Source organism: Rhodobacter maritimus, from assembly GCF_058747975.1.
The window spans coordinates 2665995-2888049 of record NZ_CM179095.1; the positions used below are offsets into that span (position 1 = coordinate 2665995).

Annotated in this window: 226 protein-coding genes, 2 tRNA genes and 2 riboswitches (2 of these 230 only partly in view); of the genes, 124 read left to right on the plus strand and 104 right to left on the minus strand. The window is 66.0% G+C overall.

Annotated features, from left to right (window positions below; translation table 11 throughout):
* From recR to AC4PTO_RS13530, 5 genes are all read left to right on the plus strand, one after another.
* Positions 1 to 64 carry the final stretch of a recombination mediator RecR gene (gene recR, locus AC4PTO_RS13510; RefSeq protein ID WP_492729289.1) on the plus strand. Its footprint begins 536 nt before the window's first position, so the window shows 64 of its 600 coding nt (coding positions 537-600); its start codon lies off the left edge, out of view; the stop codon is at positions 62 to 64.
* Positions 65 to 148: 84 nt separating this feature from the next.
* Positions 149 to 814 (plus strand): FtsZ-binding protein FzlA, encoded by a 666-nt coding sequence (gene fzlA, locus AC4PTO_RS13515; protein ID WP_492729290.1) that lies wholly within the window; start codon positions 149 to 151, stop codon positions 812 to 814.
* Positions 815 to 891: 77 nt separating this feature from the next.
* Positions 892 to 1938, plus strand: a complete 1047-nt coding sequence (gene queG / locus AC4PTO_RS13520; protein ID WP_492729292.1) for a tRNA epoxyqueuosine(34) reductase QueG — start codon at positions 892 to 894, stop codon at positions 1936 to 1938.
* A 57-nt stretch (positions 1939 to 1995) separates the two neighbouring features.
* Positions 1996 to 2949 carry a DMT family transporter gene (locus AC4PTO_RS13525; RefSeq protein ID WP_492729293.1) on the plus strand — a complete coding sequence of 318 codons (954 nt, stop codon included), beginning with the start codon at positions 1996 to 1998 and terminating at the stop codon, positions 2947 to 2949.
* 98 nt (positions 2950 to 3047) lie between these two features.
* Positions 3048 to 3239 carry a hypothetical protein gene (locus tag AC4PTO_RS13530; RefSeq protein WP_492729295.1) on the plus strand — a complete coding sequence of 64 codons (192 nt, stop codon included), beginning with the start codon at positions 3048 to 3050 and terminating at the stop codon, positions 3237 to 3239.
* Between the two features lie 61 nt (positions 3240 to 3300).
* Here AC4PTO_RS13530 and AC4PTO_RS13535 read toward each other — a convergent pair whose 3' ends face one another.
* Positions 3301 to 4170, minus strand: a complete 870-nt coding sequence (locus AC4PTO_RS13535) for a branched-chain amino acid aminotransferase (protein WP_492729296.1) — start codon at positions 4168 to 4170, stop codon at positions 3301 to 3303.
* Positions 4171 to 4324: 154 nt separating this feature from the next.
* Here AC4PTO_RS13535 and AC4PTO_RS13540 point away from each other — a divergent pair, with 154 nt between their 5' ends.
* From AC4PTO_RS13540 to AC4PTO_RS13565, 6 genes are all read left to right on the plus strand, one after another.
* Complete coding sequence (locus AC4PTO_RS13540; RefSeq protein WP_492729298.1) at positions 4325 to 4825, plus strand: MarR family winged helix-turn-helix transcriptional regulator; 501 nt, start codon at positions 4325 to 4327, stop codon at positions 4823 to 4825.
* A complete protein-coding gene (locus AC4PTO_RS13545; protein ID WP_492729299.1) occupies positions 4825 to 5544 on the plus strand; it encodes a response regulator in 720 nt (239 codons plus the stop codon). The genes AC4PTO_RS13540 and AC4PTO_RS13545 overlap by 1 nt, the downstream gene beginning before the upstream one ends.
* 173 nt (positions 5545 to 5717) lie before the next feature.
* Positions 5718 to 6278 carry a ubiquinol-cytochrome c reductase iron-sulfur subunit gene (gene petA / locus AC4PTO_RS13550; RefSeq protein ID WP_492729301.1) on the plus strand — a complete coding sequence of 187 codons (561 nt, stop codon included), beginning with the start codon at positions 5718 to 5720 and terminating at the stop codon, positions 6276 to 6278.
* A 12-nt stretch (positions 6279 to 6290) separates the two neighbouring features.
* Positions 6291 to 7604 carry a cytochrome b gene (petB, locus tag AC4PTO_RS13555; protein WP_492729303.1) on the plus strand — a complete coding sequence of 438 codons (1314 nt, stop codon included), beginning with the start codon at positions 6291 to 6293 and terminating at the stop codon, positions 7602 to 7604.
* A gap of 14 nt (positions 7605 to 7618) precedes the next feature.
* Positions 7619 to 8410 carry a cytochrome c1 gene (locus AC4PTO_RS13560; protein WP_492733625.1) on the plus strand — a complete coding sequence of 264 codons (792 nt, stop codon included), beginning with the start codon at positions 7619 to 7621 and terminating at the stop codon, positions 8408 to 8410.
* Positions 8411 to 8526: 116 nt separating this feature from the next.
* Positions 8527 to 9279, plus strand: a complete 753-nt coding sequence (locus AC4PTO_RS13565; RefSeq protein ID WP_492729305.1) for an NYN domain-containing protein — start codon at positions 8527 to 8529, stop codon at positions 9277 to 9279.
* On the opposite strand, the gene AC4PTO_RS13570 is transcribed toward AC4PTO_RS13565, so the two are convergent.
* The 3 genes from AC4PTO_RS13570 to aroC form a co-directional block, all read right to left on the minus strand.
* On the minus strand, positions 9276 to 9896 hold the full coding sequence (locus AC4PTO_RS13570; RefSeq protein ID WP_492729306.1) for a TetR/AcrR family transcriptional regulator: 621 nt from the start codon (positions 9894 to 9896) through the stop codon (positions 9276 to 9278). The genes AC4PTO_RS13565 and AC4PTO_RS13570 overlap by 4 nt on opposite strands.
* A 93-nt stretch (positions 9897 to 9989) precedes the next feature.
* Positions 9990 to 10793 (minus strand): glycosyltransferase family 2 protein, encoded by an 804-nt coding sequence (locus tag AC4PTO_RS13575; protein WP_492729307.1) that lies wholly within the window; start codon positions 10791 to 10793, stop codon positions 9990 to 9992.
* On the minus strand, positions 10793 to 11893 hold the full coding sequence (aroC, locus tag AC4PTO_RS13580; RefSeq protein WP_492729309.1) for a chorismate synthase: 1101 nt from the start codon (positions 11891 to 11893) through the stop codon (positions 10793 to 10795). The genes AC4PTO_RS13575 and aroC overlap by 1 nt, the downstream gene beginning before the upstream one ends.
* Before the next feature lie 89 nt (positions 11894 to 11982).
* Positions 11983 to 12085, plus strand: a riboswitch (TPP riboswitch).
* A 38-nt stretch (positions 12086 to 12123) separates the two neighbouring features.
* Between aroC and thiB the strand changes: the two genes are divergently transcribed.
* From thiB to AC4PTO_RS13595, 3 genes are read left to right on the plus strand one after another with little or no spacing between them, the layout of a single operon-like run.
* Positions 12124 to 13104, plus strand: a complete 981-nt coding sequence (thiB, locus tag AC4PTO_RS13585) for a thiamine ABC transporter substrate binding subunit (protein WP_492729311.1) — start codon at positions 12124 to 12126, stop codon at positions 13102 to 13104.
* Positions 13083 to 14627, plus strand: a complete 1545-nt coding sequence (locus AC4PTO_RS13590) for an ABC transporter permease family protein (protein WP_492729313.1) — start codon at positions 13083 to 13085, stop codon at positions 14625 to 14627. Before thiB ends, AC4PTO_RS13590 begins: the two co-directional genes overlap by 22 nt.
* A complete protein-coding gene (locus tag AC4PTO_RS13595) occupies positions 14611 to 15342 on the plus strand; it encodes a thiamine ABC transporter ATP-binding protein (protein WP_492729315.1) in 732 nt (243 codons plus the stop codon). The genes AC4PTO_RS13590 and AC4PTO_RS13595 overlap by 17 nt, the downstream gene beginning before the upstream one ends.
* A 55-nt stretch (positions 15343 to 15397) precedes the next feature.
* Here the strand turns inward: AC4PTO_RS13595 and AC4PTO_RS13600 are convergent, their stop codons facing one another.
* Entirely contained in the window at positions 15398 to 16528 is a 1131-nt protein-coding gene (locus tag AC4PTO_RS13600; protein ID WP_492729317.1) for an S-(hydroxymethyl)glutathione dehydrogenase/class III alcohol dehydrogenase, read from the minus strand.
* Between the two features lie 75 nt (positions 16529 to 16603).
* Here AC4PTO_RS13600 and AC4PTO_RS13605 point away from each other — a divergent pair, with 75 nt between their 5' ends.
* Together AC4PTO_RS13605 and AC4PTO_RS13610 are read left to right on the plus strand one after the other, a co-directional pair.
* Positions 16604 to 16939, plus strand: a complete 336-nt coding sequence (locus AC4PTO_RS13605) for an I78 family peptidase inhibitor (RefSeq protein ID WP_492729319.1) — start codon at positions 16604 to 16606, stop codon at positions 16937 to 16939.
* 4 nt (positions 16940 to 16943) lie between these two features.
* Positions 16944 to 17234, plus strand: a complete 291-nt coding sequence (locus AC4PTO_RS13610) for an I78 family peptidase inhibitor (protein WP_492729321.1) — start codon at positions 16944 to 16946, stop codon at positions 17232 to 17234.
* 21 nt (positions 17235 to 17255) lie between these two features.
* Here the strand turns inward: AC4PTO_RS13610 and AC4PTO_RS13615 are convergent, their stop codons facing one another.
* Positions 17256 to 17699, minus strand: coding sequence for a c-type cytochrome (locus AC4PTO_RS13615; protein WP_492729323.1), 444 nt, complete (start codon positions 17697 to 17699; stop codon positions 17256 to 17258).
* Between the two features lie 357 nt (positions 17700 to 18056).
* Here AC4PTO_RS13615 and AC4PTO_RS13620 point away from each other — a divergent pair, with 357 nt between their 5' ends.
* A complete protein-coding gene (locus AC4PTO_RS13620; RefSeq protein WP_492729325.1) occupies positions 18057 to 18392 on the plus strand; it encodes a DUF2794 domain-containing protein in 336 nt (111 codons plus the stop codon).
* Here AC4PTO_RS13620 and AC4PTO_RS13625 read toward each other — a convergent pair whose 3' ends face one another.
* From AC4PTO_RS13625 to AC4PTO_RS13635, 3 genes are all read right to left on the minus strand, one after another.
* A complete protein-coding gene (locus AC4PTO_RS13625; RefSeq protein ID WP_492729327.1) occupies positions 18393 to 19220 on the minus strand; it encodes a C40 family peptidase in 828 nt (275 codons plus the stop codon).
* Positions 19217 to 20614, minus strand: coding sequence for a leucyl aminopeptidase family protein (locus tag AC4PTO_RS13630; protein WP_492729329.1), 1398 nt, complete (start codon positions 20612 to 20614; stop codon positions 19217 to 19219). Before AC4PTO_RS13630 ends, AC4PTO_RS13625 begins: the two co-directional genes overlap by 4 nt.
* 69 nt (positions 20615 to 20683) lie before the next feature.
* On the minus strand, positions 20684 to 21028 hold the full coding sequence (locus AC4PTO_RS13635; protein WP_492729331.1) for a hypothetical protein: 345 nt from the start codon (positions 21026 to 21028) through the stop codon (positions 20684 to 20686).
* Positions 21029 to 21233: 205 nt separating this feature from the next.
* Here AC4PTO_RS13635 and AC4PTO_RS13640 point away from each other — a divergent pair, with 205 nt between their 5' ends.
* The gene (locus AC4PTO_RS13640; protein WP_492729333.1) at positions 21234 to 21884 is read left to right on the plus strand and encodes a carbonic anhydrase; all 651 of its coding nucleotides are present in this window, start codon (positions 21234 to 21236) and stop codon (positions 21882 to 21884) included.
* 19 nt (positions 21885 to 21903) lie between these two features.
* Here AC4PTO_RS13640 and AC4PTO_RS13645 read toward each other — a convergent pair whose 3' ends face one another.
* The 5 genes from AC4PTO_RS13645 to AC4PTO_RS13665 all read right to left on the minus strand — a co-directional run bounded on the left by AC4PTO_RS13645 (position 21904) and on the right by AC4PTO_RS13665 (position 27590).
* Entirely contained in the window at positions 21904 to 23523 is a 1620-nt protein-coding gene (locus tag AC4PTO_RS13645; protein WP_492729336.1) for a DUF4139 domain-containing protein, read from the minus strand.
* Between the two features lie 114 nt (positions 23524 to 23637).
* Positions 23638 to 24660 carry an aspartate-semialdehyde dehydrogenase gene (locus AC4PTO_RS13650; protein ID WP_492729338.1) on the minus strand — a complete coding sequence of 341 codons (1023 nt, stop codon included), beginning with the start codon at positions 24658 to 24660 and terminating at the stop codon, positions 23638 to 23640.
* 69 nt (positions 24661 to 24729) lie between these two features.
* On the minus strand, positions 24730 to 25347 hold the full coding sequence (locus AC4PTO_RS13655; protein WP_492729340.1) for a glycosyltransferase family 29 protein: 618 nt from the start codon (positions 25345 to 25347) through the stop codon (positions 24730 to 24732).
* Complete coding sequence (locus AC4PTO_RS13660; protein ID WP_492729343.1) at positions 25344 to 26390, minus strand: glycosyltransferase family 4 protein; 1047 nt, start codon at positions 26388 to 26390, stop codon at positions 25344 to 25346. The genes AC4PTO_RS13655 and AC4PTO_RS13660 overlap by 4 nt, the downstream gene beginning before the upstream one ends.
* A gap of 12 nt (positions 26391 to 26402) precedes the next feature.
* Positions 26403 to 27590: an MFS transporter gene (locus AC4PTO_RS13665; RefSeq protein ID WP_492729345.1), complete on the minus strand. Its 1188-nt coding sequence runs from the start codon at positions 27588 to 27590 to the stop codon at positions 26403 to 26405.
* A gap of 112 nt (positions 27591 to 27702) precedes the next feature.
* Between AC4PTO_RS13665 and AC4PTO_RS13670 the strand changes: the two genes are divergently transcribed.
* Entirely contained in the window at positions 27703 to 28059 is a 357-nt protein-coding gene (locus tag AC4PTO_RS13670) for a winged helix-turn-helix domain-containing protein (protein WP_492729347.1), read from the plus strand.
* A gap of 61 nt (positions 28060 to 28120) precedes the next feature.
* Here AC4PTO_RS13670 and AC4PTO_RS13675 read toward each other — a convergent pair whose 3' ends face one another.
* The 6 genes from AC4PTO_RS13675 to AC4PTO_RS13700 all read right to left on the minus strand — a co-directional run bounded on the left by AC4PTO_RS13675 (position 28121) and on the right by AC4PTO_RS13700 (position 34210).
* Positions 28121 to 28591 (minus strand): Hsp20 family protein, encoded by a 471-nt coding sequence (locus AC4PTO_RS13675; RefSeq protein WP_492729349.1) that lies wholly within the window; start codon positions 28589 to 28591, stop codon positions 28121 to 28123.
* Positions 28592 to 28743: 152 nt separating this feature from the next.
* Positions 28744 to 29586, minus strand: a complete 843-nt coding sequence (locus tag AC4PTO_RS13680; protein ID WP_492729351.1) for a trypsin-like serine peptidase — start codon at positions 29584 to 29586, stop codon at positions 28744 to 28746.
* The gene (locus AC4PTO_RS13685; RefSeq protein WP_492729353.1) at positions 29583 to 30356 is read right to left on the minus strand and encodes a trypsin-like serine peptidase; all 774 of its coding nucleotides are present in this window, start codon (positions 30354 to 30356) and stop codon (positions 29583 to 29585) included. The genes AC4PTO_RS13680 and AC4PTO_RS13685 overlap by 4 nt, the downstream gene beginning before the upstream one ends.
* Before the next feature lie 52 nt (positions 30357 to 30408).
* Positions 30409 to 31692 (minus strand): glycolate oxidase subunit GlcF, encoded by a 1284-nt coding sequence (gene glcF / locus AC4PTO_RS13690; RefSeq protein WP_492729355.1) that lies wholly within the window; start codon positions 31690 to 31692, stop codon positions 30409 to 30411.
* A complete protein-coding gene (locus tag AC4PTO_RS13695) occupies positions 31692 to 32780 on the minus strand; it encodes an FAD-binding protein (RefSeq protein ID WP_492729357.1) in 1089 nt (362 codons plus the stop codon). The genes glcF and AC4PTO_RS13695 overlap by 1 nt, the downstream gene beginning before the upstream one ends.
* A complete protein-coding gene (locus AC4PTO_RS13700; protein WP_492729359.1) occupies positions 32777 to 34210 on the minus strand; it encodes an FAD-linked oxidase C-terminal domain-containing protein in 1434 nt (477 codons plus the stop codon). Before AC4PTO_RS13700 ends, AC4PTO_RS13695 begins: the two co-directional genes overlap by 4 nt.
* A gap of 83 nt (positions 34211 to 34293) precedes the next feature.
* Between AC4PTO_RS13700 and AC4PTO_RS13705 the strand changes: the two genes are divergently transcribed.
* Complete coding sequence (locus AC4PTO_RS13705) at positions 34294 to 34992, plus strand: DUF599 domain-containing protein (RefSeq protein WP_492729361.1); 699 nt, start codon at positions 34294 to 34296, stop codon at positions 34990 to 34992.
* Positions 34993 to 35009: 17 nt separating this feature from the next.
* Here the strand turns inward: AC4PTO_RS13705 and AC4PTO_RS13710 are convergent, their stop codons facing one another.
* From AC4PTO_RS13710 to AC4PTO_RS13725, 4 genes are read right to left on the minus strand one after another with little or no spacing between them, the layout of a single operon-like run.
* Positions 35010 to 37112, minus strand: a complete 2103-nt coding sequence (locus AC4PTO_RS13710; protein WP_492729363.1) for a hypothetical protein — start codon at positions 37110 to 37112, stop codon at positions 35010 to 35012.
* Positions 37109 to 39844, minus strand: a complete 2736-nt coding sequence (locus AC4PTO_RS13715; RefSeq protein WP_492729365.1) for a DUF4159 domain-containing protein — start codon at positions 39842 to 39844, stop codon at positions 37109 to 37111. The genes AC4PTO_RS13710 and AC4PTO_RS13715 overlap by 4 nt, the downstream gene beginning before the upstream one ends.
* A complete protein-coding gene (locus AC4PTO_RS13720) occupies positions 39844 to 40725 on the minus strand; it encodes a DUF58 domain-containing protein (RefSeq protein WP_492733627.1) in 882 nt (293 codons plus the stop codon). The genes AC4PTO_RS13715 and AC4PTO_RS13720 overlap by 1 nt, the downstream gene beginning before the upstream one ends.
* Before the next feature lie 14 nt (positions 40726 to 40739).
* Positions 40740 to 41747: an AAA family ATPase gene (locus AC4PTO_RS13725; protein WP_492729367.1), complete on the minus strand. Its 1008-nt coding sequence runs from the start codon at positions 41745 to 41747 to the stop codon at positions 40740 to 40742.
* Positions 41748 to 41818: 71 nt separating this feature from the next.
* Between AC4PTO_RS13725 and AC4PTO_RS13730 the strand changes: the two genes are divergently transcribed.
* Complete coding sequence (locus tag AC4PTO_RS13730; RefSeq protein ID WP_492729369.1) at positions 41819 to 42418, plus strand: DUF1285 domain-containing protein; 600 nt, start codon at positions 41819 to 41821, stop codon at positions 42416 to 42418.
* Between the two features lie 24 nt (positions 42419 to 42442).
* On the opposite strand, the gene AC4PTO_RS13735 is transcribed toward AC4PTO_RS13730, so the two are convergent.
* Together AC4PTO_RS13735 and polA are read right to left on the minus strand one after the other, a co-directional pair.
* Positions 42443 to 43369, minus strand: coding sequence for a cation diffusion facilitator family transporter (locus AC4PTO_RS13735; protein ID WP_492729371.1), 927 nt, complete (start codon positions 43367 to 43369; stop codon positions 42443 to 42445).
* Positions 43370 to 43519: 150 nt separating this feature from the next.
* Positions 43520 to 46354 (minus strand): DNA polymerase I, encoded by a 2835-nt coding sequence (gene polA, locus AC4PTO_RS13740; RefSeq protein ID WP_492729373.1) that lies wholly within the window; start codon positions 46352 to 46354, stop codon positions 43520 to 43522.
* A 127-nt stretch (positions 46355 to 46481) separates the two neighbouring features.
* On the opposite strand from polA, the gene AC4PTO_RS13745 reads away from it, so the two are divergent.
* Positions 46482 to 46655, plus strand: coding sequence for a hypothetical protein (locus AC4PTO_RS13745; protein ID WP_492729375.1), 174 nt, complete (start codon positions 46482 to 46484; stop codon positions 46653 to 46655).
* 118 nt (positions 46656 to 46773) lie between these two features.
* Positions 46774 to 47496 carry a ZIP family metal transporter gene (locus AC4PTO_RS13750; RefSeq protein WP_492729377.1) on the plus strand — a complete coding sequence of 241 codons (723 nt, stop codon included), beginning with the start codon at positions 46774 to 46776 and terminating at the stop codon, positions 47494 to 47496.
* 69 nt (positions 47497 to 47565) lie between these two features.
* On the opposite strand, the gene AC4PTO_RS13755 is transcribed toward AC4PTO_RS13750, so the two are convergent.
* Positions 47566 to 47751, minus strand: coding sequence for a zinc-finger domain-containing protein (locus AC4PTO_RS13755; RefSeq protein ID WP_492729379.1), 186 nt, complete (start codon positions 47749 to 47751; stop codon positions 47566 to 47568).
* 94 nt (positions 47752 to 47845) lie between these two features.
* On the opposite strand from AC4PTO_RS13755, the gene AC4PTO_RS13760 reads away from it, so the two are divergent.
* Positions 47846 to 48778, plus strand: coding sequence for an ABC transporter ATP-binding protein (locus AC4PTO_RS13760; RefSeq protein WP_492729381.1), 933 nt, complete (start codon positions 47846 to 47848; stop codon positions 48776 to 48778).
* 211 nt (positions 48779 to 48989) lie between these two features.
* On the opposite strand, the gene AC4PTO_RS13765 is transcribed toward AC4PTO_RS13760, so the two are convergent.
* Positions 48990 to 49370 (minus strand): HIT domain-containing protein, encoded by a 381-nt coding sequence (locus AC4PTO_RS13765; protein ID WP_492729383.1) that lies wholly within the window; start codon positions 49368 to 49370, stop codon positions 48990 to 48992.
* A gap of 11 nt (positions 49371 to 49381) precedes the next feature.
* The gene (locus AC4PTO_RS13770) at positions 49382 to 50956 is read right to left on the minus strand and encodes a DUF5928 domain-containing protein (protein ID WP_492729385.1); all 1575 of its coding nucleotides are present in this window, start codon (positions 50954 to 50956) and stop codon (positions 49382 to 49384) included.
* 147 nt (positions 50957 to 51103) lie between these two features.
* Here AC4PTO_RS13770 and AC4PTO_RS13775 point away from each other — a divergent pair, with 147 nt between their 5' ends.
* Positions 51104 to 51922 carry a sulfotransferase family protein gene (locus AC4PTO_RS13775; RefSeq protein ID WP_492729387.1) on the plus strand — a complete coding sequence of 273 codons (819 nt, stop codon included), beginning with the start codon at positions 51104 to 51106 and terminating at the stop codon, positions 51920 to 51922.
* Complete coding sequence (locus AC4PTO_RS13780; RefSeq protein ID WP_492729389.1) at positions 51923 to 52615, plus strand: phosphatase PAP2 family protein; 693 nt, start codon at positions 51923 to 51925, stop codon at positions 52613 to 52615. It begins immediately after the preceding gene.
* A 14-nt stretch (positions 52616 to 52629) separates the two neighbouring features.
* Here the strand turns inward: AC4PTO_RS13780 and AC4PTO_RS13785 are convergent, their stop codons facing one another.
* Positions 52630 to 53616: an adenosine kinase gene (locus AC4PTO_RS13785; RefSeq protein WP_492729391.1), complete on the minus strand. Its 987-nt coding sequence runs from the start codon at positions 53614 to 53616 to the stop codon at positions 52630 to 52632.
* Complete coding sequence (nth, locus tag AC4PTO_RS13790; RefSeq protein ID WP_492729393.1) at positions 53613 to 54257, minus strand: endonuclease III; 645 nt, start codon at positions 54255 to 54257, stop codon at positions 53613 to 53615. The genes AC4PTO_RS13785 and nth overlap by 4 nt, the downstream gene beginning before the upstream one ends.
* Positions 54258 to 54379: 122 nt before the next feature.
* Between nth and AC4PTO_RS13795 the strand changes: the two genes are divergently transcribed.
* The 3 genes from AC4PTO_RS13795 to AC4PTO_RS13805 all read left to right on the plus strand — a co-directional run bounded on the left by AC4PTO_RS13795 (position 54380) and on the right by AC4PTO_RS13805 (position 56898).
* Entirely contained in the window at positions 54380 to 55225 is an 846-nt protein-coding gene (locus AC4PTO_RS13795; protein ID WP_492729395.1) for a methylated-DNA--[protein]-cysteine S-methyltransferase, read from the plus strand.
* Between the two features lie 137 nt (positions 55226 to 55362).
* Positions 55363 to 56025 (plus strand): YiaD family glycine zipper/OmpA-like lipoprotein, encoded by a 663-nt coding sequence (locus AC4PTO_RS13800; RefSeq protein ID WP_492729397.1) that lies wholly within the window; start codon positions 55363 to 55365, stop codon positions 56023 to 56025.
* A gap of 105 nt (positions 56026 to 56130) precedes the next feature.
* Complete coding sequence (locus AC4PTO_RS13805; protein WP_492729399.1) at positions 56131 to 56898, plus strand: FadR/GntR family transcriptional regulator; 768 nt, start codon at positions 56131 to 56133, stop codon at positions 56896 to 56898.
* A 55-nt stretch (positions 56899 to 56953) separates the two neighbouring features.
* Here AC4PTO_RS13805 and AC4PTO_RS13810 read toward each other — a convergent pair whose 3' ends face one another.
* The 5 genes from AC4PTO_RS13810 to AC4PTO_RS13830 all read right to left on the minus strand — a co-directional run bounded on the left by AC4PTO_RS13810 (position 56954) and on the right by AC4PTO_RS13830 (position 59564).
* Positions 56954 to 57508, minus strand: a complete 555-nt coding sequence (locus AC4PTO_RS13810; protein WP_492733629.1) for a F0F1 ATP synthase subunit B — start codon at positions 57506 to 57508, stop codon at positions 56954 to 56956.
* A gap of 4 nt (positions 57509 to 57512) precedes the next feature.
* Positions 57513 to 58079 carry a F0F1 ATP synthase subunit B' gene (locus AC4PTO_RS13815; protein ID WP_492729401.1) on the minus strand — a complete coding sequence of 189 codons (567 nt, stop codon included), beginning with the start codon at positions 58077 to 58079 and terminating at the stop codon, positions 57513 to 57515.
* Positions 58080 to 58156: 77 nt separating this feature from the next.
* Entirely contained in the window at positions 58157 to 58393 is a 237-nt protein-coding gene (locus AC4PTO_RS13820; protein ID WP_009157477.1) for a F0F1 ATP synthase subunit C, read from the minus strand.
* A 59-nt stretch (positions 58394 to 58452) separates the two neighbouring features.
* Positions 58453 to 59220, minus strand: coding sequence for a F0F1 ATP synthase subunit A (locus AC4PTO_RS13825; RefSeq protein WP_492729404.1), 768 nt, complete (start codon positions 59218 to 59220; stop codon positions 58453 to 58455).
* A 2-nt stretch (positions 59221 to 59222) separates the two neighbouring features.
* Positions 59223 to 59564: an AtpZ/AtpI family protein gene (locus tag AC4PTO_RS13830; RefSeq protein WP_492729406.1), complete on the minus strand. Its 342-nt coding sequence runs from the start codon at positions 59562 to 59564 to the stop codon at positions 59223 to 59225.
* Between the two features lie 214 nt (positions 59565 to 59778).
* Here AC4PTO_RS13830 and AC4PTO_RS13835 point away from each other — a divergent pair, with 214 nt between their 5' ends.
* Complete coding sequence (locus AC4PTO_RS13835; protein ID WP_492729408.1) at positions 59779 to 60117, plus strand: ArsR/SmtB family transcription factor; 339 nt, start codon at positions 59779 to 59781, stop codon at positions 60115 to 60117.
* 79 nt (positions 60118 to 60196) lie between these two features.
* Here the strand turns inward: AC4PTO_RS13835 and AC4PTO_RS13840 are convergent, their stop codons facing one another.
* The 12 genes from AC4PTO_RS13840 to AC4PTO_RS13895 all read right to left on the minus strand — a co-directional run bounded on the left by AC4PTO_RS13840 (position 60197) and on the right by AC4PTO_RS13895 (position 68706).
* On the minus strand, positions 60197 to 60358 hold the full coding sequence (locus AC4PTO_RS13840) for a hypothetical protein (protein WP_492729410.1): 162 nt from the start codon (positions 60356 to 60358) through the stop codon (positions 60197 to 60199).
* Between the two features lie 154 nt (positions 60359 to 60512).
* Complete coding sequence (locus tag AC4PTO_RS13845; RefSeq protein WP_492729412.1) at positions 60513 to 61289, minus strand: succinate dehydrogenase iron-sulfur subunit; 777 nt, start codon at positions 61287 to 61289, stop codon at positions 60513 to 60515.
* A 3-nt stretch (positions 61290 to 61292) separates the two neighbouring features.
* Entirely contained in the window at positions 61293 to 61604 is a 312-nt protein-coding gene (locus AC4PTO_RS13850) for a hypothetical protein (RefSeq protein ID WP_492729414.1), read from the minus strand.
* Complete coding sequence (sdhA, locus tag AC4PTO_RS13855; protein ID WP_492729416.1) at positions 61604 to 63409, minus strand: succinate dehydrogenase flavoprotein subunit; 1806 nt, start codon at positions 63407 to 63409, stop codon at positions 61604 to 61606. The genes AC4PTO_RS13850 and sdhA overlap by 1 nt, the downstream gene beginning before the upstream one ends.
* 12 nt (positions 63410 to 63421) lie before the next feature.
* The gene (gene sdhD, locus AC4PTO_RS13860) at positions 63422 to 63793 is read right to left on the minus strand and encodes a succinate dehydrogenase, hydrophobic membrane anchor protein (RefSeq protein WP_492729418.1); all 372 of its coding nucleotides are present in this window, start codon (positions 63791 to 63793) and stop codon (positions 63422 to 63424) included.
* Positions 63794 to 63804: 11 nt separating this feature from the next.
* Positions 63805 to 64188, minus strand: a complete 384-nt coding sequence (gene sdhC, locus AC4PTO_RS13865; protein ID WP_492729420.1) for a succinate dehydrogenase, cytochrome b556 subunit — start codon at positions 64186 to 64188, stop codon at positions 63805 to 63807.
* A 220-nt stretch (positions 64189 to 64408) separates the two neighbouring features.
* Positions 64409 to 65059, minus strand: coding sequence for a TorF family putative porin (locus tag AC4PTO_RS13870; RefSeq protein WP_492729422.1), 651 nt, complete (start codon positions 65057 to 65059; stop codon positions 64409 to 64411).
* Positions 65060 to 65193: 134 nt separating this feature from the next.
* A complete protein-coding gene (locus AC4PTO_RS13875; protein ID WP_492729424.1) occupies positions 65194 to 66225 on the minus strand; it encodes a MaoC family dehydratase in 1032 nt (343 codons plus the stop codon).
* A 1-nt stretch (position 66226) separates the two neighbouring features.
* The gene (locus AC4PTO_RS13880) at positions 66227 to 66430 is read right to left on the minus strand and encodes a DUF1737 domain-containing protein (RefSeq protein ID WP_492729425.1); all 204 of its coding nucleotides are present in this window, start codon (positions 66428 to 66430) and stop codon (positions 66227 to 66229) included.
* Positions 66430 to 66981, minus strand: a complete 552-nt coding sequence (locus tag AC4PTO_RS13885; protein WP_492729427.1) for an NnrU family protein — start codon at positions 66979 to 66981, stop codon at positions 66430 to 66432. The genes AC4PTO_RS13880 and AC4PTO_RS13885 overlap by 1 nt, the downstream gene beginning before the upstream one ends.
* Before the next feature lie 11 nt (positions 66982 to 66992).
* Entirely contained in the window at positions 66993 to 67862 is an 870-nt protein-coding gene (locus AC4PTO_RS13890; RefSeq protein WP_492729428.1) for a (3S)-malyl-CoA thioesterase, read from the minus strand.
* Between the two features lie 109 nt (positions 67863 to 67971).
* The gene (locus AC4PTO_RS13895; RefSeq protein WP_492733631.1) at positions 67972 to 68706 is read right to left on the minus strand and encodes a sulfite exporter TauE/SafE family protein; all 735 of its coding nucleotides are present in this window, start codon (positions 68704 to 68706) and stop codon (positions 67972 to 67974) included.
* Positions 68707 to 68945: 239 nt separating this feature from the next.
* Here AC4PTO_RS13895 and mdh point away from each other — a divergent pair, with 239 nt between their 5' ends.
* The 9 genes from mdh to lpdA all read left to right on the plus strand — a co-directional run bounded on the left by mdh (position 68946) and on the right by lpdA (position 79712).
* Entirely contained in the window at positions 68946 to 69908 is a 963-nt protein-coding gene (gene mdh, locus AC4PTO_RS13900) for a malate dehydrogenase (protein WP_492729429.1), read from the plus strand.
* A gap of 278 nt (positions 69909 to 70186) precedes the next feature.
* The gene (sucC, locus tag AC4PTO_RS13905) at positions 70187 to 71380 is read left to right on the plus strand and encodes an ADP-forming succinate--CoA ligase subunit beta (protein WP_492729431.1); all 1194 of its coding nucleotides are present in this window, start codon (positions 70187 to 70189) and stop codon (positions 71378 to 71380) included.
* Positions 71381 to 71384: 4 nt separating this feature from the next.
* A complete protein-coding gene (gene sucD, locus AC4PTO_RS13910; protein WP_492729433.1) occupies positions 71385 to 72269 on the plus strand; it encodes a succinate--CoA ligase subunit alpha in 885 nt (294 codons plus the stop codon).
* A 92-nt stretch (positions 72270 to 72361) separates the two neighbouring features.
* Positions 72362 to 72766, plus strand: coding sequence for a hypothetical protein (locus tag AC4PTO_RS13915; RefSeq protein ID WP_492729435.1), 405 nt, complete (start codon positions 72362 to 72364; stop codon positions 72764 to 72766).
* 1 nt (position 72767) lies between these two features.
* Complete coding sequence (locus tag AC4PTO_RS13920) at positions 72768 to 75719, plus strand: 2-oxoglutarate dehydrogenase E1 component (protein ID WP_492729437.1); 2952 nt, start codon at positions 72768 to 72770, stop codon at positions 75717 to 75719.
* A 1-nt stretch (position 75720) separates the two neighbouring features.
* Positions 75721 to 77256 carry a 2-oxoglutarate dehydrogenase complex dihydrolipoyllysine-residue succinyltransferase gene (gene odhB, locus AC4PTO_RS13925; RefSeq protein WP_492729439.1) on the plus strand — a complete coding sequence of 512 codons (1536 nt, stop codon included), beginning with the start codon at positions 75721 to 75723 and terminating at the stop codon, positions 77254 to 77256.
* A 19-nt stretch (positions 77257 to 77275) separates the two neighbouring features.
* Positions 77276 to 77848 (plus strand): hypothetical protein, encoded by a 573-nt coding sequence (locus tag AC4PTO_RS13930; protein ID WP_492729441.1) that lies wholly within the window; start codon positions 77276 to 77278, stop codon positions 77846 to 77848.
* Positions 77845 to 78240, plus strand: coding sequence for an MAPEG family protein (locus AC4PTO_RS13935; protein ID WP_492729443.1), 396 nt, complete (start codon positions 77845 to 77847; stop codon positions 78238 to 78240). Before AC4PTO_RS13930 ends, AC4PTO_RS13935 begins: the two co-directional genes overlap by 4 nt.
* A gap of 83 nt (positions 78241 to 78323) precedes the next feature.
* Complete coding sequence (gene lpdA / locus AC4PTO_RS13940; protein ID WP_492729445.1) at positions 78324 to 79712, plus strand: dihydrolipoyl dehydrogenase; 1389 nt, start codon at positions 78324 to 78326, stop codon at positions 79710 to 79712.
* 164 nt (positions 79713 to 79876) lie between these two features.
* Here lpdA and AC4PTO_RS13945 read toward each other — a convergent pair whose 3' ends face one another.
* Together AC4PTO_RS13945 and AC4PTO_RS13950 are read right to left on the minus strand one after the other, a co-directional pair.
* Entirely contained in the window at positions 79877 to 80524 is a 648-nt protein-coding gene (locus tag AC4PTO_RS13945) for a GntR family transcriptional regulator (RefSeq protein WP_492729447.1), read from the minus strand.
* Positions 80525 to 80555: 31 nt separating this feature from the next.
* A complete protein-coding gene (locus AC4PTO_RS13950) occupies positions 80556 to 81293 on the minus strand; it encodes a M48 family metallopeptidase (protein WP_492729449.1) in 738 nt (245 codons plus the stop codon).
* A 78-nt stretch (positions 81294 to 81371) separates the two neighbouring features.
* Between AC4PTO_RS13950 and AC4PTO_RS13955 the strand changes: the two genes are divergently transcribed.
* The 4 genes from AC4PTO_RS13955 (at position 81372) to AC4PTO_RS13970 (ending at position 83628) form a co-directional block, all read left to right on the plus strand.
* On the plus strand, positions 81372 to 81701 hold the full coding sequence (locus AC4PTO_RS13955) for an FYDLN acid domain-containing protein (RefSeq protein ID WP_492729451.1): 330 nt from the start codon (positions 81372 to 81374) through the stop codon (positions 81699 to 81701).
* Between the two features lie 522 nt (positions 81702 to 82223).
* Positions 82224 to 82299 (plus strand) — tRNA-Ala (locus AC4PTO_RS13960).
* Between the two features lie 172 nt (positions 82300 to 82471).
* Positions 82472 to 82663: a hypothetical protein gene (locus AC4PTO_RS13965; protein ID WP_492729453.1), complete on the plus strand. Its 192-nt coding sequence runs from the start codon at positions 82472 to 82474 to the stop codon at positions 82661 to 82663.
* On the plus strand, positions 82660 to 83628 hold the full coding sequence (locus AC4PTO_RS13970; protein ID WP_492729455.1) for an Lnb N-terminal periplasmic domain-containing protein: 969 nt from the start codon (positions 82660 to 82662) through the stop codon (positions 83626 to 83628). The genes AC4PTO_RS13965 and AC4PTO_RS13970 overlap by 4 nt, the downstream gene beginning before the upstream one ends.
* A 16-nt stretch (positions 83629 to 83644) precedes the next feature.
* Here the strand turns inward: AC4PTO_RS13970 and AC4PTO_RS13975 are convergent, their stop codons facing one another.
* From AC4PTO_RS13975 to AC4PTO_RS13995, 5 genes are all read right to left on the minus strand, one after another.
* Entirely contained in the window at positions 83645 to 84421 is a 777-nt protein-coding gene (locus AC4PTO_RS13975; RefSeq protein WP_492729457.1) for an enoyl-CoA hydratase-related protein, read from the minus strand.
* A 94-nt stretch (positions 84422 to 84515) separates the two neighbouring features.
* A complete protein-coding gene (locus tag AC4PTO_RS13980; RefSeq protein WP_492729459.1) occupies positions 84516 to 84974 on the minus strand; it encodes a cytochrome c-type biogenesis protein in 459 nt (152 codons plus the stop codon).
* A 4-nt stretch (positions 84975 to 84978) separates the two neighbouring features.
* Entirely contained in the window at positions 84979 to 86940 is a 1962-nt protein-coding gene (locus tag AC4PTO_RS13985; protein WP_492729461.1) for a heme lyase CcmF/NrfE family subunit, read from the minus strand.
* Positions 86941 to 87043: 103 nt separating this feature from the next.
* Complete coding sequence (locus tag AC4PTO_RS13990) at positions 87044 to 87478, minus strand: Lrp/AsnC family transcriptional regulator (RefSeq protein WP_492729463.1); 435 nt, start codon at positions 87476 to 87478, stop codon at positions 87044 to 87046.
* 5 nt (positions 87479 to 87483) lie between these two features.
* Entirely contained in the window at positions 87484 to 88752 is a 1269-nt protein-coding gene (locus tag AC4PTO_RS13995) for a 4-aminobutyrate--2-oxoglutarate transaminase (RefSeq protein WP_492729465.1), read from the minus strand.
* Between the two features lie 93 nt (positions 88753 to 88845).
* Here AC4PTO_RS13995 and AC4PTO_RS14000 point away from each other — a divergent pair, with 93 nt between their 5' ends.
* Positions 88846 to 89682 carry a MerR family transcriptional regulator gene (locus AC4PTO_RS14000; protein ID WP_492729467.1) on the plus strand — a complete coding sequence of 279 codons (837 nt, stop codon included), beginning with the start codon at positions 88846 to 88848 and terminating at the stop codon, positions 89680 to 89682.
* A 58-nt stretch (positions 89683 to 89740) separates the two neighbouring features.
* Positions 89741 to 90475 carry a rhomboid family intramembrane serine protease gene (locus AC4PTO_RS14005; RefSeq protein ID WP_492729469.1) on the plus strand — a complete coding sequence of 245 codons (735 nt, stop codon included), beginning with the start codon at positions 89741 to 89743 and terminating at the stop codon, positions 90473 to 90475.
* 6 nt (positions 90476 to 90481) lie between these two features.
* Here AC4PTO_RS14005 and AC4PTO_RS14010 read toward each other — a convergent pair whose 3' ends face one another.
* Together AC4PTO_RS14010 and AC4PTO_RS14015 are read right to left on the minus strand one after the other, a co-directional pair.
* Entirely contained in the window at positions 90482 to 91273 is a 792-nt protein-coding gene (locus AC4PTO_RS14010) for an inositol monophosphatase family protein (protein WP_492729471.1), read from the minus strand.
* A gap of 177 nt (positions 91274 to 91450) precedes the next feature.
* Positions 91451 to 92356, minus strand: coding sequence for a LysR family transcriptional regulator (locus tag AC4PTO_RS14015; protein ID WP_492729473.1), 906 nt, complete (start codon positions 92354 to 92356; stop codon positions 91451 to 91453).
* A gap of 93 nt (positions 92357 to 92449) precedes the next feature.
* On the opposite strand from AC4PTO_RS14015, the gene metF reads away from it, so the two are divergent.
* Complete coding sequence (gene metF / locus AC4PTO_RS14020) at positions 92450 to 93316, plus strand: methylenetetrahydrofolate reductase [NAD(P)H] (protein WP_492729475.1); 867 nt, start codon at positions 92450 to 92452, stop codon at positions 93314 to 93316.
* An 81-nt stretch (positions 93317 to 93397) separates the two neighbouring features.
* On the plus strand, positions 93398 to 93889 hold the full coding sequence (locus AC4PTO_RS14025) for a PaaI family thioesterase (protein ID WP_492729477.1): 492 nt from the start codon (positions 93398 to 93400) through the stop codon (positions 93887 to 93889).
* On the opposite strand, the gene AC4PTO_RS14030 is transcribed toward AC4PTO_RS14025, so the two are convergent.
* Positions 93791 to 94996, minus strand: a complete 1206-nt coding sequence (locus AC4PTO_RS14030) for a T6SS phospholipase effector Tle1-like catalytic domain-containing protein (protein WP_492729479.1) — start codon at positions 94994 to 94996, stop codon at positions 93791 to 93793. The two genes, AC4PTO_RS14025 and AC4PTO_RS14030, sit on opposite strands and share 99 nt — an antisense overlap.
* Positions 94997 to 95090: 94 nt before the next feature.
* Positions 95091 to 96236, minus strand: coding sequence for a type III PLP-dependent enzyme (locus AC4PTO_RS14035; protein ID WP_492729481.1), 1146 nt, complete (start codon positions 96234 to 96236; stop codon positions 95091 to 95093).
* A 226-nt stretch (positions 96237 to 96462) separates the two neighbouring features.
* Here AC4PTO_RS14035 and AC4PTO_RS14040 point away from each other — a divergent pair, with 226 nt between their 5' ends.
* Both AC4PTO_RS14040 and AC4PTO_RS14045 read left to right on the plus strand, forming a co-directional pair.
* Positions 96463 to 96894 (plus strand): Lrp/AsnC family transcriptional regulator, encoded by a 432-nt coding sequence (locus AC4PTO_RS14040; protein WP_492729483.1) that lies wholly within the window; start codon positions 96463 to 96465, stop codon positions 96892 to 96894.
* Positions 96895 to 96994: 100 nt separating this feature from the next.
* Positions 96995 to 100048, plus strand: a complete 3054-nt coding sequence (locus tag AC4PTO_RS14045; RefSeq protein ID WP_492729485.1) for a valine--tRNA ligase — start codon at positions 96995 to 96997, stop codon at positions 100046 to 100048.
* A 14-nt stretch (positions 100049 to 100062) separates the two neighbouring features.
* Here the strand turns inward: AC4PTO_RS14045 and AC4PTO_RS14050 are convergent, their stop codons facing one another.
* Positions 100063 to 100836 carry a crotonase/enoyl-CoA hydratase family protein gene (locus tag AC4PTO_RS14050; RefSeq protein ID WP_492729487.1) on the minus strand — a complete coding sequence of 258 codons (774 nt, stop codon included), beginning with the start codon at positions 100834 to 100836 and terminating at the stop codon, positions 100063 to 100065.
* Positions 100837 to 100976: 140 nt separating this feature from the next.
* Between AC4PTO_RS14050 and AC4PTO_RS14055 the strand changes: the two genes are divergently transcribed.
* Together AC4PTO_RS14055 and copM are read left to right on the plus strand one after the other, a co-directional pair.
* Complete coding sequence (locus tag AC4PTO_RS14055; protein WP_492729488.1) at positions 100977 to 102101, plus strand: pyridoxal phosphate-dependent aminotransferase; 1125 nt, start codon at positions 100977 to 100979, stop codon at positions 102099 to 102101.
* A 79-nt stretch (positions 102102 to 102180) separates the two neighbouring features.
* The gene (gene copM, locus AC4PTO_RS14060) at positions 102181 to 102561 is read left to right on the plus strand and encodes a CopM family metallochaperone (RefSeq protein WP_492729489.1); all 381 of its coding nucleotides are present in this window, start codon (positions 102181 to 102183) and stop codon (positions 102559 to 102561) included.
* Between the two features lie 20 nt (positions 102562 to 102581).
* Here copM and AC4PTO_RS14065 read toward each other — a convergent pair whose 3' ends face one another.
* Positions 102582 to 103793: a pyridoxal-phosphate-dependent aminotransferase family protein gene (locus AC4PTO_RS14065; RefSeq protein ID WP_492729490.1), complete on the minus strand. Its 1212-nt coding sequence runs from the start codon at positions 103791 to 103793 to the stop codon at positions 102582 to 102584.
* A gap of 235 nt (positions 103794 to 104028) precedes the next feature.
* On the opposite strand from AC4PTO_RS14065, the gene AC4PTO_RS14070 reads away from it, so the two are divergent.
* Together AC4PTO_RS14070 and ygfZ are read left to right on the plus strand one after the other, a co-directional pair.
* Positions 104029 to 105696 (plus strand): ABC transporter ATP-binding protein, encoded by a 1668-nt coding sequence (locus AC4PTO_RS14070; RefSeq protein ID WP_492733633.1) that lies wholly within the window; start codon positions 104029 to 104031, stop codon positions 105694 to 105696.
* Between the two features lie 29 nt (positions 105697 to 105725).
* On the plus strand, positions 105726 to 106460 hold the full coding sequence (gene ygfZ, locus AC4PTO_RS14075) for a CAF17-like 4Fe-4S cluster assembly/insertion protein YgfZ (protein WP_492729492.1): 735 nt from the start codon (positions 105726 to 105728) through the stop codon (positions 106458 to 106460).
* Positions 106461 to 106513: 53 nt separating this feature from the next.
* Here ygfZ and efp read toward each other — a convergent pair whose 3' ends face one another.
* Positions 106514 to 107077, minus strand: a complete 564-nt coding sequence (gene efp, locus AC4PTO_RS14080; RefSeq protein WP_492729493.1) for an elongation factor P — start codon at positions 107075 to 107077, stop codon at positions 106514 to 106516.
* 215 nt (positions 107078 to 107292) lie between these two features.
* Here efp and AC4PTO_RS14085 point away from each other — a divergent pair, with 215 nt between their 5' ends.
* On the plus strand, positions 107293 to 107613 hold the full coding sequence (locus AC4PTO_RS14085) for a DUF6280 family protein (protein WP_068765522.1): 321 nt from the start codon (positions 107293 to 107295) through the stop codon (positions 107611 to 107613).
* A gap of 85 nt (positions 107614 to 107698) precedes the next feature.
* On the opposite strand, the gene AC4PTO_RS14090 is transcribed toward AC4PTO_RS14085, so the two are convergent.
* From AC4PTO_RS14090 to AC4PTO_RS14100, 3 genes are all read right to left on the minus strand, one after another.
* Positions 107699 to 108562: a hypothetical protein gene (locus tag AC4PTO_RS14090; RefSeq protein WP_492729495.1), complete on the minus strand. Its 864-nt coding sequence runs from the start codon at positions 108560 to 108562 to the stop codon at positions 107699 to 107701.
* An 81-nt stretch (positions 108563 to 108643) separates the two neighbouring features.
* On the minus strand, positions 108644 to 110041 hold the full coding sequence (locus AC4PTO_RS14095) for a TolC family outer membrane protein (RefSeq protein ID WP_492729497.1): 1398 nt from the start codon (positions 110039 to 110041) through the stop codon (positions 108644 to 108646).
* Positions 110042 to 110148: 107 nt separating this feature from the next.
* Complete coding sequence (locus AC4PTO_RS14100) at positions 110149 to 110799, minus strand: protein-L-isoaspartate O-methyltransferase family protein (RefSeq protein WP_492729499.1); 651 nt, start codon at positions 110797 to 110799, stop codon at positions 110149 to 110151.
* A 154-nt stretch (positions 110800 to 110953) separates the two neighbouring features.
* Between AC4PTO_RS14100 and AC4PTO_RS14105 the strand changes: the two genes are divergently transcribed.
* Positions 110954 to 111643, plus strand: coding sequence for an MOSC domain-containing protein (locus tag AC4PTO_RS14105; RefSeq protein WP_492729501.1), 690 nt, complete (start codon positions 110954 to 110956; stop codon positions 111641 to 111643).
* Here AC4PTO_RS14105 and AC4PTO_RS14110 read toward each other — a convergent pair.
* Positions 111627 to 112340 carry a 5-formyltetrahydrofolate cyclo-ligase gene (locus tag AC4PTO_RS14110; RefSeq protein WP_492729503.1) on the minus strand — a complete coding sequence of 238 codons (714 nt, stop codon included), beginning with the start codon at positions 112338 to 112340 and terminating at the stop codon, positions 111627 to 111629. The genes AC4PTO_RS14105 and AC4PTO_RS14110 overlap by 17 nt on opposite strands.
* Positions 112341 to 112430: 90 nt before the next feature.
* On the opposite strand from AC4PTO_RS14110, the gene AC4PTO_RS14115 reads away from it, so the two are divergent.
* From AC4PTO_RS14115 to AC4PTO_RS14135, 5 genes are all read left to right on the plus strand, one after another.
* Positions 112431 to 112850 (plus strand): Rrf2 family transcriptional regulator, encoded by a 420-nt coding sequence (locus AC4PTO_RS14115; protein ID WP_492729505.1) that lies wholly within the window; start codon positions 112431 to 112433, stop codon positions 112848 to 112850.
* Between the two features lie 41 nt (positions 112851 to 112891).
* Entirely contained in the window at positions 112892 to 113125 is a 234-nt protein-coding gene (locus tag AC4PTO_RS14120; RefSeq protein WP_492729507.1) for a hexameric tyrosine-coordinated heme protein, read from the plus strand.
* Positions 113122 to 113382 (plus strand): DUF6522 family protein, encoded by a 261-nt coding sequence (locus AC4PTO_RS14125; protein ID WP_492729509.1) that lies wholly within the window; start codon positions 113122 to 113124, stop codon positions 113380 to 113382. The genes AC4PTO_RS14120 and AC4PTO_RS14125 overlap by 4 nt, the downstream gene beginning before the upstream one ends.
* Before the next feature lie 141 nt (positions 113383 to 113523).
* Positions 113524 to 114228 (plus strand): GntR family transcriptional regulator, encoded by a 705-nt coding sequence (locus AC4PTO_RS14130; protein WP_492729511.1) that lies wholly within the window; start codon positions 113524 to 113526, stop codon positions 114226 to 114228.
* Between the two features lie 159 nt (positions 114229 to 114387).
* The gene (locus tag AC4PTO_RS14135) at positions 114388 to 115350 is read left to right on the plus strand and encodes a dihydrodipicolinate synthase family protein (RefSeq protein ID WP_492729513.1); all 963 of its coding nucleotides are present in this window, start codon (positions 114388 to 114390) and stop codon (positions 115348 to 115350) included.
* Positions 115351 to 115405: 55 nt separating this feature from the next.
* Here AC4PTO_RS14135 and AC4PTO_RS14140 read toward each other — a convergent pair whose 3' ends face one another.
* Together AC4PTO_RS14140 and AC4PTO_RS14145 are read right to left on the minus strand one after the other, a co-directional pair.
* The gene (locus tag AC4PTO_RS14140) at positions 115406 to 115585 is read right to left on the minus strand and encodes a hypothetical protein (RefSeq protein ID WP_492729515.1); all 180 of its coding nucleotides are present in this window, start codon (positions 115583 to 115585) and stop codon (positions 115406 to 115408) included.
* A gap of 88 nt (positions 115586 to 115673) precedes the next feature.
* Positions 115674 to 116708 carry an Ldh family oxidoreductase gene (locus tag AC4PTO_RS14145; RefSeq protein ID WP_492729517.1) on the minus strand — a complete coding sequence of 345 codons (1035 nt, stop codon included), beginning with the start codon at positions 116706 to 116708 and terminating at the stop codon, positions 115674 to 115676.
* Between the two features lie 135 nt (positions 116709 to 116843).
* On the opposite strand from AC4PTO_RS14145, the gene AC4PTO_RS14150 reads away from it, so the two are divergent.
* The 20 genes from AC4PTO_RS14150 to AC4PTO_RS14245 all read left to right on the plus strand — a co-directional run bounded on the left by AC4PTO_RS14150 (position 116844) and on the right by AC4PTO_RS14245 (position 138591).
* Positions 116844 to 118361, plus strand: coding sequence for an aldehyde dehydrogenase (NADP(+)) (locus AC4PTO_RS14150; RefSeq protein ID WP_492733635.1), 1518 nt, complete (start codon positions 116844 to 116846; stop codon positions 118359 to 118361).
* 191 nt (positions 118362 to 118552) lie between these two features.
* Positions 118553 to 119359: an ABC transporter substrate-binding protein gene (locus AC4PTO_RS14155; RefSeq protein WP_492729519.1), complete on the plus strand. Its 807-nt coding sequence runs from the start codon at positions 118553 to 118555 to the stop codon at positions 119357 to 119359.
* 53 nt (positions 119360 to 119412) lie between these two features.
* On the plus strand, positions 119413 to 120078 hold the full coding sequence (locus tag AC4PTO_RS14160; protein WP_492729521.1) for an amino acid ABC transporter permease: 666 nt from the start codon (positions 119413 to 119415) through the stop codon (positions 120076 to 120078).
* Positions 120079 to 120092: 14 nt separating this feature from the next.
* The gene (locus AC4PTO_RS14165; RefSeq protein WP_492729523.1) at positions 120093 to 120746 is read left to right on the plus strand and encodes an amino acid ABC transporter permease; all 654 of its coding nucleotides are present in this window, start codon (positions 120093 to 120095) and stop codon (positions 120744 to 120746) included.
* Positions 120739 to 121461 (plus strand): amino acid ABC transporter ATP-binding protein, encoded by a 723-nt coding sequence (locus AC4PTO_RS14170; RefSeq protein WP_492729525.1) that lies wholly within the window; start codon positions 120739 to 120741, stop codon positions 121459 to 121461. Before AC4PTO_RS14165 ends, AC4PTO_RS14170 begins: the two co-directional genes overlap by 8 nt.
* A complete protein-coding gene (locus AC4PTO_RS14175; RefSeq protein WP_492729527.1) occupies positions 121461 to 122693 on the plus strand; it encodes an NAD(P)/FAD-dependent oxidoreductase in 1233 nt (410 codons plus the stop codon). The genes AC4PTO_RS14170 and AC4PTO_RS14175 overlap by 1 nt, the downstream gene beginning before the upstream one ends.
* Positions 122693 to 123694 carry a 4-hydroxyproline epimerase gene (locus AC4PTO_RS14180; protein ID WP_492729529.1) on the plus strand — a complete coding sequence of 334 codons (1002 nt, stop codon included), beginning with the start codon at positions 122693 to 122695 and terminating at the stop codon, positions 123692 to 123694. Before AC4PTO_RS14175 ends, AC4PTO_RS14180 begins: the two co-directional genes overlap by 1 nt.
* A complete protein-coding gene (lhpI, locus tag AC4PTO_RS14185; RefSeq protein WP_492729531.1) occupies positions 123691 to 125385 on the plus strand; it encodes a cis-3-hydroxy-L-proline dehydratase in 1695 nt (564 codons plus the stop codon). The genes AC4PTO_RS14180 and lhpI overlap by 4 nt, the downstream gene beginning before the upstream one ends.
* A gap of 21 nt (positions 125386 to 125406) precedes the next feature.
* Positions 125407 to 126435: a trans-3-hydroxy-L-proline dehydratase gene (locus tag AC4PTO_RS14190; protein WP_492729533.1), complete on the plus strand. Its 1029-nt coding sequence runs from the start codon at positions 125407 to 125409 to the stop codon at positions 126433 to 126435.
* Between the two features lie 22 nt (positions 126436 to 126457).
* Positions 126458 to 127633, plus strand: coding sequence for a M24 family metallopeptidase (locus AC4PTO_RS14195; protein ID WP_492729535.1), 1176 nt, complete (start codon positions 126458 to 126460; stop codon positions 127631 to 127633).
* A gap of 167 nt (positions 127634 to 127800) precedes the next feature.
* Positions 127801 to 129405 carry an ABC transporter substrate-binding protein gene (locus AC4PTO_RS14200; RefSeq protein ID WP_492729537.1) on the plus strand — a complete coding sequence of 535 codons (1605 nt, stop codon included), beginning with the start codon at positions 127801 to 127803 and terminating at the stop codon, positions 129403 to 129405.
* 69 nt (positions 129406 to 129474) lie between these two features.
* Positions 129475 to 130482 (plus strand): ABC transporter permease subunit, encoded by a 1008-nt coding sequence (locus AC4PTO_RS14205; RefSeq protein WP_492729539.1) that lies wholly within the window; start codon positions 129475 to 129477, stop codon positions 130480 to 130482.
* Positions 130479 to 131381: an ABC transporter permease subunit gene (locus AC4PTO_RS14210; RefSeq protein ID WP_492729541.1), complete on the plus strand. Its 903-nt coding sequence runs from the start codon at positions 130479 to 130481 to the stop codon at positions 131379 to 131381. The genes AC4PTO_RS14205 and AC4PTO_RS14210 overlap by 4 nt, the downstream gene beginning before the upstream one ends.
* Before the next feature lies 1 nt (position 131382).
* The gene (locus AC4PTO_RS14215; RefSeq protein WP_492729543.1) at positions 131383 to 132222 is read left to right on the plus strand and encodes an ABC transporter ATP-binding protein; all 840 of its coding nucleotides are present in this window, start codon (positions 131383 to 131385) and stop codon (positions 132220 to 132222) included.
* A complete protein-coding gene (locus tag AC4PTO_RS14220; RefSeq protein ID WP_492729544.1) occupies positions 132219 to 133067 on the plus strand; it encodes a dipeptide ABC transporter ATP-binding protein in 849 nt (282 codons plus the stop codon). The genes AC4PTO_RS14215 and AC4PTO_RS14220 overlap by 4 nt, the downstream gene beginning before the upstream one ends.
* 91 nt (positions 133068 to 133158) lie before the next feature.
* Positions 133159 to 133356, plus strand: a riboswitch (cobalamin riboswitch).
* Between the two features lie 130 nt (positions 133357 to 133486).
* Positions 133487 to 135367 (plus strand): TonB-dependent receptor plug domain-containing protein, encoded by a 1881-nt coding sequence (locus AC4PTO_RS14225; protein ID WP_492729545.1) that lies wholly within the window; start codon positions 133487 to 133489, stop codon positions 135365 to 135367.
* The gene (locus tag AC4PTO_RS14230; protein WP_492729546.1) at positions 135361 to 136200 is read left to right on the plus strand and encodes an ABC transporter substrate-binding protein; all 840 of its coding nucleotides are present in this window, start codon (positions 135361 to 135363) and stop codon (positions 136198 to 136200) included. Before AC4PTO_RS14225 ends, AC4PTO_RS14230 begins: the two co-directional genes overlap by 7 nt.
* Positions 136200 to 137195 (plus strand): FecCD family ABC transporter permease, encoded by a 996-nt coding sequence (locus AC4PTO_RS14235; protein WP_492729548.1) that lies wholly within the window; start codon positions 136200 to 136202, stop codon positions 137193 to 137195. The genes AC4PTO_RS14230 and AC4PTO_RS14235 overlap by 1 nt, the downstream gene beginning before the upstream one ends.
* On the plus strand, positions 137192 to 137944 hold the full coding sequence (locus tag AC4PTO_RS14240) for an ABC transporter ATP-binding protein (RefSeq protein WP_492729549.1): 753 nt from the start codon (positions 137192 to 137194) through the stop codon (positions 137942 to 137944). Before AC4PTO_RS14235 ends, AC4PTO_RS14240 begins: the two co-directional genes overlap by 4 nt.
* The gene (locus AC4PTO_RS14245; protein ID WP_492729550.1) at positions 137941 to 138591 is read left to right on the plus strand and encodes an adenosylcobinamide amidohydrolase; all 651 of its coding nucleotides are present in this window, start codon (positions 137941 to 137943) and stop codon (positions 138589 to 138591) included. Before AC4PTO_RS14240 ends, AC4PTO_RS14245 begins: the two co-directional genes overlap by 4 nt.
* A gap of 224 nt (positions 138592 to 138815) precedes the next feature.
* On the opposite strand, the gene AC4PTO_RS14250 is transcribed toward AC4PTO_RS14245, so the two are convergent.
* The 9 genes from AC4PTO_RS14250 to AC4PTO_RS14290 all read right to left on the minus strand — a co-directional run bounded on the left by AC4PTO_RS14250 (position 138816) and on the right by AC4PTO_RS14290 (position 147273).
* The gene (locus AC4PTO_RS14250; protein WP_492729552.1) at positions 138816 to 139994 is read right to left on the minus strand and encodes an acetate/propionate family kinase; all 1179 of its coding nucleotides are present in this window, start codon (positions 139992 to 139994) and stop codon (positions 138816 to 138818) included.
* The gene (locus AC4PTO_RS14255) at positions 139991 to 141388 is read right to left on the minus strand and encodes a bifunctional enoyl-CoA hydratase/phosphate acetyltransferase (protein WP_492729553.1); all 1398 of its coding nucleotides are present in this window, start codon (positions 141386 to 141388) and stop codon (positions 139991 to 139993) included. The genes AC4PTO_RS14250 and AC4PTO_RS14255 overlap by 4 nt, the downstream gene beginning before the upstream one ends.
* Before the next feature lie 115 nt (positions 141389 to 141503).
* Complete coding sequence (locus tag AC4PTO_RS14260; protein WP_492729554.1) at positions 141504 to 142229, minus strand: GNAT family N-acetyltransferase; 726 nt, start codon at positions 142227 to 142229, stop codon at positions 141504 to 141506.
* Complete coding sequence (menC, locus tag AC4PTO_RS14265; RefSeq protein ID WP_492729556.1) at positions 142226 to 143356, minus strand: o-succinylbenzoate synthase; 1131 nt, start codon at positions 143354 to 143356, stop codon at positions 142226 to 142228. The genes AC4PTO_RS14260 and menC overlap by 4 nt, the downstream gene beginning before the upstream one ends.
* Positions 143357 to 143377: 21 nt before the next feature.
* On the minus strand, positions 143378 to 144139 hold the full coding sequence (locus AC4PTO_RS14270) for an ABC transporter ATP-binding protein (RefSeq protein WP_492729558.1): 762 nt from the start codon (positions 144137 to 144139) through the stop codon (positions 143378 to 143380).
* The gene (locus AC4PTO_RS14275) at positions 144136 to 144843 is read right to left on the minus strand and encodes an ABC transporter permease (RefSeq protein ID WP_492729560.1); all 708 of its coding nucleotides are present in this window, start codon (positions 144841 to 144843) and stop codon (positions 144136 to 144138) included. The genes AC4PTO_RS14270 and AC4PTO_RS14275 overlap by 4 nt, the downstream gene beginning before the upstream one ends.
* Positions 144840 to 145553 (minus strand): ABC transporter permease, encoded by a 714-nt coding sequence (locus tag AC4PTO_RS14280; RefSeq protein ID WP_492729561.1) that lies wholly within the window; start codon positions 145551 to 145553, stop codon positions 144840 to 144842. Before AC4PTO_RS14280 ends, AC4PTO_RS14275 begins: the two co-directional genes overlap by 4 nt.
* Before the next feature lie 30 nt (positions 145554 to 145583).
* On the minus strand, positions 145584 to 146357 hold the full coding sequence (locus AC4PTO_RS14285; RefSeq protein ID WP_492729563.1) for an ABC transporter substrate-binding protein: 774 nt from the start codon (positions 146355 to 146357) through the stop codon (positions 145584 to 145586).
* A 37-nt stretch (positions 146358 to 146394) separates the two neighbouring features.
* Positions 146395 to 147273, minus strand: coding sequence for a MurR/RpiR family transcriptional regulator (locus AC4PTO_RS14290; RefSeq protein ID WP_492729564.1), 879 nt, complete (start codon positions 147271 to 147273; stop codon positions 146395 to 146397).
* A gap of 145 nt (positions 147274 to 147418) precedes the next feature.
* Here AC4PTO_RS14290 and AC4PTO_RS14295 point away from each other — a divergent pair, with 145 nt between their 5' ends.
* The 4 genes from AC4PTO_RS14295 (at position 147419) to AC4PTO_RS14310 (ending at position 151766) form a co-directional block, all read left to right on the plus strand.
* Positions 147419 to 148837, plus strand: coding sequence for a dihydrolipoyl dehydrogenase (locus AC4PTO_RS14295; protein WP_492729566.1), 1419 nt, complete (start codon positions 147419 to 147421; stop codon positions 148835 to 148837).
* A 99-nt stretch (positions 148838 to 148936) separates the two neighbouring features.
* Complete coding sequence (locus AC4PTO_RS14300; RefSeq protein WP_492729568.1) at positions 148937 to 150133, plus strand: MFS transporter; 1197 nt, start codon at positions 148937 to 148939, stop codon at positions 150131 to 150133.
* 217 nt (positions 150134 to 150350) lie between these two features.
* Positions 150351 to 150424 (plus strand) — tRNA-Cys (locus AC4PTO_RS14305).
* Positions 150425 to 150680: 256 nt separating this feature from the next.
* The gene (locus AC4PTO_RS14310; protein ID WP_492729569.1) at positions 150681 to 151766 is read left to right on the plus strand and encodes a hypothetical protein; all 1086 of its coding nucleotides are present in this window, start codon (positions 150681 to 150683) and stop codon (positions 151764 to 151766) included.
* A gap of 2 nt (positions 151767 to 151768) precedes the next feature.
* On the opposite strand, the gene AC4PTO_RS14315 is transcribed toward AC4PTO_RS14310, so the two are convergent.
* Positions 151769 to 153091: a hypothetical protein gene (locus tag AC4PTO_RS14315; protein ID WP_492729570.1), complete on the minus strand. Its 1323-nt coding sequence runs from the start codon at positions 153089 to 153091 to the stop codon at positions 151769 to 151771.
* A 373-nt stretch (positions 153092 to 153464) separates the two neighbouring features.
* On the minus strand, positions 153465 to 155264 hold the full coding sequence (gene lepA, locus AC4PTO_RS14320; protein ID WP_492729572.1) for a translation elongation factor 4: 1800 nt from the start codon (positions 155262 to 155264) through the stop codon (positions 153465 to 153467).
* A gap of 118 nt (positions 155265 to 155382) precedes the next feature.
* Here lepA and AC4PTO_RS14325 point away from each other — a divergent pair, with 118 nt between their 5' ends.
* Complete coding sequence (locus AC4PTO_RS14325) at positions 155383 to 155571, plus strand: heavy-metal-associated domain-containing protein (RefSeq protein ID WP_492729574.1); 189 nt, start codon at positions 155383 to 155385, stop codon at positions 155569 to 155571.
* A gap of 180 nt (positions 155572 to 155751) precedes the next feature.
* Positions 155752 to 156054, plus strand: coding sequence for a hypothetical protein (locus AC4PTO_RS14330; RefSeq protein WP_492729576.1), 303 nt, complete (start codon positions 155752 to 155754; stop codon positions 156052 to 156054).
* On the opposite strand, the gene AC4PTO_RS14335 is transcribed toward AC4PTO_RS14330, so the two are convergent.
* On the minus strand, positions 156039 to 156497 hold the full coding sequence (locus tag AC4PTO_RS14335; RefSeq protein WP_492729578.1) for a low molecular weight protein-tyrosine-phosphatase: 459 nt from the start codon (positions 156495 to 156497) through the stop codon (positions 156039 to 156041). The two genes, AC4PTO_RS14330 and AC4PTO_RS14335, sit on opposite strands and share 16 nt — an antisense overlap.
* A gap of 27 nt (positions 156498 to 156524) precedes the next feature.
* Here AC4PTO_RS14335 and AC4PTO_RS14340 point away from each other — a divergent pair, with 27 nt between their 5' ends.
* On the plus strand, positions 156525 to 157220 hold the full coding sequence (locus AC4PTO_RS14340) for an NAD-dependent deacylase (protein WP_492729580.1): 696 nt from the start codon (positions 156525 to 156527) through the stop codon (positions 157218 to 157220).
* A gap of 104 nt (positions 157221 to 157324) precedes the next feature.
* Here the strand turns inward: AC4PTO_RS14340 and AC4PTO_RS14345 are convergent, their stop codons facing one another.
* From AC4PTO_RS14345 to meaB, 4 genes are all read right to left on the minus strand, one after another.
* Positions 157325 to 157819, minus strand: a complete 495-nt coding sequence (locus AC4PTO_RS14345; RefSeq protein ID WP_492729582.1) for a copper chaperone PCu(A)C — start codon at positions 157817 to 157819, stop codon at positions 157325 to 157327.
* A 40-nt stretch (positions 157820 to 157859) separates the two neighbouring features.
* Positions 157860 to 158219: a hypothetical protein gene (locus AC4PTO_RS14350; protein WP_492729583.1), complete on the minus strand. Its 360-nt coding sequence runs from the start codon at positions 158217 to 158219 to the stop codon at positions 157860 to 157862.
* Positions 158220 to 158337: 118 nt separating this feature from the next.
* Entirely contained in the window at positions 158338 to 158625 is a 288-nt protein-coding gene (gene rpmB / locus AC4PTO_RS14355; protein WP_492729585.1) for a 50S ribosomal protein L28, read from the minus strand.
* Positions 158626 to 158799: 174 nt separating this feature from the next.
* On the minus strand, positions 158800 to 159789 hold the full coding sequence (gene meaB / locus AC4PTO_RS14360; protein ID WP_492729586.1) for a methylmalonyl Co-A mutase-associated GTPase MeaB: 990 nt from the start codon (positions 159787 to 159789) through the stop codon (positions 158800 to 158802).
* Between the two features lie 120 nt (positions 159790 to 159909).
* Here meaB and AC4PTO_RS14365 point away from each other — a divergent pair, with 120 nt between their 5' ends.
* Together AC4PTO_RS14365 and hrpB are read left to right on the plus strand one after the other, a co-directional pair.
* A complete protein-coding gene (locus AC4PTO_RS14365) occupies positions 159910 to 160647 on the plus strand; it encodes a DUF3108 domain-containing protein (RefSeq protein ID WP_492729588.1) in 738 nt (245 codons plus the stop codon).
* A gap of 7 nt (positions 160648 to 160654) precedes the next feature.
* The gene (gene hrpB / locus AC4PTO_RS14370) at positions 160655 to 163099 is read left to right on the plus strand and encodes an ATP-dependent helicase HrpB (RefSeq protein WP_492729590.1); all 2445 of its coding nucleotides are present in this window, start codon (positions 160655 to 160657) and stop codon (positions 163097 to 163099) included.
* A gap of 207 nt (positions 163100 to 163306) precedes the next feature.
* On the opposite strand, the gene argF is transcribed toward hrpB, so the two are convergent.
* The 3 genes from argF to AC4PTO_RS14385 all read right to left on the minus strand — a co-directional run bounded on the left by argF (position 163307) and on the right by AC4PTO_RS14385 (position 166624).
* Complete coding sequence (gene argF, locus AC4PTO_RS14375; RefSeq protein WP_492729592.1) at positions 163307 to 164233, minus strand: ornithine carbamoyltransferase; 927 nt, start codon at positions 164231 to 164233, stop codon at positions 163307 to 163309.
* 150 nt (positions 164234 to 164383) lie between these two features.
* Entirely contained in the window at positions 164384 to 165559 is a 1176-nt protein-coding gene (locus tag AC4PTO_RS14380; protein ID WP_492729594.1) for an aspartate aminotransferase family protein, read from the minus strand.
* A gap of 279 nt (positions 165560 to 165838) precedes the next feature.
* Positions 165839 to 166624, minus strand: a complete 786-nt coding sequence (locus AC4PTO_RS14385) for an ABC transporter permease (RefSeq protein ID WP_492733637.1) — start codon at positions 166622 to 166624, stop codon at positions 165839 to 165841.
* A gap of 201 nt (positions 166625 to 166825) precedes the next feature.
* Here AC4PTO_RS14385 and AC4PTO_RS14390 point away from each other — a divergent pair, with 201 nt between their 5' ends.
* The 6 genes from AC4PTO_RS14390 (at position 166826) to AC4PTO_RS14415 (ending at position 172995) form a co-directional block, all read left to right on the plus strand.
* Complete coding sequence (locus AC4PTO_RS14390; RefSeq protein ID WP_492729596.1) at positions 166826 to 167449, plus strand: GcrA family cell cycle regulator; 624 nt, start codon at positions 166826 to 166828, stop codon at positions 167447 to 167449.
* A 104-nt stretch (positions 167450 to 167553) separates the two neighbouring features.
* Entirely contained in the window at positions 167554 to 168936 is a 1383-nt protein-coding gene (gene rimO, locus AC4PTO_RS14395; protein WP_492729598.1) for a 30S ribosomal protein S12 methylthiotransferase RimO, read from the plus strand.
* Positions 168937 to 169077: 141 nt separating this feature from the next.
* Positions 169078 to 169563: a CAP domain-containing protein gene (locus AC4PTO_RS14400; RefSeq protein WP_492729600.1), complete on the plus strand. Its 486-nt coding sequence runs from the start codon at positions 169078 to 169080 to the stop codon at positions 169561 to 169563.
* 337 nt (positions 169564 to 169900) lie between these two features.
* Complete coding sequence (locus AC4PTO_RS14405) at positions 169901 to 170902, plus strand: ABC transporter substrate-binding protein (RefSeq protein ID WP_492729602.1); 1002 nt, start codon at positions 169901 to 169903, stop codon at positions 170900 to 170902.
* 103 nt (positions 170903 to 171005) lie between these two features.
* Entirely contained in the window at positions 171006 to 171917 is a 912-nt protein-coding gene (locus tag AC4PTO_RS14410) for an ABC transporter permease (protein WP_492729604.1), read from the plus strand.
* On the plus strand, positions 171910 to 172995 hold the full coding sequence (locus tag AC4PTO_RS14415) for a quaternary amine ABC transporter ATP-binding protein (RefSeq protein WP_492729606.1): 1086 nt from the start codon (positions 171910 to 171912) through the stop codon (positions 172993 to 172995). Before AC4PTO_RS14410 ends, AC4PTO_RS14415 begins: the two co-directional genes overlap by 8 nt.
* A 21-nt stretch (positions 172996 to 173016) precedes the next feature.
* Here AC4PTO_RS14415 and AC4PTO_RS14420 read toward each other — a convergent pair whose 3' ends face one another.
* Positions 173017 to 173328 (minus strand): hypothetical protein, encoded by a 312-nt coding sequence (locus tag AC4PTO_RS14420; RefSeq protein WP_492729608.1) that lies wholly within the window; start codon positions 173326 to 173328, stop codon positions 173017 to 173019.
* Positions 173329 to 173658: 330 nt separating this feature from the next.
* Between AC4PTO_RS14420 and AC4PTO_RS14425 the strand changes: the two genes are divergently transcribed.
* Entirely contained in the window at positions 173659 to 174771 is a 1113-nt protein-coding gene (locus tag AC4PTO_RS14425; RefSeq protein ID WP_492729610.1) for an efflux RND transporter periplasmic adaptor subunit, read from the plus strand.
* A gap of 10 nt (positions 174772 to 174781) precedes the next feature.
* Positions 174782 to 177850 carry an efflux RND transporter permease subunit gene (locus AC4PTO_RS14430; RefSeq protein WP_492729612.1) on the plus strand — a complete coding sequence of 1023 codons (3069 nt, stop codon included), beginning with the start codon at positions 174782 to 174784 and terminating at the stop codon, positions 177848 to 177850.
* 43 nt (positions 177851 to 177893) lie between these two features.
* On the opposite strand, the gene AC4PTO_RS14435 is transcribed toward AC4PTO_RS14430, so the two are convergent.
* Positions 177894 to 179489, minus strand: a complete 1596-nt coding sequence (locus AC4PTO_RS14435; RefSeq protein WP_492729614.1) for a GMC family oxidoreductase — start codon at positions 179487 to 179489, stop codon at positions 177894 to 177896.
* Between the two features lie 138 nt (positions 179490 to 179627).
* Here AC4PTO_RS14435 and AC4PTO_RS14440 point away from each other — a divergent pair, with 138 nt between their 5' ends.
* The 5 genes from AC4PTO_RS14440 (at position 179628) to ptsP (ending at position 185753) form a co-directional block, all read left to right on the plus strand.
* Positions 179628 to 180884, plus strand: coding sequence for a 3-deoxy-D-manno-octulosonic acid transferase (locus tag AC4PTO_RS14440; RefSeq protein WP_492729616.1), 1257 nt, complete (start codon positions 179628 to 179630; stop codon positions 180882 to 180884).
* A 77-nt stretch (positions 180885 to 180961) separates the two neighbouring features.
* Positions 180962 to 181402 carry a DUF1178 family protein gene (locus AC4PTO_RS14445; RefSeq protein WP_492729618.1) on the plus strand — a complete coding sequence of 147 codons (441 nt, stop codon included), beginning with the start codon at positions 180962 to 180964 and terminating at the stop codon, positions 181400 to 181402.
* Positions 181403 to 181467: 65 nt separating this feature from the next.
* Complete coding sequence (locus AC4PTO_RS14450; protein WP_492729620.1) at positions 181468 to 182112, plus strand: SDR family oxidoreductase; 645 nt, start codon at positions 181468 to 181470, stop codon at positions 182110 to 182112.
* Positions 182113 to 182213: 101 nt separating this feature from the next.
* Positions 182214 to 183473 (plus strand): aspartate kinase, encoded by a 1260-nt coding sequence (locus tag AC4PTO_RS14455; protein ID WP_492729622.1) that lies wholly within the window; start codon positions 182214 to 182216, stop codon positions 183471 to 183473.
* 39 nt (positions 183474 to 183512) lie between these two features.
* A complete protein-coding gene (ptsP, locus tag AC4PTO_RS14460; protein ID WP_492729624.1) occupies positions 183513 to 185753 on the plus strand; it encodes a phosphoenolpyruvate--protein phosphotransferase in 2241 nt (746 codons plus the stop codon).
* 18 nt (positions 185754 to 185771) lie between these two features.
* Here the strand turns inward: ptsP and AC4PTO_RS14465 are convergent, their stop codons facing one another.
* Both AC4PTO_RS14465 and AC4PTO_RS14470 read right to left on the minus strand, forming a co-directional pair.
* Positions 185772 to 186533, minus strand: coding sequence for an EcsC family protein (locus tag AC4PTO_RS14465; RefSeq protein ID WP_492729626.1), 762 nt, complete (start codon positions 186531 to 186533; stop codon positions 185772 to 185774).
* A 60-nt stretch (positions 186534 to 186593) separates the two neighbouring features.
* Entirely contained in the window at positions 186594 to 187079 is a 486-nt protein-coding gene (locus AC4PTO_RS14470) for a GNAT family N-acetyltransferase (protein ID WP_492729628.1), read from the minus strand.
* Positions 187080 to 187152: 73 nt separating this feature from the next.
* On the opposite strand from AC4PTO_RS14470, the gene AC4PTO_RS14475 reads away from it, so the two are divergent.
* Positions 187153 to 187743, plus strand: coding sequence for a flavin reductase family protein (locus AC4PTO_RS14475; RefSeq protein ID WP_492729630.1), 591 nt, complete (start codon positions 187153 to 187155; stop codon positions 187741 to 187743).
* Here AC4PTO_RS14475 and AC4PTO_RS14480 read toward each other — a convergent pair.
* Entirely contained in the window at positions 187740 to 188603 is an 864-nt protein-coding gene (locus AC4PTO_RS14480) for a DMT family transporter (RefSeq protein WP_492729632.1), read from the minus strand. The genes AC4PTO_RS14475 and AC4PTO_RS14480 overlap by 4 nt on opposite strands.
* Positions 188604 to 188741: 138 nt before the next feature.
* Here AC4PTO_RS14480 and AC4PTO_RS14485 point away from each other — a divergent pair, with 138 nt between their 5' ends.
* Together AC4PTO_RS14485 and AC4PTO_RS14490 are read left to right on the plus strand one after the other, a co-directional pair.
* Positions 188742 to 189614 carry an S-methyl-5'-thioadenosine phosphorylase gene (locus AC4PTO_RS14485; RefSeq protein ID WP_492729634.1) on the plus strand — a complete coding sequence of 291 codons (873 nt, stop codon included), beginning with the start codon at positions 188742 to 188744 and terminating at the stop codon, positions 189612 to 189614.
* 13 nt (positions 189615 to 189627) lie between these two features.
* Positions 189628 to 190158, plus strand: a complete 531-nt coding sequence (locus AC4PTO_RS14490; protein ID WP_492729636.1) for an adenine phosphoribosyltransferase — start codon at positions 189628 to 189630, stop codon at positions 190156 to 190158.
* A 132-nt stretch (positions 190159 to 190290) separates the two neighbouring features.
* On the opposite strand, the gene AC4PTO_RS14495 is transcribed toward AC4PTO_RS14490, so the two are convergent.
* From AC4PTO_RS14495 to coxB, 10 genes are all read right to left on the minus strand, one after another.
* The gene (locus AC4PTO_RS14495) at positions 190291 to 191709 is read right to left on the minus strand and encodes an FAD-binding oxidoreductase (RefSeq protein ID WP_492729637.1); all 1419 of its coding nucleotides are present in this window, start codon (positions 191707 to 191709) and stop codon (positions 190291 to 190293) included.
* Positions 191710 to 191751: 42 nt separating this feature from the next.
* Entirely contained in the window at positions 191752 to 192336 is a 585-nt protein-coding gene (locus AC4PTO_RS14500) for a GNAT family N-acetyltransferase (RefSeq protein WP_492729638.1), read from the minus strand.
* Entirely contained in the window at positions 192336 to 193544 is a 1209-nt protein-coding gene (locus tag AC4PTO_RS14505) for a M16 family metallopeptidase (protein WP_492733639.1), read from the minus strand. The genes AC4PTO_RS14500 and AC4PTO_RS14505 overlap by 1 nt, the downstream gene beginning before the upstream one ends.
* Positions 193545 to 193591: 47 nt before the next feature.
* On the minus strand, positions 193592 to 194983 hold the full coding sequence (gene thrC, locus AC4PTO_RS14510; RefSeq protein WP_492729640.1) for a threonine synthase: 1392 nt from the start codon (positions 194981 to 194983) through the stop codon (positions 193592 to 193594).
* A gap of 11 nt (positions 194984 to 194994) precedes the next feature.
* On the minus strand, positions 194995 to 195672 hold the full coding sequence (locus tag AC4PTO_RS14515) for an SURF1 family protein (protein ID WP_492729642.1): 678 nt from the start codon (positions 195670 to 195672) through the stop codon (positions 194995 to 194997).
* A gap of 68 nt (positions 195673 to 195740) precedes the next feature.
* Positions 195741 to 196544 (minus strand): cytochrome c oxidase subunit 3, encoded by an 804-nt coding sequence (locus AC4PTO_RS14520; protein ID WP_492729643.1) that lies wholly within the window; start codon positions 196542 to 196544, stop codon positions 195741 to 195743.
* A gap of 19 nt (positions 196545 to 196563) precedes the next feature.
* On the minus strand, positions 196564 to 197139 hold the full coding sequence (locus AC4PTO_RS14525) for a cytochrome c oxidase assembly protein (RefSeq protein ID WP_492729645.1): 576 nt from the start codon (positions 197137 to 197139) through the stop codon (positions 196564 to 196566).
* Positions 197136 to 197387, minus strand: a complete 252-nt coding sequence (locus AC4PTO_RS14530) for a cytochrome c oxidase system small membrane protein (protein ID WP_492729647.1) — start codon at positions 197385 to 197387, stop codon at positions 197136 to 197138. Before AC4PTO_RS14530 ends, AC4PTO_RS14525 begins: the two co-directional genes overlap by 4 nt.
* A gap of 1 nt (position 197388) precedes the next feature.
* On the minus strand, positions 197389 to 198321 hold the full coding sequence (gene cyoE, locus AC4PTO_RS14535; protein ID WP_492729649.1) for a heme o synthase: 933 nt from the start codon (positions 198319 to 198321) through the stop codon (positions 197389 to 197391).
* A 55-nt stretch (positions 198322 to 198376) separates the two neighbouring features.
* Complete coding sequence (gene coxB / locus AC4PTO_RS14540) at positions 198377 to 199246, minus strand: cytochrome c oxidase subunit II (RefSeq protein WP_492729650.1); 870 nt, start codon at positions 199244 to 199246, stop codon at positions 198377 to 198379.
* A gap of 177 nt (positions 199247 to 199423) precedes the next feature.
* Here coxB and tldD point away from each other — a divergent pair, with 177 nt between their 5' ends.
* The 8 genes from tldD to AC4PTO_RS14580 all read left to right on the plus strand — a co-directional run bounded on the left by tldD (position 199424) and on the right by AC4PTO_RS14580 (position 209622).
* Complete coding sequence (tldD, locus tag AC4PTO_RS14545; RefSeq protein ID WP_492729651.1) at positions 199424 to 200845, plus strand: metalloprotease TldD; 1422 nt, start codon at positions 199424 to 199426, stop codon at positions 200843 to 200845.
* Positions 200846 to 200957: 112 nt separating this feature from the next.
* Entirely contained in the window at positions 200958 to 202133 is a 1176-nt protein-coding gene (dprA, locus tag AC4PTO_RS14550) for a DNA-processing protein DprA (RefSeq protein ID WP_492729653.1), read from the plus strand.
* A gap of 307 nt (positions 202134 to 202440) precedes the next feature.
* Entirely contained in the window at positions 202441 to 205026 is a 2586-nt protein-coding gene (gene topA, locus AC4PTO_RS14555; protein WP_492729655.1) for a type I DNA topoisomerase, read from the plus strand.
* Between the two features lie 124 nt (positions 205027 to 205150).
* A complete protein-coding gene (locus AC4PTO_RS14560; RefSeq protein WP_492729656.1) occupies positions 205151 to 205846 on the plus strand; it encodes a CoA transferase subunit A in 696 nt (231 codons plus the stop codon).
* A 3-nt stretch (positions 205847 to 205849) separates the two neighbouring features.
* Positions 205850 to 206479: a 3-oxoacid CoA-transferase subunit B gene (locus AC4PTO_RS14565; protein ID WP_492729657.1), complete on the plus strand. Its 630-nt coding sequence runs from the start codon at positions 205850 to 205852 to the stop codon at positions 206477 to 206479.
* Positions 206480 to 206597: 118 nt separating this feature from the next.
* Complete coding sequence (locus tag AC4PTO_RS14570) at positions 206598 to 207584, plus strand: lysylphosphatidylglycerol synthase transmembrane domain-containing protein (RefSeq protein WP_492729659.1); 987 nt, start codon at positions 206598 to 206600, stop codon at positions 207582 to 207584.
* On the plus strand, positions 207581 to 208888 hold the full coding sequence (locus AC4PTO_RS14575; protein WP_492729661.1) for an FAD-binding oxidoreductase: 1308 nt from the start codon (positions 207581 to 207583) through the stop codon (positions 208886 to 208888). Before AC4PTO_RS14570 ends, AC4PTO_RS14575 begins: the two co-directional genes overlap by 4 nt.
* The gene (locus tag AC4PTO_RS14580; protein ID WP_492729663.1) at positions 208885 to 209622 is read left to right on the plus strand and encodes an SDR family NAD(P)-dependent oxidoreductase; all 738 of its coding nucleotides are present in this window, start codon (positions 208885 to 208887) and stop codon (positions 209620 to 209622) included. The genes AC4PTO_RS14575 and AC4PTO_RS14580 overlap by 4 nt, the downstream gene beginning before the upstream one ends.
* Positions 209623 to 209658: 36 nt before the next feature.
* On the opposite strand, the gene AC4PTO_RS14585 is transcribed toward AC4PTO_RS14580, so the two are convergent.
* Together AC4PTO_RS14585 and AC4PTO_RS14590 are read right to left on the minus strand one after the other, a co-directional pair.
* Entirely contained in the window at positions 209659 to 211077 is a 1419-nt protein-coding gene (locus AC4PTO_RS14585; RefSeq protein ID WP_492729665.1) for a UbiA family prenyltransferase, read from the minus strand.
* Between the two features lie 2 nt (positions 211078 to 211079).
* On the minus strand, positions 211080 to 211871 hold the full coding sequence (locus AC4PTO_RS14590) for a lytic transglycosylase domain-containing protein (protein ID WP_492733641.1): 792 nt from the start codon (positions 211869 to 211871) through the stop codon (positions 211080 to 211082).
* 408 nt (positions 211872 to 212279) lie between these two features.
* On the opposite strand from AC4PTO_RS14590, the gene AC4PTO_RS14595 reads away from it, so the two are divergent.
* The 11 genes from AC4PTO_RS14595 to AC4PTO_RS14645 form a co-directional block, all read left to right on the plus strand.
* Positions 212280 to 212477: a hypothetical protein gene (locus AC4PTO_RS14595; RefSeq protein WP_492729667.1), complete on the plus strand. Its 198-nt coding sequence runs from the start codon at positions 212280 to 212282 to the stop codon at positions 212475 to 212477.
* A gap of 287 nt (positions 212478 to 212764) precedes the next feature.
* Positions 212765 to 212962 carry a hypothetical protein gene (locus AC4PTO_RS14600; RefSeq protein WP_492729667.1) on the plus strand — a complete coding sequence of 66 codons (198 nt, stop codon included), beginning with the start codon at positions 212765 to 212767 and terminating at the stop codon, positions 212960 to 212962.
* 220 nt (positions 212963 to 213182) lie between these two features.
* Positions 213183 to 213380, plus strand: coding sequence for a hypothetical protein (locus tag AC4PTO_RS14605; protein WP_492729668.1), 198 nt, complete (start codon positions 213183 to 213185; stop codon positions 213378 to 213380).
* 163 nt (positions 213381 to 213543) lie between these two features.
* Positions 213544 to 214413, plus strand: coding sequence for a Flp pilus assembly protein CpaB (gene cpaB, locus AC4PTO_RS14610; RefSeq protein ID WP_492729670.1), 870 nt, complete (start codon positions 213544 to 213546; stop codon positions 214411 to 214413).
* A 237-nt stretch (positions 214414 to 214650) separates the two neighbouring features.
* A complete protein-coding gene (locus AC4PTO_RS14615; protein WP_492729672.1) occupies positions 214651 to 216069 on the plus strand; it encodes a type II and III secretion system protein family protein in 1419 nt (472 codons plus the stop codon).
* A gap of 25 nt (positions 216070 to 216094) precedes the next feature.
* The gene (locus AC4PTO_RS14620) at positions 216095 to 216742 is read left to right on the plus strand and encodes an OmpA family protein (protein WP_492729674.1); all 648 of its coding nucleotides are present in this window, start codon (positions 216095 to 216097) and stop codon (positions 216740 to 216742) included.
* 263 nt (positions 216743 to 217005) lie between these two features.
* The gene (locus AC4PTO_RS14625; protein WP_492729676.1) at positions 217006 to 218283 is read left to right on the plus strand and encodes a CpaE/TadZ family protein; all 1278 of its coding nucleotides are present in this window, start codon (positions 217006 to 217008) and stop codon (positions 218281 to 218283) included.
* Between the two features lie 12 nt (positions 218284 to 218295).
* Positions 218296 to 219753 (plus strand): TadA family conjugal transfer-associated ATPase, encoded by a 1458-nt coding sequence (locus AC4PTO_RS14630; protein ID WP_492729678.1) that lies wholly within the window; start codon positions 218296 to 218298, stop codon positions 219751 to 219753.
* 14 nt (positions 219754 to 219767) lie between these two features.
* Entirely contained in the window at positions 219768 to 220736 is a 969-nt protein-coding gene (locus AC4PTO_RS14635; RefSeq protein WP_492729681.1) for a type II secretion system F family protein, read from the plus strand.
* Positions 220737 to 220744: 8 nt separating this feature from the next.
* Complete coding sequence (locus AC4PTO_RS14640) at positions 220745 to 221749, plus strand: type II secretion system F family protein (protein WP_492729683.1); 1005 nt, start codon at positions 220745 to 220747, stop codon at positions 221747 to 221749.
* 5 nt (positions 221750 to 221754) lie between these two features.
* Positions 221755 to 222055: the 5' portion of a tetratricopeptide repeat protein gene (locus AC4PTO_RS14645; protein ID WP_492729685.1), read on the plus strand. The gene runs 266 nt beyond the window's last position; only the first 301 of its 567 coding nucleotides appear in the window; its start codon is at positions 221755 to 221757; its stop codon lies beyond the right edge, outside the window.

Below are 222055 nucleotides of genomic sequence, written 5' to 3' on the forward strand. Positions count from 1 at the left end.
AGAGCTGGACTATCTGGACGACGGCACCATTCAGGCGGCTTTGCGCGCGCGCAAGCGCTTCTGACCCGCTCGGGCATTGATCCGCGGGCAAGGCGCGGCTATCACCTGTGCATTGCAGCCAGCCCGTTCACACCCGAGATCCGTCCCCATGAATCGTCTTTACCACGTCGCGCTGTCCCCGTTCTGCCGCAAGGTGCGGCTGACGCTGGCCGAGAAGAAGATCGAGGTGGAGCTGATCGAAGAGCGTTACTGGGAGCAGAGCACCGATTTCCTGCGCCGCAACCCCGCCGGCAAGGTCCCCGTGATGAAGCTTGATGGCCGCACCATGAGCGAGAGCCAGGCGATCTGCGAATATATCGAGGAGACCGTGCCCCAGCCCGCGCTTCTGCCGCGCGACCCCGAGGCACGCTACGAGGTGCGCCGCCTCTGCGCCTGGTTCGACGACAAGTTCAACGACGAGGTCACCCGCAAGGTGATGGGCGAGCGGGTCTGGAAGAAGGTCATGAAGCAGGGCTATCCCGACAGCAAGACCGTCAAGGCCGGGCTGGGCGCGATCAAGTATCACCTGGATTACATGGGCTGGCTTCTGGACCAGCGCCGCTGGCTGGCGGGCGACGTGATGACGCTTGCCGATTTCGCGGCCGCGGCGCATCTGTCGTGTCTGGACTACATCTCGGATGTGGACTGGGACCGTTCGGCCAATGTCAAGGACTGGTATGCCAAGATCAAGTCGCGCCCGGCCTTCCGGTCGCTTCTGGCCGACCAGCTGCCCGGCCTGCCGCCGGCCCCGCAATATGCCGAACTCGATTTCTGAGCGGCCTGCGTGGAAGCGGGGGGCTGTCTGCCCCCCGCGCCCCCCGAGGATATTTGCACAAGGTGAAGGGGCGGGCCGTGGCTGATCTGAAGGCACGGCTGGTGTGCAGGGCGCTGGAGGAGGGGTTTTCCAAGGCGCGGATCTGCCGCCCCGATGCGATCCCCGAGGCGGCCGGGCGGCTGGAGGCCTTTGTCGGGGCGGGGCTGCATGGCCAGATGGGCTGGATGGCCGAGCGGATGCACTGGCGCGGCGATCCGGCGGCGCTTTGGCCCGAGGCGCGCTCGGTCCTGATGCTGGCCGAGGTCTACACGCCCCGGCACGATCCGCTTGCGGTTCTGGAGCGGCGCGACCGCGGGGCGATTTCGGTCTATGCGCAGGGCAAGGATTACCACGACATCGTCAAGCGGCGGCTGAAGCGGGTGGGCCGCTGGCTTCTGGAGACGGCGCAGCGGGATGGCGTGGCGGGCGAGATCAAGGTTTTCGTCGACACCGCGCCGGTGATGGAAAAGCCGCTTGCGCAGGCGGCGGGGCTGGGCTGGCAGGGCAAGCATACCAACCTTCTGGCGCGCGATCTGGGAAGCTGGTTCTTTCTGGGGGCGATCTTCACCACGCTGGAGCTGGCCCCCGATCCGCCCGAAACCAGCCATTGCGGAAACTGCCGCGCCTGTCTGGATATCTGTCCGACGGGGGCGTTTCTGGCGCCCTACAGGCTCGATCCGCGGCGCTGCATCTCTTACCTGACGATCGAGCATCGCGGGCCGGTGGACGAGGAGCTGCGGCCGCATCTTGGCAACCGGATCTACGGGTGCGACGATTGTCTTGCGGTTTGTCCGTGGAACAAGTTCGCGCAGGACGCGCATGAGGCGGGCTATGCCCCGCGCGAGGCCGCCGCCCCGGCCCTGGCCGAACTGGCGCGGCTGGACGATGCCGCGTTCCGCGCGCGCTTTGCGGGCAGCCCGATCAAGCGGATCGGGCGTGACCGGATGGTGCGCAACGTGCTTTATGCAATCGGAAATTCGGGCGACGCGGCGCTGATCCCGGTGGCCCGGTCGCTTTGCGACGATGCCGATGACGCGGTAGCCGATGCGGCCCGTTGGGCGGTGCGGCGCCTTTCGCAGGCCTGAGGCGGCCGGGTGCGGTTTGCACCTTGCCGCCCAACCGGATCCGGCTAGTGTTAGCGCATGTCACGCCCGGCCCCGCCCGTCTATCCCGAAACCGCCTCGCCCATCCGCGGGATAGGGCTCAAGATCCTGTCGGTGCTGGTCTTTGTGGTGATGGCCGCGCTGATCAAGGCGACCGCCGACGAGGTGCCCGCGGGCGAGGCGGTCTTCTTCCGTTCGTTCTTTGCCATTCCGGTGATCCTGATCTGGCTTGCCTGGCGGCGCGAGCTGGGATCGGGGCTGCGGGTGGCAAGGCCCCTGGGGCATGTCTGGCGCGGCGTCATGGGGACCGCCGCGATGGGGTTCGGCTTTGCCGGTCTGGGCCTTCTGCCGCTGCCGGAGGTGACCGCCATCGGCTATGCCGCGCCGCTTCTGACGGTGGTCTTTGCCGCGATGTTCCTGGGCGAAGAGGTGCGTGCCTTCCGTCTTTCGGCGGTGGCCCTGGGCATGGCCGGGGTTCTTGTGGTGCTGTCGCCGCGCCTTGGCGCGATCGGCGCCGCCAGCCACAAGGAGGCGCTTGGCGCGATGGTGGTGCTGATGGGCGCCGTCTGCGCGGCCCTTGCCCAGGTTTTCGTGCGCAAACTGGTGGCGACCGAACGAACTCCGGCCATCGTGTTCTGGTTCTCGGTCACCTCGACCACGCTGTCTTTCGTGACGCTGCCTTTCGGCTGGGTCGTGCCGTCGCCGGCGCAGGCGGCGCTGCTGGTCGGCGCGGGCCTTCTGGGCGGGCTTGGCCAGATTTTCCTGACCTCGTCCTATCGCCATGCCGATGCCTCGATCGTGGCCCCCTTCGAATATGCCTCGATGATCTTTGCGCTTCTCTTCGGATATTTCTTCTTCGACGAGGTGCCCACGCTGGTCATGCTGGCAGGGGCGGCCCTTGTGATCGCGGCGGGCGTGCTGATCATCTGGCGCGAACGGCAACTGGGGATTGAACGCGCACGGCAGCGCAAGGCGATGACGCCGCAGGGATAGGCCAGATGCGCGGCAGAGCGCCGGAAGCAACCTCATGGGGTGAAAAAGCTGGCCGATTCGCCTATATTGGGATCAGATGAACGATGAAGGAGGCCAAAATGACCCGTCACATCACCGACCATTCCGAGCCGCAGGCCGAAGGCACGCGGGTGAAGGCATATCTTGATATCGACCGTCAGAAAGGCATGCATCCGGCAGTGCGCGAGCTTTCCAAACGCCCCGCGTCACGCAGCGAGGAAAGCAGCAAGGTGCGTGAATACGCCCGTATCGAGCGCGGCCAGGAAACCTGATCCGGCCTTCGCGCGCCTGTAAAGGGCAGATGGGGCGGGCAGTCGTGCCCGCCCCTTATTATTAGCTGCGCACCAGCTTTTCGTAGGCTTCCGAGATGTCGCGCGTCATCGCACCCACCTCGAAGCTATAGTCGCCGATCTGGCCCACCGGCGTCACCTCGGCGGCGGTGCCGGTCAGCCAGCACTGCTCGAATCCCTCAAGCTCTTCGGGCATGATGTGGCGCTCATGCACGGTCACGCCGCGGTCGCGCAGCATTCCGATCACCGTCTGGCGGGTCAGGCCATTCAGGAAGCAGTCGGGCTTGGGCGTATGCACCTCGCCGTCCTTGACGAAGAAGATATTGGCGCCGGTCGCCTCGGCCACATAGCCGCGATAGTCGAACATCATCGCGTCCGAGCAGCCCTTGGCCTCGGCGGCGTGCTTGGACATGGTGCAGATCATGTAAAGACCTGCGGCCTTCGCCTCGCACGGGATCGTCGCGGGATCGGGGCGGCGCCATTTGGCGATGTCGAGCTTGGCGCCCTTCATCTTCGCATCGCCGTAATAGTTGCCCCATTCCCAGCCGGCCACGGCCATGCGGACGGGGTTGCGCCGGGCCGAGACGCCCATGTCTTCACCCGCCCCGCGCCAGGCAACGGCGCGCACATAGGCGTCTTTCCAGCCATTGGCCTCGAGCATGGCGTATTTCGCGGCCTCGATCTCTTCGACGGAATAGGGGATTTCCATGTCCAGCAGGTTGGCGGAACGGCGCAGGCGCTGCGAATGCTCTACCCCTTTGAAGATGCGGCCGTTATAGCACCGCTCTCCCTCGAAAACGGACGAGGCATAGTGCAGGGCGTGGGTCAGGATATGCACCTGCGCATCGCGCCACTCCACCAACTTGCCGTCGAGCCAGATCTTGCCATCGCGGTCATCATAGGCACCAGCCATTCTCTTCCTCCTTCGGACAAGCCGATTTGCGAATGTTGCGTCTATTATGTCCGTTTCGGACATAATATTGCGCGAAATCTGCGGATCGGTAACAATTGATTCTTGGAAAGTCAACAACACTGACGTAAAGTCCCAAAAAAGCATGAGGGTGGGAATGGCAGATACGGCGGCCCAGAGCGGCGAGACCCTTCTGTTTCTGACAGATGAGCAACTGCGCAAGGGCATCGAGGCGATGTTCTTCGCCTATCGCGGCTTCACCGCCGATCCCGACCGCATCCTTGAGAAATATGCCTATGGCCGCGCCCATCACCGCGCCATTCACTTCATCCACCGCCAGCCAGGGCTGACGGTCACGGCGTTGCTCGCGGTTCTTGGCGTGACCAAGCAAAGCCTCAACCGCGTGTTGCGCACGCTGATCGCGGACGGCCTTGTCGAGAACCGCGTCGGGCGCAAGGACAAGCGCGAACGCCATCTGTTCCTGACCGAGACCGGCGCGGCGCTGGAACGCGAACTCTCCGAGGCGCAGCGGGGCCGGATGCGCGCGGCCTACCGCAATGCCGGACCCCAGGCTGTGGCGGGGTTCCGGCAGGTGCTGGAGGCGATGATGGATCCCGAAATGCGCCGTCACTACCAGATGCTGAGGGACGGGCCGTGATGGCTGCGCCGCAGCAATCCGCGCCGCATCTACTGATCGTCGACGATGACGAGCGGATTCGCGGGCTCTTGCAGAAATTCCTGATGCGCAGCGGGTTCCTTGTGACCTCGGCGCGCGATGCGGCGCATGCCCGGCGCCTTCTGGACGGGCTGGAATTCAACCTGATCGTGCTGGACGTGATGATGCCCGGCGAGGACGGCCTGAGCCTCACGCGTGAGCTGCGCAAGCGGATGGCCACGCCGATCCTGCTTCTGACGGCCCGCGGCGAAACCCGCGACCGGATCGAGGGGCTGGAAGCGGGGGCCGACGACTACCTGGCCAAACCCTTTGAACCGAAAGAGCTTTTGCTGCGCATCAACGCCATCCTGCGCCGCGTGCCGCAAGAGGCGCAGACGGGGCCGAAATACCTGCATCTGGGCCCGCTGCGCTATGACCGCGACCGCGGAGAGCTGTGGCAGGGCGAAAGCCCGGTGCGCCTGACGGCGACCGAATCCGCGCTGATGCGGATCTTCGCCGCGCATGCCGGCAGCGTGGTCAGCCGCGCCGACCTGATCGACGAGCTGGGCCGCGAGCGCGGCGCGGGCGCCGAAGAGGGCGGCGGCGACCGGGCGGTCGACGTGCAGATCACCCGGCTGCGCCGCAAGATCGAGCCCGACCCGCGCGAGCCGCGCTTTTTGCAGACCGTGCGCGGCGCGGGCTACATGCTGGCCCCCGACTGAGCTTTCCCCGGGCGCGCAACATGTTGCACTGCGGCACTTGGCACCGCCCGTGCGCTATTGTCCGCTGGACTGACGTGGATGTGATTGCTAATAGGTCGGCCATGTTCGGCGGCACCATGTGCGGCCCGCAACGTCGTATCGGCCCATTCCACGGCCCGGGAAGGAGAGAGTTCGTGTCCCACGCAGAAGATCACGCAGGCACCCGGAGGGATTTCCTCTACTATGCAACCGCCGGCACGGGCGCCGTTGTCACCGGCACGGCAGTCTGGCCGCTGGTGAACCAGATGAACGCATCGGCGGACGTCAAGGCGCTGTCCTCGATCTATGTCGACATCTCGGGCGTCGAGACCGGCACCCAGCTGACGGTGAAATGGCGCGGCAAGCCGGTGTTCATCCGCCGCCGCTCGCAAGAGGAAATCGACGCGGCGCGCGCGGACGACTCGGCCGCGCTGATCGACCCGCTGGCGCAAAACGCCAACAAGCCCGATGCCGATGCCTCGGACGCGAACCGCACCCTGGACGAAGCCGGCGAATGGCTGGTGATGATCGGCGTGTGCACGCATCTGGGCTGCGTTCCGATCGGCAACGGCGCGGGCGAGTTCGGCGGCTGGTTCTGCCCCTGCCACGGCTCGCACTACGACACGGCCGGGCGGATCCGCAAGGGCCCCGCACCGCGCAACCTCGACATCCCGGTGGCTCAGTTCACCGACGAATCCACGATCCTGCTGGGCTGAGGGAGAACCTAGATGGCTGGAATTCCGCACGACCATTACGAGCCCAAGACGGGCATCGAGCAGTGGTTGCATAAACGCCTTCCGATCGTCGGACTGATCTATGACACGATCATGATCCCGACGCCCAAGAACCTGAACTGGTGGTGGATCTGGGGCATCGTCCTTGCTTTCTGCCTTGTTCTCCAGATCGTGACCGGCATCGTGCTGGTGATGCACTACACCCCGCATGTCGACCTGGCCTTCGCCTCGGTCGAACATATCATGCGTGACGTGAATGCCGGATGGGCGCTGCGCTACATCCACGCGAACGGCGCCTCGCTGTTCTTCCTGGCAGTCTATATCCACATCTTCCGCGGCCTCTACTACGGCTCCTACAAGGCCCCGCGCGAGGTGACCTGGGTCATCGGCATGATCATCTACCTGTGCATGATGGGCACCGCCTTCATGGGCTACGTCCTGCCCTGGGGTCAGATGTCGTTCTGGGGCGCCACGGTGATCACCGGCCTCTTCGGCGCGATCCCCGGCATCGGCCCGGACATCCAGGCCTGGCTTCTGGGCGGACCGGCGGTCGACAACGCCACGCTGAACCGCTTCTTCTCGCTGCACTACCTGCTGCCCTTCGTGATCGCGGCCCTCGTTGCGGTTCACATCTGGGCATTCCACACCACGGGCAACAACAACCCGACCGGTGTCGAAGTGCGCCGCGCCTCGAAAGCCGAGGCCGAGAAAGACACCCTGCCCTTCTGGCCCTATTTCGTCATCAAGGACCTCTTTGCCCTGGCACTGGTGCTTCTGGTGTTCTTCGCGGTGGTGGGCTTCATGCCAAACTATCTGGGCCACCCCGACAACTACATCGAGGCAAACCCCCTGGCGACGCCCGCGCATATCGTGCCGGAATGGTATTTCCTGCCCTTCTACGCGATCCTGCGCGCCTTCACCTCGGATGTCTGGCTGGTGATGGCGGTCAACTGGATCACCTTCGGCATTGTCGACGCCAAGTTCTTCGGCGTGATCGCCATGTTCGGCGCGATCATCGTCATGGCGCTTGCGCCGTGGCTTGACACCTCGTCGGTACGTTCGGGCCGGTATCGCCCGATGTTCAAGTGGTGGTTCTGGCTTCTGGCGATCGACTTCGTCGTGTTGACCTGGGTGGGCGCGATGCCGACCGACGGGATCTACCCCTACATCTCGCTGATCGGTGCGGCTTACTGGTTTGCCTATTTCCTCGTGATCCTGCCGCTTCTGGGCGTGATCGAGAAGCCGCTGCCCCAGCCGGCCACGATCGAGGAAGACTTCAATGCCCACTACGGCAACCCGGCCGAGTAAGGAAAAGGACCGATATCATGAAAAAACTTCTGATCTCTGCCATTTCCGCCGTGCTTCTCGGATCGGGCGTCGCCATGGCCGCCGGTGGTGAGGGCCATATTGAAGACGTGGCCTTCAGCTTCGAAAGCCCGTTCGGCAAATACGACCAGCAGCAGCTGCGCCGCGGCTTCCAGGTCTACCGGGAGGTCTGCTCGGCCTGCCACGGCCTGAAATTCGTTCCGCTGCGCTCGCTTGCCGACGAAGGTGGCCCGCAGATGGACCCCACCTGGGTGCGCGCCTTCTCGGCCGAGCTGGACGAGGCCATCGACAAGGAAACCGGCGAGCCGCGCGCGCGCAAGGAAACCGACATGTTCCCGAGCCGCTCGGGCGAGGGCATGGGGCCGGACCTGTCGCTGATGGCCAAGGCACGCGCGGGCTTCCACGGGCCCTACGGCACCGGCATCAACCAGCTGTTCCGCGGCATCGGCGGGCCGGAATACATCGTTTCGGTGCTGACCGGCTATGACGGCGAAGAGAAGGAAGAGGCCGGGTCCTACTTCTACCACAACGCCGCCTTCCCCGGGAACTGGATCGCCATGGCCCCGCCGCTGTCCGACGACCTGATCGAGTATGAGGACGGCCACGAAGCCACCGTGCATCACATGGCCGAGGACGTGGCTGCCTTCCTGATGTGGACGGCCGAGCCGAAGATGATGGCGCGCAAGCAGATGGGCTTTGTCTCGGTTCTGCTGCTGACGCTGCTGACCGTGCTGCTGTATCTGACCAACAAGCGGTTGTGGGCGCCTCACAAGGGCAAGCACGTCTGATCCGGCGCGATCCGCCTGAAGATACGGAAACGCGCCCTTCGGGGCGCGTTTTTCTTATTGCGCATGGCCCCCCAGCGGATGCTGCGCTAGGTTGGGGCGAATTGGAAGGAACCCCCATGGCCGATCCCCGCGCTCCGCGCCTGTGCGTCCTAATCGACGCCGACAATGTCCCCTCCGGCTATGCGGCCGCCATCTTCGAGGAAATCTCGGGGCTGGGCGAGGCCAGCGTGCGCCGCATCTATGGCGACTGGTCGGCGCAGCGCCTTGCCGGCTGGGCACGGCAGGTCGCCACACTCGGGCTGGTGGCCGATCAGCAATTCTCCAATACCAAGGGCAAGAACGCCTCGGATATCGGGCTGGTGATCGCGGCGATGGATTTCCTGCATTCGGGCCTGTTCGACGGGTTCGTGCTGGTTTCCTCCGACAGCGATTTCACCCGGCTGGCGGCGCGCATCCGCGAACAGGGGCTCGACGTCTACGGCATCGGAGAGAAGAAGACACCCGAAGCCTTCCGCAACGCCTGCAAGCGGTTCATCTATGTCGAGAACCTTGGCGCCGAGAGCGGCGGGGCCGAACCTGCCGCCCCGGGAACCCCCGCGACCGAAGGGGCCGAAACCGGCCAGCCCGAGGCGACGAAATTGCCGCCGTCGAAGGCCATCCCGATTATCGTCGCCGCGATGAAACGGATCGGCCTGGAAGAGGAATGGTATTCGCTTGGCCAGCTTGGCCAGTTCATAACCCAAGCAAACCCGGACTTCGACACGCGCACCTATGGCAGCGCAAAACTGTCGGACCTGCTGAAGAAAACCGGCCGCTTCGAGGTGAAGAAGGGCGAAGGCAATCACCTTGTGGTGCGCGACAAGGCCTAGGCCTTTTTCGTGCCGTAACGCGCCAGGAACATCTCGACGGCACCTTGCACCACGCGGTCCTTTTCGGCGCCCGAGGCATGGCCGACAATGCCGCAGCAGATCTTGGTATGCAGATCGGCCTTGCACAGCTCTGCGAACAGATGCGCCGCAAGATCGATATCCTCGATCTCCAGTTCGCCCCGCGCCACCGCCTTGCCCATGTAGTCCATCAAGGTCACATGCACGAAGCCGGGACCGGAGTCGTAGAAGGCGCGTGCCAGTTCGGGGAAACGTTCCCCCTCGGCCACGATCAGACGATAGACACCCTGCCCGATATCCGAGAGCATGAACTCCATGATCTGGCGCGCCGCGATCGACAGCACGACCGCGGGGGGTTGGCCGAAGTCGATCGTCTCGATCGCCTCGTCGGCCTGCCGGCGGCATTCAAGCCGGGCGACCTCCATGAACATCAGCCGCTTGTCGGGGAAATAGCTGTAAAGCGTGGCCTTGCTGACGCCGGATTCACGGGCGATGTCGTCCACGCTCGCGCCCTCGAACCCGTCGCGCAGGAACACGGTCCGGGCCCCGTCAAGAACCTGGTCGAACTTGCGCCCCTTGCGGATTTTATCGGCGTTCATGCTGGCCCCTTACAGGTTGTGCCGCGCGTGTCCGGTTCAACATAGACCGTCCGGTTCAGCTTCGGCAAGCGGATGCCGCCCGTGACGCCGCGCTCAGTCATCGGGCGCATCGTCGGGCCGGTGCAGGACGCCCAGCCTGCGGGCAAGGCCGGGGGCCTTGTGGCGCATGGCGCCGCGCAACGCATAATGGCCGAAATACCACGCCGCCTCGGCCCCCGAGAGGCCCAGGTGGTCACGATAAAGTGCCCAGGTATCGCGCGCCGCCCGCCCCTTGGCCGAGGACAGCGAGGCATGCCCGTGATGATAGGTGCACAGCACCTCGTTCAACCCCACCGCCACACCGCCCGCACGCAAAAGCGCGATCAGGAAGGCGAAATCCTGCCGTCGGCGCAGCTGCGGCATGCGCTGCGCGCCAAGCCAGGCCCGGTCGATCATGACGGTCGAGAAGCCCATGACATTCGTCTTGAGGAAATCCCGGTAGCGGATGCGCCGGGGCAGCCCGAAATGCAGGTCCCGCCCCGTGCCGCCATGGCGCCGGGCATAGGCGGTTGCCCCGATCTGCGCGCGTTCGGCCTCGAGAAAAGCGGTCTGGCGGGCCAGCTTGGGCGGGTGCCACTCGTCATCGGCATCCAGAAACGCCACCCACCGGCCACGCGCCACGTCCAGCCCGGCATTGCGCGCCGGCCCCGCCCCCTCGTTGCGGGGCTGGCGGATATAGCGGATGCGCGGGTCTCTCAGAAAGGGCGCGACGGCCTTTTCCGTTCCATCCCGCGAGGCATCGTCGATCACGATCGCCTCCCAGTCGTCGAGCGTCTGCGCCTGCACCGAGGCAAGCGCACGCGCCACCGTCGCCTCGGCGTCATGGCAGGGGATTATGGCGCTGACGCGGGGAAGCATCAGCCGATCCGGCCGCGCGCACCGCCGGTCTGGCCGCGGTCGCGCAGCAGCTGGTCAAGGATCACGCAGGCCATCATCGCCTCGGCCACCGGCACCGCGCGGATCCCCACGCAGGGATCGTGCCGCCCCTTGGTGACGACCTCGACCTCTTCGCCCACCGCATTGATCGAGCGGCGCGGCGTCAGGATCGACGAGGTCGGCTTGACCGAGAAGCGCACCACGACGGGCTGGCCGGTGGTGATGCCGCCCAGAATGCCGCCAGCGTGGTTCGACAGGAATTCGGGACCCTCCGGCCCCATCACGATCTCGTCGGCATTCTCGATCCCGCTGAGCGCGGCAGCGGCCATGCCCTCGCCGATCTCGACGCCCTTCACCGCGTTGATCGACATCATCGCGGCGGCAAGCTCGGTGTCCATCTTGCCGTAGATCGGCGCGCCAAGACCGGGTGGGCAGCCCTCGGCCACGACCTCGACCATCGCGCCGACCGAGCTGTGCCCCTTGCGGATCGCATCAAGGTAATCGGCCCATTCGTCCACCACCGCGGCATCGGGGATGAAGAAGGGATTGCGCAGGATCTCGTCGCGGTCAAAGCGCGCCCGGTCGATCTGCTTGACGCCCATCTGCACCATGTATCCGGTGATGCGCAGACCGGGCACCAGTTCGCGCAGCACCGCCTGCGCCACGCCGCCCGCGGCCACGCGCGCCGCCGTTTCCCGCGCGCTGGAGCGCCCGCCCCCACGATAATCGCGCAGCCCGTATTTCTGGTGATAGGTGATGTCGGCATGCCCCGGGCGGAACTGCTGCGCGATGGCACCGTAATCCTTGCTGCGCTGGTCGGTATTCTCGATCATCAGCTGGATCGGCGTGCCGGTGGTGCGCCCCTCGAAGGTGCCCGACAGGATCTTGACCTGATCGGCCTCCTGGCGCTGCGTCGTCATCTTCGACTGGCCGGGGCGGCGGCGATCCAGAAACACCTGGATGAACTCCTCGCTCAGCGCGATGCCGGGCGGGCAGCCGTCGACCGTGGCGCCGATCGCGGGGCCGTGGCTTTCGCCCCAGGTGGTGACGCGGAACATGTGCCCGAAGGTATTGAAGCTCATCTCGGATCTCCTTTGCTAAGGCATTAGCCGCCACCCGGACCTCGCTCAAGCAGATTCCCCTTGCGTCAGGCGTGGCGGCCCCTATGTTTCGCCTTACCTCGGGGTGCTCCGGCAGGGGCTGAGATGCGGCGACGCGAACCCGTTGAACCTGAACCGGTTAAGACCGGCGGAGGGAAGGTATCTCGGGTTTCGCCCGGCCTGACCCCGCCCGTCAGCCATTGGAGAACCTGATGAAACACACTCTGATGCTTGCGGGTCTTTTCGTTGCCACGGCTGCCGTGGCCGATGAAAGCCCCACGCTTACCGTCTATGCGCCCGATTATTTCACCTCGGAATGGGGCCCCGGCCCCGCGATCGAGGACGGGTTCGAGGCCGTCTGCGGCTGCGATCTGAAATTCGTCGCGGGCGATGTTCTGCCGCGCATCCTGCTTGAGGGCGCGCGGACCGAGGCCGATGTGGTGATCGGCCTGAACACCGATGTCACCGCGCGGGCGCGCGCCACCGGCCTTTTTGCCCCCCACGGGCAGGACATCTCGGTCCTGACCCTGCCCATCGAATGGAACGACGACACCTTCCTGCCCTTCAACTGGAGCGAAACCGCCTTCATCTACGACAAGACCCGGCTAAAGGCGCCGCCCCAAAGCTTCGAGGCGCTGCTGGACGCGCCCGACGATCTGAAGATCGCGATTCAGGACCCGCGCAGCTCGATCTCGGGGCTGGCGCTTCTGTTGTGGGTCAAGGCGGTCTATGGCGAACGTGCGCCCGAGGCTTGGGCCAAACTTGCCCCCAAGGTGCTGACCGTGACGCCCGGCTGGTCGGAAAGCTACGGCCTGTTCACCGATGGCGAGGTCGACATGGTGCTCAGCTACACCACCTCGCCCGCCTATCACATCATCGCCGAGGAAGATGACACCAAGGCCGCCGCGATCTTCCCCGAAGGGCATTACTTCCTGACCGAGGTTGCCGCGCAGTTGAACACGACCGATCAGCCCGAACTGGCGCAGGCCTTTATGGATTATATCCTGTCGGACGGGTTCCAGGGCATGATCGCCACCGCAAACTGGTCCTATCCGGCGGTCATCAAGGACGGCTTCCTGCCCGAAGGCTTCGCCGCCCTGCCGCGCCCCGAAAAGACGCTGTTCTTCTCGGAGACCGAGGCCGAGGCGCTGCGCCAGCCGGCCCTGGACGAATGGCGCGCCGCGTTCAACTGACGCTCGGGCCCGCGCTTCTGGCGGCTTTGCTGGTGGCGGCGCTGGTTCTGGGCACGCTCGGCGCGGTGGCGATCCGCGCCGGCGGCTTCGGCGCCCTGCGGGGCGCCGACATGCAGGCGCTTTGGTTCACGCTGTGGCAGGCGGCGCTATCGGCCGGGCTGTCATGCCTGCTGGCAGTGCCGGTGGCCCGCGCGCTCGCCCGGCGGCGCTTTGCGGGGCGGGCGCTGCTTATCTCGCTTCTGGGGGCGCCGTTCCTGCTGCCCTCCATCGTCGCGGTCATGGGGCTTTTGTCGGTCTTCGGCCGCAACGGCATCGTCAACGGCACGATGGCCGCTCTCGGCCTGCCCGGCATCCGGCTTTACGGCGCGCATGGCGTGATCCTGGCCCATGTGTTCTTCAACATGCCGCTGGCCACGCGCATGCTGCTGCATGGCTGGCAAGGCATCCCGGCCGAAAGGTTCCGGCTGGCCGCATCGCTTGGCTTCAGGCCGCGCGACATCCACCGCCATCTGGAAATGCCGATGCTGCGCGCGGTCCTGCCCGGCGCCTTCCTGGCGATCTTCCTTGTCTGCCTGACCTCCTTCGCGGTGGCGCTCACGCTTGGCGGCGGGCCGCGCGCCACCACGGTCGAGCTTGCGATCTACCAGGCCTTCCGCTTCGATTTCGACCTTGGCCGCGCGGCAAGCCTTGCTCTGGTGCAGGTGGGCCTCTGCCTTGCCGCGCTTGCCATCAGCGCACGCGCCACGCTGCCCTCGGGCTTCGGCGCGGGGTTGGACCGGGCGGCACCGCCCGCACCGGCAGGCGCCGGCCTTCTTCTGCGCGACATCGCGGCGATCGCCGCCGCCACGGCCTTTCTGCTGGTGCCGATCATGGCGGTGCTGGCGCGCGGCCTGCCCGCCCTGAACGACCTGCCCGCGGGACTGTGGCGGGCCGTCACCACCTCGGTTGCAATCGCGCTCGGCTCTACCGCGTTGACACTGGCGCTTGCGCTGCCGCTCGCGCTTGCCGCTACCCGCCACCGTTGGGCCGAGGCCGCCGCCATGCTGCCGCTGACCGCCTCGTCCCTGGTCATCGGCACCGGGCTTTTCGTGATCGTGCGGCCCTATGTGAACCCCGTCTCGCTGGCCCTGCCCGTCACGCTGATCGCCAATGCCGCGATGACGCTGCCCTTCGCATTGCGCACCCTCCTGCCCGAGGCACGCGTTCTCGCCGCCGATTACGACCGGCTGGCCGCCTCGCTCGGGCTGCGCGGGATCGCGCGACTGCGCTACCTGACGCTGCCGCGCCTTGCCCGCCCGCTCGGCTTTTCCGCGGGGCTGGCGGCGGCCTTCTCGATGGGCGATCTCGGGGTCATCACGCTCTTCTCGGACGGCGAGACGAAAACCCTGCCGCTTGCGCTGTTCCAGCTGATGGGGGCCTACCGCATGGATCAGGCCGCCGCCGCCGCCGCACTGCTGATGGCGCTGACCTTCGCCCTGTTCTGGGCCTTTGACCGGATCGGACACCATGCTGACCCTCGATAACCTGCTCCTGACCCAGGACGATTTCCGCCTGAGCGCGCATTTCAAGGTGCCCCCCGGCACGCGCTGCGCCGTGATCGGCCCCTCGGGCGCGGGGAAATCCACACTTCTCTCCGCGATCGCGGGCTTCTTCGCCCCCACCGCAGGGCGCATCCTGTGGAACGGTCAGGACATCACCGACGCCCCCCCCGGCAACCGCCCGCTGTCCATGCTGTTCCAGGACCAGAACCTTTTCCCGCATCTGACCGTGGCACAGAATCTCGGGCACGGGCTTTCGCCCGCGCTGCGCCTTGACCGCAAGGACCACGCCCGGATCGACGCCGCCCTGGCCCGCACCGGGCTCGAAGGGCTGGGCACACGCAAACCCGCCGAGCTTTCGGGCGGCCAGCAAAGCCGCGTGGCCCTCGCCCGCGCCCTGTTGCGCGCGCGTCCCCTGCTTTTGCTGGACGAGCCCTTCTCGGCCCTCGGCCCCGCCCTGAAGGGCGAGATGCTGGACCTCGTGGCCACCCTTGCCCTCGAACAGAACACCGCCGTCCTCATGGTCACCCACGACCCGCAGGACGCACGCGATTTCGCGCAATGCACCATCCTCGTGGCCGAGGGCCTGGCCCATCCGCCGCAACCCACGGCGCAACTGCTCGACACTCCGCCCCCGGCGCTGCGCGCCTATCTCGGCGATGCGCTTTCACCTCGTGGAAATATCCCGGGGGGAACGTGAACGGGGGCCAGCGGCCCCCGTTTGCGTCGGGGGGCAGCGCCCCCCGCCCGCCATGTCAGTAGATCACGACAGAGCGGATCGATTCGCCCGAATGCATCAGGTCGAACGCCTTGTTGATGTCCTCCAGCGGCATCGTATGGGTGATCATCGGATCGATCTCGATCTTGCCGTCCATATACCAGTCCACGATCTGCGGCACATCGGTGCGCCCGCGCGCCCCGCCGAACGCCGTGCCCTTCCAGATCCGCCCGGTCACAAGCTGGAACGGCCGCGTCTGGATCTCGGCCCCCGCCGGCGCCACGCCGATGATGATCGACTGGCCCCAGCCGCGATGGGTGCATTCCAGCGCATCGCGCATCACCTTGACGTTGCCGGTGCAGTCGAAACTGTAATCCGCGCCACCGATCTGATCGAAGGGGGTCTTGGTCATGTTGACGATATGGCTGACCACATCGCCCCCGATCTCCGAGGGGTTGACGAAATGGGTCATGCCGAAGCGCTCGCCCCATTCCTTTTTCGAGTTGTTCAGATCCACCCCGATGATCATGTCGGCCCCGGCCAGCCGCAACCCCTGGATCACGTTCAGCCCGATCCCGCCCAGCCCGAACACCACCGCCTTCGCGCCGATCTCGACCTTGGCGGTGTTGATGACCGCGCCGACCCCGGTCGTCACCCCGCAACCGATATAGCAGACCTTGTCGAAAGGCGCATCGGGCCGGATCTTGGCAAGCGCGATCTCGGGCATCACGGTGTGGTTGGCGAAGGTCGAACAGCCCATGTAATGCAGGATCGGCGTGCCATCGAGCATCGAGAACCGCGTCGTGCCATCGGGCATCAGCCCCTGACCCTGGGTGCCGCGGATCGCGGTGCAGAGGTTCGTCTTCTGCGACAGGCAGGACGGGCAGGACCGGCATTCCGGCGTATAAAGCGGGATGACGTGATCGCCGGGCTTCAGCGAGGTCACGCCCGGCCCGACCTCAAGCACCACGCCCGCGCCCTCATGGCCCAGAATCACGGGGAACAGGCCTTCGGGGTCCGCTCCCGACAATGTGAATTCATCCGTGTGACAGATGCCCGTAGCCTTGATTTCCACCAGAACTTCGCCCGCTTTGGGCCCTTCGAGGTTCACCTCCATGATTTCAAGCGGCTTTCCGGCCTCAAGGGCAACGGCGGCACGGGTTCTCATCGGCAGATCCTCCTTGTATAGATTGGCAAAGCCTGCGGCATTGCCCGGGCAAGTTCAACTATGGGATGCGACACAATGATCAGATTTACCGCCCTTTCTGCCGTTGCGCTTCTTGCCGCCTGCGAACCGGCCCCGGTCGAAAGCCTGCCGCCCGTCTCGCAGCCGCAGCCCTATGTCGGCCCGCTTGCCCCGCAGCCCGATGCGCTGGAAGAGCGGCAACCCGACAGCTGCAAGGCGGTCGAATATGTGGCCTATCTGGGCCAGCCCGGCAGCGTGATCCCGACGCTGGCCATCTCGCGCCCGTTCCGGGTGGTGGAATGGCGCGGGATCGAGGCGCAGGAATACAACCCGCAGCGCGTCGTCTTCCGCCTGGATGCGGCGGGCAACATCTTCAACATTGATTGCGGCTGATCCGATGGGCACCCGAACCCTGCGCGCAGCGCTTGCCCTTGCCGCCGCTCTGGCCGTGACCGGCTGTCGCCCCGATATCCCCGACGCAGACCCGGCCGGTATGGCCGACGCCTGTGGCGCCGCCGATCTTCAGCATCTGGTGGGGCAGCCCGCCTCGGTGCTCGAGACGATGAAATTCTCGCAGCCCGTGCGCATCCTGCGCCCCGGCATGGCTGTTACCATGGACTACCGCCCCGACCGCCTGAACATCGAAATCGACGCACAGGAAGTGATCGCGCGGGTGCATTGCGTCTGACCCGCGCGATTGCCCCGGCGATCAGTCGGTCTGGATACGATAGGTGGTGTGGCATTCCTTGCACGCACCGCCGACGCCGCCCATCCCGGCCTTGAGCGTATCGAGCGAGCTGGTGTCGACCGCCTGCGCGGCCTTGTAAAGCGCGTCTGCCTTGGTGCTGAAATCGTCGAAATTCGCCCAGATCTCGGGCTTGGCCTCCGAGACGGGGTCGGTCTCGTTCGCCTCGAACACCTGCGGGATGGTGTTGGCGGCGGCGGCAAGCGCCGCGGCGGCCTCGGCGGCCTTGTCGGCATCGAACGCCGCTTTGCCGCCGGCCATGTCGCCCAGAATTCCGGTATTCGCGCGGATGACACCCATCGTATCCATCCGCGTCTTGACCACGGGGTTCTGCACCCCTTCCTTGGCGAATGCGACGCCCGCGGCACAGATCAGGCCTGCGGCAATAATTTTGCTCGAGAAGTTCACGGCGTTCCTCCTTGACTACAATGTCGCCAAGCATAGCCCAAAGCGCCCTGAATCCCATGGCGGTATTTGCGGCCCGAAGGGGTGCTCACCGAATTGTCATCCCAAAGGAAAACCCCGCCCGAAGGCGGGGTTCTTGCGGAAGGAAGCGACCCGGGCGGCCGAACTGGGTGGGGGCTGAACATCGACCACCCGGGCGCTTAGCGTGTTCCGCCACCTCTGCTTTTGCCCCCCAATCGCGGCGGGTTCGGGAAAGGCCGCTGGCATTTCGCGGGTCTTTTCGTGGCAAAATCGCGGCCGTCGCCGGGGGTGCTTGATTTGCTGCGGGGGGGATGTCACTCTTTCGTCATGACGGTCCGGATGCCGACCCCCTTTCCCCAGCAACCGGCTGCGCCCGCGCAGGTCGCCTTCGACCGGGCCGAGCTTTCGTGCATTCTGGCGCTTTACGGCAAGATGGTCGCGGCCGGAGAATGGCGCGACTATGCGATGAGCTTTCTGCGCGATGTCGCCGTTTTCTCAGTGTTCCGGCGTGCGACCGAACATCCTCTGTTCCGCATCGAAAAACGCCCCGCGTTGCGCAACCGCCAGGGGCAATATGCGGTGCTGGGCATGGACGGCCAGATCCTCAAGCGCGGGCAGGATCTGCCCACGGTGCTGCGCGTGCTGGAACGCAAGCTGATCCGCCCGGTCGACTGATCATCCCGGACGGCGCGCGCCCAGGAAGGGCCCCTCGCCCGCCGCCTCGATCCGCGCAAGGCATTCGGCAAGCCCCTCATGGGCGACATTCATCGAATGGCCGTTGGCATGGATCAGCCGCGCCCCGTCACAGACCAACGCGACATGCCCCTTCCAGAACAGAAGGTCGCCCCGCCGCAGCGCGGCCCCCGGCGGCAGCGGCGCGCCAAGGGCCGCGTGTTGCAGGTCGCTGTCGCCCGGGCAGGGCCGCCCGCAGGCGGCATAGGCCAGCTGCACCAGCCCCGAGCAATCCACCCCCGAGCGGCTGTTTCCGCCCCAAAGATAGGGGGTTCCCAGCAGGCTTTCGGCCACATCGACCGGATCGTCGGCCCAATCGCCAAGCGCGCGTAGATGCGCCCGCGGGATCCAGCCTTCGGGCGTGCGGGCGAAATTCCCCTGCGCCTCGGTCACGCTGACCCGTGCGCCAAGCGACAACAGCGTAAGCTCGCGCTGCCTGACCGAAGGTTCGGGGTAAAGATGCGTGGCCGGGGCCGAAACCCAGTGGCTGGGCGCGCGGGCGGGCGCAAGCGCAGCCTCGACCACCCAGCCGCAATAGCCGTCGGCCTCGGCGCGCAGGAAGGCCCAGCCATCCTGCCGGTCCAGAACCAGAAGCGCGGCCCCCATCAGAAGCTGACGGTCGCGCGCGCCGCCGGGCGTGGCGCAGAGATCGGCCAGCGGCACCGCCAGCCGCGCGGGCGTTCCCGGAACGAATTTGCGCCCCTCAAGCGCGCCACGCAGCGAGACATGTGCCACGTGCTCATTGGCGGGGGTCAGGCGGCGGTCGCTCATAGGTCCAAAACCTCGGGCAGGGCTGCCAGGATCGCGCGCGCACCTTGCCCGACGCCGCCCTTGAGGCGTGCGGGCGCGGCGGCGGGCTGCCAGCCGTAAATGTCGAAATGCGCGAAACGCGGGGTCCGGGTGACGAACCGGCGCAGGAACAGCGCCGCCGTGACCGAGCCCGCCATCCCGCCCCCCGGCGCATTGTCGAGATCGGCGATCGCCGGTTCGATCAGGGGTTCATACGGCGCCCAGAACGGCATGCGCCACAGCGGATCGGCCACCCGCGCGGCCGCACCGCTCAGCGCCGCGGCAAGCCCGTCGTCATCGGTATAGAACGGCGGCAGATCGGGGCCGAGCGCCACCCGCGCAGCCCCCGTCAGCGTGGCCATGCAGACCAGCAGATCGGGCGTTTCCTCATCGGCCAGGGCAAGCGCATCGGCCAGCACCAGCCGCCCCTCGGCATCGGTGTTGTTCACCTCGACCGTCAGGCCCTTGCGGCTTGTCAGCACGTCCTGCGGCCGGAAGGCATTGCCGGACACCGCATTTTCCACCGCCGGCACCAGAACCCGCAAGCGCAAGGGCAGCTTCAGCGCCATAATCATGCGCGCAAGCCCCATCACCGTGGCCGCCCCGCCCATGTCCTTCTTCATCAGCCCCATCGAGGCGGCGGGCTTGAGATCCAGCCCCCCGGTATCGAAACAGACGCCCTTGCCGACCAGCGTCAGGCGCGGCCCGGCATCACCCCAACGCAGATCCAGAAGGCGCGGCGCGCGCGGGCTGGCGCGCCCGACGGCATGGATCATCGGCAGGTTCCCGGCCAGAAGATCGTCGCCCCGCAGCGCCAGGGCCGTTGCCCCGAATTCATCCGCAAGCGCGCAGAAGGCCGCCTCAAGCTCCTCCGGGCCCATGTCCGAGGCGGGCGTGTTGATCAGGTCGCGGGTCAGCGCCTCGCCGGCCGCGATCGCCTCGATCCGTGCGGGGTCAAGCCCGGCGGGGCAGACAAGCCGCGCCGCGGGCCGCTTGGCTGCCTTGTAGCGCGTGAACCGATAGGCCGCGAGAAGCCAGCCAAGAGCGGCCTCTTCGGCCTCTGCGGTGCTCAGGTCGCCCTCGATGTGCCAATCGCCCTCGGGCAAGGCTTCGGCCGCGCGGGCAAGAAGGAAACGGCTGCGGGCACGGGCCGACGGTGTGCCGGTGCCGAACAGCGCCACTTCGGGCCCGCCATCGGCGCCGGGCAGCACACAAAGCTGCCCCAGGGCGCCGGTGAAACCCTGCGCCCCGGCCCAGGCTTGTTGCGGGGGCGGCAGATCGCCCAGCCGCGCCGCAGTCCCGTCTTCGGGCACAAGGTAAAGCGGGCGGGCAGCGGCCTTTCCGGCGGCAAAACGCATGGTATCGGCGGCGGTCATCGTGATCCTTCCAGGCGGAGACAAGCTGATCCGCAGCCTAGCGCCTGGCGCGCGCGCTGCAAGAGCGGCTCAGAGGCTCAGATCGCGCAAGTCCCACACTTCGGTCAGCGAGCGCGTGCCGATCCGCACCAGACGCCCCAGCGTCGCGGCCAGCGCGACAGTGTCCCCCGCCCCGGCGCAACAGCCGACATCGCGGGCCAAGCGCCCAAGCGAGATCATCCCGACCTGCCCCGCCCGGTCCGCCAGTTCCGCCGCGATGCCCGCAACCCTTTCACCCTGACCGGCCTGACCGGCCGTGCGGATCGCGGCCAGAAGCACCGCCATCTCTTCCATCACCGCCGAGATCAGCCGCTCTGCCCCCGCCTGACCCAATTCCGCATAAAGCGCGGCCAGGCGCACGGGATCGACCCGCACACCTTCCTCATGCCGCAAAACCGCAATCCTGTTCACCCCAGGCACCCCCATGATTTCCGGCGTCCCCACGCCCGATGCCAGCAACCTGAGGCCAAGACCTCAAGAATTCGTTTCCGGAATCCGAAAAATATCTCGAATTCCGGGGGCAGAGTCTTTATCCAGTCGCAGACTGAAATCCCGCCACAAGCGACGGAAAGCAACGACGATGAAAGAACATGTGCGCCCGCTTCCCTCCTATCTGGTCCAGCGTTATCAGGGTTGGAAGGCAACGACCTATGCCGAAAACCGGGTCTGGTACAAACGCCTGGCCGACGAAGGGCAGCGCCCCCGCGCGATGGTGATCTCGTGCTGCGACTCGCGCGTGCATGTCACCTCGATCTTTGGGGCCGATCAGGGCGAGTTCTTCATTCACCGCAACATCGCCAACCTCGTGCCGCCCTACAACCCCGATGGCGATCACCACGGTACCTCGGCCGCGCTGGAATATGCGGTGCGCGCGCTGAAGGTGGCCCATCTGATCGTGCTGGGCCACTCGCAATGCGGCGGCGTCGCGGGATGCGAGGCGATGTGTACCGGCCACGCGCCGGACCTCGAGGACAAGACCTCTTTCGTGGGCACCTGGCTCAATCTGCTGCGCCCGGGTTTCGACAGGGTCGCCAACCTGCCCGAGGCCGAGCGCACCCGCGCGCTGGAGCGTGAGGCGGTGGTCATCAGCCTGGAAAACCTGATGACCTTCCCCTTCGTCACCGCCGCGCTCGAGGCCGGCGACATGACGCTGCACGGGCTCTGGACGGATATCGGCGCGGGCGGGCTTGAACAATACGAACCCGCCAGCGGCCAGTTCGTGCCGCTCTGAACGCCCGGCACAGGGCCCGCTATTGCAGGACCTGCCCCGCGGGCCAGCTGAGCGTGGTTTCCAGCCGGATTTCCTGCGTCTCTCCGGCGCTCAGGTCGAATTCCCAAGCCAGGATACCGCGCTGCCCGTCCAGGTCGCTCTGGCTTGCGGGCGGCGTGGACGAGTGGCGGATCACCAGATCCTCCTGCTCGGAATAGGGAACCTGGTCGATCACGCGCAGCGGCCAGTCCTCGCCCGTCAGGTTTTCGACCTTCAGGATCGCCACCTCGCGCAGCTCGTTCGACTTGGTAATGACCCCGCGGTCGCCCTCGGTCTTTTCGGGCACCAGACGCTCCAGCCGGATGCCGTCGATCGGGCCGAAACCAAGGCGCAACTCGTCGCCCGCCGCGGTCAGCGGCAGATAGGCCTGCCCGACCATTGCGCCATCGGCAAACAGCGTGGCTGCGCCGGGTAGCAGCACCTGCCCGCTGTCATTGGGCGCGCGCGCCACCAGGAAGGCCGAGGAATCGCGCGCGGGCACGGCTTCGGCCACGACCTCGGGGCGCAAGGCCACGTCGTCCAGCTTCAGCCGCAGCGCCTCGACCCCGTCGCGGATATCGACCGGCGCGCCGTAGCGATAGGTCACGGTTGCGCCCATCATCTCGGGCGTGGCGGCTTCCATCAGCACCGGCGCCGGGGCCGCGCCCATCGCCGCATCGGCGGCATATTCGGACTCGAGCTTGGCGCGGGCCGAGGCCATCGGGCGCAGCTCTTGCGGCGGGCCGATCCGGCGCAGCCAGGGCCAAAGCTGCGAGGGCGCGGACTGCTCGGCCGGGCGCGCGGTCGAAAGGGTCAGCTCCACCCCGCTCCAATCCTCGCCCGAGGCTTGCGAGACCACCACGCCGCGCTCCAGCGCAAGGCTGCCTGCGGCACGGTCAAGGCGCAGATCGTAGACCGGCTGCCAGCTGGCATTGGGGGTGAAGGTCGTGATCTCGAGCACGCCGCTGCCCTCGACCGTGGCGGCAAGCGTCATCTTGTCCGCCCCCTCGTCGATCAGCGCGGCCAAGGCCTGACGCGCCTTGTCCAGCGCCTCGCGGTCGGATTTCAGCGCGCGGTCAGCGGCGATGGCCTCTTGCTCGGCCGCAAGCGCCGCCCGGCTTGCACTCAGCACCTCGGCACCGACCATCTGCGACAACGCGCGCAGATCCTCGGCATCGGTGCTGTCGGGCTTCAGCCCGCGCAGGAAGGCGATCTGCTCTTGCGCGGCACCGGCCTTCAGGCGGATCGCCTCGACCTCGGCCTCGCGTGCGGCAAGCGCGATCTCGAGCCGCTCGACCTCGCCCCGCGCGGCCTGCACGGCGGGCGGGGTCATGTCGCCCGTCACGGGCTGGCGCCCGTCGACCAGCGTGACCGAGCCGATGCGCACGCCCGCGCCCGCCACGCGCAGCTGCGACGGATCGGTGCCCTGCGGCAGGTCGGGCACGATCAGCTCATGCACGCCCTCGGGTGCCGTCAGGTCGACCTGGCGCGTGACCGATGCCCCCCAGGGATAAAGCACGACGGCAGAGACGCGGCCTGGCGCCTCGATCGTATCGGCCCAAAGCGCCAGCGGCGCGACAGAGCAAAGCAGGGTGAAGAACGGCAAACGGGTGGGACGCATGGAAACCTCCTGACAGGATGGCGCGAGGGTTTCCCGCGACGGCCCGAAAAGCAAGAGGGCCCCGCATCACGAGGCCCTCACGTTTTGTCCATCACGCCGGGGCGAAGCGCCCGCTCAGCCCTTTTTCAGGCAGCGATTGCCAAGCGTTTCGGCAATCTGCACCGCGTTCAGCGCCGCGCCCTTGCGCAGGTTGTCGGAAACGCACCACAGGTTGATGCCGTTCTCGATGGTGCTGTCCTGACGGATGCGGCTGATGAAGGTGGCGTAATCGCCCACGCATTCCTTGGGCGTGACGTAGCCGCCGGGCTCGCGCTTGTCGACCACCATGATGCCCGGCGCCTCGCGCAGGATGTCGCGGGCCTCGTCCTCGTCCAGGAATTCCTCGAACTCGATATTGATCGCTTCGGAATGGCCCACGAACACCGGCACGCGCACGCAGGTTGCGGTGACCTTGATCGACGGATCGACGATCTTCTTGGTCTCGGCCACCATCTTCCACTCTTCCTTGGTCGACCCGTCGTCAAGGAAAACGTCGATATGCGGGATCACGTTGAAGGCAATTTCCTTGGTGAACTTCTTCGGCGGCACCTCGGCGGTGGGGTTGTAGACGGCCTTCGTCTGCTCCCACAGCTCGTCCATGCCGTCCTTGCCCGCGCCCGAGACCGACTGATAGGTCGACACCACGACGCGCTTGATGCGCGCGCGCTCATGCAGCGGCTTCAGCGCCACCACCATCTGCGCGGTCGAGCAGTTGGGGTTCGCAATGATCATCTTGTTGCGGTAGTTCTCCACCGCCTCGGGGTTCACTTCCGGCACGACCAGCGGGATTTCGGGGTCGTAGCGATAAAGCGACGAGTTGTCGATCACCACGCAGCCCTGGCGGGCCGCGATGGGGGCGTATTTCTTCGTCGCGTCCGACCCGATGGCGAAAAGCGCGATGTCCCATCCGGTGAAATCGAAGCCCTCGATGTCTTTGGTCTTGATGGTCTTGTCGCCAAAGCTGACCTCGGTGCCAAGCGAACGGCGCGAGGCAAGCGCGGCGATCTCATCGACCGGGAACTGGCGTTCGGCCAGGATATTCAGCATTTCGCGGCCCACGTTGCCCGTGGCGCCTGCGACGACGACTTTGTAGCCCATCAGGACCTCCTTCTCGAAAGAACGAGGCCCCTTAGCGGAAAGCCGTGACTTTGGGAAGGGAGAACCGTGTCATTCCGCGCGGGTGATGCGCGAATCCCGCTGCATGAGGGCGGCCACATGCGCCGCCTCGGCATTGAAGTCATGCGGCACCTGTTCGGCCGAGCGCCGGCCAGACAGGGACAGCGAGGCGAAGAAATCGAACCCGAAAAGGCGCAGCACAGAGACTTCGCTGCGCGCCAGCATGTCGATCATCATCAGCCCCGTGGTCGGCGGGGCCGGCAGGCGCGCGCCAAGCGCGGCGATCTCGGCCTGCGGATGCAGGTAGAAGCCGGGGCTCGTGGCGATGTCGAAGCGCAGCCGCTTGCGCTTGGGCGACATCCACAGGAAGCGATGCGGATGCAGGCGCGCGCGGTCCGCCGGGCCAAGCGCGGTGGCAAGCGCCAGCCAGTCGGTACGCGTGCCATGCGATGCGGGCGACGGCATCGGCGCGCGGTTGATGCGGATCACCAGGTCGGCCGCGTCGATCTGCGCACCATAGCCTTGCCCCGACAGAGACCGCGCATTGCCGACCAGCGCCACCGATTTTCCCGCCAGCTCGGCCAGAAGGTCCGAGAACGGGACCGACAGCGCCGCCAGCGGCGCCTCGTGCCGCAGGGTGCGGGCAATCAGGAAACCAAGCCGGGTCATGGCGCCAGAAGCCCGCGGTAGATGCGCACGAGGGCGGCCGCCTCATCCTCGATGCGAAAGCCGTTCTCGACCCGCTGGCGTGCGGCCAGTGCCGCGCGCGCGCGCAGGCCCGCATCATCGAGATAGGGCGCGGCGGCGGCGGCTAGGGCCTCGATATCGCCGGGCGGCACAAGCGCGCCGGTGCACCCCTCTTCGATCAGTTCCTCGAAGGCCCCCACGCGCGTGGCAACCGCGGGCACCCCGCAGGCCATCGCCTCAAGCGGGGTCAGGCCGAACCCCTCCCACCGCTGCGGCGCGACATAAAGGTCAAGCACCTGATACCATTCGGCCATCCGGTCCACGGTGACCTCGGGCAGGAACAGGATGCGCGCGCCCAGCCCCGCGCGGGCCACGCGGGCCTTCAGATCCTCAAGGAACGCACCGTGCTGTTCGGTGGCGCGCCCCATCACAAGGCCCACCGCGCCGGGGCGGTCCGGCAGCAGCCGGATCATCGCCTCCACGAAGGCATCGGTGCCCTTTTGCGCGCGGATGCGGCCATAGCAGCCGACCAGCACCGCATCCGGCAGGCCCAGCCGCGCCCGCAGGGCCGCGCGATCGGCGGGCGGGGCGAACCCTTTCGTGTCGATCCCGTGCAGGACCACGCTTGCCGGACGCTCCAGATAGGCCGCCGTGCGCGACGAAGTGGCCACCACGCCGTCCATCTTGCCGATCAGCCACCGCGTATAGCCGGTGTGCTTGCGCTGCGAGGCCGAGGTGAACAGAAGCTTCAGCCGCCGCCGGAAGACCCCGCGCAGGACAAGGCCCAGCAGCATCTCGGTATTGCGCCGCGCATGCCACACGCGCCAGCGGTCGCGCGGCAGGAACGGCAGGCGCCAGAGCGGCAGGTGCGGCAGGCTGTCCGGCAGGCCCGGACCGGTGACGGCGATCCCGATCATCCCCGCCTGCACCGGCACCAGCCGCACCACCGTGGCCGTCACCCCCGACAGGCGGCGCTTGAGATTGGGTGCGATGACCTCGATCCGGTCGATGCTGGGCGTCGCCATGGCAGGCTCCTACTAGCGGGTCCCGGCACTGTCGCGCGACAGGACATAGAAGGCCAGCCCCGCGATGACCGGCACAAGGAAGAACAGGAACAGCGCCGAAAAGGCCTGCTCGGGGGTGCCGCGCGCCGACGTGGTTTCATAGACGACCCGAGAGCCGAACTGGAACCCCGCCACCCCGATGATCGAGAACATGTTCAGAAGCGTCACCCCGCGCCCCACCAGATGCGGCGGAAGGAACGCGCGCCCATGCGCCATGATCGCGGGGAACGAGGCCCCGAACAGCCCCATCGCCGCCAGAAGCGCCGTGCTTTGCCACAGCCCGCCCGCCGGCCAGAGCCACAGCGCCGCCAGCGTCACCGCAAGCGCGGCATTGCCCGCCAGAACCGCGCGCTTCATCGTGCCGAAGATCCGGTCGGCCGGGCCGTAAAGGAAGTTTCCCGCCACCATGGCAAGCCCCATCACCAGCGTCACGCGCCCGATCAGCGCCGCATCCGCGCCGTGCAACTGGGTCAGGTAGGGCCCCGCCCACAGCCCGCGAATCCCCGCCGCGGCGGTATAATTGGCAAGCGTCAGCGGCAGGATCAGCCACAGCCCCGGAATGCGCAGGATGTCCATGACGCTGCCCCGCCGTCCCGAATCATGCACGACCGGCGGCGGGTCCTGCACGAAGCGCCAGATCGCCGCCGCCACCAGCAGCGTGACCCCCGCCAGCCCCCAAAGCGCGGCGCGCCAGCCGACCGCCTCGATCAGCCAGGCCAGCGGCGCGGCACTGGCGATGTTGCCAAGGCTGCCCACCCCGATCACCGCCCCCGCCAGCGTGCCGAAGACCGCAGGCGCGAAATTGCGCGCGAAGATATAGTAGGACCCCATCAGCACCGGCGCGCAGCCGATCCCGATCAGCGCCATGGCGGCGTGAATGCCCCATGGCCCCTGGGACAGCGCAAAGACCACGGCCCCGCCGCCCCCGCCCAGTGCCAGCAGCACCGCAACCGTGCGCCGCGGGCCGATACTGTCCAGCGCCTCTCCCACCGGGATCTGCATCAGGCCGAAGGCGACATACCAAAGCCCCAGCGACACGGCCAGATCGCCGGGCGTCGCGCCAAGCTCTTGCCCCAGGACAGGCGCAAGAACGGCCAGGAAGGCACGATAGAACTGGCTCAGGACATAGCCTGCCACAAGAAACCCTATTCCGACGCGCATGTTATCCTCCGGCAGGTGGGCGCAGGCTGCCGGAAGCGGCGCGCGCGTGCAAGGGGGCGCTTGCCATCCGCGCGGGCTCTGGCCATCCTGCACATCACTCAGGAGCAAGACGATGGAACTTTCGCGCCTCAGGCTGCGGCTATATTTCGGAGACCAACTGATGTTCGGGCCGGGCAAGGCGGACCTGTTGCAGGGCATCGCCGAAGAGGGCTCTATCTCGGCGGCGGGCCGGCGCATGGGCATGAGCTACAAGCGCGCCTGGATGCTGGTCGAGGCGATGAACGGCGCCTTCCGCGAGCCTCTGGTCGAAAGCAGCCGCGGCGGGGCCGCAGGGGGCGGCGCCCGCCTGACACCCGCCGGACACGAGGCGCTTGCCCATTTCCGCAAGCTTGAGGAAACGCTGCACAGCCGGGGCGCGGCCGAGATCGCGGCGCTTGGCGCCATGCTGCGCGATACCACCGGGCAATGAAAGCGGGCGCAGGGGGTCGTGCCCTGCGCCCGTTCCGATCCAGCGGATCACCCGGACCCGATCAGGACCCGACGGTTTCGACGGCCTTGGCCTCGACCGTGTTGGTGCCGGCAATCTCGATCCGGCGCGGCTTCAGCGCCTCGGGCACTTCGCGCACAAGGTCGATATGCAGCATGCCGTCCTGATGGCTGGCGCCGGTCACGCGCACATGGTCCGCAAGGGCAAAGCGGCGCTCGAAGGCGCGGGTGGCGATGCCGCGATGCAGGTAGCTGCGCGTGGCATCCGCGTCGTCCTGGGCCTTGCGGCCGGATACGATCAGCGCGCCCTCACGAAGCTCCACGTTCAGGTCGTCGGCCGAGAACCCGGCCACGGCAAGCGAGATGCGATAGGCATTCTCGTCGGTTTTCTCGATATTGTAGGGGGGATAGGTCGGCTGGGCCACTTCGGCCGAAAGCACCCGATCCATCAGATCGGCAACCCGGTCAAAGCCGACGGTCGCACGATAAAGCGGCGAAAAGTCAAAACTGCGCATGGCATCCTCTCCAGAGCGATGTTGGTTGCGCCCGCCCCGAAATGAGGCCGGGCAAGTCATGTGCCGGGGTCCGTTGCGGCACCCCGACACTGACAATCTGGGAAGTGGAATTGCGGCTTTCAAGGCCTTTCCGGGGCAGCCCGGACGCACGCCTACGATCCCGGCGGCCGGACGAATTTCGCGCCCCCGCCACCCATTCGCTTCGTCACGGCGGGCCGCGCGGGTGTTGGGGCCGGCGCGGGTTGCGAACCTGCCGCAACCACTCCGCGCCCGGAACGCAGGGCCGCTTTCAGCTCGTTGACCAGCGCCGGCAGCTCCATCCCGTAAGCGCGCACCTGGCCACCGTTTCGCCCACCCGAAGAGACGAGCGACACGATCCGCGCGCGATTGCCCGAGCGGTCGAAGACCGGCGCGCCGGACGAGCCCCGGTCGACATCGCAATCGAAGCCGACAAGTCCCTCTGCCCGACCAAAGACACGGCAGGTGCGCTGCCAGGACAGGGCATCGGCACGGCCGCGCGCATAGGACACCACGCTGACCTCGCTTCCGGTGCCGCCGACCGGCGCCACCACGAAGGGCGCGGCCACGAAGGAGGGGATCGGCTGGTCTAGTTCGATCAGGGCCACATCGTGGCGGATATTCTCCAGCGTGACGCCTTGGCGCGGGTCATAGCCGGGATGGGCGACGAAGCGGCGCGCGGTTTGTTCGGCAATCGCCGTGCCATCGGTCAACCCCGCGCGGAAGCGGATGGCAGAGGCGTCGCGCGGCCGGTCGGTTTCACCCTGAAAGACGCAATGTGCCGCGGTCAGGACCAGTTCGGGCGCAATCAGCACCCCGGTGCAGAAGCCCCCGCCAAGATCGAGCTTGCCCACCGCCTCCCAGCCAAAGACCTCTTCGCGCCGGGTTAGCCGGTCAAGACCCGAATTCTGCGCCAGAACCGGGGCCACCCCGGCCAGAACGGCGATTATCCCGAGTATCCATGTCGCCGGCTTCATGGGCGCAGGAACTTCGCGCCGCCGGTCTTGATGAACTTGCCGGCGCCCGAACCCGAGGGCGCGGAAAGTGCCGCCCGCAGGTCCGCCACCGCATCGACCAGCGTGCCAAGCGATACCTTGCGGCTGTCCATCTCGGCCTTGGCCGAAACGACCGACACGATCCGCGGCTCGCCGCCACGCATGGCGAAGACCGGCGCGCCGGAAGAGCCGTAATCGGCATCGCAGGACATCAGCAGGACGCTGCCCTCGCGGTTGATCACCTCGCAGACCTCTTGCAGCGACGGAGCCTCGGCGCGGTCATGCGCGTATGAGACCACGCCCACCGTCTCGCCCCGCCGCGGCGCGCCATCAAGCGCGAAGGGGTGCACCTGCGGCAGACGGATCGGCTGGCTCAGTTCGATCAGCGCCAGATCCCATGACACACGGTCCACACGGTCGCGGCCCTGATAGACGTAATCGGGATGCGCAAGCGCTCGGCGCGCCCCCCGATAGGCCACCGCGCGCCCGTTGCGCCAGCCCGCGCGGAACTCGATCGCGCCCGCGTCGATCATCTGCCCGCTGTCGCGGCTGTAAAGGCAATGCGCGGCGGTCAGGACCAGATCGGGCGCAATCAGCGCCCCGGTGCAGAACGAATCATCGCCCAGGTTCAGCCGGCCCACGGCCTCCCAGCCGCGGGTATCGTCCCCCGTGGCCAGGGTCCGCAGGGCACTTTGCTCGGCCCAGAGCGGCTGCGCCAGCAATACTCCCAGCACCAAGATCAGTCTTCGCATTCCACCATCCCGCATCAGATCGCAGGAAGCCTAGGCCTCGCCTGCGGCGAGATTATGGCGAACCCGACAATGCGCGCGGCTTCGGACCGCCCGTGGCCCAGTCCAGAAGCTCGACCGTATGGACGACCGGAATGGCCGTGCCCGACCCGATCTGCATCATGCAACCGATATTGCCCGCCGCGATTACCTGCGGCGCGCGTGCCTCAAGCGTGGCAACCTTGCGCCGCTTCAACTCGCCCGAGATTTCGGGCTGCAACAGGTTGTAGGTGCCGGCCGAGCCGCAGCACAGGTGGCTGTCGGCGGGTTCCACCACCTCGAACCCGGCGGCTTTCAGCAAGGTCTTGGGCGCCGTCTTGACCTGCTGGCCGTGCTGAAGCGAGCAGGCGGCGTGATAGGCCACGCGCAGCCCCTTCGGCGCGCCCTCTGGCAGGCCGATACCCTCCAGGAATTCCGAGATGTCGCAGGCGAGGCCCGCCACCTTCGCGGCATCCTGCGCGATCGGATCGGTGCGGAACATATGGCCGTAATCCTTCACCGTGGTGCCGCAGCCCGAGGTGTTGATGATGATCGCGTCCAGGTCGCCCTCGGCCAGGAAGGCGCGGATATTCGTGGCCGCCTGCGCGTGGCTTTCACCCGCGCGCCCCATGTGATGGCTGAGCGCGCCGCAGCACCCCATCCCGCGCGGGATCACCACCGCGCAGCCCAGCCGGCGCAGAAGGCGGATCGTGGCGTCGTTGATATCGGTATTGAGCGCCTTTTGCGCACAGCCCGTCATCAGCGCCACCCGGTAGCGCCGCGCCCCTGTCGGCGCAAAGACCTGCGGATCGTCATTGCGGCTGACCGGCGGCACCTGCTTTGGCGCCATGGCAATCATCGCGCGCAGCCGCGGATCGGGCAGAAGCCGGGCGAAGGGCCGCGCAGCCTTGGCCCCCAGAAGCGCCAGCCGGAAGCGCCCCGGATAGGGCACGATCTTCGCCAGCGTCCAGCGCAGCAGCCGGTCGTGCCATGGCCTGCGATAGGTCTTTTCCACATGGGCGCGCGCATGGTCGATCAGGTGCATGTAATGCACGCCCGAGGGGCAGGTCGTCATGCAGGCAAGGCAGGACAGGCAGCGATCCAGATGCCGGACCGTGCGCGCATCCGCCGGACGGCCGGATTCGAGCATCTCCTTGATCAGGTAGATGCGCCCCCGCGGGCTGTCGAGTTCATCGCCCAGCACCTGATAGCTGGGGCATGTCGCGGTGCAAAATCCGCAATGCACGCAGGCGCGCAGGATCTCGTTGGCGCGCGCGACGCCCGGATCGGCCAGCTGCTCTTTCGTGAAATGCGTCTGCATCAGCCCATCCTTCCAGGGTTGAGGATCGCGCGCGGATCGAATTGCGCGCGCAGGCCCGCCGAAAGCGCCGCGACGGGCGCGGGTTCGGGGTGGAAGGCCCCCGCCCCTGATCCACGCATCCGCGTGGCATGGCCCGCGAAAGGCGCCGCAAGCGCGCGCGCATCCGTGCCTTCGGGCACCAGCGCCCAAACCAGCCCGCCGCCCCAGTCCAGCACCACCGGAAAGCCCAGCCGCGCCGCGATCCCCGGCGCATCGCCCGGCTTCACCGAAAAGCGCCACAGATCGCCCGTCGCGCCATGGAACGGCGCCACCTCGCCCAGATCGCGCCACAGCACGGCCGCGCCGTCACGCATTTCGATCACGCGGCCGAAAGGCGCCAGCAGAACGGCCAGACGCCCTGCGCGGTAGCTCACGGATTCCGACAGCCCCTCGATGCGCACCATCGCGCCCGTGCCCGGCAGCCAGCCCGCCCCCGTCACGTCATAGGGCGCGCCAAGGGCCGCGGACAAGGCGGGCACCGCGGCGGCGGGATCAAGGTCGGGCAGGATCAGCGTGGCCTGTTCGGCCGGGGCGGGCAGCAGCTTGAAGCTCAGTTCGCTCAGCACGCCAAGGGTGCCCCAGCTTCCCGCCATCAGCTTGACCAGATCATAGCCGGTCACGTTCTTCATCACCCGCCCGCCATTCTTCACCACGGCGCCCGAACCATCGACGAAGCGCACGCCGATCAGCGAATCGCGGCACGCCCCGGCCTGGATCCGGCGCGAGCCCGAGACATTGGCCGCCACCACCCCGCCGATCGTGCTTTCGCCCGCAGCGCCCAGAACGGGGCCCCAGCGCACCGGCTCGAAGGGCAGGCGCTGTCCTTCGGCGGCGATCAGCGCCTCGACCTCGGCAAGGGGCGTGCCCGCCCGCACCACAAGCGTCAGCGCGGCGGGCTCGTAAAGGCTGACCCCCCGTAGCCCGCCCGTATGCAGCGCCGTCCCCGACAGGTCGGCGCCCACGGGACGGGTGCCGCCCCCCACGATGCGCAGGGGCGCGCGGGCATCGCGGATCGCTTCGGAAAGCTGCGCTTCGGTCTCGGGTCTCATGCGGTTCTCCGGGGGGCGCTTGCCGCAAGCGGGAAGACCTTGGCGGGGTTCAAAAGCCAGTGCGGATCGAACACGTCCTTCACCCGCATCTGCGCCTCCAGATCGGCGGGGGCGAACTGCACCCCCATCAGGTCGCGCTTTTCGATGCCCACGCCATGTTCGCCGGTCAGGCAGCCGCCCACCTCGACGCACAGCTTCAGGATCTCGGCGCCAAGCGCCTCGCAGCGTTCCAGGTCGCCCGGCGTGTTGGCATTGTAAAGGATCAGCGGATGCATGTTGCCGTCGCCCGCGTGAAAGACATTGCCGACGGCCAGGCCGAACGCGGCCGACATCTCGCCGATGCGGCGCAGCACATGGGGCAGGCTTGACACCGGGATCGTGCCGTCAAGGCACATGTAGTCGTTGATCTGCCCCATCGCGCCGAAGGCCGACTTGCGGCCCAGCCAGATGCGTTTCGCCTCGTCCTCGCTGGTGGCCTCGCGGAATTCCACGGGGGAATGGCGCTCTGCGATCCGGCGGATCAGGCCAAGCTGCTCGGCGATCTCGGCGCCGCTGCCCTCGACCTCGACGATCAGCAGCGCCTCGCAATCGGGATAGCCGGCATGGGCGAAATCCTCGGTCGCGCGGATGCAGGGGCGGTCCATGAACTCGATCGCCACGGGCAGCACGCCGGCGCGGATGATATCGGCCACGCAGGCGCCCGCGACCTCGTTCGAGTCAAACCCGATCAGCACCGGGCGCGCGCCTTCGGGCGCGCGCAGGATGCGCAGCGTGGCCTCTGTCACCACGCCAAGCTGCCCTTCCGATCCGCAGATCACCCCCAGAAGATCAAGCCCCGCCGCATCGCACCACGGCCCGCCGATCTCGATCACCTCGCCGGCCATCGTCACCAGCGTGATCCCCAGAAGATTGTTGGTGGTGACGCCGTATTTCAGGCAATGCGCCCCGCCCGAGTTCATGGCAATATTCCCCGCGATCGCGCAGGCAAGCTGGCTTGAGGGATCGGGCGCATAAAACCAGCCCTCCCCCTCGACCGCCCCGGTGACCGACAGGTTGGTGCGCCCGGCCTCGACCCGGATGAAGCGGTTGTCATAATCGACCTCGAGCACGGCATTCATCCGCGCCAGACCCAGCACCACCGCATCGGCCGAGGGCATCGCCCCACCGGCAAGGCTCGTGCCCGAGCCACGCGGCACGACCGGCACGCCCTCGTCATGGCAAAGCCGCAGGGCCGCGGCCACCTCGGCGGTGGTGCGGGGCAAGACCACCGCCAGCGGCGCGCAGCTATAGGCGGCAAGCGCATCGCATTCATAGGCGCGGGTCTCGGCCGGATCGTCGATCACCGCATCGGCGGGCAGCAGCGCGCGCAACCGCGCGACGATCTGCGCCTTGCGGGCAAGAACTCCGGCATTCGGTATCGGCATTTGCATGGCACGCCCCTCCCTATTGGTTAGTTTTTATAACCAATTTTGCCATCTGGCAACAAATCAATCGCACCTTTAGGATGCCGCGAATGATCGAGACCTTCCATATCGGCCCGCTTGGTCCCGGCGATATCGCCGCACTTGCGCTTCTGGTCGCGTGCTGGCTTGCCATCGGCTGGATATCCGAACACCCCCCGCGCAACCGCATCTCGGTCGGGCGGCTGATGGAGGGGTACCGGCGCGAATGGATGCGCCAGCTTGTCACGCGAGAGCCGCGCATCTTCGATGCCGCCATCATGGACAGCCTGCGCCACGGCACGACCTTCTTCGCCTCGACCTCGCTGATCGCCATCGGGGGCGGTTTCGCGCTGATCGGCAACCCCGAACGCCTGGCGGCGGTGGCCTCGGATCTCGCGCTCGATACCGGCCCGGCCCTCTTGTGGGAGGCCAAGATCCTGACCGCGATCATGCTGGGCGCCAATGCCTTCCTGAAATTCGTCTGGGCGCACAGGCTGTTCAACTATTGCGCCATCGCCATGGCCGCCGTGCCCAACGATGTCGGAGAGATCGCCTATGCCCGCGCCGCCCAGGCGGCCGAGGTCAATATCAATGCCGCGAAAAGCTTCAATCGCGGGTTGCGCTCAGTCTATTTCGCGCTTGCCTCGCTGGCCTGGATGCTTGGACCGGTCGTCCTTGTGACGGCCACGGTCCTGACAACGGCGATGCTGTGGCGGCGCGAATTCGCCTCGACCTCGCGCCGGGCGCTGCTGGCGAACCCGCCCGGCTGACACGGGCCCCGCAGCTCTCAGGCGCGGCGGCGCCCACGTCCCTCGACCAGCCAGGCCGCAACCGACAAGAGCACCGCGATCAGCAGGAACCCCCATGCCGGCAGAAGTGGCGCGACCCGTATGTCCACCGTCGCACTTGCCCCGCGCGGGGTGATGCCGATCCAGCCGCGGCCCGCGGTCACGCGCCCGGCGCGCACCGTGCGAATGTCGGGCTGGCCCTCTTCGAGGCGCAGCGCCGCACCGCCGCTTGCGGCAAGCGCTGGGGCCAGCGGATCGGCGCTTGCGATCGTCTTCTCGAACTCGCGCGGGCTGGCCGGACCAAGCGCGAAGACCCGCTCCAGATCGTCCTGACGCAGGCGATAAAGCCCCTCGGACGGCGCGATCCAGCGCGCAGTAAAGCGGCCCGGCGCGGTTTCGGACAGGGTGATCTCATGCGTGCTGCCATCGGGCGCGGTCAGTTCGACCGGCGGCACCGTTTCCTCCATCGAGCGGCGGATAATCGTCAGGGCAAGGCTGCCGGGCTCGACCTCGGCGTAAAGCGCCTCTTCCTCAAGCTCGGGTTCTTTCATGGACCAGTGCGCGATGCGGCGCAGCAGTTCAAGCTGCGGCCCGCCGCCCTCGTAGCCGCGGTCCCACAGCCAGGGATGATCCGAGGCCAGCAGCGCGATGCGCCCGTCCCCCTTGCGATCCAGAAGCAGAAGCGGTGCGCCCTCCACGCCCTCCATAACCACCTGACCGCTGGCATTGCTCAGCTCGATCTGGCGCAGCCAGCGGCCCCAATGGGGCCGGCTTTCATCCACCTGACCGTCCGTCACGACCGGCGCCCCCTCCAGCGCCGCGGTGACGGGATGGCGGCGGCCAAGCGCGGTCGGCATCGGCAGGAAGGCCTGCGACAGCACCCGCCCGGTCGGCCGCGCGGGCATGATCTCGCCCAGATCAGTCTGCCAGAGGCTTTCCACGGTCGCAAATTCCGGCCCGGCCGAGATCAGGACCGCCCCGCCCCGTTCGACATAATCGCGGATATTGCTGAAGTAACCCGAGGGCAGGATGCCGCGCTCGCCATAGCGGTCGAAGATGATCAGGTCGAATTCGTCGATCTTGTCGACGAACAGCTCCTGCGTGGGAAAGGCGATCAAGGACAGTTCCGACACCGGCACGCCATCCTGCTTTTCCGGCGGGCGCAGAATGGTGAAATGCACCAGATCCACCGCCGAATCGGACTTGAGCAGGTTGCGCCAGGTCCGTTCCCCCGCATGCGGCTCGCCCGAGACCAGAAGCACGCGCAGACGGTCGCGCACGCCGTTGATCTGCACCACGGCGCTGTTGTTGCGCTCGGTCAGCTCGCCCTCGGCGGGGGCCAGCGTGAACTGCACCACGTTCTGCCCGCCATGATCCAGAACCAGCGGCAGTTCCAGCGGCTGGCCCACATCGACCTCGTAGCTTTGCGCGGCCTCTCCGTCGATGGCGATGGAAAGCGACGCGGTGGTTCCCGCCGTTGCGGGCACCTGCCCCAGATCCTCGACCCGCAGGCGGATCGTCACCGGCTCTCCGATGATGCCGAAGGCCGGCGCGGTCTCGATCACGAGGCGGCGGTCCCAGTCGCGCGCGCGGCCGCTCAACAGCACATGCATCGGCGCGGGCATCGCGGGGGCAAGGGCCGGATCGTGCGCCTGCCCGTCCGTCACGAGGATCGCCCCCGCGATCCGGGCGCGCGGCTCTTCGGCCATGGCCTGAGCAAGCGCGCCCATCAGCAAGGTGCCCGCATCGCCCTCGGCATCGCCCAGCCGGACCTTGCGGATCTCCACGTTCGGGATTTGACTCAGGTCGCGTTCGACCGCGGCCACGGCGCGCGCGGTCTGGTCGGGCCGCCCGGCAAGGCCCTGGCTTGCGGTCCGATCCTCAAGCACGATGACGATATCGGACAGCGGGTCGGTTTCCTCGCGCTGAATGGCGGGCTGGGCAAGCGCCAGCAGAAGCACCGATGCGGCAAGCGCGCGCAAGGCCCAGCCCCGCAACCCGCGCCACAGCGCCAGAAGGGCAAGCAGCAAGGCCGCCCCGCCCGCCGCCGCAATCAAGGGCCAGGGCAGAAGCGGCGCGAAGATGATGCTGAGCCCCGTCATTGGCCCAGCCTTTCCAGAAGCGCGGGCACATGCACCTGGTCGGATTTGTAGTTTCCGGTCAGCACATGCATCACCAGATTGACGCCGAAGCGATAGGCAATCTCGCGCTGCCGCTCGCCCGCCTGGCCGCGCCCGACGGGATACATCGGCAGCCCGCGATCGTCGATCGCCCAGGCCGAGGCCCAGTCATTTCCGCCGATCACCACCGGCGTCACCCCGTCATTGAGGTTGCGGAACGGCATCCCCTCGGCCTGTTCGGCATCCTCGGGCGAGGCCTCGACCCAGATCGACCGGCCCGAATAGCGGCCGGGGAAATCCTGCAACAGATAGAAGGTCCGCGTGAGCACATGGTCATGCGGGATCGGTTCAAGCGGCGGGATCGCCAGCGGCGCGGCAAGCGCCTGCAGGCGCCGCCCCGTCGCGCTCGATCCGCCGAAGCCCGCCACATCGGCATCGCGCGTGTCGAACAGGATCATCCCGCCACCGCGCAGATAGCGGTTGAGCCGCGTATAGGCCTGCGGCGAGGGCGCGGGCTGATCCTCGGTGACGGGCCAGTAAAGCAGCGTGAAAAGCGCCAGATCGTCACGCTCAATATCGACGGCCATTGGTTCGGACGGCTCGACGGTGGTGCGGCGGAACAGCACCTCCGAAAGCCCGCGCAGGCCCGCGGCGGCAACCCGGTCGGTTGTGGCATCGCCGGTGACGACATGGGCCAGAACCACGTTCCCGGCGGCCGCGACGGCGCGGGCCTCGTCCATCTCGGCGCGTGCCTGCGGGGCGGGCAGCGCCAGCGCCAGCGCCAGCGCCGCAACGGCGCCGCCCCGCGTAGCGCGCAACCGCCCCGACACCAGAAGCGAGGCGAGGATATCCAGAAGCAGCAGCGCCAGGGCCGCGCCGACAAGCACACCTTTCAGCGCGCGCTGCCGCGGCATCTCGGCCCCTTCGACGGTCACACCGGCGGGCCAGGCCGCGCGGGCCAGAACCCGGTCATGCGCGATCACGTTCAGCGCCACCTGGCGGTCCTCGGCGGCATAAAGGCCGGGTTGCAGTTCCGGGCCAAGCCGCGCTTCAACTAAGGCCTCTCCGGGCACGCCCGCCGCCTCGCCCGCGTCCTGCAGGCGTCCGAACGCGTCGATCAGTTTTTGCGGCACCCAGGTCGTGCCCGCCAGATCGCTTGCCTCGGGCCGCGCCGGACGCGCCGAGACCGCCAGCCGCTCCAGCATCTGGACGAAAAGCCCCGACAGCGGAAGCGAGGACCATTCGGCATTCGCGGTCACATGAAACAGCACCACCGTCCCGTCCCCGAACGCCGCGCGCGTCACCAGGGGCGTGCCGTCCTGCAACGCGGCGATCGTGCGCTCGGCCAGTTCGGGCGAGGGCTCGGCCATCACCTGCGCGCTGACCGTCACCTCTTCGGGCACCGCCAGCCCCGCGAAGGGCGAATCCTCGGGGAACGGCGCAAGCGCGCGCGGCGCGCCCCAGCTCATCGTCCCCCCGACGGAGCGCCCCCCCGCCCGCAACCGCACCGGCAAAAGTGGATCGCCCTGCCGTTCCGAGGCGGCAAGCCGCCGCCCGGCGAAACGGATGAGCAGCCCGCCCTCCTCGACCCATTCGGCCAGGGCATCCTCCTCCGCGATATCGGCAACATCGGCCAGGATGATGACATCGGGCGCGGCCATCAGCACATCGCCAAGCGTGCCGTCGATCAGATCGGTGGTCGGGCCAAGCGCCTGACGCAGGTAATGGGTGGGCGAAAGCAGCTCCAGCCCCTCGCGCGCGGAGCCGGCGGCGATCAGCGCCACCTTGCGCCGCTTCACGGCATCGTCCGTCAGCGCCACCGCCCCCGCGCTGCGAAGGCCCGCAATCTCGAACCGGGTGATCCTGTTGCGCAGCTCGGGCGGCAGATCGAAGGCGGCTTCGGCCGTGCCGTCCGGCCCGAAGGTGGCCGATGCGCGGGCGAGGTCGCGCTCGATCCCGTTGGGATCGAGTCCGATGGCCGCGACCTCGACGGGCGCGGTCATCGGCCCTGCCGCGAGGGCGGTCACCTGCAACCCGCCCTCCTGCATCCGGGGCGCACGCAGGGCCTGCACCGGCGCGGCGGGTTCCCAGATCCGCAGATCGCCACGCGCGCCAAGCGTTTCAAGCAGCGCCGGGCGCCCCGGCCGCGCAAGCCCTTCCGACAGCCAGAGCGTATCGAAGGCGCCTTCGGGCAAGGGGATGGCGCTCCCCTCGGCGGCCGGTTCCCACGGTTTCGGCGACAGGCCGGGAAGCGCGGCCGCCACCTCTTGCGCGGGGGCGAAGACGGGCGCCACGGGGGGAGGATCGCTCAGCATCAGGACGGCGGCGGGGCGTCCGGCCAGGGCGGCTTCGGCCAGGGCCTCGCGCATCCGGTCCTGACGGCGCGGCCAGTCGCGGGCCGAGGCCCAGCTGCCATCCGTCACGATCAGAAGCGGGCCCGAGCCCGCCACCTGCACCACCGGATTGAGGATCGGCCCCGCAAAGCCGATGATCGCCGCCGCGACCGCCACCATGCGCAACAGCAAAAGCCACCACGGCGTGCGGTCGGCCTGGACCTCTTCGTCCTTCAGCCCCAGAAGCAGCGCCACCCCCGGAAAGCGCCGCCGGATCGGCGCGGGCGGCACCGCGCGCAGCAGGACCCACAGGATCGGCAGACCCGCAAGCCCCAGCAGCAGCAGGGGTGAGGCGAAACCGATGGGGCCCAGCATCCACATCAGCGCACCGGCTCCAGCGCCGAATAAAGCCACAGCAGCGCGCCCTGCGCCGGGGCGCCGGTGTGATGGGTCAAGAACTGCCAGCCCGCCGTTCCCGCCAGATGGGACAGATAGGCCTGCCTCTCGGCCAGCCGCGCGCGATAGCGGGTGCGCAGGTCGCCGGCCTTGCGCGTCTCGTAGCGCAGGGTTCCGGCCATGCTTTCGAAGATCGTGCGCCCGTCAAAGGGAAACTCTTCCTCGGCAGGGTCGAGCACCTGCAACAACACGCCCCGCACGCCCCGGTCGGCCAGCGCGGCAAGGGCCGCCGCAACCGGCGCCGGATCGCCCAGAAAATCCGAAATGAACACCGCGCGCGACCGCGGCACCACGGCCCCGACCTCGGGCGTGCCGTAATCCGCAGATCCCGGCGGCGCCGACAACAGCCCCGCAAGCTGCATCAGCTGCGCCTTGCCCGGACGCGGCGGCGCAAGCGCGCCGACCAACCCGACCCGTTCGCCCGCCCGGATCATCAGCACCGCCAGCGCAAGCGCCAGAAGCCGCGCCCGCGCGCCCTTCTCTGGGCGATCCTTGTGGCCCGAATACCGCATCGAGGCCGCATCATCGACCCACAGATGCACCGATTGCGCGATCTGCCATTCCCGGTCGCGGATATATTGCTGATCGGACCGGGCCGAGCGGCGCCAGTCCACGAAACGCGCCTCATCCCCGGAATGGGCCGGGCGATACTGCCAGAACTCTTCGCCCGCACCGGCCCGGCGCCGGCCGTGCCCGCCCATCTGCACGGTCGCCGCCAGATGCTCGGCCGCGACCAGAAGCGGCGGAAGGGCAGAGGCAACCCCCTCGGCCTCGCGCCGCAGGCCAAGGGCCGCGGGCGCGGTCATATCCTGCGCAGCACTCACGCAGCCGCCTCGGTGCGGCTGACCTCTTGCGCGACACGGTCGATCACGCCGCCAAGGGTTTCCCCACGCGCGCGCGCCGCGAAGGACAGGGCCATGCGATGGATCAGGACCGGACGCGCCAGCGCCAGCACATCCTCGACCGACGGGGCGAAGCGGCCATTGAGCAAGGCCCGCGCCCGCACCGTCAGCATCAGGGCCTGCGCCGCGCGCGGCCCCGGCCCCCAGGCCAGCGTATCGCGCACCGCGGCCGAGCTTTCCTCTTCGCCGGGGCGGCAGGCGCGCACGAGATCAAGGATCATCTCGACCACGCTTTCGCCCACCGGCATGCGCCGCACCAGATCCTGCGCGGCCAGCAGTTCCGCGGCGGTAAAGACCTGATACGCCGCATTGCTGCTGGCCCCGGTCGTGGCCAGAAGGATGTCGCGCTCGGTCTCGCGGTCGGGATAATCCACATCGACCTGCACAAGGAAACGGTCCAGCTGCGCCTCGGGCAGGGGATAGGTGCCCTCCTGCTCGATCGGGTTCTGGGTCGCCAGAACGTGGAAGGGCCGCCCCAGCGGACGGTGCACCCCGGCCACGGTCACCTCGCGCTCCTGCATGGCCTGCAAAAGCGCCGATTGCGTGCGCGGACTGGCGCGGTTGATCTCATCGGCCATCAGAAGCTGACAGAAGACCGGCCCCTCGATGAAACGGAAGGCGCGGCTGCCATCGGCCGCCGTCTCCAGCACCTCCGAGCCCAGGATATCGGCGGGCATCAGGTCGGGCGTGAACTGGATCCGCGCGCCCTTCAGCCCCATCACGGTGGACAGCGTATCGACCAGCATGGTCTTGCCCATCCCCGGAAGGCCCACCAACAGCGCATGCCCGCCCGACAGAAGCGCCGCCAGAACCAGCTCCACCACACGGTCCTGCCCGATGAACCGCCGGTCGATCGAGGCCCGCGCCTCCGCAAGCTTCGCGCCCAGACGTTCGACATCGGCGATCAGTTCCACAGGTTCGACCATGACTTGGGCTCCCTTGCCGCTATATGTTAAGCTAACCAGATAAAGCGAACAGACCCAATGGCAAAGCCCTCATGGCACCTGAGAACAAGACACAAAAGAACGTGAAGCCCCCCAGCGCCGAGGGGCTGGCCGAAGCGGCGGGCAAGGCCGGGCGCAAGGGGCCGCCGCCGGTCCATCTGTGGAATCCGCCCTTTTGCGGCGATCTGGACATGGAAATCCGGCGCGACGGGACATGGTTCTACCTGGGCACGCCCATCGGAAGACCGGCGCTGGTCCGGCTTTTCGCCTCGATCCTCAAGCGCGAGGGTGATGCGTATTTTCTGGTCACCCCGGTCGAAAAGGTCGGCATCCGCGTGGTTGACGCGCCCTTCGTCGCGGTCGATTTCGAACGGATCGGCAGCGGCGCGGGGCAAAAGCTGCGCTTCACCACCAATGTCAGCGATACCGTGACCGCAAGCGCCGAGAACCCGATCCGCGTCACCCGCGCCGAAAACGGCGAGCCCTCGCCCTATATCCACGTCCGCCGCGGGCTGGAGGCGCTGATCGACCGGAAAACCTTCTACCGGCTGGTCGAGATCGCGCGCCCGGCCAACCATGACGGGCAGGACTGGCTTGGCCTGTGGTCCTCGGACGTGTTCTTCCCGATCATCCCCACAGCCGAGCTGGGCTGAAAGCCCGGCGATGCGCTACCCCTCTCAGCCGGTCTTGACCTGATCCGCGCAACCGCCCCGCCGGGTTTCGGCCTCCAGCGTCGCGTGATAGAGGCCGTATTCCTCGGCCAGAACCGCCTTGGCCCGACGGATCGCCGCGGCGAAATCCGTCCCCTCCGCAAGGACCAGATGCGCCTCGAAGGCGCTGCGATCCTCGTCGATCTGCCACAGATGGACGTGATGCAGATCCTCCACACCCGGCAATTCCCGAAGCCGCCCCGCGATCGTTTCGCGGTCCGGCGAGGCCGGAGGGGCCCCAAGCATCAGAATGCGCAGGACCGGGCGGATATCGGTCGCAATGTGCCACAGGATGAACAGCGAAATCCCGATCGTCAGAAGCGGATCGACCAGTCGCCAGTCGAACCACAGGATCAGTGCACCCCCGACGATGACCGCGACCGAGGCCCCCGCATCCGCCAGATTGTGCAGAAACGCGGCGCGGATGTTCAGGCTTTCGCGTGACAGCCGGTAGGTCAGCCCCGCGGTGGCAAGATCGACCATAAGCGCCAGCCCGGCCAGCCACACGACGATCCAGCCGTCGACCCCCGGCGGATCGGCCAGCCGCCCGACCGCCTCGGCCAGCAACCAGACCGCCACCACGACCAGCGTGACATAATTCACCAGCGCCGCGACAGTTTCGGCACGGCTCCAGCCAAAGCTCATGCCCGCATCGGCCGCACGCCGCGCCAACCGGCGCGCGCCGAAGGCAAGCACCAGCGCCGCCGCATCCGAAAAATTGTGCACCCCGTCCGCCACCAGCGCGATGGAGCCAGCGATCACCCCGCCCAGGACCTGCGCCACCGTCAGCAACAGATTGACCGCAACCGCGAACACCACGCGACGATCGCCTTCGTGCAGGCTCAGCCGGGCATGCGAATGGCCGTGATGATGAGAATGGTGATCATGCGGCATCAGCGCGCGTATCCCCTTTCGCAAGAAGGCGGTGGGTTCGGGATGCCTCCGGCGGGGATATTTCTGGCTCTGAAGAAACCATGCGCATCTTCAGAGAAAAAATATCCCCCGCGGAGCGTTCCGAAGGATATGCCGGGCACCGTCGCATGCTCAATGCGCCTCGGCCCAGCTTTGGCCCTTCCCCGCATCCACGACCAGCGGGACCGCCAGCTTGACGACCGGCTCGGCCGCGCCGGCCATAATCCCGCGCGCGGTCGAGATGAGGTCATCCGCGGCGGCGGTTTCGACCTCGAAGATCAGTTCGTCATGGACCTGAAGCAGCATTCTTGCGGGCAGTCCGGCAATCGCGGCGGGCATGCGCACCATCGCGCGGCGGATGATGTCGGCGGCCGCGCCCTGGATCGGCGCATTGATGGCCGCGCGTTTCGCAAATCCCGCCGCGGGGCCCTTGGCGTTGATTTCCGGCGTGTGGATCCGGCGTCCGAAAAGGGTCTGGACGTGGCCGTGTTCCTTCGCAAAGGCGATCGTGTCGTCCATATACTTCCGGATGCCCGGGAAGCGCTCGAAATACCGGTCGATGAAGCTCTGCGCCTCGGCGCGCGGAATGCGCAGGTTGCGCGCAAGGCCAAAGCCCGAGATCCCGTAGATCACGCCGAAATTGATCGCCTTGGCCTGGCGGCGGATCATCGGGTCCATCCCTTCCACGGGAACGCCGAACATCTCGGATGCGGTCATGGCGTGGATGTCGATCCCGTCACGGAAGGCCTGTTTCAGCGCCGCGATATCGGCCACATGCGCCAGGATGCGCAGCTCGATCTGGGAATAGTCCAGCGACACGATCGTCATGCCCGGGCCGGCCACGAATGCCTCGCGGATCCTGCGGCCCTCGTCCGAGCGCACGGGGATGTTTTGCAGGTTCGGATCGGTCGAGGCGAGCCGCCCGGTATTCGCCCCCGCGATGACGTAGGAGGTATGCACCCGGCCCGTCTCGGGGTTCACATGGCCTTGCAGGGCGTCGGTATAGGTGGATTTGAGCTTGGAGAGCTGGCGCCAGTCCAGCACCTTCGCGGCCAGCCCGGCCGCTTGGGGCTGATCCTCCATCGTGGTGATGTCCTCAAGCACGTCGGCGCCCGTCGAATAGGCGCCTGCCTTGCCTTTGGACCCGCCCGGCACGCCCATCTGGTCGAACAGGATCTCGCCCAGCTGCTTGGGCGAGCCCACGTTGAACGGCTGGCCCGCGGCCTCGTGGATCTCGGCCTCGAGGCCGGCCATGCGCTGCGCGAAGACGTTCGACATGCGCGCAAGCACCGCGGCATCGACACGCACCCCGGCCATTTCCATATCGGCCAGAACCGGCACCAGGGGGCGTTCGAGCGTTTCATAGACCGTCGTGACACCCGCGCGGTGCAGTTGCGGCTTGAAGCGTTGCCAAAGGCGCAGGGTGATATCGGCATCCTCGGCCGCGTAGCGGGTGGCCTGGTCCATCGGAACGCGGTCGAAGGTGATCTGCGCCTTGCCCGAGCCCAGAAGCTCCTTGATCGGGATCGGCTCATGGCCCAGATACTCGGCCGACAGCACATCCATCCCGTGATTGTGCAGCCCCGAGAACATCGCATAGGACATCAGCATCGTATCATCCAGCGGCGTCACGCGAATGCCGTGCCGGGCGAAGATCTTGAAGTCATATTTCATGTTCTGCCCGATCTTGAGGATGCTGTCATCCTCAAGAACCGGCTTGAGAAGCGCGAGCGCCTCTTCCAGCGGCATCTGCCCCTCGGAAAGCGCGCTGCCGCCGAACAGGTCATCCCCGCCGCTGCGATGCCCTAGCGGGATATAGGCCGCCCGCCCCGGCGTGATGCACAGCGACACGCCCACCAGCTCGGCCCGCATCTCGTCAAGGCTCGTGGTTTCGGTATCGAGCGCAAGCCAGCCCTTCGCGCGTGCCTCGGCCAGCCATTCGCCCAGCGTTGCGCCGTCGCGGATACAGATATAGGCGTCATGATCGAAGGGCAGCGCCTCGGCCGCGGGGGCGCCCGGTGCCTCGGGCATGTCGGTGCCCGGCGCGGCATCGGGCTGGACCGGCGCGGGCGGGGGCTCCAGCCCGAACCGCTCGGCCGTGCGGCGCGTCAGGGTGCGGAACTCCATCAGGTTGAGGAAGTCCAGAAGGGTCTGCGGATCGGGGTCCTTCACCTCGAGGCTGTCGAGGGTGAAATCCAGCGGCGTATGATCGTCCAGCGTCACGAGGCGTTTCGAGATGCGGATCTGATCGGCGAAATTCACCAGCGTTTCGCGCCGCTTGGGCTGCCTGATTTCCTCTGCGCGGGCCAGAAGTGTTTCCAGATCGCCATATTCGTTGATCAGAAGCGCCGCCGTCTTGATGCCGATCCCGGGCGCGCCGGGCACGTTGTCGACCGAATCCCCCGCAAGGGCCTGCACGTCGATCACGCGCGCGGGCCCCACGCCGAATTTCGCCTCGACCTCTTCGGGACCGACACGCAGCCCCTTCATCGCATCCAGCATCTCGACCCCGCCGCCGACAAGCTGCATCAGATCCTTGTCCGACGAGATGATCGTCACGCGCCCGCCTGCCTCGCGCGCCTGGCGCGCAAGGGTGGCGATGATGTCGTCGGCCTCGTAATCCTCGACCTCGACACAGGCCAGGTTGAAGGCCCGCGTCGCATCGCGCGTCAGCGGGAATTGCGGGCGCAGGTCCTCGGGCAGTTCGGGGCGGTTGGCCTTGTATTCCGGGTAGATCTCGTTGCGGAAGGTACGGGAGCTGTGATCGAAGATCACCGCGGCATGGGTCGGCGCGTCGTCGCCCTTTGCATCCTCGATATATTTGAAGATCATGTTGGCAAAGCCCGCCACCGCGCCCACCGGCAACCCGTCCGACTTTCGCGTCAGCGGCGGCAGCGCATGATAGGCACGGAAGATGAAGGCCGAGCCGTCGATCAGATGCAGGTGACAGCCTTTCCCGAATGCCATGTGCCCGGTCTCCCATTCCTGTGTTTGCCCCGTTCTGCCACAACCCGCCCCCGCCTGCCAGCAGCCTTGCGCCCGCCGGCGCGCTCGGGCATGACAAGGGGGCCTTGCAGATCAGGAGGGGTGCATCATGGATTATGGAAAATCAGGCGGCCCGAAACATGGCAAGAACGCCCCCCGCCATGCTGAGCACAATGCCCGTGGCAGCGAAAAGAACCCCTTCGGCAAGCAGGAAACCAAGGCCGAACTTCTTGCAAGGATGAAAGCCGCCGCCAAGGCGCGCAAGGCCTCCGACGGGGCGTGATCCCGCAGCCCCGCCCGCAAACGGGGCGGCGACCGGCGCGCATCTGCCGGGCCATCGCGCACTTGGTCCCGACCGCCATCCTGTGTCATGAAGGTGGAACACAGCGCGCGGGGCCGACATGCATGACCTCTTTCTTGCCTTGCTCTACGGCCTTGTCGCCGGGCTGATGATTCCGGCCGGTGGCTACCTGGCCAGCATCGAGCGTATCCAGCCGCGTTGGCTGGAGCAGGAATTCCGCCAAGGCATGATCGCATTCGGCGGCGGCATCCTTGTGGCGGCGGTGGCCTTCGTCCTTGTCCCCAAGGGGCTGGAGCTGCTTTCGCTCTGGCACGGGCTGGCCGCGTTCTTCGGCGGCGGCATCCTGTTTGCGCTGCTGGAGCGCCTGCGCAAGAAACATGCGGGCGCGAACGCCCAGTTCTACGCGATGCTCACCGATTTCGTGCCCGAGGCGATCTCGCTTGGTGCGATCATCGCCAGCCGCTCGGCCGAAGCGGCGCTTCTGGCCTTCTTCATCGGCGCCCAGAACCTCCCCGAAGCCTTCAACGCCTTCCGCGAGATCGTGGCAAACGGCAAACGCGCAAGGCCCGGCATATTGCGGTCATTCTTCCTTCTGGCAGGGATCGGGCCGCTTGCCGTTGCGGTCGGGTATCTGTTCCTGCGCGAGCTTCCGATGCTGACCGGCGGGTTGATGATGGCCGCCGCGGGCGGCATTCTTTTCCTGATGTTCCAGGATATCGCGGTGAAAGCGCACCTCAGATACAGCCAGGCGCCCTCGCTGGCCGCACTGGCGGGCTTCGCCGTCGGAATCGTGGCCACCGCGCTGGTCGGAAAGGGCGGCTAGCGTCCCCGCTTCGGGCGCGGAGGAAATTACGGCCCCGGCGGGCCGTCCGCTCAGGCCGCCCTTGCCCGGTCAGTGATCGTCATGGGCATGCGCCCGGTCGATCACGAATTTCTTGTCGCAATAGCCGCACTCGACCTCGCCGGTCTCCTTCGGGATGGACAGCCAGACCCGCGGATGGCCAAGCGCCCCCTCGCCCCCGTCGCAGGCAACCTTCCAGCGGGTCACGGTCTGGGTTTCGGGCGGGGCGATCGTCATGGTCGGGCTCCGTTTGGCTGGCCGTTCTTGTGGCGGCGTGGGATACAGGCTTTAACTTGGCGCGCATGATAACGATTGAGCGGGGGCCGACAAGGTGGAACAACAGGCGATACGCATCGAAAACCTGCGCAAGACCTATGCCGCAACAGGGCGGCAGGGCCCGAAAGAGGCCCTGAAGGGCGTCGACCTGTCGATTCCCGCCGGCTCGATCTTCGGCCTTCTGGGGCCGAACGGCGCGGGAAAATCCACGATGATCAACATTCTGGCCGGGCTGGTGCGCAAGACGGCGGGCAAGGTGACGATCTGGGGCTTCGACCAGGACGTGAACCCCCGCCAGTCGCGCGCCGCGATCGGGGTCATGCCGCAGGAACTCAACATGGATCCGTTCTTCTCTCCGCGTGCCGCGCTGGAGATGCAGGCCGGGCTCTATGGCGTGCCCGCGCGCGAACGCTGGACGGACGAGATCCTGAGCCTTGTCGGATTGACCCAGCAGGCCGAGGCCTATGCGCGCAACCTGTCGGGGGGGATGAAGCGCCGCCTGCTTCTGGCCAAGGCGCTGGTGCACCGCCCGCAGATCCTTGTGCTGGACGAGCCGACCGCCGGCGTCGACATCGAATTGCGCAGCATGCTCTGGGCCAATGTGCGGCGGCTGAACGAACAGGGCATGACGATCATCCTGACCACGCATTACCTGGAAGAGGCCGAGGAGATGTGCGACGAGATCGCCATCATCGACCGGGGCGAAGTCATCGTGCGCGACACCACCCCCGCCCTTCTGCGCCGGATGGACGGCAAGGCCCTGATCGTCGAGCCCGAAGAGCCGCCGCCCGCAACGATCAGCCTTCCCGCCGGGATCAGCATGGAAGCCCGCCCGGACGGCACCATCGCTTTCCTGTATCGCAGGTCCGAAACAAGCGCCGGGGCCGTGCTCGACGCGATCCGCGCAGCCGGCATCCAGATCCGCGATGTCGCCTCGGAACAACCCGGTCTGGAAGAGGTCTTCGTGGCATTGACCTCGAAATCCTGAAGCCTCCGGCGGGGATATTTTTGCTCTGAAGAAGACAGGCGCCGCGCCCTGAACCCCGCAGCGATGCCGGTGGGCCAGGGCGCTTTCGCTTCTCCAGAGACGGTCATCGGCGTCCCCGCCTGTACCGTGCCCCCAGATTCGCACCAATTGGTTTCTTCAGAGTTAAAATATCCCCGCCGGAGGCTTCCGCACCCGTCACGCGCGGGGCGCGTCAGGCCCTGGGCAGCATGTGCCCCAGGGGCCGGCCCGCAAGGATGTGCAGGTGATAGTGCGGAACTTCCTGAACGCCGTGTTCGCCCGCGTTCGAGATCGTGCGATAGCCCGCCCCGCCGGCGCCCGGCGCGATGTTCAGCATCCGGCAAAGTTCTCCCGCCGCGCGGGTAAAGTCGACGATCTCGGCATCCGAGGCTTCGGCGGCGAAATGATCGTGGCAGACATAGGGCCCCTTGGGGATGAGAAGGACATGCTCGGGCGTTTTCGGTGCGATGTCGCGGAAGGCCAGGCTGTGGGCGGTTTCAAGGACGGTGTCGTTGGGGATCTCGCCGCGCAGGATGCGGGCGAAGATGTTCGTCGGGTCATAGGCATAGGCCATTCGGGGTCTCCTCAATCGGCAAACAGGTGATCGGTCCGGGCAATCTGCACTGCGTTCTCTTGCCCGATTTCCAGAAACCGTGCGAGCGCAACCGCATTGCTTTCGGGGCTTTCGGTCTCGCGCATCTGGAGGAAGACCGGAAAGCGGGCATCGCGCATCCGGTCGCTTTCGAAACGCAGATCGTAGCGGATCGTGGGCAGAAGCCGGTCGATCACCTCTTGCGGGGTGCGATCTCCGGCCAGGCCGACACGGCGGGCATGGCCCAGAAGGTAATCGTCAGAGAAACTGCACTCCACCTCGAGGATGCGGGTCACGGCCTTGTCCGACACGAAATCCTGCATCAGGTCGAAGGCGGCCGGATCGAGGCAGATCAGCAGTTTGTCCGATTTGTGATAGTCGAACAGCATGCGCATGATCGCGCGGCGATGCCGGTTGCGCTTTTCGAGGGTCGTTTCGATTCCGCCCATCGGCGGCAGGCCGCCCGCTTCGTTGAAGATATACTCGACCGCCGGGATATCCGTTTTCGAACGAACCTGATCGGCGATACGCTTTGCGACGTGCCATTTCTTGCACACAAGCATCATCAGCACCCGTTCCCGCCCCAGGCTGGATTCGGTTTCCCAGAAGCGCGGCGCAAAACGGCGTCCGACCCGACCGCGCCCCGTCAGAAAGCGGAAAAGATTTTGCCCCTCGTTCGAAAGTGCAAATTCCACCCCCGTCCTTGCCCAAAGCGCACCAAGCTTTTCCTTCAGAACCGCCGCATCCGGGCTGATCTTGCGCGCGAACAGAAAATCCTGGCTCAGCAGAAGGTCATAGTGGTCGTTATAGAATGTGACCGGCATCCCGTAATCGGTGAACATCAGGAATGTCAGCGTGCGGGTGCGGATCTCGTGCTCGGGGACGACATGGCGCACGATGGTCTGAAAGAAGGTCTCGTCCGGAATCCATGTGGTCTTGAAGAACCGCATTACGTCGGGTCGGTCGCGGCAGAAATCCAGCACCCATTCGATCGTGCGGCGGCGCAGGCACCACCACTGGCTGCCGATCATCATCTGCAGGTCTTCGGGCACCTTGCGCGACAGGCCAAGCGCACGCTGCCATTTGAAGCTGTTGTAGAACAGCCCCTTGTGGTTGCGCTCGTTGAACCAGTGGCGATAGATCAGCCGCTCTTCCTTGAGGCCCGTCTTGATCCAGTCCGAGGTGAAGAAGTCGAAGCTTTCGATATAGTCCACATCCTCGGCATCCAGCAGCGCGTGGGCGAATTCCGCCGTCTTGATCTGCATGCAATCGCCCGAAAGCATGTAGAAATGCGTGGCGGCGGGGAAGGCCTCGACCGCGGCGCGCACGGCCTCAAGGGTGGCGCCGACAAGGCTCCATTCGCCCCAACCACATTTCAGGCGACGTTTGGCGAAGGTGACGCGCGGATTGCCGGCAAGCGCCTTGCGGATCCGGTCATGATCCGCGCGGCTTGCCCTTGCGTCGAAATGGATCGAGACGAAATCGCCCGCCTCGGTCAGGCGCTCGGCTTGCAGGATGATCCCCTCGGGATCCTTGTGAGTCAGCAGGATGAAGGCGATTTTTGCCATGGGAAGAATGATCTTGCCTGCGCCTGGGAACGATTATTCGCCTTGATAGCGCCAATCGCCATTGTAAAAACAGTGTCTGTTTGTTTTTTTGCCTTAGTTTAACCGCCTTGTGCAAACCATTGAAGCGGGCCTTTCGGAGGAAAGTTCATGGGATTTCCCGGCACCTGGATGACAGAAAGCGAAAGCATGGTCTATCGCGTCGTGCCGAAATGCGCCTGCTCTTCGATCGGACAGATCATGTTCTTTTCCGATCACGGCAGGTTCTTCGACGGCGATATCCACGATGCGACAAGCGGGCTGCACAAGTGGTCGATCGAGGCGAGCCAGAAAAAGATTGAGGACAATGTCAGGCGCCACAAGTCTTTTGCCTTTACCTGCGTGCGCAACCCCTATGCGCGGATCCTCAGCTCTTTCTTCGACAAGATCGCGGGCATCCAGCGCAACGGAAAACGCTACCGGGGCAACCTCGTGCCGCAGCTTGCGCAGAAATACGGCGTCGAGGTGGGCAGCCCCGAGGACGATTTCGATTTCGACCAGATCAGATCCTTCCGCCGCTTCCTGCTGTTCGCGCGCGACACGATCCGCTGGCGCCGCCCGATGGAGCCCGACATCCACTGGTCGGCCATGTCGGGGCATGTCTCGACCTATATCGTCAATGGCGGGCGTTACGACCACATCTTCTTCACCGAAAAGTTCAACGAGGGCATGCAGGGCGTTCTCGACAAAACCAAGACCGCGCATCCGATAGATCTTGCCCGGATCCCGCGCTTCAACGAATCCGAAGGGCACGGCCCGAAACGCGCCCATCCGGTCAGCGCCTATTTCGATGACCTGTCCCGGCATCTCGTCTGGGAGATCTACAAGAAGGACTTCCAGCTTTTCCGCTACGATTTCGACGATCCGGACAACAAGATGCCGGTGGGCGAGATCGACATGGACGAGGTCCACGCGAAGCTTGGCGATTGAATGCGCCGCATCTGGGCATGGCTGCGCGACCGCATCGAAGTCGAGATCCTGGCGGCGATGGGTTTCATCGCGGGCACCGTGTGGGTCTTTGCCGTTCTTGCCGACGGGGTCACCGAGGGCACGGCGTCGGCCTTCGACCGCGCCGTCCTGCTGGCGCTGCGCAATCCGGCAGATCCCGCCGACCCGTTGGGCCCGCCATGGCTGGAGCTGATGATGCGCGATCTGACCGCGCTTGGCGGCGTGGCGGTTCTGGGGCTGATCACGATTTCGGTCAGCGGGCTTTTATGGCTTCAGGGGCGCCGCCGGGCGGTTGCGCTGCTGCTGGCGGCAATCGGCGGCGGGCAGCTTTTCAGCAGCATCGCCAAATGGATCATCGACCGCCCGCGTCCCGACATCGTGCCGCACGAGACGCTTGTCACCTCGGCCAGCTTTCCCAGCGGCCATTCGATGATGGCGACGATCACCTACCTGACGCTTGCCGCGATGGTCGCGCGGCTGCAAACCCGTCGCAGCCTGCGCCTCTACCTTGTCGGCATGGCAATCCTGGCATCGTTCCTGGTGGGCGCAAGCCGCGTCTATCTGGGCGTGCACTGGCCAAGCGACGTGCTGGCCGGGTGGGCGGCGGGCGCGGGATGGGCGCTTGGCTGCCTGCTGCTGGCCGACTGGCTGTTTCCAGACAGCAAACCTGAATAGGCCCCGCGGCGCGCTCAGATCAGACCGTGGCCGCGAAACAGGGCCTTCACATCGGATTCGGGACGGGCGCCGAAATGGCCGATGACCTCGGCCGCCGCGATGCAGCCCATCCGCCCCGCCACGGCAAGGCTTTGCCCGGTCGCATAGCCATAAAGGAAGCCCGCGGCGAACTGATCGCCCGCGCCGGTCGCGTCCACCGGCACGACGCGATGCACCGGCACCTCGACCCGCTCCCGCCCCCGGATCAGCACCACATCGGCGCCCGAGCGGGTGCACACCACGATGGGGCATTCCGCCGAGGCCTGGCGCAGCGCCTCTTCCAGATTGGTCTGGTAGAGCGATTCCCATTCGTGCTGGTTGCCGATCACATAATCCATCTCGGTGCTGACAAGGCGGCGAAAGCCCTCGCGGTGGCGGTCCACGCAGAACGGGTCCGACAGCGCGATCCCGGCCTTGCCGCCGCCGCGCCGGGTGGCCTGCGCCGCCTTCAGGAAGGCCGCCTTGCCGTGATCCTTGTCGAACAGATAGCCCTCGAGGAACAGGATCTGCGCGTGTTCGGCCACCTCGAGGGGCACATCCTCGGTCGACAGCTCGGCCGAGATCCCCAGATAGGTGTTCATCGACCTCTCGCCATCCGGCGTGACGAAGATCATCGAGCGCGAGGTCGGCAGATCCGCCTTCGCCACCGGCGGATTGACGAAATCGGTCCCCTCGGCGGCCATCGAGGCCGCGTAGAACCGCCCAAGCGCATCGTCGCGCACGCGCCCGATGAAGGCCGTGCTCAGGCCCAGATTCCCCAGCCCCGCCAGCGTATTGGCGACCGAGCCGCCCGGCGCCTGCGTGCGTTCGGTCATCGCGGCATAAAGCGTCTCGGCGCGCTCGCGCTCGATCAGCTGCATGATGCCCTTTTCGATGCCCATGTGATCCAGAAAGGTATCGTCGGTCTGGCTCAGCACGTCGACGATGGCATTGCCGATGCCGACAACCTGATAGGATTTCACTGGGTCTTCTCCTCGTATTGGCACAGATCGCGGATGATGCAGACCGCGCATTTCGGCTTGCGCGCGACACAGATGTAGCGGCCATGCAGGATCAGCCAGTGATGCGCGTGGCGCTGGTATTCCACCGGCACGTTGTCTTCGATGGCGCGCTCGACCGCGTCGACATCCTTGCCCGGACAGATGCCGGAGCGGTTGCCGATGCGGAAGATATGGGTATCGACCGCCTGCGCGGGATGGCCGAACCACATGTTGAGCACGACATTCGCCGTCTTGCGCCCCACGCCCGGCAACGATTGCAGCGCCGCGCGCGAGCTGGGCACCTCTCCGTCGAAGGCGTCGACAAGGATCTGGCTCAGGCGGATGACGTTCTTGGCCTTTTGCCGGAACAGGCCGATCGTCTTGATCTTCTCGACCAGCGCGGCCTCGCCAAGCGCAAGCATCTTCTGCGGCGTGTCGGCAATGGGAAACAGCCCGCGCGTGGCCTTGTTCACCCCCGCATCGGTGGCCTGCGCCGAAAGCGCGACCGCCACCAGAAGCGTGTAGGCATTGACATGTTCCAACTCGCCCCTGGGATGGGGTTCGGCCGCCTCGAAACGGCGGAAAACCTCCTTCATGGTGCGATAATCAAGCTGCTTTGCCATGTCCTTCCTATGCCCGCCGCGCCGCTGATCGGCAAGGGCTGACGGCGCGCAAAGCACAGCTTTCGGGTCGCGCGCGGGGGCGGCCGCGCGTATCATGGGCATCCCATACGGAGACCGGCACAATGAATTCCCCCCTGCCCGACGCACAATACCACTTCCGGGTCATCGAGCGTGCCCTTGCCCGCATCGACGAGGCCGACGGCAGCCCCGTTTCGCTTGGCGATCTGGCCGCAAGCCTCGGCATGAGCGCCGCGCATTTCCAGAAGGTGTTTTCCGCCTGGGTCGGCGTCTCGCCCAAGCGCTATCAGCAATACCTGTCGCTTGATCTTGCGCGGGAGTTGCTGGCGCAGCGCATGCCGCTGGATGCGGTGGCCGATCACGCGGGGCTGTCGGGTTCCGGCCGGTTGCACGACCTGTTCCTGCGGTGGGAAGCCATGAGCCCCGGCGAATACGCGCGCGGGGGCGCGGGCCTCACGATCCGCTGGGGCTGGTTTCCCTCACCCTTCGGCGAAGTTCTGGCTATGGGCACGCAGCGCGGCCTTTGCGGCCTGGCCTTCGCCGCCGATACCGGGCGCGATGCCGCCTTCGCCGATCTGGCCGCCCGCTGGCCGCGCGCGGAATTCGTCGAAGACCCCGACGCGATCGCGGGCTGGGTCGAGGCCGCGCTTGGCCAGCGGGGCGAGACGTGCCTGCACATGATCGGCGCGCCGTTCCAGATCAAGGTCTGGGAGGCGCTTTTGCAGATCCCCTCGGGGCAGGTCACCACCTATTCCGACATCGCCGATGCCATCGGCCATCCCCGCGCGGTGCGCGCGGTGGGTACCGCAGTCGGGCGCAACCCGGTCTCCTGGCTGATCCCCTGCCACCGCGCGCTGCGCAAATCCGGCGGGCTTGGCGGCTATCACTGGGGTCTGCCGGTCAAGCGCGCGATGCTGGCCTGGGAAGCGGCCCGGCGCGAGGCCGGCTAGGCACGCCCCGCTCTCCAGGAAGTGATGGGCGAAAACCCGCCACCCGCGCAGAAGCGATGGAACATCCCCGCCGCGATTGGGTAATATTCCCTGCGAGGCCCGTGCAAAGGGCCCTTTAAGATAAAAGGCGATAGAGCATGAATGCGAAGTTTTCCCTGATGCTGGGCGTAACCGGGCTGTTCGCCCTTTCGGCCTGCACGGATCCCTATGCAACGGGTGTCGACAATGGCGCCCATAGCAACCAGACCTCGGGCGCGATCACGGGCGCGTTTCTGGGCGGCGTCTTCGGCGCCACGCGCAAGGGTGACGACAAGCTGGCCAAGACCGCGGCCGGTGCGGTGGTCGGCGGGTTGATCGGCGGCGCGATCGGGGCAAACCTCGATCGTCAGGCGCAAGAGCTGCGCCGCGATCTCGATACCAACGGCGTTTCGGTGGTCAATACGGGCAGCCAGTTGATCGTGACGATGCCGCAGGACGTGCTTTTCGCCACCGACAGCGCGGTGGTGCGGAGCGACCTGCAACGCGATCTCTACACGCTTGCCGGCAGCCTCAACCGCTATCCCGATACCACCGTCGAGGTGATCGGCCACACCGACAACACCGGCGAGGCAAGCTACAACCAGCGCCTGTCGCAGGACCGCGCGAACGCGGTCGCCAGCGTTCTGGTCGGCGCGGGCGTGCCGCGCCAGCGGGTCGTGGCCTATGGCCGGGGCGAGGATCAGCCCATCGCCTCGAACCTGACGCCCGATGGCCGCGCGCAAAACCGGCGCGTGGAGTTCATCATCCGTCCGAACAGCTGACCCCGCGGGGATCGGCAAGCCAGGAAGGCCGGGCATCTGCCCGGCCTTTGTGCATTGTGCACCGCCCTTCCCGGTCATAATATTTGACCAAAGCCAGGGGGTGTCATGCCGTTTCAGAAAATCGAGCCGGAAAAGCTTGCCCATGCGGTCGAACGCCAGATCGAGCACCTGATCTTGCAGGGGATCTTGCGGCCGGGCGAACGCCTGCCCTCCGAACGCGAGCTTTCAGAGCGCCTTGGCGTCTCCCGCCCCAGCCTGCGCGAGGCGATCGCAGCACTTCAGGATACGGGACTTCTGAGCACGCGCGCCGGCGCCGGTGTCTTCGTGGCCGATGTGCTGGGCTCGGCCTTCTCGCCCGCGCTGGTGCGGCTGTTTTCGCGCAACGAACAGGCGGTGTTCGACTATCTCGCCTTTCGCGCCGATCTTGAGGGGGTGGCGGCCGCGCGGGCCGCGCGGCTTGGCTCGGACGCCGATCTGGAGGTGATCAATTCCATCTTCCACCGCATGGCCGCCGCGCATGAAAAACGCAATCCCTCGCTCGAGGCCGAGCTGGATGTCGAGTTTCACATGGCGATCATCGAGGCCTGCCACAATGTCATCATGCTGCACATGATGCGGTCCATGTTCGAGCTTCTGCGCGAGGGGGTGTTCTTCAACCGCTCAGTCATGTTCCGCAACCGCTCGACCCGCGACGCCCTGCTTGAACAGCACCGCGCGATCAATGACGCGGTGCAGGCGCGCGACCCCGAGGCCGCCCGCGCGGCGATTGCCCGGCATATGGAATTCGTGGATGTCGCGCTTCACGAGCAGCAGAAATCCGAACGCAACGAAGCCCTGGCCCGGCTGCGTCTACTGCACGAGGCCGGGCGGTAACGAAAAACCCGGCCGCGGGGGCCGGGTTTCTCATGTCTCGGATCGTCTTGCGGCCTTAGTGCAGGCGGTTTTCGACTTCGGCGATCGACGCGTCGATCATGCTCGACTGTTCCTTCGCGCTCATCTGCTTGCCCAGCACCTCGCCGGCGGCGGCCACCGCAACCGCGACGGCCCGGTCCTTGACCTCGCGCAGCGCATGCGATTCAGCCGAGGCGATCTGTTCCTCGGCAGCCTTCAGACGGCGCGCGATCGAGGCTTTCAGCTCGGCCTTGGCCTGTTCGGCGGCGGCCTGCGCATCGCGCTTGGCCGCAACCACGATCTGGTCGGCCTGTTCCTGAACTTCGCGTGCCTTGCGCTCATACCCCGAAAGGATGGTCTGCGCCTCTTCGCGCAGCGCGCGCGCCTCATCAAGGTCGGACTTGATGCCTGCGGCACGTTTGTCCAGAAGCCCGCCCAGAAGCGCCGGCACCTTGAAATAGAACAGCACCGCGACGAACAGCAGGAAGGCCAGCGTCACGACGAAGTCGGTGTTGCGCAGCGAGAAGAACGGCCCCGATGCCGCAAGCGCGGGCTGCGCGGCAAGGATGAGCAGAAGCGAGAGTTTCTTCATCATCTTACCCTTTCAGCCGCGCGTTGATCGCGGCACCGACGGTCTTCGCATCGGCCTTGCCACCAAGCGCCGCCACGATCTCGAGCGCGGTATCCTTGGCGACGGTCTCGACCGCCTCCATGGCGCCGGCCCGGATCTCGGCGATGCGCGCTTCCGATTCCACGGTGCGCGCCGAGATTTCGGCATCGGCCTGCGCGGTGGCGGCATCCAGATCCTTCTGGATGTCGGCACGGGCCTCGGCCACGATCTTCTGCGCCTGCGTCCGGGCATCGGCGAGCGCCTTTTCATAGGCCGCCTCGGCGTCCTTGGCCTTCGCCTTGTAATCTTCCGCGGCGCTCAGATCGCCGGCGATGGTGGCCTGACGGTCCGCCAGAACCGCGCCGATACGCGGCAGGGCGATGCGCGACAGCACCCACCAGATCACGACCAGCGTCACCAGCAGCCAGAAGATCTGGTTGCCGAAGGTTGCGAAATCCAGTTGCGGCATGCCAGCGGATTCCGCCGCATGACCTGCGGCCTGCGCCGCGTCATGCGCCATTTCCGAGGCAGCTTCGTGCGTTTCAGTTGCCATATCGTCCCCCTGGCCCCTTCAGATAACCGGATGGGCCCGCCAGGGGCCCACCCGACCGCAAGGATGCGAAAAAGGGATCAGACGGCGAACATCAGCAGAAGCGCGACGAGGAACGAGAAGATCCCCAGAGCTTCCGCGAAGGCGATGCCGATGAACAGCGTCGCGGTCTGGCCGGCAGCGGCCGAAGGGTTGCGCAGCGCGCCCGACAGGAAGTTGCCGGCAACGTTGCCCACACCGACAGCAGCCCCACCCATGCCCATGCAGGCCAGGCCAGCGCCGATGTAAGCACCCATTTGAACGATATCGCCTTCCATGTTCGTCACTCCTTGAGGTTGGAATTGGCTGAATTGAGTTGTTAGCGGGGAACCCGACCTTAGTGATGCGGATGCAGCGCGTCTTTGAGGTAGACGCAGGTCAGGATCGTGAACACATAGGCCTGGATGAAGGCCACGAGCATCTCAAGCCCGTACATCGCGGTGATCGCGATGATCGACAGCGGCGTCACCACCACGCCGATCCCCGACATCAGGACCAGCGGCGCGAAAGCCGCGAAAACCTTGATCACCGCGTGACCGGCCATCATGTTGCCGGCAAGACGGATGGAATGGCTGACCGGGCGCACGAAGTAGGAAATCACCTCGATCAGCGCCAGAACCGGGCGCAGCGCCAGCGGCGCCGAGGACACCCAGAACAGGCCAAGGAAGCTGGCCCCGTTCTTGACGAAGCCCACCACCGTCACCGTCACGAAGACCAGAACCGCCAGCACCGCCGTCACCGCGATATGCGAGGTGGGGGTGAAGGCCTTGGGCAGCAACCCCAGGAAGTTCGAGAAGACGATGAACAGGAACAGCGTGAAGATATAGGGGAAGAACTTGAGCCCGTCCTTGCCCGCCACATCCTCGACCATCTTGTGGATGAAGCCGTAGGCAAGCTCGGCGATCGACTGGATCCGGGTCGGGATCACCGCGCGGCCACGCGTGCCGATCACCAGCAGCAGGATCACCGCAAGAACCGAGATCGCCATCCACAGCATCGCGTTGGTCGGGGTATACCAGTGCACCGGGCCATCCCCGAACAGGGGCTTGACGATGAACTGATCCATCGGATGGAACACAAGACCGGTGCCAGCTTCTTCCGCCACGTTTATCTTCCCTCTTCATCGGCCGCATCGGCAGCCTGACGTTCTTCGCCCAATTCCCTGGCGGTTCGCAGCATCACCCGCACCCCCGCCGCAAGCCCGAGGAAGGTGAACAGCACCATCAACAGCGGCAGCGTGCCAAACAGCACATCCAGCCCGTATCCGATGCCGAAGCCGATCCCCAGCCCCGAAACCAGTTCGATGACCATACGCCAGGCCATGTTCGCCTGGGAATACTGGTCATCGACGCGCGGGGCCGGTTCATGGGTCCGCCTGACCTCTGTCAGCCGCTCCTCCAGGCGCTTCAAACGCTCGGGATCCGGGCCATCAGTGGGATCTTGGGACATTGCCAGCACCCGCAATTCTTCATGGGGTTCCTACGTCTCACAGCCGCGTGAGTCAAGCGCGCAGGAGGAATATCAAGACACTGAAAGATAACGATAAAATTTTCTGCCGCGGGGCTGCGGCACGCAAGATCACCCGTTTGAGGCAGCCGCGCGGAAGATTTCGATATTCAACCGAACGGTTGACGATCCCGCGCGGCTCGCGCATCACTTCGCCATGACATCCGCCGACACGGCCCCGCTTGACGCCATCTTCGCCGCCCTCGCCGATCCGACCCGGAGGGCGATCCTGACGATGCTGCTCGAGGATGACATGGCCGTCACCGATGTGGCCGAGCCGTTCGCCATGTCGCTGGCTGCGGTGTCCAAGCATCTGGCGATCCTGGCCGATGCCGGCCTGATCGAGCAGGAGAAACGCGGACGCGTCAAATGGTGCAAGCTGGAGCCCGATGCGATGCGCGCCGCCACCGTCTGGATGCGCGGCTTCGGCCAGGTCGACCCGATCGACCTTGATGCTTTCGAACAGTTTCTGGAAACCGAATTCCGCGACGGCTGATCCCCCCGTGCGGGGCATGAAAAAAGACCCCGACATACATGCCGGGGCCCTACCAGTATCTCATGCCGTTGCCGTTGTTTCAGGCGGCAGGGGAATAATATGCATACATCAGTTCAAGCGGCGTCAGGCTTGGTTGGCCATGCTTGCTCGCTCTTTCGGGGGTGTAATAGGCCAGCGAATCTTCAAGTGCTTTCTGCGCCTCGGCCTTGGTGTTGCGCGGAAACGCGATGATCTTCACCATTGGAACTCTCCGGTTTCAGAGTTCCTCCCATGCGCACAATATAGGGCATGGGGGTCCGTTCGGCACGTCACGATGCTGCAAGGGTGCCATGCGCAGCGCGCAAGAAAAAGCCCCGGCGCGCGGGCCGGGGCTTTTGGGCAGGTTCGAACCGGGATCAGACCACGCGATCGACCATCATCTTCTTGATATGCGCGATGGCCTTGGCCGGGTTCAGGCCCTTGGGGCAGGTCTTGGTGCAGTTCATGATCGTGTGGCAACGATACAGCTTGAACGGATCTTCCAGCGCGTCCAGACGCTCGCCCGTGGCCTCGTCGCGGCTGTCGATGATCCAGCGATAGGCATGCAGCAGCGCCGCCGGGCCAAGGTATTTGTCGCCATTCCACCAGTAGCTCGGGCACGAGGTAGAGCAGCTCGCGCACATCACGCATTCATAAAGCCCGTCAAGCTTCTTGCGGTCCTCGATCGACTGGCGCCACTCTTTCGCCGGGCGGTTCGTCTTGGTTTCCAGCCAGGGCATGATGCTGGCATGCTGGGCGTAGAAATGCGTCAGGTCAGGGATCAGGTCCTTCACCACCGGCATATGCGGCAGCGGGTAGATCTTCACGTCGCCCTTGATCTCGTCGAGGCCATAGATGCAGGCCAGCGTGTTGATCCCGTCGATATTCATCGCGCAGGAGCCGCAGATCCCCTCGCGGCAGGAGCGGCGGAAGGTCAGCGTGGGGTCGACCTCGTTCTTGATCTTGATCAGCGCGTCCAGAACCATCGGGCCGCACTTGTCCATATCAAGGAAATAGGTGTCCACCCGCGGGTTCTCGCCGGTATCGGGATCCCAGCGATAGATCTGGAACTTGCGGATGTTCTTGCCCTCGGGCTTCGGCCAGGTCTTGCCGACGCGGATCTTCGAGTTCTTGGGAAGCGTGAACTGAACCATGATTTATCCCTTCCAGTCCGTTCGGGAATACAGCGGCCGCGTCGGAGGCTGGCCGGATTTGTTGTAGACACAGCGATCGTAGATCGCTGCGGGATCTTGCGTGCCCAGCTGCGCCCCGACCGAGATATCGAGATCGACATTCGACAGCACCCTGCCGCCCGATCCGACGCCGATCCCGACCTCGCCCGAAATGGGCGAGCGCGGCTGAACCTGCTGAAGGCATTGGCGTTCGGCCTGCTCCACCGGGATCGGCCCGCAGGCCGCCAGCAGCGCGGCCAGTGCCGCATAAAGCGCATATGCCGGGCGCGGCGCCATCAGAAGGTCCGCGCCTTGGGGGCGATGGTCTGCAGGCTGATGCCGCCCTCGGCCTCGGTCGTCAGCGGATCGACGATGACCGGACGATAGCTGAGCGCCACCTTGTTGCCCTCCACGCGGCTGACGGTATGGACGCGCCAATTTTCATCGTCGCGGGTGGCATGGTCTTCGGAGGCATGTGCGCCGCGGCTTTCCTTGCGGGCCTCGGCGCCGACGATGGTGGCAAGCGCGTTCGGCATCAGGTTGGTCAGCTCCAGCGTCTCCATCAGGTCCGAGTTCCAGATCAGCGACCGGTCGGTGACCTTCAGGTCGCCCAGCTTGGCGGCGATGGCGGTCATCTTCTCGACCCCTTCGGCCAGCGTCTTGTCGGTGCGGAACACCGCCGCGTCGGCCTGCATGGTCCGTTGCATCTCAAGGCGCAGGTCGGCCGTGGGGATGGGGCCATCCGCATAGCGCAGCGCGTCGAACCGCGCGAAGGCCGCGTCGACCGACGCCTGGTTGAGCGCCCCGTTGCGCGCCTTGGGATCGACCACCTGCCCCGCACGAATGGCAGCGGCGCGGCCGAAGACCACGAGGTCGATCAGCGAGTTCGAGCCCAGGCGGTTCGCGCCGTGCACGCTGGCACAACCCGCCTCGCCCACCGCCATCAGGCCCGGAACGACCGCAGTCGGGTTTTCGGCGGTCGGGTTCAGCACCTCGCCCCAATAGTTCGTGGGGATGCCGCCCATGTTGTAGTGCACCGTCGGCAGAACCGGGATGGGTTCCTTGGTCACGTCGACGCCGGCGAAGATCTTGGCCGATTCCGAGATGCCCGGCAGACGTTCGGCCAGCGCCTCTTTGGGCAGGTGCGACAGGTTCAGGTGGATATGGTCCTTGCCCTCGCCCACGCCGCGCCCTTCGCGGATCTCCATCGTCATGCAGCGCGAAACATAGTCACGCGGCGCGAGGTCCTTGTAGTGCGGCGCGTACCGCTCCATGAACCGCTCGCCCTCGGAGTTGGTCAGATACCCCCCCTCGCCGCGCGCGCCCTCGGTGATCAGGCAGCCCGAGCCGTAGATGCCGGTCGGGTGGAACTGCACGAACTCCATGTCCTGAAGGGCCAGGCCCGCGCGCGCCACCATGCCGCCACCGTCGCCGGTGCAGGTATGCGCCGAGGTCGCCGAGAAGTAGGCGCGACCATAACCGCCCGTGGCCAGAACGACCATCTTGGCGTTGAACACATGCATCGTGCCGTCATCAAGCTTCCAGCACACCACGCCCTGGCAGGTGCCGTCCTCGGACATGATCAGGTCGATGGCGAAATACTCGATGAAGAATTCCGCGTTGTTCTTGAGGCTCTGACCGTAAAGCGTGTGCAGAATGGCGTGGCCGGTGCGGTCGGCCGCGGCGCATGTGCGCTGCACGGGCGGGCCTTCGCCGAATTCGGTGGTGTGGCCGCCGAAGGGGCGCTGGTAGATCTTGCCCTCTTCGGTGCGCGAGAAGGGCACGCCGTAATGTTCCAGCTCGTAAACCGCCTTGGGCGCCTCGCGCGCGAGGTATTCCATCGCATCGGTGTCGCCCAGCCAGTCCGACCCCTTCACGGTGTCATACATGTGCCACTGCCAGCTGTCGGGGCCCATATTGCCCAGGCTGGCCGCGATGCCGCCCTGTGCCGCCACGGTGTGCGACCGGGTCGGGAAAACCTTGGTCACGCAGGCCGTGCGCAGGCCCTGTTCGGCCATACCGAGCGTTGCGCGCAGGCCCGCGCCGCCGGCACCGACCACCACGACGTCATATTCATGCGTCTCGTATGCGTAAGCTGCCATGTTTCAGTTCCTTCAGAGCGCGATCTTCACGAGCGCATAAAGCCCGCTGGCCATCACGGCATAAGACAGCATGATGGCAGCGATGATGCCGACCTTGCGGGCGGTGCCATGGGCATAATCCTCGATCATCATCTGCGCACCCTTGGCAAAGTGACGCATGCCGACAACCAGCGTGAGTCCGGTCAGGATGGCCGGGAACGGGCGCGAGAAGATCGCCAGAACCTCTTCATGCCCCTGCCCCAGTGCGCGGCCGAAGACGAACAGGAAGGCCGGAACCAGGAAGGCCAGCCCGACGGCAGTCACCGTCATGAACCAGTGATGCTCGGTCCCGGTGCCGGCGGCACCCTTGCCCACGGCGCGTTTACGATCGGTCAGATACCGCATTTGCTGCCCCCTCAGACCAGAATGATGGTGATGACGGTCAGCACGACTGAACCGATGATGCAGGCCCAGCCAAGACGTTCCGCCGTTTCGATCTCGAGCCCGTGGCCGGCATCGAAGTAAAGGTGCCGCAGCCCGGCAAGGTAATGATACCAGACGCCCAACACCGAGGCGGCGAAGATCAGATCCCCGAACCACGAGGTTGCAACTGCATTTGCAACCGCGAAATATTCAGGCCCCGTGGCAGCTGCAAGCAGCCACCAGACCGCCAGCACGACGCCGACGATCAGCGCGTTGCCGGTAATGCGGGTCAGGATCGAGGTAAATGAGGTCATCTGCGGGCGATAGATCTGCAGATGCGGGGAAAGAGGCCGTTCAACCCGTTTCACGTCAGCCATTTTGGGTTCCTCTGTCGCTAGGCCCCCCGCGCCCGGAAGCGTAGTGGGGCTGGCCGGATTTTCCCCTTGAATAACGCAATTTTCGCCCGAGTCACGCACTCAGACGGCCATGAAGGCGTTTTTCACCCCCTGAAAGGCAAGAAAATGCCGTTCGTGATCACAAATTTTTGACGTGTGATCACGATACTGGAGATTTTCCCGTGCCGACCTCCGGCAAAGTTCAGAATCTTCCCAGATTGAAATTTTGCGAAAATCCGACTGCAACCCGGCCGTCGCTGTCCGACGCTTCGTGATAACGCAGGTCCAGCGATGTCACTTCATTCAGGCTGTAGCTGATGCCGATATCGCCGTAGCTGTGCGAGGCCTGCTTCTCTCCGACGGTGCCGGAAAGCGCGAAGCGGTCGTTCAGCTGCGCATCGAAGCCAAGATTGGAATTGAAGCGATCGCCTTCCGGGTCGTAAAGCGTGGCGCCACGGATGCTGATCCCTTCGCTGATCGGCATCGCAAGTTTAACGAAAGCCTCGCCACAACATTCGCCGGACGCGTTGTAGAAGTAATGTGCATAGCCCAGATCATAGCGCAGACCGAAATCGAACGCGCTGCGATAACCCAGCGTCAGGTCGACCTCCAGATCATCGCCATTGCCCATGTCCAGGGTCGATCCCCAGGCACCGGCATAGAACCCGTCCGAAAAGACATAGGCATAGCCCTGCAACGCGGGGTGCCCGTCCGAGTTCGAACGGCCGTAGGACATGTATTCAGAGGTGAGCGCATAGCCGGCCCAAACCTCCGGACCGGCCTCCTGCGCGGCGAGCGGCGGCGCGGCACACAGACCAAGCCCCACAACGCCCATGGCGATTGCCTGTTTCATGGATTTACCTGCTCTTGCCTGTTTTTTTGAAAACATAGCACGAACAGAAGAAAATCGCCCCTCTTTATTCGGGAAGGGCGAAATAGTGCCTTGAAGTGCCCGGCATACATCACCTTGTATCCGGGGCCCACCCGTTAAAGCGGCATCAACGCCCAGTAATCCAGATCCAGAAGCACTTCGGGGGCGTATTTCCCATCCTCCCCGCGCAGCGCGAAGGGTGCCGCGCCCTGCCGGGTTGCTACAAGACGCAGCCGGATCGCGCCCACGCCCGGCGCCGCCGTTTCGGACTTGTCGAGAACTTCGGACCAGGCTTTCACCGTATCTCCGGCAAAGCAGGGATTGGCATGCGCGCCCGCATTCAGCGCCACGATCATCTGCGCATTGGCCAGCCCGTTGAAGCTGAGCGCGCGCGCCATCGAGATCACATGGCCGCCATAGATCAGCCGCTTGCCGTCCTCGCGGAAAGTCGCGTCGAAATGCACCTTGGCCGTGTTCTGCCAAAGCCGGGTGGCCAGCATATGCTCGGCCTCTTCGATCGTGACGCCGTCCACATGGTCGATCTTCTCGCCCACCGCATAATCGCCCCAACGGTGCCCTTCGCCCGAAAGCCCAAAATCGTAATCCGAGAAATCCAGCCCCTCGGGCACGACCAGCGCCTCGGGGTGCACCACCGGGGTCAGCTCGGGCAGAACGGTTTCGGGCGCCGGCGCATCCATGCGGTTCTTGCGCACCATCACCCAGCGGACATATTCCAGCACCGTCTCGCCATGCTGGTTGATGCCGCGCGTACCGACATAGACCACACCGGACTTGCCGTTCGAGTTTTCCTTCAGCCCGATCACGGTGGATTCCGAACGCAGCGTATCGCCCGGCCAGACCGGCTTGAGCCAGCGCCCCTCGGCGTAGCCCAGATTGGCCACGGCATTCAGGCTGATATCGGGCACGGACTTGCCGAACACGACGTGAAAGGCCGCCAGATCGTCGACCGGGCTCGCCCGCAACCCGCTGGCCCGCGCGAATTCATCCGATGAATAAAGCGCACCGCGCGCGGGATACAGCGCGTGATACAGCGCACGCTCGCCGCCCGAGATGGTGCGCGGGACGGCGTGGCGGATGGTTTCGCCGATGCGGTAATCCTCGAAAAAGCGGCCCGGATTGGTCTTCATCTTACTGCTCTCCCAGTTTCAGGTCGGGATGGTATTCGCCCGGCACTTCCTTCGTGACGGCCTGCGCACAGCGCATGACGCCCTTGGCCGCATCGAAGGCATAAGAAGGCGCACCGTGAAGCACCCACCCCCGCGACAGCGCGAGCGAGACCTTGTGGCAGAAGGCCGAGGTGTCGTCGTCGGTCAGAAGGCGATAAAGTTTCATCAGTAGTTTCCGGCAAAGACGTTGTAGCCAAGCAGGCTGTGAATCCAGGCCGCCAGCCCGTAAACCGCCGCCGCGCCGATCAGGTTCTTGATATCCCCGCCGATTGATCCCTTGGCCGGGCGCTTCCACGGGCCTGCGCGGTTGATCACGACCATCTCGGCCACGGCCCAGATCCCCATCGAGCCGAACAGCAGGATCGAGGCCAGATCGCCATTCACCAGCAGGTGCCCGACCGACCACAGGATCACCCCCGTCAACATCGGGTGGCGGATCTTGTCGATCAGTACCGAGCGCGCGCCGCTGACCCCGAACAGATAGACCGAGATCAGCATCAGCGTATTGTTCGCATGCCCCATCCCCGGCAGCGGCGCATAGACCGGGATCACGTCGGCCATGCGATAGCCGATGACCATCAGCACAAGGCCAACCAGCACAAGCCCGGCCACCATCGAACGCGCCTGCGGTTCCATCATAAGCCGCTTGCGCGGCGCCAGCCGCTTGAACAGGTGCGCCAGCACCCACAGCAGGATACCAAGGATCAGTAGAAACATGCTTTCGCCTTTCAGTCGCCCAAAGCGGCAATCGCCTCGGCCTTCGCCAGAACCTGCCGCGCGGTCACGATATGCAGGTTTTCGACGATCTTTCCATCCACAACCGCAACCCCGAGGCCTTTCGCCTCGGCCTCCTCGAAGGCGGCGATCTGGCGGCGGGCAAGTTCGACCTCGGCCTCCGAGGGAGCGAAGGCGGCATTGGCCACATCAAGCTGGGCGGGATGGATCAGCGTCTTGCCGTCAAAGCCCATGTCGCGGCCCTGCTCGCATTCGACGCGCAGGCCATCGGCGTCCTTGAAGGCGTTATAGACCCCGTCGACGATGATCTTGCCATGGGCTTTCGCGGCCAGAAGGCACAGGCCCAGCCCCGCCTGCATCGCAAGCCGGTCGGGGCGGAAGCGCGATTGCAGCTCTTTCGCAAGGTCGTTGGTGCCCATGACCATGCCCGCCAGGCGCGGATGGGCCGCGATCTCGGCGGCGTTCAGCATGCCAAGCGCAGTCTCCATCATCGCCCAGAGCGGAACCGAGGCGATCAGGTCGGCCACCGCGTCCAGATCGGCCGCGCGCGAGACCTTGGGGATCAGGATCGCATCGACGCGCGCGCCTTCGCGGATCGCCTTGGCGAAGGCCAAAAGATCCTCGCGGCCCCACTCGGTATCCAGCCCGTTGACGCGCACGATACGGGCGCGGCCGCCGTAATCGGCCTCGGACAGGGTCCGGGCCAGCAGCGCGCGGGCATTGACCTTCTCATCCACCGCAACCGCGTCCTCGAGATCGAAAATGATGGCATCGCAGGCCAGGCCGCGGGCCTTTTCCAGCGCGCGTTCGTTGGAACCGGGGATATAGAGCACCGAGCGGTAGGGACGGGCGGGCATGGACATGATTCTCTCCTCGCAAGATTATTTCGCCAAGGACCACATTCGCGCCACTTTCCGCAAGGCCCGATTTGCCGCAATGCAGAAATGGCCGCAGGGGTATCCTGCGCCCCGCTCAGAGCACTTGCCAGATCAGCCGCAGAGAAATCGCCAGCAAGGCCCAGATCACGATGCGGAAGAACAGGACCTGAGGGATGACGCGCACCGCCCACACCCCGGCAAGGACGGCAAGTGCCGCGGGCGCCATCAGCATCACCGCCACGCCCAGATTGGCCGGGCTAAGCTGGCCAAGCGCATAATAGGGCACCAGCTTCACCGCGTTGATGAAGGCGAACAGGATCGTCGAGGTGCCCGCGAAAACCGTCTTGCTCATCCCCAGCGGCAGCGCATAGACCTGCCAGGGCGGGCCGCCCGAATGGCTGACGAAGCTTGTGAATCCGGCGATGGTGCCCCAGAAGATGCCCTTGCCCGGATCAGGTGGGCGCGGCTCGGCCACGGCGGGGCGGCGGAAGATCGCGTTCAGCGCGAAAACGCTGCCGATCACCCCGACCAGAAGGCCCACCATCCGGTCGCTGACCACGCTGGCCGTGGCCCAGCCCAGGGCAATTCCCAGCACCGCGGCGGGGGCCACGATCATCAGCACCCTGCGGTCGAACTCCTTGCGCCATGCCCAAAGGCCGAACATGTCCGACACGATATAGACCGGCAGCAGAAGGCCCGCGGCCTGGACCGGACTCATGACCTGCGCCAGAAGCGGCACCGCAATCCCGCTGATGACCGGAAGCCCGCCCTTCGACAGCCCGACCGAGATCGCGGCCAGAACCGCGAAGACCCATCCCAACGTGTCCAGTTCCATTCCCGCCCCGGCCAGAGAATCAGGCGCCCCGCTGGCGCATCGCCCATGTGATAGGGGATCGCCCCCGCGAACGCACGCGGGCGGCGAAAGGGGGCCAGACGGGCGGAATTGTTCACAACGGTATACAATGCGGGGCGGTTTTGCCCCGCCGCAGCGCAGCGCCCTTGCCAGAAAGCGCGCAAAGGGCTAACCCTCCCCGCGTCAGTTTCAATCCATCCCACCCGGAGGAACCCATGGCCCGACCCAAGATCGCCCTTATCGGCGCCGGCCAGATCGGCGGCACGCTCGCCCATCTCGCCGCCATCAAGGAACTCGGCGATGTCGTCATGTTCGACATCGCGGAAGGCACCCCGCAGGGCAAAGCGCTCGACATCGCGGAATCCGGCCCCTCCGAGGGCTTTGACGGCACCTTCAAGGGCACCAACGACTACGCCGATATCGCGGGCGCCGATGTCTGCATCGTGACCGCCGGCGTGCCGCGCAAGCCGGGCATGAGCCGCGACGACCTTCTGGGCATTAACCTCAAAGTCATGAAATCGGTGGGCGAGGGCATTGCAGCGCACGCCCCGAACGCCTTCGTGATCTGCATCACCAACCCGCTCGACGCGATGGTCTGGGCGCTTCAGCAGTTCTCGGGCCTGCCGGCCGAGAAAGTCGTCGGCATGGCCGGCGTGCTCGACTCGGCGCGTTTCCGCCACTTTCTGTCGGTGGAATTCGGCGTCTCGATGCGCGATGTCACCGCCTTCGTCCTGGGCGGCCATGGCGACACGATGGTGCCGCTGGCGCGCTACTCGACCGTGGCCGGCATCCCGCTGCCCGACCTGGTGCAGATGGGCTGGACCACGCAGGACAAGCTTGACGCGATCGTCCAGCGCACCCGCGACGGCGGCGCCGAGATCGTGGGCCTGCTGAAGACCGGTTCGGCCTTCTATGCGCCGGCCACCTCGGCCATCGAAATGGCCGAAGCCTACCTGAAGGACCAGAAGCGCCTGCTGCCCTGCGCGGCCTTCGTGAAGGGCGCCTTCGGCCTTGACGGCATGTATGTCGGCGTGCCGACCATCATCGGTGCCGGCGGCATCGAAAAGGTCGTGGACATCAAGCTCAACAAAGACGAGCAGGCGATGTTCGACAAGTCCGTCGATGCCGTGAAAGGCCTTGTCGAGGCCTGCAAGGGCATCGACCCCTCGCTGGCCTGACGCAGACTGAATACCCAACCGGAAAACGCGCCCTTCGGGGCGCGTTTTTCTTTGCCCGCTGCATCCGGCACTGCCGGATCATCCCCAAATCGCTTGATTCCTGCGATTCAGAAGCCATGACGCCCCCTGTCAGGATCTTTGTGATCACAGTTTTTGAGCCCGTGATCACAAAGCGTGGATTTCTGCCGGTGGCACCGCATTTCCGGCAAATATCGTTTTGTGAGGCAGGCCAGATGTGTCAAGAGGGCCTTCAAATTGCACCAGCATGGGACATTGCCATGAATATCCATGAATACCAGGCGAAAGCCCTTCTTCGCAGCTATGGCTGCCCGGTCTCCGAAGGGCGCATCGTGCTCAAGGCGGACGAGGCCAAGACCGCGGCGGGCGAACTTGACGGCCCGCTCTGGGTCGTTAAGGCCCAGATCCACGCGGGCGGCCGCGGCAAGGGCAAGTTCAAGGAAGCCGAAGCGGGCGAAAAGGGCGGTGTCCGTCTGGCCAAGTCGGTCGAAGAGGCCGAGCAGCTGGCCAAGCAGATGCTCGGCCGCACGCTGGTGACGCATCAGACCGGCCCCGTCGGCAAGCAGGTCAACCGCATCTATATCGAAGACGGCTCGGACATCGCGCGCGAACTTTACCTTGCCGTTCTGGTGGATCGCCAGACCTCGCGCATTTCCTTCGTCTGCTCGACCGAAGGCGGCATGGATATCGAGGAAGTCGCCGCCAAGACCCCCGAGAAGATCCTGTCCTTCTCGGTCGATCCGGCCTCGGGCCTGTCGGATTTCCACGGCCGCCGCGTGGCCTTCGCCCTTGGGCTGGAAGGCCCGCAGGTCAAGCAATGCGTCGCGCTGATCAAGAACCTCTACAAGCTCTTCGTCGAGAAGGACATGGAGATGCTTGAGATCAACCCGCTGATCGTGATGACCGACGGCAACCTCAAATGCCTCGATGCGAAGATGGGCTTCGATGGCAACGCGATCTACCGTCACCCCGACATCGCCGCGCTGCGCGACGAAACCGAGGAAGACCCCAAGGAACTCGCCGCCTCGAAGTTCGACCTGAACTACATCGCGCTCGATGGCGAGATCGGCTGCATGGTGAACGGCGCCGGCCTGGCCATGGCCACGATGGACATCATCAAGCTTTACGGGGCCGAGCCTGCGAACTTCCTGGATGTCGGCGGCGGCGCCACCAAGGAAAAGGTGACCGAGGCCTTCAAGATCATCACCTCGGACCCCAACGTCAAAGGCATCCTCGTCAACATCTTCGGCGGCATCATGCGCTGCGACATCATCGCGGAAGGCATCATCGCCGCGGTGAAAGAGGTTGGCCTGCAGGTTCCGCTCGTCGTGCGACTTGAGGGCACGAATGTCGAGAAAGGCAAGGAAATCATCGCGACTTCCGGCCTCAACGTCATCGCCGGGGACAACCTCGCCGATGCTGCGCAGAAAATCGTGAAAGCGGTGAAAGGCTAAGAAAATGGCAGTCCTCGTCAACGAAAACACCAAAGTCATCTGCCAGGGCTTCACCGGCTCGCAGGGCACGTTCCACTCGGAGCAGGCCATCGCCTACGGCACTAAGATGGTCGGCGGCGTGACGCCCGGCAAAGGCGGCACCACGCATCTGGACCTGCCCGTGTTCAACTCGGTCCACGAGGCAAAGCATGTGACCGGCGCGAACGCGACCGCGATCTATGTGCCCCCGCCCTTCGCCGCGGATTCGATCCTCGAGGCGATCGACGCCGAAATGGAACTGATCGTGTGCATCACCGAAGGCATTCCGGTTCTGGACATGATGAAGGTCAAGCGCGCGCTCGAAGGTTCGAAATCGCGCCTGATCGGGCCGAACTGCCCCGGCGTCATCACCCCCGACGCCTGCAAGATCGGCATCATGCCCGGCCATATCCACATGCGCGGTTCGTGCGGTGTGGTGTCGCGCTCGGGCACGCTGACCTATGAGGCGGTGAAACAGACCACCGATCTGGGCCTTGGCCAGTCCTCGGCCGTGGGCATCGGCGGCGACCCGATCAAGGGGACCGAGCATATCGACGTGCTCGACATGTTCCTCGACGATCCGGAAACCACCTCGATCATCATGATCGGCGAAATCGGCGGCAGCGCCGAAGAGGAAGCCGCGGAATTCTTGGCCGAGCAGAAGAAGAAGGGCCGCTGGAAACCCACCGCGGGCTTCATCGCGGGCCGCACCGCACCTCCGGGCCGCCGCATGGGCCATGCCGGCGCGATCGTGTCGGGCGGCAAGGGCGATGCGGAAAGCAAGATCGAGGCGATGAAGAAAGCCGGGATCGTGGTCGCCGACAGCCCCGCCCATCTGGGCGAGGCCGTGATGAAGGCGATCAAGGGCTGACGACAATCGCCGGAGCGTGGTGCTTGCCGCGCCGCGCTCCGGTTTCCGGCAAGGCGCCCGCTTGAGGAGGGGCGAGTGTTTTGGACCAGAGCGTGATCAAAGACCAGTCCGGCCTGCTGCGCAAACACGCATCCCGCGTCTTTGCCGCGACGGAACGGCGCAATGGCGGATCGGACCGGATCACCATGCATCCGGGCGCGCGCCCCGCAGCCGGCCAGAGACCTGACAGCCCCGGCCCGGATGCGATTGCCGGGCCGGGCAGCAAGAAGCGCCCGCAAATGCGGCATCCCGCGCGGCATACCCCCGAATTCCCCGAACGCTCTGCACAGATCGCACGGATCGACCTGCATTCGATCGACATCCGGCCCTGCGACGGGCCGTCGATCCAACCGAAGACGAATACCCGGCCCGCCCAGACCGCCCGGGTGGCGGGCATCCCTGGCCTTCCAGACAGCGTGGGCACGCCAGACGCCCAATTTGAAGAGGCAATGCACTGACATGACCGAACAATCCCCCAACGCGCAGTTCAAGGCCTCGTCCTTCATGGACGGCGCCAATGCCGACTACATCGACCAGTTGCAGGCGCGCTACGCCGCCGATCCGGCCAGCGTCGATGCACAATGGGCCGAGTTCTTCCGATCGCTTGGCGAAGGCGAGCAGGATGCCCGGCGCGCGGCCGCAGGCCCATCCTGGGCGCGTGGCGACTGGCCCCCGGTTCCGGTGGACGACCTGACCGCTGCGCTGACCGGCGAATGGCCCGTCGCGGCCGAGGTGAAGGGAGCGGGCGACAAGATCCGCGCCAAGGCGGCCGAAAGCGGCGTCGCCGTCTCGGAAGAGGCGGTCAAGCGTGCTGTGCTGGATTCGATCCGCGCGCTGATGATCATCCGCGCCTACCGGATCCGCGGCCACCTTGCCGCCGATCTCGACCCGCTGGGGCTGCGCGATGAATCGCTGCATCCCGAACTGGACCCCACCTCCTACGGCTTCACCGAGGCCGATATGGACCGCCCGATCTTCATCGACAACGTGCTGGGCCTGACCCACGCCTCGATGCGCCAGATCATCGACCTTGTGAAGCGCACCTATTGCGGCACCTTCGCGCTGCAATACATGCACATCTCGGATCCCGAGCAATCCGCATGGCTGAAGGAACGGATCGAAGGCTACGGCAAGGAGATCACCTTCACGCGCGAAGGCCGCCGCGCGATCCTGAACAAGCTGGTCGAGGCCGAGGGCTTCGAGAAGTTCCTGCATGTCAAATACATGGGCACCAAACGCTTCGGCCTTGACGGCGGTGAAGCGCTGATCCCGGCGATGGAGCAGGTGATCAAGCGGGGCGGCAATCTTGGCGTGAAGGAAATCGTCATCGGCATGCCGCACCGCGGCCGCCTTTCGGTGCTGGCCAACGTGATGTCGAAACCCTATCGCGCGATCTTCCACGAATTCCAGGGCGGTTCCTACAAGCCCGAGGACGTGGACGGCTCGGGCGACGTGAAATACCACCTCGGCGCCTCGTCGGACCGCGAGTTCGACGGGAACAAGGTGCACCTGTCACTGACCGCCAACCCCTCTCACCTCGAGGCGGTGAACCCCGTCGTCCTGGGCAAGGTGCGCGCCAAGCAGGACCAACTGAACGATACCGACCGTCATCAGGTTCTGCCCGTGCTTCTGCATGGCGACGCGGCCTTTGCAGGCCAGGGTGTCGTAGCGGAATGCTTCGGCCTTTCGGGCCTGCGCGGCCACCGCACCGGCGGCACCATGCATATCGTGGTGAACAACCAGATCGGCTTTACCACCGCGCCGCATTTCTCGCGCTCCTCGCCCTACCCGACCGACATCGCCCTGATGGTCGAGGCGCCGATCTTCCACGTCAACGGGGATGACCCGGAGGCCGTGGTCCACGCCGCGAAGGTCGCCACCGAATTCCGCCAGAAATTCCACAAGGACGTGGTGATCGACATCTTCTGCTACCGCCGCTTCGGTCACAACGAAGGCGACGAGCCGATGTTCACCAACCCGCTCATGTACAAGCGGATCAAGTCCCACAAGACGACCCTTCAGCTTTATACCGAGCGTCTGGTCGCCGACGGGCTGATCCCCGAGGGCGAGATCGAGGACATGAAGGCCGCCTTCCAGGCCCATCTGAACGAAGAGTTCGAAGCCGGGAAAAGCTTCAAGCCGAACAAGGCCGACTGGCTTGACGGGCGCTGGAAGCATCTCGACCGCGAGCGCGAGGAGTATGATGCGGGCACCACCGCGATCAGCCCCGAAACGATGGCCGATATTGGCCGAGCACTGACTTCGGCGCCAAAAGATTTCGACCTGCACAAGACCGTCGCCCGCCAGCTCGAGGCGAAAGCCAAGATGTTCGAAAGCGGCGCGGGCTTCGATTGGGCCACGGCCGAGGCGCTTGCCTTCGGATCGCTTGCCGTCGAGGGCGTTCCGGTGCGCCTGTCCGGTCAGGACTGCACGCGCGGCACCTTCTCGCAGCGCCATTCCGGCCTGATCGACCAGACCACGGAAGAGCGCTACTATCCGCTCAACCACATCCGCGCGGGGCAGTCGCGCTATGAGGTGATCGACTCGATGCTGTCGGAATATGCCGTGCTCGGGTTTGAATACGGCTATTCGCTGGCCGAACCCAACGCGCTTGTCATGTGGGAAGCGCAGTTCGGCGATTTCGCCAACGGCGCGCAGATCATGTTCGACCAGTTCATCAACTCGGGCGAGCGGAAATGGCTGCGCATGTCGGGCCTTGTCTGCCTGCTGCCGCACGGGTTCGAGGGCCAGGGCCCCGAGCACAGCTCGGCCCGGTTGGAGCGTTTCCTGCAAAACTCGGCCGAGGATAACTGGATCGTGGCGAACTGCTCGACCCCGGCGAACTACTTCCACATCCTGCGCCGCCAGATCCACCGCAACTTCCGCAAGCCGCTGATCCTGATGACGCCGAAATCGCTTCTGCGCCATCCGCTCTGCACCTCCAGGTCAGAGGACTTCACCACCGGGTCGTTCTTCCGCCGCGTGATGTGGGATGACGCGCAGGACGGCAGGTCCGAACTGAAACTGGCCTCGGACGCCAGGATCAAGCGCGTCGTGATCTGCTCGGGCAAGGTCTATTACGACCTGCTGGCCGAGCGCGACAAGCGCGGCCTGACCGATGTCTACCTGCTGCGGCTTGAGCAGTTCTACCCCTTCCCGGCCCATTCGATGGTCAAGGAACTGTCGCGCTTCAAGAATGCCGAAGTGATCTGGTGCCAGGAAGAACCGAAAAACCAGGGCGCCTGGAGCTTCGTGGAACCCAATCTCGAATGGGTTCTGAACAAGATCGAAGCGAAAAGCCCCCGCGCGCGCTATGCGGGCCGGGCTGCCTCGGCTTCTCCGGCGACGGGCCTTGCCTCGCGCCACAAGGCCGAGCAGGACGCGCTGGTCAACGACGCTCTGGAGGGCTGAGATGGCACTCGAAGTCCGCGTTCCCACACTGGGCGAAAGCGTGTCGGAAGCCACGGTGGCGACCTGGTTCAAGAAGCCGGGCGACACCGTCGCCGTCGACGAGATGCTGTGCGAGCTGGAGACCGACAAGGTCACGGTCGAGGTTCCCTCGCCCGCAGCCGGCACGCTGGTTGAGATCGTCGCGGCCGAAGGCACGACCGTGGGCGTCAACGCCCTTCTGGCACAGATCACCGAGGCAGGGGCCGACGCCCCCGCCAAGAAATCAGACACGAATGGCGCAGATTCGGCAAAATCCGCCGCGCCGCAATCCAATGAGGTCAAGATGACTGATGTAATGGTTCCCTCTCTTGGTGAAAGCGTCGCGGAAGCGACTGTCTCCACCTGGTTCAAGAAGGTGGGCGATACCGTCGCGCAGGACGAAATGCTGTGCGAGCTGGAAACCGACAAGGTCTCGGTCGAGGTTCCCTCGCCCGTTGCCGGCGTCCTGACCGAGATCCTCGCCCCCGAGGGCACCACCGTCGATGCCACCGCGAAACTTGCCGTGGTGGCCGAGGGCAAGGCCGGCAGCGTCGCCGCCCCCGCCCAGTCGCAGGCCCCGGCCTCGACGCCCGCGGCCCCGGCCGCACAGGCCGGCCGCGATGTCGAAAACGCACCGGCCGCCAAGAAGGCCATGGCCGAAGCCGGCCTCAGTGCCGATCAGGTGCAGGGCACCGGCCGCGACGGGCGCATCATGAAGGAAGACGTGGCCCGTGCCGCGACGGCCCCCGCGGCCGCGCCCGCATCGCCCGCCCCCGCGCCGGTGGCCGCCCCGCGTGGCCCGGTCAGCGCCGACGACGCCGCCCGCGAAGAGCGCGTGAAGATGACGCGCCTGCGCGCCACCATCGCCCGCCGCCTCAAGGACGCGCAGAACACCGCCGCGATGCTCACGACCTATAACGAGGTCGACATGTCCGGCATCATGGCGCTGCGCGACGAATACAAGACCCAGTTCGAGAAGAAGCACGGCGTCAAGCTTGGCTTCATGTCCTTCTTCGTGAAGGCCTGCTGCCATGCACTCAAGGAAGTGCCCGAGGTCAACGCCGAGATCGACGGCGGCGACGTGGTCTACAAGAACTACGTCCATATGGGCGTGGCCGTGGGCACGCCCTCGGGCCTTGTGGTTCCGGTGGTGCGCGACGCCGACCAGATGGGCTTTGCCGCGATCGAGAAGAAGATCGGCGAGCTGGGCCTGCGCGCCCGCGACGGCAAGCTCTCGATGGCCGAGATGCAGGGCGGCAGCTTCACCATCTCGAACGGCGGCGTCTATGGCTCGCTCATGTCCTCGCCGATCCTGAACCCGCCGCAATCGGGCATCCTCGGCATGCACAAGATCCAGGAGCGCCCGGTGGTGGTGAACGGCCAGATCGTGATCCGCCCGATGATGTATCTGGCGCTGAGCTACGACCACCGCATCGTCGACGGCAAGGGCGCGGTGACCTTCCTCGTGCGGGTGAAGGAAGCGCTGGAGGATCCCCGGCGACTGCTGATGGATCTTTAAGGTTAAAGGCCGAATCTCTGTGTCCCAAAAGCGCGAGATAACTTCTGATGAGCATGTAAAGCAGGCTCAGGCAGAAATGGAGCGCTTTTGGGATGACCTCGACAACGAGAGCGACCGAGGCATGGTGCTTTCAGCAGGCGCATACTTCGAGAAAGTTTTGGAGGATTGCCTCTCAGCTTACTTGAATAAATCAAAAGAGGCCACAGAACTTCTCGGATCAAACAGGGAGCTAGGCACGTTTTCTAGTCGCAATAAACTATGTGTTGCGCTTCGGATTCTGTCGCATGAAGAAGCGCATGCGCTAAAGCTTTTGGCGAGAATTCGAAATGAGTTTGCACATCTAGTTCTGGTTACATTCAAGGAGGACGCAGTCGGAGATAGAGTGCATGAGTTCTCCCGATCTGTTGTGGGTGAGGAATCGCCGACATGGCAAAGGGTGAAAGATATGCCACTGCGCGAGATGTTTAGCTTTTGCCTGTTCTTGCTAAATGATCGACTTTGGCTGCGACCTTATGACGTTCACTTGCATACCGAGAGCTACCCGGAACTAATCCCGCATCATGTGGATACAGTCTTGGTTGATAGCCCATGACTCCCGAACTCACCGCCCTCACCCTCACCGGCCTCCTGCAAGCCATCCAATACCTGCTCTTCGCCGTCCCGGCGAACCGGGAACTGGGGGTGGGCTATACCTCCTCGGCACGCGACAAGCCGCCGTCGCGGCAACTCTCCCCGATCACCGCACGCCTGCAACGCGCGCTCGACAACCATTTCGAAGGGCTGATCCTGTTCACCCTCGCAGTGGTCGTGATCACCCTGTCGGGCAAGGCCGGCGCCTTCACGGCGGCCTGCGGCTGGACCTATCTCGCCGCCCGCATCCTCTATGTTCCCGCCTATGCCTTCGGCTGGCGCCCTTGGCGCTCGGTCATCTGGGCGATAGGCTTCCTTGCAACCCTTGCCATGATGCTGACAGCCCTGATCTGACCGGCTTTCACCTTGGCACAAATATCCTCGGGGGTCCGGGGGCAGAAAGCCCCCGGTTCCTCCCTCAATGACCGGAGACACCCATGGCAGAATTCGATGTGATCGTGATCGGCGGAGGCCCCGGCGGCTATGTCTGCGCCATCCGCTGCGCCCAGCTTGGCCTCAGGACCGCCTGCGTCGAGGGCCGCGAAACCCTCGGCGGCACCTGCCTGAATGTCGGCTGCATTCCCTCCAAGGCGCTCCTGAACGCGACCCACCACCTGCACGAGGCCGAACATAACTTCGCCAGGATGGGCCTGAAGGGCAAAGCCCCCTCGGTCGACTGGAAACAGATGCAGGCCTACAAGGACGAGGTCATCTCCGGAAACACCAAGGGCATCGAGTTCCTGTTCAAGAAGAACAAGATCACCTGGCTGAAGGGCTGGGGCTCGATCCCGGCCGCAGGCCAGGTGAAAGTCGGAGACGAGGTTCACAGCGCAAAAAGCATCGTCATCGCCACCGGCTCCGAAGCCTCCTCCCTGCCCGGAATCGAGATCGACGAGGAAACCATCGTCACCTCGACCGGCGCACTCAGCCTGCCCAAGACGCCGAAATCCATGGTCGTGATCGGCGCGGGCGTGATCGGGCTGGAAATGGGCTCGGTCTATGCCCGCCTCGGCACCGAGGTGACCGTGGTCGAATATCTCGACGCCATCACCCCCGGCATGGATGGCGAGGTTGCGAAATCCTTCCAGAAGATCCTTGCCAAACAGGGGCTGAACTTCGTGCTCGGCGCCGCCGTCCAGGGCGTGAGCAAGGCAAAGACGAAGAACACCGTCACCTACAAGCTGCGCAAGGATGACAGCGAACACAAGATCGAGGCCGAGGTGGTCCTGGTGGCCACCGGTCGCAAGCCCTATACCGACGGGCTCGGCCTTGACGCCGCGGGGGTGGAACTGCTGCCGCGCGGCCAGATCAAGACGGATGACCACTGGCAGACCAGCGTGAAGGGGATCTATGCGATCGGTGACGCGATCGTCGGCCCGATGCTCGCCCACAAGGCCGAGGATGAAGGCATGGCAGTGGCCGAGGTCATCGCCGGCAAGCATGGCCACGTCAATTACGACGTGATCCCCGGCGTGATCTACACCACCCCCGAGGTGGCCAGCGTCGGCAAGACCGAAGAGGTGCTCAAACAGGAAGGCCGCGCCTACAAGGTCGGCAAGTTCCCGTTCATGGGCAACGCCCGTGCGAAAGCAGTGTTCCAGGCGGACGGCTTCGTCAAGCTGATCGCCGACAAGGAAACCGACAGGATCCTCGGCTGCCACATCATTGGCCCCGGCGCGGGCGACCTGATCCACGAGGTCTGCGTTGCCATGGAATTCGGCGCATCCGCCCAGGACCTTGCCCTGACCTGCCACGCTCACCCGACCTATTCCGAGGCGGTGCGCGAAGCAGCCCTGGCCTGTGGGGACGGCGCGATCCACGCCTGAGGGGGGAACCCTCCAACATATTCCGGCACGCCGCGCAAGCGGCGGCCGGGGAAGCCTCCGGCGGGGATATTTGGACTCTGAAGAAACGCACGCATCTTCAGGGCGGAAATATCCTCGGGGGTGAATGGGCCGCAGGCCCAGAGGGGGCCGACAGCCCCCTTTTTCTATGTCGCCAGATGGCGCAGGCCTTGTGTCACATCGGTGCGCACGGCCAGTCGCAGGCCGGGCTCGTCGCCCGCCCGCAGCGCGGCAAGGATCAGCCGGTGGTGGCGGGGCGGTTCGTTGCGCGACACGCGGTTGTAAAGCGCCCGCATCGTCGGACCGAGTTGCAGCCAGACGGTCTCGATCACCGCCAGCATCGCCGGGGCCTGCGCACGCAGGTAAAGCGTGCGGTGGAATTCGAGATTTGTGCGGATATAGGCGACCGCATCCTGCTTGGCGACGGCTTCGGCATTCGCGGTATTGATTGCGGCCAGCCGGTCGATCAGCGCCAGATGCGCCCGGGGCAGCGCGCGCGTTGCAAGCTCGGGTTCGATCAGGGCCCGCAGGGCGGCGAGTTCCTCGATCCTGTCATTGGTCAGCTCGGGCGTGGCGACCCGCCCCGAGGCCGACAGCATCAGCGCGCCTTCCGCAACCAGCCGGCGCAGCGCCTCGCGCGCAGGTGTCATCGATACGCCATAGGTCTTGCCCAGCCCCCGCAGCGTGAGGGCCTGGCCGGGCAGGATTTCGCCATGCATGATCTGCTGGCGCAGGGCGCGATACAGGCGATCATGGGCCGCAGCCTCGATCGGGCGGGAGGTGATGGTTGTCATCGCGCCAGCTTGGCCCTATCGCACCGGCCGGTCAATCGCGGAACCGTATGGCATGCAGGGCGCCGCCATGGCGCCTGAGCCAGCTTCGATCCGCCGCGAAATCCGGGCGAAGCCGGGCGACCACGGCCCAGAAGGCGGGCGAATGGTTCATCTCGGCCAGATGCGCGACTTCATGGGCCGCGACATAATCAAGCACGCTTTCGGGGGCCATCACCAACCGCCAGCTATACATCAGGCTTCCGTCCTGCGTGCACGATCCCCAGCGCGAGCGGGTATCGCGCAACGTGATCCGCCTGTAGGTGCGACCGAGCGTTCTTGCGTGGCGCTCGGTCGCGGCGTGCAGGCGTTGCCGCGCGGCAAGCTTGAAGAACGCTTCCAGCCGGGTCCCGAGGCGCGCGGGATCGGGGGGCACAAGGATCCGGTCATCCTGAACCCTTGGCGCGCGGATATTTGCAGCGACGATCCGGCATTCCTGCCCCAGGAAGGGCAGCGTCGCACCGATCCGGGCCTGCCGCAGCGGCACCGAATCGGACACCATCCGGCGCAGCCAGTCGGCCTTGTCATGGGCGAAGGCCAGGGCATCGGCCTCGGCGGCCCAACGCGGCAGGGTCAGCGTGACCTGCCCGTCCAGGCGCGACACCCGCAGGCTGAAGCGCCGGGCCCGCGCGGAACGGCGCAAGGTCAGCGCGACGGCCGGGTCTCCGGGGATCAGGACGCGGGACAGAACGGGCTCCTTTGGCGGATATGGGACGCCTCTGCGCAATCGCACGAAAAGGCTTTGACACCCTGCGGTCATTGTGGCAGTTGGCTGCGACTCTCTGAATAAGAGCGATGCCAGGAGAATTCCATGCCGAAAGAGGAATGGGGCGTCAAGCGCCTCTGCCCGCATTGCGCGAGCCGCTTTTACGACCTGAACAACGACCCGATGACCTGCCCCGTCTGCAGCAACAGCTTCACCGTTGAAAGCCTGACTGCGGGGCGCGGACGCACGTTGACCTCGGACAAGGCGGGCCAGCGTGAAAGCCAGGTCGAGCAGGACGACGTGACCGATGACGAGGATCTCGACGCCGATAGCGGCGACGTGGATCTTGACGACGATCTGCTGGAAGACGACGACGACGACAACGTTTCGCTGGACGACATCGCCGATGTCAGCAGCGACGACGACGACAACTGATCGCGGCGCGGCCGTCAGGGCCACGCCAGCCGATCGGCCCGCGGCCGCTTTGCCTGTGCAGACCTGCACGCAAACGGCCGGGGGCGTGATGGTAACGGGCCTTCGGGTTCCGGCCGGGGCATCTTGCCCGGTACCCCGGGCCACCTTTTGCAATATGAAGTTTGTTGACCGGCCCAGCCTGATCGCTGACCAAGCTGTGCGATGCACAAGGTGGCAGGCCAGTTTGTCCTGCGAGCTGTAGATCGCACCCTGATGCATATTCGCCGATCGAACGGCTGTTCCTTCCCCACATGCCGGAATCGAACCTGACCAAGTGCAATCGCATTCGTGGAAGGCTAGGGATTCTTCAGAACAATGCGCCCCTGCCCGACCATACCGCTTTAGCAGCATTTCGTTTCTGCCGCCTGCGGGAGCATCGCGTTTTTCGCACCATGTAAAGCGAAATACCCCTTGCGCCGGTTCTGCGAACTGCCTATACGACCCTCCACGCGCTGCCCGAACGGGATTGCGCGGACCTCCGGTGGGGCCATAGCTCAGTTGGGAGAGCGCTTGAATGGCATTCAAGAGGTCAGGGGTTCGACTCCCCTTGGCTCCACCAAATTAATCAAAGAATCAGGAATTATACGGCCCCGCTATCTCAGCCGGGTTTTGCTTTAAGGTAACTTCTGGGTAACGGGGGCGCCGGTATGCGGAAGCCCAGAGCGCCTGCATCCTCAAGCCCAAATCTTGCATCGAGGCGCAGAGCCCGGTCTGCGCGAGGAACAGGCACGATGGACGAGTTTTCCGGGCAGAAAGCCCTCACCCAAGCTCAACTGCTGGCCGGAATCTTCGAAATCCAACTGGCACAACACCCGTTCATCAAGGCGGACGCTGACCTTACGATACGCTGTGAAGCCATCGCAGATCAGTTCGGCGCGCTTTACCAAGCGGTAGGTGCAGCTGGCGCAGGAGTGACCCAATGATCCGGACCGCGACGCTTCTGGCCCATGCCGCCTTCGTACTGCTGGTGCTGGCCGGCGTTGCATGGGCCGGGACGGCGCTCTGGCTGCACCTGTCGGGCGCGATCCGCCTTGATGCACTTGTTCTGCTTGGCCTTGCGGCACTGGCGGCCCTTTGGTTGCGCTTCTTCCGCAGCCGCCGGGCCGGCTGGGCCGTGCTTGCGCTTGGCGCGCTGATCGTGGGCGGCTGGTATCAGACCATCACTCCCATGCAGGATCGCGATTGGGCAAAGGATGTGGAACGCGGGGTCAAGGCCAGGGTCGACGGCAGCCGCGTGACGCTGTCCGACCTGCGCGATTTCGACTGGCGCTCCGAGAACGATGCCACCGAACGCTGGATCGACCGCAGCGTCGATCTGAACGATCTGCAGACCGTCGACATGATCACCTCGGTCTGGGACAACCCGGACATCGCCCATCTGCTGGTCAGCTTCGGCTTCGGAGCCGGCGAACACGTCGTCTTCTCGGTCGAGATCCGCCGCGAGGATGGCGAGGAGTTCAACGAGATCGGCGGCTTCTTTCGCCAGTTCGAACTGGTCCTGATCGGCGCGACCGAGCGTGATATCGTCAGACTGCGGACCGATTACCGGAAAGAGAAGGTGCGCCTTTACCCCCTGGCGCTGACGCCCGAACAGCGGCGGGTGATGTTCCTGTCCTATGTCGAGCTGGCGCAGGACCTCGAGGCACGGGCGCGGTTCTACAACACGCTCCTGGCCAACTGCACGACCGTGGTCTACCGCCTTGCGCAAAGCCTCAAGCCTGACCTGCCGCTGGATTGGCGGCTGCTCTTGTCGGGCCACCTGCCGGGCTATCTGGCCGAACTGGGGGTACTCGACGGCCGGACTGCGGCGGATGGGGTGCCGATCACCCCCCGCACGCAAAGGCCCGCGTCGGGACAAGGCTTCTCGCAGCAGATCCGCACGCCCTGAGGCGCGGCCAGCCGGCCTAGCGCCCGGTGAAACCCGGCTTGCGCTTTTCAAGAAACGCCGACACGCCCTCGCGGAAATCCCGCGTGGCGCCAAGCGCGCCTTGCAATTCGGCCTCGGTGGCAAGCTGGCCTGCCAGGTCGCGCGCATAGGATCCGCGCATCGCCTGCTTGACGGCCCGGTAGGCCGCGGTCGGCCCCTCGGCCAGATGGGCGGCCCGGCCCTGCCAGTGCGCGGCAAAATCGGCGTCGGGCACGGCCTCCCAGATCATCCCCCAGTCGGCCGCCTGCCGCGCACTGACCTTGTCGGCGAAAAGCGCCATCCCCATGGCGCGCGCGAACCCCGCCTGACGCGGCAGCCAATAGGTGCCGCCCGCATCGGGCATCAGGCCGATCCGGGTGAAGGCCTGCATGAAGACCGCGCTTTCCGCGGCAATCACCACATCGGCCGCAAGCGCCAGATTGGCCCCCGCACCGGCGGCGGCCCCATTCACGGCGGCGATCACCGGCAAGGGGGATTCGTAGATCGCCATCAGCATCGGCTCGTATTCGTCGCGCAGGATACGCTCCAGGTCGAGCCCGGCGGCGCTTGCCCCGTCGCCCAGATCCTGCCCCGAGCAGAAGGCACGCCCCGCGCCCGTCAGCACGACGACGCGCGCTTCCCCGGCCGCGCGCAGCATCGCGGCGGTAATCTCGGCGCGCATCTGCGCGTTCAGCGCGTTCATGACATCGGGGCGGGCAAGCGTGATCTGCGCGATCCCCCCGGAAAGCTGATAGCGGATCGTCGTGTATGGCATGCGCGGAACCTTCCCTCTTGCCCCCTGTCCGGACCCGAGATTAACGGCCCGCGCCCCGCAAGAGAAAGAGAAACGGCACGTCACATGACGCGCATCATTCCTTGAGAAGCTCGTCCAGGCGCTTGCGCTCGGCCTCGGTCAGGCCGGGGGCGGCAGGGCCGGGATCGGCCTGGCTGCGGCGGCGCAGGAACACGAACCCGCCCGCAAGCGCGATCAGAAGGCCGACCGGCCCCACCAGCCACAGTACCAGATTGGCGCCGCTCCGGTCCGGCTCGAACAGGACATATTCGCCGTAGCGGTCGGTGACATAGTCCAGCACCTCGCTGTCGGTATCGCCCGCCACCAGACGCTCCCGCACGAGGATGCGAAGGTCGCGCGCCACTTCGGCATTCGATTCGTCGATATTCTCGCCCTGGCAGACCGGACAGCGCAGCACCTGCCCGATTTCGCGCGCGCGCGCCTCAAGCGCGGGGTCGGGCAGCACCTCGTCGGGCTGGACGGCGAAGGCCGGGGCGGCCAGCAGCAGAAGCGAAAGGAAGACGGCCCTGAACATCGCGCTACTCCGCCGGGGTTGCCGCGGCCGAAGCCACCTTGCGCGCGCCCGCCGCGACCCGGTAGCGCCGGTCGGTCAGGCTGAGAAGACCGCCAAGCGCCATAAGCACGCAGCCCGCCCATATCCAGTTGGCGAAGGGCTTGATATAGGTGCGCACGGCCCAGCCACCGCCCGCCTGCGGATCGCCGATCACCAGATAGACATCGCGCGTGAAGCGATAGTCAATGGCGGCCTCAGTCGTGGGCATCGCCTGCACCGGATAGACCCGCTTTTCGGGATGCAGGACGGCCGTCAGCCTGCCATCCTCGCGCACCGACATCGTCGCGGTGGTCGAGACATAGTTCGGCCCCTCCACCTCGTGAACCTCATCCAGCGTGATCTCATATCCCGCCACGGTGAAGGGCTCTGCGATCCTTGCCACGCGGATATCCTCGGCCTGCCAGGCGGTCAGAAGCGCGATGCCGATGAAGGCAATGCCCAGCCCGCCATGCGCGGTTGCCTTGCCCCAGTCCGCGCGCGGAAGCCGAAGCAGCCGCGCCGGGGTGCGGCCCGCGCGGATCCACAGCTCGGTCAGCGCGCCGAAGACCAGCCAGCTGCCCAGCCCGGCCCCCACCAGCGCCACGGTCGAACGCCCGGTCCCCACCGACCAGGCAAGCGCCGCAACCGCCAGCGCAAGCACCGCGGCAGGGATCAGCGGGCGGATCGTGCGCGCTAGATTTGCGCGTTTCCAGGGCATCAGCGCCCCGATCGGCAGCACCACGGCCAGAATCAGCATGAAGGGCGTGAAGGCCTTTTCGAAGAACGGCGCGCCCACCGACAGCTTGCGGTCCCAGAACATCTCGGCCACCAGCGGCCAGACGGTTCCGACAAAGACGACCATCGCGGCCACCGCCAGAAGGATGTTGTTCAGCACCAGCGCGCTTTCGCGGCTAACCATGCTGAAGATCCCGCGCGCCTGCATCGCATTGGCCCGCGCGGCATAAAGGGTCAACGCACCGCCGACGAAACCGGCAAGGATCATCAGGATGAACACGCCCCGCTCGGGGTCATTGGCGAAGCTGTGCACCGAGGTGATGACCCCCGACCGCACGATGAACGTGCCGATCAGCGAGAACCCGAAGGCCATGATCGCCAGAAGCACGGTCCAGCTTTTCAGCGCCTCGCGCTTCTCGACCACGATAGCCGAATGCAGAAGCGCCGCCGCCAGAAGCCAGGGCATGAAAGAGGCGTTCTCGACCGGATCCCAGAACCAGAAACCGCCCCAGCCCAGTTCGTAATAGGCCCACCACGACCCCAGCGCGATGCCGATGGTCAGGAAAACCCAGGCCGCCAGCGTCCATGGGCGCACCCAGCGCGCCCAGGCGGCATCCACGCGCCCCTCGATCAGCGCGGCAACGGCGAAGGAGAAGGCCATCGAAAGCCCGACATAGCCCAAGTAGAGGAAGGGCGGGTGGAACGCGAGGCCGGGGTCCTGCAACAGCGGGTTCAGATCCTGCCCGTTGAAAGGCGGCTCGACCAGCCGCGTGAACGGGTTCGAGGTGAACAGGATGAAGCCGAAGAACGCCGCCCCGATCGAGGCCTGCACCGCCAGCACACGCGCGCGCAGCGTGGGCGGCAACGCGCCGCCGAACCATGCCGCCGCCGCACCGAAGCCCGACAGGATCAGCACCCACAACAGCATCGAGCCTTCGTGGTTCCCCCACACGCCCGAGATCTTGTAGATCATCGGCTTGTCGGTATGCGAGTTTGCCCAGACCAGCTCGAGCGAGAAATCCGAGGTGACGAAGGCCCAGGTCAGCGCGCCGAAGGCCGCCGCGGTCAGCAGGAACTGCGCCGAGGCCGCCGGTTCCCCGACCGCCATCCAGCCCGACCAGCCCTTCCACGCACCGATCATCGGAACGATGGCTTGAATGATCGCAACGGCAAAGGCCAGGATCAGGGCAAAATGGCCAAGTTCGGTAAGCATCGCATCCTCCTGTTCGCGGCGGGATCATACTGCGCCGCCGGGCCGGGGCCAAGGGATGCGCGCGCATGTCGCGGCAATATGATCCGCCGGGTCGCAATCGCGCCTAAAGGCGCGTTCCCGGCCGCCGCGTCGACAAAAGCAGATTGGTCTCGGAATTGGCCACGCCGTCCAGCCGCCGGATCTGGCTGAGGATTTCGTCCAGCTCGGCCAGCGTGCGGGTTCCCAGTTCCACGATCAGGTCCCACCGCCCGTTGGTGGCATGCACCGCCTGCACCGAGGGCAGCCCCATCAGCCGCGCGACGATGCGGTCGGTGCCGCGCCCCTCGATGCCGATCATCATCAGGCCCCGTACCGGCGCCGCGGTCACATCGGCCCGCGTCAGGACGGTAAAGCCCGAGATTTCACCCCGCGCCTGCAACCGCTCGATCCGCGCGCGCACCGTCGCGCGCGAGAGGCCAAGAAGGGCCGCAAGATCTGACACCGCGGCCCGGCCGTCGCGGCGCAGGGCCGCGATCAGCCGCTGATCGGTCTCGTCCACGGGGATCAGCCCCGCGCCGCCGTCACCGACGCCTCCAGAATATCGAGCGCCTCGTCGAAGACCGCATCGGGAATGGTGATCGGCGCAAGGAAGCGGATCACGTTGCCATAGACGCCGCAGGTCAGAAGGATCAGGCCGCGTTTCAGCGCCTCTTCCCGCACGCGGTTGGTGAAGGCGGGGTTCGGCTCGGCCTTGCCGGCGACATTGAACTCGACCGCATTCATGAAACCCGGTCCGCGGATATCCGCAATCTCGGGCACCGCGTCGCGCATCCCGGCAAGGCGCTGCTTGAGCCGCTGACCAAGGCGCGTGGCGCGGTTGCACAGATCCTCTTCCGCGATCACGTCCAGCACGGCATGGGCGGCCGCCACGCCAAGCGGGTTGCCCGCATAGGTGCCGCCAAGGCCGCCGGGATTGGGGCTGTCCATGATTTCGGCCCGCCCCGTCACCGCCGAGATCGGCAACCCGCCGCCCAGCCCCTTGGCCATCGTGGTGATATCGGCCGCAACGCCGTGATGCTCCATTGCAAACAGCTTTCCGGTGCGCGCAAAGCCGGTCTGCACCTCATCCGCGATCAGCACGATGCCATGATCGTCACAGACCTTGCGCAGCGTCTTCATGAACCCGGCCGGAACCTCGTAGAAGCCGCCCTCGCCCTGCACCGGCTCCACGATGATCGCGGCCACGCGCGCAGGCTCCAGATCGGCCTTGAACAGACGGTCAAGGCCCGCCAGCGCATCCTCGGCGGTCACGCCATGCATCTCGACCGGGAAGGGAAGGTGCCAGACATCGTTCATCATCGGGCCGAACCCGGCCTTGTAGGGCTGCACCTTGCCCGTCAGCGACATGCCCATGAAGGTGCGGCCGTGAAAGCCGCCCGCAAAGGCGATGACGGCGGGGCGCCCGGTATGGTGGCGGGCGATCTTGATGGCGTTCTCCACGGCCTCGGCGCCGGTCGTGGCAAAAATCGTCTTCTTCGGAAAATCGCCCGGCAGGGCGGCATTCAGACGTTCGGCCAGTTCGACATAATTCGCGTAAGGCACAACCTGATGGCAGGTATGGGTGAAACGGTCGAGCTGCGCCTTGACGGCCTCCATGACCTTGGGGTGGCGGTGGCCGGTATTCACCACGGCGATCCCGGCGGCAAAGTCGATATAGCGATTGCCGTCCTTGTCCCAGATCTCGGCGTTCTCGGCTCGCTCGGCATAGATCTGCGTGGTCATCCCGACACCCTTGGCGATGGCGGCATTCTTGCGGTCGGTCATGGTGGTCATTGGTCGCTCCCGATTCTGTCTTTGCATTTTTTCTGCAAGATTTATTAGATTCGGGATAGAGCTATTTTTCGCCACCGCTAGAATAGTGCGGACATGACCGCTGATTCCGACACCTCCCCACCCTCCGCCTCCTTCCGCGTGACCGAGGCGGCACGCGCCGCCGGCGTTGCACCCTCGACAGTGCGGCTTTGGGAAACCCAGGGACTGATCGTGCCGGGGCGCCGGGCCTCGGGGCAGCGGCTTTATTCGGCCGAGGACGTGGCGCGGCTGCAACGCATCGCCTTCCTACGCCGCGAGGCCGGGCTGAACCCGGCCGCGATCCGCGCCACGCTGGAGGCCGAGGGCGCCTCCGCCTCGCCCACCCCTGCCCCTGCCCCTGCGGCTGGCAGCGATCCGCTTGGCACCCGGCTGCGCCAGCTTCGCCTTGCGCGGGGCGATCGGATCGACCAGATGGCCGAGGCCTTGGGCCTGTCGGCCTCGGCGCTTTCGACGCTGGAGCGCACGGGGGCGGGCGTGTCCTTCAAGACCCTCTCGGATATCGCCCGGCATCTGGGCACAACCGTGTCGCGCCTTTCGGGGCAAGAGGATGACAACGCCAAGCTCGTGATCCGCACGGGCGCGGCCCGGATCTGGCCGATGCCGGTTGCCGGTGTGCGCGTCGAGGTTCTGGCCGAGGGGCAGCGCCAGATGGATTGCCATCGCTTCACCCTGGCCCCCGGCGCCGCATCCGAAGGCGGCTATGGCCATGAAGGGGAAGAGTTCATCACCGTCCTGTCGGGCCGCTTCCGCATCGTTCTGGACGGCGAAGAGACGCATGAGCTTGCCCCCGGCGATTCGATCTATTTCGAAAGCCGGCGCAACCACAGCTGGGCCAATGCGGCCGATGGCGAAACCGTGCTGATCTGGGTCAACACACCGCCCACCTTCTAGCAACATCCCGCCGTTGCAATGGCTTGACGCGCCGCGGCGGATGGGGAACCCTCGCGCCATGTTCCCGATCCGCGATCATAACCCCTCGTTGCGCACCCCCTGGGTCACCTGGGCGATCATCGCGCTGAACGTGGCCGCGTTCGTGCTGACCATGCCCTGGGGCGGCGGGATGAGCGGCCTTTGGGAATATGGCGCGCTTTACCCCGCGGCGGTGACGCAGGGCGCATGGCTGCACGGGCTTGTGACGCATATGTTCCTGCATGCCGGGCTGATGCATCTGGCGGGGAACATGCTGTTCCTGTGGGTCTTTGGCGACAACCTCGAAGAGCAGTTGGGCCATCTGGGCTTTGCGCTCTTTTATCTTGCGGGCGGGCTGGCCGCCGCCGCCGCGCAGATCGCGGCCGATCCGGCAAGCGGGATCCCGATGGTCGGGGCCTCGGGGGCGATCGCCGGGGTGATGGGGGGCTATCTTCTGATGTTTCCCAGGGCGCGGGTCGATGTGCTGTTCATCTTCATCGTGTTCTTCCGCATCTTCCCGATTCCGGCGTGGATCGTGCTGGGCGCGTGGTTCGCGCTCCAGGTCTTCAACGGCACCACCGCGGGGATCGGCGACGGCGTTGCCTATTGGGCCCATGCCGGAGGGTTTGCGGCCGGTGTCCTGCTGATGCTGCCGGTCTGGCTGCGCCGCGGCGGCGCGCGTTACTGGGGCCGCACGCAGGGCCATCCGCCCCATCCCGAGGCACAATACCAGCGATCGCGCATTCCCGTCGTGCCGCGCCGCCGCCGGCGCTGAGGCGGTTCAGGCGGGCTGGCGCAGGATCTTGCACAGCGGCTGGAACATCTCGGCATTGGTGGCGATGACCGCCCCCCCACCCAGAACGTCGCGGCCTTCGCGGATCGGGCCGAAGAAGCCGCCCGCCTCCTTCACCAGGATCAGGCCCGCCGCCATGTCCCAGGCATTCAGGCCGCGTTCCCAATAGCCGTCGTAACGGCCCGAGGCGACATAGGCGAGATCGAGCGAGGCAGCGCCGAAGCGGCGCACGCCCGCACAGACCGGCATCAGGCGCGCAAGATCCTGAAGCGTTGCGGGCAGCGTCGCCTGCCCGGCAAAGGGCACGCCCGTGGCAAACAGCGCCTCGATCATGTTGCGCCGCCCCGAAACCCGCAGCCGGGTTTCGTTCATGAAGGCGCCAAGGCCCTTTTCGGCATAGTAAAGCTCGTCCTTCGCGGCGTCGAAGATCACGCCGGCGACCACCTCGCCCTTGTGTTCGAGCGCGATAGAGACCGCCCAGTGCGGCAGCCCGTGCAGGAAGTTGGTGGTGCCGTCCAGCGGATCGACGATCCAGCGGCGCGTCGGGTCCTCGCCCGGTTCCTCACCGGTCTCTTCGCCCAGCCAGCCATAGGTGGGGCGGGCGCCGCGCAGTTCTTCCTTGATGATGCGCTCGGCCTCGCGGTCGGCCTTGCTGACGAAATCGCCGGGGCCCTTGGCGGAAACCTGCAGGTTCTCGACCTCGCGGAAATCCTTGACGAGGGCGCGGCCGGCCTTGCGGGCGGCCTTGATCATCAGGTTGAGGTTCGCACTGCCTTGCATCGGGGGCTCCTTCACATCAAGCGCGTGCCTTACACGGGCGGGCGCGGAATTCCAAGGGGTTTGCGCGGGCGGAACGGATCGGGACGGGGGGCTGTCTGCCCCCCGGCATCCGCAGCCCCCTAAACGGGGGCGGCGGATGCGCCCCCCGAGGATATTTGGACAAAGATGAAAGCCGCCTTAGCTGCGTTGCAGCTTGACCGGTTCAGTGCGCGCGAGGCGCAGGAAATGCGCCATGAAGGGCTGCGTTGCATCCTCGATGCGGGTGGCGGCGTAGAGCCGTTTGGACAGGCCTTTCTCGGTGACCGGGCGGGTGATGTAATCGGGCTGGTATTTCACCTCGCGCAGCACCCAGTCGGGCAGCACCGCCACCCCGCGCCCCGAGGCCACCAGCATCAAAATCACCGCCGTCAGTTCGACCTGCCGCTGTGCGCGGGGTTCGACCCGCGCGGGGCCCAGAAGCTCGGTGAAGATGTCGATCCGTCCACGGTCGACGGGATAGGTGATCAGGGTCTGGTCCCGGAAATCTTCGGCCTCGACGAAGGCTTTGGCCGCAAGCGGGTTCGTCGCGGCCGCCACGAAGGTGGGTGCGTAGTCGAACAGCGGATTGAACACGATGCCGTCCAGCGCCTCGGGATCGGAAGAGATCACGAGGTCCACCTCTTCGCGCAAGAGGGCGGGCATGGCGTTGAAGGCAAGGCCTGCACGGATATCCACGTCGATCTCGGGCCAGGCCCGGCGGAACTGTTCCAGGACCGGGAAGAGCCAGTCGAAACAGGCATGGCATTCGATGGCGATATGCAGCCGCCCCGCGCGGCCCTGGCGCAGGGCCTCGAATTCCTCTTCGATGGCCTCGATCTCGGGCAGGATCCGCTCGGCCAGGCGCAAGAGCTTCATCCCCGCCGAGGACAGGCGCAGCGGCTTGGAGCGGCGGGCGAAAAGCTCGACCCCGGCCTGGTCTTCCAACCCCTTGACCTGATGGGACAAGGCCGACTGCGTGATGTGCAGAAGGTCGGCCGCGCGGGCCAGCCCGCCCGCATCGTGTATCGCCCTGATCGTGCGCAGATGACGAAGTTCGAGATGCATTATGAAGCGCGCCTCATAATCTTGTTGAGGATTATGAGTTTGTCTCACATCTCATTTTGCGCCACAAGGGGGACAACAAAAAGGATCCCGATCATGACCACGCCCCGTGTCAGCTTTGAATTCTTCCCGCCGCAGACGCTCGATGCTTCGTTCCGTCTTTGGGAAACCGTGCAGGTGCTTGCGCCGCTGAAGCCCTCTTTCGTTTCCGTGACCTATGGCGCGGGCGGCACGACGCGCAAGCTGACCCATGAGGCGGTGACGACGATCGGCAAGAATTACGGTGTCGATGTCGCGGCGCACCTGACCTGCGTGGAGGCAACCCGCGCCGAAACGCTGGAGATCGTGAATTCCTATGCCGAGGCCGGCGTGACCGAGATCGTCGCGCTGCGCGGCGATGCGCCCCACGGTGCCGCGCGGTTCACCCCGCATGCCGACGGTTTCGCCTCTTCGGTGGAGTTGATCGAAGCCCTGGCCGAGGATGGCCGTTTCACCATCCGCTGCGGCGCCTATCCCGAACCGCATCCCGATGCGGCCGATCCGCTGGCCGATGTGCGCTGGCTCAAGCGCAAGGTCGAGGCCGGCGCCAGCTCGGCCATCACGCAGTTCTTCTTCGAGGCGGATACGTTCTTCCGCTTCCGCGATGCCTGTGCGAAGGAAGGCATCGACGCGAAGATCATCCCCGGCATCCTGCCGATCCAGTCCTGGGCCGGCGCCAAGCGCTTTGCCGAGCGTTGCGGCACCTCGATCCCCGCCTGGGTCGAAGAGGCCTTCACCGCGGCGGCGCGCGACGGGCGCGAACAGCTTCTGTCCACCGCGATCTGCACCGAGCTGTGCGATGACCTGATCCGGGGCGGTGTCGAGGATCTGCACTTCTACACGCTCAACCGTCCGGGCCTGACGCGCGATGTGTGCCACGCGCTTGGCGTGACGCCGGATGCGGTTCTGGAAAACGTGGCCTGACGCGCCCGCGCGCAGGGGTTAAGAAGGGGGGCTTCGGCCCCCCTTTTGCCGTCGCGCACCCCATGTCCAAGGAGGAACATCATGACCGAACCGCGCTATGCCCGGCGCCCGGAGGACTTTCCCGCCCTTGCCGATCTGCGGCAGCTGACCGGCCTTGAATACCTGAAAAAGCTGATCGCGGGCGAATTCCCGACCATGACGATTGCCGGGCCACTGGGCTTTCGCGTGACCCATGCCGAGGAAGGCCGGGTCCAGATGGCCGGGCGCCCGGAGGCGATATGCGCCAACGGATTCGGGCAGGTTCACGGCGGCTGGTATGGCACGGTCCTGGACAGTTGCATGACCTGCGCCGTGATCAGCGCCCTGCCCCGCGGGCGGGTTCAGACGACGCTGGAATTCAAGGTCAACATGCTTCGCGCGCTGCCCATAGGCACCGACATCACCGCGACCGGCCAGATCGAGCATGTCGGCCGTTCAACCGGCGTCGCCCGTGGTGAGATCCGCGGCAGCAAGGACGGGCGGCTCTACGCGACCGGAACCGCCACCTGCTTCATCCTCGGCACGGCGGAGTAGCTCGGCCCGCTTGTCGCGCCGCGCAAGCCAGGGCCGGATCACGATGCGCCAGTTGCGCCGGGCGCCAAGCACGCTTTCATGGATCCGCTCGGAGGTATCGCGCCCCACAAGCCGGGGCGCGCGGAACAGGTAGAACTTGCCCCAGCCGCGCCAGCTGCCGACCGACGGCGCCCCCGGATCGCAGGGGAAATCCGCGTGCCAGCCGGGCGGCAGCGCAAGCCCCAGCGCCTCGGCGCGTTCCAGCATCCATGTCAGCGGGATATTGGCCAGCGGGCGCGCCTCTTCCTTGCTTAGCAACTGGCCGCCGATATCGCCGTGGCAGCCGCGGAACCAGACCTGCTCGATCCGCCTTGCCCCGGTCCCCTCGCTGTCCCAGATCAGCGGCTCCAGCACCGAGCGCGTCTCGTCCAGCGCAAGCGCCTGGTAGCCGTGATTGACCGTCGCGCCCAGCCGGTGATCATGAAACCGGTAGCGCGGTTCGGTCAGAAGCCACATGAAGGGCAGTTGCAGGCCAAGCGCCATCACCGTGTCGAAGACGCCGACCATCTCGATCGGGGCCGCGTCATGGCAGAAGCGGCGGCGGAAGGCGGTTGCGGCGGGGCGGCGCTCGGCCGCCTCATAGTAGCGCCAGGCCAGCAGCACGTTGCGCTCGGTCGCGCAGTCGTTGCGCAACAGCCCCACGCGGTCCACGATTCCCGCAAGCGAGCGGGCCGCGAAAGCCCCCCGCGAATAGCCGATCAGGAAGATCCGGTCCCCCGGCCGGTAGCGCGTCGACAGCCAGCCATAGGCGCGCAGGATCTGCCGGTTCACGCCCCAGCCCAGCATCACGTCGGAAAGCTCGCGCCATTCGCGCCATTGCAGCCCCTTGCCGTAATAGACGGAACTGCGGGGATTGGCGGCGCGCAGGTAATGGTAAAGCCGCCCGATCGAGGTTTCCTCCCCCGGCTTCAGCGACCCCATCGTGCCGTCGAGCAGAAGAATATGGTCGACCCGCTCACGCGCGACCCGCGCGACGGGGGCGGCGGCAGGCTCGGCCCCCCGCAGCGCGCGCGCAACACGGTTCAGCGCCCCGCGCAACACACCGCCAAATTTTCCCGACCACCCCATCGACCCTACCGCAAGACACAAGGAACCTTGTCCAACTATAGGACAAGGTTCCGGGCAGGTCAGTGACGAATAGGTGAAAAGGTCGTGGCGCGCCCTAGCCGCGCAGCGACAGCGCCGTCACGATCTCCATCGCGCCGAAGCCGTTGAAGCGCGTGTTGGTGGCCGAGGAATAGGCCCCCATGCCCTGGAACACCACGAAATCGCCTTCCTGAAGGTCCGAGGCCAAGCCAAGCTCTCCGGGCAGGCGGTCGACGGAATCGCAGGTCGGGCCGAAGACCACGCGCGCAACCGCCGCGCCCGTGCGCTGCTGCCCCTCGGGCGAGAAGGCATCGACGCGGTCGATATTGCCCACCAGCGGAAGCTCGGCCAAGCCGCCATAGACGCCGTCGTTCAGGAAGACATGCGCGCCATCGCGCAGCGCCTTGACGCGGGTGATATGGGTGAAGGCATCCCCCACAAGGCCGCGGCCCGGCTCGCAGACAAGCGCGGGGCGATCTTCGCCGAAGGCCTCGGCGGTGACACGCCCGATCAGCGCGAAGATATCCTCCAGTACCGGCGCGGGGCCGATATTGCGATGCGACGGGAACCCGCCGCCCACGTTCAGCCGGGCCGCCCGCACGCCCGCCTCGGCGCAGATCGCGGCCGCGGTGCGGATATAGGCATCCCATGCCATCGGGTCGACGCATTGCGTGCCCGGATGGAAGGTGAGCGAGGCGATGAAGCCCGCCGCGTCGGCGCGGCGCAGAAGCTGCGCGGCAAGTTCCGCCGTGGCGCCGAACTTGGCCCCGAAGTTGTAGGCCGCGCCCTGCACCGGCAGCTTGAAGCGCACCGAGATTTCGCAGCCCTCGGCCGGCACCATCTCGATCAGCTTTTCAAGTTCGGACACGGAGTCGACCGACCAGGTCTTCACATCGGCGGCGACGGCATGGGCGATCTCGTCGCGGCCGCGCACCGGGTTGTGGTAGTGCAGCGCGGCACCCGGCGCCAGGCGGCGGATCAGGTCGATCTCGTAGGGCGAGGCGACATCGAACCCCCTGACCCCGGCGGCAACCAGATTCTGGATGACCATCTCGTCGGGGTTCGACTTGACGGCATAGGTCACAAGCCCCGGAAAGCCCTTGATGAAGCGGCGCGCCGTCGATTGCAGGATGGTGGGCGCGAACACCAGAACCGGGTGATCGGGCTGACGCACGCGGATGATTTCGGACGGATTTGCCCAGATAGTCTTCGACAGTCCCATCGGCTTGCTCCTCGCCAACAGAACGCAGCCACCTCTTGCCCCGGCTTTACGGGTCGGGAGACGCTTACGCGTTTCAACCAACCAGGCCAGGTGCGTATGAGCCGCCCTTTTCCTGAACATTTCGTCGGCGCGATATGGGGCACATTTCTTTCGATCGAAAGACTAGAAATGACGCATGACTTCGTTAAAGTGACAGATCATTCAGTCAAAATGAAAGTGTGGCAAAATGGACGACCTTGACCGCGGCATTCTGGGCCTTCTGGGGGGCGATGCGCGCATGTCGGTGGCAACGCTGGCGCGGCGGCTCAAAGTCGCGCGGTCCACGATTCAGGCGCGGCTGGAACGGCTTGAGACATCGGGCGTGATCGCGGGCTACACGATCAAGCTGGGCGAGGCCGCGCGGCAGGGCCGCATCCGCGCCACCGTGCTGCTTGCGATCGAGCCGCGCGCGCAGGCTGCCATCCTCGGGCGGCTGAAGACCATCGCCGAGGTGGAGCGGATCCACACCACCTCGGGCCGGGTCGACCTGCTGCTGCAACTCTCGGCGCCCACCACCAGCCAGCTTGATGCCGTTCTCGACCAGATCGGAGAGCTGACCGGCGTGAAATCCTCGGAAAGCCTGATCCATCTGTCGACCAAGATGGATCGCGCCGTCTGATCGCTGCCCGTGGCCGCAATCGCAACGCCGATTGCGGCGAAGGCTTTTCCTTGCGACATGCCCGCGTTAAAGGACGGGCAAGCCAAAGGGGATGCAACCGATGCCGATGGAAAAGACCTTCAACGCCGCCGAGGCCGAAGCCCGTATCGCCGCCGAATGGGAGGCGCGCCACTGCTTTGCCGCCGGCGCCAATGCCCGGCGCGACGAGACGTTCTGCATCATGATCCCGCCGCCGAACGTGACGGGTTCGCTGCATATGGGGCATGCGTTCAACAACACCTTGCAGGACATCCTTGTCCGCTGGCACCGGATGCGCGGCTTCGACACGCTGTGGCAGCCGGGGCAGGACCATGCCGGCATCGCCACCCAGATGGTCGTCGAACGCGAACTGGCCAAGGACAAGTCGAACCAGACCCGGCGCGAGATGGGGCGCGAGAAATTCCTGGAAAAGGTCTGGGAATGGAAAGGCCAGTCGGGCAACACGATCATCAACCAGCTCAAGCGGCTCGGCGCGTCTTGCGACTGGTCCAGGAACGCCTTCACCATGTCCGGCGCGCCCGGTGCGCCCGCCTCGGACCAGGGCAATTTCCACGATGCCGTCATCAAGGTCTTCGTGGACCTTTACAACAAGGGCTACATCTATCGCGGCAAGCGCCTCGTGAACTGGGACCCGCATTTCGAGACCGCGATCTCGGACCTCGAGGTCGAGCAGATCGAGGTGCAGGGCCATATGTGGCACTTCAAATACCCGCTCGCGGACGGCCAGACCTATGAGTATGTCGAGAAGGACGCGGACGGAAACATCACCTTCCGCGAGACGCGCGACTATATCTCGATCGCCACGACGCGCCCCGAGACGATGCTGGGCGACGGTGCGGTCGCGGTGCATCCGTCCGACGAACGCTATGCGCCGATCGTCGGCAAGCTGTGCGAAATTCCGGTAGGCCCGAAAGAGCACCGCCGCCTGATCCCGATCATCACCGACGAATATCCCGACCCGGATTTCGGTTCGGGCGCGGTGAAGATCACCGGCGCGCATGACTTCAACGACTATGCCGTGGCCAAGCGCGGCAACATCCCCTGCTACCGGTTGATGGACACCCGCGCCGCGATGCGTGCAGACGGCGCACCCTATGCCGAGGCCGCCGCCATCGCCATGGCCGTCGCCAGGGGCGAAAAGACGCTGACCGAGGCCGAGGTGGACGCGGTCAACCTTGTCCCCGACGACCTGCGCGGCCTTGACCGCTATGAGGCCCGCAAGCGCGTGATCGACCAGATCACCTCCGAGGGGCTGGCGGTGACGGTGCTGCACAAGACCATCGACAAGGAAACCGGCGCCGAGCATGCCGAGCGCATCCCCCTTGTCGAGCAGAACAAGATGATGCAGCCGCATGGCGACCGCTCCAAGGTGGTGATCGAGCCGATGCTGACCGACCAATGGTTCGTGGACACCGCCAAGATCGTGGAACCGGCGCTCAAGGCCGTGCGCGACGGCATGGCCGCGCAAGAGGCCGGCACGTTCGATGAAAAGGCCGGCTACACCCGCATCCTGCCCGAACGCGACGCCAAGACCTATTTCCACTGGCTGGAAAACATCGAGCCCTGGTGCATTTCGCGGCAACTCTGGTGGGGGCACCAGATTCCGGTGTGGTTTGGGCCGCGCATTTACCCGCACGGACCGCAAGGAGATATGTTCTCCTACGACCTCTCAGGAAGTGGAACAGAGTTCTGTTTCGCTACAAAGGAGGAGGCAATTGAGGCCGCAAAGAAGTTCTACGGTTTTGACGTTTTCGTTTCCGAAGATGAACTTGAATCTCTTGAAAACTCAAAATACGGCGAAAGGGTCGGAATCTGGCGCGACCCCGACGTCCTCGACACCTGGTTCTCCTCCGGCCTCTGGCCGATCGGCACGCTCGGCTGGCCCGAACAGACCGAGGAGCTGAGGAAATACTTCCCCACCGACGTCCTTGTCACCGGCTTCGACATCATCTTCTTCTGGGTCGCCCGGATGATGATGATGCAGCTTGCCGTGGTGGATCAGGTGCCCTTCCACACCGTCTATGTCCACGCCCTCGTGCGCGACGAGAAGGGCAAGAAAATGTCGAAGTCGCTTGGCAACGTGCTCGACCCGATCGAACTGATCGACGAATACGGCGCGGATGCGGTGCGCTTCACGCTGACCGCCATGGCCGCCATGGGGCGCGACCTGAAACTGTCCGGCGCGCGCATCGCGGGCTATCGCAACTTTGGCACCAAGATCTGGAACGCCACCCGCTTTGCCGAGATGAACGGCGTGTTCGAGGGCCCCGCCCCCGCCGCCATCCCCGCGCCCGCGCATACCGTGAACCGCTGGATCATCGGCGAAACCGCCCGCGTGCGCGAGGCGGTGGACGACGCGCTGACCAATTACCGCTTCAACGATGCCGCGAACGCGCTTTACGCCTTTGTCTGGGGCAAGGTCTGCGACTGGTATGTGGAATTCGCCAAGCCGCTTTTCGATGGCGCGCATGCCGCCGAAACCCGCGCCACGATGCGGTGGGTGCTGGATCAGTGCTATATCCTGCTGCACCCGATCATGCCCTTCGTCACCGAAGAGCTTTGGGCGCTGACGGGCACGCGCGCGGGCATGCTGGTGCATGGCGAATGGCCCGAATACGGCAGCGACCTCATCGACCCCGAGGCCGACCGCGAGATGAACTGGGTCATCGGCCTGATCGACGAGATCCGCTCGTCGCGCACACAGATGGGCGTGCCGGCGGGGCTGAAGCTGCCCATGGTGCTGTCGCAGGCCGATGACGCCGCGCGCGCGGCCCTCGCGCGCAACGAAGCGCTGATCTTCCGCCTTGCCCGCATCGACAGCGTGACCGAGGCGGCGATCCCGCGCGGCTCGATTTCCGTTGCGGTGCAGGGGGCGCTTTTCGCGCTGCCGCTGGAAGGCGTGATCGACGTGGCGGCCGAAAAGGCGCGGCTGGAAAAGGCGCTCGCCAAAATCGAAAAGGACCTGGGCGGCCTGCGCGGCCGGCTTGCCAACCCGAAATTCGTGCAGAACGCCGCCGAAGAGGTGATCGAGGAAACGCGCGAGAACCTCGCCCGCGGCGAGGACGAGGCCGCCAGGATCGCCGCCGCCGTCAAGCGCCTGGCCGAGATGGGATAAGCGCGGCTCGGGCGCTAGCGCCGGGCCGCCAGATTGGCCGCGATCACTGCCATCTGGTCGGGCTTGCCGATCAGGTCGGCCTGTTCGCGGCTTTCGGCCAGCAGCACCTCGGCCCGCGATCCCGACAGCGCCGTGCCGATCAGACGCTTGGCCGCGCGGATCGCCGAGGGGCTTTTGCCCGCGATCTCCTGGGCAAGCGCGGTGGCGCGGGCCAGCGGATCGGCCGCCAGCTCGGTGACAAGGCCCCAGCGCTCGGCCTGTTCGGCCCCGATCGGGGCGGCGCTATAGGTCATCTGGCGGATCACGTCGCCGCGCGTCAGTTCGGGCAGCAGCACCATCCCGCCCATGTCGGGCACCAGCCCCCATTTCATCTCCATCACGGCCAGCCGGGCCTCGGGCGCGGCGATGCGGATATCGGCCCCAAGCGCAAGCTGGAACCCCGCCCCGAACACCGCGCCGTGCAGCGCCGCGATGACCGGCACCGGAAGGCTGCGCCAGACCAGCGCGAAATGCTGGAAGCGGTTGGCATCGCCATGGCTGCGCGGCATCACCAGCGCCTCGGGGTCGGTCCCGGCCAGCATCGCAAAGCTTTGCACGTCAAGCCCCGCGCAGAACGCATCGCCCTTGCCCGCAAGAACGACGGCGCGCAGATCGGGTGCTGCGGCAAGCATGGCCCCCGCCTCCAGCATGTCGTCGATCATCTCCATATCGACGGCATTCATCTTTTCGGGGCGGTTCAGGCGGACATGGGCCACCGGCCCGTCCATGGTCACGGTTACGCGGCGCATCGGGTGCTCCCAGGGGTGTTTGGCCGATCATAGCCGGCGCTGCGCCGGGGGCGCCAGTGGCGCCCGCAGGATGTGACGCAAGGAAACGGCCCAGGGCCAATCCCCTTGCGGGGCGGGCAAATTCGCCCTACGCCTCGGATATGATCGGTCCGCGCCTTACCCCGCTTGTCGAAAGCCTGCCCGCCACGGTGCCCTTCGTCGGCCCCGAGGCGCAGGAACGCGCGCGCGGCCGCCCCTTCGCCGCCCGTCTCGGGGCGAACGAAAACGGCTTTGGCCCCTCGCCCCGCGCGATCCGCGCCATGGCCGAGGCCGCCGCCGACGTGTGGATGTATGGCGATCCCGAAAACCACGCCCTGCGCCACGCCCTTGCCGCGCATCACGGCTGTGCGCCCGAGAACATCGTGGTGGGCGAAGGGATCGACGCGCTTCTGGGCTATCTGGTGCGCCTGACGGTTGCGCCGGGCGATCCGGTCGTGACATCGGACGGGGCCTATCCGACCTTCAACTACCATGTCGCGGGCTTTGGCGGGCAGTTGCACAAGGCCCCCTATCGGGACGACATGGAAGACCCCGAGGCCCTGCTGGCGCTTGCCGGGCGCTCTGCGGCAAAGCTGCTCTACATCGCCAATCCCGACAACCCGATGGGCCTTGCCCACCCCGCCGAAACGATCACGCGGATGATCGCCGCCGTGCCCAAAGGCACGCTTCTGGTCCTGGACGAGGCCTATATCGAGCTTGCCCCCGAGGGCACCGCCCCCGCGATCGACCCCGAGGACCCCCGCGTGATCCGCATGCGCACCTTCTCGAAGGGCTACGGCATGGCGGGGGCGCGTGTCGGCTATGCCATCGGCGCGCGCCCGCTGATTGCCGCGTTCGAGCGGATCCGCAACCATTTCGGCATGTGCCGCATCAGCCAGGCGGGTGCGCTTGCCGCCCTTGCCGATCAGGACTGGCTGGCACGGACGCGCGCCTCGGTGGTGGCCTCACGCGAACGGATCACGCGGATCGCCGCCGAATCGGGGCTGAAGGCGCTGCCCTCGGCCACGAATTTCGTGGCCATCGACTGCGGCGCGGACGGCGCCTTCGCCCGCGCGGTTCTGGCCGCGCTGACCGAGGCCGACATCTTCGTGCGCATGCCCTTCACCGCCCCCCAAGACCGCTGCATCCGCGTCTCTTGCGGGCCCGAAGCGGCGATGCAGGCCTTTGGCCGCGCGCTTCCGCACGCGCTTGGGGCGGCGCGCGCAAAGGCGGCCTCCGACCGATAACGCGCGCCTCGCCAAGTGGTGATTTGCCCCGAAGCGGGGCCTGCGCCACCGTCTGCCCAGATCGAACGGGAGAAAGACAATGACCAGAACCAAACGCCGGATGCTTCTCAGCCCGCTGGCCTTCGCCATTGCCTTCGGGGCCTATGCCGAAACGCCCGCCACCATGGAACACGGCGATCATGGCGCCACAATCAGCGCCCCGGCCACATCCTCGAGCGAGGCCTACAGGCAGGCCAATGACGCGATGCACGCGAACATGGCCGTGGAACTGACCGGCGACGCGGATGTCGATTTCATCCGCAGCATGATCCCGCATCATCAGGGCGCGGTCGACATGGCCCGCATCGTGCTTGCACATGGCAAGGACCCCGAGGTGCGCAAGCTGGCCGAAGCCGTCATCGCCGCGCAAGAGGCCGAAATCGGCTGGATGACCGAGTGGCTAGAGCAGAACGGCCAGTAAGGACCGCCGGGGCGGGGCCGCTACACCGGCGCCGCCCCACCCCCGATCACGGCCGCGGCGGCGGCAATGCCACCCGCGCCATGGGGCAGCCCGAGCGCCACCAGCCCCGCCTCCATCACCCCCAGAACACCAAGGGTCATATGCGCGTTCACATGGCCCATATGCGCCACGCGCAGGTAGTCTCCGTAATCCGGGGCGCCCGGCTCGGCCATGCCCAGCCCGATGCCAAGGGTGACGCCGGCCTCTTCCTCGCACCAGTGGCGCAGACGCCCGGCCCCGCCGCCGCCGATCCGCGCGGCGGTCACCGCATGGGCGCGCAGCGCCGGGTCCGCGATGTTCAGCGCCACCGCGCCGCCCTGCCCCCAGGCGTCGAAGGCGGCCCAGACCGCGCGCGCAAGCGTGGCATGACGCGCCCAGACATTGGGCAGGCCCTCTTCGTCAAGGATCATGCGCAGGGATTCGGCCAGCCCGAACAGGTGATGCGTGGGCGCCGTGCCCGCGAAATGCTGGTAGAACAGCTCGGCAAACGCCCGCGGGCGCCAGTTCCAGTAGGGCGTGACCAGATCGGCCCCCCGGCAGCGTTCCAGCGCCCTGTCGCCGAACCACACGAATCCCAGGCCGGGCGGCACCATCAGCCCCTTCTGGCTGGCCGAGACCATCACGTCGACGCCCCAGTCATCCATGAAGAACGGGTCGCATCCAAGCGAGGCGATGGCATCCACCGCGAGCAGCGCAGGATGGCCCGCCGCATCCATCGCCGCCCGGAGCGCGGCAATATCGTTGCGCACCGAACTTGCGGTATCGACATGGGTCACCAGAACGGCCTTGATCTCGTGCCCGGCATCGGCCCGCAGCGCCGCCTCGAGCCGGGCGGGATCGGCGGGCGCCGCGCGGCCGAAATCCAGCATATCGACCGCCACGCCCATGGCCCGCGCATGTTCCGCCCAGCCCAGCCCGAACCGGCCCGTCGCCAGCACCAGCGCCTTCTCGCCGCGCGAGAACATGTTGGCGATCGCCGCCTCCCATGCGCCGTGGCCGTTGGCAATATAGATCGCCACATGCCCCGAGGACATCGCCACACGGCGCAGGTCGGGAAAGATCCGTGCGACGGCATCGACCAGCTCGCCCTCGTAGATATTCGGCGCGGCGCGATGCATCGCGCGCAGCACCCGGTCGGGCATGACCGAGGGGCCGGGAATGGCCAGATAGCGGCGGCCGTGCGACAGGCTCATGGCGGTTCTCCTGAAGGGTTCCTGCATCGGTATGCCGGGCCGCGCGCCGGGTCAATCGGTGGCGGTGCTTGCACGGGGGCGGCCATTCACGCTAGACCCGTGCTGTTTCCGCGCCCTTTTTCGGGGCGCGTCATCGCAAGAAGGCACGCCTTTGGCCCAGCCAGATCCCCAATATAGCTCGCGCAGGCTGTTCGGCCGGCTTTGGCGGGACTATCTGCGCAGCCACCTGCCGCTGATGACGGTCGCGCTTTTCGTGATGGTCATCGAAGGCTCCACGCTTGGCGCGCTGAGCTGGATGCTGGAGCCGCTGTTCGACCGCGTCTTCGTGGCCGGCGAATCCGATCTGATCTGGTGGGTGGGCGGCGCGATCTTCGCGCTGTTCGTGATCCGGGCGGTGGCGCTGATCATCTCGCGCACCTTGTTGCAAAAGATCGCGCTTGGCACCTCAAGCGCGATGCAGGTGGATCTGACGCGCCATATCATGCGCCTCGATCAGGCCTTCTTCCAGGCCAACCCGCCCGGCGCCCTGATCGAGCGGGTGCAGGGCGACACGATCGCCGTGCAGGGCGTGTGGTCAACCTTCATCACCGGCGCGGGGCGCGATCTGGTGGCGCTCGTGTCGCTTTTCGGGGTGGCGATCTCAATCGACCCGGTCTGGACGGCCACCACCCTGATCGGCGCGCCCCTCCTGATCCTGCCCACGGGGATCGCGCAGCGCTACATCCGCAAGAAGACCGCCCAGATGCGCGTGCAGTCGGGGCAACGCGCCACGCGCCTGGACGAGGTGTTCCACGGCATCGCCACGGTCAAGCTGAACCGGATGGAGGATTATCAGGCCCACCGTTTCGCCGGCATCGTCGAGGCGATCCGGCGCGCGCAGGTCAAGATGGCGGCCTCGCAGGCGATGATCCCGGCGCTGATCGACATCGTGACCGGGCTTGGCTTCTTCGGCGTCCTGCTTCTGGCGGGCCGCGAGATTACCGAGGGCGAACGCACGGTGGGTGAATTCATGTCCTTCTTCACCGCCATCGCCCTTGCCTTCCAGCCGCTGCGCAGGCTGGGCAACCTGACCGGCACATGGCAGACGGCGGCGGCAAGCCTTGAACGCCTTTACCGCCTGATGGATACGCAACCCACGATCTCCAGCCCGCCGGACGGCGCCCGCCCGGACCCCCGGGATACCACCGTGCGGCTTGAGGACGTGCACCTGAGCTACGGCCAGACCGCGGTTCTGCGCGGGCTGAGCCTGACCGCAGAGGCGGGCAGGACGACAGCGCTTGTCGGCCCGTCGGGCGCGGGCAAAAGCACCGTCTTCAACCTGCTCACGCGCATGGTCGATCCGCAGGAAGGCCGCGTCACGGTGGGCGGGCAGGATGTGCGCGGGCTGGACCTTGCGGCGCTGCGCGACCTGTTCTCGACCGTGTCGCAGGAACCCGCGCTTTTCGACGAGACGCTGCGCGAGAACGTCCTTCTGGGACGCCACGACATTGCGCCCGAAGCCCTGGAACGGGCCCTGCGCGCCGCCCATGTGACCGATTTCACCGACACCCTGCCCGAGGGCATCGACACGCCCGTCGGGCCGCGTGGATCGGCGCTTTCGGGCGGGCAGCGCCAGCGTGTCGCCATCGCGCGCGCAATCCTGCGCGAGGCGCCGATCCTGCTTCTGGACGAGGCGACCTCGGCGCTGGACACCGAATCCGAGGCCCGCGTGGCCGAGGCCCTGGCGGAACTTTCGGCGGGGCGCACCACGCTTGTCATCGCGCACCGGCTGTCGACCGTGCGCAATGCCGACAAGATCGTGGTCATCGTCGAAGGCCGCGTGGTGGAAGAGGGCACGCATGACAGCCTGTTGCGGCAGGGCGGCGTCTACGCCACGCTGTGCCGGATGCAACTGACCGACTGACGCCCCAACGCCTGCAACAGGGGGAACGCATGACCGACCGACAGATCTACAGCATTTTCGGCCCCGACCGGATCGACTTCCTGCAAGGGCTGATCACGAACGATGCGCGCAGGCTTTCGCAAGGACCGGTCTATGCCGCGCTGCTTTCGCCGCAGGGCAAGTATCTGGCCGATTTCCTGCTGATCCCACGCGGCGATGAGGTGCTGCTCGACATCGCCGCGCCGCTGGCCGAGGGCACCGTGCGGCGCCTGTCGATGTACAAGCTGCGCGCCGATGTGGCGATCGCCCCGACCGCGTTGAAGCTGCGCCGCGGCACCGGACCGGCCCCCGAAGGGGCGGTGGCCGACCCGCGCCACCCCGCACTTGGCTGGCGGCTTTACGGTCCGGATGAGGGCGACGACGGCACCGACTGGGACGCGCTTCGCGTGGCCCATTGCATCCCCGAAAGCGGCGCGGAGCTGACCTCCGACACCTATATCCTCGAAGCCGGGTTCGAGCGGCTGAACGGCGTCGATTTCCGCAAGGGCTGCTATGTCGGGCAAGAGGTCACCGCCCGCATGAAGCACAAGACCGAGCTGAAGAAGGGCCTGACCCGTGTCACGCTGGAGGGAGCGGCCGACCCCGGCACCCCGATCCTGACCGCCGACGGCCGCCCGGCGGGCACACTTCACACCCGATCGGGCGACGCGGGCATCGCCTATCTGCGCTTCGACCGCGCCGAGGGGGAACTTTACGCGGGCACGGCGCGCGTGACGCGCGCCTGACGGGCGCCGGTTTCCCGCCGCAATGCCGCGTTAGCGATCACAATCGCGCGAGTTCAGGCGCGTTCAGAGTATTCCATGAACTCGGTATGCACGACGATATCCTCGTCCTGCGCGATGAAGGGCGGCACCATGATGCGCACGCCATTGTCCAGAATCGCGGGCTTGAAGCTGTTCGCCGCGGTCTGGCCTTTGACCACCGGTTCGGTCTCGACCACCTTGCAGACCACCTTCTGCGGCAGCGACACGTTCAGCGCCTCGTCGCCGTAATACTCGACCGTGGCGATCATGCCGTCCTGCAGGAAGGGCCGCCGGTCGCCCAGAAGATCGGCGTCGATTTCGGTCTGTTCATAGGTTTCGCTGTCCATGAAGATCAGCTTTCCGTCGCTTTCATACAGGAATTGCTGGTCTTTATTGTCCAGGCGGACCTGTTCGACCTTGTCTTCCGAGCGGAACCTCTCGTTCAGCTTGCGCCCGTCGCGCAGGTTTTTCAGCTCGACCTGGGCGAAGGCGCCGCCCTTGCCTGGCTTCACATGGTTGACCTTGACGGCGGCCCAAAGCCCCCCGTCATGTTCCAGAATGGCACCCGGACGAATTTCGTTGCCGTTAATCCTTGGCATCGGAGAAAACCTGAATGAAAGGTTGATCGGAAGGTTCGACGCCCTATATATGGGCGGCTGCCAGGTGGCAAGCGGACTAGATACGGTAGCCTCAAAACCAAGCCATGCACAACTTGCATGGCTGCCATGAGGCGGGGGCCATATCGAATCGCCGCTAATAAGCCATATTTGCCGCCACGCCAGGAAACGCAAGAGCAATAACAAAGGACGGAATAATGCGCGATTTCGTTGACGGCTCCGCATTCAACTACGAACAAGGTCAGCGCGCGCGCAAACTGTTTGCCGCCGTTGTGCTTGCCGCCTTGGATGACGCGATCGCCGATGACAAGAAATACGGCAACGGGCCCGAGCAGATCGCCCGTTGGGCACGCTCGCGCGATGGGCGCGAAGTGCTGTCCTGTGCCGGGATCGACCCCAACGAACGCGTTGTGAAGGGTTTGATGGAGTTCGTTTCCAAGGGTGTCCGCACCTCGGTCGCGCTGTCGCGCGAGGAAAGCGAACGCCGCATGGCTGCCGAAGAGGCCGAAGCCGCCTAAGCGCAGAAACGCGCAGGCAAAACAAAAGCGCGCCCACCGGGCGCGCTTTTGTTTTTGGATGGCACGGGCGCGTAGCGGCCCGTGCTCAGTCAAAATCCTGGCTTGTCAGCGCCCGGTTGATCTCTTGGCGGACAAGCTTGCGGACGCTGCGGGTGATACGCTCACCCAAGCGGCCCTGAAGCTCCTTGCGGATGATATCAGCCACCAGCGCCTCCAGCGCCGCCTCGTCCAGACCGGCCAGATCGCGGGAACCGGTATCGGCCGGAGGCGCGGCAACCGGCGTGGCGCGGTGGATGACGGGCCGCGAGACCCGCGCGTCGGGCTGGGCCAGATGCAGGCGCGACGGGCCGGACACGGGCGCTTCGACATGCGGCGCCGGGCTTGCCGTGTGGACGAAACCTGCATCGGGCGCTTCTTCGGCCCCATCCGGGCCGGGCGCCTCGAAACCCGCATATTCCGGATCTTCGGCCCGGGGGCTTCCGGTCGCGTCGGGGCCGGGAACCTCTTGCGCATCCGCAACCATGTCCTCGAAGGATTCCGGCAGCGGTTCGAAACCCTCGTCCTCCCCGAACTCGAGACTCTCGCCTTCCTCGGGCTCGAACTCGTCCCCGCTGTCGGCCACGGCGGCCTCAAGCTCGGCAATCGTATCCTCAAGCCTGCTCAGCTCGGCACCCAGATCGGTAGCGGCTGCGGTCGGTTGCGAGGGCGTCTGCCGGGGGGCATCCTGAACGCGCGCCTCGGGCACCGCGATCCGCAGCGCCGGAGTCAGCACAAGGCACTCCGCCGCCACAGGCGCCGGGGCCTCGGCCTCTTCGGGGGCGTCCTGGACGGGCTGCGGTTCGGAATCGGCCATCAGCCGGCGGTATGGCAGGGTCGCTTCCTGAGAGACGAGTCGCCGGATCGAGGACAATACATCCTCAATCTCCAGATTCGTTTGCGGATCAGACATCAATTCCTCATTGCCCACGAACAGGCCCCCAAGGGAGTGTAACCCCCCTAGGCGCCCGCAACAACGTTGAGTTGAAGAAAATCAGTTCTTTCCGATAGAACGCAGCACACGCTCAAGGCTTTCACCCTGCACGCTTGTGACCGGCGCATTGCGGACGGCGTTATAATAGGCAGCCGGATCATAGGTCGGGATGCCCAGCTTCAGGTTCTCGACCGTCAGAAGCCCCATCGATGACAGGACAGAGTAATAGGCGACCTGAAGATTCGCCGCCGCGTCGATTCGGTCGGCCCGGGCGTTGAGCAGCTCCTGCTCGGCATCAAGCACGTCAAGCGTGGTGCGCGCGCCAAGCGTGGCCTCCTCCTTGACCCCGTTATAGGCCACCGTCGCCGCCTGGATCTGCTGGTCGATCGCACGGATCTGCGCCTGCGCGACCTCGATCCCCGACCAGGCATTGGCGACATTCTGGGTGATGATCAGCCCCACTTGTGACAGCCCGGCCCGGGCCGCGTCACGCCCCGCGATCGCCTTGCGATGCGCTGCGGCAAGAGCACCACCCGAATAGATCGTCTGCGAGGCCTGAAGCCCCGCCGTCGCCGCGTTGCCGCTGCCCTCGAACTCCTGGAAACCGATCGAGCCGGTAACCGTGGGCAGGCGCTGCTTTCCGGCAAGCGCCACCTGCAAATCCGCGATCGTCACCTGGCGTTGCGCCTGCTTGATCGACGGATGCAGCCGCAGCGCCGTGGCGCGCGCCTCGTCAAGGGTGCGCGGCAGTTTCGGAGACGGCGGCAGGGTGGCAAGATTACGCGGATAGGCGCCGGTCGCGGCCTTGTAGGCCTCGCGCGCGACCATCAGGTCACCCTGCGCGGCAGCGAGTGCGGCCCGTGCGGCCGCAAGCCGCGCCTCGGCCAGCGACACATCCGTGCGGGTTACTTCGCCAACCTCGAAGCGATCCTGCGCCGCCCGAAGCTCTTCTCCGATCACGCGAACCGAATTCTGGTTGATCGACACCCGCTGCGCCGCGCTTTTCACATCGGAATAGGCCGCAACCGTCGCCAACAGCACATCCTGCTCGACGGCGACAAGCGCCTCGCGCGTGGCCAGGACGCTTTCCTTTGCGATATCGACGCCAAGCCTGTTGCGGCCGAAATCGAGAACCACCATCGATGCGGTCAGCCCGAGCGAGGCCTCCAGCCGGTCCACCTCGCGCCCTGCGGCACGGGTGACGGATTCGTTATAGGCGCTTTTGGTATAGTCGAGGCCGGCCACCCACCGCAGCACCGGGCGCAGGTTGGACACCGCGGTGGCCACATCCTCGTCGGCGGCGCGCAGCGTGGCGCGGTTCTGCTCCAGCAGATTGGAATTGCGATAGGCGGCCACAAGGGCGTCGGCAAGGGTTTCCGCCCGTGCTGCAGGGGCGAGCGCGAAGCTCACTGCCGCGACGCCCGCCAGCACCATAGGTTTCAGGGTCTTGCGCAACATGCCTGGGTTCCTCATTCGCATATGCCTGCCCCGCTTCTGTGTCGGGGCCAGAGTTCAGAGCCTTGAACGCTCCTGTACTTTATTTCCGTCGCCGCCGCGCCACAAAACTACAGCGCGAATTCCTTCTCCGCGGCGAAGCCGGGAAGCACCGGGGCCGATGCGTTGAACGCATAGCGCCAAGCCACCGCCCCGTCGATCTTGTAGCCAAGCCGCACCACGCCAAGCGCTTTTTCCATGAACAGACAGGCAATCCGCCCGCCTTCCTTGAGCTGATCGAGCAGCGCCTGCGGAACGATCTCGGCCGCGCCTTCGATGATGATCACGTCATAGGGCCCGTGCTGCACCGCGCCCTCGGTCAGCGCGCCCGCCACCACGGCCACGTTGTCGCAGCCCTGCGCGGCAAGTGCGGCCTCGGCCTGTTCGGCAAGCCCCTCTTCCTCAAGCGCCACGACCGCCTCGGACATGCGCGCGATCACCGCCGAGGAATAACCAAGCCCGCAGCCCACATCCAGAACCAGATCCGCCGCGCGGATATCCAGCGCATCCAGCATCTTGGCCAGCGTGCGCGGCTCAAGCATCACGCGGCCGGGCGCAACGGGGACATTCTCGCCGATATAGGCGGCCTCGCGGCGCTGCGCGGGCACGAACTGCTCTCGCGGGATCGACAGCATCGCCTCGATGATGGGGAATTTCGTCACGTCGTTCGGCCGGACCTGCGTATCGACCATCATGGTGCGGCGCGTGGCGAAATCTTGCATGTTCTGAACTCTTCAGTCTGGGACAACCTTGCAGTTGTTTTGCCACATAAGACTGGCAGGAGCAACTGGCACCGATATGCACATCTGTCGCACATGCGCAGCGATTGCGGCGAGAGCCGGGGCATGGCAAGTCTTGCCCGAAGGAGCAAGACGCATGGACACATTCCGCATCGAAGAGCTGCGCATCGGCACGGTGCGCCCGTTCGGCCCTGCCGACGTGCCAAGCGGGATCGACAAGCACCCCGTATCGGGGCCGGTGCCTGCCGGGCCCGAGGGGCTGGCGGGCGATGCGCAGGGCGACCGCAAGCATCATGGCGGGCCGGACAAGGCGATCCACGCCTATCCGGTGGCAAGCCTGCCCCTTTGGGCGCACGACCTTCCCGGTCAGGCCGCCCTTTTCCGCCCCGGCGCCTTCGGCGAGAACCTTTCGGTTTCGGGCGTGGCCGAGGCGGATATCTGCCTTGGCGATCGCTGGCGCCTAGGCTCGGTTCTGCTGGAGGTCAGCCAGGGGCGGCAGCCCTGCTGGAAGCTGAACCTGCGCTTCGGCCTGCCCGACATGGCGCGAAAGGTGCAAGAGACCGGGCGCTCGGGCTGGTATTTCCGGGTGCAGGAGGAGGGCCCGCTGGCGGCAGGCATGGAGGCCCGCCTTGAAGCGCGGCCCAATCCGCAATGGACGCTGACCCGTGTCAGCGACCTGCTTTACCGCGACACGCTCAACCTTGCGGCGCTGTCGGAATTCGCAACGCTTGCCGGTCTGCCCGAAAACTGGCGCACCATGGCGCAGGCCCGGCTGGCACGCCACGAGACCGAAAGCTGGGCGCGCCGCCTCACGACTCCGGAATAGGCCGCGCGGGGGCTTCCCACTGCACCCCGGCCTCGGTCACGATGGCATCCAAGCCGATGTCATGGGGTTGCGGATAGATCGTGGGCAGGGCCGCGCCCTGAAGCCCGACCCCGATGGCAAAGGGGCGCGCGGCGCCCGCCGCCGCCAGGGTCCGGTCGAAATACCCGCCGCCATAGCCCAGCCGGTAGCCCGCCCCGTCCCAGCCCACCAGCGGCGCCAGCACGATCGTGGGCGTCACGGTCCGGGCCGTCGCGGGCACGAGGATGTTCCAGTGTCCCCGCTCCATCGCCGCGCCGGGGGCCCAGGGGCGGAACACCAGCGGCGCGGCGCGGGTTTCCACCACCGGAAGCGCCAGCCGCGCACCCGCATCGTGCAGCCGCGTCATCCACGGCCGCAGGTCGGGTTCGGCGCGGATCGGCCAGTAGCCCGCCACGATCCGCCCCGGCAGCGCCACGCCGCGCCGCGCAAGCAACGCGTCAAGATGACCGCCAAGCGCCCCGGCCACGGCCGCGCGGCCCGCCACACCCAGATCGGCCCGCGCCTGCAACAGCCGCGCGCGCGCCGCCTTGCGCCAGCGCGCCACGTCCTGCGCCTGCTGCGGATCGACGGCCATCGGGTCGAAATAATCCGGGGCAACCTCGCCCGCCATGCAGGGCGGAGAGGCATAGCTCCCCGCGGGGCGGTCCTTGTCGGGCATCGGGGATCCCCCTTTCGCGGTTCAGGGTTGCGTCGCAGGCCAATCTCGTTAATAGGTATTATAAATACCTTTTCAAAAAGCGAAAGCCGGATGCGTCTGACCTCTTTCACCGATTACGGCCTGCGCGCGCTGATGCGGATCGCCTCGGATCCGTCACGCGGCTATTCCACGGGCGAACTGGCCGAAGAGTTCGCGCTGTCACGCCACCACCTGACCAAGATCGTCCAGCGCCTTGCACAGGGCGGGATCGTCACCACCCGGCGCGGCGGCGGCGGCGGGGCGATCCTTGCCCGCCCCGCGGATCAGATACGGCTGGGCTCCGTGGTCCGCCTGCTGGAGGACGGGCAGGCCCTGGTCGAGTGCTTCGCGCAGGATGGCGGGGCCTGTTCGATCGGGGGCTGCTGCCGCCTGAAGGTCAGGCTCCGCGCGGCGGAGGCCGCGTTCCTCGCCGATCTCGACCGCTCGACGCTGGCAGATATCGCGCTGCCGCAAAGGGCGGTCCCCGCCTAGCTTCCCCCATCTCAACCCCACCGTGAAAGGAAGGCAGAAGAATGGAAACGTGGCTCCCCACCCTCATCACCGAAACACCGCAGCAAGGCTACGAACTGGCCGTGAAGCTTTCGCGCGTGGCCGTGAAGATGACCCAGCCCGATGCCGCCATCCGCGACCGCCTGCGCCCCGAATATGCCGGCGACGCCGACGCGCTGATCGCGGTCAGCCAGGTCGTCGCCACGCATTTCGCCACGATCGCCGCCGCCAACGGATACTGGAAACACCTGGGATGAGCGATGTCACCCGGTCGGAGGACGGCGATTTCACCGTCAACGCCGCCCTGATCGGCAGCGCATTCGGCCTCGATCCCGCCAGCGTGCCCGCCATGATGCGCGAAGGCCGGATCACCAGCCGCTGCGAAACCGGCCAGGGCAGCGATGCCGGCCGGCATCGCCTGCACTTCTACTTTGGCGCCCGGACATTGCGGCTGACCCTGGCGGATGACGGCACCATCCTGCGGCGCGCGCTGTTCGTCAGCCCCGCGCGCTGATCCGCCGGCCGTCCGGCACGCCCTTGCCTCCGGGCGGGGTCTTGACTTATCCCCATGTCGACGCGATTGCGCCCCCGGTCACGACAGCAGTTGATCGGCGGGCAATTATGTATATTTTTCTTGTCGACATAAGGACAAGCCATGAGCCAAAGCCCCGCTGCCCAAACCACGGAACGCAAACGCGGATCGGGTGTGAAATTCGTCTATGACGTGCTGCGCGACGAAATCATCGACCTCGTCCTGCCCCCCGGAAGCCCGATCGACGAGATCCAGCTGGCCGAGCGCCTTTCGATGTCGCGCACACCGATCCGCGAAGCCCTGGTGCGCCTTGCGGGCGAGGGGCTGGTCACGACGCTGCCGAACCGCTCGACCGTGGTGTCGAATATCGACTTTCTGAACCTGCACACCTTTTTCGACGCGCTGACGCTGATGTATCGCGTGACGACGCGGCTTGCCGCGGAATACCACACCCCCGAGGATCTGGACATCATCCGCGCCCGGCAGGCCGATTTCGCCCGCGCCGTCGAGGCGCAGGACGCCCTTGCGATGATCGCCACCAACCGCGAATTCCACGCCGAGATCGCCAATGCCGGGCGCAACCCCTATTTCGCGGGGCTGTTCTACCGGCTTCTGGACGAAGGACGGCGGCTGCTCCGGCTGTATTATTCCTCTTTCGACGATCGCCTGCCGCAGCGCTATGTGACCGAGCATGAGGAGATCATCGCCGCGATCGCCGCCCGCGACGTGGCGCGCGCCGACAAGCTGGCGAGCGAACATGCCGATCAGATCGTGCGGCAGATACAGAACATGATCTCGCGCGACCGCAGGCAACGCATCGAGCTTTGACCCGCCCCCGGCGATTTCCGGCCGCGGGTTTCCTTGTGATCAAGATTCTTGTCGACAAATAAAATACAAGGCATATTATGAACTGGAACCGCCCGGGAATCGGGACTGCCCTGTCATTGCCCGCCACCACACACGGCACTGGCCATCAAGGAGAGTAAGATGACTTCCAGCATTTTTTCCGGCTGCATTCCTGCGCTGATGACGCCCTGCACCGCAGATCGCACGCCCGATTTCAACGCGATGGTGCGCAAGGCCAAGGAGCTGATCGCCGGGGGCATGTCGGCCGTTGTCTATTGCGGCTCGATGGGGGACTGGCCGCTGCTGACCGATGCGCAGCGCATGGAAGGGGTGGAGCGCCTTGTTCAGGCCGGCATCCCCGTCATCGTGGGCACCGGCGCGGTGAACACGGCCATGGCAGTGGCCCATGCGGCGCATGCGCAGAAGGTTGGCGCGAAGGGCCTGATGGTGATCCCGCGCGTGCTGTCGCGTGGCCCCTCGATCACGGCGCAGAAGGCGCATTTCAAGGCGATCCTGTCGGCCGCGCCGGATCTGCCCGCAGTCATCTACAACAGCCCCTATTACGGTTTTGCCACGCGCGCCGACCTGTTCTTCGCCCTGCGGGCCGAGCATCCGAACCTTGTGGGCTTCAAGGAATTCGGCGGCGCGGCCGACATGCGCTATGCGGCCGAGAACATCACCAGCCGCGATGACGCGGTGACGCTGATGATCGGCGTCGACACCACGGTGTTCCACGGTTTCGTCAACTGCGGCGCGACCGGCGCGATCACCGGCATCGGCAACGTGCTGCCCAAGGAAGTCCTGCATCTGGTCGCGCTGTCGCAGGCCGCGGCCAAAGGCGACGCAGATGCCCGCCAGCGCGCGCAGGAACTCGAAGCCGCGCTTGCCGTCCTGTCCTCGTTCGACGAAGGCCCGGACCTCGTGCTTTACTACAAGTATCTGATGGTGCTGACCGGCAACCCGGAATACACGCTGCATTTCAACGAAACCGACGCCCTCTCGGACAGCCAGCGCGGCTATGTCGAGGCGCAATACACCCTGTTCCGCACCTGGTATGCGGAATGGAGCAAACTGCCCGGCGCCGTCACGAAATACGCCGCCTGATCACCCAGGCCCCTCCGCGACCGGAGGGGCTTTTCCGTTCCGGCCGGGTGTCGCGTCAGCCTTCCGGCCCCTTGCCGAAATGGCGATAGACCAGATCTTGCGGATCCTGCCGTGCGGCCTTTTCGTCGCGCGCCGCCCCCAGACGCTCCGCCAGCCGGCGCGAGCGATCATTACCCGGGTCGACATAGCTTACCAGCGTTTCCAGCCGGCGCACATGCCGCGCCCATTCACGCAAGGTTCGCGCCGCCTCAGCCTGCGCGACGTCTGAAGCGTTGGAATTTCCGCCATCGGTCCGTCCTGCCTGCCCCGCCGCGCCCGCGGCCTCAGCTTACCGCGTCAAGGCCCAGCCGGCGCAGGCGTTCCAGTTCCTCCATCTCGGCCGCGCTCAGCGTGATCCCCTCGGCCAGCGATTTGCGGCGCGCCGTGAAGCGGCGCTGCGAAGGCAGCCGCGCGCCCTGCCCCGCGATCGCATCCAGCAGCGCCTCGGCCCGCGCGAAGGGATCGCCGGGGCGGTGCGCGGCGAAACGCTCGGGGCTGAAGGCAAGGATCAGCTCGCCATGATGCGGCGCAAGCGCGGTGGTGCCCAGGAATTCCAGCGCCTCGGGGCTGGTCATGTCACCGATCATCACCCCGGCCAGAAGCTCGATCATCGTCGAGATGGCCGAGCCCTTGTGCCCCCCGAAGGGCAGCATCGCGCCCGCCAGCGCGGCCTCGGGGTCGGTGGTGGGGACGCCATCTGCATCGACGGCCCAGCCCTCGGGCAAGGGGGTGCCCGCGCGGCGATGCAACTCGATCTCGCCGCGGGCGGCAACGCTGGTGGCAAAGTCGAACACATAGGGCGTGCCCGAGGGGCGCGGCCAGCCGAAGGCGAAGGGGTTGGTGCCCAGAAGCGGCCTGGTGCCGCCCGAGGGCGCCACGCTGGAATAGCTGGGGCACATCGCCATCGAGGCCACCCCCATCCCCGCCAGTGCCTCGACCTCGGGCCAGAGGGCCGAGAAATGCGTGCAGTTGTTGATGACCAGCGCGGCAACGCCAAGAGTGCGCGCGCGGTCCGCCAGAACCGGGGCCCCCATCTCGAAGGCCGGGTTGGTGAATCCGCCCTTCGCATCGACCCGCACGATCCCGCTTGCATCCTGTGTCAGTTCGGGTTCCGCATCCGCCACGACCTTGCCCGCCTTGAGCGTGCGCAGGCAGCCCTCGATGCGATAGATGCCGTGGGATTTGCAGGCGTCCCGCTCTCCGGCGACGATGACGCGGGCCAGCGCCCCGGCCTGCAAGGTGCTCATCCCGGCATTGCAAAAGATCTCTTCGACAAGACGGCCAAGGGCCTCGGTCGTCAGAACGGCAGATTGGCTCATCGGGCTATCCTTTCGTCGCTTTTGGCGGGGCGGGGTTGCGTTCTTGCATACACATTGTATGCATAAGGATGAAAAGGCAAGGCCGAACCCGGTCCGTGATCTTCACCACCCCATCCGCAGCGAAAGGACAAGATGATGCAATACACCCCCAAAGGCCACCATCTTATAGCGGGCACCTGGGAAGGCGGCGCGCAAAGCTTCCGGTCCGAACCCGCCCACGGCCCCGCCCATGATTTCGCCATGGGCACCCCCGCGCTGGTCGACCGGGCCTGCGAGGCTGCGGAAGACGCCTTCTGGTCCTACGGCTATGCCTCGCGCGCGGAACGCGCGGCCTTCCTGACGGCCATCGCCGACGAGATCGAGGCCCGCGCCGAGGCGATCACCATGATCGGCACGCAGGAAACCGGCCTGCCCGAGGCCCGCCTTCAGGGCGAGCGCGGGCGCACCACCGGGCAGTTGCGCCTGTTCGCCGAGCATATCCTGAAGGGCGACTATCTCGACCGCCGCCACGATCCGGCCCTGCCCGACCGGCAGCCCCTGCCCCGCCCCGACATCCGCCTGATGCAGCGTCCGATCGGCCCTGTGGCGGTGTTCGGCGCCTCGAACTTCCCGCTGGCCTTCTCGACCGCCGGGGGCGACACCGCCGCGGCCCTTGCGGCGGGGTGCCCGGTTGTCGTCAAGGGCCACAGCGCCCATCCCGGCACCGCCGAAATCGTGGCCGAGGCGATCCATGCCGCGATCGGCAAATGCGGCATCCATCCGGGGGTGTTCAGCCTGATCCAGGGCGGCAAGCGCGATGTGGGCCAGGCCCTCGTGCAGCATCCGCGCATCAAGGCGGTGGGCTTCACCGGCAGCCTTGCGGGCGGGCGGGCACTGTTCGACCTGTGCGCGCAGCGGCCCGAACCGATCCCGTTCTTCGGCGAGCTCGGCTCGGTCAATCCGATGTTCCTGCTGCCGCAGGCGCTTGGCGCGCGGGCAGAGGAACTGGGCCGGGGCTGGGCGGGGTCGCTTGCGATGGGGGCGGGACAGTTCTGCACCAATCCGGGCATCGCCGTCGTGATCGAGGGCGCGGGCGCCGAGGCCTTTGCCCAGGCCGCCATCGCCGCCCTGGGCGAAACCGGCGCGCAGGTGATGCTGACCGACGGCATCGCCGAGGCCTACCGCACCGGCGCCGACCGCGTGGCCGCGGGCAGCGGGGTGCAGGCGCTTGTCACCTCGATGTGCGACCGGCGCGAGGCGCGGCCCTTCCTGTTCCGGGTTCCGGCCGCCGACTGGCTGGCCAATCACAGCCTGAGCGAAGAGGTCTTCGGCCCGCTCGGGCTGATCGTGGTGGCGCGGGACGCCGGGGAAATGCAGCGCATCGCCCGCAGCTTCGAGGGCCAGCTGACCGCCACCTTGCACATGGATGCCGGCGATGCAGGGATGGCGCGCGACCTGCTGCCGGTGCTTGAACGCAAGGCGGGCCGGGTGCTGGCCAACGGGTTCCCCACCGGGGTCGAGGTCTGCGACGCGATGGTTCACGGCGGCCCCTATCCGGCCTCGACCAATTTCGGGGCGACCTCGGTCGGAACGCTGTCGATCCGGCGATTCCTGCGGCCGGTCTGTTACCAGAACCTTCCGACGGAACTGCTGCCCGACGACCTGCAAGGCTAAGCGCCCCCCGTGCGCGGCCCCCGCAGGGCCGCGCACGACGACAGTCCGGCAACCGGGCCGCTTCCAGTCTCAACCCCAATATAATACAATGTGTATACAGATTATATTTTCTATTGATTCAATCCGGACGCCGCCCCATAGTCGATGGATGACGGCCGAGAATCACAAGACCGACAACAAGGGAGAGATCCATGAAACTGACGCTCGCCACCGCCAGCCTGCTGGCCGCAGGCTGCCTTGCCACCGCCGCACATGCCGACAAGCTTGACGACATCATCGCCTCGGGCACGCTGCGCTGCGCCGTCGTGCTCGACTTCCCGCCGATGGGGTCGCGCGATGCTGACAACAACCCGATCGGCTTCGATGTCGATTACTGCAACGACCTGGCCGCGGCGCTTGGCGTCGAAGCGGAAATCGTCGAGACCCCCTTCCCCGAGCGTATTCCCGCACTGATGTCGGGCCGCGTCGATGTTGGCGTCGCCTCGACCTCGGACACGCTGGAGCGCGCCAAGACCGTGGGCTTCACGATCCCCTATTTCGCCTTCGAGATGGCCGTGACCGCGCGTGACGGCAGCGGCATCGCCGCGTTCGAGGACATGAAGGGCCATACCGTCGGCGCAACCGCGGGCACCTATGAGGCCATCGCGCTGGAAGGCTTCATCAAGGAATGGGGCGAGGGCGAATTCCGCCCCTACCAGACCCAGGCGGACGTGTTCCTTGCGCTCAGCCAGGGGCAGATCGACGCGACGGTCTCGACCTCGACGGTGGCGCAGGCAACGGTGCAGTCGGGCAATTTCCCCGGCATCTCGGTGGTGGGCAAGGCGCCTTTCGACACCGATTATGTGGCGCTGTTTGCCAAGCGTGACGAATACGGTCTGCTGAACTATCTCAACCTGTTCGTGAACCAGCAGATCCGCACCGGCCGCTATGACGAGCTTTATGAGAAATGGGTGGGCGGCGACGTGCCCAGCCTGATCGTTCCCAACGCCTATCGCTGATCTGAGCGGGGGCCGTCACGGCCCCCGTCTTCCCCGACCCGGAAAGATCAGTCATGTTCGACTATACCTTCCAGTGGAGGCAGGCCCTCCGGGCGCTTCCGCAGATGCTTGACGGGGCGCTCGTGACGCTTCAGATCGCCGTGCTGTCGATGCTGATCGGCGTGACCTGCGCGGTGCTTCTGGCGGTGGCGCGCAACGCCTCTTCGGCCTGGCTGCGGGCCCCCGCGACCGCCTGGGTCGAGGTTGCCCGCAACACCCCGGCCCTGTTCCAGATCTACATGGCGCATTTCGGGCTTGGATCCTTCGGCATCCACCTGAGCCCCTATGTGGCGCTTCTGGCCGGGATCTCGTTCAACAACGCGGGCTACCTGTCCGAGACGTTCCGCGGCGCGCTGCGCGCCATTCCCGCCACGCAGGTGCGGGCGGGGCGGTCGCTTGGCATGGGTCAGGCGCAGGCCTTCCGGCTGATCGTGTTGCCGCAGATGTTCCGCATCGCCTTCCTGCCGACCACGAACCAGATGGTCTGGGCCATCCTGATGACCTCGCTCGGGGTCACAGTAGGGATGAATACCGACCTGGCCGGCGTCACGCAGGACCTGAACGCCCGCAGCTTCCGCACCTTCGAGTTCTTCGCCATCGCGGCGGTTCTTTACTACATCATCGCCAAAGTGGTGATGCTTGGCGCGCGCCTGCTGGCGTGGCGTCTGTTCCGGTATTGAGGGGGGCGCTCGGGATGTTCGACACGGCCATGACCCTCAACGACCTGATGTTCCTGATCAAGGGCGCGGGCATGACGCTTGCCGTTACCGCCTTCGCGGTGACGGGGGGCACGCTTCTGGGCACGCTGTTCGGCGTGATCCGCAGCCAGATCAACCCGTGGCTGGCGCTGCCGCTGACCTTCGTTCTGGATATCTTCCGCTCGGTCCCGCTGCTGATCCAGCTGATCCTTGCGAATGCCTTCCAGGCCATCGCGGGCTTCGGCTGGCCGCCCTTCACCACCTCTTGCATCGTGCTGGCGCTTTACACCTCGGCCTATTGCACCGAGATCGTGCGCGGCGCGATCGAGGCGGTGCCCACGGTGACGCGCCGCGCGGCCCGCTCGCTTGGCATGACATGGGGCCAGGACATGACGCAGATCGTCTTTCCCATGGCGCTGCGCGTGGGCCTGCCAAGCTGGATCGGCCTGACCCTTGGCGTGATGAAGGACAGCGCGCTGGTGCTGTGGCTGGGCATCATCGAATTGCTGCGGGCATCGCAGATCCTTGTCACCCGGCTTCAGGAACCGATGTTCATCCTGCTGGTCGCCGGTGCGATCTACTTTGCCCTCAGCTTCCCCATCGCCCGGCTTGGCGGCCGGCTGGAAAAAAGGTGGCGCGAGAATGATTGAGATTGAAAACGTCCATAAGTCCTTCGGCAACCTGGAAGTCCTCAAGGGGATCGACCTGACCGTCCAGAAGGGCGAGGTGGTGTCGGTCATCGGCGGCTCCGGCTCGGGCAAATCGACGCTTCTGACCTGCATCAACGGTCTGGAAAAGATCGACAGCGGGCGCATCCTCGTGGACGGGACCGAGGTGCATGCCAAATCGACCGACCTGAACAAGCTGCGCCGCAAGATCGGCATCGTATTCCAGCAGTTCAACGCCTTCCCGCATCTGACGGTGCTGGAAAACGTGACCCTTGCGCCGCGCAAGGTGAAGGGCATGGCGCGTCAGGAGGCCGAGGAGATCGCGGTCCGGCAACTGACCCATGTGGGCCTTGGCGACAAACTGGGCGTCTATCCCGGCCGGCTCTCGGGCGGGCAGCAGCAGCGCATGGCGATCGCCCGCGCGCTTGCCATGTCGCCCGAATACATGCTGTTCGACGAGGTTACGTCGGCGCTTGATCCGCAGCTTGTGGGCGAGGTGCTTGATACGCTGAAGATGCTGGCGAACGAGGGGATGACGATGATCTGCGTCACGCATGAGATGGGCTTTGCCCGCGACGTGTCGAACCGCGTGGCCTTCTTCCACAAGGGCGTCATGGCCGAGATCGGACCGCCCGAGCAGATCTTCGGCGCGGCGCAGCATCCCGAAACGCAGAAATTTCTTTCAAGCGTGCGCTGATGGACAAGCCAGATGTGATTGTGATCGGCGCGGGGGTCGTGGGGCTGTCGGCGGCGGTGGCCGCACAGGCGCGCGGGCTGAAGGTGCGCGTCATCGACCGCGAGGGACCGGCCGCGGGGGCCTCGACCGGCAATGCCGGGGCCTTCGCCTTTACCGACATCTTCCCCCTCGCTTCGCCGCGCATCATCCGGCAGGCGCCCAGGTGGCTTCTGGACCCGCTTGGCCCGCTCAGCGTGCCGCCCCGCTATGCGCTGCGCATCGCGCCCTGGATGTGGCGTTTCTGGAAGGCCAGCTGGCCCGCCCAGGTGCGCGCCTCGACGGTGGCGCAGACCGCCATGATGAAGCTGTCGAAAGACGCGCTCGATCCGTTGCTGGCGCGCGAGGGGCTGGCCCATATGCTGCGCCGCGACGGCCAGCTTCAGGTCTATGAGGGCGAGGCAGAGTTCCGCGCCTCGCTGCCGCAATGGAAGGCGCGCGCCGAGGAAGGCATCGCCTTCCGTCACCTTCAGGGCGCCGAGATCGCCGAGATCCAGCCCGGTCTTGCGCCGCGTTTCACCCATGCCACCTTTACCCCCGGCTGGTATTCGATCACCGATCCGCGCGATTATACGCTGGCCCTGGCCGAACGCGTGCGCGCCAATGGCGGCGATATCGTCATCGCCGAGGCGACATCCCTGCACCCCGGCGGCGTCGAGACCGACAAGGGCGTGATGACGGGCCGCGTGGTTCTGGCGGCGGGCGCGTTCTCGCACCGGCTGGCGCAGACCGCGGGCGTGAAAATCCCGCTCGAGACTGAGCGCGGCTACAACACCACCCTGCCCGGCGACGCGTTCGACCTGCGGGTGCAGGTCACCTTCGGCGGGCACGGCTTCGTCGCCTCGAAACTGACATCGGGCCTGCGCATCGGTGGCGCGGTCGAGCTGGGCGGGCTGGACCTGCCGCCGAACTATGCCCGCGCCGGGGCGATGCTGGAAAAGGCCGCGCGCTTCCTTCCGGGGCTGAAGACCTCGGGCGGCACGCAATGGATGGGGTTCCGCCCCTCGCTGCCCGACACGCTTCCCGCGATCGGGCCGCTGCCGGGGCGCCCGGACGTGATCTGCGCCTTCGGCCATGGCCATCTGGGTCTGACCCAGTCGGCCGGAACCGCCGAGATCGTGGCCGACCTTCTGACCGGGCAGACCCCGGCAACCGACATGGCGCCGTTTTCCCCGGCGCGTTTCACGAGGCATTGATGATGCAACATACCTTCCCCTGCATCGACGGACATACCTGCGGCAACCCGGTGCGTCTGGTCACCGGCGGCGCGCCGCTGCTGCAAGGCGCCGACATGTTGGAAAAGCGCGCGCATTTCCTGGCCGAATACGACTGGATCCGCACCGGCCTGATGTTCGAGCCGCGCGGCCATGACCAGATGTCGGGCGCGATCCTCTATCCGCCCACGCGCGCGGATTGCGACATCGCGGTTTTGTTCATCGAGACCTCGGGCTGCCTGCCGATGTGCGGGCACGGCACGATTGGCACGGTGACGATCGCGCTGGAAAACGGGCTGGTGCGCCCGGCCACGCCGGGGCTTTTGCGGCTCGACACGCCCGCGGGCCGCGTCGACGTGACCTACCGGCAGGAAGGCCGCTTCATCGAAGAGGTCCGCCTGACCAACGTGCCGGGCTTCCTTTACGCCGAAGGCCTGACGGCCGAGGTCGAGGGCCTGGGCGAGATTGCGGTCGACGTGGCCTATGGCGGGAATTTCTACGCCATCGTCGAGCCCCAGAAGAACTTCCGCGACATGGCCGATTTCTCGGCCGTGGAACTGGTCGGGCTCAGCCCGAAGCTGCGCACCGCGCTGAACGCGAAATACGAGTTCGTCCACCCCGAGAAGCCCGAAATTAACGGGCTGTCGCATATCCTGTGGACAGGCGCGCCGCGCGCACCCGAGGCCGATGCCCGCAACGCCGTCTTCTACGGCGACAAGGCAATCGACCGTTCGCCCTGCGGCACCGGCACCTCGGCGCGCATGGCGCAACTGGCCGCCAGGGGCAAGCTGAAGCCCGGCGACGATTTCGTGCATGAAAGCATCATCGGCTCGCTCTTCAAGGGCCGGGTCGAGGCCGCGGCCGAGGTCGCCGGGCGCCCCGCCATCATCCCTTCCATCGCGGGATGGGCGCGGGTGACGGGGATCAACACGATCTTCATCGACGACCGCGACCCCTTCGCCCACGGCTTCGTCGTCAAATGACCGCGCGCAGCGGCAGCGCGCAGGCCATCGTCCCGGCCAGGGCCGCCGGCCCGGTTCTGGTGCTTTCCGAAGGGCTGAGCTTCTGGGGCGGGGTCGATCCGGCAACCGGGACCATCATCGACGCGCATCACCCGCTTTGCGGCCAGTCGCTTGCCGGGCGCGTGGTGATGATGCCGACCAGCCGCGGATCATGCACCGGCAGCGGCGTGCTTCTGGAACTTGCGCTGAACGGCCACGCGCCCGCCGCGCTGATCTTCCGCGAGGCCGAAGACATCCTGACCCTTGGCGCGCTGATCGCGGGGCGCATGTTCGACAGGCCCCTTGCCGTGCTGCGCCTTCCTCCGGCGGACTATGCCGCACTTGCAGCGCAATCCGAGGCGCGCATCACCGAAGACCGGCTGGACGCGGGCGCGCTTTCGCTGCCGCTGACACCGCTGGAACGCGGCGCGCTGGATCTGGGCGCGTCCGACATTGCGGTGCTGGAGGGCGGTTCGGGCAAGGCCGCGCAACTGGCCATGGAGATGATCTGCACCATGGCCGCCGCGCAGGGCGCGCGCCGCCTGACCGATGTCAGCCGCGCCCATATCGACGGCTGCATCTATGCCAGCCCCGCCAACCTGCGCTTTGCCCGCGCCATGGCCGACATGGGCGCACGGGTCTGCGTGCCCACCACGATGAACGCGATCTCGGTCGATCATGCGAACTGGCGCGCGCAGGGCGTGCCGCCCGATTTCGGCCTGCCCGCAAGCCGGCTGGCCGATGCCTATGTCGAGATGGGCGCGCGCCCCAGCTTTACCTGCGCGCCCTATCTTCTGGAAAGCGCCCCGGAGCAGGGCGAATCCATCGCCTGGGCGGAATCGAACGCGGTGGTCTATGCCAATACGGTGCTGGCCGCGCGCACCGTCAAGCACCCCGATTTCCTTGACCTGTGCATCGCGCTGACCGGGCGGGCGCCGCTGTCGGGCGTCTACCTGGACGAAAACCGCATCGCGCGCCGGGTGATCGAGGTCGACCTGCCCGAAGGCCATGACGATGCGCTCTGGCCGATGCTGGGCTGGCTTGCCGGGCTGGCCGCACCCGACCGTATCCCACTGCTGACGGGGCTTGAGAATGCGGCCCCCGATACCGATGACCTAAAGGCGCTTTGCGCGGCCTTCGGCACCACCTCGGCCGCGCCGATGCTGCATGTCGCGGGCGTCACCCCCGAGGCCGGCAACGCCCCCACCCCCGATGCCGACCGGGTGCGGATCACGCGCGCGGACCTGCGCAGCGCCTGGCATGAATTCAACGCAGGCCCCGCGCAGGTGGATCTTGTCGCCTTCGGCAGCCCGCATTTCTCGCTGTCCGAATGCCGCAGGCTTGCCGCGCTGATGGACGGGTCGCGGCGCAACCCCGGCACCGCCGTCATCGTGACGGTGGGCCACGACGTGCTTGCCGCCGCGCGCGCCGAAGGCATCGCCGCCCGGCTGGAGGCCGCGGGCGTGCAGATCGTGCCCGATATCTGCTGGTGCTCGATCTCCGAGCCGGTCTTTCCGCCCTCGGCCCGGGTGCTGATGACCAATTCGGGCAAATACGCCCATTACGCGCCGGGCCTGTGCGGGCGTGCGGTGCGCTTCGGCAGCCTTGCCGAATGTGCAACCGCCGCCCGCACCGGCCTGGCACCCGCCGCCCCGCCGCCCTGGCTGACCTGACCCCGCCCCACGGAGATTCCGATGCGCAGCAGCAAGACGATCCATGTCATTTCCGCCCATGCCGAGGGCGAGGTCGGCGATGTCATCGTGGGCGGCGTGGCCCCGCCGCCGGGCGACACGATCTGGGAACAAAGCCGCTGGATCGCGCGCGACGGTGCCTTGCGCAACTTCGTGCTGAACGAGCCGCGCGGCGGCGTGTTCCGCCATGTCAACCTTCTGGTGCCGCCCAAAGATCCGCAGGCCGATGCCGCCTTCATCATCATGGAGCCCGAGGACACGCCGCCGATGTCGGGCTCGAACTCGATCTGCGTCTCGACGGTGCTGCTCGATGGCGGGATCGTGCCGATGACCGAACCCGAAACGCATCTGGTGCTGGAGGCGCCGGGCGGGCTGGTCCGGGTGCGCGCCGAATGCCGCAACGGCAAGGCCGAGCGGATCTTCGTGCAGAACCTGCCAAGCTTTGCCGCACAGCTCGATGCCGCGCTGGAGGTCGAGGGGCTGGGCACGCTGCGCGTCGATACCGCCTATGGCGGCGACAGTTTCGTGATCGTGGATGCCGCCGCGATGGGCTTTGCCCTCACCGCGGACGAGGCGCATGACATCGCGCGGCTTGGCGTGCGCATCACCGATGCCGCGAACGCGGCACTTGGCTTCGAGCATCCCGAAAACCCCGACTGGACGCATTTCTCCTTCTGCCTCTTCGCCGGCCCCGTCACGCGAAACGGAACCGAGCTTAGCGCGGGCGCGGCCGTGGCGATCCAGCCCGGCAAGGTCGACCGCTCACCCACCGGCACCGCGCTTTGCGCGCGCATGGCGGTTCTGCATGCGCGTGGAGAGATGTGCCCCGAAGACCGGCTGACCGCCGTGTCGCTGATCGGCTCCACCTTCACCGGCCGCATCCTTGGCCAGACCACGGTCGGCGGGCGCCCGGCGATTCTGCCCGAACTGTCAGGTCGGGGCTGGATCACCGGCATTCACCAGCACATGCTCGACCCCGACGACCCCTGGCCCGAAGGCTATCGGCTGAGCGACACATGGGGCGCACGCTGACGCCCCGCCCCCGGAGACCCCGATGACAGACCTGCACAAGATACTCGGCACCTTCCGCCCCATATCCGCCCCGGAAATCCCCGAGGCCGAACTGCGCACCCGCATCGTGGCGTTGCAGGCGCGGCTGCGCCGGGACGGAGTGAAGGGCGCATGGCTCGATGCTTCGTCCTCGCTGCGCTATTTCACAGGCCTTTCGCTTGGCCTGTCAGAGCGGATCCACGGCGCGCTTGTTCCCGCAGAGGGCCAGCCGGTCTATGTCACCCCGACCTTTGAGGAGCCCAAGCTGCGCACCTTGCTGCGCATTCCCGGCGAAGTCGCCATGTGGGAAGAGGACGAAGATCCCTTCGCACTGATCGCCGCGCGGCTGAACGGGGCGCAGACCCCCGGCGCGGGGCTTGCGCTCGACCCCGCCACGCCCTTCGTGTTCGCCACCGCCCTGATGCGCGCGGTGGACGGCCCGGTCATCTCTGCGCAGCCCATGATCGTGGCGCAGCGCCAGGTGAAATCACCCGCCGAGATCGCGATCATCCAGACCGCGATGGATGCCAGCCTTGCGGTGCAGAAGGCCGTGCATGGCGGGTTGCGCAAGGGCATCTCGACCACCGAGGTTGCCGGTTTCGTCGATGCGGCGCATGCGGCGCTTGGGCTGAAGCCGCTGTTCGTGGCCGTGCAGTTCGGCGAGGCGACGGCCTATCCCCATGGCGTGCCCCACGCCCAGACCCTGGCCGAGGGCGACATGGTGCTGGTCGATATGGGCGGCATCCTGCACGGCTATCGCTCGGACATCACGCGCAGCTATGTCTTCGGCACCCCCACGCCGCGGCAGCGCCAGCTCTGGGATCTGGAGCATGCGGCGCAGGCCGCCGCCTTCGCCGCCGCCCGTATCGGCGCGCCGTGCAGCGCGGTCGATGCCGCCGCGCGCCGGGTGCTGGGCGAGGCGGGCTTCGGCCCCGGCTACGCCGTGCCCGGCCTGCCGCACCGCACCGGCCACGGGCTTGGCCTCGACATCCACGAAGAGCCCTATATCGTGGCCGGGAACGACACCCCGCTGGAACCCGGCATGTGCTTCTCGATCGAGCCGATGCTCTGCGTCTATGGCGAATGCGGGGTGCGCCTGGAAGACATTGCTTTCATGACGGAAAACGGCGCGCGCTGGTTCTGCCGACCCGCCGCATCGCCGGAAGCGCCGTTTGAATGAGGCTTTACTTAACGTCGCGTTGCCCATTGAATGAGGCCACGAAATAGGATGATCTGGATCAGGCGGTAAAATTTCCGGCACCGCCCGGAAGGCCGCACAGGATCAAGGCCCCGGAAAGGGAGAGCCCGGGCCTGAAACAGTCTCAACAGTGAGTGAAAGGAACCACCATGAAACTTCTTTCGCGCAGCCTGCTGGCCGCTTCGGCGCTGGCGATGGCCTCGGCGCTTCCCGCGATGGCAAAGACCTTCGTCTATTGCTCGGAAGGCTCGCCCGAGGGCTTCGACCCCGCGCCCTACACCGCGGGCACGACCTTCGATGCCACCGCGCATCCTGTCTTCAACCGTCTTGTCGAGTTCAAGAAAGGCACCACCGAGGTCGAGCCCGGCCTCGCCGAAAGCTGGGAAGTGTCCGAAGACGGGCTGGAATACACCTTCCACCTGCGCCAGGGCGTCAAGTTCCATTCGAACGACAAGTTCACCCCCTCGCGCGATTTCAACGCCGATGACGTGATCTTCAGCTATGACCGTCAGGGCAACACCGACAACCCGTGGCACCAGTATCTGGCCGGGATCACCTATGAGTATTATTCGGCGATGGAAATGGCCTCGCTGATCGCCTCGATCGAAAAGGTCGACGACTACACGGTGAAATTCGTCCTGACCCGCCCCGAGGCGCCCTTCATGGCCAATATCGCCATGCCCTTCGCCTCGATCGTGTCCAAGGAATATGCCGACACGCTGGACGCCGCGGGCACGCGCGAGGATTTCAACAACACGCCGGTCGGCACGGGTCCGTTCAAGTTCGTGGCCTATCAGAAGGACGCGGTGATCCGTTACCAGAAGAACGCCGACTATTGGGGTGAGGCGCCGAAGATCGACGATCTGGTCTTCGCCATCACCCCGGACGCCGCCGTGCGCCTGCAAAAGCTGAAAGCCGGCGAATGCCACCTGATGCCCTATCCGGCCCCCGCCGACCTTGAGGCGATCAAGGCCGATCCGAACCTGAAGCTGGACGAACAGGCCGGCCTGAACGTGGGCTATCTGGCCTATAACACCACCGTCGCGCCCTTCGACAACCCCAAGGTGCGCAAGGCGCTGAACATGGCCATCAACAAGGACGCGATCATCGACGCGGTGTTCCAGGGCGCGGCGCAGCCGGCCAAGAACCCGATTCCGCCGACCATGTGGTCCTATAACGATGCGATCCAGGACGACCCCTACGATCCGGAAGCCTCGAAGGCGATGCTGGAAGAGGAAGGCGTCACCGATCTTTCCATGAAGATCTGGGCGATGCCGGTGCAGCGTCCCTACATGCCCAACGCCCGCCGCACGGCCGAGCTGATGCAGGAAGACTTCGCCAAGGTCGGCGTCAAGGTCGAGATCGTCAGCTACGAATGGGGCGAATACCTCAAGAAATCCACCGAAGTGAACCGTGACGGCGCGGTGATCCTTGGCTGGACGGGCGACAACGGCGACCCGGACAACTTCATGGGCGTCCTTCTGTCCTGCGCTTCGACCGGCGAGGGCGGTGCGAACCGCGCGCAATGGTGCAACGAGGACTTCTCGGCGCTGCTGTCGCAGGCCAAGCAGATCTCGGACCCGGCCGAGCGCACGAAGCTTTACGAAGAGGCGCAGGTCATCTTCAAGGATCAGGCGCCCTGGGCCACCATCGCACACTCGACCCAGTACGTGCCGATGGCGAAAAACGTCGAAGGCTTCGTCATGAGCCCGCTTGGCGATTTCACCTTTGAAACGGTCGACCTGACCGAATAAGCCGGACAAAGGCAACATGCAGGCGCGCGGGGATCACACCACCCGCGCGCCTGTCAAAGGAAAGACGGTATGCTCCGATTCATCCTCAGCAAGCTGCTGTATCTGGTCCCCACCTTCATCGGGATCACGATCATCGCCTTCGGTTTCGTGCGCGTGCTGCCCGGCGACCCGGTCCTTCTGATGGCCGGCGAACGCGGGCTCAGCCCCGAACGCCATGCCGAGCTTTCGGCGCAACTGGGCTTTGACCGCCCGCTCTGGGCGCAATATCTCGAATTCATGAACCGGCTTCTGCATGGCGACCTGGGCAATTCCCTGGTGACCAAGAAGCCTGTCCTGACGGAATTCATGGCGCTGTTCCCCGCCACGGTCGAGCTGGGCCTCGTGGCGATCATCATCGCCACGGTGATCGGCGTGCCCGTGGGCGTGATCGCCGCGATCAAGCGCGGATCGTGGTTCGACCAGGTCTCGATGACGGCGGCGCTTGTCGGCTTCTCCATGCCGATCTTCTGGTGGGGCTTGCTGCTGATCATCCTGTTCTCGGGCATCCTGCAATGGACGCCGGTTTCGGGGCGCATCAGCCTGATGTATTTCTTCCCGCCGGTCACCGGCTTCATGCTGATCGACAGCCTTCTGTCGGGGCAGAAGGGGGCCTTCCTTTCGGCCGCAAGCCACCTGATCCTGCCCGCGGTCGTGCTGGCCACGATCCCGCTTGCGGTGATCGCGCGGCAGACGCGCTCGGCCATGCTCGAGGTGATGGGCGAGGATTATGTCCGCACCGCCCGCGCCAAGGGCCTGCCACCCGCGCGCATCGTGGGCGTGCATGCGCTGCGCAATGCGATGATTCCGGTCATCACCACGATCGGCCTTCAGATCGGCGTACTGATGGCGGGCGCGATCCTGACCGAGACGATCTTTTCCTGGCCGGGCATCGGCAAGTGGATGATCGATTCCATCTCGCGGCGCGACTATCCGGTGGTGCAATCGGGCCTGCTGCTGATCGCCGGGCTGGTGATGATGGTCAACCTGATCGTCGACCTGACCTATGGCCTCATCAATCCGAGGATCCGCCACAAATGACCGATACCACCGTCAAACTCAGCGATGCCGCGATCCGGCGCCGGATGCTGGCCGATTTCTGGTTCTACTTCCGCCAGAACAAGGGCGCCGTGGCCGGGCTTGTGGTCTTTGCGCTTCTGGTGCTGGTGGCGATCTTCGCCCCCCTTCTGGCCCCGCACGATCCCACCCAGCAATACCGCGACGCCCTTCTGGCACCCCCGATCTGGCAAGAGGGCGGCAAATCCGGCTTTCTTCTGGGCACCGACGCGGTGGGGCGCGACATGCTTTCGCGGCTGATCTACGGCGCGCAATATTCGCTGTTCATCGGCATCGTCGTGGTGTCGATCGCGCTAACCGGCGGCATCATCATCGGCCTTCTGGCGGGCTTTTTCGGCGGCTGGGTCGATACCGTCATCATGCGCGTGATGGATGTGGTCCTGGCCTTTCCCTCGCTACTGCTGGCGCTGGTACTGGTGGCGGTCCTCGGGCCCGGCCTGACCAATGCGATGATCGCCATCGCCATTGTCTACCAGCCGCATTTCGCGCGCCTGACCCGCGCCGCCGTAATGGGCGAGAAGGCGCGCGAATACGTCACCGCCGCACGCGTGGCCGGGGCGGGCAACCTGCGGCTGATGTTTCGCACGATCCTGCCCAACTGCCTTGCACCGCTGATCGTGCAGGCGACGCTGTCATTTTCCTCGGCGGTGCTCGACTCGGCCGCGCTCGGCTTTCTGGGCATGGGCGCGCAGCCGCCCGCATCCGAATGGGGCACCATGCTGGCCGAAGCGCGCGAATTCATCCTGCGCGCCTGGTGGGTGGTGACCTTCCCCGGCCTTGCCATCCTGACCTCGGTGCTGGCGATCAACCTCATGGGGGACGGGCTGCGCGACGCGCTCGACCCCAAGCTGAAGCGGAGCTGACATGGCGCTTCTGACCATCAAGAACCTGACGGTGCAATTCGCCACCGCCACCGGCCCCTTCACCGCCGTGGACGGGATCGACGTTTCGGTCGACCGCGAAGAGGTGCTGGCCATCGTGGGCGAATCCGGCTCGGGCAAATCGGTGTCGATGCTGGCGGTGATGGGGCTTTTGCCCGACACCGCCACCGTGACCGCCGACGAGATGACCTTCGACGGCCGGAACCTTCTGGCGATGACGCCCGCAGAGCGCCGCCGCCTGATCGGACGCGAGATCACCATGATCTTCCAGGAACCGATCGCCTCGCTGAACCCGTCCTTCACGGTGGGCTTCCAGATCGAGGAGGTGCTGCGGCTGAACCTCGGGATGGACCGCAGGGCCGCACATGCCCGCGCGCTGGAACTGTTCCGCGCCGTCGGCATCCCCGAGCCGGAAAGCAAGCTGAAGGCCTATCCGCACCAGATGTCGGGCGGGCAGTGCCAGCGCGTGATGATCGCCATGGCGATCGCCACGAATCCGCGGCTGCTGATTGCGGATGAGCCGACCACCGCGCTGGATGTCACGATCCAGAAGCAGATCCTCGATCTGCTGATGAAGCTTCAGGAAACCCACGGCATGGCGCTGATCCTGATCACGCATGACATGGGCGTGGTGGCGGAAACCGCCGACCGGGTGGTGGTGCAATACAAGGGCCGCAAGATGGAAGAGGCCGACGTGCTGCGCCTGTTCGAAGCGCCGCAGCATCCCTATACCCGCGCGCTGCTTTCGGCCCTGCCGGAAAACGCCACGGGCGACCGGCTGCCCACCGTCTCGGAATTCATGGCCGCGGAGGGCGCAGAATGAGCATCGTCGTCGAAGGCAAGGCCGTGACGCAGGACTATCACGTCCCCGGCGGCATGTTCGCCAGGGCCAGGACCGTGCGCGCCGTGAAGGGCGTGGATTTCACCGTCGAGAAGGGCAAGACGCTGGCCATCGTGGGCGAAAGCGGCTCGGGCAAGTCCACCCTCGCGCGGATCGTGGCGCTGATCGACGCGCCTTCCGGCGGGGTGCTGAAGATCGAGGGGCAAGAGGTCGATATCGGCCGCAAGCGCCTGACATCGCAGATGCGCTCCAAGGTGCAGATGGTGTTCCAGAACCCCTATGGCAGCCTCAACCCGCGCCAGAAGGTGGGCGACGTGCTGATGGAACCGCTGCAACTCAACACCTCCCTGCCCGCCTCCGAGCGGCGCGAGCGCGCCGAGGCGATGCTGGCCAAGGTCGGTCTCGCGCCCGAGCATTTCAACCGCTATCCGCACATGTTCTCGGGCGGCCAGCGGCAGCGCATCGCGATTGCGCGCGCGCTGATGCTGAACCCCACGCTGCTGGTGCTGGACGAACCGGTCTCGGCGCTGGATCTGTCGGTTCAGGCGCAGGTTCTCAACCTGCTGGCCGATCTTCAGGAAGAGTTCGAGCTGACCTATGTCTTCATCAGCCATGACCTGTCGGTGGTGCGCTATATCGCCGACGACGTTCTGGTGATGAACCAGGGCGAGGCCGTGGAGCAGGGCACGCGCGAGGCGGTTTTCGCCGATCCGCAGCACCCCTATACACGCCAGCTTTTCGCCGCGACGCCGATCACCTCGGTCGAGACGATCCGCGCCCGCGTCGAACGCCGCCGCGAGATCCTTGCCGCGCGCCACGCCGGCTGAACCGCTGATGCGCCACCTTTCCGGGGGCCATATGGGCCCCTGGGATGATGGCCGCACCCGGAGTCTCTTGACAGCGGCGTGGCGCTTCTCCATTCACTGAACCTGCTTCGGTTCCGGCGCCCATCGCCGGTTCAAGAGGGAATGCGGTGCGCCCGACGGGCAATGCCGCGGCTGCCCCCGCAACTGTAAGCGGCGAGCGACGGTGGAAATGCCACTGGGGAGTTCCCCGGGAAGGCCACCCAAGCGACGACCCGCAAGCCAGGAGACCTGCCGGAGCGATCACCCATGTCCTGCGCGGGGTGCGCATGGGCAGCGGCCTTCCGCAGTGGTGACAGTCACCGTCTGTGGTGGGCTGTTGTCGGGCCTTTTCCACGGATGAACCTGTTGGCGGGCATGTCCCGTGTTGGAAAGGCTTGGAAATGAACCGGTCCCATCTTTCACTCATTGCAGTCATGGCGGTCATCGCACCGCAAACCGGCGCGGCGCAGGACGCCTTCGCGCTTGATCCCATCGTGGTTTCGGGCGGGCTGTCGCCGATCGCGGCCGATGCCTATGGGCGCGCCTACAGCGTGCTGACGGGCGACCAGATCGCGGCGCGCGGGCTGAGCACCGTGCAGGACGCCCTGCGTGCCATGCCCGGCGTGTCGGTCACCTCGACCGGCACAAATGCGACCGCCGTGCGCATTCGCGGCGCCGAGGCCAATCATACGCTGATCCTGATCGACGGGGTCGAGGCCCGTGGCGGCGGGGCAGACTACAACCTGTCACTGCTCGAAGCCGCCAATATCGAACGGATCGAGGTTCTGCGCGGCCCGCAATCGGTGTTCTACGGCTCGGCCGCCTCGGCGGGCGTCATCAACATCATCACCCGCAAGGGCGACGGCGGGCTGCATTATGGCGGCATGGTCGAGGCGGGCAGCGGCCATGCGATCCAGGGCTATGTCACCTGGCGCGGCGATCGCGGCGGGATCGCCCTGAACGTCGCCGAGCGCGATGACGAGGGCTATGACTATTCCGGCGATGGCGGAGAGAAGGACGGCACCAAGCGGCGCAGCCTTCAACTTTCGGGCGACTGGCGCGCAACGGACACCGTGAAACTCGGCTTCAACCTGCGTCGTTCGGACGAGGATTACGATTTCGACGGCAACAGCTACACCGCGACCTCGGCCGATGAATATGTCATCGACATGAGCACTGAAACCAGCAGCACAAGGGAAGTCGCTGGCCAGATCTGGACCGAGATCGAAACCTTCGGCGGACGCGTGATGCACCGGCTGAGCTACGATTCCGTCGAATATGATCAAAGCTTCGATCAGGCTATCGGGCCTTATGAACTGAACGGCAAGACGGCAGCGTGGAAATACCGCATGGGCGTTTCGCTGGACGGCCAGCCCGTCGCCAGCGCCAACCATCTGCTGAACGTGCTGGTCGAGCGGCAGAAGGAATACGATTCCAACAGCTATTCGGCCGAACGCAGCCGCCGGACCAATTCCTACGCGCTGGAATATCGCGGGCATCTGGACATGGGGCTGGATATTCAGGCAGGCCTGCGGCACGACAATATCGACGCGGGCGCGGATTTCACCGGCTGGAACCTGGGCCTGTCCTATGAGCTGCCCAACCTGCCGGTGCGGCTGCATGCCTCGGCCGGGCGCGCGCAGGTCTTCCCGACCTTCATCGAGCTTTATGGCTTTCCGGGTTATTCCGTGGCCAATCTTGGCCTTGGACCGGAAACCAACGAAGGCTTCGACATCGGTTTCGAGACCGAGCTTCTGGGCGGGCGCGGCGTGATCGACGTGACCTATTTCAACGAACGCATCGCCGATTTGATCGCCAGCGGCAGCTGCGGCCCCGATTTTTGCAGCGTCAACGTGCCCGGCAAAAGCCGCCGCGAGGGGGTAGAGATCGCGGGGCGGCTGCAGGCGACCGACCGGCTCGGCTTCGGGCTGAGCTATACCTATCTCGATATCGAGGTGGCCGACCCCACCATGACCGTGCGCCGCCCGCGCCACGAGCTGGGCCTGACCGCCGATCTCGAAACCTTCGGCGGGCGGGGCAACGTCACCGCCAGCCTGCGCCACGTTGCGGGACTGAAGGATCGGGAATCGTGGAGCTTCCCGGCGACGGTTACCGAGATGCCCGCGTTCACCACGGTCGACCTCGCGGCAAGCTACGACCTGACCGACAGCATCGCGCTGACCGGCCGCGTGGTGAACCTGTTCGACAAGGACTATTCCGAGGCCTGGGGCTATCCCGCGCGCGGCCGCACCGCCTATGTGGGCCTCAGCGCGAAATGGTGATCCGGGCGCTCATATGCGCCTTGCTGGCGGGGCTTGCCCCCGCCCTTCCCGCCGCGGCCGGTGACGCGCCGCGGCGTGTGGTGTCGATGAACCTGTGCACCGACCAGCTTGCGATGATGCTTGCCGAACCCGGCCAGCTGATTTCCGTCTCAAACCTTGCGCGCGATCCGGTATCGTCGGCCATGGTCGATGAGGCCGGGGCCTATCCCGAAAACCACGGCGCCGCAGAAGAGGTCTTTCTGCTGAAGCCCGATCTGGTGCTGGCGGGCAGCTACACCAACCAGGCCGCGACCGCGCTCTTGCGCCGCCTTGGCGTGCGGGTCGAGGTTCTGGACCCCGCGACCAGCATGGAAGACGTGCATGCCGGCATCCTTGCTGTTGGCCGTGCCCTTGGCCAAGAGGATGCCGCGACGGACATGGCCGCGCGCTTCGAGGCCGATCTTGCCGCGCTGCGTGCCGCGCCGGCCTCGGGGTTGCGCGCGGCGCTTTACTACGCGAACGGCTACAGCCTGGGCGACCAGACCCTGGCGGGCCAGATCCTGGCCAGCGCCGGCTTTGCCAATGTCACGGCCGAGGCGGGGTTGTCCTCGGGCGGGTTCCTGCCGCTGGAGGTTCTGATCGTGTCGAACCCCGATCTGGTGATTCAGGGCGACCGCTATCCCGGCGCCGCGCGCGCCGAAGAGCTGCTGGATCATCCCGCCCTGTCGGCGCTTGGCCCGCAACTGCCGCGCGGCGCCCTGGCCGATCGTGACTGGATCTGCGGCACGCCCCATGTGCTTCGGGCCGCGGCCGACCTGCGCGCCGCGCAGGCCACCCTGCACGGGGGGCATTGATGCGGCTTCCCTATCCCGCCCTGATCGCATTGCTGACGGCGCTGGTCGCGCTCATGTTCGCGGCCTCGCTGCTGATCGGCCCGGCCGCGATCGGCCTGTCCGACAGCCTCGGCGCGCTTTTCCGCGGCGAGGGAGAGGCCGTCACGCTGGTGATGCGCGAGGTGCGCCTGCCCCGCGCGATCCTCGGGCTGTTCGTGGGCGGCGCGCTTGGCCTGTCGGGGGCGATGATGCAGGGCATGCTGCGCAACCCGCTGGCCGAACCGGGGCTGATCGGCACCTCGGCTTCGGCCGCGCTCGGGGCGGTGATCGCAATCCAGACCGGGCTTGCCGCGGCCTTCACGCTGGCCTTGCCGCTGGCTGCCCTGGCCGGTGCGATGGTCTCGGTCGCGCTGATCCTTGCGCTTGCCGGGCCGCGCGGCACCACGCTGGTGCTGATCCTTGCCGGGATCGGGATTTCCGCAATGGCGGGGGCGCTGACCTCGCTTGTGCTGAACCTCTCGCCCAATCCCTTCGCCGCAAGCGAGATCATGTTCTGGATCATGGGCTCGCTTGCCGATCGTTCCATGGTGCATGTCACGCTTGCGCTGCCTTTCATGGTGCTGGGCATCGCGCTTGCGCTGCCCGTCGCGCGCGGGCTGGACGCGCTGACATTGGGCGAGGATGCGGCGGCTTCGATGGGCGTGCGGGTGGGGCGGCTGCGGGTCCTGCTGGTGGTATCGGCGGCGGCGCTTGTCGGGGCGGCGACGGCCGTTGCGGGGGCCATCGGCTTCGTCGGCCTTGTCGTGCCGCATCTGCTGCGCCGCGCGGTGGGCGCACGCCCCGCCCTTCTGCTGCCGGCCTCGGCGCTTGGCGGCTCGGCGATGGTTCTGGCCGCCGATATCGCCGTGCGACTGATCGCGCCGGACCGCGACCTCAAGCTGGGCGTGCTGACCGCGCTGGTCGGGGCGCCCTTCTTCCTGCACCTGATCCTGCGCAGCCGGAAGGAGGTGCTATGAACCTTCTGGAAACCCGCGACCTGGGCGTCTCGCGCGGTCCCTGCCCGGTCCTGCATGGTATCACGCTGCGCGTCGCACCGGGCGAATTCGTGGGACTGCTTGGCCCCAATGGCGCGGGCAAGACCACATTCCTGCGCGCGGCGCTCGGCCTGATCGCATCCAGCGGCCAGTCCTCGCTTGCCAGCCTGCCGCAGGGCGAACGCGCGCGCGCCGCGTCGTTTCTTCCACAGGGGCGCGAGATCGCCTGGCCGATGCCGGTCGAGGCGGTCGTCGCACTTGGCCGCACCGCCCACCCTTCGGCCACCCGCGCCACCGACCGCGCCGCGGTCGAACGCGCGCTTGCCCGGATGGGGCTTGAGGGGCTGCGCCACCGCTCCGCCACCGAGCTTTCGGGCGGCGAGCAGGCCCGCACCCTGATCGCCCGCGCCCTGGCGCAGGAAGCCCCGCTTCTTCTGGCCGACGAACCGACCGCCGGGCTGGACCCGGCCGCACAGATCGCGGTGATGGAAACCTTCGCGGATCTGGCCGCGGCGGGCGGCGCGGTCATCGCCTCGTTGCACGACCTTGGCCTTGCGGCGCGCCATTGCACGCGGCTGATCCTGCTGCACCGGGGCACGCTTGCCGCCGACGGTCCCCCGCGCGCGGTCCTGACGCCCGACAACCTTGCGCGGGTCTTCGGCATCCGCGCGCGGCTGGAAGACACCTCCGACGGGCTGGTCTTTCAACCCCTGGGGCGCATCGCGCCGTGAAGATCCGCTGCGCCCGCCCCTGGCTGGAGGCCGATCTTGGCGCCCTGCACCGCGTGATCAGCTGGGCCGTGCATCGCCCCGGTCTGGTCCATGCCCGCCATATCCTGTGGCGCGAGGTGCGCAATGCCGACCTGACGCCCGAACTGGAGGTGACCGGCTGGCTTCGGTCCGAGCTGGATGCGCGCGATGCCACCGATGCGGTCTGCCTGCTGACCTCGCGCGATATCCGCGCCCATCACCACGCCACGGCCAGCGAGGCCGGGCTGCGGGTCGAGGCGCTTGCCACGACCGGATTGTCGAATGCCGAGGCCGTGGGCGCGCGGGTCGACCGGCGCGGGCATGACTGGGGCACGATCAACATCGCCGTGCAGGTCCACGCGGCGCTGAGCGAACCCGCCCTTCTGGAAGCGCTGAGCATCGCGGCCGAGGCCCGCACCGCCGCGGTGATGGATGCGGGCTTCGACCTGCCCACCGGCCGCGCCACCGGCACCGGAACCGATTGCATCGCGCTTGCCGCCCGGATCTCGGGCGAGGCGCTTCCTCATGCGGGGCTGCACACCGATCTGGGGGCCGCACTTGGCCGCGCGGTGCGCGACGCGGTGGCGGCGGGCGCGCAGGAATGGATGGCGACGGTGCGGCGGCGCTAAAGCTCGATCGAAAGCCGCTTGATCATCCGGTCACGCTTGCGCAGGGCTTCGCGCGTGCGGCGCGGCGGACGCGGAACCTCCGGTCAACACTTCGCTTTGCAGCACAGCTTCACCACTGTCGCAAGCGCGCGTCCCTTATCCGGGTCATCGGGCCGACCGGCAGGTCGGGCCTATAGAAACCACCTCTTGCGCCGATAATAATAGATTAAAAACAACACGATATGTCAGGAAGCGCCGCCGCGCGACAGCATCGCATTGGCCGCGCGTGCAATTACCAGATCCTCTTGCGTCGGGATCACAAGAACCCGGACCCGCGAATGGCGGGTGCTGATCTCAAAGGCGTTTTCGGCGTTTCGCCCCTCGTCCAACTCGATCCCGATCCAGTCGAGATTGACGCAGACCCGGCGCCGGACAAGGCGCGAGTTCTCTCCGATCCCGCCGCAGAAGACCAGCGCGTCCAGCCCGCCCAGCGCCGCGGCAAGGCCGCCCAGCTCGCGCCGGATGCGGAACACGAAATACTCGATCGCATCGCGGGCGGACTGGCGGTCCGAGGCCTCCAGCTCGCGCATGTCATTGGTCAGCCCCGACATGCCCAGAAGGCCCGAGCGCCGGTAAAGCAGATCGGCGATCTCATCGCCGCTCATACCCTCTTGCTGCAACAGATAGAGCAGCACCCCCGGATCGATCTGCCCCGAGCGCGTGCCCATCGGCAACCCGTCCAATGCCGAAAACCCCATGGTCGAGGCGATGGAACGCCCGTTCAGCAGGCCGCACATCGAGGCGCCGTTGCCCAGATGCGCGACCACCACCCGCCCGGCATGCAAAAGCGGCGCGACACGGGCCAGCTCGCCCGAGATGTATTCGTAGCTCAGCCCGTGAAAGCCATAGCGCCGCACGCCCTTGTCGTAATAGGCGCGCGGCAGGGCGAAGGTGTCGTTCACGAAGGGGTGGTTGCGGTGGAATGCCGTGTCGAAACAGGCCATTTGCATTGCGTCCGGAAAGGCCGCCATCGCGGCGCGCACCCCCGCCAGGTTATGGGGCTGGTGCAGGGGCGCAAAGGGCGACAGGCTTTCAAGCCGCGCGATCACCTCGGGGGTGATCCCGGTCGGGCGGTCGTAGAACAGCCCGCCATGCACGATGCGATGGCCCACCGCGTCAATCCGGACATGGCCAAGGCGCGCGCCAAGCTCTGACAGGATCGCGGCCATCGCGCCCGCATGATCGTGCAACCCCTCGGGCGGCAGCGCGGCCCTTTCGGCCGCCCCTTCCCCGGCCGCGATCGTCAGGCACGCATGGGCGCTGCCGATCCGCTCGGCATTGCCCGAGACAAGGCAGGTGTCATCCTCGAAAACCGCGAACTTGATCGTGGACGAGCCCGCGTTCACCGTCAGGACATGGCTCATGCGGTGCGTCCCGGCGTGGCGATGCAGCGCTGGAAATGGATCGCCGCCACCGCGCAGGAGGCCAGCCGCGCCATCGAACTGTCCGAGCGCGAATTCAGGATCACCGGCACGCGCGCCCCAAGCATCAGGCCCGCCGCCTCGGCATGGCTGATATAGCTGAGCTGCTTGGCCAGCATGTTGCCCGCATCAAGGTTCGGCACGACAAGGATCTCGGCCTGGCCCGCCACCTCGGAGCGCAGCCCCTTGGTGCGCGCCGCGGCCAGATCGACGGCATTGTCCATCGCCAGCGGCCCGTCGACCAGCCCGCCCTTGATCTGGCCCCTCTCGGCCATCTTCGACAAGAGCGCCGCATCGATCGAGGACTGGATCGCGGGATTGACGGTTTCCACCGCCGACAGCACGCCGACCTTCGGCACCTCGATCCCGAGCGAGATCGCAAGGTCGATGGCGTTCTGCACGATATCGACCTTGGCCTCGAGGTCGGGGGCGATGTTGATCGCCGCGTCCGAGATCAGGATCGGGTGGGTGACGCCGGGCACATCCATCACGAAGATATGGGTGAAACGGCGCCCGACACGCAGGCCGGTGTCGCGGTCCAGCATGGCGCGCAGCAGATCGTCGGTATGCAGATGCCCCTTCATCACCGCACCCGCCCGCCCCTCATGCACGAGGGCGCAGGCGATCCGCGCGGCCTCGAACCCGGATTGCGCGGGGATCACCTCAAGGCCCGACAGATCGGCGCCAAGCTTTTCGGCCGTGGCCGAGATCCGCCCCGGCTCTCCGATCAGGATCGGCGTGATCAGGCTTTCGCGCGCTGCCAGAAGCGCGCCGCCAAGCGAGTTCTCCTCTTCCGGGCAGACCACGGCGGTCGCAAGTTCCGGCAGCGGCCGCGCGCGGTCGAGGATATCCTCGAAATGGCGGTGGCGCTGCACCACGAGGCCGGGCAGGTTCGCATCGTCGAAAGACAGCCGCCGGGGGGGCGCGATCACCTGCGCCTCGCCGGTGACGATCAGGGCGTCATCCGAAATGCGCCGCACCTCGGTTGCAAAGGTCACAAGGCCGTCTGTTTCCTTGGACAGGACGCGCACGCGAACCACCAGCTCTTCGTTGGCATGGGCGCGTTCGAAGAAGGTGAAGCTCTGCTTGCGGTAAAGCGTGCCGGGGCCGGGCAGCTGCATTCCCAGAACCGTTGCGATCAGCGCCCCCACGAACATGCCGGGCGCAATTTCGTCGGGTTTGCCGTCGCCGTTGCCGTCGACCCGCGGCAGGTGCATCGGATTGTGATTACCCGACGCCGCCGCGAAGACATAAAGGTCATCCGCCGTGATCAGGCGACGCATCTCGGCGCTGTCGCCGGGCTGCAATTCGTCGAAGGTGCGGTTCTTCAGGATCACTTGGTCCCCGATTCTGATGCAGTTACAACCGTTCGCCCCCCCTCCCGCAGCCTAGGTAAGCGTCCTTTCCCTTGACGTAAAGGTCCGTGAGGCGGACGCGACGCCGCAGGTGGCCTCAGCCCTGGGCGGGCGCCAGCAGATAGGCCGGGTCCGCGCTGTCGAAGCCCGCCACGCGCAGCCCCCCGGCAAAGGCCGCCTGCATCCGGTCGCGCAGGTGCAGGCGCGCCTCCAGCGCCGCCTTCGGGTCCGCCCCGATCAGCCCGTCATAGTCGCGCGGGATGGCGATGCGCTGCGCGTCGGGTATCGGGGGCGGCGCCCCGCCTTCGGCGCGCGCCAACACGCCGGGGCTTTGCAGATGCCATTCCGCCAGCAGCCGGTCCGAGGGCAGGCCCGCGTTGATCCCCTCCATCTGGCCATAATAATCGACCAGATAGGTATCCGCCACGGCCCCCAGCCGGCCGATATTCAGCCCGGCATTGATCGCGCGCATCGGATCGTAGGTCCAGCGCACAAGGGTGATGCCGCGCGCAAGGCACCAGTCACGCTGATACCATTTCAGCCGCGCGCCAAGGCCAAGGCCCCGCGCCTCGGGGTGCACGGCAAGGCGGTGCGAATGCTGCACCCCCGCACTGGCCGAGGGAAAGCCGAACAGGAAGGCCAGCAGCCGCCCGCTGCGGAACGCGCCCGCGACAAGGCCGCCCTCGTGCTGGATGGCAAGCATGATGTCGGAATTGTCGGGCTTGTCCCCTTCGCCCCAGACCTCGGTCTGCAACTGCTCGGCCTGTTTCAGCTCGGACAGACCCTCCAGGTCGCGGATCACCAGTGCATCGGCGGCGTTCATGCCCGGATCTCCTCGGTGCGCCGGGTGACGCTGTCCAGAAACGCGCGGTCAAGCGTGACACCGATGCCGGGCCCGTTGGCCGGAACCGGCATCAGCCCGTCGGACGCCTCCAGCGGTTCGTTGATGATGTCGCGCCGGAAATACCGGCTGGCCGACGAGGTATCGCCCGGCTTGGAGAAATTGCGCAGCGTGGCCAGATGGATGTTATGCGCCCGCCCGATGCCGCTTTCCAGCATCCCGCCGCACCAGACCGGGGCGCCGAAGGCTTCGGACACGTCATGGATGGCGCGGGCCGCGGCATAGCCCCCCACGCGGCCCACCTTGATGTTGATCACCCGCGCCGCGCCCGCCACCAGCGCCTTGCGCGCATCCACGGCCGAGCGGATGCTTTCGTCAAGGCAGATCGCCGTGCGCAGCGCGCGCTGCACGATCGCATGGTCATGGATGTCGTCGAAGGCCAGCGGCTGCTCGATATAGTCCAACGCGAAATCGTCCATCGCCTGCAACACGGGCAGATCGACCAGCCCGTAATCCGTGTTGGCATCCACCGTCAGCCTGATGTCGGGAAACGCCTTGCGGACCGCCTCCAGCAGGTGCAGGTCATGCCCCTGCCGGATCTTGAGCTTGGTGCGCCGATAGCCCGCCGCCTGCGCCTCGGCCACGCGCTCGATCGTGCGCTCGATCGGGGTGATGCCAAGGCTCACCCCCACCTCGACCGCATCGCGCACCCCGCCAAGCGCGGATTTCAGCGGCAGGCCAAGTGCCTTCGACCACAGATCCCAGAAGGCCATCTCGACCACGGCCTTGCTCATCCGGTGGCCGCGCCACGGATCGAGGATGGCCAGCAGTTCGGACGGTGCGGCGAAACGCCGGCCCACGATCGCCGGCAGGACGATCTCTTGCAGGAAGGCCATCGCGCCGGCGATGGTCTCTTCCAGGTAGTCGGGCGTCAGGTCCATCACCGCCTCACCCACGCCCTCCAGCCCCTCGCCCTTCAGGATTAGCAGCGGGAACGTCTTGTCGGTCATCGTGCCGGTCGAGATCACGAAAGGGGTCAAAAGCGGCAGGTTCACGATACGCAGCTCGGCCGCCTCGATGCGGATGCCGGAAAAGGTTTCGGAGGTCATGATGGGGCTTTCTGTCTGGGATCAGCGGATCTTGGCGATGAAGCGGCGGAAGGCATCGCTTTGGGGGTTGGTGAACATCTCTTCGGGCGGGCCCTGCTCGGCGATGCGGCCCTCGTGCAGGAACACCACCTCGGTCGACACGTCGCGCGCGAACGACATCTCATGCGTCACGACGATCATGGTGCGGCCCTCTTCGGCCAGCGACTGCATGACCTTCAGCACCTCTCCCACCAGCTCGGGATCAAGCGCCGAGGTCGGCTCGTCGAACAGGATGGCATCGGGTTCCATCGCAAGCGCGCGCGCGATCGCCACGCGCTGCTGCTGGCCCCCCGACAGTTGCGAGGGATACATCTGCATCCGCTCGGCAAGGCCGACGCGGGCCAGAAGCGCCTCGGCCTTGTCGCGGGCTTCGGCCCTGGGCAGCTTTTTCACCTGCACCGGGCCTTCCATCACGTTTTCCAGGACGGTCCGGTGGGACCACAGGTTGAACTGCTGGAACACCATTCCCAGACGCTGGCGGACCTGTTCGATCTGGCGCGGGTTCTGCGGGCGGCCGTTCAGCACCCGGATCTCTTCGCCATGCACGGCCACGGTGCCCGAGCTGGGCGTTTCCAGAAAGTTCAGGCAGCGCAGGAAGGTGCTTTTCCCCGACCCCGAGGCGCCAAGGATCGAAATCACGTCGTGATTGCGCGCGGCAAGCGAAATGCCCTTGAGCACCTCGATCGAGCCGAAGGTCTTGCGGATGTCTTCTGCCTGCAGGATGATCTCGGCCTGATCGGTCATGGCTTCGCCCCTGTCGTGTGAATGGGAACATGTCTGCTCAGCCGCCGCTCGGCCAGCCGCCACAGCAGAACGAAAGCGGCCGTGATGCACAGATAGATCACCGCCGCCCAGAGATAGACGGAAAAGTCGAAGGTGCGCGAAAAGATCTGCCGCGTGCGGCCCATCAGGTCGAACACCGTCACCACCGAAGCAAGCGCCGAGGCCTTCATCAGCAAGATCACCTCATTGCCGATGGCGGGCCACGCGATGCGGTAGGCATGTGGAAAGACCACCCGGCGCAGCGTCAGAAGGCGCCCCATGCCCACGGCCTTCGCGGCCTCGATCTCGCCGCTGGCGACGCCCTGGATGCCGCCGCGCAGGATCTCGGTCTGATAGGCGGTGGAGTTGACGGCAAAGACCAGAAGCGCGCAGTTGAACGGATCGCGGAAAAAGTTCCACAGCCCCCATTCGGTCAGCAGGGGCCGGAACTGCCCCGAGCCGTAGAACACCAGAAACAACTGCGCCAGGATCGGGGTGCCGCGGATGAACGAGATGTAAAGCCGCAGCGGAAGCTGCGACAGGGTCGAGCCATGCACCCGCCAAAGCGCAAGCCAGGGCGAGACAAGCGCCGCGATCAGCGCGCCCAGCCCCGTCAGCTTGATCGTCATCAGCGTGCCGTCCAGCAGGCGCGGCCAGTATTCGGCAAAGATCTCGAAAGGGTTCATGCGCCCGCCCTCCGCACGCCGCGATTGGCCCGCCGCTCCATCCGCGCAAGGATGAATTCGGACACAAGGCACAATCCCCAATAGATCAGGCAGGCCACCAGATAGAAGGTGAAGGGTTGCTTGGTCACGCCCACGGCAACCTTGGTGGCGCGCATCAGATCATCCAGCGCGATGATCGACACAAGCGCCGTGTCCTTGAGCATGTTGATCCACAGGTTCCCCAGGCCGGGCAAGGCAAAGCGCCAGACCTGCGGCAGCTTGATGCGCCAGAAGATCTGCGACTTGCGCATGCCGACGGCCAGGCCTGCCTCGACCTGGCCCCGGTCCAGCGCGTTGAACGCGCCCCGGATGACCTCGGCCGCGAAGGCGCCGAACACCATGCCAAGCGCGATCACCCCCGCCGCGAAAGGGCTGAAATCGACCGGGGCCGCCTCGGGGCTGATCCGGCGCAGGGCCGAGTTGAGCAAGAGCCCCACCCCGTTATAGACGACGAACAGCGTCAGGATCTCGGGCAGGCCGCGCATCAGCGTGGTGTAGCCAAAGCCGACGAAGCGCAGCGCCGGGCGGTGCGACATCGCCGCGAAGGCGATCACGAAACCGATCAGCAGGCCAAGCGGCAGCGTGCTCAGCGCAAGCTGGACGGTGACCGCCAGCCCGCGCAGGATTTCATCCCCCCAGCCGGCATCGCCATATGTAAACAGGTCCGACATGGTCCGAGTCCTTCGCCGGGGGGCCAGTTCCTACTTCATCGTATAGACGTCGATGGCGAAATACTTGTCGTTGATCGCCTTGTAGGTGCCGTCGTCGCGGATTTCCTGCAACGCCTTGTTCAGACGCTCGCGCAGCTCGTCATCCTCTTGCCGAAGGGCAATGCCGACGCCTTCGCCCACGAATGCCGGATCGGTGATCGGCTCACCGGCCAGTTCGCAGCACGCGCCATCCTCGGATTTCGTGGTCCAGTCCAGCATCGGAAGCATGTCGCCCACCTGAAGGTCGATCCGCCCGCTGGCCATGTCGAGGTTCGCCTCGTCCTGGGTGGGGTAAAGGCGGATATCGGCATCGGGATAGGTCGCGGCGATGTAATCCGCCTGCGTGGTGCTGCCCTGCGCGCCGACGATCTTGCCGGCAAGCGCCTCGTTGGTGAATTCGGTGATGTCCGAGTCCTTGGGAACCACATGCGTCATGGCTGCCTTGTAATAGGGTTCGGTAAAGTCGACCTGCTTCTTGCGATCCTCGGTGATGAACATCGAGGCGATGATGAAATCATACTTGTTCGCCAGCAGGCCGGGAATGATCCCGTCCCAGTCCTGCGCGACCACGTCGCAATCGGCGCCGATGCGCTTGCACAGCTCCAGCCCGATATCGACATCGAACCCGGCCACGGTGCCGTCGGTCTCCATGTAGTTGAAGGGCGGGTAGGCCCCTTCCGTGCCAAGGCGCAGCGTTTCGGCCTGCGCGGCAGTGCCAAGCAGTCCGGCCAGCACAAGGCCGGCAAAGGCGGTGTTACGAATCATCGGTTTTCTCCTTGTTGGGTATGATTGTCGTTCTGGTTCATTTTGCCACCTGCGCCACCGGGTCGCCGACATGGCCGACAAAGGTGCCATACAGCCGGGCGATGCGGGTCAGGCGGTTCTCGGCGCCCTGACCAAGTTTCAGGAACACGTCATTGATCATCAGGTTTCCAAGGCTTGCCATGGGGGCGGTGGAATCCCAGAACTGGTTGGCCTGGGTCGGCACGGCGAAAACCTCGTCGGTGCAGGCCGGGGCCCAGGTGCAGAACTGATCGGTGACCAGCGTGACGGCGATCCCCTCGGCATGGGCCTGTTCCGCCAGAACCTTGGCCAGCCGCGAATAGCGCCGCGCCTCGAAGATCACCAGGCAGCCGCCCGCCTCCGAAGCCAGAAGCTCCGCAAAATTCCCGACCCCGAGGTCGAGCATCTGCACCCCGTCGCGCACATATTGCAGTTGCGCGCAGAAATATTGCGCCAGCCCGCGCTCGGTCTGAAACCCCGCCACGAACACGCGCGGCGCATCGGCAAGGCGGTCCACCACGCGCGCCCATTCGGGGCTTCGCGCCAGCTCATAAACCTGCACCAGGGCTGCGATCTCAAGCTCCAGCCCCTGCGCGATGGCATCGCTGCGCCGCGAGGACGAGGCCCGCATCTCGGCCAGGCGATCGCTGATCAGCCAGGGACGATCGCCGATATCTTCGCGCAGATGGTCCTTGAGGTCGCGGAAATTGGCGTATCCGATGGTGCGGCAGAACCGGCCGACCGTGGCCTCGCTGACCCCCACCTTGTCCGCAAGGCTGGCGGCGGTCTCGAAGGGCAGGTCGGCAAAGGCATGCGCCATGAACGTCGCCAGCGCCCGCTCGGACCGGGAACCGCCCTTGGCGGCCTTGGCGAGTCGGTGGCGCAGGGGTTGGGTCACGGGGCAGCTCCGGGGCGGTGAATTTTGCAAGTAAACCGTCAAAGCTATCCATGTGTCAAGAAACTTGCATCCTTCCCTGCCGATCTCGACAGGCCGGGCCGGATCGGGTCTGATAGCCTGTGGACCTGAACGAAAGGGGCAGGACATGACGGAAATCGCGGATGTCGTCATCATCGGCGGGGGAACGGCGGGCCTGACCGCCCTGGCCGAGGTGCAGAAAAAGACGCGCAACGTCCTTATGATCAATGATGGCAGTTGGGGAACGACCTGCGCATCGGTGGGCTGCATGCCCTCCAAGGCCCTGATCGAGGCCGCCAACGCCTTTCACCGCCGCCACGCCCTGCCGGCCTTCGGGATCAGCGGCACCGATGCGCTGCGCATCGAGATTCCCGCCGTGCTGGAAAGGGTGCGTCATCTGCGCGACGACTTCACCGCAGGCCCGCGAAAAACGCCCGAACGCCTGGGGGACCGCGCCATTTCCGGCCGCGCGCGCTTTCGTGGCCCCGACCGGGTCGAGGTGGGCGGGCGGCAGATCCGCGCCCGCGCGATCATCCTTGCACCGGGCAGCCGGCCCATCGTGCCCGCCCCCTGGCAGGCCTTCGGCGCGCGCATCCTGACAACCGACACGCTTTTCGATCAGACCGACCTGCCGCGCCGGATCGCGGTGATCGGGATGGGGGCGATCGGGGTCGAGATGGCGCAGGCGCTTGCGCGGCTGGGGCTGCGGGTAGCGGGTTTCGATGCGGCCGAAACCGTGGCCGGCATCTCGGATCCCGAGATCCGCGAGACGTTCTGCGCCCTCTTGCGCAACGAGATCGACCTGCACCTGCGCGCGGACGCCGAGCTGACCGAGGCCGGGGACGACGCGATTCTGGTGCGCGCCGGCGAGCAGAGCTTTACCGCCGATGCGGTGCTGGCCGCGATCGGCCGGCGCCCGAATATCGACGGGCTGGGCCTGGACACCCTTGGTGTGCCGCTGGACGACCGCGGCATGCCGAAGATCGACCCGCACACGCTGCGCATCGGCGATCTGCCGGTCTACCTTGTCGGGGATGCCAACGGGAACCGCGCGCTGTTGCACGAGGCCGCGGACGAGGGCCATATCGCCGGGCGCAACGCGGTGGCCGATACCCCCCGCGCGATGTGCCGCCGGACACCGATGGGCGTTGTCTTCTCCACGCCGCAGGTTGCGCGCATCGGCAAGGGCTTTGACCAGATCGCCCCGGACCGGCGCGCCGTGGGCACCGCCGATTTCGCCCGCCAGGCGCGGGCGCGCACCGCCGAAACCGCGGCCGGCCTGATGCATGTCTACGCCGACAATACAACCGGCGCGCTTCTGGGGGCCGAGATGTGCACCCCGGCCGCCGAGCACATGGCCCATCTTCTGGCGCTTGCCATCGAACGCGGCTTAAGCGTTGCGGACATGCTGGCGATGCCTTTCTACCACCCGGTCCTTGAAGAAGGCCTGCGCGGGGCGTTGCGCGACCTGGCGCGACAGGTGCCCGGCACCGGCGGCTCCGATCTGTCGGACTGCCCCGATACCGGACATGCCGCGCTTGGCTGAACCCGCCCGATCCCCCCTTGCACGCGCCCGCATCAAGAGCGACAACTTGCCACGCCCCCCTGTCCGAACCGGGGGCGTTCTCTAGGCATGAGGCACGGCATGAGCATCGCAGTCACCCCGCCACGCAGCAACACGACCTGGGTCGTGATCCTGGCGATCAGTCTGTGCCACATGCTCAATGACGTGATGCAATCGCTCCTGGCGGCGATCTATCCCCTGCTGCAAAGCGAATTCGCGCTAAGCTTCTGGCAGATCGGCATGATGACCTTTGCCTTTCAGGTCACCGCGTCGCTCTTGCAGCCCGTGGTGGGCATGGTCACCGACCACCGGCCTTTTCCGCATTCCTTGCCCGTGGGCATGGCCTCGACGCTGTGCGGGCTGGTGCTGCTGTCGCGGGCGGAAACCTATCCCCTGCTTCTGACCGGCGCGATGCTGATCGGGCTCGGCTCGGCCGTTTTCCACCCCGAGGCCTCGCGCGTGGCCCGGCTGGCCTCGGGCGGGCGGTTCGGAACGGCGCAATCGCTGTTCCAGGTGGGCGGCAATTTCGGCACGGCCATCGGGCCGCTGCTGGCGGCCTTCATCGTCGTGCCGCATGGCCGCGCCAGCATCGTGTGGTTCTCGGTCCTCGCCTTCTGCGGCATCGTGATCCTGCAACGGGTCGGCGCCTGGTATGGGCGCCACATGCGCGCGAATGGTGCGCGCGGCGGCGTTGCACGCGACCTGCCCCTGCCGCGCCGGCGGGTCATGCTGGCGATCACGGTGCTGGCCATGCTGGTCTTCACCAAGAACATCTACATCGCCAGCATCACGAGCTATTACACCTTCTTCCTGATCGAGAAGTTCCAGCTGACCACGCAGCAGTCCCAGCTGATGCTGTTCCTTTTCCTGGCGGCCGCGGCGGTGGGCGTCATCATGGGCGGCGTGGTCGGCGACCGTTTCGGCAGGCTGACCGTGATCTGGTTCTCGATCCTCGGGGTTCTGCCGTTCACGCTGCTGCTGCCCTATGCCAACCTGTTCTGGACCGCCATCCTGTCGGTGCTGATCGGGGGGATCCTGTCCTCGGCCTTCTCGGCCATCGTCGTCTTCGCGCAAGAGCTGGTGCCGGGCCGCGTGGGCATGATCTCGGGGGTCTTCTTCGGCTTTGCCTTCGGCATGGGGGGCATCGCGGCCGCCGTCCTGGGGGTTCTGGCCGACGCGCACGGGATCGAGGCCGTCTACCGGATGTGCTCTTTCCTACCGATCCTCGGCTTGCTGACGATCTTCCTGCCCCGCCAGCGCGAGATGCTTTGGGGTTAGGCCGGGCAGCAAGACCCGACACCGGGAAACGGGGGGCCTTTCACGGCACGCATAGCCGGCCGGGCGATGGTGATGCAAACCCTTCATTCGCAGGAAGAAACCCGCCCCGCAGGCGCCCTCGCCCCGGCGGATCGGCAACGCCCTTTCGCGCCGGGAAAGGAAAGCCCACTTGCAGCGGCGATTGCGATCGGCTAACAGACCGGAACCTCGAAGGAACGGCGGGTTGGCGGAGAGGTTACGCAGCGGATTGCAAATCCGTGAAGACCGGTTCGATTCCGGTACCCGCCTCCATTTCATTCTAAATCATTGGGTTAGCGGCTGAACGGTCGGGTGTGACACAAAGTGGGACACACGCCCAATGATGCTGTCATCCTATCTAAGCCCCTCAAGACACGGCATTTACTACTTTCGCTGGCCTATCCCTCCGTCCTTAGAGGGAAAGCGCGCCACTGTTCGCATCTCCCTCCGAACCCGTTGCCCTGACAGGGCTGGCGATCTTGCCCGTTATCTTGCATCCTGCGGGCGAATACTCGGGGATAACAGTGCGTTGGCAGGACTTCGGCAAAGCGAGATACGCGACAAGGTGCAGGCGTACTTCAAGGCGCAACTCGACCAGTATCTTGACTGGCTGGACCGTCGCGGCCTGTCGCGGAACGCCTTGGCCGATGTTCGCGAAGAAATGCTTGACCATGAAAGCTATGTGGACATGGAGAGCGCGAACCCGCAGTGGCTTCCCGTGGCCCGGTTCAAGCGAACCATGGCCGTTTCGGACGCGGAATGGGACGCCAGCCTGCCCCGGATCGCGATGGAGCTTCGCAAGGGACGGCGCGACCTTCTGAGGCGCGTTCTGGAAGCCGCTGAGAGCCTTGAGCACTATTCCTATGATGATACCCCGGCCATCGCTCCTGCCCCTCCTGCGCCCGCTCTGCCAGCGTCCTCGCCCTTGGGTGCGGCGGTGGATGATTTCATCGCGGAGCATTCCCGCCAATGGGCCGCGAAGACCATCAGCCAGAACCGCGCCTATCTAAACATCCTTGTCGAATACTTCGGGCCAGACAGGTTGCTTGGCACGATCACGAGGCAAGACGCGAATGAGGTCAAGAAGGTGTTGCAGGCCCTGCCCGCCAGCCGGAACACCAAGCCCAAGTTGAAGGCCATGCCCTTGATGCAGGTCATCAAGGAACCCGGACACAAGAGGATCGCGCCGAAGACCATCAACAGCCATATCCAGATGTTCAAGATGTTCTTCGATTGGGCCGAACGGCATGGCTACGCACCGCATACACTGTTCGACAAGATGAAAGTCGCCAAGGCGAAGAACAGCGAAACGGAACGCAAACCCTTCGCCCCGGACCAAGCCCGCCTGATCTACACGGAGTTGACGGACAACCCGTCCGGGCTGGTGCGCAAGGACAGCCACAAGTGGGGGATGCTCTTAGGCATGTTCACCGGGGCGCGGCTGAACGAGATTTGCCAACTCGACATTGCCGATGTCCAAAGGGACGGGGACACATGGTTCCTGAACATTACTGACGAAGGCGACGACAACAAAAGCGTGAAGTCGAAAGCAGCACGGCGCAAGGTGCCCCTGCACTCCGAGTTGAGACGGCCCCCGATTGGGACCAGTTCCTGACGTTAGGGGAAGGACGGGGTGACAGTGACGGTCGGTGTCTGGCCATAGGCATCGTGGAACACGGCCTGCATGACCCTGACCAGTTCATCCCGGTGTCGGGCCGCGATGATGAAGCTGTCATGCACGGGCAGGACCGGAACATCCCGATCCGCGAAATGCAGCATGATCCGTTCAGCCAAGTCGCTGTCCGCGCGTTGCAGGCGCACGCCGATCCCGGTGCCGAAGATACCGGGCAGCATGGGAAAGGCGTCCCTGACCGACTGTCGGAACGCCTTGGCCGTCATGCCGTGCTTTGCAGCGTCGAAGTCCTTGGGTTCGCTCGTGCCCCGTTTGTCTGCGTTCAGCAGGGCCAGGAATGTCGTCTTGGCATGGTCCCGCAATGTGTCGTTGTCCGCAATACCGGGAACGAGGGCGTAGGGGTCTGGCGGAATGGGCAGGCCCTGCTTGGCGAACAGCATCGCCGGGTGCAGGCCCTTGAAGTCGGCTTCAACTGTCGGCTGGCCGTCGATGGTGATCCTGCGCCGCAGGTGTTTCTTGGCATGTTGCCACCACCCGCCATAGAAGCGCCCGCCTTCCTCGAAACTGCCGTTGTTGAAGACGCGGTAGAGGTCGGTTTTCTGCCCGCAGTAATCGTCGTCAAAGTCGGTCAGCGGGTTCGCGGGCCGTGTCGTGGCAATGTCGGTACGGTCCAGCAGATCGTTCAGTCTGCGCAGATTGGCGCGCATGGTTCGCGTCTCTGGCTTGTCGATGTACCCGGTCAGGCGCTTTTCTTTGTCTTTCAGCAGGACCACTTCATCCCGCTTGGCTATGGTGAAGTCCTTGGTGGTCAAACCGGACACCAGAAAGCTGTCGCAGCCCGCTTCCGTCAGCGCATAGCGAGCAGTTTCGGCATAGTCCTCCTGTTGATGCCCGGCCTTCACCAGCCGGACCAGCCCGCGTTCTTGCAGCAACTCCAAGGCCTTAAGGTGATAGTGCACGGTCATGAAGGCAGGCCGGTATCGCTTTTCCTTGTTCAGCCGTTCCTTACCGCTCGGGATGCCCACCGTCAGCGTAGCGTCCACTGTCCGCACTCGCATGAGGTTCAGCAGGATCACGCGCATGCAGTTGATGAAGTTTGCTTGCCGTTGCGGGTTCGGTTTTCTGTCGAAACCCTGCATCCAAATATCGCGAAAAGCGTGCAGCACCGGGACAAGCGCCGCGTTCGCAGCGCCGTGGTGCAACTCAAGATACGGCTCGAACGCCCAAGAACGCAGCCCACGTTGATCGGGCAGCGCCGCAATCTGTTCATCGGTCAGGAACCTATAGATAGGCTTGTCAGGCAACATGATTTCTCGGCACAATTTTTCGTGGCCCTATCTACATACTCGGGCGCGGCAACTTCCCCCATACCCCCCGGTGAGACATGCAGGGCACCCCTTGTCGCACTGCGGGTTTGAGAGGCACAGGGGAAGGCGGTCCAGCCCGTCTAAGGCCGCCGCAGAGTGGCACGAACAGTTGACAGTAACACAACTCAGACAGCATAAGTGTGACACGAAGTGCGACACACAACGAAACCTCGCACTCGATTATTCAAGCCTTCCAGTGGCTTAGAAAAATGGTAGCGGGTCCGGTACCCGCCTCCAGGTCTCCGACGCGTGCGCCAAATGAACAACGGCCCGGCAATGCCAGGCCGTTTCGTTCTTTTCGTCCGCGCCGCGATCAGTTGTCCATCTTCAGCGCCGAGATGAAGGCCTGTTGCGGGATTTCCACCTTGCCGAACTGGCGCATCTTCTTCTTGCCGGCCTTCTGCTTTTCCAGAAGCTTCTTCTTGCGCGTCGCGTCCCCGCCATAGCATTTCGCGGTCACGTCCTTGCGCATCGCGCTCAGCGTTTCGCGCGCGATCACGCGCCCGCCGATCGCGGCCTGGATCGGGATCTTGAACATGTGCCGCGGGATCAGTTCCTTGAGCTTTTCCACCATCGCCCGGCCGCGCGATTCGGCGCGTTCACGGTGCACCATGATCGAGAGCGCATCCACCGGCTCGTCGTTCACAAGGATCGACATCTTCACCAGGTAATCCTCGCGGTAGCCCGAGATCTGGTAATCGAAGCTGGCATAGCCCTTGGTGACCGATTTCAGCCGGTCGTAGAAATCGAACACCACCTCGGCCAGCGGCAGGTCATAGACCACCATCGCGCGGCTGCCCGCATAGGTCAGGTCCATCTGGATGCCGCGGCGGTCCTGGCACAGCTTCAGCACATCGCCCAGATAGTCGTCAGGCACCATGATCGTGGCCTTGATGCGCGGCTCTTCGATATGGTCGACATAGGTCAGGTCGGGCATGTCGGCGGGGTTGTGCAGGTCGCGCACCTCGCCATCCTTCATATGCAGCTTGAACACCACGCTTGGCGCGGTGGTGATCAGGTCAAGGTCATATTCGCGTTCCAGCCGGTCGCGCACGACCTCGAGGTGCAGAAGACCCAGGAAGCCGCAGCGGAAGCCAAAGCCAAGCGCGGCCGAGGTTTCCATCTCGTAGCTGAAGCTCGCGTCGTTCAGCGCAAGCTTTTCGATCGCGTCGCGCAGCGCCTCGAAATCGTTGGCATCCACCGGGAAAAGGCCGCAGAACACCACCGGCTGGGCGGGCTTGAACCCGGCAAGCGGCGTGGCGCAGGGTTTCTTCTCATGCGTGATGGTGTCGCCCACGCGGGTATCGCGCACCTGCTTGATCGAGGCGGTGAACACGCCGATCTCGCCGGGGCCAAGTTCGGCGATGTCGATCATCTTGGGCTTCAGCACCGCCAGCTTGTCGATGCCGTAGACCGCGCCGGTCTGCATCATCTTGATGCGGTCGCCCTTGCGGATGACCCCGTCCATGACGCGGATCATGACGACGACGCCCAGATAGCTGTCATACCAGCTGTCGACCAGCATGGCCTTCAAGGGCGCGTCGCGTTCCCCCTTGGGCGGGGGCAGGCGTTTCACGATCGCCTCAAGCACATCCGGAATGCCGAGGCCGGTCTTGGCCGAGATCGGGATCGCGTCCGAGGCGTCGATGCCGATCACATCCTCGATGTTTTCCTTGACCGCGGCCGGGTCCGCGGCGGGCAGGTCGATCTTGTTCAGCACCGGCACGATCTCGTGATTGGCGTCGATCGCCTGATAGACATTGGCCAGCGTCTGCGCCTCGACCCCCTGGGACGCGTCGACCACCAGCAAGGACCCCTCGACCGCGCGCATGCTTCGGCTGACCTCATAGGCGAAGTCGACATGGCCGGGCGTGTCGATCAGGTTCAGCACATAGGTCTGCCCGTCCTTCGCCGGATATTCGATCCGCACGGTGTTGGCCTTGATAGTGATGCCCCGCTCGCGCTCGATATCCATGCTGTCGAGCATCTGCGCCTTCATGTCGCGCTCGGCCACCGTGCCGGTCATCTGGATAAGCCGGTCGGCAAGCGTGGATTTGCCGTGGTCGATATGGGCCACGATCGAGAAATTGCGGATGAGGTCAAGCTGGGTCATGCGCGGCATATAGCGTGACTCAGAAGCACCGGGAAGGGGGATTGATGGCCCCCGCGGGCATTGACCTGCGCCGGGCGATGCGCGAATGATCGGGCCGATCCCACAAAGGAGTCAGGACATGATCCTTTCCGTTCCCGAAATGTCGTGCGGCCATTGCAAGGCGGCCATCGAATCTGCGCTTGCCGCGGTTGGCGCGAAGGCCGATTTCGACATGGAAAGCCGCGAGATCGAGGTTTCCGGCCTGCCGCTGCCCACCGTGCTGGCCGCGCTGAAATCCGCGGGATACGAGGCCACGCCCCTCGACTGACCCCATATCGGGGTCCGGGGCGTGCGCCTGCCGCAAAGGGTAGTGGGCCGCCCCGCCCAAGGGGCCGAAACGTCGCGCCGCCCTGCATTTCGTTGAAAAAATGCCGCCGTCACGCTAGGATGCGCCGCAAGGGGCACAAGCTGCGGAGACCAATCCGCACAACATGACGAGGCACGAGCAATGAAAGCACTTCTTCTGACGGCGGCAGTGATGACCGTGGGCGCCCTGCCCGCGACCGCCGGCGCAATCGACAAGGCCTGCCTGAAAGGCGGGCGCGCCAATGGCAACCGCGCGCTGTGCGGCTGCATCCAGCAGGTCGCCGACATGACGCTGAGCCGCACCGACCAGCGCAAGGCGGCGGCCTTCTTCAAGGATCCGCACAAGGCGCAGGACGTGCGCCAGTCCAGCCGCTCCAGCGACGAGGCCTTCTGGCAGCGCTACAAGAACTTTGCCGTCACGGCCGAGGCCTATTGCGGCGGCTGAAGCGCCACAAGAAGCCGCATCGCGCCCTGTTCGATCAGCGTGATGCAGCCATCGAAATCGCGGGTATAGTAGGGGTCGGGCACATCCATCGCGGAGGCGCCCGGCAGCTGCTCGTCCAGAAACAGGCGCAGCTCTGCCCGCGCATCGGGGCGGGCCAGGCGGCGGGCGTCCCGAAGGTTCTTTGCGTCCATCGCCAGGATCAGGTCGAATGCGTGGAAATCCCGCACGCTCAGCTGACGCGCCCGCAGCCGCGACAGGTCATACCCGCGCGCAAGCGCCGCCTGCTGCATCGGGCCATAGGGCGGCTCTCCAACATGCCAGTCCCCGGTTCCGGCGCTGTCGACCTCGACCATCAGGCCCGCGCGGGCGGCGACATCGCGGAAAACCGCTTCCGCCGTGGGCGAGCGGCAGATATTTCCAAGACAGAGAAAAAGGATGCGCATGTCCCAAGGCTAGGGCAGGAGGCGGCAATGGAAAAGATCGTAATACTGACGGGTGCCGGAATTTCCGCCGAAAGCGGGCTGCGGACCTTCCGCGACGCCGGCGGATTGTGGGAAGGCCACCGGGTCGAGGATGTCGCCACCCCCGAGGCCTTCGCCCGCGACCCCGCGCTGGTGCATCAGTTCTACAACCTGCGCCGCGCCAATGCCGCCGGGGCGCGGCCCAATGCCGCGCATGCCGCCCTGGCCACGCTTGAGGCCGCGGGGCGGTATCAGGTGCTGCTCGTCACCCAGAATGTCGACGATCTGCACGAACGCGCCGGATCGCAAAACGTGATCCACATGCATGGCAGCCTTGCCGGGGCGCTATGCGTGGCCTGCGGGCACCGCTGGCCCGCCCCCGCCGCTATGGCCCCGGCCGATCCCTGCCCGGCTTGCACCGCCCGCGCGACGCGGCCCGATATCGTGTGGTTCGGGGAAATGCCCTACCGGATGGACGAAATCTGGCAGGCGCTGCGCGCGGCCGACCTGTTCGTCTCGATCGGCACGTCGGGGCAGGTCTATCCCGCCGCCGCCTTCGTGCAGGATGCCGCGCGGGCGGAGGTGCGCACGCTTGAACTCAATCTCGAACCCTCGGCCGGGGCGCGCAGCTTCGACGCGGCGCGCCACGGCCCGGCAAGCCGGGTGGTGCCGGACTGGGTTTCGCAGATGCTTGAGGATTCCTGATCCGCCGCCCTTGCCGTCATGCCGCGACGGGCGCGGGCAATCGGGCCGATCTGCGGCGCCGGGCGGCATATCCTTCCGCCCGGCGCCGGCCCTTGCCGGACCGCTTAGTTCGACGGGGCGGGCATGTTGCCGTGACCGCCATGCATCATCTGCATCGGCGCCTCGGCGCGGGTCAGGTCGACGGGAATGTCGAGCACGACATCGCCGGCATTCTCGAAGGTCAGGGTCACCGTGACGACATCGCCTTGGGCAAGCGACCGGTGCAGCCCCATGAACATCACATGGTCGCCCCCGCGTTGCAGCACATGCTGCCCTCCTGCGGGAACGGCAAAGCCCTCGGGGACCTCGACCATCTGCATGACACCGTCGGCGCCGGCTTTGTGGGTGTGCAGCTCGACCCGGTCGGCGACATCCGAGGCGACCGAGACCAGACGGTCATCCGCCCCGGAGGAATTGGCGATGACCATGAAGGCCGCGCCCGATTTCGACATGGCCGTCGAGACGCGGGCATAGGCATCGTTGATCTCGATACCGTCGGCAAAAGCGGGAAGGGCGATGAAGACCGCGGTTGCGGCCAGAAGTGACTTGAGCGGGGACATACCCATCTCCTTGACTGAGCTGATTGGAAGAAACGAAGGGTCAGGCCAGAACAGGCGGTCCGCGCGCCCGTGCATGCGGCACCGCATGCGAGGTGCCCCCCCTCGGCTCAGGCGCATCCACACGCCGCACATCGCCCTCGGGACGCATGAGGACGGGCGGCGCGGCATCCAGCGCGGCCATCAGGCCAAGCACCATGTCGGGACAGATATGAGCCGGTCCGATCGGATTGCCGTTTACATCAACCGCGATCGTGGCGATCCCGTAGCCGGTGCAGATCACGATCTCGCCGGCAATGCGGGTCTGGCCGCGCGCGACAGCCATGCTCAGGCTTGTCGCCGTAAGGATCGCCGCCAGAAGGATCGCGGCGGATATGCGGGCCAGAGTCCGTATCATATCCATGGGATATACCGCCGCCGACCCCAAGGGAAGCCATCCATTCGACGCAGGGGTGCGTCAAAATGCAAAAGCCCCGCCGAAAGCGGGGCAATGCGATACCGTCACCAGCCGGGGGCTGGGATCAGGCGGCAGCCTGCGCCTTGGCGATGGCCTTCTTGATCTTCAGCGCGTTGGCCGACAGATCCTCGTCCTTGGCTTTCGCCAGGAAGGCGTCAAGACCGCCACGGTGATCGACCGAGCGCAGCCCGGCAGCCGAGATGCGCAGCTTGAACGACTGGCCCAGAACGTCCGAGATCAGGGTCACATCGTTGAGGTTGGGCAGGAAGCGGCGACGCGACTTGTTGTTCGCGTGGCTCACGTTGTTGCCCGTGATCGGGCCCTTGCCGGTCAGTTCGCAGACGCGCGACATGGCATCAATCCTTCGTTTCCTCGGGGCAGTACGCCCGTCTATTCCTAACAACAACAGGCGCCGCGGATGGCAGCGCCCGGAAATCCGTTCGCGGGGGATAAGGGCAAAGCGGCGCGCCGTCAAGCGATTCATTGCGCGAAATCGCCCCGCAAAAAGCCCAGGTCCGAAGCGGACCTAGCCCTTCAGCAGCGCCAGAATTTCGGCCGCAGCAGCAGCGGGCGCGGCCTGCCCGGCGGCAACGGCCCGTCCCAGCCCCTCCATGTGCGCGCGGATCTGCGGATCGGCGCTCAGCCGAGCCAGAAGCCCTTCGCGCACCTCGGCCTCGAACCAGTGGCGGGCCTGTTCAGCGCGGCGCGTGGCGAAATGGCCATGGTCGCGGCGCCATTGCACAAGGGTCTGCATCTCGTCCCAGGCCGTTTTCAGCCCCGCCTCTTCCAGCGCCGAGACCGGCATCGCCTTGGGAAACCCCGCGGGGTCCTGCGGGCGCTTGCGCAGCAGGCGCAGCGCACCAGCGTAGTCGGCCACGGTGCGCATCGCCGCCGGCTTCAGCTCTCCATCGGCCTTGTTCACAAGGATCAGATCGGCCATCTCCATGATCCCGCGCTTGACGCCCTGCAACTCGTCCCCGCCCGCGGGCGCCAGCAGCAGGACGAACAGGTCGACCATCTCGGCCACCAGCGTCTCGGACTGGCCCACGCCCACCGTCTCGACCAGCACGACATCATAGCCCGCCGCCTCGCACAGGCTGACGGCCTCGCGCGTGCGGCGCGCCACCCCGCCCAGATGCGTCTGCGACGGCGAGGGACGGATGAAGGCGTTGGGATCGCGGCTGAGCCGCTCCATCCGGGTCTTGTCACCCAGGATCGAGCCGCCCGAGCGCGCCGAGCTGGGATCGACCGCCAGCACGGCAACCCTCAGCCCCTGCCCCGTCAACATCATGCCGAAGCTTTCGATGAAGGTGGACTTGCCCACGCCGGGCGTGCCCGAAAGGCCGATGCGCAGCGCCTGGCGGTCTGCCGCGGCCACCCGTTCCAGCAGCGCCGCGGCCTGCGCCCGGTGATCGGCGCGCCCCGATTCCACCAGCGTGATCGCCCGCGCAAGTGCGCGGCGGTCTCCGTCCAGCAGCGCGGGCGCAAGATCGGGGGTGGGGCGTTGAACGGTCATGGGCGAGCCTTCGCGCAGAAAGATGACACAACCGTCACCAATCGTGACGGCAGCACGGGTTTCTTGCCCGCTTGTGGCGGTGTATGTCCAGAGTGAAGGCCCGATTTGATGAGGAACAGCATGGTTTCGTTCAGCCGGTTAACCCGTGCCGCCATCCCTGCGGCGCTTCTGGGCATGGCCCTGGCCCTGCCCGCGCGCGCCGATCAGTCCGACAGTATCGAGTTCGACCTGTCGCTGCGCGGCCTGTCCGCCGGGCGCCTGTCGGTCAATGGCCGGATCGAGGGCAACCGCTATTCCGCGAACGGCACGCTGAAAAGCACCGGCATCGTCGGGGCCATCCGCAAGGTGCGCTACGATGCCGCCGTCGCCGGCGCAGTCAGCAAGAACCGTTTCACCCCATTCAAGTATTCGGAACAGGCCGACACCTCAAAGCGCCAGTCCGAATCGGTGATGGCCTACAAGGGCGGCGTGCCGCAGGTGATGGTCTATTCCCCGCCGCGCGACCCCCGCCCCGGTGACGTGAACCCGGCCACGCAGGGCGGCACGATCGACCCGCTGACCGCGCTTTACGCCGTGCTGCGCGACATCCCCGAATCCGAGGCCTGCACCTTCCGCGCCGTGATGTTCGATGGCAAGCGCCGCAGCCAGATCGTCCTGAGCTCGCCCGAGACGGGCAATGGCGGCATCAGCTGCGCCGGCGAGTATCGCCGTCTCGAAGGCTTCTCGCCCGACGAGATGGCCGAGAAGACACGCTTTCCCTTCCGCCTGACCTACGGCCCGGCCGAACCCGGCCGGCTGCGTGTGGTCGAGGTGTCGATGGATACGCTCTATGGCAAAGGCCGCCTGAAACGGCGATAAGGGCCGGGTGAGCGACCGCCTGCCAATAGATGACGCGCTGCCCGCGCTGCAAGACGCCCTTGCCGGGGCGGGCCGCGCCGTGCTTGTCGCCCCCCCCGGCGCGGGCAAGACGACACGGGTGCCGCTGGCCCTTCTGGACCGCATGGCGGGGCGCATCGTGATGCTCGAACCCCGGCGCCTTGCAACCCGCGCCGCAGCCGAACGCATGGCCCAGACCCTGAACGAGCCGGTGGGCCAGACCGTGGGCTACCGCATCCGCGGCGAGGCGCGCGTCTCCTCCGCCACCCGGATCGAGGTCGTGACCGAGGGCATCCTGACCCGCATGATCCAGTCCGACCCGGAACTGACCGGCATCGGCTGCGTGATCTTCGACGAATTTCACGAACGCTCCCTCAATGCCGATCTGGGGCTTGCCCTGGTATGGGAGGCCCGCGGCGCGCTGCGCCCCGATCTTCGGGTGGTGGTGATGTCGGCCACGCTGGACGCGGACCCCGTGGCGGCGCTTCTGGACGATGCCCCGGTGATCCGGTCCGAGGGACGCGCCTTCCCGGTCGAGACCCGCTGGCTCGGCCGCCCGCTTGCGCCGGGGCTGCGCCTCGAGGCGGCGGTGGCCGGGCTCGTCGAACAGGCGGTGGACGAGACCGAGGGCGGCGTTCTGGTCTTCCTGCCCGGCGAGCCGGAAATCCGCCGCGCCGAGGCCGCGCTGAAGCCCCGCCTGCCCGAAAGCGTGCAACTGCGCCCGCTGTTCGGCGCGATGGACTTCGCCGCGCAACGCGCCGCGATCGCCCCGGTGGATTTCGGGCGCAAGGTCGTTCTGGCCACCTCGATCGCGGAAACCTCGCTCACGATCGAGGATATCCGCGTGGTCGTGGATGCGGGGCTTGCGCGGCGGGCGCGCTTCGATCCGGGCTCGGGCATGGCGCGGCTGGTGACGGAACGCGCCTCACGCGCCGAGGCCGAGCAGCGCCGCGGCCGCGCCGGACGGGTCAGCGACGGTATATGCTACCGGATGTGGGCCAGGGGCGAAGAGGGCGCCATGCCCGCCTTCGCCCCGCCCGAGATCATGGTGGCCGATCTTGCCGGGCTCGCGCTGGAGCTGGCGCTCTGGGGGTCGGATGGCGGCGATCTGGCTTTCCTCACGCCCCCGCCCGCCCCCGCCCTTGCCGAGGCGCGCGCGCTTCTCGAACGGCTTGGCGCGCTGCAAGAGGGGCGGATCACCGCGCATGGCCGGCAACTGGCCGCGCTGCCGCTGCATCCGCGGCTTGCGCATATGCTGGCCACCGCCGGCCCCGAGGCCGCGACGCTCGCCGCACTTCTGGCCGAGCGCGACCCGCTGCGCGGCGCCCCGGCCGACCTGGCGCTGCGCATGGCCGCCATCCGCGACCCGCGCGGATACGAGGACGAACATCCCCACAGCGTCCATCGCGGCACGGTCGAGCGAGTGCGCAGCGAAGCCCGGCGGCTGTCGCGGCTGGTCGCCCCCGTCCCCGAGGGGTTTTCGCTGCCCGAGATGGCCGCCCTTGCCTATCCCGACCGGATCGGCCTGCGCCGGCCCGGCGCCGCGGCGCGCCATGTGCTGTCAGGCGGCAAGGGCGCGTTCCTGGACGAGGGCGATCCGCTGGGACAAAGTCGCCTGATCGTCGTAACCGACCTTGACGGAGACCCGCGCGAGGCTAAGGTCCGCCAGGGAATCGCGCTTGGCGAAGCTTCCCTGCGGCGCCTCTACGGCGATCAGATCCGCCAGGTCGCAATCTGCGAATGGTCGCGCCGCGAAGGCCGCGTCAGCGCCCGGCAACAAGAGCGGTTCGGCGCGCTCGTGCTGACCGACCGCCACTGGCCCGACGCCCCGCCCGAAGCGGTGGCCCGCGGCGCGCTGCAAGGCCTGCGGCAGATCGGCCTGCCGATGACCCCCGCCGCCGCACGACTGCGCGCCCGGGTCGAGTTGCTGCGCAGCGAGGGGGCGGACCTTCCCGACCTCTCGGATACGGGGCTTCTGGAACGCGCCGACGAATGGCTTTTGCCCTATCTTGCCAACAAGCGCAGCGAGGCCGAGCTACGCGCGCTCGACCTGACCGAGGCGCTGCGCGCGGCCCTCGGCTGGGAAGGACAGCAACTGCTCGACCGGCTCGCGCCCGCGCATTTCGAAACCCCGCTCGGCCGCCGCGTGCCGATCGACTATGACGGCGCGGCGCCGGGCATCACGGTCCGGCTGCAAGAACTGTTCGGCGTGACCGAACACCCTTCGGTCGGCCCGAAACGCCTGCCCCTGCGCATCACGCTTCTGTCCCCCGGCGGCAAACCCGTGCAGGTCACGATGGACCTGCCGGGCTTCTGGGCAAACTCCTACGCAGATGTGCGCAAGGACATGCGCGGCCGCTACCCGCGCCATCCCTGGCCCGAAGATCCGCGTGAGGCAGAGCCGACCACCCGCGCCAAACCGCGCGGAACCTGACAGGACGCATGGCGGGGGCGCTGCCCCCGCACCCCCGGGATATTTGTGCGAAGATGAAAGAGCACACATCCGCGATCTGCAAAGGCGGGATATCCAGCGTCACCGGATTTTTGAGGCAGCGCCGGGTTCCTTGATGCCATATTCATCTTCGCGCAAATATCCCGGGGGGTAAGGCCGCAGGCCGAGGGGGGCAGAGCCCCCCTTCTGCTATTTCCCGAGACACCAGCGCAGGATGGCCTTTTGCGCGTGCAGGCGGTTTTCGGCCTCGTCGAAGATGACCGAATGCGGCCCGTCCATCACGCCCGAGGTCGCCTCGTCGTTGCGATGCGCGGGCAGGCAATGCATGAACAGCGCATCCGGCTTCGCCTCGGCCATCAAGGCCTCGTTCACCTGATAGCCGCGCAGCTGATTGTGGCGGCGCTCCTTTGCGGATTCGGGATCGTGCATGCTGACCCAGGTATCCGTGACCACGAGGTCGGCACCCTGCACCGCCTTGAACGGGTCGCGCTCGATCTCGGCCTTCACGCCTTTCGCGCGGGCGAAATCCAGCCATCCGGCTTCGGGGTCGAGCGGCGGCGGGCCGGTGAAGGTGAAGTCGAAGCCGAACTGCCCGGCCGCGTGGATGAGCGAGGCGCAGACATTGTTGCCATCCCCCGACCATACCACCTTGCGGCCGGCGATCGGGCCGCGATGTTCCTCATAGGTCATCACGTCGGCCATGATCTGGCAGGGATGGGTGCGGTTGGTCAGCCCGTTGATGACGGGCACCGTGGCATGTTCGGCCATTTCCTGAAGCGTCGCCTCTTCGAAGGTGCGGATCATGATCAGGTCGACATAGCGTGACAGGACGCGCGCGGTATCGGCGATGGTTTCGCCATGGCCAAGCTGCATCTCCTTGCCGGAAAGCACCATGGTCTGCCCGCCCATCTGGCGCACGCCGACATCGAAGCTGACGCGGGTCCGGGTCGAGGGTTTCTCGAAGATCAGTGCGACCATGTGCCCGGCCAGCGGCTGGCTGTCGTCGGGCGCGCCTTTGGGGCGGCCGTTGCGGGCATCCTTCATCGCGCGGGCGGTGTCGATCATCCCCCGCAATTCGGCCGGGTCGGTGGTGTGAAGGTCAAGGAAATGCTTCATGCTTCGGTCTTTCCTGTCTGTGGGCACGCGGCGGCGCAAGCCGGTCTCCGCGGGAAATGGGCCCGGGCGCCACTGCCGCGGACATGTTGCACCGCTTGCGCGACGGGGCGCAGGTGCCGGAACGGGATATCGGTGCGGTTCGGCCTGCCGTCAGCCATGGCCAAGCCGCCCTGCGGCCCGGTCGAGCCGTTCGACTGCCTCGACGATATCTTCGTCGGGAATGTTCAGCGCAGGCAGGATGCGCAGGACATTGTCGGCGGCGGGAACCGTCAGCAGATGTTCGGCATAGGCGGCCTGCACCAGATCGGCCGGGGCGCATCTGCATTTCAGGCCCAGCATGAGGCCCTGCCCGCGCACGCCCTCGAACACATCGGGATGCGCGGCGACAAGCGCCTCGAGCTTCTGGCGGAACAGCCCCGCCTTGCGGTTCACCGCCTCCAGGAAGCCGGGCTCCGCGACGATCTCCATCACGCGCGCGCCGACCGCGCAGGCCAGCGGGTTGCCGCCATAGGTGGAGCCATGCGTGCCCGCGGTCATGCCCGATGCGGCCGCCTCGGTGGCCAGCACCGCGCCCAGCGGGAAGCCCCCGCCGATGCCCTTGGCGACCATCATGATGTCGGGTGTGACACCGGCCCATTCATGGGCGAAAAGCCGCCCCGTGCGGCCCATGCCGCATTGCACCTCGTCGAAAATCAGAAGGGTGCCGGTCTTGTCGCAAAGCGCGCGCAGCTCTTGCAGGTCGGCATCCGGAAGCGGGCGAATGCCGCCTTCGCCCTGAACCGGCTCGACCCAGACGGCGGCGGTCTGTTCTGTGACGGCGGCGCGCAGCGCCTCCATGTCGCCCCAGAGCAGTTGCCGGAAACCGGGCAGAAGCGGGCCGAAGCCCCTGGTCATCTTTTCCGACCCCGCCGCCGCGATCGCCGCGGAAGAGCGGCCGTGGAAGGCGCCCTCGAAGGCAAGGATCTCGACCCGGTCGGGGGCGCCCTTCTCATACCAGTATTTGCGCGCCATCTTGACGGCCAGCTCGGCCGCCTCGGTGCCGGAATTGGTGAAGAAGACGGTGTCGGCGAATGTATGTTCGACCAGAAGATCGGCCAGCCGCTGCTGTTCGGGAATGCGGTAGAGGTTCGACACATGCCACAGCTTGCCGGCCTGTTCGGTCAGCGTGGCCACCAGATCGGGATTGGCATGGCCAAGCGCGTTGACCGCGATCCCGGCGCCGAGATCCAGGTATCGGCTGCCATCCTCTGCCTCGAGCCAGCTGCCTTGGCCCCGGACGAAGGCGATCGGGGCACGGTTATAGGTGGGCAGGACGGATGCGATCATCGCGAAACTCCAGAAATGGGAAGGCCAAGGGGTGCAACAGGCCCGCAGGGCTGTCAACGGTTTCGGCTTCATGGCGGAAATTTTTGGAAACTGGCCAAAGGCCAAGGGGGATCGGGCGTCAGGCGCGGGTGCGGCGACGTCGGGGACGAGTGGAATATGCGGTCCATACGATCATGAAAATGCCGATAGCGCCGGGATGCGCGCCTGTCAAAGCATTCCTGCAGGCCGCGCGGAAAAACCTGCGCCCCCGCGGCACACCCGCCGCAGGGGCGGATCGTTTCAGGGTTTCATCCGGTAGCCCGAGCGCAGCCAGGACCACGCCAGCCCCAGCACGCAGGCCATGGCAAGCCCCACCACCGCAAGCCCCTGCCACGGCGAGGCGTCCGACACCCCGAGAAAGCCGAAGCGCGCGCCGTCGATCAGGTAGAAGACCGGGTTCCAATGCGCCACGGCGCGAAACCCGGCGGGCAGCGCCTCGACCGAATAGAAGGTGCCCGACAGGAACGATAGCGGGGTGATGATGAAATTCGTGATCGCGGCCATCTGGTCGAACTTGTTGGCCCAGATCGCCGCGAGGATGCCAAGCCCGCCCATCACGATCGCCCCGAGCGAAACCCAGACCAGCGCCCAGAGCGGGTGGCTGACCCCCTGCCCGGTCGCGGCCCAGAATCCCGCGGTGATGACCGCCGCCACCATCCATGCCCGCACGAGCGCTCCGATCAGATAGCCGGCAAGGATCTCCCACGCGGCAAGGGGGGGCATCAGCGTGTCGACGATATTGCCCTGCACCTTGGCGATCACGATCGAGGAGGAGGTATTGGCGAAGGCGTTCTGGATCACCGTCATCATCAGGATGCCGGGGGCCAGGAAGGACAGGAACGGCACCCCCATCACCGCGCCCCGGCCTTGCCCGAAGGCAAGCGCGAAGACGGTCAGGAAAAGCCCCGCGGTCATCAGCGGGGCCAGCACGGTCTGCTGCCACACGGCCAGGAAGCGGCGGATCTCGCGCCAGCCCAGCATCGCAAGGCCCAGCCAGTTCACCCGCCCGAAACGGCGCACACCCATGTCCAGCATCGCAGCAGCCCCCCGCAACATTCGCGCCGCGGTTCTAGCACCGGCCCGCCCCGGGGGGCAATGGCAGGGGTCGGAGCTTGAAATCCGGGCATATTGATTGTATCTCATTGCGTCCCGGCCAGATCGGGACCAAGCGGCAAACCCAGCCTGCGACCGGAGCCTTTCCGGGCAGGCAAATTGGAAAGGCAGTCCATGTCCTGGACCGATGAGCGCGTCGAGACGCTGAAGAAGATGTGGGCCGAAGGTCAGTCCGCCAGCCAGATCGCCAAGGAACTGGGCGGTGTGACGCGCAATGCCGTGATCGGCAAGGTGCACCGGCTTGGCCTGTCCAACCGTGCCGGGGGCGCCTCGGAGCCCGCCGCGCAGCCCGCCCCCGCCGCGCAACCCGTCGCCAAGCCCGCCCGCGCGGCCGAGCCCGCGCGCGCCGAGGCACCCGAGCCCAAGCCCGCCGCGCGGCCCGCGCCGCAGGCCGCCCCCGCCAATAGCGCCGCGCGTCCCGAGCCGGTTGCCGCCGCCCCCGCCGCGACCCCGCTGCGCAAGCCGATCGTGCCCGCCGGGCAACCGCTGCCGCCGCAGCCGTCGGCCAACGAGATCAGCCCCGAGACGCTGGCCTCGGTGCGCGAGGTCGAGAAGCGGGCCTGCAAGATCTCTCTCATGGAGCTGACCGAGCGCACCTGCAAATGGCCGATCGGCGACCCGGCGACCGACCAGTTCTGGTTCTGCGGCCTGCCCAACCAGCCCGGCAAGCCCTATTGCGAGGCGCATGTGAGCGTGGCCTTCCAGCCGATGAGCGCGCGCCGCGACCGGCGGCGCTGAGCGGACGCGCCGGGGGTTTTGCACCCCCGGCCCCCCGCAGGATATTTCCACTCTGAAGAAAGCAGCGCCGCTTCGGCCTGCTTTTTCCGTTAAAGGCCGCCGCGATGAGCACCAACCCTCCGAACCTTCGCCCCGACCTGGCGCCCGCCCCGGTCTTCGAGACCGAGCGGCGCGCGGGCCAGCCCACGATCGGCATGGTCAGCCTGGGCTGCCCCAAGGCGCTTGTGGACAGCGAGCGCATCCTGACGCGGCTGCGCGCGGAGGGTTATGTGATCTCGCCCGACTATTCGGGGGCGGATGCGGTGATCGTGAATACCTGCGGCTTTCTTGACAGTGCGAAGGCGGAAAGCCTCGAGGCGATCGGCGAGGCGCTGAGCGAGAACGGAAAGGTCATCGTGACGGGCTGTCTGGGGGCCGAGCCGGATTATATCACCGGCGCACATCCCAAGGTTCTGGCCGTGACCGGCCCGCAGCAATACGAGCAGGTTCTGGATGCCGTGCATGGCGCGGTGCCGCCTGCGCCCGATCCCTTCGTCGATCTTCTGCCGCCCGTCGGGGTGAAGCTGACGCCGCGGCATTACAGCTACCTGAAGATTTCAGAGGGGTGCAATCACAAGTGCCGCTTCTGCATCATCCCCGACATGCGCGGCCGGCTGGTCTCGCGCCCGGCCCATGCGGTGCTGCGCGAAGCGGAGAAGCTGGTGGCGGCGGGTGTGCGCGAATTGCTGGTGATCTCGCAGGATACCTCGGCCTACGGGGTGGACCGCAAGCACGATGCGAGCCCCTGGAAGGGCGGCGAGGTGCGCGCGCATATCACCGATCTGGCGCGCGAGATGGGCCGGCTCGGGGCCTGGGTCCGGCTGCATTACGTCTATCCCTATCCGCATGTGCGCGATCTGATCCCGCTGATGGCCGAGGGGCTGGTGCTGCCCTATCTGGACATCCCCTTCCAGCATGCCCATCCCGACATGCTGAAGCGGATGGCGCGGCCCGCCGCTGCGGCGCGCACGCTGGACGAGATTGCGGCCTGGCGCGCCGCCTGCCCCGACATCACGCTCCGCTCGACCTTCATCGTGGGGTATCCGGGCGAGACCGAGGAGGAGTTCCAGACCCTTCTGGACTGGCTGGACGAGGCGCAGCTGGACCGGGTGGGGTGCTTTCAATACGAAAACGTCGCGGGCGCGCGGTCGAACGCGCTGCCCGACCATGTTCCCGACGCGCTCAAGCAGGAGCGGTGGGAGCGCTTCATGGAAAAGGCGCAGGCGATCTCGGAGGCGAAGCTGGCCGCGAAGGTGGGCAGCGTGCAGCAGGTGATCGTGGACAGCCTGGACGATCAGGGCGCGACATGCCGTACGAAGGCCGATGCGCCCGAGATCGACGGCAACCTGTTCATCGACACAGGCTTCGAGGGGCTGGCGCCGGGCGATATCGTCACCGTGGAGGTCGAGGAAGCCTCGGAATACGATCTCTGGGGCCGCCTTGTCTGAGCAGAAAGCCGCCTTCGGGGTGTGCGATTGCGCAGGTTTCTGCCGCTTCGCGGCATGTGCCATGAAAACGTCACAGCTTGGTCTGATCTGCGCCGGAACCCTGCTATAGGAAAGCACGGATTTCAGATGCCGGAGGGTTCGATGCGCGTTTTCAAAGGGCTTGCGATTGCGATGGTATCCGCCTGGGTCATGGCTGCCGCCACCCCGGCCAGTGCCGTCAGTTGTGCCGGCGCGCCAAGCGAGGTCAGCCAGCAGATGCTGGCCAAGGTCAATGCCGAGCGCAAGCGCGCCGGGCTGCGGCCGCTGGCCTTCGACCAGAAGCTTGCCCGCGCGGCCCAGGGACATGCCTGCGACATGGCGCGGCGGGGCTATTTCTCGCATAACGGCGCGGGCGGCTCGACCCCCAAGACGCGGGTGAAGAAGGTGGGCTACAAGACCTGCCTGACCGCCGAGAACATCTCGTTCGGGTGGCGTTCGGTCGATCAGGTGATGAACGATCTGATGCACAGCCCCAAGCATCGCCAGAACATCCTGCGGCGCAATGTCGGCGAGATCGGCATCGGCTTCGTGCCCCGCACCGGGAACCAGGGGCCGTGGTGGGTGCAGGTCTTCGCCAAGCCCTGCTGATCCGGCAAGCCCACCGGCATATCACTAATAACACCCCTTGACGCGGCGCCCCTCGGTGCCGCGTCATGCTGTTTTGCCGTGTTTTCCAGCCATTTCACCCGATTTTGGCGGCTTTTTGCTTGCGCACAAATGACGATCCATTTACGACATATTTTGTCGTTTTTGGAGAGTGTCGCACCTGTCGCGGCGCAATTGCCCTTCGCCGGATGCGAGGGGTCCGGTTCTGAACCTGCGCGTATCGCGCCCGTTACCGGCCAAGACAATCCGCGGGCCCGGAGCAACGGCAGCGCGACCGGGTCTGACACGAACAAGCTGCACGAAACAGGAGTAGAGATTCATGACCACGAAACACGCATCCCTTTGGCTTGCCGCCTCGATCTGCGCGCTTGCCGCCGTGCCCGCCGCGGCGCAGGACTGCGGAAGGGTCACCATTGCCGAGATGAACTGGGCCTCGGCAGGGGTTGCCGCCTGGGTGGACAAGATCATCCTGGAAGAAGGCTACGGCTGCGAGGTCGAGCTGGTGACGGGCGATACCATGCCCACCTTCACCTCGATGAACGAGAAATCCGAGCCCGACATGGCGCCCGAACTGTGGGTCAATGCCGTGCGCACCGCTCTGGATGCCGCCGTGGGCGAGGGGCGCATGGTGATCGCCGCCCCGATGCTGTCGGACGGGGGTGTCGAGGGCTGGTGGATTCCGAAATACGTTGCGGACGCGAATCCCGACATCAAGACCGTCGAGGATGCCCTTGCCCATCCCGAACTGTTCCCCGCGCCCGAAGATCCCTCGCGCGGGGCGATCCACAACTGCCCCTCGGGGTGGAACTGCCAGGTCTCGACCTCGAATCTCTATCGCGCCTTCGGGGCGGAGGACAAAGGGTTCGATCTGGTCGATACCGGCTCGGCCGCGGGGCTTGATGGCTCGATCGCCAATGCCTACGAGCGTGAGCAGGGCTGGCTGGGCTATTACTGGGCTCCGACCGCCATCCTGGGCAAATACGAGATGGTTCGCCTCGATTTCGGCGTGCCGAACGACAAGGAAAACTGGGACGCCTGCACCTCGCAGCCCGATTGCCCCGATCCGAAGGTCAACGCCTACCCGGTTTCGGACGTGTTCACCGTCGTGACCAAGGCCTTCGCCGAAAAGGCGGGGGTTGCGATGGATTATGTTCAGACCCGCAAATGGGACAACCAGACCGTGGGCGCAATCCTGGCCTGGATGGATGACAACCAGGGCACCAACGAGGATGCCGCGATCTATTTCTTCGAAACCTACCCGGACATGTGGAAATCCTGGGTTTCGCAAGAGGTTGCGGCAAAAGTCGAAGCGGCTCTCTGATCCGGTTCGATCCAAACCAATAGGGGGCGCGGCTTCGATCCGCGCCCCGAACTGTTTCATCACCCGCCCGCCGGGCACAGCAACCAAGCAAGGAACATAGCTGATGGCAACTCAGTGCTGGGGACTACCCGCGGCCCTGTGCGATTTTCCGTCGCTGGACAACGCCACGCTGCGCACCATGCGCAAGAACATCGACGGCGGCTTCCGCGATATCGTGCGCACCTGGTCCGAGGCGATCGACGCCGCTACCGCACCGCTGCAAATCTTTCTGAACACTCTGGAAAAAGCGTTTACCGGCGCCCCCTGGATCGTGGTGCTTGTCGTTCTCATGGCCGTTGTCTGGCTCGCCTCGCGCAACTGGCGAACCGTGGTGGGAACTGCTATCGCCATGTGCGGGATCGGATATTTCGGGCTTTGGGAAGACACGATGGTCACGCTGGCCATGGTGACCGTCTGCACCATCGTCGCGGTCATCATCGGTCTGCCGGTCGGTATTCTTGCCGCACGCTCGGACCGGGTGCAGGCCTTCGTCACGCCGGTTCTGGATGTGATGCAGACGCTTCCCTCGTTCGTCTACCTGATCCCGGTCGTGGTGATCTTCGGCATCGGCAAGGTGCCGGGCCTGATCGCGGTGGTGATCTATGCGGTGCCGCCGATGATCCGGCTGACCAATCTCGGGATCCGCCTTGTGGACAAGGAAGTGATCGAGGCGGCGGACGCCTTCGGCTCGTCCCGGCGGCAGAAGCTTTGGGGGGTGCAGCTTCCGCTTGCGCTGCCCACGATCATGACCGGCGTGAACCAGACCATCATGATGAGCCTTGCGATGGTCGTCGTGGCCTCGATGGTCGGGGTCGGCGGGCTGGGCAAAAACGTGCTTCAGGCGATCAACAACCAGTTCTTCACCGTGGGCTTCCTGAACGGCTTTGCGCTGGTCGCCATTGCCATCATTTTCGACCGCACCAGCCAGGCCTTCGGCAAACGGCTGCAGAAACACCGGGAGGCCGGCCATGACTGACATGCAGACGCTGGACGCCGACACGGCCGATGCCGCCGCCAAAAGCGGGATCGAGATCCGCAATCTCTACAAGATCTTCGGCTCCAATCCCGGGCGCTACATCAAAGCCGTGAAGGACGGGATGAGCAAGGAAGATCTGAACAACCGGCACAACCATGTGCTGGGCCTTCAGGACATCAACCTTGTCATTCCACCGGGCGAGATCACGGTGATCATGGGGCTTTCGGGCTCGGGCAAATCGACGCTGATCCGCCATATCAACGGGCTGATCGCACCGACTGCGGGCGAGATCCTTTATGAAGGCCGCGACGTGGTTGCCATGAACGCGGCTGCGCTTCAGGACTTCCGCCGCCGCAAGACGGCGATGGTGTTCCAGAAATTCGCGCTGCTGCCGCACCGCACGGTACTGGAGAACACCTGCTACGGGCTGGACATCCAGGGCGTTGCGCGCAGCGAAAGTGAGAAGGTCGCGCGCAAATGGATCGACCGCGTGGGCCTTGCCGGCTTTGAGGGCAACTACCCCGCGCAGCTTTCGGGCGGCATGCAGCAGCGCGTGGGCCTTGCGCGCGCGCTTGCGAACGATGCCGACATCCTGCTGATGGACGAGGCCTTCTCGGCGCTCGATCCACTGATCCGCATGGACATGCAGAAGGTGCTGCTGGAGTTGCAGGAAGAGCTGCACAAGACCATCATCTTCATCACCCATGACCTTGATGAGGCGTTGCGCCTTGGCGACACGATCGCAATCCTGCGCGACGGCGCGATGGAACAGGTGGGAACGGGGCAGGATATCGTCCTGCGCCCGGCGAACGATTACATCGCCGCCTTCGTGCGCGAGGTCAATCGCGGCCGCGTCATTCAGGCGGCTACCCTTGCCCGCCCCCGCACCGCGGACGAGCCAGAGCCGGAAATGACGGTTCCGGGCCGCGTGGTGCTGGAAAAGATCGCCAAGAAGATGACCGATGCCGGGGTGAACCTTGCGAAGGTCACCGACAAGGCGGGGCGCGAACTTGGCGTGATCGACCTTGCGGCGATCGTCGGCGCCATGGTCACGCCGGCCGCGGCGGAAGACGCCTGAACCCGAACCGGCGGGCGAACCTCAGCGCCCGCCCGCCGGCCCCAGCTTTGTCAGCCGTGCGGCATTGGCCGTGGCACGGCGGCGGATCGGGGCAAGCCCCGCATGCATCACCTTGTGCGCATCTTCCCCTGCAAGGGCCGCGCGCGTCGCCGCGGCGACCGATTGCGCCGCAACCCGCGGCTTTTCGGCGATCATGCGCGACACCTCCGAGGGTTGGGTTGCCCAAAGCCCCATCATACCGGCCAGACGCAGCGCGATCACTGTCTGCGAGGCGATCCCGATACGGGTCAGCTCCATCGAAAGACGCCATTGCGCAAAGGGATCAAAGCTCATGGCCGCGACCTTCTTGGACAGAGGCGCGACATGCGAGGGGTTACAATACCAAAATTACTTGCCACAGGGCCTCCAAGACCGAACACCCCCCTAGGCACAGCTTGCGCCTTCCGGAGCCGAAATAAAACCCCCTCATCCGGCCCCACTTTTATGCACGTTGCAATTTACACACGCCGGCACGCGGAAAAAACTTGCCTGACCCGGAATGCACAGCACATGTGCATGGTGTCTGTTGACAAGGCCTTGCGATTTTGAACCTAACGGTTCAGACAATCCGCTCTTCATACAGGCTGCGAAGAGACTGCGAAATTTCACAGGGAACGAACAGAAATGATCAAACGCTTCATCATCGCGATCGTCCTTCTTGGGGTGATCGGCGGCGGCATCGTCGGGTTCAACATGTTCCGCTCCCAGATGATTGCCCAGTTCTTCGCCACCATGAAACCGGCCCCCGTCACGGTATCGGTCAGCACGGTCGAACCGGCCCGCTGGACCCCCGGTCTTGACGCTATCGGCACCGCGCGCGCCGCGCAGGGGGTCGATCTGGCCATCGAAGCGCCCGGCATCGTGCGCGAGGTCGCCTTCCAGGCCAATGACCGGATCGAGAAGAGCCAGCTCATGGTGCAGATCGACGACCGGACGGAACGTGCCGACCTTGCCGCCGCCCAGGCCGCGCTTGACCTGGCCGAAACGGCGCTTGCCCGCGTGCGCGAACTGCGCGAACGCGGAGTTTCGGCCACCACCACGCTGGATACCGCCGAGGCACAGGCCGTCGAAGCCCGCGCCACCGTGGCCAAGCTGAACGCCGTGCTGGAAACAAAGCGCCTTGTCGCGCCCTTCGCCGGTATCGTCGGCATCCCGCAGGTCGAGCAAGGCCAGTTCGTGACCGCCGGAACGGTTTATGCAACGCTGCAGGACCGCGACAACATGCGTGTCGACTTCAACCTGACCGAACAGCAGGTCGGGATGATCAGCGACGGACAAAAGGTATCGGTGACAACCGAGGTCGGCGATCTGACGCTGGACGGCGCGGTGATCGGGATCGAACCGAAGATCGACCCGAACTCGCGGTTGGTGACGATTCGTGCCGATGTCGATGGTGCGCAGGGCCGGCTGACGCCGGGCCAGTTCCTGCGGGTGCGCGTGCATCTTCCGGAAGAGGACAACGTGATTTCCTTGCCTCAGACCGTCGTGAGTTCAACGCTTTACGGCGATTCCGTGTATGTCGTGCGCGCGGCGGAAACCGCCGAGGATCCCGAGAAGGTCGAACAGGTTTTCGTGACCCTCGGCCGGCGCGCGGGCGACCGGGTCGAAATCACCACGGGCCTTAACGCGGGCGACCGGGTCGTAAATGCGGGCCAGAACAAGCTTTCCGGCGGCGCTCCGGTCGTCATCGACAATTCGGTTTCACCCGATACGGCGGCGCAGGCCGGCGGGAACTGAGGCGCAGAAGATGCATTTCACCGAACTTTTCATCCGTCGCCCCGTACTCTCGAGCGTGCTTGGCGCATTCATGTTGTTGCTGGGACTGCAGGCAGCCTTCAACCTGCCCCTGCGCCAATATCCCGAAGTCGACGAGACCGTGGTGACGATTACCACGGTCTATCCCGGCGCCGCGCCCGAACTGATCCAGGGCTTCATCACTGCCCCCATCGCGGCGGCAGTCTCGACCACCGAGAATATCGACTATGTGACCTCGCAGTCGCGCCCCTCGGCCAGCGTGGTTTCGGTCCAGATGCAGCTCGGCGCCGATCCGGACGTGGCCCTGACCGAGGTTCTGGCCAAGGTCCAACAGGTGCGCGGGCAACTGCCCGGCGAGGCCGAAGACCCGGTCATCGTGAAGGGCAACGGCCAGCAGTTCGCCTTGATGTATCTGGCGGCCCTGAACCCCAACATGACGCCCGAACAGCTGACGGAATATCTTGACCGTGTGATCCGTCCGCGCATGTCCACGATACCCGGCGTGGCCGAGATCCAGATCATCGGCGCAGCCAACTATGCCATGCGTGTATGGCTCGATCCGCTTCGGCTTGCTGCGCGAGGCGTGACCGCGTCCGAGGTGCTGACCGCGATCCGGGCTTCGAACTTCCTTTCGGCGCCCGGCAAAACCGAGAACGAATTCGTCGCCCAGTCCATCTCGCTCAAATCGACCCTGCAAACCCCGGCGGCCTTCGGCGCCCTGCCGATCCGTGCGGATGGCGATGCGGTGGTCCGGTTGCGCGATGTGGCGCGGGTCGAGCTTGCCTCGGCCGATCGCGACGCGATCGTGACGTTCAACGGCCAGCCCGGCACATTCATCGGCGTTTTCCCGACCCCGGCCGCGAACCCGCTCGATACCGCGGGCGCGGTGGTGGCCGAACTGCCCGCCATCAACGACACCCTGCCCCAGGGGATGTCGATCGAGCTGGTCTACGATTCGACCGAAACTATCTCGGCCTCGATCGACGAGGTGTTCAAGACCATCGTCGAGGCCGTCGCCATCGTCATCGTGGTGATCCTGCTGTTCCTTGGCTCGTTCCGTTCGGTTGTGATGCCTGTCGTGACCATTCCGCTGTCACTGGTGGGGGTGATGGCGGTGCTGCTGGCGCTTGGCTATTCGATCAACCTTCTGACGCTGCTGGCCATGGTGCTTGCCATCGGGCTTGTGGTGGATGACGCCATCGTCGTGGTCGAGAACATCCACCGCCATATCGAGGACGGAATGAAACCGTTGCCCGCCGCCGTCCAGGGCATGAAAGAGATTACCGGCCCGGTCATCGCCATGACCATCACGCTGGCGGCCGTGCTTGCGCCTCTGGCCTTCACCGGCGGGTTGACGGGCACGCTGTTCACCGAGTTCGCCTTTACCCTTGCGGGCGCGGTGATCCTTTCGGGGGTGATCGCGCTGACGATCACACCGATGATGTCGGCACGGCTTCTCAGCCACGATCATACCTCGAAGCTGCAACAGTGGGTCGACCGCAAGTCGGACTGGCTGGCGGGGTGGTATGGCCGGCGCGTCGGGTCGTCGCTCGATTACCGTCCGGTTACGATCCTGATGGTGGCGGTTCTGGTGGGGGTGACCGGGTTCATGTTCGTGAACACCTCGTCCGAACTGGCCCCGGAAGAGGATCAGGGCGCGCTCTTTGCCTTCCTGAACGGGCCGCGCTACGCGACGAACGAATATACACAGATGTATATCGACCAGATCGGCGAAAAGACCGCGGATATCGAAGAGGTCCGCACAGATTTCTCGATCGCGGGTTTCAACGGCGCAAGCAATACCGGCATCAACATCTGGGCGCTGAAGGACTGGGCCGACCGGTCGCGCAGCCAAGCCGAGATCCAGCAGGATATCCAGGCACGCCTTGATACCTCGCCCGGCGTGCAGGGCTTTGTCTTCGCTCCGCCGACGCTTCCGGGCACCGGGGGGGGCTTGCCGATCTCGGTGGTGATCCAGTCGATCCATTCGGCCGACCGCGTGGCGGAGGTTGCCGATGAGATCAAGGCAAAGGCCATGACCTCGGGCAAGTTCATCGTCGTGCAAAGTTCGCTGGCCTTCGATGCGCCCGAAGTGCGCGTGACGATCGACCGCGACCGCGCGGCCACGCTCAATGTCCCCGTCTCGGAGATCGGGGCGACGCTCGGGCTTCTGGTGGGCGGTGGCGCGGTGGCGCAATTCGACCGAGATTCCAACAGCTACGACATCATCACGCAGGTCCCGCGCGAGGATCGCGGCAATCCCGAACAACTGGGCAAGTTCTATGTTCGCACGGCCACCGGCGACATGGTGCCGCTGTCTTCGGTGGTGACCATCGAAACCGGCGTCGCCGCCGCCTCGATCGAGCAGTTCAACCAGCTGAACTCGGCCACGATCACTGCCCTGCCGATGCCCGGCCAGTCCACCGGCGACGGCCTGACCGAGATTGTGAACGCCGCGCAGGAGGTGATGCCCGACGGCTTCTTCATCGAGTATTCGGGTCAGTCGCGGCTTGAGGTGAAGCAAGGCAACACCATACTTCTGGCCTTTGCGGCCGCGATTCTGGTGATCTATCTGGTGCTTGCCGCGCAGTTCGAAAGCTTCCGCGATCCCTTCATCATCCTGATGTCGGTGCCGCTGACGATCTTCGGCGCGGTGCTGCCGCTCAATCTCGGTCTCGGCACGCTGAACATCTATTCGCAGGTTGGCCTGATCACGCTGATCGGCCTGATCACCAAGCACGGCATCCTGATGGTGGAATTCGCCAACCAGCAGCGCGAGGAACACGCCCTGTCGCGGCGCGATGCGATCGTCGAGGCCGCCAAGATCCGCCTGCGCCCGATCCTGATGACCACCGCCGCGATGGCGCTTGCGGTGGTGCCGCTGATCCTGGCCGAAGGGGCGGGTGCGGCGGCGCGTCAGGCGATGGGGATGGTGATCTTCTCGGGCCTCTTGATCGGCACCTGCTTCACGCTTTTCGTGGTGCCGATGTTCTACACGCTGATCTCGCCGTCCGACAAAGCCTGGCGCGCCACGCGCGAGGCGCGTCTGGCGGCAGGCTGATACAGCGGCTGTCGCGGCCGGTTAACCCCGGCCGCGATGCCCCTTATCCCCGAGCATCCTCAAGCATCATCGCCGCGCATTTCTCGGCGATCATCATCACGGGCGCGTTGGTATTGCCCGAGGTGATGGTGGGCATGACCGAGGCATCCGCGATGCGCAGCCCGTCAAGCGCCTTCAGCCGCAGGCGCGGATCGACCACGGCACCGTCATCCGCCCCCATCCGGCAGGTGCCCACGGGATGGAAGATCGTGGTGCCGATGTCGCCCGCCGCGCGCACAAGATCCTCTTCGCTGCTGTAGTCCGGCCCGGGCCTAAACTCTTCGGGGGAAAAGCGGGCGAAGGCGGGCTGCCGCACGATCTCGCGCGTCTGCCGGATCGCCTGCGCGGCAACGCGCCGGTCACCATCGGTGGACAGGTAGTTCGGGGCGATCGCCGGGGCATCGCGGAAACTGGCGCTGCGCAGATGCACCGAACCCCGGCTTTCGGGGCGCAGGTTGCATACGCTGGCGGTCATCGCCGGAAAGTCGTGCACCGCATCTCCGAACTTGTCGAGGCTGACCGGCTGGAGGTGATATTCCAGATCCGGCGTGTCCTTTTCGGGGAAAGAGCGTGTGAAGATCCCCGCCTGACTGGGCGCCATGGCCATGGGGCCGGATCGAAAGGCCACATATTGCAACCCGATCATCGCCTTACCGAACAGCGAGTTGGCCATCGTGTTCAGCGTCCGCACACCCTTCACCTTGTAGATCAGGCGCAGTTGCAGATGGTCTTGCAGGTTCTCGCCCACACCCGGAACCTCGATGCGGGGGGTGATGCCGTGCGCGGCAAGCACATCCCCCCGCCCGATCCCCGACAGCTCGAGCAGATGCGGGCTGCCGATGGCCCCCGCGGCCAGCACGGTTTCCCCGGCCTGCACCTCGTAAGGGGCATTGTCGCGCAGGTAGCGCAGGCCCGTCACGCGGCCCTCGGCGATCAGCAGCCGTTCGACCTGCGCGCCGGTCACGATATGCAGGTTGGGGCGGCGGGCGGCGGGGCGCAAAAAGGCCTTGGCCGCGTTCCAGCGCCAACCGCTGCGCTGTGTGACATGGAAGTAACCGCCCCCCTCGTTGTTGCCACGGTTGAAATCGGGGGTGCGGGGGATACCGGCCTCTTCGGCGGCGTCGAGGAACGCATCGAGCACGTCCCACCGTACGCGCGCGCGTTCCACCCGCAGCTCTCCGCCCGCGCCATGCAGGTCCGAGGCGCCTTCGAAGAAATCCTCGTGGCGGGTGAACATCGGCAGCACGTCGTCCCAGCCCCAGCCGGTGCAGCCCGCCTGCGCCCACTGGTCGTAATCGCGCGCCTGTCCGCGCATGTAGATCATGCCGTTGATCGAGGAACAGCCCCCTAGGATGCGCCCGCGGGGATAGATCAGGCTGCGCCCGTTCAGGCCCTTGTCGGCCTCGGTCCTGAAACCCCAGTCGGTGCGCGGATTGCCGATGCAGTAGAGATAGCCCACCGGAATATGCACCCAGTGGTAATTGTCGCGCCCACCCGCCTCAAGCAGAAGGACGCGGTTGCGCGGATCTTCGGACAGCCGGTTGGCAAGCACGCAGCCCGCGCTTCCGGCGCCCACGACGATATAATCATACCGGTCCAATCTTCCCCCCCTTCGGCATTTCCCCGACTGTCCCAATCCCTGCGGAACATGGCAAGGGGCCAGCGACATCTGGCCACATGCTTGCATATGCCGCGCGCGGCGGCTTCTATGGCGCAACCTTGCCCGGATGGACCCGATTTGACGATCTATCGCCTGCTTCTCTCTGTCGTTTTCCCGCTTTTGCTCGGGCGGCTTGTGCTGCGCGTCCTGCGCGGCAAGGAAGGCCTGCGCGACCTTGGCGAAAGGCTGGGGGGCGGGCAGGCGGCCGGGGGGCGTGCGGTGTGGCTTCATGGTGCTTCGAACGGGGAACTGGCCTCGGTCCGGCCGCTGGCCGAGGCGCTGCTGCGCGCCGATCCCGGCCTTGCGCTGCTGATCACCGCCAATACGCTGACGGGGCGGGATTTCGCGCGAAGCTGGGGGCATGAGAGGGTCCGGGTGGCGCTTGCGCCGCTGGACCACCGCCTTGCCGTGGCGCGGTTCCTGCGCCGCCACGATCCGCAAGCCCTGCTGATCGTCGAAAACGAGCTTTGGCCCAACCGGATCGAGATGGCGGCGGCCCGCGGCCTGCCCGTCATCGTGCTGGGCGCGCGCATGTCCCAAAGCTCGGCCCGGAACTGGGCGCGGCTTGCGGGCCTTGCACGGCGCCTGATGGAACGGATCGGCGCGCTGTCGGCGCAGGACGCGGCGTCCGAGGAACGCTTCGTCTCGCTCGGGCTGGACCGGGGGCGGCTCTTGCCGCGCACCAACCTCAAGACCGCCTATGCCGCAGCACCGCCGGACACGGCCTTCCCCGACCTGCCGCGCGCGCGCACGATCCTTGCCGCCTCGACCCATGAGGGCGAGGAAGAGGTGGTGCTGCGCGCCTTTGCCCTTGCCCGCGCGGCGCGGCCCGACCTGCGGCTGATCCTTGCCCCGCGCCACCCCCGCCGCGCACGCCAGATCGGGGCCGAGATCCGCGCGGCGGGATTTGCCTTCGGACAAAGGTCCACGGGGGACGCGCCGGGGGAGGCGCCGGTCTACCTGGCCGACACGATGGGCGAGATGGCGAACTGGTATGCCGCCGCGGGGGTCTGTTTCGTAGGCGGCTCGCTGGCCCCGCGGGGCGGCCACACCCCGTTCGAGCCCGCCGCCTATGGTGCGGCGATCCTGCACGGCCCGGACGTGTCGAATTTCGCCCCGGTCTATGCCGCGCTGGATGCGGCCGGCGGCGCGCAAGAAGTCCGCGATGCCGAAAGCCTGGCCCGCGCCCTTGACGCGCTTTCCGATCCGCAGGCGCAGGCCCGCATGGCAGAGGCCGCGCGCTTGGCCCTGTCGTCCCTGTCGCAGGATGCCGATCAGGGCAGCCTCGTGCAGGCCGTCCTTGCCCTTGTCGCCGAAGGCGCACCCCGCCCCTGAGATGCCGGCCACGGCACCTGCGGGCTTGCATTTATCCGGCCAGGGAATAGATCATCATGTATCAGACAGGTGCAAAAATGATCCGGTTTTCGCTCAGATGCGATCAAGGCCACGGCTTCGACAGCTGGTTCCAGTCTTCCGAGGGCTTTGAGAGGCTTGCGGCGGCCGGGCTGGTTGCCTGCGCGGTCTGTGGCTCGGCCAATGTGGAAAAGGCGCTGATGGCCCCCGCACTGCGGACCGAGCGGCAGGATCGGCCCGAAGGCAGCGATCCGGCCGGGCAGCTTTCCAAGCCGGAAACCGAGGTGGAACAGGCCATCGCCGCCCTGCGCAAGCACCTTGCCGACAATTCCGATTATGTCGGAATGAACTTCGCTGCCGAGGCCCGCGCCATGCACGAAGGCACCGTGCCCGAGCGCCCGATACACGGCGAAGCCAAGGCCGAGGACGCCCGTACCCTGATCGAGGACGGCATTCCCGTGACGCCACTGCCCTTCCTGTCGCCGCGCAAGACGAACTGAACGCTTGCACCCTTCGCCCACTGCGCCATCATGGACGGGGGCACGGCAATCACGGAGGGTCCGACATGGCAGTTCTCATTACCGGGGCGAACCGCGGCATCGGCGCGGCACTTCTGTCGCATTACCGGCAAGAGGGCCGCGCGGCCTTTGGCACCGCGCGCAAACCCGTGGGCGACCAGCTTCCGCTTGATGTCACCAGCGCCGAAAGCCAGCACGCGCTTGCGCGGCGGCTGAACGGCATGCCGATCTCGTTGCTGGTCTGCAATGCCGGGGTCTATCCCGACAAGGGCCAATCTCTGGACAGGGGCTATCCGCCCGCCCTGTGGCAGGCCGCCTTTGCGGTGAACGTGACGGGCGTGTTCCTGACCATCCAGTCGCTGCTGCCGAACCTGCGCGCGGCCACGGGCAAGATCGCGATCCTGTCCTCGACCATGGCCTCGGATGCGAATGCGCCGGGCGGCAGCTATATCTACCGCGCTTCGAAGGCGGCGGCGCTGAACCTCGGGCGCAACCTTGCCGCCGACCTTTCCCCCGAGGGGATCGCGGTGGGGATCTATCACCCCGGATGGGTCAAGACCGACATGGGCGGCCCCGGCGCCGAAATCGCGCCAGCCCAAAGCGTGGCGGGCCTTGCGGCGCGTTTTGCCGCACTTTCCCCCGCCACGACAGGCTGCTTCGAGGCATGGGACGGAAGCCCAATTCCGTTCTGAACACGATTTCCCCTTGCGGCGCGGTGTCACGATCTCTTGCATGCGCCCGCCCCTTCCGCTAGCAGAAGCGCAATTCTTTCGGGCGGTCCAGGGGGGTATCCATGCCGCTTCTCGTGATGAAATTCGGCGGCACCTCGGTGGCCGATCTGGCGCGCATCCAGAATGCGGCCGAAAAGGTCCGCCGCGAGGTCGAACGCGGCTATGACGTGATCGTCATCGTCTCGGCCATGTCGGGCAAGACGAACGAGCTGGTGGGCTGGGTCGAACAGACCTCGCCGCTGTTCGACGCGCGCGAGTACGATGCCGTCGTAGCCTCGGGCGAAAACGTCACCGCCGGGCTGATGGCGCTGACCCTGCAAGAGATGGGCGTGCCCGCACGTAGCTGGCAGGGCTGGCAGGTGCCGATCAACACGACCTCCGCGCATTCGGCGGCGCGCTTCGTGTCGATCCCGCGCGACAATATCGACACGAAATTCGCGGAAGGCATGAAGGTCGCCGTGGTGGCAGGCTTTCAGGGGGTTTCGCCCGAAGGGCGCATCACCACGCTGGGGCGCGGCGGGTCGGACACCACGGCCGTGGCCTTCGCCGCCGCCTTCGGCGCGGAACGCTGCGACATCTACACCGATGTGGACGGCGTCTATACCACCGATCCGCGCATCTCGGCCAAGGCGCGCAAGCTTGACCGCATCGCCTATGAAGAGATGCTGGAACTTGCCTCGCTTGGCGCGAAGGTGCTGCAAACCCGCTCGGTCGAGCTGGCGATGCGCTATGATGTGCGCCTGCGGGTGCTGTCCTCGTTCGAGGATACCGACGAAAACTCTGGAACCCTGGTCTGCGGCGAGGAAGAACTCATGGAATCGAAAGTCGTCTCGGGTGTCGCCTATTCGCGCGACGAAGCGAAAATGACCCTCGTCACCGTCGAGGACCGCCCCGGCATCGCCTCGGCGATCTTCGGGCCGCTGTCCGAGGCGGGCGTGAACGTGGACATGATCGTCCAGAACATCTCGGAGAAGAACTACGAAGGCCACCCCGAGCCGGTGACCGACATGACCTTCTCGTGCCCGATCAACCAAGTCGCGCGCGCGAAAAAGGCGATGGAGGATGCCCGCGCCAGCGGCAGCATCAAATATGACGACCTGAACGTGGATACCGAGGTGGCGAAGGTTTCCGTGGTGGGAATCGGCATGCGTTCACACGCAGGGGTTGCAGCGACGATGTTCAAGGCACTTGCTGCTGAAAACGTGAACATCAAGGTTATCTCCACGTCCGAAATCAAGATTTCGGTCCTGATCGACCGGAAATATATGGAACTGGCGGTTCAGGCACTCCATGATGCCTTTGAACTGGAGAAATCGGCCTGATCTTGCAGGCCCTTGGTCCGTGGGGGCTGACCGCGCAACATGCCAGACCGCAGTAACAGCGACAGCCGCACCCTGCTGCGACGTCTGCGCGACACGCTTGCGACCCCCGGCAAGGGGCAGGAGCGGCTGGACCGGATCACCCATCTGATCGCCGATTCCATGGGCACGCAGGTGTGCTCGATCTACCTGTTCCGCGACCCCGAGACGCTGGAACTCTGCGCGACCGAAGGGCTGAACCCCGACTCGGTCCACCAGACGCGGCTGAAACTCGGCGAAGGACTCGTGGGCCGCGTCGCCCGTTCGGGCCTGCCGATCAACACCGGCGATGCCCCCTCGGCGCGCGGCTTCCGCTATATGCCCGAAACCGGGGAAGAGGTGTTTTCCTCTTTCCTCGGCGTGCCGATCCAGCGTGTGGGCGAAAGGCTGGGCGTGCTGGTGGTGCAGTCCAGATCGGCGCGCGAATTCTCGGAGGACGAGGTCTACGGGCTTGAGGTCGTGGCCATGGTCCTGGCCGAGATGACCGAGCTTGGCGCCTTTGTCGGCGACGGCGAGGGGATCGGCGCCGCGCATCGCTTTCCGATCACCTTCCGCGGCGCCACCGGGCAGGAAGGCGCCGCCGAGGGCCGCGTCTGGCTGCACGAGCCGCGCGTCGTGGTCACCAACCCCGTCGGCGACGACCCCGAGACCGAGCTTCAGCGCCTTGACGAGGCGGTGGAAAAGCTGCGCGCCCAGATCGACGAGATGCTGGCCGACAGCGCCGGGCTGGACAAAGAGCATCGGCAGGTTCTGGAAACCTACAAGATGCTGGCCCATTCACGCGGCTGGTTGCGCCGCATGGCCGAGGATATCGGGCTGGGCCTGTCGGCCGAGGCTGCCGTCGAAAAGGAACAGTCGACCGCGCGCACACGCCTTGCTCAGGCGCCCGACCCCTATCTGCGCGACCGGCTGCACGATATCGACGACCTGTCGAACCGGCTTTTGCGGATCCTGACGGGTCAGGGCAAGGATACCGGCGCCGAACTGCCCGAGAATCCGGTTCTCGTGGCGCGCAATATCGGCCCGGGCGAGCTTCTGGAATATGGCCGTGCGCTGCGCGGCGTGGTGCTTGAGGAAGGGTCCGTCGGATCGCATGCCGCGATCGTGGCACGCGCGCTGTCGATCCCGCTGGTGATCCATGCCGAGCGCATCCTGGCCGAGGCGCTGAACGGCGATGCGATCCTTGTCGATGGCGATCAGGGCGTTGCCCATCTGCGCCCCGAGGACAGCGTGGCCGCCGCGTTCCGCGACAAGATCGCCATGCAGACCGAGGCGCAGAAACGCTACGCCTCGCTGCGTGATCAGCCCGCGCAGGCGCTGTGCGGCACCACGGTGTCGCTGATGATGAATGCGGGGCTGATGGCCGACCTGCCGTCGCTTGCGGGATCGGGGGCCGATGGGGTCGGGCTTTTCCGGACCGAGCTGCAATTCCTGATCCGCACCCGCGTTCCGCGCCGGGGCGAGCTGGCCGCGCTTTACAGCCATGTGATGGATGCCGCACAGGGGCGGCGGGTCAATTTCCGCACGCTCGACATCGGCTCCGACAAGGTCCTGCCCTACATGAAGCCGCAGGACGAACCGAACCCCGCGATGGGATGGCGCGCGATCCGCGTGGGGCTGGACAAGCCGGGCGTGCTGCGCATGCAGCTTCAGGCGCTGATCCGCGGCGCGAAGGGCCGCCCGCTGACGGTGATGTTCCCCTTCATCGCCACGCCGGACGAATTCCACGAAGCCCGCGCGATGCTGCTGCACGAACGCGACCGGGAACGCGACAACGGCCAGCTTGCCCCGTCAGAGCTTTTGATCGGGGCGATGCTGGAAACGCCCTCGCTGGCCTATGCGCCCGACAGTTTCTTCCAGGCCTGCGATTTCATCTCGATCGGGGGCAATGACCTCAAGCAGTTCTTCTTTGCCGCCGACCGCGAGAACGAGCGCGTGCGCCGCCGCTACGATACGCTGGACACCGCCTTCCTGAACTTCCTTGAAACCATCGTGACGCGTTGCGCGGCCACGAATACGCAACTGTCCTTCTGCGGCGAGGATGCCGGGCGGCCGATCGAGGCGCTTGCCCTTGCGGCCCTGGGCTTTCGCACGCTGTCGATGCGGCCCGCCTCGATCGGGCCGGTCAAGCACCTGATCCGGCGCACCGATCTGGGTGCGTTGCGCGCGGTGATGGACGAGGCCCGCGCCCGCGGCGCCACGTCGGTGCGCGGCGATGTGATGCGCCACCTGGCCAATCCCTGACGCAAGGGCAGCGGCGCCCTAGCGCAGGATCCGCTGGCGCAGTTCCTCGCGCAGGTGTCCTTCGTCCTGACCGGCATCGCGCGCAAGGCGCTTCAGGCCGAAATGCACGCGCGCGATTTCCTGATAATAGCTGGTGAAGGTATAGTTGACCGCCGCCCCCGCCACGGCTCCCAGCACCGGCGCCGTCTGCGCCGCAAGCTTCTGGCCCAGCACCGCCGACAGCCTGGGCGCGACGCGCGCGATCAGGCCATTCACGCTTGCCCCGGTAATGGTGACGCGCGCGGTCAGAAAGCCCATATCCGTGCCGTCATCCTTGTCCAGCGGCCCGGCCGAGGCAAAGACCCGCAGGCATTCCACGCGCACCTCTTCCGAGGCCGGGTCGAACCCGTGTTCGGCGGCAATGCCCTGGATCGTGCGCAGCAGCATGGTGACGGTGAAGGGAAGCTCGGCCAGGGCCCCCGGCAGCCCGCTGAACCCGCCGGCCGCCCCCATCGCGGTTGTCAGCGCGCGGTTCATCCAGTCCTTCTGATCGGCCAGCACCCCGCGCGAGCGCCCCGCCGCGTCCATCGCGGTTTCCAGCGCGCGCGCCGTGGCCCCTTCCAGCCCGTCACGCACCGGCGCGGGCAGTTTCGCCATCAGGTTTTCGGCCGATCCGCCTATATAGGCCAACACCTGCATGCCCAGACCGCTTGCCCCGCGATGGCGCGCGGCAAGGGCGTCAAGCTCGGCCAGGACCTGCGGATCGGTCACCGGCAAAAGGATCTCGGGTTCGGCGGGCATGGTGCGGCGTCCTTCTGATCTGTCGAAAGGATATGGGAAGCCGCGCGGGGCTGCACCAGATCAGGGCGCGGCCTTTTTGACCTCGCCCCGCACGCCGTCCCATGCGCCGGGCACGAGTTCGATCCCCAGAACGCGGTCCGGGTTGGTCGGCGGCGGCATGATCACGCCGTCCAGCCGTTCGAAGCCGAAGCGCGCGTAATAAGGGGCGTCGCCCACCAGAAGCACCCGCTCCCATCCCAGGCGGCGGGCCTCGGCCAGGCTTTCATGGATCAGAAGGCCGCCCAGCCCCTCGCCCTGACGGGTGGGGTGCACCGCGACCGGGCCCAGCAGCAGAACGCGCTTGCCCCCGACCTGCACGGGCCAGTAACGGATCACCGCGCCCAGCACCCCGTCTTCGCGCAGGGTCAGGCACAGCCCGGCCACCTTCGGCACCCCCTCGCGCAGCCGGTAAGAGGAAAGCGCGGTCCGCCCCGGCGCGAAACAAAGGTCGTAAAGCGCCTCTACCTCCCACCAGTCGGCCTCGGTCTCTTCCTCAAGCTGATACATCCATCCCCCCGGAATCATCTGGAAACGCGGGTAGCATGTGGTTAGGTCATGGGCAAACAGCAAAGGAGCGCGCATGTTCTACCGCCCGTCCGACGGTCACGGCCTGCCCCATAATCCGTTCAACGCCATCGTGGCCCCGCGCCCCATCGGCTGGATCGCCACGCGCGGCGCGGCCGGCGACAACCTTGCGCCCTATTCCTTCTTCAACGCGACGGCCTATGTGCCGCCGCAGGTCATGTTCGCCTCGACCTCGGCCAAGCCCGACCGTGGCGAGACCAAGGACAGCGTGGCGCAGATCCGCGAAACCGGGGTGTTCTGCGTCAACCTTGTGGATTCGGCGCTGAAGGACGCGATGAACGCAAGCTCAGCCCCGCTGCCGGCGGGGGTAGACGAATTTCTGCATGCCGGTCTGGAAAAGGCCGAATGCGAAACGATCGCCTGCCCGCGCGTGGCCGCGGCCCCCGCCGCGCTCGAATGCCGGATGACGCAGATCATCCCGCTTCTGGGCGCGCATAATTTCCTTGTTCTGGCCGAGGTGACCGGCGTCCACATCCGCCCCGACTGCCTGCGCGAGGGGCGGTTTGCCCCGCCCGACAGGCTGTCGCGGCTTGGCTATCACGATTATGCCGCCATACGGGACACGTTCGAGATGACGCGCCCCTAGCCCTGCCGCGCCCGGCGCTGCCGCACAAGCGTATAGACGCCGCTTGCGATGATGATCGCGGCCCCGATCAGCGTGGCCGCGTCGGGGCGTTCGCCAAAGACCAGCACGCCCAGGATCAGTGCGAAGATCAGGCGCGTGTAGCGAAACGGCGTCACCACCGCGACCTCTCCGATCCGCATGGCCGCCGTCAGCCCCCAATAGGCCGCCACGCCGAAGGCCGAGGCCGCAAGAAGCTGACCGGCCGCGGCCGTCCCCGGAACGGCCGCCCCGCCGGTATAGGCCAGGATCGCCCCGCCCGTGGGGATCAGCATGGCGAAGCCATAGATCCCAAGCTGCATGTTCGACAGGACCGGCGGCGCCGCGCGGGTGGCCAGATCGCGCCCGGCAAAGCCCAACATCCCCATCACGGTGAAAAGTGCCGCGGGCACGAACCCCTCCATCCCCGGCCGCAACACGATCAGCACGCCGACGAACCCGATCAGGATCGCGCTCCAGCGCCGGGGGCCGACCTTTTCGCCAAAAAGAAGCGCCGCCCCCGCAACCACCACAAGCGGCGTGGCCTGAAGGATGGCCGAGGCATTGGACAGCGGCGTCAGCGCGATCCCCAGCGTATAGCCCAGGCGGCCCATCACCTCCATCACCGCCTTGACGATCATCGGCCGGCTGAGGACCGCCGGATGCACGATCCGCTGCCCGCGCATCCGGGTCAGCGCCATGAAGGCCAGCATGCCGCACAGGCCGAAGATCATCAGCACCTCGCCCACCGGAAGGCTTTGCGTCGCGCGCTTGATGAACATGTCCTCAAGCGCGAAACCCGCCATCGCGGCGACCATCAGCACCGAGCCCCGGATGTTCTCCAACTTGCGCGCCCTCCCTGCGGTCTGCCGCTTCTCTATAAGGCCAATGCGCGGGGGGTGACAGTGCGTCGTTCCGGGGGCTTTTCGCCGCCGCGATGCGGGCCTAAGCTGCGGCACGGCAAAGCTTTCGGGGGATCTGGCATGAACAGGATGATCGGCGTCATCGGCGGCTCGGGCGTCTATGAGATCGCGGGGCTGCGCGATGCCGCCTGGATCGGCGTGGACACCCCCTGGGGAGCGCCTTCGGACCAGGTGCTGAAGGGCATCCTGGACGGCATGCCCATCGCATTCCTGCCCCGCCACGGGCGCGGGCATGTCCACAGCCCCTCCAGCGTGCCCTACCGCGCCAATGTCGACGCGCTCAAGCGCCTTGGCGTGACGGATGTGATCGCCGTCTCGGCGGTCGGCTCGCTGCGCGAGGATCGGGCGCCGGGCGATTTCGTCATCGTCGACCAGTATGTTGACCGCACCTTCGCGCGCGAGAAATCCTTCTTCAGCCCCGGCCTTGTGGGCCATGTCAGCCTGGCCCATCCCACCTGTGCGCGGCTGTCGACGCATTGCGCCCTTGCCGCCGAAGGGGCCGGCGTCATCGTCCACCGGGGCGGCACCTATCTGGCGATGGAGGGGCCGCAATTCTCGACCCTTGCGGAAAGCCGGATGTATCGCGCATGGGGCTGCGACGTGATCGGCATGACAGGCATGCCCGAGGCCAAGCTCGTGCGCGAGGCCGAGATGTGCTACGCCTCGGTCGCCATGGTCACCGATTACGACTGCTGGCACCCCGATCACGATGCGGTCGATGTCGCCACCGTCATCAAGACCCTGACCGCCAATGCCGGCGCGGCGCGCAGCATGGTCGCGCGCCTGCCCGCGCTGCTGGCCGGCGACGTTCCGCCCTGCCCCTGCGGCTGCGACCGCGCGCTTGACGCCGCGATCATGACAGCCCCCGAGCGGCGCGACCCCGAGCTTCTTCAGCGGCTCGATGCCGTTGCCGGACGCGTTCTTTCCCCCTGACCCCGGAGCCTTGATGAAAACCGTCAAAGACTACATCCGCACCATCGCCGATTTCCCCCATGAAGGGATCATGTTCCGCGATGTGACCACGCTGTTCGCCGATGCGCGGGGCTTTCGCATGGCGATCGACCAGTTGCTGCACCCCTGGGCGGGCGAGCGGATCGACAAGGTGGTGGGCCTTGAGGCACGCGGCTTCATCCTGGGGGGCGCGATCGCGCATCAGCTTTCCAAGGGCTTCGTGCCGATCCGCAAGAAGGGCAAGCTGCCGGGCCAGACCATCAGCCAGAGCTACAAGCTGGAATATGGCGAGGCGATCATGGAAATCCACGAGGACGCCCTGCAACCCGGAGAGCGCGTCCTGATCGTCGACGACCTTCTGGCCACGGGGGGCACCTGCGAGGCCGGGATCAAGCTTGTCGAACGGCTGGGTGCGGAAATCGTCGGCTGTTCCTTCGTGGTGGACCTGCCCGAGCTGGGCGGGCGGCGCCTGCTGGAAAGCCTTGGGGTGCCGACGACGGTCCTGTGCGAATTCGACGGCGCCTGACCCGCCGGCCGCCGCTAACGCTTCGTCAACGCGAATCGCGCTAATCCGGCAGGGCCGTCCGGTTCGGCTGCTTGCAACATGTGAACCGAAGGCGCCGCGCCCTGCCGTTCCCCTCGGCGGGGCGCCTTTCGCCTATGGCGCGGCGCGCAGCACCGCACCGGGATTCATGATCCCCGCCGGATCGAGCGCATCTTTGATCGCCCGCATCACCGCCAGCTTGGTGGGATCGCCGTATCGCTCCAGATCGGGCACCTTCATGCGCCCCACCCCATGCTCGGCCGAGACCGAGCCGCCAAGCGCATCGACGATCTCGTGCACGCACTCCTTGATGCGGCCCCGCGCGCCTTCATATTCCGCGCGGCTGCGGCCGGGAACGGGGAAGACGTTGTAATGCAGATTGCCGTCACCGACATGGCCAAAGCAGTTGATGCGGAACGTCCCCAGTGCCGCAAGGGCGGCATCGGCACGCGCGATGAACTCCGGCAGGGCCGAAAGCGGCACCGAAATGTCGTGGCTGGAGATTGCGCCAATCCGGCGGTTCGCCTCGGGCAGGCTTTCGCGCAGGGCCCAGAAACCGGCGCGCTGCGCCCCGCTTTGCGCGATCACCCCGTCAAGGACCAGCCCGGCCTCCTGCCCTGCCTCGAACAGCCCCGAAAGGGCGGCCTCGGGGTCGATCCCCTCGGGCAGGCCAACCTCGACCAGCACCATCCATGCGGGGCGTTCGGCAAAGGGCTGGCGCAATTCGGGGCCGACCTCGTCAAGAAACAAAAGCCCCTGCCGCGCGATCAGCTCGAACGCCGAGACGCAGCCCGCCAGGCGCGCCTCGGCCATAGCCAGAAGCGCGAGCGCCTCGGCCGGGCCGGGCACGACCAGCATCGCCGTGCCGGTCGCGGCGGGGGGCGCATGAAGCCGCAGGGCGGCGGCGGTGATGATGCCAAGCGTGCCTTCGGCCCCGATCAGAAGATCCTTCAGATCGTAACCGGTATTGTCCTTGCGCAGCCGCTTCAGCCCGTGAAGCACGCGCCCGTCGGGCAGAACCGCCTCGAGCCCGAGGCACAGATCGCGCGCATTGCCATAGCGCAGCACGTTGACGCCCCCGGCATTGGTCGACAGGCAGCCGCCGATCCGCGCGCTGCCCTGACTGGCCAGCGACAGCGGGAAAAGCCGGCCCGCGGCCCCGGCAGCCTCCTGCACCTGTTGCAGGGTCGCGCCGGCCTCGACGATCAGCACGTTGCCCGCCGGATCGCAGGCCCGGACTGCCGCCATCCGCTCGGTCGACAGGATCACGCAGGGCGGGCTGTCCGCGGCGATCTGGCCACCGACCAGCCCCGTGCCACCGCCATAAGGCACGATGCCGACCCGTGCCGCCGCACAGGCACGGACCACGGCGGCCACCTCGTCGGTCGCGCGAGGCCGGACAAGAAGGCCGCCCCCGGCGCGGTAGCGGCCGCGCAGCTCTTCAAGGTAGCGCGGCGCGGGAACCTCGGCCGAAAGCCCCGGAACGGCGCGGCGCAGCTTTTGCGCGAATGTCTCGTCGGCAGGGTTCAGCATGGATTTTTCGCCCCTTTCGTCCGGGTCCGGGCACGGGCCGGATCAGCAGATATCGGTCCGCCCCCGGCGGTCGCCGCGCAGGTTGGCGTAAAGCACATGGTTGCGCCAGCGGCCGTTGATCTGAAGATAGCTTTGCGCGACGCCTTCGTATTTGAAGCCCGACTTTTCCAGCACCCCGCGCGAGGCGGCGTTTTCGGGCAGGCAGGCGGCCTCGATCCGGCTCAGGTCCAGAACGGTGAAGGCGTAATGCGTCAGGGCGCGGATCGCCTCGCGCATATAGCCCTCGCGGGCGTGGCGCGCGCCGACCCAATAGCCCAGGGTGCCGGCCTGGGCCGGGCCGCGCCGGATATTGTCCAGCGTGATCGCGCCAAGCAACACGTCGTCTTCCCGCCGGATCAGGAACAGCGGCAGCGCCGTGCCCGCGCTTTCCGCCCGCGCCGCCCAGTAGACCCGGTTCGAGAACGCCTTGCGCGCCAGATGGTCCGGCGACCAGGACGGCTCCCACGGGGTGAGGAAGGCGCGGCTTTCCTCGCGCAGGGCCGACCAGGCGCGATAATCGCCATGCACCGGAAGCCGCAGCGTCAGACGCTCGGTCTCGATCCGGGGCTTGCGGCGGCGCGTCAGCATCAGTGCGCAAGCCGCCCGCAAAGCGCATCCAGCGCAGGCGCGGCCCCCACCGGCCCGTAAAGCGCAAGGGCCGCGCGGTTCGATCCTGCGATGCGGGCGGCATAGTCGCAAACCGCCGCGCGGCTGACCGCGTCGATCTTTTCGGTGACCTCTTCCAGACCGGGCACGCGGCCCCAGATCGAAAGGTTACGCGCCATGCGTTCGGCCCGCGACGAGGGGCTTTCCAGCCCCATCAGCATGCCCGCCTTCATCTGCGCCCGCGCGCGGGCCACCTCGGCTTCGGACATGTCCTCGGCGGCGCGTTTCAGCTCGTCAATCGTCAGCTCGCACAGCGCACCGATCTCTTCGGCCGAGGTGCCGGCATAGATCGTCAGCATGCCGGTATCGTCATAGGCCCCGGCCTGCGCAAAGATCGAATAGCAAAGCCCACGCTCCTCGCGGATCTTCTGGAACAGGCGCGAGGACATGCCCCCGCCCATCGCCGTAGTATAGACCTGCGCGGTGTAGATATCGGGGTCGCGGTAGCCGGGCCCCTCGAAGGCAAGCGCGAAGTGGACCTGCTCCAGATCCTTGATCTCGCGCCGCTCGCGGCCCATCCATTGCGCGCCCTCGGCCTTGCGGTTTCCGACGGGGGCAAGCGCGCCGAAAAGCGCCTCGGCCTGTTTCACGATCGCATCGTGATCGACCGCGCCGGCGGCCGACAGGATCATCCGGTCGGGGCCGTAATGTTCTGCCACGAACCCCGCCAGATCCGCCCGCCCGAAGGCCGAGACCCGCTCGGCCGGGCCCAGGATCGTGCGCCCCATCGCCTGATCGGGATAGGCCGCCTCTTGCAGCCAGTCGAAGATGATATCGTCGGGCGTGTCCAGCGCCTGCCCGATCTCTTGCAGGATCACATGCCGCTCGACCTCGATCTCGCGCGGGTCGAACACGGGATTGAGCACGATATCCGCGATCACATCAAGCGCGCGCGCGACATCGCCGCCCAGCACCCGCGCGTAATAGGCCGTCATCTCGCGCGAGGTATAGGCGTTGATATAGCCGCCAACATCCTCGATCTCTTCGGCGATACGCAGCGCGCTGCGCGTGCGGGTGCCCTTGAAGGCCATATGTTCAAGGAAATGCGCGATGCCGTTCTGCTCTGCCCGCTCATGGCGCCCGCCCGCCGTGACCCAGATCCCGACCGAGGCCGAGGCAAGGCCCGGCATGTTCTCGGTCACGATGCGCAGGCCATTGGGAAGCGTGGTCAGTTCGATCAATTGCGGCGCCTTTCAAGGATCAGGGTTTCCAGCGCGGCCAGATCGTTGGGCACGCGGGTCACGCGTTCGGGCCGGTTGAAAAGATCGGCCATACGGGCAGGCAGGGGCGGGCGGATCCCGGTTGCCGCCTCGACCGCATCGGGAAATTTCGCGGGATGCGCCGTGGCCAGCGTGACCATGGGCACGGGCGGGCGCAGATGCGCATGGCCCACGCGCACGCCCACCGCCGAATGCGGGCACAGCAGCTCGCCCGAACGGATGCGCTCTTCGGCAATCGTCGCGCTGGTCTCTTCCTCCGAGACGCGCCCCGAGGCGTAGATTTCGCGCAGGGCCTGAAGCGCGCCCTGGCTGACCGAAAAGCCGCCATTGGCCTTCATCTCGTCCATCAGCTGTGCCACCGCAGCGCCATCCCGGTCATAGGCCCAGAACAGCGCGCGTTCGAAATTCGAGCTGATCTGGATATCCATCGAAGGGCTGATCGAGGGGGTCACACCGCCCATCTCATAGCGGCCGGAGGTCAGGCAGCGGTGCAGGATGTCGTTCTGGTTCGTGGCGATCACCAGCTGCCCGATCGGCAGGCCCATCTGGCGCGCGATGAACCCTGCGAAGATGTCTCCGAAATTGCCCGTGGGCACGGTGAAGTCGATCTTGCGCGCGGGGGCGCCAAGGCTGACCGCGGCGGTGAAGTAATAAACGACCTGCGCCAGCACCCGTGCCCAGTTGATGCTGTTCACACCGGCAAGGCCCACCTCGTCGCGGAACGCGAAATGGTTGAACATGTCTTTCAGCCGCGCCTGGCAATCGTCGAAATCGCCATCGAGGGCAAGGGCGTGGACGTTCTCCTCGGCCGGCGTCGTCATCTGGCGGCGCTGCACCTCGGACACCCGCCCATGCGGAAAGAGGATGAACACATCCACATTGTCGAGCCCCCTGAATGCCTCGATCGCGGCCGATCCGGTATCGCCCGAGGTCGCGCCCACGATGGTGATGCGCCGCCCTTCCTTCGCAAGCGCGATCTGGAACAGCTGACCGATCACCTGCATGGCGAAATCCTTGAAGGCCAGCGTCGGGCCGTGGAACAGCTCCAGCAGGAAATGGCCCGGCGCAAGCTGCACCAGGGGCGCGCGCGCGACATGGGCAAAGCCCGCATAGGCGCGCGCGATGGCGCCCTGCAACTCGGCCTCGGTGAAGGTGTCGCCCACGAAGGGCCTCATCACGCGAAAGGCCACCTCTTCATAGGAAAGCCCGGCAAGGGCCGCGATCTCTTCGGCGGTGAAGGCCGGAACCGTCTCGGGCACATAAAGCCCGCCATCACGGGCAAGGCCGGTCAGCATCGCCTCGCCGAAATTCAGAACCGGTGCCTGCCCGCGGGTAGAGATATAGCGCATCAAACCGCCTTTCAGATTTCCTTCCGCCTGATACGCCACAGAAGGAACGCTGTCATCCCCGACCATACCGCAGCCAGCGAAAACCATGTGATTGCGTAATTCAGGTGATCGTTCGGGATTCCGGTCACGGTGATCGGCTGGGGCGCGATACCGGGCAATGCCCCCTCGACCCGCGCGGCCACGACCAGCACCGGCTCGGTCTTCAGGAATTCGGCGATCGAGGGCACGTCGCGCGCGAACCACAGCCGCGCGGCGGGATCGGGGGCGGGGGTGTAGCTGTCGGCCTCGTCGGGCCAGTGCAGGTTGCCCTGCACGATCATCGGCGCGGCGGGGCGCGGGTCGTTCTTTCGCGCCTCGGGCAGAAAGCCCAGATCCACCAGGACGCGCCGCCCCTCGCCCGTCTCGAAGGCCGAGATCACCTGATAGCCGGCGCCCACACCCTTCTGCCCCGACAGGACCAGGACATCCTCGCCCGTGCTGGCCCCGGCCAGGATGACGGGGGTGTATTTCAGCGGGGCCGTCGGCGTGCCCCTTGGCGAAAGCTCCTGCGTGGGGCCACCGATCTGGGCGGTGATTTCGGCCAGCATCGCCTCTTTCCAGTCCAGCCGCCGCAACTGCCAGAACCCGAGGCTGAGAAGGATCGCCACCCCGACAAGGCCAAGCAGAAGCGGAAAGATGTAACGGCGCATGCGGGTCCTCGTAACGAAAAGCGCGGGGGTCGCCCCCCGCGCAAGCGCATTGCGATGGCTGGAGGCGCTTAGGCGCTGCCCCAGATATAGATCGAAGCGAAGAGGAACAGCCAGACCACATCGACGAAGTGCCAATACCAGGCCGCCGCCTCGAAGCCGACATGCTGCTCGGGCGTGAAATGCCCCTTCAGGACGCGAATCAGGCAGACCAGCAGGAAGATCGTGCCGACGATGACGTGGAAGCCGTGGAAGCCCGTCGCCATGAAGAAGTTGGCGCCATAGATGTTTCCGGCGAAGCCGAAGGCGGCGTGGCTGTATTCATAGGCCTGAAGCGCGGTGAAGCAGGCGCCCAGAATGACCGTCAGGATCAGCCCGTTGATGACATCCCGGCGGTTGTTCTCGTGCACCAGCGCGTGGTGCGCCCAGGTCAGCGTGACGCCCGACAGCAACAGGATCAGCGTGTTGATCAGCGGCAGGTGCCAAGGGTCGAAAGTCTCGATCCCCGCGGGCGGCCAGACCCCGTCGATCAGGGGCGAACCCTCGGTCATCGGATACATGGCGTGCTTGAAGAAGCTCCAGAACCAGGCCGAGAAGAACATCACCTCGGACATGATGAACAGGATGAAGCCGTAGCGCAAGCCGATGCGGACCACCGGGGTATGATCGCCGGTCTGCCCCTCGTGCACGACATCGGACCACCAGCCGAACATGCAGTAAAGCACCAGCGCCAGACCGATGAAGAAGATCCAGGGCGTCACATCGCCCATCCACATGACCGCGCCGAACAGCATGACAAAAGCCCCCAGCGCGCTGAGCAGCGGCCAGATCGAGGGCGGGAGGATGTGATAATCGTGGTTTTTCGCGTGCGCCATTTCGGTTTCCTGTTGGGCCTCAGTTGACGGTCGCCTTCACAGCGGGCGCCAGAGCCGCCTGCTGTTCGGGCAATTCGGTTTCATAGAAGGTATAGGACAGCGTGATGTAGCGGATGCCGCCGGCATCGCGGTCCTTGACCAGTTCGGGGTCGACATAGAAGGACACGGGCATCTCGACCCGCTCGCCGGGTTGCAACACCTGCTCGGTGAAGCAAAAGCACTGGATCTTGTCGAAGTAATAGCCCGCGATATCGGGGGCCACGTTGTAGCTTGCGGTTCCGGCGACGACGCGATCCGAGGGGTTGTAGGCCTCGTAGAAGGCAAGCCCGGTTTCGCCGATGCGCAGCGTCATCTCGCGCTGCATCGGCTTGAACTGCCAGGGCATGTCCTTGGCCACGTTGGCATCGAAGCGCACGGTCACCATTTCGTCCAGGATCACGTCGGACCCGGCCTCGGCGACATTCGTGGTGCCTCCATATCCGGTGACGCGGCAGAACCAGTCGTAGAACGGCACCGCCGCCCAGGCGAGGGCCCCCATCACCACCACAAGGCCCAGAAGGCGGAACGCGACGCGATTGTTGGATTGGGCGCTCATTGCGACGCCTCTTGCGCGATCGGTGCGCCCGGCGCGATCACGGGGGCCGCGGGGCGGTTCACCGGCTCGGTCGCGGGGGTCAGCGATACGCGGGGCTGGTGGTCGAACGCCTCCATCGAGTGGCCGCTCTGGACCTTGACGATGGTCAGCCCGAAAACCAGCACGGCAAAGGCCACAAGGACAAGCCCAAGGCCCAGGTTGCGGCCGAAACGGCGGTGATGCAGGTCGCTGTCGCGCGTGATCGCCATCCTACCAGCCCCCAAGACCAAAGGCCCGCAGCGCCGATTCAGCCAGCAGCGCCGTGAAATGGGCGAAAAGGTAAAGCAGCGAGAACCGGAACAGGGCCTTCTCGGCACGGTATCCGTCTGCCTCGGCCGCCGCCTCGTCACGGGCGCGGATACGCCATGCGCCGCGGATGAACAGCGCGTTCAGCACCAGCGAAGCGGCCAGATAGACCGGCCCGCCGATCGCGGTGAAGGCCGTGCCCACCGCCACGGGCGCCAGGATCAGCGTGTAGGCGAAGATATGGCTGCGCGTCACCTTGCGGCCATGCGTCACCGTCAGCATCGGCACGCCGGCCTTGGAGTAATCCTCTTTCATGAACAACGCGAGCGACCAGAAATGCGGCGGCGTCCACAGGAAGATGATGAGGAACATCGCCACCGATTCGACGCTGATCCCGCCCGTTGCCACGGCCCAGCCGATCATCGGGGGGAAGGCCCCCGCCGCCCCGCCGATCACGATGTTCTGCGGGGTCGAGCGTTTCAGCCAGACCGTATAGACCACGGCGTAGAAAAAGATCGTGAAGGCCAGGAAAAGGCCTGCGAACACATTCGCCGCAAGCGCCAGCATCAGGCACGAGATCCCCGCAAGGGCAAGGCCGAAGCCAAGCGCCTCGCCTTCGGTGATACGGCCCGCCGGGATCGGGCGGCCCTGCGTGCGGCGCATCACGCGGTCGATATCGGCGTCATACCACATGTTCAGCGCGCCCGAGGCCCCGCCGCCAAGCGCGATGAAGAGAACCGCCGAGAAGGTGACGAAGGGATGCACCGGAACGGGCGCGACCAGCAGGCCGACCAGCGCGGTGAAGACCACAAGCGACATCACGCGCGGCTTCAACAGCGCGACATAATCGCCGAATTGCGCCTCGCCTCCGCGGTCGAGAAGTCCAATATCGCTCATGCCGCCCTCCCTTCGGGCAACGCAGGGCGCACCGTCCAGGGTGCGCCGCGCGCCATCACTTCGACGCGACCTTGACGGACGGCGTATCCCCCTCGACCGCCGCGAAATCGTTCTTTGCGCGGGCCAGCCAGTCGGCATAGACCTCTTCCGAGACGACCTTGACGACGATCGGCATATAGGCATGCGCCTGGCCGCAAAGCTCAGAGCACTGGCCGAAATAGACGCCTTCCTTGTCGGCGTTGAACCACAGCTGCGCGATGCGGCCCGGCACGCCGTCCTGCTTCACGGCGAAGGCGGGGATCGTCCAGGAATGGATCACGTCGGCCGCGGTGACCTGCACCACGATGGTCTTGTTGACCGGCACCACCACGGCATTGTCGGCCGCAAGAAGATATTCGTCCTCGGCATAGCCATGTGCGGCCAGATCCTCTTTCGGAAGCAGAAGCGCGTCGAAGGCAACGCCTTCGTCGGGATATTCGTAGCCCCAATACCACTGGTAGCCGGTCGCCTTGATGGTGATGTCGGCCTGCGGGATTTCCTGCTGCTTCCACAGCGTGGGCAGCGAAAACGCCCCGATGACGATCAGGATCATGATCGGGATCAGGGTCCAGGCGATCTCGAGCGGGGTGTTGTGAGTGAAACGGGCCGGGGTCGGGTTCACGCGGCGGTTGAAACGCAGGATCGCAAAGATCAGCAGGCCGACGACGAAGATGGTGATCGCGGTGATGATGTAAAGCACCATACCGTCCAGCCATTGCTGGTCATGGGCCAGCTCGCTTGCGGCCGGCTGGAAGTTGACGCCCTTGTCATGCGGCTTGCCGATCACCGGCAGCCCCGTGATCATGTCCTGGGCATGGACCGCCCCGGAAAGAATGGTCGAGGTGATTGCGGCCGCAAGGCCGTAGCGAATGGTCGCAAAACGCATAGTATTTTCCCGTTCCCTTACGCGGCTCTCCCTGCCGCTGCACCGGGCCTGGCGCGTCCCTTCGCCCTGCCCGGTTGTATGCGCCCATTTTAAAATCATATTAGTAGCCGAGCGACAAGCAAAAGCTGCGGCGCCTCGCCGCTTTTGATCCAGATCAATGACATAAGGAACTCTCGCATGACTGCCGAACGTTTCGCCCCCTTCGAGACGATGCTGGATCAGGACGGCGCGCTGCGCATCCTGCGCGATGCGACCGATGGCGCCGAGGATGGCGAGCTGTTCCTGGAACGGCGCCGCTCGGAGGCGCTGGTCTTCGACGACGGCCGGGTGAAGACGGCCAGCTACGACGCCTCGGAAGGGCTGGGGCTGCGCGCGGTGAAGGGCGAGGTCGCGGGCTATGCCCATTCGACCGAGATTTCCGAGGCCGCGCTGCGCCGCGCGGCCGAAACCGCGCGCCTTGCGGTGGGCGATGGCGGGGGCGTTCTGGCGCCGCCGCCCGCCGGGACCAACCGTCATCTTTATGGCGATGCCGATCCGATGGCGGATGCGCCTTTCGCGGGAAAGCTCGATATCCTGCGCGAGATCGACGCCTATGCCCGCGCGCTTGATCCGCGGGTGGTTCAGGTTTCGGCCTCGATGGCGGCCAGCCTGCAAGAGGTGTTCATCCTGCGCCCCGAAGGCGGGCTGGTCTCGGACATCCGGCCGATGGCGCGGCTCAATGTCTCGGTGATCGTGGAAGAGAACGGCCGGCGCGAATCGGGCGGGCATGGCGGCGGCGGGCGGCACGGCCTTGCCGGGCTGCTGGACCCCGCGCATTGGAAGGGCGTCACGCAGGAGGCGCTGCGAATCGCGCTGGTGAACCTGCGCGCCGAGCCCGCGCCCGCAGGCCGGATGGATGTGGTTCTGGGGCCGGGCTGGCCGGGCGTGCTGCTGCACGAGGCGGTGGGCCACGGGCTCGAGGGGGATTTCAACCGCAAGAAAACCTCGGCCTTCGCGGGGCTGATGGGCCAGCAGGTGGCCGCGCGCGGCGTCACCGTTCTGGACGATGGCACGATCCCCGACCGGCGCGGCTCGATCTCGGTCGATGACGAGGGCACGCCCTCGGGGCGCAACGTGCTGATCGAGGACGGCATCCTTGTCGGCTTCATGCAGGACCGCCAGAACGCGCGCCTGATGGGCGTGGCCCCCACCGGAAACGGGCGGCGCGAAAGCTATGCCCATATCCCGATGCCGCGCATGACCAACACCTACATGCTGGGCGGCGATGCCGATCCGGGCGCGATTCTGGCGGATCTGAAGGACGGGATCTATGCGGTCGGCTTCGGCGGCGGTCAGGTGGACATCACCAACGGCAAGTTCGTCTTTTCCTGCACCGAGGCCTATCGGGTGAGAAACGGCGTCGTGGGCGCCCCGGTCAAGGGCGCCACGCTGATCGGCGACGGCCCCACCGCCATGCGCCAGATCCGCGCGATCGGCAACGACATGGCGCTTGATCCGGGCATCGGGAATTGCGGCAAGGCCGGGCAATGGGTGCCCGTGGGCGTGGGGCAGCCCACGCTGATGATCGGCGGGCTGACGGTGGGCGGATCTGCCGCCTGACAGGGCGGGATTCGATCGGATTTTGGGAAAACTTTTCGGAAGCGGGGAAATCTAAACCTCTTGTTAACGATGCGGGCGCTAGAGAGGACGGGCGACTGAGGCGGAGGACCGGATGAAAGCAGACCTGTTTTCTTACCCAATCCCCGACACCCCACACACCCCGGAAGAAGACGACCTGTCGGTTCTTCGCCTCATTCGCTCGCGCCGGGTGGGGCCGGCCACCTATCACCGCCTGATCGGAGAATACGGATCGGCGCGCGCCGCGCTTGCGGCGCTGCCCGAAATCGCGCGGGCCTCCGGCGTCAGGGACTACACCCCCTGCCCCGAAGGCGTGGCGATGGTCGAGATGAAGGCCGCGCGGCGGGCGGGCGCGCGGCTTCTGCGCTTTGGAACGCCGGCCTATCCGGCGGCCCTGGCCGGGATTTCGGATGCGCCGCCCCTTTTGTGGACGCTTGGCGATCCGGGCCTTGCGGCGCGGCCGATGATCGCGCTTGTGGGGGCGCGCAATGCCTCGTCGCTTGGGCTGCGCATGGCGCGGCGGTTGGCGCAGGACATGGCGGCGGCAGGGTTCGTGGTGGTTTCGGGGCTTGCGCGCGGGATCGACACGGCGGCCCACAAGGCCGCCCTTGAAGGCGGCACGATCGCGGCCCTGGCCGGGGGGGTCGATGTGATCTACCCGTCCGAAAATGCGGGGCTTGCCGCCGATATCGCGCAAGGCGGGCTGCTCTTGTCGGAACAACCCATGGGCTGCCAGCCGCAGGCCCGGCATTTTCCGTTGCGCAACCGGCTGATCGCGGGGCTTGCCCGCGCCGTCGTTGTGGTCGAGGCCGCGGCGGGCTCGGGCAGCCTGATCACGGCCCGCATCGCCCTTGATCAGGGGCGCGAGGTGTTGTCCGTGCCGGGCCATCCGCTGGATGCACGGGCCGCGGGCTGCAACGCGCTGATCCGCGACGGGGCCGTGCTGGTGCGCGGCATCGACGACATCCTGAGCGCGCTTGGCACAGAGGGCATCACCGAGGGCATCGCAGCGCCGGAACGCCCCCGGCGCCAGCCCGCCGCCCCACGCGCAGCGCAGCCCGCGGCCGCGCCGCCCGCCCCCACCCTTCCCCCCGACGCGCTGCGCACAGGGATTCTCGACCGTCTGGGTCCAAGCCCCGTGGCCGAGGATCAGTTGATCCGCGATCTTCGCACCACGCCCGCGCGGCTGGCCCCGGTGCTGCTGGCACTGGAATTCGACGGCATCGTGCAGCGCCAGCCGGGGGGCATGATCGCGCTTGCGGTCGGCTAGACGGCAAGGCCCGGCGCGCCCGGCATCCATGCGGCACGGGGCCGCGTGGCATCCCGCAGATCGGCCCGCGGCGCAGGGCCCCGTTCGGGCGCCTTGCATGCAGCGGCGGGCCCGTTGCCCGCAGGCCCCGAACGCCGCCCGCCCCCCGAATCCCCGGACCGCCGGCCCCCTGCCCGCCCTGCGCATCCCAAGCGCCCGATCTCCGCCGGTGGCCCCGCCCCTTTGCCATGCCGCATTGACATTCCCCTGTCATGCCCCACATGTTCCGCGCCCAAAGCGCACTGCACGAGTGATGAAAGAGGACCGTATGGCCGTAGTCGTTGTCGAATCGCCCGCCAAGGCCAAGACGATCAACAAATATCTGGGGTCGGGTTACACGGTTCTGGCGTCTTTCGGGCATGTGCGCGACCTGCCGCCCAAGGATGGCTCGGTCGATCCCGATGCGGAATTCGCCATGAAATGGGAAGTGGCGAGCGACAGCAAGAAACATATCCGCGCCATCACGGATGCGCTCAAAAGCGATGACGAGCTGATCCTTGCCACCGACCCCGACCGCGAGGGCGAGGCGATCTCGTGGCACCTGCAAGAGGCGCTTGCCGCCAAGCTCAAGCAGAAGAAGGTCAGCCGCGTCACCTTCAACGCGATCACCAAGCCCGCGATCCTCGAGGCGATGAAACATCCCCGGCAGGTCGACACGGCGCTGGTCGAGGCCTATCTGGCGCGCCGCGCGCTGGATTACCTGGTGGGGTTCAACCTGTCGCCGGTTCTGTGGCGCAAGCTTCCAGGCGCGAAATCGGCCGGGCGGGTGCAGTCGGTCTGCCTGCGCCTGATCGTCGAGCGCGAGATGGAGATCGAGGCCTTCAAGGCGCGCGAATACTGGACGGTGACGGCCACCCTCGTGACGCCGCGGGGCCAGGAATATACCGCGCGCCTGACGGTTCTGGGCGGCAAGAAGCTGGAAAAGTTCGATCTGGCCAACGAAACGGCGGCCGAGCTTGCGGTGCAGGCCGTCACCTCGCGCGCGATGACCGTCAGGTCGGTAGAGGCGAAGCCTGCAACCCGCAACCCCTACCCGCCCTTCATGACCTCGACCCTGCAACAGGAGGCCAGCCGCAAGTTCGGCATGGGCGCCAAGGCCTGCATGTCGACCGCGCAGCGGCTGTATGAGGCGGGCTACATCACCTATATGCGGACCGACGGCATCGACATGGCCCCCGAGGCCGTGATGGCCGCGCGTGACGAGATCAAGCGCCGCTTCGGCGACAATTACGTCCCCGCCAGCCCGCGCATGTACAAGAACAAGGCCAAGAACGCGCAGGAAGCGCATGAATGCATCCGTCCGACCGACATGGCCCAGTCGCCCGAGCGGCTCAAGCTCGCCGATGATCAGCGCAAGCTTTACGATCTGATCTGGAAACGCACGCTGGCCAGCCAGATGGCCGCTGCGGTGATGGAGCGCACGGTGGTCGATATCGGCTCGGATGACGGGCAGGTCGAGCTGCGCGCCACCGGCCAGGTGGTGACCTTCGACGGCTTCCTCAAGATCTACGACCAGGGCCGCGACGACGACGAGGGCGAGGACGGCGCGCGCCTGCCGCAGATCATGCAGGGCGAGGCCGCCGACAAGCGCGCCATCGTGCCCGAGCAGCATTTCACCCAGCCGCCCCCGCGCTATACCGAGGCCACGCTGGTCAAGCGCATGGAAGAGCTGGGCATCGGGCGGCCCTCGACCTATGCCTCGATCGTGACGACGATCCAGGACCGCGGCTATGTTCGCAAGGACAAGAACCGGCTGATGCCGGAAGATACCGGGCGGCTGGTGACGGCCTTCCTGAGCAATTATTTCCGCCGCTATGTGGAATATGATTTCACCGCCGACCTTGAGGACCAGCTTGACGACATCTCGGCCGGGGATCGTGACTACAAGGACGTTCTCGCCCGTTTCTGGCGCGATTTCTCGGCCGCGCTTGGCGAAACGGCCGATCTGCGGATCGGCGAGGTGCTTGAGAAGATCGACGAGGTGCTGGCCCCGCATCTTTATCCGCCGCGCGCCGACGGGGGCGATCCGCGGGTCTGCCCGGTCTGCGGGGCGGGGCGGCTGAACCTAAAGACGGCGCGTTCGGGCGGGGCCTTCATCGGCTGCTCGAACTATCCCGAATGCCGCTATACCCGCCCGCTTTCGGCCCCCGACGGCGACGAGGCGGCGCAGGCGCTGGACGGCACGGTTCTGGGCCAGGAAGACGGGCAGGACATCACCCTGAGGATCGGCCGTTTCGGCCCCTATGTCCAGAAAGGCGAGCCGAGCGAAGAGGCCCCCAAGCCGCCCCGCGCCTCGCTTCCCAAGGGCTGGTCGCCCGAAAGCATGGACCTTGAGCGCGCGCTGAAGCTGCTGCACCTGCCGCGCGAGATCGGCCCCCATCCCGAGGATGGCGAGATGGTCGAGGCCGCGATCGGACGCTATGGCCCCTATGTGAAGCACGGGCGCGTCTACGCAAACCTGCCCGATGCCGAAGAGGTCTTCACCATCGGCATGAACCGCGCGGTCGAGGTGCTGGCCCAGAAGGCCGCGCGCGGCCCCGGCCGGGGGGCGGCCGCGCAACCGCTCAAGGACCTGGGCGAGCATCCCGATGGCGGTCCGGTGCAGGTGATGCCGGGGCGCTATGGCCCCTATGTCAAATGGGGCAAGATCAACGCGACGCTTCCCAAGGACCTTGACCCCGAGGCCGTGACGCTGGACGCGGCCCTGCCGCTGCTTGCCGCCAAGGCCGCGAAAGGGGGCAAGAAGGCCGCCCCGCGCAAGAAGGCGGCGGCAAAGGCGCCGGCCAAGAAGGCCCCTGCGAAAAAGCCCGCGGCAAGGAAAACGGCGGCAAAAAAGGCCTCCGGCACGGACTGAGCGCCACAAGACACCGGCAGGGGGGACTGTTTGCGCGAACAGCCCCCGCGCTGCGGCGCGGCGATTGACTTGGCCGCGCGGGCAGGTCACAAATCCTCCTCGACAGCAAGTGGGGGAGCGATCCATGAACAAGATCCGTGCGACTGCGGCCGAGGCCCTTGACGGCCTGCTGCACGATGGCATGACCATGGCCGCCGGGGGCTTTGGCCTTTGCGGCATACCCGAGCTTTTGATCGAGGCGATCAAGCAGGCCGGCACCAGGGACATCACGATCGCCTCGAACAACTGCGGCGTGGACGATTTCGGCCTGGGCGTTCTGCTGAAGACCAAGCAGATCAAGAAGATGATCTCTTCCTATGTCGGCGAGAACGCGGAATTCATGCGCCAGTATCTGTCGGGCGAGCTGGAGCTGGAATTCAACCCCCAGGGCACGCTGGCCGAACGGATGCGCGCGGGCGGCGCGGGCATTCCGGGCTTTTACACCAAGACGGGCGTCGGCACGGTCATCGCGGACGGCAAGGACCACAAGGATTTCAACGGCGAGACCTATATTCTTGAAACCGGCCTCGTGATGGATCTGGCGATCGTGAAGGCCTGGAAGGCCGACACCAGCGGCAACCTCGTCTTCCGCAAGACGGCGCGCAATTTCAACGTTCCCGCGGCGACCTGCGGGCGGGTCTGCGTGGCCGAGGTCGAAGAGATCGTCCCCGTCGGCAGCCTCGATCCCGATTGCATCCACCTGCCGGGGATCTATGTGCACCGCCTGATCCAGGGCCAGCACGAGAAACGCATCGAACAACGCACCACGCGGGAGGCCTGAGACATGCCCTGGGACCGTAATCAGATGGCCGCCCGTGCGGCCAAGGAACTCAAGGACGGAATGTATGTCAATCTGGGCATCGGCATTCCCACCCTCGTGGCGAATTTCATCCCCGAAGGGATGAGCGTCACCCTGCAATCGGAAAACGGCATGCTGGGCATCGGCCCCTTCCCGACCGAGGATCAGGTCGATGCCGATCTGATCAATGCCGGCAAGCAGACCATCACCGAGCTGCCCCATTCGGCCTATTTCGACAGTGCCACCAGCTTTGCCATGATCCGCGGCGGCAAGATCGCCATGGCGATCCTGGGCGCGATGGAAGTGGCCGAAAACGGCGATCTGGCGAACTGGATGATCCCGGGCAAGCTGGTCAAGGGCATGGGCGGCGCGATGGACCTTGTCGCCGGCGTCAAGCGCGTGGTGGTGGTGATGGATCACACCAACAAGGCCGGCGAATCCAAGGTGCTGCACGAATGCACCCTGCCGCTGACCGGCAAGGGCGTGGTCGACCGCATCATCACCAATCTGGGCGTTCTGGACGTGGTGCCGGGCGGCCTGAAGATCGTCGAGGTGGCCGATGGCGTGACCGAGGCCGAGTTGCGCGCCGCGACCGAGGCGACGATCGTCGACTGATCGCAGCCCAAGCTGCCGCCGCGGCCCCTGACGGGGCCGCGACATGTGTTTTCCGGGCTGCCTTCCGGATTGAAACGGCTTCACATTGCTGCCCCATTCGGGCGCTACACCCCGGCCGATGATGAGTATGAATGTGCCCTCCAGCCCCCCTGCCCGCCGCCGCCTGCGCGACCGGCTGTTCGTGCTTGGCCTGCTGGCGCTGGTCGGTGCCGGGCTGATCGGGCTTGCCTCGGCCACCGGCTGGGAGGAAACATGGGCGCAACTGTCGCGGCTGTCGCTGATCCAGATCGGCGGGCTGCTGGCGCTTTCGCTGGTGAATTACCTGCTGCGTTCCTGGCGTTGGCACATGCTGGCCGGGCGCCTTGGCCTGCCGACGGCATTTTTGCAGAACATGCGCCACTATCTGGGCGGCTTCGCCATGAGCGTGACCCCCGGCCGCGTGGGCGAGTTGGTGCGCATGCGCTGGTTGCGGCGCGAGACCGGCTGGGCGGTGGAACGCACGGCCCCGCTGGTGCTGATGGATCGCGCAGGCGATCTGGCGGCGATGGCGATGATCCTCGGGCTTGCGGTCTCGCTTGCGGCGGGGGGGATCGCGGGGGCGCTTCCAGTCACGCTTCTGGCGCTTGGGGCGGCGGTCGTCGTCACCCGGCCGCGCCTTCTGTCGGCCGTCATCACGCTCAGCTACCGCGCCACGGGCCGCTTCAAGCGCCTGTTCGGCCGCGCGCGGGGCGCCGCGCGCCTGCTGCAACGCTTTTCGCATGGCCCCACGATGCTGGCCGTGCTGGGCCTTGGCCTGATCGGCTGGATGGCCGAGGGCTATGCCTTCCACCTGCTCCTGGTCTGGCTTGGGGCCGATATCGGGCTGTGGAAGGCCGTGGCGATCTTCGTCTTCTCGACGCTGGCCGGCGGGCTGACCGGGGCGCCCGGCGGTCTGGGCGGGGCCGAGGCCGCGATGGTCGCGCTTCTTTCGCTGGACGGGGTGCCGCTTGAGGTTTCGGTGCCGGCCACGGCGGTGATCCGCCTGACGACGCTGTGGTTCGCCATCGCGATCGGCCTTGCCGTCTTTCCCTTTGCAGAACGCAAGTCTCTTGAAGGTCTCGCATGAACTGGAAAACCACTGAATACGCAGGCTGGGGGCGCGCGCTGAAAGCGGCGGGCGAACTGGCCCGCCCCGAGCGCCAGGGCACCCTGCGCCAGCTGTCGGCCGAGGCCGCGGCCCCCGCCATCGGCATGCGCCGCAGCTATGGCGATGCCGCGCTGAACAATGGCGGCCGCGCGATCGACATGACGCGGCTTGACCGGCTGTTGTCCTTCGACCCGGAGACCGGCCTTCTTGAGGTCGAGGCCGGCGCCCGCATCGGAGAGATCGCCGAGGCCTTCGCACCGCAGGGCTGGCTGCCCGCCGTGATGCCCGGCACCGGCTTTGCCACGGTCGGCGGCTGCATCGCGCAGGATGTGCACGGCAAGAACCACCATCATGTCGGGTCCTTCGGCCAGCACGTCACCGCGCTGAGCCTGCTGCAACAGGGGCGCGAGGTGCGGGTCAAGCCCGGAACGCCGCTGTTCAGGGCCACGGTCGGCGGGTTGGGCCAGACCGGCATCATCACCCGCGCCACCTTGCAGCTTATCGCGTGCAAGGGCGATGTGATGATGGTGACCGAACGCCGCGCCGAAAACTGGGACGAGCATATCGCCCTGCTCGACGCCTCGGAGGCGAGCTATACGGTCGGCTGGATCGATGCCACCGCGACCGGCCGGCATCTGGGCCGCGGCATCGTCGAAGAGGGCGAAACCGGCGCCGGGCTGGTCAGGAAACGGCTGAAATTCCGCAAGGTGCCGTTCGACGCGCCCAATTTCGCGCTGTCCTCGCCCATCGTGCGGGCCTTCAACGCGGCCTATTATCGCCGGGTGCCCGCCCGCGGGCGCACCCTGGTCAAGCCGATCGGGGATTTCTTCTTCCCGCTCGACAAGATCCATGACTGGAACCGCCTTTACGGCAAGCGCGGCTTTCATCAGTTCCAGTGCGTCGTGCCGCTTGCCGCCGCATCCGAACTGCGCGCCATGCTTGACGAGATCGCGGGCTCGGGCTTGGCCTCGCCGCTTGCGGTGCTCAAGCGCATGGGGCCGGGGCGCGCGGGCCATCTGTCCTTCCCGATGGAGGGCTACACCCTGGCCGTCGATTTCCCCAACCGGCAGGGCGCGCGCGCGCTGATCCGGCATCTGGAGCGGCTGACCGCCGATGCCGCGGGGCGGCTTTACTTCGCCAAGGACAGCCTTGCGCGCGGCGAGGATATCCGCGCCATGTATCCCGAACTTTCCGACTGGCAGGCCGAGGTGGCCAAGGCCGATCCCGACGCAGCGCTGGAAACCGATCTGGTGCGCCGCCTGAACCTGAGGACCGCGCAATGAACACGACATGGATCATTCTGGGCGCGACCTCGTCCATGGCGCGGGCCTTCGCGCGCAAGCTTGCCGCGCAGGGGGCGGGCGTTCTGCTGGCCGGGCGCGACATGAAAGAGCTTGAGGCGCTTGCCGCCGATTGCCGCCTGCGCGGCGCGCGCCTGTCCGAGGCGCTGAGCTTCGATGCCCGCAAGCCGCAGGGCAATGCCGCCCTGATCGACCGGCTGGAGCGCGAAGAGGGCGAGCTGAACGCCGCGGTCTTCGTGGGCTCGATGCCCGAGCAATCGGCCATCGACGCCGACCCGCTGCTGATCGGCGGCGTGATGGCCGACAGCTTCACGGGCCCCGCCGATTTCCTGCAACGCCTTACCCCCCTTCTCGAGGCGCGCGGCGGCGGCACGGTTGTAGGGGTGGGCTCGGTCGCGGGGGATCGCGGGCGGCTTGGAAACTATGTCTATGGCGCCGCGAAGGCGGGCTTTGCGACCTATCTGTCGGGCCTGCGCAACCGCCTGACGCGGGCCGGCGGGCATGTGGTGACGGTGAAGCCCGGCTTCGTCGATACCGCGATGACATGGGGCCTGCCGGGGCTGTTCCTCGTCGCCTCGCCCGAGGCGGTGGCCGATGACATCCTGTCCGCCGTGCGCAAGCGGCGCAACACGATCTACACGCCGTTCTTCTGGCGCTACATCATGCTGATCATCCGCTCGATCCCCGAACCGATCTTCAAGAAGATGAAGATCTGACAGCGGCCTCGCGGCCGCGCCCCGGCGCGCCGCGGGTCATCCGCCGAACCACTGCGCCCAAAGTCCCGCCGCCCAGAACATCAGGCTGAGCGTGATCATCAGCAGCCCCAGCCCGAACTTGTCGCGCAGCGCAAAGACGATCGGGTCGTAATCCTGCTTGCCGAACCAGCCCAGCATCACCATACGCACCAGCCACCATCCGATCGGGATCAGCGCCACCCACATGAGCCATGTGTCGGGATAAAGCTCTCGTCCCTGCTCCGAGATGGAGTAGAGGAAGAAGATCAGCAGCGCCCCGAACACCCCAAGCCCCGCGACATTGAGAAGATCGCCCCGATCCGCGCGCCCGTAGCCCCGGCCCGGCAACCGCTCGTCCGAGCTGGCCAGCGTCAGCTCGGTCAGGCGTTTGACGCAGCCAAGCGCCACGAAGACCGGGAAGATGAAGATCAGCATGTAGACCGAGACGGAAACCGCGCCCGCGGCCGCGCCGGCAACCACCCTGATCGTGTAAAGCGCCGCCAGCGTTGCGATATCCACCCATCGCATCCGCTTGAGCTTCAGCGAATAGGCCAGCGAGGTCAGCATGTAGAGCGCCACGATCCCGAAGAAGGCGGCATTGAGCGCGGCGGCGATGCCAAGCGCCATGACGACCAGCACAAGGAAGGCCAGCATGCCCGCCCTGATCGGCGCCGCGCCGCTGGCGAAGGGGCGGCGGTTCTTGGTCGGGTGCAGCCGGTCGGCCTCGAGGTCGAGAAGATCGTTGATGATATAGATCGACGAGGCCGCCGCCGAAAACGCCACGATGCCGAACAGGATCGGCACCAGCGTCGCCACGTCGAAGCGATGCGCCGCGATCATCGGCAGCAGCAGCAGGATGTTCTTCACCCATTGATGCGGGCGCAGCGCCTTCCAAAGGGCGCGCCACGGCCAGCCGCCGCCAAGCTGGACGACGTTGCGCCCCTGCTCTGCCAGGCGGCTTGCCCCGGCCACATCGCCCAGCACAAGTGCATTCTCGGCCTGCTCCCAGACGGCAAGGTCCGCCTTGTGGCTGCCGGCATAGTCAAAGCCGCGCTTGCCCAGATCGTGCACCAGCGCGCCGGCCCGCGCCTTACCGTTCTCGGACAGGAACATCCGCTCCGACATGCCGTAATGCCCGGCCAGCCCGGCCACCATCGCGGCATCCGCGTCCGAAGCAAAGATGACCTCGCGCCCCGCGGTCTGGGATTTCAAGGCCAGTTCGGCCACTTCTGGGTTCACCGGCAGAAGATCAAGCCGCAACTGCGCGATCCGGCCCAGTTCCGCCTTCAGCCCGGTGCGGTCGCGCAGCCCCCTGGCAAGGCACCCCAGCGTGGCCAGTGGATCGCGCGCCAGGGCCGCCCAGAAGGATTCGAGCGTCAGATCGGTGCGCAGAAAGGTGCCGTCGACATCCAGAACAAGAGGCTTCAGTTCGCCCATGGCTATCCCTTCACGGCAAAGACGCAGCCGTCCGTCACCAGTTCGGGCGGGGTCCGGCACAGGCCGCGCGCCACCGTCCAGGCCGCCAGAACCTTGGGAACGTAACCGCGCGTCTCGGCGAAGGGCGGCACCCCGCCATTCTTCTTCACCGCGTTCTCGCCCGAATTGTAGGCCGCGATGACCATCAGGGGATCGCGGTCGAATTCCTTCATCAGCCAGTCAAGATAGGCCACGCCGCCCTTGATGTTCTGCACCGGGTCCGCGCTGTCGGACACGTTGAACCGCGCAGCCGTGGCGGGAATCAGCTGCATCAGCCCGACCGCGCCGGCCGAAGACACCGCATCGACCCTGCCGCCGCTTTCGATCCCGATCACCGCAAGCACAAGGGCGGGCGAGACTTCGGTGCCGATCGTGGCGGACAGGATGTCGGCGCCATGCATCTCTGCGATCTTTTGCAGATGCGACAGGCGCGGCGAGGCGACCGATTTCCCCCCCGGCCCCTGGGAAAGCGCCGCGATCGCCTTCGAGAAGCGCCCGGCCTTGTCATTCAGCGTGGGTGAAACGGCATCCCAATACCAGTCATATACCCCCGGCGCCCCGGAGGTTGCGGGCGCGTCGGGCGCGCGCGTCACCGGCACGAAGGGCTTGGCCGCCGCCGCGGCAAGGGCGCGGCGCTGTTCTTCCGGGTCGATCTGGATGGTAAGGAACCGCTTGGTGCCCGGTTTGGGCACGCCGACGCGCTTGGCCTGAATGCCCCCCGCCGGCGGCGAGGAAAGCTCTGCCCCCGCCTGCATGGCGATACATGCCGCCAAGATCGCTATTGATCCTGCCTTGACTATGCGCATTGTGCGTCTTTTCTGCTCTGCCTCGGGTCTTCGCCCTTTTGTTTTTTATCGGCAAACCGGCGGACAAAATCCAGAAAAACCACCCTTCAGAGTGGTATTTCGGGCACGATTCGACCTTTCCGCAACAGGGAGAATACGGTTTTCCCGCCCGCCAGAGAATTTTTAATTGTTGTATTTCAATATATTACAAATTTAACACAAAAAAATCCGAGCTTTCGTGAAAACGTCGCTGCTCCGCCCAATTCAAGCCACGATTCGGGGGGAAAACATCTACATACCGCGACGGAGAGGCCAACAAGCAAGGGCCGGGGATCTGGGCGCGGATCGTGCAACCAGAGACCAGATTGGAGTAACCAGATGAAACTGTTCAAACTCACCAAGAAGATCCGCAACGAAGAAGACGGCGCTGTGACCGTGGACTGGGTCGTGCTGACCGCCGCCGTCGTCGGCCTGGGCGCCGCCGCGCTGACCCTCATCCGCAAAGAAACCGGTACGCTCTCGACCAACATCGCGAACTACCTGTCCTCGGCTTCGGTCAAGACCGAATTCGAATAATCCGGACGGGCCAACGCCCCACCGAGCAAGGGCCACGCGCAACGCTGCGCGTGGCCCTTTGCTTTTGCGCACAGGGCCTGCGCATGTCGGGCGGTTTCGGCCGTTCTCGATCCGGAAACAACCCATGACGATTGCTTCCTTAAAAAAGTGTTTCGATCCGAAAACGTCGCTGGACCGCCCAATTCAAGCCACGATTCGGGGGGAAAACACCTACATGCCGCGACGAAGACACCAGCAAGCAAGGTCGGCGCGGATCGTGCAACCAGAGACCAGATCGGAGCAACCAGATGAAACTGTTCAAACTCACCAAGAAGATCCGCAACGAAGAAGACGGCGCTGTGACCGTGGACTGGGTCGTGCTGACCGCCGCCGTCGTCGGCCTGGGCGCCGCCGCGCTGACCCTCATCCGCAAAGAAACCGGTACGCTCTCGACCAACATCGCGAACTACCTGTCCTCGGCTTCGGTCAAGACCGAATTCGAATAATCCGGACGGGCCAACGCCCCACCGAGCAAGGGCCACGCGCAACGCTGCGCGTGGCCCTTTTCCACAAGATCATTCCGGCACCGTGACCGGGCCAGGCGCAAACAACTGAAACAATTCCATTTCTTGCCCGAATTCCGCCCCGTTTGGCCCTCATCGTGAGGGCGCAATCAGATCGAATCCGGTGGGGTGCCCGGGGGAAATCACCTTGAAAGGCATAGTTATGAAGCTTGTCAAAGCGATCCTGCACCCGATGTGGAGCTGTGAGGATGGCGCGGTTACCGTGGATTGGGTGGTGCTGACCGCGTCGATCGTCGCCTTGGGAATGATCGTCGGCGCTGTCATCTGGAGCGCCTCGGAAGAAACCACGAACGATATTGCGAGCTTTGTCGGCTCTCAGAAAGTGCTCAGCACGTTCTGAGGCCGCCTGACGGTTTTAATCAGTGCGGACCTGCGGCCCCTCGATTGTTGCAATAAAGCTTGGCAATGCCACGGTCTTGCCACTTTTATCCGGCAAACGAACACGATCGGACCAGTGGCCGCCATTGGCGCCAAGGTCCCAAGGGTAGAAGGAAGGATTAGTGATGCGTATGGTCGTCGGACTTGTTCTGCTACTTGGCGTCGCCCTTGCGGGGGTGGCCGTTTACATGGCGCAGGACACCATCGCCCGTGCACAGGCCGAGCGGGATTATCTGCGCGCCTCACAGGCCAACGCCCCGCGCCTGGTCGATGTCGTCGTCTCGAAGAAACGCCTCAAATACGGCGAGCGTTTCACGATAGCCGACCTTGAGGTCATCAAGGTCCAGGCGGGCAAGGTTCCCGAAGGCGCGTTCCAGGTGATCACCGGCCCGCAGGGCGACCCCAAGGCGCCCCGCTCGGTATTTTTCGAAGGTGAAACCCGCCCACGCGCCGCGTTGCGCTCGGTCGAGGTGTTCGAGCCGATCCTCGAAGGCAAAGTCACGAAGCCCGGAGTCGATGCCGGCATCATGGCAAACCTTTCCTCCAACATGCGCGCGTTCACGATCAACGTCGACGTGGCTTCGGCAGTCTCCGGCTTCCTGCGTCCGGGTGACCGAGTCGACGTCTACTGGTCCGGTGAAGCCGGCGGCAAGGCCGTCACGAAGCTGCTAGACACCAACCTGAAGCTGATCGCCATCGACCAGAGCGCCGATGCGGATCGCTCGGAAGAGACCCGCATCGCGCGTACCGTCACGGCGGAAGTATCGCCCGAACAGGTCGCGGCGCTGACGCTGGCACAGAACACCGGCCGACTGACGCTGTCGCTTGTTGGCAGCCAGGACACCGCCGAAATTGGAGCGATCGAAATCGACCGAGACAGGCTGTTGGGTATCCAGGCCAAGGAAGTCATCGAGGTCGAGGCTGCGAAGGTCTGCACGATCCGTACCCGCAAGGGCGGCGACGTGGTCGAGGTCGAGATCCCCTGCACGAACTGAGTGAAGGAAGCGTCCCAAGCGCCCGTTCCGCACCACCGGGACGGGCGCGTTCTTTTTCATGTGGCAAAGGTGCGAAAAGTGCTCCTGTTGCAAGTTATCCACATGAACTGAGTGTAACAAGCGCTTGATTGTTGCAAAAATTCGTCAATTCGCGCATGGTGCGAAAAACAATGGGCAGTAAGTCCTCCAAGCGGGCACAAGACCCGTAGCGTGGCGTGATCGGAGAGGCAGGATCACATGAATTTCAAGTCCCTTTTGCTGGCGGGATGTGTCGGCACGGCATTTGCCATTGGAAGTTTCGGCCCGGTGGCGGCCGAAACCCTTCGCGTGATGTCTGGATCCGCATCCAGTCCGCTCAACGTTCCGATGAACCGCGCCGTGGTCGTTGAAAGCGACCAACCCTTTGCGGAGCTTTCCATCGCGAACCCGGGCATCGCGGATATCACCACCCTTTCGGATCGCACGATCTATGTTCTGGGCAAGGTGCCGGGGCGGACCACGATGACGATCCTTGCCCCCGACGGCAAGCTGATCACCAATGTCGAGGTCCAGGTGACCCCCGATGTCGGCGAATTCAAGGAACGCCTGCGCCAGATCCTTCCGGGCGAGACGATCGAGGTTCGCACCGCCAATGACGGCCTTGTGCTTTCCGGCACGGTCTCTTCGACGGCCAAGCTGGACCGCGCGCTCGATCTGGCCCAGCGTTACGCGCCCGACCGGGTCTCGAACCTGATGACCGTGGGCGGCACGCAGCAGGTCATGCTGAAAGTTCGCTTTGCCGAGATGCAGCGGTCGGTTTCCAAAAACCTGTCCTCTTCCCTTGGCGTGCGCGGCGTGACCGGGGATGTGGGCCTGGCAACAGGCACCGGCAACTTTACCTCGAACGGCGCGCTTTCCAGCGCCTTCGACAACGGCACCTTCCCGGTCAAGAACACATCGACCGGCGCCTTGGGGGTCGGATTTACGGCAGGCAACCTGGAATTCGCGGTGCTGCTTGAAGCGCTGGAACAAAAGGGCGTCGTGCGCACCCTTGCCGAACCGAACCTGACCGCCCTTTCCGGGCAGGAAGCGAAATTCCTTGCCGGCGGCGAATACCCGATCCCGGTCGTCGAAGACGACGGTATCACCATCGACTACAAGCCGTTCGGTGTAGAGATGACCTTCGTCCCCCGCGTCGTGGACGGAGACCTGATCAACCTTGCAATCACCGCCGCGGTTTCGGAAATCGACACAACGCTGACGCTTCAAACCGGTGGCTTCTCGGTCAATGCATTCAAGCGCCGCGAAACCCAGACCACGGTCGAGATGCGTGACGGCGAAAGCTTCGCGATTGCGGGGCTGCTGCAGGACAACTTCAACGACCTGAACTCTCAGGTGCCATGGCTGGGCGACGTTCCGGTGCTTGGTGCGCTGTTCCGCTCGGCGGATTACGCGCGCCAGCAGTCCGAGCTGGTGATTATCGTCACGCCGCATCTGGTCTCGCCGACGCGTGGCGAGGCCCTGGCCCTGCCAACCGACCGGGTGCGCCCGCCGACCGAAGCCGAACTGTTCCTGTTCGGCAAGACGGCCGGCGGCAGCAACCGCCCAAGAACCGGCGCCGCCGCGGAAGTTGCCAAGCAGGACTTCTCCGGCTCCTACGGCTATGTGATGGAGTAAGAACATGAACGGTCAGGGGCTTGGAATGCGCGGCTTGATGCTGACAGCGGCCGTCTTGGCGCTTGCGGGATGCGAGCCGATGAAGAAGGGCTTTTTCGCGGAAGCGGGAAGCGAGATCGACACCGGCGGCTTCGGCAACGCGACGATGAACAACACGCTGATCCAGAGCGGCGATCGGGACTATGCGATCAGCCTGACGCAGCGCTTCGCCGGTGATGTTCCCAACACGGTGAACTTTGCCTTCAACTCGGCCGTGCTGGACGGTACGGCGCAGATGGCGCTGCGTCAGCAGGCCGACTGGATCCGCCAGTTCCCTGAAGTACGCTTCCGCGTCTATGGGCATACCGACCTTGTCGGCTCGGCTGGCTACAACAAGTCGCTCGGCCTGCGCCGCGCGCAGGCTGTCGTCAGCTATCTGTCCAGCCTGGGGATCTCGCGCTCGCGGCTTGAGGCGGTCGTTTCGTTCGGCGAAACGCAGCCCCTGGTCTTTACACAGGCCCCCGAAGAGCGGAACCGCCGCACGGTGACCGAAGTTTCCGGCTTCGTGAAGAACCATCCCTCGGTGCTGAACGGCAAATATGCCGAGGTGATCTTCCGCGAGTATGTGGAAAGCGCCGGATGGCGCCATCCCTCTGCGCAGACCGTCATCCAGACGGGAACCGGTGGTGGCTGATACCGGCCGCCCAGACTGGACAACGATTCGGGCGGCCCTTGCCGAAAGGGCCGCCTTATTTGTTCGATCGTCGCGCAAAAACGCACAATTGGAGCAATCTGGCCCCAATGTCGCCAAGATTTCACGCGACTTTCAAGACTGCATGAGTGGCATGATGACCGAGTCGTGCCCGAATCTGGAGATTGCGGCCCAGGAACCCCGCCGGATTGTGCCGGCGCCACGGACCCCATTCCACGGATTCGCGTACAGAAGGACGTGAGACAATGACCGCAGCACCTATCCTGAAGCCCGAGCCGGCTCCCATCGTCGCGTGCACGATCTCTCGTGACGTGTCCAATTTCGATCTCCTGATCGAGGACATGGAAGCGGAACTTGGCGAAAGCTGGGGCGATCTGAATTTCGACGATGCCGTCAAGTTCCTGTCGCAGCCCGATGCGGATGCACTGGAATTCGTCGCCTTGGCCATCGACAGCCAGGACGAAGACGATCTGGCGCGCATCTCCGGCATCATCACGACGGCCAAGGAAAAGGGCGTCCGGGTAATCGTCATCGCCGAAGAGGTCAGTCCGATCGCCCTGCACCAGTTGCTGCGTCTTGGTGCCGACGATTTCGTGCCCTACCCGCTGCCCGAAGGGGCATTGCATGAGGCGATCGAACGGCTTGGGCAATCGGACCCGCTGGCCAACGCATTGCCCGCCCATGCCGGCGAAGCCAGTGCCACGGACACTTCGTTCAAGGCATCGGGTGGCCGCAATGGCGCCATCCTTCCCGTGCACGGCCTTGCCGGTGGCACCGGCGCCACGACCTTCGCCGTAAACCTTGCCTGGGAACTGGCGAACTCGGCCAAGAAGAGCGAAACCGCCCCGCGCGTCTGCCTGCTCGATTTCGATTTCCAGTATGGCTCGGCCTCGACCTATCTTGACCTGCCGCGCCGCGAGGTGGTGTTCGAACTGCTCTCGGACACGGCGCATATGGATGCGGAAAGCTTCAAACAGGCGCTTCTCACCTTCAACGACAAGATGTTCGTGATGACCGCGCCGGCGGACATGCTGCCGCTGGACATCGTCACCAGCGAAGACGTCAACCGGATCATCGACATGGCCCGAGCCAATTTCGATTATGTCGTGATCGACATGCCCTCGACCGTGGTGCAATGGACCGAAGCGGTGCTGCAACAGGCCGATGTCTATTTCGCCATGCTGGAACTGGACATGCGTTCGGCACAGAACGCGCTGCGCATGATCCGCGCCCTCAAGTCCGAGGGACTTCCGGCCGAAAAGCTGCGCTACATTCTGAACCGTGCACCGAAATTCACCGATCTGACCGGCAAATCCCGCGTCAAGCGGCTTGCCGAAAGCCTCGACATCGCGATCGAGGTGCTGCTGAGCGATGGCGGCAAGCAGGTGACGCAGGCAAATGACCACGGGTTGCCGCTGGCCGAAACCGCCGCGAAAAGCCCCCTGCGCAAGGAAATCCAGAAGCTCGCGGTCTCGCTGATCGAGGTCAACCAAGCCGCCAATACCGCCGTCGCCCAAGGGTAAGGAGCCCCCCGCATGTTCTCGCGTTACAAGAAAGCCGCGCCGGGCGCAGCCAAGGGCACGGCAGCACAGCCGGGGGCACAGAATGCCTCGCCGGCGGCCGCAGGCGGGAGCAATGGCGAAACCAAGTCCTACGTCCAACGGCGCACGGCGCCCGTGGCCGTGGCCGCCTCTGCGGCCGTTCCGGACAAGGAAAAGAAACGCAAGGAGCGCCTGAGCGAGCTCAAGGTCGAGCTGCACAAGCGCCTTCTGGAAAACCTGAACCTCGCCGCGCTGGAACATGCCAACGAAAAAGACCTGAAAGCCGAGATCGCCTCGATTTCCGCCGAGGCAATGACCGAGATGTCGGTCGCGCTGAATACGGGCGACCGGCAGATCCTGAACCAGGAACTTTACGACGAGGTGATGGGCCTTGGCCCGCTTGAGCCGCTTCTTAAGGACGAAACGGTCAACGATATTCTCGTCAACGGTCCCCAGCAGATCTTCGTGGAACGCGCGGGTCGGCTGGAACTGACCGATATCACCTTCAAGGACGAACGCCACCTTCTGCGGATCATCGACAAGATCGTGTCCGCCGTGGGCCGCCGCGTCGATGAATCGAACCCCTATGTCGACGCCCGCCTGGCCGACGGGTCGCGTTTCAACGCCATGGTGCCGCCGATCGCGGTGGACGGTTCGCTCGTCTCGATCCGGAAATTCAAGAAGGACAAGCTCGGCATCGACGACCTCGTCCGTTTCGGGGCCTTCACCGAAGAGATGGCCGCCTATCTACAGGCCGCCGTTTCCACCCGTCTCAACGTGATCGTTTCGGGCGGGACGGGTTCGGGCAAGACCACGACGCTGAACGCACTTTCATCGTTCATCGACAATGCCGAGCGCATCCTGACGATCGAGGATACGGCGGAACTTCAGCTTCAGCAGGTTCATGTGGGCCGGATGGAAAGCCGCCCGCCCAACGTCGAGGGCAAGGGGGCGGTCACCCCGCGCGACTGTCTGCGCAACGCCCTTCGGATGCGTCCCGACCGCATCATCGTCGGCGAAACACGCGGCGAGGAAGTCATCGACATGTTGCAGGCCATGAACACCGGCCACGACGGCTCCATGACGACGATCCACGCCAACTCGGCCCGCGACGGCATCAGCCGCCTCGAGAACATGATCGCCATGTCCGGCATCGAGATGCCGATCAAGGCGGTGCGTTCGCAGATCGCCTCGGCTGTGAACCTGATCGTGCAGGCCTCGCGCCTTCAGGACGGTTCGCGCCGGATGACCTCGATTACCGAGATTACCGGGATGGAGGGCGAGGTGATCTCCATGCAGGAGATCTTCCGCTACGAGCGCCTTGGCCTGACGCCCGACAACAAAATTATCGGCCGCTTTACCGCCACGGGCGTGCGTTCGCATTATTCCGACCGGTTCCGCCAGTGGGGTTACGATCTGCCTTCCGCAATCTACGAACCCGTTTCTGACTAGGGAGCGCCCTGCCCATGATCATCAGCCCTACCCCGATCATCTACGGCCTGATCTTCGTCGCGGTGCTCTTGTTGGTTGAGGGCATCTATCTGCTGGTCTTCGGCAAGTCGATCTCGCTCAACAACAAGGTGAACCGCAGGCTTGCCCTTCTGGAAAAGGGCGGGCGGCGCGAAGAGGTGCTGGAACAGCTTCGGAAGGAAGCCAACCAGCATATGCGGGCCAAAGGGATTCCGCTTTACTCGATTCTGGCCAGCAAGGCACAGAAGGGCAATATTGCCTTCTCGCCCCCCGCACTGGTCGGGATCATGGTTCTGCTGTCGATCGTGGCCTTCTTCGGCCTGACGCTTGGCACCCAGGCGGCGCTTGCAGTGCGGATCGCGATTTCCATCTTCATGGGCGTCGGCGGCGTCTATTTCTGGGTCAACGGGAAAGCCAAGAAACGCATCAAGCTGGCTGAAGAACAGCTTCCTGACGCGGTCGAACTGATGGTGCGCAGCCTGCGCGTCGGGCACCCGTTCGCATCCGCCATCCAGATCGTGGCGCGCGAAGTGCCCGATCCGCTGGGGTCCGAGTTCGGGATCATCGCAGATGAGGCCGCCTATGGCCGTAACGTCGCGGACTCGCTGCGTGATCTGGCCGAGCGTATGGACATGCAGGATCTGCGCTTCCTTGCTGTTGCCGTGTCGATCCAGCAGACTTCGGGCGGCAACCTTGCCGAAGTTCTGGAAGGCCTGTCCAAGGTGATCCGGTCCCGTTTCCGGCTGTTCCGCCGGGTGCGCGCGATTACCGCGGAACCCAAATGGTCGGGCGTCTTCCTGTCCGGGTTCCCGATCGCGGTGCTGGTGGTCATCCAGGTGGTTGCCCCGAACTATTATGACGCGGTGAAGGAAACCCCCGCATTCATTCCGGCTGCAGTCATCGTCTTTGCGCTATTGGGCATGAACATGTTGTTCATGAAAATCATGACGACGATCAGGGTCTGAGGCAGATCATGGAATTTCTTGCTCCGATCAATGCGACGCTTACGGACACGCTCGGACCCATGGGTCCGCTTCTTGCACTTGCGGGGCTTGGGCTTCTGCTGGTGCTGGGCACGCTTCCCGCCCTTCTGAAGAAGCGCAAGGATCCGTTTGAAAAGCTGCGCGACGCGACCCGTGGCCGCCCCGACCTGCGGGGCGACAAGAAGGCCGATGCGCTCAAGGCGCAGTTGCGCCTTGGCGGTGCCGGTTCGGACAAGCTTGAGAAATACGCAGGCTTCCTCGAACCCAAGGACGAGGAAGAGATGTCAGCCGCGAAAATGCGGATGACACGCGCGGGCTATCGCGGCACCAACGCCGTGCGCACCTTCCACGCCGTCCAGTTCGGCATGGGCCTTGGGCTTCTGGCTCTCGGGGTCGGCTATGTGCTGATCGCCAACGCAACCGAGCCGCTTTCGTCGACAGCGACGATCCTTGCGATCCTGCTGCCCGGCACCTTCGGCTATCTGGCCCCGAAGATGTGGATCGACAAACGCATCAACGCGCGCACCGCCGAGATCCAGAACGGCTTTCCCGACGCGCTCGACATGCTTCTGGTCTGCGTCGAGGCGGGCCAGTCGCTCGACCAGGGCATCATTCGCGTGGCGAAAGAGCTGCGCGCCGCCTACCCCGCCATGTCCGAAGAGTTCGAAACCGTCAGCCACGAGATCAAGGCCGGCAAGGACAAGGCGCAGGTTCTGCGCACCTTCGGCGAACGTTCGGGCGTGCCGGACGTGGCCTCTTTCGTCACCGTCATGATCCAGTCGCAGCAGTTCGGCACCTCGATCGCCGAGGCGCTGCGCCTTTATGCCGCCGACATGCGGGACAAGCGGATCATGCGCGCCGAAGAGGCCGCCAACAAGATCCCCACCAAGATGACCCTAGGCACGATGATGTTCACCGTGCCGCCGCTGCTGATCATCCTTGTTGGGCCCTCGGTTCATGATATGCTTGAGAACTTCAAGGCCATCGGGCTCTAGGGGTCATGTCTCCACGTCTTGCGGGCAAGTTGCTGCCCATCCTGTTTTGTCTGCTTGCCGCATGCTCTGCCGGCGGCCTTTCGTCGGACAAGGGCAGCCCCTATGCGCCCGGCACCGCCACGCGCGGTGCCTCGGTCGACGGGCTGACCGTCGGCCACCGGCTCATGGAGGCCGGGGAATACGAACTGGCCCTGAAGGCCTATTACCGCGCAGCGGGCCGGCAGGGTGCTACCGTCGACGTGCTGTCGGCCATCGGCTCAGCCAATCTCAAGCTGGGCCGCCTGGGGCAGGCCGAGCGGATGCTGC

Bases quoted from the DNA above. Each gene is read 5' to 3' on its own strand.
- fzlA (WP_492729290.1), top strand. From the start codon at position 149: ATGAATCGTCTTTACCACGTCGCGCTGTCCCCGTTCTGCCGCAAGGTG.
- AC4PTO_RS13525 (WP_492729293.1), top strand. From the start codon at position 1,996: ATGTCACGCCCGGCCCCGCCCGTCTATCCCGAAACCGCCTCGCCCATC.
- AC4PTO_RS13530 (WP_492729295.1), top strand. From the start codon at position 3,048: ATGACCCGTCACATCACCGACCATTCCGAGCCGCAGGCCGAAGGCACG.
- AC4PTO_RS13535 (WP_492729296.1), bottom strand. From the start codon at position 4,170: ATGGCTGGTGCCTATGATGACCGCGATGGCAAGATCTGGCTCGACGGC.
- AC4PTO_RS13540 (WP_492729298.1), top strand. From the start codon at position 4,325: ATGGCAGATACGGCGGCCCAGAGCGGCGAGACCCTTCTGTTTCTGACA.
- AC4PTO_RS13545 (WP_492729299.1), top strand. From the start codon at position 4,825: ATGGCTGCGCCGCAGCAATCCGCGCCGCATCTACTGATCGTCGACGAT.
- petB (WP_492729303.1), top strand. From the start codon at position 6,291: ATGGCTGGAATTCCGCACGACCATTACGAGCCCAAGACGGGCATCGAG.
- AC4PTO_RS13565 (WP_492729305.1), top strand. From the start codon at position 8,527: ATGGCCGATCCCCGCGCTCCGCGCCTGTGCGTCCTAATCGACGCCGAC.
- AC4PTO_RS13570 (WP_492729306.1), bottom strand. From the start codon at position 9,896: ATGAACGCCGATAAAATCCGCAAGGGGCGCAAGTTCGACCAGGTTCTT.
- AC4PTO_RS13575 (WP_492729307.1), bottom strand. From the start codon at position 10,793: ATGCTTCCCCGCGTCAGCGCCATAATCCCCTGCCATGACGCCGAGGCG.
- aroC (WP_492729309.1), bottom strand. From the start codon at position 11,893: ATGAGCTTCAATACCTTCGGGCACATGTTCCGCGTCACCACCTGGGGC.
- thiB (WP_492729311.1), top strand. From the start codon at position 12,124: ATGAAACACACTCTGATGCTTGCGGGTCTTTTCGTTGCCACGGCTGCC.
- AC4PTO_RS13590 (WP_492729313.1), top strand. From the start codon at position 13,083: ATGGCGCGCCGCGTTCAACTGACGCTCGGGCCCGCGCTTCTGGCGGCT.
- AC4PTO_RS13595 (WP_492729315.1), top strand. From the start codon at position 14,611: ATGCTGACCCTCGATAACCTGCTCCTGACCCAGGACGATTTCCGCCTG.
- AC4PTO_RS13600 (WP_492729317.1), bottom strand. From the start codon at position 16,528: ATGAGAACCCGTGCCGCCGTTGCCCTTGAGGCCGGAAAGCCGCTTGAA.
- AC4PTO_RS13605 (WP_492729319.1), top strand. From the start codon at position 16,604: ATGATCAGATTTACCGCCCTTTCTGCCGTTGCGCTTCTTGCCGCCTGC.
- AC4PTO_RS13610 (WP_492729321.1), top strand. From the start codon at position 16,944: ATGGGCACCCGAACCCTGCGCGCAGCGCTTGCCCTTGCCGCCGCTCTG.
- AC4PTO_RS13620 (WP_492729325.1), top strand. From the start codon at position 18,057: ATGCCGACCCCCTTTCCCCAGCAACCGGCTGCGCCCGCGCAGGTCGCC.
- AC4PTO_RS13625 (WP_492729327.1), bottom strand. From the start codon at position 19,220: ATGAGCGACCGCCGCCTGACCCCCGCCAATGAGCACGTGGCACATGTC.
- AC4PTO_RS13630 (WP_492729329.1), bottom strand. From the start codon at position 20,614: ATGACCGCCGCCGATACCATGCGTTTTGCCGCCGGAAAGGCCGCTGCC.
- AC4PTO_RS13640 (WP_492729333.1), top strand. From the start codon at position 21,234: ATGAAAGAACATGTGCGCCCGCTTCCCTCCTATCTGGTCCAGCGTTAT.
- AC4PTO_RS13645 (WP_492729336.1), bottom strand. From the start codon at position 23,523: ATGCGTCCCACCCGTTTGCCGTTCTTCACCCTGCTTTGCTCTGTCGCG.
- AC4PTO_RS13650 (WP_492729338.1), bottom strand. From the start codon at position 24,660: ATGGGCTACAAAGTCGTCGTCGCAGGCGCCACGGGCAACGTGGGCCGC.
- AC4PTO_RS13655 (WP_492729340.1), bottom strand. From the start codon at position 25,347: ATGACCCGGCTTGGTTTCCTGATTGCCCGCACCCTGCGGCACGAGGCG.
- AC4PTO_RS13660 (WP_492729343.1), bottom strand. From the start codon at position 26,390: ATGGCGACGCCCAGCATCGACCGGATCGAGGTCATCGCACCCAATCTC.
- AC4PTO_RS13665 (WP_492729345.1), bottom strand. From the start codon at position 27,590: ATGCGCGTCGGAATAGGGTTTCTTGTGGCAGGCTATGTCCTGAGCCAG.
- AC4PTO_RS13670 (WP_492729347.1), top strand. From the start codon at position 27,703: ATGGAACTTTCGCGCCTCAGGCTGCGGCTATATTTCGGAGACCAACTG.
- AC4PTO_RS13675 (WP_492729349.1), bottom strand. From the start codon at position 28,591: ATGCGCAGTTTTGACTTTTCGCCGCTTTATCGTGCGACCGTCGGCTTT.
- AC4PTO_RS13680 (WP_492729351.1), bottom strand. From the start codon at position 29,586: ATGAAGCCGGCGACATGGATACTCGGGATAATCGCCGTTCTGGCCGGG.
- AC4PTO_RS13685 (WP_492729353.1), bottom strand. From the start codon at position 30,356: ATGCGAAGACTGATCTTGGTGCTGGGAGTATTGCTGGCGCAGCCGCTC.
- glcF (WP_492729355.1), bottom strand. From the start codon at position 31,692: ATGCAGACGCATTTCACGAAAGAGCAGCTGGCCGATCCGGGCGTCGCG.
- AC4PTO_RS13695 (WP_492729357.1), bottom strand. From the start codon at position 32,780: ATGAGACCCGAGACCGAAGCGCAGCTTTCCGAAGCGATCCGCGATGCC.
- AC4PTO_RS13700 (WP_492729359.1), bottom strand. From the start codon at position 34,210: ATGCAAATGCCGATACCGAATGCCGGAGTTCTTGCCCGCAAGGCGCAG.
- AC4PTO_RS13705 (WP_492729361.1), top strand. From the start codon at position 34,294: ATGATCGAGACCTTCCATATCGGCCCGCTTGGTCCCGGCGATATCGCC.
- AC4PTO_RS13710 (WP_492729363.1), bottom strand. From the start codon at position 37,112: ATGACGGGGCTCAGCATCATCTTCGCGCCGCTTCTGCCCTGGCCCTTG.
- AC4PTO_RS13715 (WP_492729365.1), bottom strand. From the start codon at position 39,844: ATGTGGATGCTGGGCCCCATCGGTTTCGCCTCACCCCTGCTGCTGCTG.
- AC4PTO_RS13720 (WP_492733627.1), bottom strand. From the start codon at position 40,725: ATGACCGCGCCCGCGGCCCTTGGCCTGCGGCGCGAGGCCGAGGGGGTT.
- AC4PTO_RS13725 (WP_492729367.1), bottom strand. From the start codon at position 41,747: ATGGTCGAACCTGTGGAACTGATCGCCGATGTCGAACGTCTGGGCGCG.
- AC4PTO_RS13730 (WP_492729369.1), top strand. From the start codon at position 41,819: ATGGCACCTGAGAACAAGACACAAAAGAACGTGAAGCCCCCCAGCGCC.
- AC4PTO_RS13735 (WP_492729371.1), bottom strand. From the start codon at position 43,369: ATGCCGCATGATCACCATTCTCATCATCACGGCCATTCGCATGCCCGG.
- polA (WP_492729373.1), bottom strand. From the start codon at position 46,354: ATGGCATTCGGGAAAGGCTGTCACCTGCATCTGATCGACGGCTCGGCC.
- AC4PTO_RS13745 (WP_492729375.1), top strand. From the start codon at position 46,482: ATGGATTATGGAAAATCAGGCGGCCCGAAACATGGCAAGAACGCCCCC.
- AC4PTO_RS13750 (WP_492729377.1), top strand. From the start codon at position 46,774: ATGCATGACCTCTTTCTTGCCTTGCTCTACGGCCTTGTCGCCGGGCTG.
- AC4PTO_RS13755 (WP_492729379.1), bottom strand. From the start codon at position 47,751: ATGACGATCGCCCCGCCCGAAACCCAGACCGTGACCCGCTGGAAGGTT.
- AC4PTO_RS13765 (WP_492729383.1), bottom strand. From the start codon at position 49,370: ATGGCCTATGCCTATGACCCGACGAACATCTTCGCCCGCATCCTGCGC.
- AC4PTO_RS13770 (WP_492729385.1), bottom strand. From the start codon at position 50,956: ATGGCAAAAATCGCCTTCATCCTGCTGACTCACAAGGATCCCGAGGGG.
- AC4PTO_RS13775 (WP_492729387.1), top strand. From the start codon at position 51,104: ATGGGATTTCCCGGCACCTGGATGACAGAAAGCGAAAGCATGGTCTAT.
- AC4PTO_RS13780 (WP_492729389.1), top strand. From the start codon at position 51,923: ATGCGCCGCATCTGGGCATGGCTGCGCGACCGCATCGAAGTCGAGATC.
- nth (WP_492729393.1), bottom strand. From the start codon at position 54,257: ATGGCAAAGCAGCTTGATTATCGCACCATGAAGGAGGTTTTCCGCCGT.
- AC4PTO_RS13795 (WP_492729395.1), top strand. From the start codon at position 54,380: ATGAATTCCCCCCTGCCCGACGCACAATACCACTTCCGGGTCATCGAG.
- AC4PTO_RS13800 (WP_492729397.1), top strand. From the start codon at position 55,363: ATGAATGCGAAGTTTTCCCTGATGCTGGGCGTAACCGGGCTGTTCGCC.
- AC4PTO_RS13805 (WP_492729399.1), top strand. From the start codon at position 56,131: ATGCCGTTTCAGAAAATCGAGCCGGAAAAGCTTGCCCATGCGGTCGAA.
- AC4PTO_RS13810 (WP_492733629.1), bottom strand. From the start codon at position 57,508: ATGAAGAAACTCTCGCTTCTGCTCATCCTTGCCGCGCAGCCCGCGCTT.
- AC4PTO_RS13815 (WP_492729401.1), bottom strand. From the start codon at position 58,079: ATGGCAACTGAAACGCACGAAGCTGCCTCGGAAATGGCGCATGACGCG.
- AC4PTO_RS13820 (WP_009157477.1), bottom strand. From the start codon at position 58,393: ATGGAAGGCGATATCGTTCAAATGGGTGCTTACATCGGCGCTGGCCTG.
- AC4PTO_RS13830 (WP_492729406.1), bottom strand. From the start codon at position 59,564: ATGTCCCAAGATCCCACTGATGGCCCGGATCCCGAGCGTTTGAAGCGC.
- AC4PTO_RS13835 (WP_492729408.1), top strand. From the start codon at position 59,779: ATGACATCCGCCGACACGGCCCCGCTTGACGCCATCTTCGCCGCCCTC.
- AC4PTO_RS13840 (WP_492729410.1), bottom strand. From the start codon at position 60,358: ATGGTGAAGATCATCGCGTTTCCGCGCAACACCAAGGCCGAGGCGCAG.
- AC4PTO_RS13845 (WP_492729412.1), bottom strand. From the start codon at position 61,289: ATGGTTCAGTTCACGCTTCCCAAGAACTCGAAGATCCGCGTCGGCAAG.
- AC4PTO_RS13850 (WP_492729414.1), bottom strand. From the start codon at position 61,604: ATGGCGCCGCGCCCGGCATATGCGCTTTATGCGGCACTGGCCGCGCTG.
- sdhA (WP_492729416.1), bottom strand. From the start codon at position 63,409: ATGGCAGCTTACGCATACGAGACGCATGAATATGACGTCGTGGTGGTC.
- sdhD (WP_492729418.1), bottom strand. From the start codon at position 63,793: ATGCGGTATCTGACCGATCGTAAACGCGCCGTGGGCAAGGGTGCCGCC.
- sdhC (WP_492729420.1), bottom strand. From the start codon at position 64,188: ATGGCTGACGTGAAACGGGTTGAACGGCCTCTTTCCCCGCATCTGCAG.
- AC4PTO_RS13870 (WP_492729422.1), bottom strand. From the start codon at position 65,059: ATGAAACAGGCAATCGCCATGGGCGTTGTGGGGCTTGGTCTGTGTGCC.
- AC4PTO_RS13875 (WP_492729424.1), bottom strand. From the start codon at position 66,225: ATGAAGACCAATCCGGGCCGCTTTTTCGAGGATTACCGCATCGGCGAA.
- AC4PTO_RS13880 (WP_492729425.1), bottom strand. From the start codon at position 66,430: ATGAAACTTTATCGCCTTCTGACCGACGACGACACCTCGGCCTTCTGC.
- AC4PTO_RS13885 (WP_492729427.1), bottom strand. From the start codon at position 66,981: ATGTTTCTACTGATCCTTGGTATCCTGCTGTGGGTGCTGGCGCACCTG.
- AC4PTO_RS13890 (WP_492729428.1), bottom strand. From the start codon at position 67,862: ATGTCCATGCCCGCCCGTCCCTACCGCTCGGTGCTCTATATCCCCGGT.
- mdh (WP_492729429.1), top strand. From the start codon at position 68,946: ATGGCCCGACCCAAGATCGCCCTTATCGGCGCCGGCCAGATCGGCGGC.
- sucC (WP_492729431.1), top strand. From the start codon at position 70,187: ATGAATATCCATGAATACCAGGCGAAAGCCCTTCTTCGCAGCTATGGC.
- sucD (WP_492729433.1), top strand. From the start codon at position 71,385: ATGGCAGTCCTCGTCAACGAAAACACCAAAGTCATCTGCCAGGGCTTC.
- AC4PTO_RS13920 (WP_492729437.1), top strand. From the start codon at position 72,768: ATGACCGAACAATCCCCCAACGCGCAGTTCAAGGCCTCGTCCTTCATG.
- odhB (WP_492729439.1), top strand. From the start codon at position 75,721: ATGGCACTCGAAGTCCGCGTTCCCACACTGGGCGAAAGCGTGTCGGAA.
- AC4PTO_RS13935 (WP_492729443.1), top strand. From the start codon at position 77,845: ATGACTCCCGAACTCACCGCCCTCACCCTCACCGGCCTCCTGCAAGCC.
- lpdA (WP_492729445.1), top strand. From the start codon at position 78,324: ATGGCAGAATTCGATGTGATCGTGATCGGCGGAGGCCCCGGCGGCTAT.
- AC4PTO_RS13945 (WP_492729447.1), bottom strand. From the start codon at position 80,524: ATGACAACCATCACCTCCCGCCCGATCGAGGCTGCGGCCCATGATCGC.
- AC4PTO_RS13955 (WP_492729451.1), top strand. From the start codon at position 81,372: ATGCCGAAAGAGGAATGGGGCGTCAAGCGCCTCTGCCCGCATTGCGCG.
- AC4PTO_RS13965 (WP_492729453.1), top strand. From the start codon at position 82,472: ATGGACGAGTTTTCCGGGCAGAAAGCCCTCACCCAAGCTCAACTGCTG.
- AC4PTO_RS13970 (WP_492729455.1), top strand. From the start codon at position 82,660: ATGATCCGGACCGCGACGCTTCTGGCCCATGCCGCCTTCGTACTGCTG.
- AC4PTO_RS13975 (WP_492729457.1), bottom strand. From the start codon at position 84,421: ATGCCATACACGACGATCCGCTATCAGCTTTCCGGGGGGATCGCGCAG.
- AC4PTO_RS13980 (WP_492729459.1), bottom strand. From the start codon at position 84,974: ATGTTCAGGGCCGTCTTCCTTTCGCTTCTGCTGCTGGCCGCCCCGGCC.
- AC4PTO_RS13985 (WP_492729461.1), bottom strand. From the start codon at position 86,940: ATGCTTACCGAACTTGGCCATTTTGCCCTGATCCTGGCCTTTGCCGTT.
- AC4PTO_RS13995 (WP_492729465.1), bottom strand. From the start codon at position 88,752: ATGACCACCATGACCGACCGCAAGAATGCCGCCATCGCCAAGGGTGTC.
- AC4PTO_RS14000 (WP_492729467.1), top strand. From the start codon at position 88,846: ATGACCGCTGATTCCGACACCTCCCCACCCTCCGCCTCCTTCCGCGTG.
- AC4PTO_RS14005 (WP_492729469.1), top strand. From the start codon at position 89,741: ATGTTCCCGATCCGCGATCATAACCCCTCGTTGCGCACCCCCTGGGTC.
- AC4PTO_RS14010 (WP_492729471.1), bottom strand. From the start codon at position 91,273: ATGCAAGGCAGTGCGAACCTCAACCTGATGATCAAGGCCGCCCGCAAG.
- AC4PTO_RS14015 (WP_492729473.1), bottom strand. From the start codon at position 92,356: ATGCATCTCGAACTTCGTCATCTGCGCACGATCAGGGCGATACACGAT.
- metF (WP_492729475.1), top strand. From the start codon at position 92,450: ATGACCACGCCCCGTGTCAGCTTTGAATTCTTCCCGCCGCAGACGCTC.
- AC4PTO_RS14025 (WP_492729477.1), top strand. From the start codon at position 93,398: ATGACCGAACCGCGCTATGCCCGGCGCCCGGAGGACTTTCCCGCCCTT.
- AC4PTO_RS14030 (WP_492729479.1), bottom strand. From the start codon at position 94,996: ATGGGGTGGTCGGGAAAATTTGGCGGTGTGTTGCGCGGGGCGCTGAAC.
- AC4PTO_RS14035 (WP_492729481.1), bottom strand. From the start codon at position 96,236: ATGGGACTGTCGAAGACTATCTGGGCAAATCCGTCCGAAATCATCCGC.
- AC4PTO_RS14040 (WP_492729483.1), top strand. From the start codon at position 96,463: ATGGACGACCTTGACCGCGGCATTCTGGGCCTTCTGGGGGGCGATGCG.
- AC4PTO_RS14045 (WP_492729485.1), top strand. From the start codon at position 96,995: ATGCCGATGGAAAAGACCTTCAACGCCGCCGAGGCCGAAGCCCGTATC.
- AC4PTO_RS14050 (WP_492729487.1), bottom strand. From the start codon at position 100,836: ATGCGCCGCGTAACCGTGACCATGGACGGGCCGGTGGCCCATGTCCGC.
- AC4PTO_RS14055 (WP_492729488.1), top strand. From the start codon at position 100,977: ATGATCGGTCCGCGCCTTACCCCGCTTGTCGAAAGCCTGCCCGCCACG.
- copM (WP_492729489.1), top strand. From the start codon at position 102,181: ATGACCAGAACCAAACGCCGGATGCTTCTCAGCCCGCTGGCCTTCGCC.
- AC4PTO_RS14065 (WP_492729490.1), bottom strand. From the start codon at position 103,793: ATGAGCCTGTCGCACGGCCGCCGCTATCTGGCCATTCCCGGCCCCTCG.
- AC4PTO_RS14070 (WP_492733633.1), top strand. From the start codon at position 104,029: ATGACGGTCGCGCTTTTCGTGATGGTCATCGAAGGCTCCACGCTTGGC.
- ygfZ (WP_492729492.1), top strand. From the start codon at position 105,726: ATGACCGACCGACAGATCTACAGCATTTTCGGCCCCGACCGGATCGAC.
- efp (WP_492729493.1), bottom strand. From the start codon at position 107,077: ATGCCAAGGATTAACGGCAACGAAATTCGTCCGGGTGCCATTCTGGAA.
- AC4PTO_RS14085 (WP_068765522.1), top strand. From the start codon at position 107,293: ATGCGCGATTTCGTTGACGGCTCCGCATTCAACTACGAACAAGGTCAG.
- AC4PTO_RS14090 (WP_492729495.1), bottom strand. From the start codon at position 108,562: ATGTCTGATCCGCAAACGAATCTGGAGATTGAGGATGTATTGTCCTCG.
- AC4PTO_RS14095 (WP_492729497.1), bottom strand. From the start codon at position 110,041: ATGTTGCGCAAGACCCTGAAACCTATGGTGCTGGCGGGCGTCGCGGCA.
- AC4PTO_RS14100 (WP_492729499.1), bottom strand. From the start codon at position 110,799: ATGCAAGATTTCGCCACGCGCCGCACCATGATGGTCGATACGCAGGTC.
- AC4PTO_RS14105 (WP_492729501.1), top strand. From the start codon at position 110,954: ATGGACACATTCCGCATCGAAGAGCTGCGCATCGGCACGGTGCGCCCG.
- AC4PTO_RS14110 (WP_492729503.1), bottom strand. From the start codon at position 112,340: ATGCCCGACAAGGACCGCCCCGCGGGGAGCTATGCCTCTCCGCCCTGC.
- AC4PTO_RS14115 (WP_492729505.1), top strand. From the start codon at position 112,431: ATGCGTCTGACCTCTTTCACCGATTACGGCCTGCGCGCGCTGATGCGG.
- AC4PTO_RS14120 (WP_492729507.1), top strand. From the start codon at position 112,892: ATGGAAACGTGGCTCCCCACCCTCATCACCGAAACACCGCAGCAAGGC.
- AC4PTO_RS14125 (WP_492729509.1), top strand. From the start codon at position 113,122: ATGAGCGATGTCACCCGGTCGGAGGACGGCGATTTCACCGTCAACGCC.
- AC4PTO_RS14130 (WP_492729511.1), top strand. From the start codon at position 113,524: ATGAGCCAAAGCCCCGCTGCCCAAACCACGGAACGCAAACGCGGATCG.
- AC4PTO_RS14135 (WP_492729513.1), top strand. From the start codon at position 114,388: ATGACTTCCAGCATTTTTTCCGGCTGCATTCCTGCGCTGATGACGCCC.
- AC4PTO_RS14145 (WP_492729517.1), bottom strand. From the start codon at position 116,708: ATGAGCCAATCTGCCGTTCTGACGACCGAGGCCCTTGGCCGTCTTGTC.
- AC4PTO_RS14150 (WP_492733635.1), top strand. From the start codon at position 116,844: ATGCAATACACCCCCAAAGGCCACCATCTTATAGCGGGCACCTGGGAA.
- AC4PTO_RS14155 (WP_492729519.1), top strand. From the start codon at position 118,553: ATGAAACTGACGCTCGCCACCGCCAGCCTGCTGGCCGCAGGCTGCCTT.
- AC4PTO_RS14160 (WP_492729521.1), top strand. From the start codon at position 119,413: ATGTTCGACTATACCTTCCAGTGGAGGCAGGCCCTCCGGGCGCTTCCG.
- AC4PTO_RS14165 (WP_492729523.1), top strand. From the start codon at position 120,093: ATGTTCGACACGGCCATGACCCTCAACGACCTGATGTTCCTGATCAAG.
- AC4PTO_RS14170 (WP_492729525.1), top strand. From the start codon at position 120,739: ATGATTGAGATTGAAAACGTCCATAAGTCCTTCGGCAACCTGGAAGTC.
- AC4PTO_RS14175 (WP_492729527.1), top strand. From the start codon at position 121,461: ATGGACAAGCCAGATGTGATTGTGATCGGCGCGGGGGTCGTGGGGCTG.
- AC4PTO_RS14180 (WP_492729529.1), top strand. From the start codon at position 122,693: ATGATGCAACATACCTTCCCCTGCATCGACGGACATACCTGCGGCAAC.
- lhpI (WP_492729531.1), top strand. From the start codon at position 123,691: ATGACCGCGCGCAGCGGCAGCGCGCAGGCCATCGTCCCGGCCAGGGCC.
- AC4PTO_RS14190 (WP_492729533.1), top strand. From the start codon at position 125,407: ATGCGCAGCAGCAAGACGATCCATGTCATTTCCGCCCATGCCGAGGGC.
- AC4PTO_RS14195 (WP_492729535.1), top strand. From the start codon at position 126,458: ATGACAGACCTGCACAAGATACTCGGCACCTTCCGCCCCATATCCGCC.
- AC4PTO_RS14200 (WP_492729537.1), top strand. From the start codon at position 127,801: ATGAAACTTCTTTCGCGCAGCCTGCTGGCCGCTTCGGCGCTGGCGATG.
- AC4PTO_RS14205 (WP_492729539.1), top strand. From the start codon at position 129,475: ATGCTCCGATTCATCCTCAGCAAGCTGCTGTATCTGGTCCCCACCTTC.
- AC4PTO_RS14210 (WP_492729541.1), top strand. From the start codon at position 130,479: ATGACCGATACCACCGTCAAACTCAGCGATGCCGCGATCCGGCGCCGG.
- AC4PTO_RS14215 (WP_492729543.1), top strand. From the start codon at position 131,383: ATGGCGCTTCTGACCATCAAGAACCTGACGGTGCAATTCGCCACCGCC.
- AC4PTO_RS14220 (WP_492729544.1), top strand. From the start codon at position 132,219: ATGAGCATCGTCGTCGAAGGCAAGGCCGTGACGCAGGACTATCACGTC.
- AC4PTO_RS14225 (WP_492729545.1), top strand. From the start codon at position 133,487: ATGAACCGGTCCCATCTTTCACTCATTGCAGTCATGGCGGTCATCGCA.
- AC4PTO_RS14230 (WP_492729546.1), top strand. From the start codon at position 135,361: ATGGTGATCCGGGCGCTCATATGCGCCTTGCTGGCGGGGCTTGCCCCC.
- AC4PTO_RS14235 (WP_492729548.1), top strand. From the start codon at position 136,200: ATGCGGCTTCCCTATCCCGCCCTGATCGCATTGCTGACGGCGCTGGTC.
- AC4PTO_RS14240 (WP_492729549.1), top strand. From the start codon at position 137,192: ATGAACCTTCTGGAAACCCGCGACCTGGGCGTCTCGCGCGGTCCCTGC.
- AC4PTO_RS14250 (WP_492729552.1), bottom strand. From the start codon at position 139,994: ATGAGCCATGTCCTGACGGTGAACGCGGGCTCGTCCACGATCAAGTTC.
- AC4PTO_RS14260 (WP_492729554.1), bottom strand. From the start codon at position 142,229: ATGAACGCCGCCGATGCACTGGTGATCCGCGACCTGGAGGGTCTGTCC.
- menC (WP_492729556.1), bottom strand. From the start codon at position 143,356: ATGACCTCCGAAACCTTTTCCGGCATCCGCATCGAGGCGGCCGAGCTG.
- AC4PTO_RS14270 (WP_492729558.1), bottom strand. From the start codon at position 144,139: ATGACCGATCAGGCCGAGATCATCCTGCAGGCAGAAGACATCCGCAAG.
- AC4PTO_RS14275 (WP_492729560.1), bottom strand. From the start codon at position 144,843: ATGAACCCTTTCGAGATCTTTGCCGAATACTGGCCGCGCCTGCTGGAC.
- AC4PTO_RS14280 (WP_492729561.1), bottom strand. From the start codon at position 145,553: ATGTCGGACCTGTTTACATATGGCGATGCCGGCTGGGGGGATGAAATC.
- AC4PTO_RS14285 (WP_492729563.1), bottom strand. From the start codon at position 146,357: ATGATTCGTAACACCGCCTTTGCCGGCCTTGTGCTGGCCGGACTGCTT.
- AC4PTO_RS14295 (WP_492729566.1), top strand. From the start codon at position 147,419: ATGACGGAAATCGCGGATGTCGTCATCATCGGCGGGGGAACGGCGGGC.
- AC4PTO_RS14300 (WP_492729568.1), top strand. From the start codon at position 148,937: ATGAGCATCGCAGTCACCCCGCCACGCAGCAACACGACCTGGGTCGTG.
- AC4PTO_RS14315 (WP_492729570.1), bottom strand. From the start codon at position 153,091: ATGTTGCCTGACAAGCCTATCTATAGGTTCCTGACCGATGAACAGATT.
- lepA (WP_492729572.1), bottom strand. From the start codon at position 155,264: ATGACCCAGCTTGACCTCATCCGCAATTTCTCGATCGTGGCCCATATC.
- AC4PTO_RS14325 (WP_492729574.1), top strand. From the start codon at position 155,383: ATGATCCTTTCCGTTCCCGAAATGTCGTGCGGCCATTGCAAGGCGGCC.
- AC4PTO_RS14330 (WP_492729576.1), top strand. From the start codon at position 155,752: ATGAAAGCACTTCTTCTGACGGCGGCAGTGATGACCGTGGGCGCCCTG.
- AC4PTO_RS14335 (WP_492729578.1), bottom strand. From the start codon at position 156,497: ATGCGCATCCTTTTTCTCTGTCTTGGAAATATCTGCCGCTCGCCCACG.
- AC4PTO_RS14340 (WP_492729580.1), top strand. From the start codon at position 156,525: ATGGAAAAGATCGTAATACTGACGGGTGCCGGAATTTCCGCCGAAAGC.
- AC4PTO_RS14345 (WP_492729582.1), bottom strand. From the start codon at position 157,819: ATGTCCCCGCTCAAGTCACTTCTGGCCGCAACCGCGGTCTTCATCGCC.
- AC4PTO_RS14350 (WP_492729583.1), bottom strand. From the start codon at position 158,219: ATGGATATGATACGGACTCTGGCCCGCATATCCGCCGCGATCCTTCTG.
- rpmB (WP_492729585.1), bottom strand. From the start codon at position 158,625: ATGTCGCGCGTCTGCGAACTGACCGGCAAGGGCCCGATCACGGGCAAC.
- meaB (WP_492729586.1), bottom strand. From the start codon at position 159,789: ATGACCGTTCAACGCCCCACCCCCGATCTTGCGCCCGCGCTGCTGGAC.
- AC4PTO_RS14365 (WP_492729588.1), top strand. From the start codon at position 159,910: ATGGTTTCGTTCAGCCGGTTAACCCGTGCCGCCATCCCTGCGGCGCTT.
- argF (WP_492729592.1), bottom strand. From the start codon at position 164,233: ATGAAGCATTTCCTTGACCTTCACACCACCGACCCGGCCGAATTGCGG.
- AC4PTO_RS14380 (WP_492729594.1), bottom strand. From the start codon at position 165,559: ATGATCGCATCCGTCCTGCCCACCTATAACCGTGCCCCGATCGCCTTC.
- AC4PTO_RS14385 (WP_492733637.1), bottom strand. From the start codon at position 166,624: ATGGGTGTGCGCCGTTTCGGGCGGGTGAACTGGCTGGGCCTTGCGATG.
- AC4PTO_RS14390 (WP_492729596.1), top strand. From the start codon at position 166,826: ATGTCCTGGACCGATGAGCGCGTCGAGACGCTGAAGAAGATGTGGGCC.
- rimO (WP_492729598.1), top strand. From the start codon at position 167,554: ATGAGCACCAACCCTCCGAACCTTCGCCCCGACCTGGCGCCCGCCCCG.
- AC4PTO_RS14400 (WP_492729600.1), top strand. From the start codon at position 169,078: ATGCGCGTTTTCAAAGGGCTTGCGATTGCGATGGTATCCGCCTGGGTC.
- AC4PTO_RS14405 (WP_492729602.1), top strand. From the start codon at position 169,901: ATGACCACGAAACACGCATCCCTTTGGCTTGCCGCCTCGATCTGCGCG.
- AC4PTO_RS14410 (WP_492729604.1), top strand. From the start codon at position 171,006: ATGGCAACTCAGTGCTGGGGACTACCCGCGGCCCTGTGCGATTTTCCG.
- AC4PTO_RS14415 (WP_492729606.1), top strand. From the start codon at position 171,910: ATGACTGACATGCAGACGCTGGACGCCGACACGGCCGATGCCGCCGCC.
- AC4PTO_RS14420 (WP_492729608.1), bottom strand. From the start codon at position 173,328: ATGAGCTTTGATCCCTTTGCGCAATGGCGTCTTTCGATGGAGCTGACC.
- AC4PTO_RS14425 (WP_492729610.1), top strand. From the start codon at position 173,659: ATGATCAAACGCTTCATCATCGCGATCGTCCTTCTTGGGGTGATCGGC.
- AC4PTO_RS14430 (WP_492729612.1), top strand. From the start codon at position 174,782: ATGCATTTCACCGAACTTTTCATCCGTCGCCCCGTACTCTCGAGCGTG.
- AC4PTO_RS14445 (WP_492729618.1), top strand. From the start codon at position 180,962: ATGATCCGGTTTTCGCTCAGATGCGATCAAGGCCACGGCTTCGACAGC.
- AC4PTO_RS14450 (WP_492729620.1), top strand. From the start codon at position 181,468: ATGGCAGTTCTCATTACCGGGGCGAACCGCGGCATCGGCGCGGCACTT.
- AC4PTO_RS14455 (WP_492729622.1), top strand. From the start codon at position 182,214: ATGCCGCTTCTCGTGATGAAATTCGGCGGCACCTCGGTGGCCGATCTG.
- ptsP (WP_492729624.1), top strand. From the start codon at position 183,513: ATGCCAGACCGCAGTAACAGCGACAGCCGCACCCTGCTGCGACGTCTG.
- AC4PTO_RS14465 (WP_492729626.1), bottom strand. From the start codon at position 186,533: ATGCCCGCCGAACCCGAGATCCTTTTGCCGGTGACCGATCCGCAGGTC.
- AC4PTO_RS14470 (WP_492729628.1), bottom strand. From the start codon at position 187,079: ATGTATCAGCTTGAGGAAGAGACCGAGGCCGACTGGTGGGAGGTAGAG.
- AC4PTO_RS14475 (WP_492729630.1), top strand. From the start codon at position 187,153: ATGTTCTACCGCCCGTCCGACGGTCACGGCCTGCCCCATAATCCGTTC.
- AC4PTO_RS14485 (WP_492729634.1), top strand. From the start codon at position 188,742: ATGAACAGGATGATCGGCGTCATCGGCGGCTCGGGCGTCTATGAGATC.
- AC4PTO_RS14490 (WP_492729636.1), top strand. From the start codon at position 189,628: ATGAAAACCGTCAAAGACTACATCCGCACCATCGCCGATTTCCCCCAT.
- AC4PTO_RS14495 (WP_492729637.1), bottom strand. From the start codon at position 191,709: ATGCTGAACCCTGCCGACGAGACATTCGCGCAAAAGCTGCGCCGCGCC.
- AC4PTO_RS14500 (WP_492729638.1), bottom strand. From the start codon at position 192,336: ATGCTGACGCGCCGCCGCAAGCCCCGGATCGAGACCGAGCGTCTGACG.
- AC4PTO_RS14505 (WP_492733639.1), bottom strand. From the start codon at position 193,544: ATGCCGGGCCTTGCCTCGGCCTCGGTCGGGATCTGGGTCACGGCGGGC.
- thrC (WP_492729640.1), bottom strand. From the start codon at position 194,983: ATGCGCTATATCTCTACCCGCGGGCAGGCACCGGTTCTGAATTTCGGC.
- AC4PTO_RS14515 (WP_492729642.1), bottom strand. From the start codon at position 195,672: ATGCGCCGTTACATCTTTCCGCTTCTGCTTGGCCTTGTCGGGGTGGCG.
- AC4PTO_RS14520 (WP_492729643.1), bottom strand. From the start codon at position 196,544: ATGGCGCACGCGAAAAACCACGATTATCACATCCTCCCGCCCTCGATC.
- AC4PTO_RS14525 (WP_492729645.1), bottom strand. From the start codon at position 197,139: ATGAGCGCCCAATCCAACAATCGCGTCGCGTTCCGCCTTCTGGGCCTT.
- AC4PTO_RS14530 (WP_492729647.1), bottom strand. From the start codon at position 197,387: ATGGCGATCACGCGCGACAGCGACCTGCATCACCGCCGTTTCGGCCGC.
- cyoE (WP_492729649.1), bottom strand. From the start codon at position 198,321: ATGAGCGATATTGGACTTCTCGACCGCGGAGGCGAGGCGCAATTCGGC.
- coxB (WP_492729650.1), bottom strand. From the start codon at position 199,246: ATGCGTTTTGCGACCATTCGCTACGGCCTTGCGGCCGCAATCACCTCG.
- tldD (WP_492729651.1), top strand. From the start codon at position 199,424: ATGACTGCCGAACGTTTCGCCCCCTTCGAGACGATGCTGGATCAGGAC.
- dprA (WP_492729653.1), top strand. From the start codon at position 200,958: ATGAAAGCAGACCTGTTTTCTTACCCAATCCCCGACACCCCACACACC.
- topA (WP_492729655.1), top strand. From the start codon at position 202,441: ATGGCCGTAGTCGTTGTCGAATCGCCCGCCAAGGCCAAGACGATCAAC.
- AC4PTO_RS14560 (WP_492729656.1), top strand. From the start codon at position 205,151: ATGAACAAGATCCGTGCGACTGCGGCCGAGGCCCTTGACGGCCTGCTG.
- AC4PTO_RS14565 (WP_492729657.1), top strand. From the start codon at position 205,850: ATGCCCTGGGACCGTAATCAGATGGCCGCCCGTGCGGCCAAGGAACTC.
- AC4PTO_RS14570 (WP_492729659.1), top strand. From the start codon at position 206,598: ATGATGAGTATGAATGTGCCCTCCAGCCCCCCTGCCCGCCGCCGCCTG.
- AC4PTO_RS14575 (WP_492729661.1), top strand. From the start codon at position 207,581: ATGAACTGGAAAACCACTGAATACGCAGGCTGGGGGCGCGCGCTGAAA.
- AC4PTO_RS14580 (WP_492729663.1), top strand. From the start codon at position 208,885: ATGAACACGACATGGATCATTCTGGGCGCGACCTCGTCCATGGCGCGG.
- AC4PTO_RS14585 (WP_492729665.1), bottom strand. From the start codon at position 211,077: ATGGGCGAACTGAAGCCTCTTGTTCTGGATGTCGACGGCACCTTTCTG.
- AC4PTO_RS14590 (WP_492733641.1), bottom strand. From the start codon at position 211,871: ATGCAGGCGGGGGCAGAGCTTTCCTCGCCGCCGGCGGGGGGCATTCAG.
- AC4PTO_RS14595 (WP_492729667.1), top strand. From the start codon at position 212,280: ATGAAACTGTTCAAACTCACCAAGAAGATCCGCAACGAAGAAGACGGC.
- AC4PTO_RS14600 (WP_492729667.1), top strand. From the start codon at position 212,765: ATGAAACTGTTCAAACTCACCAAGAAGATCCGCAACGAAGAAGACGGC.
- AC4PTO_RS14605 (WP_492729668.1), top strand. From the start codon at position 213,183: ATGAAGCTTGTCAAAGCGATCCTGCACCCGATGTGGAGCTGTGAGGAT.
- cpaB (WP_492729670.1), top strand. From the start codon at position 213,544: ATGCGTATGGTCGTCGGACTTGTTCTGCTACTTGGCGTCGCCCTTGCG.
- AC4PTO_RS14615 (WP_492729672.1), top strand. From the start codon at position 214,651: ATGAATTTCAAGTCCCTTTTGCTGGCGGGATGTGTCGGCACGGCATTT.
- AC4PTO_RS14620 (WP_492729674.1), top strand. From the start codon at position 216,095: ATGCGCGGCTTGATGCTGACAGCGGCCGTCTTGGCGCTTGCGGGATGC.
- AC4PTO_RS14625 (WP_492729676.1), top strand. From the start codon at position 217,006: ATGACCGCAGCACCTATCCTGAAGCCCGAGCCGGCTCCCATCGTCGCG.
- AC4PTO_RS14630 (WP_492729678.1), top strand. From the start codon at position 218,296: ATGTTCTCGCGTTACAAGAAAGCCGCGCCGGGCGCAGCCAAGGGCACG.
- AC4PTO_RS14635 (WP_492729681.1), top strand. From the start codon at position 219,768: ATGATCATCAGCCCTACCCCGATCATCTACGGCCTGATCTTCGTCGCG.
- AC4PTO_RS14640 (WP_492729683.1), top strand. From the start codon at position 220,745: ATGGAATTTCTTGCTCCGATCAATGCGACGCTTACGGACACGCTCGGA.